The 230686-nt window shown below is 33.9% G+C and carries 192 protein-coding genes, 3 tRNA genes and 1 pseudogene (2 of these 196 only partly in view); 112 read left to right on the top strand and 84 right to left on the bottom strand.

The features are described from left to right. The 7 genes from sov to AC1EUU_RS08855 form a co-directional block, all read right to left on the bottom strand. Positions 1-4519, bottom strand: partial view of a T9SS outer membrane translocon Sov/SprA gene (gene sov / locus AC1EUU_RS08885; protein ID WP_480201062.1) — the 5' portion only. The gene continues 2834 nt to the left of window position 1, outside the view; the window shows 4519 of its 7353 coding nt (coding positions 1-4519); its start codon is at positions 4517-4519; its stop codon lies beyond the left edge, outside the window. Then, on the bottom strand, positions 4482-5063 hold the full coding sequence (gene ruvA / locus AC1EUU_RS08880) for a Holliday junction branch migration protein RuvA (RefSeq protein ID WP_480201061.1): 582 nt from the start codon (positions 5061-5063) through the stop codon (positions 4482-4484). The genes sov and ruvA overlap by 38 nt, the downstream gene beginning before the upstream one ends. A 136-nt stretch (positions 5064-5199) precedes the next feature. Continuing rightward, a complete protein-coding gene (locus AC1EUU_RS08875; RefSeq protein WP_480201060.1) occupies positions 5200-7473 on the bottom strand; it encodes an NADP-dependent malic enzyme in 2274 nt (757 codons plus the stop codon). A gap of 45 nt (positions 7474-7518) precedes the next feature. Further along, positions 7519-8445, bottom strand: a complete 927-nt coding sequence (gene queG / locus AC1EUU_RS08870; RefSeq protein WP_480201059.1) for a tRNA epoxyqueuosine(34) reductase QueG — start codon at positions 8443-8445, stop codon at positions 7519-7521. Further along, the gene (locus AC1EUU_RS08865) at positions 8446-9780 is read right to left on the bottom strand and encodes a cytochrome P450 (protein WP_480201058.1); all 1335 of its coding nucleotides are present in this window, start codon (positions 9778-9780) and stop codon (positions 8446-8448) included. Next, positions 9781-10803 carry a Holliday junction branch migration DNA helicase RuvB gene (ruvB, locus tag AC1EUU_RS08860; protein WP_480201057.1) on the bottom strand — a complete coding sequence of 341 codons (1023 nt, stop codon included), beginning with the start codon at positions 10801-10803 and terminating at the stop codon, positions 9781-9783. It abuts the gene before it with no gap. A 73-nt stretch (positions 10804-10876) separates the two neighbouring features. Beyond that, positions 10877-11287 carry an SPOR domain-containing protein gene (locus AC1EUU_RS08855; protein WP_480201056.1) on the bottom strand — a complete coding sequence of 137 codons (411 nt, stop codon included), beginning with the start codon at positions 11285-11287 and terminating at the stop codon, positions 10877-10879. A 223-nt stretch (positions 11288-11510) separates the two neighbouring features. On the opposite strand from AC1EUU_RS08855, the gene AC1EUU_RS08850 reads away from it, so the two are divergent. The 13 genes from AC1EUU_RS08850 (at position 11511) to AC1EUU_RS08790 (ending at position 28907) form a co-directional block, all read left to right on the top strand. Further along, entirely contained in the window at positions 11511-12719 is a 1209-nt protein-coding gene (locus tag AC1EUU_RS08850; protein WP_480201055.1) for a c-type cytochrome, read from the top strand. Between the two features lie 49 nt (positions 12720-12768). Then, entirely contained in the window at positions 12769-15840 is a 3072-nt protein-coding gene (locus tag AC1EUU_RS08845) for a TAT-variant-translocated molybdopterin oxidoreductase (RefSeq protein ID WP_480201054.1), read from the top strand. 19 nt (positions 15841-15859) lie between these two features. Next, on the top strand, positions 15860-17605 hold the full coding sequence (gene nrfD, locus AC1EUU_RS08840) for an NrfD/PsrC family molybdoenzyme membrane anchor subunit (RefSeq protein WP_480201845.1): 1746 nt from the start codon (positions 15860-15862) through the stop codon (positions 17603-17605). A gap of 2 nt (positions 17606-17607) precedes the next feature. Then, positions 17608-18132, top strand: a complete 525-nt coding sequence (locus AC1EUU_RS08835) for a DUF3341 domain-containing protein (RefSeq protein ID WP_480201053.1) — start codon at positions 17608-17610, stop codon at positions 18130-18132. A gap of 5 nt (positions 18133-18137) precedes the next feature. Beyond that, complete coding sequence (locus AC1EUU_RS08830; protein WP_480201052.1) at positions 18138-18698, top strand: c-type cytochrome; 561 nt, start codon at positions 18138-18140, stop codon at positions 18696-18698. A gap of 29 nt (positions 18699-18727) precedes the next feature. Continuing rightward, the gene (locus AC1EUU_RS08825) at positions 18728-20263 is read left to right on the top strand and encodes a quinol:cytochrome C oxidoreductase (protein WP_480201051.1); all 1536 of its coding nucleotides are present in this window, start codon (positions 18728-18730) and stop codon (positions 20261-20263) included. A 22-nt stretch (positions 20264-20285) separates the two neighbouring features. Next, the gene (locus AC1EUU_RS08820) at positions 20286-21329 is read left to right on the top strand and encodes a cytochrome c oxidase subunit II (protein WP_480201050.1); all 1044 of its coding nucleotides are present in this window, start codon (positions 20286-20288) and stop codon (positions 21327-21329) included. 22 nt (positions 21330-21351) lie between these two features. Further along, complete coding sequence (locus tag AC1EUU_RS08815) at positions 21352-23124, top strand: cytochrome c oxidase subunit I (RefSeq protein ID WP_480201049.1); 1773 nt, start codon at positions 21352-21354, stop codon at positions 23122-23124. A gap of 216 nt (positions 23125-23340) precedes the next feature. Next, on the top strand, positions 23341-25719 hold the full coding sequence (locus AC1EUU_RS08810) for a penicillin acylase family protein (protein ID WP_480201048.1): 2379 nt from the start codon (positions 23341-23343) through the stop codon (positions 25717-25719). Continuing rightward, positions 25716-26249, top strand: a complete 534-nt coding sequence (locus AC1EUU_RS08805) for a GNAT family N-acetyltransferase (protein ID WP_480201047.1) — start codon at positions 25716-25718, stop codon at positions 26247-26249. Before AC1EUU_RS08810 ends, AC1EUU_RS08805 begins: the two co-directional genes overlap by 4 nt. Before the next feature lie 6 nt (positions 26250-26255). Further along, the gene (locus AC1EUU_RS08800; RefSeq protein ID WP_480201046.1) at positions 26256-27539 is read left to right on the top strand and encodes an APC family permease; all 1284 of its coding nucleotides are present in this window, start codon (positions 26256-26258) and stop codon (positions 27537-27539) included. Between the two features lie 9 nt (positions 27540-27548). After that, entirely contained in the window at positions 27549-28439 is an 891-nt protein-coding gene (locus AC1EUU_RS08795; RefSeq protein ID WP_480201045.1) for a mechanosensitive ion channel family protein, read from the top strand. Between the two features lie 114 nt (positions 28440-28553). Beyond that, positions 28554-28907, top strand: coding sequence for a hypothetical protein (locus tag AC1EUU_RS08790; RefSeq protein WP_480201044.1), 354 nt, complete (start codon positions 28554-28556; stop codon positions 28905-28907). A 3-nt stretch (positions 28908-28910) separates the two neighbouring features. Here the strand turns inward: AC1EUU_RS08790 and AC1EUU_RS08785 are convergent, their stop codons facing one another. Then, a complete protein-coding gene (locus tag AC1EUU_RS08785) occupies positions 28911-29645 on the bottom strand; it encodes a nitroreductase family protein (protein WP_480201043.1) in 735 nt (244 codons plus the stop codon). 14 nt (positions 29646-29659) lie between these two features. Continuing rightward, positions 29660-30700, bottom strand: a complete 1041-nt coding sequence (locus tag AC1EUU_RS08780; RefSeq protein ID WP_480201042.1) for an alkane 1-monooxygenase — start codon at positions 30698-30700, stop codon at positions 29660-29662. Between the two features lie 536 nt (positions 30701-31236). Here AC1EUU_RS08780 and ilvD point away from each other — a divergent pair. The 15 genes from ilvD to argH all read left to right on the top strand — a co-directional run bounded on the left by ilvD (position 31237) and on the right by argH (position 48957). Then, positions 31237-32913 carry a dihydroxy-acid dehydratase gene (ilvD, locus tag AC1EUU_RS08775; protein ID WP_480201041.1) on the top strand — a complete coding sequence of 559 codons (1677 nt, stop codon included), beginning with the start codon at positions 31237-31239 and terminating at the stop codon, positions 32911-32913. A gap of 33 nt (positions 32914-32946) precedes the next feature. After that, positions 32947-34680, top strand: coding sequence for a biosynthetic-type acetolactate synthase large subunit (gene ilvB / locus AC1EUU_RS08770; protein WP_480201040.1), 1734 nt, complete (start codon positions 32947-32949; stop codon positions 34678-34680). A gap of 2 nt (positions 34681-34682) precedes the next feature. Continuing rightward, positions 34683-35201, top strand: coding sequence for an acetolactate synthase small subunit (ilvN, locus tag AC1EUU_RS08765; RefSeq protein WP_480201039.1), 519 nt, complete (start codon positions 34683-34685; stop codon positions 35199-35201). 21 nt (positions 35202-35222) lie between these two features. Further along, entirely contained in the window at positions 35223-36722 is a 1500-nt protein-coding gene (gene ilvC, locus AC1EUU_RS08760) for a ketol-acid reductoisomerase (RefSeq protein ID WP_480201038.1), read from the top strand. A gap of 4 nt (positions 36723-36726) precedes the next feature. Further along, a complete protein-coding gene (ilvA, locus tag AC1EUU_RS08755; RefSeq protein ID WP_480201037.1) occupies positions 36727-37989 on the top strand; it encodes a threonine ammonia-lyase in 1263 nt (420 codons plus the stop codon). 44 nt (positions 37990-38033) lie between these two features. Next, positions 38034-39632 carry an NADP-dependent glyceraldehyde-3-phosphate dehydrogenase gene (locus AC1EUU_RS08750; RefSeq protein ID WP_480201036.1) on the top strand — a complete coding sequence of 533 codons (1599 nt, stop codon included), beginning with the start codon at positions 38034-38036 and terminating at the stop codon, positions 39630-39632. Between the two features lie 420 nt (positions 39633-40052). Beyond that, positions 40053-40679: a GNAT family N-acetyltransferase gene (locus AC1EUU_RS08745; protein ID WP_480201035.1), complete on the top strand. Its 627-nt coding sequence runs from the start codon at positions 40053-40055 to the stop codon at positions 40677-40679. Next, positions 40676-41857, top strand: coding sequence for an argininosuccinate synthase (argG, locus tag AC1EUU_RS08740; protein ID WP_480201034.1), 1182 nt, complete (start codon positions 40676-40678; stop codon positions 41855-41857). The genes AC1EUU_RS08745 and argG overlap by 4 nt, the downstream gene beginning before the upstream one ends. Positions 41858-41861: 4 nt before the next feature. Further along, positions 41862-42839 carry an N-acetyl-gamma-glutamyl-phosphate reductase gene (argC, locus tag AC1EUU_RS08735; protein WP_480201033.1) on the top strand — a complete coding sequence of 326 codons (978 nt, stop codon included), beginning with the start codon at positions 41862-41864 and terminating at the stop codon, positions 42837-42839. Positions 42840-42887: 48 nt separating this feature from the next. Next, the gene (gene proC / locus AC1EUU_RS08730) at positions 42888-43688 is read left to right on the top strand and encodes a pyrroline-5-carboxylate reductase (protein WP_480201032.1); all 801 of its coding nucleotides are present in this window, start codon (positions 42888-42890) and stop codon (positions 43686-43688) included. Next, positions 43685-44809 (top strand): aspartate aminotransferase family protein, encoded by a 1125-nt coding sequence (locus AC1EUU_RS08725; RefSeq protein WP_480201031.1) that lies wholly within the window; start codon positions 43685-43687, stop codon positions 44807-44809. The genes proC and AC1EUU_RS08725 overlap by 4 nt, the downstream gene beginning before the upstream one ends. A 12-nt stretch (positions 44810-44821) precedes the next feature. Continuing rightward, a complete protein-coding gene (locus AC1EUU_RS08720) occupies positions 44822-45757 on the top strand; it encodes a Rossmann-fold NAD(P)-binding domain-containing protein (RefSeq protein ID WP_480201030.1) in 936 nt (311 codons plus the stop codon). Position 45758: 1 nt separating this feature from the next. Next, complete coding sequence (gene argB / locus AC1EUU_RS08715; RefSeq protein ID WP_480201029.1) at positions 45759-46535, top strand: acetylglutamate kinase; 777 nt, start codon at positions 45759-45761, stop codon at positions 46533-46535. Further along, positions 46532-47593, top strand: a complete 1062-nt coding sequence (locus tag AC1EUU_RS08710; RefSeq protein WP_480201028.1) for a M20 family metallo-hydrolase — start codon at positions 46532-46534, stop codon at positions 47591-47593. Before argB ends, AC1EUU_RS08710 begins: the two co-directional genes overlap by 4 nt. Positions 47594-47676: 83 nt before the next feature. After that, complete coding sequence (gene argH, locus AC1EUU_RS08705; protein WP_480201027.1) at positions 47677-48957, top strand: argininosuccinate lyase; 1281 nt, start codon at positions 47677-47679, stop codon at positions 48955-48957. 83 nt (positions 48958-49040) lie between these two features. Here argH and leuB read toward each other — a convergent pair whose 3' ends face one another. Genes leuB through AC1EUU_RS08685 form a run of 4 tightly spaced genes read right to left on the bottom strand, consistent with a single transcriptional unit; the run spans position 49041 to position 53332 of the window. Continuing rightward, on the bottom strand, positions 49041-50159 hold the full coding sequence (gene leuB, locus AC1EUU_RS08700) for a 3-isopropylmalate dehydrogenase (RefSeq protein WP_480201026.1): 1119 nt from the start codon (positions 50157-50159) through the stop codon (positions 49041-49043). 10 nt (positions 50160-50169) lie between these two features. Next, positions 50170-50757, bottom strand: coding sequence for a 3-isopropylmalate dehydratase small subunit (gene leuD / locus AC1EUU_RS08695; RefSeq protein ID WP_480201025.1), 588 nt, complete (start codon positions 50755-50757; stop codon positions 50170-50172). Positions 50758-50761: 4 nt separating this feature from the next. Continuing rightward, a complete protein-coding gene (gene leuC, locus AC1EUU_RS08690) occupies positions 50762-52159 on the bottom strand; it encodes a 3-isopropylmalate dehydratase large subunit (RefSeq protein ID WP_480201024.1) in 1398 nt (465 codons plus the stop codon). Continuing rightward, positions 52160-53332 carry a 2-isopropylmalate synthase gene (locus AC1EUU_RS08685; RefSeq protein ID WP_480201023.1) on the bottom strand — a complete coding sequence of 391 codons (1173 nt, stop codon included), beginning with the start codon at positions 53330-53332 and terminating at the stop codon, positions 52160-52162. A 153-nt stretch (positions 53333-53485) separates the two neighbouring features. Here AC1EUU_RS08685 and AC1EUU_RS08680 point away from each other — a divergent pair, with 153 nt between their 5' ends. Beyond that, a complete protein-coding gene (locus AC1EUU_RS08680; RefSeq protein WP_480201022.1) occupies positions 53486-55027 on the top strand; it encodes a hypothetical protein in 1542 nt (513 codons plus the stop codon). On the opposite strand, the gene AC1EUU_RS08675 is transcribed toward AC1EUU_RS08680, so the two are convergent. The 3 genes from AC1EUU_RS08675 to AC1EUU_RS08665 are packed head-to-tail and all read right to left on the bottom strand — an operon-like array spanning position 55028 to position 57099. Next, positions 55028-55714, bottom strand: coding sequence for an RluA family pseudouridine synthase (locus tag AC1EUU_RS08675; RefSeq protein WP_480201021.1), 687 nt, complete (start codon positions 55712-55714; stop codon positions 55028-55030). A gap of 2 nt (positions 55715-55716) precedes the next feature. Further along, positions 55717-56322: a ribosome biogenesis GTP-binding protein YihA/YsxC gene (gene yihA, locus AC1EUU_RS08670; protein WP_480201020.1), complete on the bottom strand. Its 606-nt coding sequence runs from the start codon at positions 56320-56322 to the stop codon at positions 55717-55719. Between the two features lie 12 nt (positions 56323-56334). After that, positions 56335-57099 (bottom strand): alpha/beta fold hydrolase, encoded by a 765-nt coding sequence (locus AC1EUU_RS08665; RefSeq protein ID WP_480201019.1) that lies wholly within the window; start codon positions 57097-57099, stop codon positions 56335-56337. A gap of 235 nt (positions 57100-57334) precedes the next feature. Here AC1EUU_RS08665 and mraZ point away from each other — a divergent pair, with 235 nt between their 5' ends. The 32 genes from mraZ to AC1EUU_RS08505 all read left to right on the top strand — a co-directional run bounded on the left by mraZ (position 57335) and on the right by AC1EUU_RS08505 (position 102182). Next, the gene (gene mraZ, locus AC1EUU_RS08660; RefSeq protein WP_480201018.1) at positions 57335-57808 is read left to right on the top strand and encodes a division/cell wall cluster transcriptional repressor MraZ; all 474 of its coding nucleotides are present in this window, start codon (positions 57335-57337) and stop codon (positions 57806-57808) included. Next, the gene (rsmH, locus tag AC1EUU_RS08655) at positions 57795-58688 is read left to right on the top strand and encodes a 16S rRNA (cytosine(1402)-N(4))-methyltransferase RsmH (protein WP_480201017.1); all 894 of its coding nucleotides are present in this window, start codon (positions 57795-57797) and stop codon (positions 58686-58688) included. Before mraZ ends, rsmH begins: the two co-directional genes overlap by 14 nt. After that, on the top strand, positions 58688-59008 hold the full coding sequence (locus tag AC1EUU_RS08650; RefSeq protein WP_480201016.1) for an FtsL-like putative cell division protein: 321 nt from the start codon (positions 58688-58690) through the stop codon (positions 59006-59008). The genes rsmH and AC1EUU_RS08650 overlap by 1 nt, the downstream gene beginning before the upstream one ends. Before the next feature lie 7 nt (positions 59009-59015). Continuing rightward, a complete protein-coding gene (locus AC1EUU_RS08645; protein WP_480201015.1) occupies positions 59016-60995 on the top strand; it encodes a penicillin-binding protein in 1980 nt (659 codons plus the stop codon). A 4-nt stretch (positions 60996-60999) separates the two neighbouring features. Beyond that, entirely contained in the window at positions 61000-62463 is a 1464-nt protein-coding gene (locus tag AC1EUU_RS08640; RefSeq protein ID WP_480201014.1) for a UDP-N-acetylmuramoyl-L-alanyl-D-glutamate--2,6-diaminopimelate ligase, read from the top strand. 13 nt (positions 62464-62476) lie between these two features. Then, on the top strand, positions 62477-63712 hold the full coding sequence (mraY, locus tag AC1EUU_RS08635; RefSeq protein WP_480201013.1) for a phospho-N-acetylmuramoyl-pentapeptide-transferase: 1236 nt from the start codon (positions 62477-62479) through the stop codon (positions 63710-63712). A gap of 1 nt (position 63713) precedes the next feature. Then, the gene (murD, locus tag AC1EUU_RS08630; protein WP_480201012.1) at positions 63714-65045 is read left to right on the top strand and encodes a UDP-N-acetylmuramoyl-L-alanine--D-glutamate ligase; all 1332 of its coding nucleotides are present in this window, start codon (positions 63714-63716) and stop codon (positions 65043-65045) included. Continuing rightward, positions 65046-66245, top strand: a complete 1200-nt coding sequence (locus AC1EUU_RS08625) for an FtsW/RodA/SpoVE family cell cycle protein (RefSeq protein ID WP_480201011.1) — start codon at positions 65046-65048, stop codon at positions 66243-66245. Continuing rightward, positions 66229-67320 carry an undecaprenyldiphospho-muramoylpentapeptide beta-N-acetylglucosaminyltransferase gene (murG, locus tag AC1EUU_RS08620; protein WP_480201010.1) on the top strand — a complete coding sequence of 364 codons (1092 nt, stop codon included), beginning with the start codon at positions 66229-66231 and terminating at the stop codon, positions 67318-67320. The genes AC1EUU_RS08625 and murG overlap by 17 nt, the downstream gene beginning before the upstream one ends. Continuing rightward, positions 67317-68657, top strand: coding sequence for a UDP-N-acetylmuramate--L-alanine ligase (murC, locus tag AC1EUU_RS08615; protein WP_480201009.1), 1341 nt, complete (start codon positions 67317-67319; stop codon positions 68655-68657). Before murG ends, murC begins: the two co-directional genes overlap by 4 nt. A 5-nt stretch (positions 68658-68662) precedes the next feature. Beyond that, a complete protein-coding gene (locus tag AC1EUU_RS08610) occupies positions 68663-69382 on the top strand; it encodes a cell division protein FtsQ/DivIB (RefSeq protein ID WP_480201008.1) in 720 nt (239 codons plus the stop codon). 3 nt (positions 69383-69385) lie between these two features. Next, positions 69386-70690: a cell division protein FtsA gene (ftsA, locus tag AC1EUU_RS08605; protein ID WP_480201007.1), complete on the top strand. Its 1305-nt coding sequence runs from the start codon at positions 69386-69388 to the stop codon at positions 70688-70690. Between the two features lie 44 nt (positions 70691-70734). Further along, a complete protein-coding gene (gene ftsZ / locus AC1EUU_RS08600; protein WP_480201006.1) occupies positions 70735-72618 on the top strand; it encodes a cell division protein FtsZ in 1884 nt (627 codons plus the stop codon). Positions 72619-72760: 142 nt separating this feature from the next. Then, the gene (locus AC1EUU_RS08595) at positions 72761-73210 is read left to right on the top strand and encodes a GatB/YqeY domain-containing protein (RefSeq protein ID WP_480201005.1); all 450 of its coding nucleotides are present in this window, start codon (positions 72761-72763) and stop codon (positions 73208-73210) included. A 25-nt stretch (positions 73211-73235) separates the two neighbouring features. Then, positions 73236-73309 (top strand) — tRNA-Arg (locus AC1EUU_RS08590). 191 nt (positions 73310-73500) lie between these two features. After that, positions 73501-76311 (top strand): helix-turn-helix and ligand-binding sensor domain-containing protein, encoded by a 2811-nt coding sequence (locus AC1EUU_RS08585; protein ID WP_480201004.1) that lies wholly within the window; start codon positions 73501-73503, stop codon positions 76309-76311. 340 nt (positions 76312-76651) lie between these two features. Next, positions 76652-79855, top strand: a complete 3204-nt coding sequence (locus tag AC1EUU_RS08580; protein ID WP_480201003.1) for a glycosidase — start codon at positions 76652-76654, stop codon at positions 79853-79855. Between the two features lie 13 nt (positions 79856-79868). Continuing rightward, positions 79869-81275 carry an Ig-like domain-containing protein gene (locus AC1EUU_RS08575; protein ID WP_480201002.1) on the top strand — a complete coding sequence of 469 codons (1407 nt, stop codon included), beginning with the start codon at positions 79869-79871 and terminating at the stop codon, positions 81273-81275. Between the two features lie 31 nt (positions 81276-81306). Next, a complete protein-coding gene (locus tag AC1EUU_RS08570; RefSeq protein WP_480201001.1) occupies positions 81307-82146 on the top strand; it encodes a glycoside hydrolase family 16 protein in 840 nt (279 codons plus the stop codon). A gap of 35 nt (positions 82147-82181) precedes the next feature. Continuing rightward, positions 82182-85295 carry an immunoglobulin-like domain-containing protein gene (locus AC1EUU_RS08565; protein WP_480201000.1) on the top strand — a complete coding sequence of 1038 codons (3114 nt, stop codon included), beginning with the start codon at positions 82182-82184 and terminating at the stop codon, positions 85293-85295. Between the two features lie 117 nt (positions 85296-85412). After that, positions 85413-86957, top strand: coding sequence for a sugar porter family MFS transporter (locus AC1EUU_RS08560; RefSeq protein ID WP_480200999.1), 1545 nt, complete (start codon positions 85413-85415; stop codon positions 86955-86957). 13 nt (positions 86958-86970) lie between these two features. Beyond that, a complete protein-coding gene (locus AC1EUU_RS08555) occupies positions 86971-90438 on the top strand; it encodes a hypothetical protein (RefSeq protein WP_480200998.1) in 3468 nt (1155 codons plus the stop codon). A 4-nt stretch (positions 90439-90442) separates the two neighbouring features. Beyond that, positions 90443-91735, top strand: coding sequence for a glycosyl hydrolase family 17 protein (locus AC1EUU_RS08550; protein ID WP_480200997.1), 1293 nt, complete (start codon positions 90443-90445; stop codon positions 91733-91735). 34 nt (positions 91736-91769) lie between these two features. Further along, positions 91770-93062: a glycosyl hydrolase family 17 protein gene (locus AC1EUU_RS08545; RefSeq protein ID WP_480201844.1), complete on the top strand. Its 1293-nt coding sequence runs from the start codon at positions 91770-91772 to the stop codon at positions 93060-93062. Between the two features lie 20 nt (positions 93063-93082). After that, positions 93083-94573, top strand: coding sequence for a glycoside hydrolase family 30 protein (locus AC1EUU_RS08540; RefSeq protein WP_480200996.1), 1491 nt, complete (start codon positions 93083-93085; stop codon positions 94571-94573). Between the two features lie 12 nt (positions 94574-94585). Then, positions 94586-96016 carry an MFS transporter gene (locus tag AC1EUU_RS08535; RefSeq protein WP_480200995.1) on the top strand — a complete coding sequence of 477 codons (1431 nt, stop codon included), beginning with the start codon at positions 94586-94588 and terminating at the stop codon, positions 96014-96016. A 48-nt stretch (positions 96017-96064) separates the two neighbouring features. Further along, positions 96065-96700, top strand: a complete 636-nt coding sequence (locus AC1EUU_RS08530; protein WP_480200994.1) for a hypothetical protein — start codon at positions 96065-96067, stop codon at positions 96698-96700. Between the two features lie 47 nt (positions 96701-96747). Next, entirely contained in the window at positions 96748-97662 is a 915-nt protein-coding gene (locus AC1EUU_RS08525; RefSeq protein WP_480200993.1) for a glycoside hydrolase family 17 protein, read from the top strand. A gap of 201 nt (positions 97663-97863) precedes the next feature. After that, positions 97864-99291: an MFS transporter gene (locus AC1EUU_RS08520; protein ID WP_480200992.1), complete on the top strand. Its 1428-nt coding sequence runs from the start codon at positions 97864-97866 to the stop codon at positions 99289-99291. 35 nt (positions 99292-99326) lie between these two features. Continuing rightward, positions 99327-100211, top strand: coding sequence for a glycoside hydrolase family 17 protein (locus tag AC1EUU_RS08515; protein ID WP_480200991.1), 885 nt, complete (start codon positions 99327-99329; stop codon positions 100209-100211). Between the two features lie 144 nt (positions 100212-100355). Beyond that, entirely contained in the window at positions 100356-101102 is a 747-nt protein-coding gene (locus AC1EUU_RS08510) for a DUF4386 domain-containing protein (RefSeq protein WP_480200990.1), read from the top strand. A 294-nt stretch (positions 101103-101396) separates the two neighbouring features. Next, positions 101397-102182 carry a zinc-dependent peptidase gene (locus tag AC1EUU_RS08505; RefSeq protein ID WP_480200989.1) on the top strand — a complete coding sequence of 262 codons (786 nt, stop codon included), beginning with the start codon at positions 101397-101399 and terminating at the stop codon, positions 102180-102182. Positions 102183-102253: 71 nt separating this feature from the next. On the opposite strand, the gene yiaA is transcribed toward AC1EUU_RS08505, so the two are convergent. After that, positions 102254-102736 (bottom strand): inner membrane protein YiaA, encoded by a 483-nt coding sequence (yiaA, locus tag AC1EUU_RS08500; protein WP_480200988.1) that lies wholly within the window; start codon positions 102734-102736, stop codon positions 102254-102256. Between the two features lie 152 nt (positions 102737-102888). On the opposite strand from yiaA, the gene AC1EUU_RS08495 reads away from it, so the two are divergent. Continuing rightward, positions 102889-104412, top strand: coding sequence for a hypothetical protein (locus tag AC1EUU_RS08495; RefSeq protein ID WP_480200987.1), 1524 nt, complete (start codon positions 102889-102891; stop codon positions 104410-104412). On the opposite strand, the gene AC1EUU_RS08490 is transcribed toward AC1EUU_RS08495, so the two are convergent. From AC1EUU_RS08490 to AC1EUU_RS08415, 16 genes are all read right to left on the bottom strand, one after another. Next, on the bottom strand, positions 104390-104776 hold the full coding sequence (locus AC1EUU_RS08490; protein WP_480200986.1) for a VOC family protein: 387 nt from the start codon (positions 104774-104776) through the stop codon (positions 104390-104392). The genes AC1EUU_RS08495 and AC1EUU_RS08490 overlap by 23 nt on opposite strands. Before the next feature lie 41 nt (positions 104777-104817). Further along, positions 104818-105273, bottom strand: a complete 456-nt coding sequence (locus AC1EUU_RS08485) for a DUF1801 domain-containing protein (RefSeq protein ID WP_480200985.1) — start codon at positions 105271-105273, stop codon at positions 104818-104820. A gap of 5 nt (positions 105274-105278) precedes the next feature. After that, positions 105279-105797, bottom strand: coding sequence for a DUF4199 domain-containing protein (locus AC1EUU_RS08480; RefSeq protein ID WP_480200984.1), 519 nt, complete (start codon positions 105795-105797; stop codon positions 105279-105281). Between the two features lie 95 nt (positions 105798-105892). Beyond that, entirely contained in the window at positions 105893-106306 is a 414-nt protein-coding gene (locus AC1EUU_RS08475; protein ID WP_480200983.1) for a response regulator transcription factor, read from the bottom strand. Positions 106307-106315: 9 nt separating this feature from the next. Then, complete coding sequence (locus AC1EUU_RS08470) at positions 106316-107254, bottom strand: 2-hydroxyacid dehydrogenase (protein ID WP_480200982.1); 939 nt, start codon at positions 107252-107254, stop codon at positions 106316-106318. Positions 107255-107326: 72 nt separating this feature from the next. Beyond that, the gene (atpG, locus tag AC1EUU_RS08465) at positions 107327-108187 is read right to left on the bottom strand and encodes an ATP synthase F1 subunit gamma (RefSeq protein ID WP_480200981.1); all 861 of its coding nucleotides are present in this window, start codon (positions 108185-108187) and stop codon (positions 107327-107329) included. Positions 108188-108264: 77 nt separating this feature from the next. Further along, positions 108265-109842 (bottom strand): F0F1 ATP synthase subunit alpha, encoded by a 1578-nt coding sequence (gene atpA / locus AC1EUU_RS08460; RefSeq protein WP_480200980.1) that lies wholly within the window; start codon positions 109840-109842, stop codon positions 108265-108267. Between the two features lie 19 nt (positions 109843-109861). Further along, positions 109862-110416, bottom strand: coding sequence for an ATP synthase F1 subunit delta (gene atpH / locus AC1EUU_RS08455; RefSeq protein ID WP_480200979.1), 555 nt, complete (start codon positions 110414-110416; stop codon positions 109862-109864). A gap of 22 nt (positions 110417-110438) precedes the next feature. Next, on the bottom strand, positions 110439-110933 hold the full coding sequence (locus AC1EUU_RS08450) for a F0F1 ATP synthase subunit B (RefSeq protein ID WP_480200978.1): 495 nt from the start codon (positions 110931-110933) through the stop codon (positions 110439-110441). A gap of 77 nt (positions 110934-111010) precedes the next feature. Next, on the bottom strand, positions 111011-111220 hold the full coding sequence (gene atpE, locus AC1EUU_RS08445; protein ID WP_480194135.1) for an ATP synthase F0 subunit C: 210 nt from the start codon (positions 111218-111220) through the stop codon (positions 111011-111013). Positions 111221-111239: 19 nt separating this feature from the next. Next, positions 111240-112328, bottom strand: a complete 1089-nt coding sequence (gene atpB / locus AC1EUU_RS08440; protein ID WP_480200977.1) for a F0F1 ATP synthase subunit A — start codon at positions 112326-112328, stop codon at positions 111240-111242. Between the two features lie 522 nt (positions 112329-112850). After that, on the bottom strand, positions 112851-113093 hold the full coding sequence (locus tag AC1EUU_RS08435; protein WP_480200976.1) for an AtpZ/AtpI family protein: 243 nt from the start codon (positions 113091-113093) through the stop codon (positions 112851-112853). Then, the gene (locus AC1EUU_RS08430) at positions 113062-113469 is read right to left on the bottom strand and encodes a bactofilin family protein (RefSeq protein ID WP_480200975.1); all 408 of its coding nucleotides are present in this window, start codon (positions 113467-113469) and stop codon (positions 113062-113064) included. The genes AC1EUU_RS08435 and AC1EUU_RS08430 overlap by 32 nt, the downstream gene beginning before the upstream one ends. A 30-nt stretch (positions 113470-113499) precedes the next feature. Next, positions 113500-115788, bottom strand: a complete 2289-nt coding sequence (gene porW, locus AC1EUU_RS08425; protein ID WP_480200974.1) for a type IX secretion system periplasmic lipoprotein PorW/SprE — start codon at positions 115786-115788, stop codon at positions 113500-113502. Between the two features lie 105 nt (positions 115789-115893). Beyond that, positions 115894-116592 carry an ABC transporter ATP-binding protein gene (locus AC1EUU_RS08420; RefSeq protein ID WP_480200973.1) on the bottom strand — a complete coding sequence of 233 codons (699 nt, stop codon included), beginning with the start codon at positions 116590-116592 and terminating at the stop codon, positions 115894-115896. Between the two features lie 18 nt (positions 116593-116610). Beyond that, entirely contained in the window at positions 116611-118080 is a 1470-nt protein-coding gene (locus tag AC1EUU_RS08415; protein WP_480200972.1) for a DUF5687 family protein, read from the bottom strand. A 61-nt stretch (positions 118081-118141) separates the two neighbouring features. Here AC1EUU_RS08415 and AC1EUU_RS08410 point away from each other — a divergent pair, with 61 nt between their 5' ends. After that, positions 118142-118723 (top strand): NUDIX domain-containing protein, encoded by a 582-nt coding sequence (locus AC1EUU_RS08410; RefSeq protein WP_480200971.1) that lies wholly within the window; start codon positions 118142-118144, stop codon positions 118721-118723. 8 nt (positions 118724-118731) lie between these two features. Here the strand turns inward: AC1EUU_RS08410 and AC1EUU_RS08405 are convergent, their stop codons facing one another. Genes AC1EUU_RS08405 through pheS form a run of 3 tightly spaced genes read right to left on the bottom strand, consistent with a single transcriptional unit; the run spans position 118732 to position 121377 of the window. Beyond that, positions 118732-119916 (bottom strand): AIR synthase related protein, encoded by a 1185-nt coding sequence (locus AC1EUU_RS08405; RefSeq protein ID WP_480200970.1) that lies wholly within the window; start codon positions 119914-119916, stop codon positions 118732-118734. Next, complete coding sequence (locus tag AC1EUU_RS08400; RefSeq protein ID WP_480200969.1) at positions 119916-120353, bottom strand: retropepsin-like aspartic protease family protein; 438 nt, start codon at positions 120351-120353, stop codon at positions 119916-119918. Before AC1EUU_RS08400 ends, AC1EUU_RS08405 begins: the two co-directional genes overlap by 1 nt. Before the next feature lie 4 nt (positions 120354-120357). Next, on the bottom strand, positions 120358-121377 hold the full coding sequence (gene pheS / locus AC1EUU_RS08395) for a phenylalanine--tRNA ligase subunit alpha (protein ID WP_480200968.1): 1020 nt from the start codon (positions 121375-121377) through the stop codon (positions 120358-120360). Positions 121378-121589: 212 nt separating this feature from the next. Here pheS and gdhA point away from each other — a divergent pair, with 212 nt between their 5' ends. The 4 genes from gdhA (at position 121590) to AC1EUU_RS08375 (ending at position 125097) form a co-directional block, all read left to right on the top strand. Continuing rightward, a complete protein-coding gene (gdhA, locus tag AC1EUU_RS08390) occupies positions 121590-122933 on the top strand; it encodes an NADP-specific glutamate dehydrogenase (protein WP_480200967.1) in 1344 nt (447 codons plus the stop codon). 133 nt (positions 122934-123066) lie between these two features. Beyond that, positions 123067-123468 carry an ACT domain-containing protein gene (locus AC1EUU_RS08385; RefSeq protein WP_480200966.1) on the top strand — a complete coding sequence of 134 codons (402 nt, stop codon included), beginning with the start codon at positions 123067-123069 and terminating at the stop codon, positions 123466-123468. 6 nt (positions 123469-123474) lie between these two features. Continuing rightward, complete coding sequence (gene dinB / locus AC1EUU_RS08380; protein ID WP_480200965.1) at positions 123475-124566, top strand: DNA polymerase IV; 1092 nt, start codon at positions 123475-123477, stop codon at positions 124564-124566. 93 nt (positions 124567-124659) lie between these two features. After that, positions 124660-125097: a DUF6146 family protein gene (locus AC1EUU_RS08375; protein WP_480200964.1), complete on the top strand. Its 438-nt coding sequence runs from the start codon at positions 124660-124662 to the stop codon at positions 125095-125097. 68 nt (positions 125098-125165) lie between these two features. Here the strand turns inward: AC1EUU_RS08375 and pckA are convergent, their stop codons facing one another. Both pckA and AC1EUU_RS08365 read right to left on the bottom strand, forming a co-directional pair. Then, positions 125166-126779: a phosphoenolpyruvate carboxykinase (ATP) gene (pckA, locus tag AC1EUU_RS08370; protein ID WP_480200963.1), complete on the bottom strand. Its 1614-nt coding sequence runs from the start codon at positions 126777-126779 to the stop codon at positions 125166-125168. Between the two features lie 83 nt (positions 126780-126862). Further along, complete coding sequence (locus AC1EUU_RS08365; RefSeq protein ID WP_480200962.1) at positions 126863-127237, bottom strand: DUF423 domain-containing protein; 375 nt, start codon at positions 127235-127237, stop codon at positions 126863-126865. An 82-nt stretch (positions 127238-127319) separates the two neighbouring features. Between AC1EUU_RS08365 and AC1EUU_RS08360 the strand changes: the two genes are divergently transcribed. The 3 genes from AC1EUU_RS08360 to AC1EUU_RS08350 all read left to right on the top strand — a co-directional run bounded on the left by AC1EUU_RS08360 (position 127320) and on the right by AC1EUU_RS08350 (position 129901). After that, positions 127320-127541: a putative signal transducing protein gene (locus AC1EUU_RS08360; RefSeq protein WP_480200961.1), complete on the top strand. Its 222-nt coding sequence runs from the start codon at positions 127320-127322 to the stop codon at positions 127539-127541. A 67-nt stretch (positions 127542-127608) separates the two neighbouring features. Beyond that, positions 127609-128979: a saccharopine dehydrogenase family protein gene (locus AC1EUU_RS08355; RefSeq protein ID WP_480200960.1), complete on the top strand. Its 1371-nt coding sequence runs from the start codon at positions 127609-127611 to the stop codon at positions 128977-128979. Continuing rightward, a complete protein-coding gene (locus AC1EUU_RS08350) occupies positions 128972-129901 on the top strand; it encodes an aldo/keto reductase (RefSeq protein ID WP_480200959.1) in 930 nt (309 codons plus the stop codon). Before AC1EUU_RS08355 ends, AC1EUU_RS08350 begins: the two co-directional genes overlap by 8 nt. A gap of 1 nt (position 129902) precedes the next feature. Here AC1EUU_RS08350 and AC1EUU_RS08345 read toward each other — a convergent pair whose 3' ends face one another. The 3 genes from AC1EUU_RS08345 to AC1EUU_RS08335 form a co-directional block, all read right to left on the bottom strand. After that, positions 129903-130616, bottom strand: a complete 714-nt coding sequence (locus tag AC1EUU_RS08345) for a tRNA1(Val) (adenine(37)-N6)-methyltransferase (RefSeq protein ID WP_480200958.1) — start codon at positions 130614-130616, stop codon at positions 129903-129905. A gap of 25 nt (positions 130617-130641) precedes the next feature. Then, on the bottom strand, positions 130642-131169 hold the full coding sequence (gene rimM / locus AC1EUU_RS08340) for a ribosome maturation factor RimM (RefSeq protein WP_480200957.1): 528 nt from the start codon (positions 131167-131169) through the stop codon (positions 130642-130644). A gap of 124 nt (positions 131170-131293) precedes the next feature. Next, the gene (locus AC1EUU_RS08335; RefSeq protein WP_480200956.1) at positions 131294-131803 is read right to left on the bottom strand and encodes a 30S ribosomal protein S16; all 510 of its coding nucleotides are present in this window, start codon (positions 131801-131803) and stop codon (positions 131294-131296) included. 227 nt (positions 131804-132030) lie between these two features. On the opposite strand from AC1EUU_RS08335, the gene kdsB reads away from it, so the two are divergent. Beyond that, entirely contained in the window at positions 132031-132777 is a 747-nt protein-coding gene (gene kdsB / locus AC1EUU_RS08330) for a 3-deoxy-manno-octulosonate cytidylyltransferase (protein ID WP_480200955.1), read from the top strand. Between the two features lie 101 nt (positions 132778-132878). Then, entirely contained in the window at positions 132879-137189 is a 4311-nt protein-coding gene (dnaE, locus tag AC1EUU_RS08325) for a DNA polymerase III subunit alpha (RefSeq protein ID WP_480200954.1), read from the top strand. Between the two features lie 63 nt (positions 137190-137252). Here the strand turns inward: dnaE and AC1EUU_RS08320 are convergent, their stop codons facing one another. The 3 genes from AC1EUU_RS08320 to AC1EUU_RS08310 form a co-directional block, all read right to left on the bottom strand. Next, entirely contained in the window at positions 137253-137444 is a 192-nt protein-coding gene (locus AC1EUU_RS08320; protein WP_480200953.1) for a cold-shock protein, read from the bottom strand. Positions 137445-137534: 90 nt separating this feature from the next. Further along, positions 137535-138116, bottom strand: a complete 582-nt coding sequence (locus tag AC1EUU_RS08315; RefSeq protein ID WP_480200952.1) for a DUF1287 domain-containing protein — start codon at positions 138114-138116, stop codon at positions 137535-137537. Between the two features lie 2 nt (positions 138117-138118). Next, positions 138119-144526, bottom strand: coding sequence for an alpha-2-macroglobulin family protein (locus tag AC1EUU_RS08310; RefSeq protein ID WP_480200951.1), 6408 nt, complete (start codon positions 144524-144526; stop codon positions 138119-138121). A 169-nt stretch (positions 144527-144695) separates the two neighbouring features. On the opposite strand from AC1EUU_RS08310, the gene AC1EUU_RS08305 reads away from it, so the two are divergent. Beyond that, on the top strand, positions 144696-146054 hold the full coding sequence (locus AC1EUU_RS08305; protein WP_480200950.1) for a UDP-N-acetylmuramate--L-alanine ligase: 1359 nt from the start codon (positions 144696-144698) through the stop codon (positions 146052-146054). 8 nt (positions 146055-146062) lie between these two features. On the opposite strand, the gene AC1EUU_RS08300 is transcribed toward AC1EUU_RS08305, so the two are convergent. The 4 genes from AC1EUU_RS08300 to AC1EUU_RS08285 are packed head-to-tail and all read right to left on the bottom strand — an operon-like array spanning position 146063 to position 149940. Then, positions 146063-147067, bottom strand: a complete 1005-nt coding sequence (locus AC1EUU_RS08300) for an NADP-dependent oxidoreductase (RefSeq protein ID WP_480200949.1) — start codon at positions 147065-147067, stop codon at positions 146063-146065. Positions 147068-147079: 12 nt separating this feature from the next. Next, on the bottom strand, positions 147080-147523 hold the full coding sequence (locus tag AC1EUU_RS08295) for a DUF1569 domain-containing protein (protein ID WP_480200948.1): 444 nt from the start codon (positions 147521-147523) through the stop codon (positions 147080-147082). A 36-nt stretch (positions 147524-147559) separates the two neighbouring features. Then, positions 147560-148441, bottom strand: coding sequence for a GTPase Era (gene era / locus AC1EUU_RS08290; protein WP_480200947.1), 882 nt, complete (start codon positions 148439-148441; stop codon positions 147560-147562). Between the two features lie 17 nt (positions 148442-148458). Continuing rightward, complete coding sequence (locus AC1EUU_RS08285; RefSeq protein ID WP_480200946.1) at positions 148459-149940, bottom strand: Na+/H+ antiporter NhaC family protein; 1482 nt, start codon at positions 149938-149940, stop codon at positions 148459-148461. 337 nt (positions 149941-150277) lie between these two features. Here AC1EUU_RS08285 and AC1EUU_RS08280 point away from each other — a divergent pair. The 8 genes and pseudogenes from AC1EUU_RS08280 to AC1EUU_RS08245 form a co-directional block, all read left to right on the top strand. After that, a pseudogene (locus tag AC1EUU_RS08280) lies at positions 150278-150886 on the top strand (glycoside hydrolase family 27 protein); the annotation flags it as partial. 57 nt (positions 150887-150943) lie between these two features. Continuing rightward, positions 150944-151255 carry a hypothetical protein gene (locus AC1EUU_RS08275; protein WP_480201843.1) on the top strand — a complete coding sequence of 104 codons (312 nt, stop codon included), beginning with the start codon at positions 150944-150946 and terminating at the stop codon, positions 151253-151255. A 43-nt stretch (positions 151256-151298) separates the two neighbouring features. After that, positions 151299-152324 (top strand): UDP-glucose 4-epimerase GalE, encoded by a 1026-nt coding sequence (galE, locus tag AC1EUU_RS08270; protein WP_480200945.1) that lies wholly within the window; start codon positions 151299-151301, stop codon positions 152322-152324. A gap of 438 nt (positions 152325-152762) precedes the next feature. After that, the gene (locus AC1EUU_RS08265; protein WP_480200944.1) at positions 152763-154349 is read left to right on the top strand and encodes a solute:sodium symporter family transporter; all 1587 of its coding nucleotides are present in this window, start codon (positions 152763-152765) and stop codon (positions 154347-154349) included. 124 nt (positions 154350-154473) lie between these two features. Then, positions 154474-155469 (top strand): GntR family transcriptional regulator, encoded by a 996-nt coding sequence (locus AC1EUU_RS08260; RefSeq protein WP_480200943.1) that lies wholly within the window; start codon positions 154474-154476, stop codon positions 155467-155469. 33 nt (positions 155470-155502) lie between these two features. Then, positions 155503-156384: an aldose epimerase family protein gene (locus tag AC1EUU_RS08255; RefSeq protein ID WP_480200942.1), complete on the top strand. Its 882-nt coding sequence runs from the start codon at positions 155503-155505 to the stop codon at positions 156382-156384. A 17-nt stretch (positions 156385-156401) separates the two neighbouring features. Beyond that, positions 156402-157571: a galactokinase gene (gene galK / locus AC1EUU_RS08250; RefSeq protein WP_480200941.1), complete on the top strand. Its 1170-nt coding sequence runs from the start codon at positions 156402-156404 to the stop codon at positions 157569-157571. A 4-nt stretch (positions 157572-157575) separates the two neighbouring features. After that, positions 157576-158598, top strand: coding sequence for a UDP-glucose--hexose-1-phosphate uridylyltransferase (locus AC1EUU_RS08245; protein ID WP_480200940.1), 1023 nt, complete (start codon positions 157576-157578; stop codon positions 158596-158598). 27 nt (positions 158599-158625) lie between these two features. On the opposite strand, the gene nagB is transcribed toward AC1EUU_RS08245, so the two are convergent. The 4 genes from nagB to AC1EUU_RS08225 are packed head-to-tail and all read right to left on the bottom strand — an operon-like array spanning position 158626 to position 164441. Next, the gene (gene nagB / locus AC1EUU_RS08240) at positions 158626-160551 is read right to left on the bottom strand and encodes a glucosamine-6-phosphate deaminase (protein WP_480200939.1); all 1926 of its coding nucleotides are present in this window, start codon (positions 160549-160551) and stop codon (positions 158626-158628) included. A 13-nt stretch (positions 160552-160564) separates the two neighbouring features. Next, entirely contained in the window at positions 160565-162400 is a 1836-nt protein-coding gene (locus tag AC1EUU_RS08235) for a sodium:solute symporter family protein (RefSeq protein ID WP_480200938.1), read from the bottom strand. A gap of 31 nt (positions 162401-162431) precedes the next feature. Next, entirely contained in the window at positions 162432-163334 is a 903-nt protein-coding gene (locus AC1EUU_RS08230; protein ID WP_480200937.1) for a sugar phosphate nucleotidyltransferase, read from the bottom strand. Positions 163335-163340: 6 nt separating this feature from the next. Next, a complete protein-coding gene (locus AC1EUU_RS08225; protein WP_480200936.1) occupies positions 163341-164441 on the bottom strand; it encodes a mevalonate kinase family protein in 1101 nt (366 codons plus the stop codon). Positions 164442-164597: 156 nt separating this feature from the next. On the opposite strand from AC1EUU_RS08225, the gene AC1EUU_RS08220 reads away from it, so the two are divergent. Further along, the gene (locus tag AC1EUU_RS08220) at positions 164598-165635 is read left to right on the top strand and encodes a LacI family DNA-binding transcriptional regulator (protein WP_480200935.1); all 1038 of its coding nucleotides are present in this window, start codon (positions 164598-164600) and stop codon (positions 165633-165635) included. 67 nt (positions 165636-165702) lie between these two features. Here the strand turns inward: AC1EUU_RS08220 and AC1EUU_RS08215 are convergent. Next, positions 165703-165775, bottom strand: a tRNA-Met gene (locus AC1EUU_RS08215). A gap of 118 nt (positions 165776-165893) precedes the next feature. Next, on the bottom strand, positions 165894-167522 hold the full coding sequence (gene rho / locus AC1EUU_RS08210) for a transcription termination factor Rho (RefSeq protein WP_480200934.1): 1629 nt from the start codon (positions 167520-167522) through the stop codon (positions 165894-165896). A gap of 202 nt (positions 167523-167724) precedes the next feature. Between rho and AC1EUU_RS08205 the strand changes: the two genes are divergently transcribed. The 4 genes from AC1EUU_RS08205 (at position 167725) to AC1EUU_RS08190 (ending at position 171874) form a co-directional block, all read left to right on the top strand. Next, a complete protein-coding gene (locus AC1EUU_RS08205) occupies positions 167725-168156 on the top strand; it encodes a DUF4293 domain-containing protein (RefSeq protein ID WP_480200933.1) in 432 nt (143 codons plus the stop codon). A 657-nt stretch (positions 168157-168813) separates the two neighbouring features. Next, the gene (locus AC1EUU_RS08200) at positions 168814-169197 is read left to right on the top strand and encodes a hypothetical protein (RefSeq protein WP_480200932.1); all 384 of its coding nucleotides are present in this window, start codon (positions 168814-168816) and stop codon (positions 169195-169197) included. A gap of 194 nt (positions 169198-169391) precedes the next feature. Continuing rightward, positions 169392-170033, top strand: a complete 642-nt coding sequence (locus tag AC1EUU_RS08195) for a response regulator (protein WP_480201842.1) — start codon at positions 169392-169394, stop codon at positions 170031-170033. Positions 170034-170047: 14 nt separating this feature from the next. Continuing rightward, positions 170048-171874, top strand: coding sequence for a tetratricopeptide repeat-containing sensor histidine kinase (locus AC1EUU_RS08190; RefSeq protein ID WP_480200931.1), 1827 nt, complete (start codon positions 170048-170050; stop codon positions 171872-171874). Here the strand turns inward: AC1EUU_RS08190 and AC1EUU_RS08185 are convergent. Then, entirely contained in the window at positions 171871-172368 is a 498-nt protein-coding gene (locus AC1EUU_RS08185) for a metallophosphoesterase family protein (protein WP_480200930.1), read from the bottom strand. The two genes, AC1EUU_RS08190 and AC1EUU_RS08185, sit on opposite strands and share 4 nt — an antisense overlap. Positions 172369-172438: 70 nt before the next feature. Between AC1EUU_RS08185 and truA the strand changes: the two genes are divergently transcribed. After that, positions 172439-173203, top strand: coding sequence for a tRNA pseudouridine(38-40) synthase TruA (gene truA, locus AC1EUU_RS08180; protein ID WP_480200929.1), 765 nt, complete (start codon positions 172439-172441; stop codon positions 173201-173203). Continuing rightward, complete coding sequence (locus tag AC1EUU_RS08175) at positions 173196-174962, top strand: ABC transporter ATP-binding protein (RefSeq protein ID WP_480200928.1); 1767 nt, start codon at positions 173196-173198, stop codon at positions 174960-174962. Before truA ends, AC1EUU_RS08175 begins: the two co-directional genes overlap by 8 nt. Here the strand turns inward: AC1EUU_RS08175 and AC1EUU_RS08170 are convergent, their stop codons facing one another. The 4 genes from AC1EUU_RS08170 to AC1EUU_RS08155 form a co-directional block, all read right to left on the bottom strand. After that, positions 174963-175745, bottom strand: coding sequence for a diadenylate cyclase (locus AC1EUU_RS08170; RefSeq protein WP_480200927.1), 783 nt, complete (start codon positions 175743-175745; stop codon positions 174963-174965). A 77-nt stretch (positions 175746-175822) separates the two neighbouring features. Then, positions 175823-176407: an ExbD/TolR family protein gene (locus tag AC1EUU_RS08165; RefSeq protein ID WP_480200926.1), complete on the bottom strand. Its 585-nt coding sequence runs from the start codon at positions 176405-176407 to the stop codon at positions 175823-175825. 54 nt (positions 176408-176461) lie between these two features. Next, positions 176462-177292, bottom strand: coding sequence for a dihydropteroate synthase (gene folP, locus AC1EUU_RS08160; protein ID WP_480200925.1), 831 nt, complete (start codon positions 177290-177292; stop codon positions 176462-176464). Positions 177293-177436: 144 nt separating this feature from the next. Continuing rightward, on the bottom strand, positions 177437-178018 hold the full coding sequence (locus AC1EUU_RS08155) for an LOG family protein (RefSeq protein ID WP_480200924.1): 582 nt from the start codon (positions 178016-178018) through the stop codon (positions 177437-177439). Positions 178019-178127: 109 nt separating this feature from the next. Between AC1EUU_RS08155 and AC1EUU_RS08150 the strand changes: the two genes are divergently transcribed. The 3 genes from AC1EUU_RS08150 to crcB are packed head-to-tail and all read left to right on the top strand — an operon-like array spanning position 178128 to position 180143. Next, entirely contained in the window at positions 178128-178673 is a 546-nt protein-coding gene (locus AC1EUU_RS08150; RefSeq protein WP_480200923.1) for a DUF1599 domain-containing protein, read from the top strand. Between the two features lies 1 nt (position 178674). Next, on the top strand, positions 178675-179772 hold the full coding sequence (locus AC1EUU_RS08145; RefSeq protein ID WP_480200922.1) for a BT_3928 family protein: 1098 nt from the start codon (positions 178675-178677) through the stop codon (positions 179770-179772). A 5-nt stretch (positions 179773-179777) separates the two neighbouring features. After that, the gene (crcB, locus tag AC1EUU_RS08140) at positions 179778-180143 is read left to right on the top strand and encodes a fluoride efflux transporter CrcB (RefSeq protein WP_480200921.1); all 366 of its coding nucleotides are present in this window, start codon (positions 179778-179780) and stop codon (positions 180141-180143) included. Here the strand turns inward: crcB and AC1EUU_RS08135 are convergent, their stop codons facing one another. Beyond that, positions 180144-180902 carry a HEAT repeat domain-containing protein gene (locus AC1EUU_RS08135; protein ID WP_480200920.1) on the bottom strand — a complete coding sequence of 253 codons (759 nt, stop codon included), beginning with the start codon at positions 180900-180902 and terminating at the stop codon, positions 180144-180146. Between the two features lie 124 nt (positions 180903-181026). On the opposite strand from AC1EUU_RS08135, the gene AC1EUU_RS08130 reads away from it, so the two are divergent. Next, positions 181027-181170 carry a DUF5679 domain-containing protein gene (locus tag AC1EUU_RS08130; RefSeq protein WP_480200919.1) on the top strand — a complete coding sequence of 48 codons (144 nt, stop codon included), beginning with the start codon at positions 181027-181029 and terminating at the stop codon, positions 181168-181170. A gap of 83 nt (positions 181171-181253) precedes the next feature. Here the strand turns inward: AC1EUU_RS08130 and cphA are convergent, their stop codons facing one another. Beyond that, on the bottom strand, positions 181254-183908 hold the full coding sequence (gene cphA / locus AC1EUU_RS08125; protein ID WP_480200918.1) for a cyanophycin synthetase: 2655 nt from the start codon (positions 183906-183908) through the stop codon (positions 181254-181256). Positions 183909-184011: 103 nt separating this feature from the next. On the opposite strand from cphA, the gene AC1EUU_RS08120 reads away from it, so the two are divergent. Continuing rightward, positions 184012-184878 (top strand): cyanophycinase, encoded by an 867-nt coding sequence (locus AC1EUU_RS08120; RefSeq protein ID WP_480200917.1) that lies wholly within the window; start codon positions 184012-184014, stop codon positions 184876-184878. Here AC1EUU_RS08120 and AC1EUU_RS08115 read toward each other — a convergent pair. From AC1EUU_RS08115 to AC1EUU_RS08100, 4 genes are all read right to left on the bottom strand, one after another. Next, entirely contained in the window at positions 184875-185711 is an 837-nt protein-coding gene (locus AC1EUU_RS08115; protein ID WP_480200916.1) for a GNAT family N-acetyltransferase, read from the bottom strand. The genes AC1EUU_RS08120 and AC1EUU_RS08115 overlap by 4 nt on opposite strands. After that, the gene (locus AC1EUU_RS08110; RefSeq protein ID WP_480200915.1) at positions 185711-186640 is read right to left on the bottom strand and encodes an isoaspartyl peptidase/L-asparaginase family protein; all 930 of its coding nucleotides are present in this window, start codon (positions 186638-186640) and stop codon (positions 185711-185713) included. Before AC1EUU_RS08110 ends, AC1EUU_RS08115 begins: the two co-directional genes overlap by 1 nt. 101 nt (positions 186641-186741) lie before the next feature. Continuing rightward, entirely contained in the window at positions 186742-188118 is a 1377-nt protein-coding gene (locus AC1EUU_RS08105) for an OmpP1/FadL family transporter (protein ID WP_480200914.1), read from the bottom strand. An 18-nt stretch (positions 188119-188136) separates the two neighbouring features. Next, positions 188137-189291 carry a hypothetical protein gene (locus AC1EUU_RS08100; RefSeq protein ID WP_480200913.1) on the bottom strand — a complete coding sequence of 385 codons (1155 nt, stop codon included), beginning with the start codon at positions 189289-189291 and terminating at the stop codon, positions 188137-188139. Positions 189292-189393: 102 nt separating this feature from the next. Here AC1EUU_RS08100 and proS point away from each other — a divergent pair, with 102 nt between their 5' ends. From proS to AC1EUU_RS08080, 4 genes are all read left to right on the top strand, one after another. Then, entirely contained in the window at positions 189394-190869 is a 1476-nt protein-coding gene (gene proS / locus AC1EUU_RS08095; protein WP_480200912.1) for a proline--tRNA ligase, read from the top strand. Positions 190870-190946: 77 nt separating this feature from the next. Further along, a tRNA-Glu gene (locus AC1EUU_RS08090) sits at positions 190947-191018 on the top strand. A 24-nt stretch (positions 191019-191042) separates the two neighbouring features. Continuing rightward, a complete protein-coding gene (gene rpsT, locus AC1EUU_RS08085; RefSeq protein ID WP_480200911.1) occupies positions 191043-191294 on the top strand; it encodes a 30S ribosomal protein S20 in 252 nt (83 codons plus the stop codon). Positions 191295-191420: 126 nt separating this feature from the next. Continuing rightward, a complete protein-coding gene (locus AC1EUU_RS08080) occupies positions 191421-191705 on the top strand; it encodes a hypothetical protein (protein WP_480200910.1) in 285 nt (94 codons plus the stop codon). A gap of 9 nt (positions 191706-191714) precedes the next feature. On the opposite strand, the gene rodA is transcribed toward AC1EUU_RS08080, so the two are convergent. From rodA to AC1EUU_RS08040, 8 genes are all read right to left on the bottom strand, one after another. Next, positions 191715-192992 (bottom strand): rod shape-determining protein RodA, encoded by a 1278-nt coding sequence (gene rodA / locus AC1EUU_RS08075; RefSeq protein ID WP_480200909.1) that lies wholly within the window; start codon positions 192990-192992, stop codon positions 191715-191717. Continuing rightward, complete coding sequence (mrdA, locus tag AC1EUU_RS08070) at positions 192973-194925, bottom strand: penicillin-binding protein 2 (protein WP_480200908.1); 1953 nt, start codon at positions 194923-194925, stop codon at positions 192973-192975. The genes rodA and mrdA overlap by 20 nt, the downstream gene beginning before the upstream one ends. A gap of 1 nt (position 194926) precedes the next feature. Further along, positions 194927-195433 carry a rod shape-determining protein MreD gene (gene mreD, locus AC1EUU_RS08065; RefSeq protein ID WP_480200907.1) on the bottom strand — a complete coding sequence of 169 codons (507 nt, stop codon included), beginning with the start codon at positions 195431-195433 and terminating at the stop codon, positions 194927-194929. Further along, positions 195426-196253 (bottom strand): rod shape-determining protein MreC, encoded by an 828-nt coding sequence (mreC, locus tag AC1EUU_RS08060; protein WP_480200906.1) that lies wholly within the window; start codon positions 196251-196253, stop codon positions 195426-195428. The genes mreD and mreC overlap by 8 nt, the downstream gene beginning before the upstream one ends. A 12-nt stretch (positions 196254-196265) precedes the next feature. Continuing rightward, on the bottom strand, positions 196266-197297 hold the full coding sequence (locus AC1EUU_RS08055) for a rod shape-determining protein (RefSeq protein WP_480200905.1): 1032 nt from the start codon (positions 197295-197297) through the stop codon (positions 196266-196268). 68 nt (positions 197298-197365) lie between these two features. After that, positions 197366-198898 carry a bifunctional phosphoribosylaminoimidazolecarboxamide formyltransferase/IMP cyclohydrolase gene (gene purH, locus AC1EUU_RS08050; RefSeq protein ID WP_480200904.1) on the bottom strand — a complete coding sequence of 511 codons (1533 nt, stop codon included), beginning with the start codon at positions 198896-198898 and terminating at the stop codon, positions 197366-197368. A 91-nt stretch (positions 198899-198989) separates the two neighbouring features. After that, positions 198990-199430 (bottom strand): DinB family protein, encoded by a 441-nt coding sequence (locus AC1EUU_RS08045; RefSeq protein ID WP_480200903.1) that lies wholly within the window; start codon positions 199428-199430, stop codon positions 198990-198992. A 2-nt stretch (positions 199431-199432) separates the two neighbouring features. Continuing rightward, positions 199433-199906: a GAF domain-containing protein gene (locus AC1EUU_RS08040; protein WP_480200902.1), complete on the bottom strand. Its 474-nt coding sequence runs from the start codon at positions 199904-199906 to the stop codon at positions 199433-199435. 54 nt (positions 199907-199960) lie between these two features. On the opposite strand from AC1EUU_RS08040, the gene xrtF reads away from it, so the two are divergent. The 9 genes from xrtF (at position 199961) to AC1EUU_RS07995 (ending at position 211256) form a co-directional block, all read left to right on the top strand. Continuing rightward, the gene (xrtF, locus tag AC1EUU_RS08035) at positions 199961-200518 is read left to right on the top strand and encodes an exosortase family protein XrtF (RefSeq protein ID WP_480200901.1); all 558 of its coding nucleotides are present in this window, start codon (positions 199961-199963) and stop codon (positions 200516-200518) included. Continuing rightward, a complete protein-coding gene (locus AC1EUU_RS08030; protein ID WP_480200900.1) occupies positions 200502-200948 on the top strand; it encodes an exosortase F system-associated membrane protein in 447 nt (148 codons plus the stop codon). Before xrtF ends, AC1EUU_RS08030 begins: the two co-directional genes overlap by 17 nt. A gap of 49 nt (positions 200949-200997) precedes the next feature. Beyond that, a complete protein-coding gene (locus tag AC1EUU_RS08025) occupies positions 200998-202290 on the top strand; it encodes an NAD(P)/FAD-dependent oxidoreductase (protein WP_480200899.1) in 1293 nt (430 codons plus the stop codon). A 72-nt stretch (positions 202291-202362) separates the two neighbouring features. Beyond that, positions 202363-202767, top strand: coding sequence for an HYC_CC_PP family protein (locus AC1EUU_RS08020; RefSeq protein ID WP_480200898.1), 405 nt, complete (start codon positions 202363-202365; stop codon positions 202765-202767). 104 nt (positions 202768-202871) lie between these two features. Then, positions 202872-206588, top strand: a complete 3717-nt coding sequence (locus AC1EUU_RS08015) for an efflux RND transporter permease subunit (protein ID WP_480200897.1) — start codon at positions 202872-202874, stop codon at positions 206586-206588. Beyond that, positions 206578-207804 carry a TolC family protein gene (locus AC1EUU_RS08010; protein WP_480200896.1) on the top strand — a complete coding sequence of 409 codons (1227 nt, stop codon included), beginning with the start codon at positions 206578-206580 and terminating at the stop codon, positions 207802-207804. Before AC1EUU_RS08015 ends, AC1EUU_RS08010 begins: the two co-directional genes overlap by 11 nt. Before the next feature lie 14 nt (positions 207805-207818). Beyond that, positions 207819-209561 (top strand): efflux RND transporter periplasmic adaptor subunit, encoded by a 1743-nt coding sequence (locus tag AC1EUU_RS08005; protein ID WP_480200895.1) that lies wholly within the window; start codon positions 207819-207821, stop codon positions 209559-209561. Between the two features lie 22 nt (positions 209562-209583). Continuing rightward, complete coding sequence (locus tag AC1EUU_RS08000) at positions 209584-209919, top strand: heavy metal-binding domain-containing protein (RefSeq protein ID WP_480200894.1); 336 nt, start codon at positions 209584-209586, stop codon at positions 209917-209919. A gap of 206 nt (positions 209920-210125) precedes the next feature. Next, positions 210126-211256, top strand: a complete 1131-nt coding sequence (locus AC1EUU_RS07995; RefSeq protein ID WP_480200893.1) for a zinc-dependent metalloprotease — start codon at positions 210126-210128, stop codon at positions 211254-211256. 54 nt (positions 211257-211310) lie between these two features. Here AC1EUU_RS07995 and AC1EUU_RS07990 read toward each other — a convergent pair whose 3' ends face one another. From AC1EUU_RS07990 to AC1EUU_RS07980, 3 genes are read right to left on the bottom strand one after another with little or no spacing between them, the layout of a single operon-like run. After that, complete coding sequence (locus AC1EUU_RS07990; RefSeq protein ID WP_480200892.1) at positions 211311-211967, bottom strand: DUF6090 family protein; 657 nt, start codon at positions 211965-211967, stop codon at positions 211311-211313. A gap of 56 nt (positions 211968-212023) precedes the next feature. Then, a complete protein-coding gene (locus AC1EUU_RS07985) occupies positions 212024-212974 on the bottom strand; it encodes a hypothetical protein (RefSeq protein WP_480200891.1) in 951 nt (316 codons plus the stop codon). A 1-nt stretch (position 212975) separates the two neighbouring features. Beyond that, positions 212976-213941: a retropepsin-like aspartic protease gene (locus tag AC1EUU_RS07980; protein ID WP_480200890.1), complete on the bottom strand. Its 966-nt coding sequence runs from the start codon at positions 213939-213941 to the stop codon at positions 212976-212978. Between the two features lie 160 nt (positions 213942-214101). On the opposite strand from AC1EUU_RS07980, the gene AC1EUU_RS07975 reads away from it, so the two are divergent. Both AC1EUU_RS07975 and AC1EUU_RS07970 read left to right on the top strand, forming a co-directional pair. After that, positions 214102-215091 carry a transporter gene (locus AC1EUU_RS07975; RefSeq protein ID WP_480200889.1) on the top strand — a complete coding sequence of 330 codons (990 nt, stop codon included), beginning with the start codon at positions 214102-214104 and terminating at the stop codon, positions 215089-215091. After that, positions 215088-216182, top strand: coding sequence for a DUF3179 domain-containing protein (locus AC1EUU_RS07970; protein ID WP_480200888.1), 1095 nt, complete (start codon positions 215088-215090; stop codon positions 216180-216182). Before AC1EUU_RS07975 ends, AC1EUU_RS07970 begins: the two co-directional genes overlap by 4 nt. Positions 216183-216185: 3 nt before the next feature. Here AC1EUU_RS07970 and AC1EUU_RS07965 read toward each other — a convergent pair whose 3' ends face one another. From AC1EUU_RS07965 to miaB, 8 genes are all read right to left on the bottom strand, one after another. Further along, the gene (locus AC1EUU_RS07965) at positions 216186-218768 is read right to left on the bottom strand and encodes a TonB-dependent receptor plug domain-containing protein (protein WP_480200887.1); all 2583 of its coding nucleotides are present in this window, start codon (positions 218766-218768) and stop codon (positions 216186-216188) included. A 149-nt stretch (positions 218769-218917) separates the two neighbouring features. Then, positions 218918-220549, bottom strand: a complete 1632-nt coding sequence (gene groL, locus AC1EUU_RS07960; RefSeq protein WP_480200886.1) for a chaperonin GroEL — start codon at positions 220547-220549, stop codon at positions 218918-218920. Positions 220550-220575: 26 nt separating this feature from the next. After that, positions 220576-220854: a co-chaperone GroES gene (locus AC1EUU_RS07955; RefSeq protein WP_480200885.1), complete on the bottom strand. Its 279-nt coding sequence runs from the start codon at positions 220852-220854 to the stop codon at positions 220576-220578. 152 nt (positions 220855-221006) lie between these two features. Further along, positions 221007-221369 (bottom strand): preprotein translocase subunit SecG, encoded by a 363-nt coding sequence (gene secG, locus AC1EUU_RS07950; RefSeq protein ID WP_480200884.1) that lies wholly within the window; start codon positions 221367-221369, stop codon positions 221007-221009. A 3-nt stretch (positions 221370-221372) separates the two neighbouring features. Further along, a complete protein-coding gene (locus tag AC1EUU_RS07945) occupies positions 221373-222140 on the bottom strand; it encodes a hypothetical protein (RefSeq protein WP_480200883.1) in 768 nt (255 codons plus the stop codon). Between the two features lies 1 nt (position 222141). Continuing rightward, positions 222142-222645, bottom strand: coding sequence for an LptE family protein (locus AC1EUU_RS07940; RefSeq protein ID WP_480200882.1), 504 nt, complete (start codon positions 222643-222645; stop codon positions 222142-222144). Positions 222646-222691: 46 nt separating this feature from the next. Then, complete coding sequence (locus tag AC1EUU_RS07935) at positions 222692-223927, bottom strand: sigma-54 interaction domain-containing protein (protein WP_480200881.1); 1236 nt, start codon at positions 223925-223927, stop codon at positions 222692-222694. 61 nt (positions 223928-223988) lie between these two features. Further along, entirely contained in the window at positions 223989-225434 is a 1446-nt protein-coding gene (gene miaB / locus AC1EUU_RS07930; RefSeq protein WP_480200880.1) for a tRNA (N6-isopentenyl adenosine(37)-C2)-methylthiotransferase MiaB, read from the bottom strand. Positions 225435-225556: 122 nt separating this feature from the next. On the opposite strand from miaB, the gene AC1EUU_RS07925 reads away from it, so the two are divergent. The 4 genes from AC1EUU_RS07925 to porK all read left to right on the top strand — a co-directional run. Next, the gene (locus AC1EUU_RS07925) at positions 225557-226462 is read left to right on the top strand and encodes a lipid A-modifier LpxR family protein (protein ID WP_480200879.1); all 906 of its coding nucleotides are present in this window, start codon (positions 225557-225559) and stop codon (positions 226460-226462) included. A gap of 111 nt (positions 226463-226573) precedes the next feature. Next, positions 226574-229057 (top strand): type I DNA topoisomerase, encoded by a 2484-nt coding sequence (gene topA, locus AC1EUU_RS07920; RefSeq protein ID WP_480200878.1) that lies wholly within the window; start codon positions 226574-226576, stop codon positions 229055-229057. A gap of 39 nt (positions 229058-229096) precedes the next feature. Beyond that, the gene (locus AC1EUU_RS07915) at positions 229097-230254 is read left to right on the top strand and encodes a formimidoylglutamase (protein ID WP_480200877.1); all 1158 of its coding nucleotides are present in this window, start codon (positions 229097-229099) and stop codon (positions 230252-230254) included. 128 nt (positions 230255-230382) lie between these two features. After that, positions 230383-230686, top strand: the 5' end (the start) of a protein-coding gene (gene porK / locus AC1EUU_RS07910) for a T9SS ring complex lipoprotein PorK/GldK (protein ID WP_480200876.1). The gene runs 1112 nt beyond the window's last position; 304 of the gene's 1416 nt are visible here — the first part of the coding sequence; the start codon lies at positions 230383-230385; the stop codon falls past the right edge of the window.

Raw genomic sequence — 230686 nt, 5'->3', positions numbered from 1 at the left:
CTAAATTATTTTTCCAAATACTGTCTGCACTTGTTTCGCCGGTTTCAGTAATTCTTAGTGGTAACTCGATCTGATAGAAGTTATCATTCGTATCGCTACCTAGTCTCAATATAGCTGTTAGTTCTCCACTGCTAGTGGCTGGTTGTCCAGGAACACTGGCGGCATGCATAAACATCTTTAAATTGTTAAACATTCGCATGTCGAATGAGGTATTTTTGAAAACGGCTCTTGTTTGACCAGGTTGGAGGTCTGTTACCTTAACCAATAATGACTGTTCGTTTTGCTCTTGAACTGTTGTGCTACCTTGTAAACGTTCTCTCTGAACACCAGGAGGTAGAACATATGGGAATGGTAATTTGTTTTCATTTTCTTGAACATTAACGACGCCAACTTCAAAATCTTGATCTTCACTAGGGTCTAACGCAACTGGTGGATCTAAGGGATTATTATCATTAATTGTAAATAAATATCTTCGCCAGTCACCACGTATTAATTCTAACTCACCAAAACGTAAAACAACCGGAATTTTGAATTTAGTTAAATACATGCGAATAAAACGGATGGAGCTAAATCCTGAAATACCGCCAACAGGAACACCAGTAGTTACAGGAATTCTAAATTGATACCATTTCGCAACTTGTGATTGCCCGTTCGCTAAGGTAACTGCAACTTCTTTTTCATCAACTATATTATTTTGTCCTTTTACTAAATCAGCTGGATTTAGAGAGACTCTATATTGATAATAACTTTCGATATCACTCATGGTCTGATCTTGATTGATGTCCTCAATATCTGGAAATGAAGTAGCTGAAGTAGGGAAAGATTCTGTTGAATTATTAATAGTAGGCGAATTACCTTGAGTGTTGTTAAAGTTTTTATAGCGTTGTAAAATACCTGCATTAGCGGCATCAAGAGAACCACCTCTAAAGAATTGATAATTATCGGAAGCGGGATCAGCGTTCAAATCAGAAATTACATCGGGTGAAATTCCCGGCACATTATTTATAGCATTTAGAAAAGCATTAAATTTACTCTCTTCGTCATTATCTGTACCATTATTATCAGGTACTCCATCTAAACCTAAATCTTGATTTGGGCGTTCACTATCTTCTTCGGTAAATGCATAGATTAAAGCTTGATTTGTTGGAATAGAAGACCATTCTGTAGCGTCTATATTTGTTCCTTCTATCTGAATACCATCACCTGGAAGTCCATTCTCAAACATTCGACGATTGTCATCTAAAATGTCTTCTGAAATATTTCCTAGATTAAAATATAGCTCTCCTCCAAAATCAGCTGGATTGATAGTACTTGGTGCTCCTTCTGCCTGGGTAATTGAATAATTACTATACGGGTCCATTAACCAAAACTGTATATACTCTATATTGGCTTGCTGAAAATCGGTTGTTGTTAACGATCGCATAATACCTCCCCAATTTGACTCCGGACTATTAAATTTACCATCACTAGCTACATCGGTACTAAAATTATAACTTCCTCGCTCTTCAGGATAATAAGCCAAATCAAAAGTGTTGATAATATTAGTTTGCGTAACGTCTAACTGCAACTGAGGGAATAGTTCTTCAAAGCTAACACGCCTAACTTCTGCTCTTGAGAGCTCGTTATCATCTATATTACTTGGTTTCAATGATGAGCCATAGAATAACCTGTCTATAGTATACCATGATAGTTTTGATCTTCTTGAGCCGGTCTCAAAATCACTTAGAGAACCAGGTAAACTCACATTCGTTGAAAAATCTAGATCGGCATCAACATCATTTTTTGGAACACTGGCTAAAAACCATTGTCTTGGAGAGCTAATATCTAATGGGATTTGTGAGCCTTCAAAATCATCTACATAAGATGCGGCCTCACCATTAAGATTTATACCTTTTGGAGAACCTGGAAATAAATAGGCAGCTTCCGCTCTTACAGAAAAATTTGATTCAACATCCGTATCTATATTTGGTAGCTTATTTACCCATTTTGTAAAAGCAGGCACTTCTGTTTGGTAGTTTAAATTAAACCCTACCATAGTATTGTTTACAGGTTCTGCTCCAAATTGTGGTTTTTGTGTAAATGGGCGTTCATTAAGATTAATAATGGTTCCGCCAATGGCGAGGTTTTCATTAAAGATATGTTGAACATCCAAGCCCATAAAGCGACGTCGCTGTTGGTTAAAACCTGTATTATTCTCAACAGAAACATTAATGGGAGCATTCGATGCAATGAGGTTAGGATTGATAATTTGAACTGTTCCTATTTGATAATCAACTACAAAGTCAACGCCTTCTACAAGTTCCCTACCTCCGGTAGTAACTGTTACTGATCCTCGAGGTACATTAAAAGCTCCTAAAGGAATTCCATTTCTACTCTCCGATTTAAAATATCCTTTTAGAAAATACTTATCTTTATTTTGAAATTCGTTCTGTGCCTGTGCTTTGGTTCTATCGTATAATTCATCAAAAATAAAACGTTCATCCGCTGGGTTAGTAAGTATTTCCCCCAGTTCACCTGAAGTCAATGGGTTTGGAGCTGTTGGGTCATCAGTACCACCAAAAGGTTCTACGGTTGGAAAAATAACATATCCGTTTTGAGAATCAATTGTAATACCCTCAATAAAATCAAAATAACCATCACCTTCATCAATTCGAGTATTACTACCATCAAGTAAGTCTAATCGTAATAGATTTAATAACGGAACTTCTTTTATTTCTGTAGTACCAATGACGGTTTGGGCGTTTTGTAAGAAATTAATAGGTACGCCAGTTTCATCATCTTGATATAATACTTCTAAGCGAAATCCATCAGGTTGCAATTGAAAGGCACCAGGTAACGCATAAACATTCTTCATCATTAAATTAAACAACGGAAGAGAAGGATTTAAAATCTCACTTCTTAATAATTTTACCACTAAGTTGTCAGGAGCTGTTATACCATCACCGCTTAGTTCACCAACTGTGAAAACAGAAGGATTACCTGGGTTATCAGGATTAGATCTGCTTGCGTCTGTATATTCGTAGGCTACGGCAAGAATATCGCTATCAGCTAATTGCCTATTTAATGTAATATACCCTAATTGAGGATTTAATGTAAAGTCAACCCCTAAGGTTAACTTACGTGCATTTTCTAAAATAGAATAACCTGAACCTTGAATTAAACTATAATTTTGTGGACTCGTGGCATTAAGTGCGTTATCAACTGTAGAAATATTTCTAACAAGGCTTGTTGCAGTCAATATACCATTATCAACGCTATTGTTAAATTTCCCTAAACTATTTGCTTCATTTCTAGGTCCCGGTCCGCCATTCGATAAAACACCACTTCCGGGAGTATATTTAGTAGGATCAGTTTCACCTAAATCGGCTATTGCAACAATATTACGAACATCTTCGGTAGTATTATTTCTATTGGTGATCCATACTTCTATTCTGGTTATATATTTAGAACTATTGATTAATGGTAGGTTTGCCAGCGCCTCATTATAGTCATCTCTAAATTGTTGAGCTAAGAAAAAGTGCCTGTTTTCATCATAATTACTTGCTCTTAATTCAAATTCATTAATTGTGGCTCCACCTTGTGCTTGTACCGAACGTGTTTGAGATCGTTGCTGAGAGAATACTCCGGTAATAGTGGTTTTACCAAATTGTAATTGCGTCTTAACACCGAATAAATTTTGCGCTCCAGAGATTAATGAACTCTGAATAGGCATACTCACATTACCAACTTCTATTTTACGTATAATATCATCTTCTGTGGGAGTATATTCTAGTTTAATTTGATTCTGAAAATTAAAAGTAGACTGTGTATCAAAAGCCGCATTTACGCGCAAACGCTTACCTACTTTAGCATTTAAACTAGCGCTAATTTCTTGATCAAAGTCAAAGGTGGTACTCGCTCTATTACGTTCTGATAATTGTGGATTTTCAACTTTCTGATAAAGTACTCCCATCTTTACAAGAACTGATCCTTGCGGATTAACTTCAATTTCGTTACCTCCAAAAATATTCTCAAAAAACTCTGACCGTACGTAGTATTTTGGAAGCAGATTCTTTTGGGCTTCATCTTTATTCTTTTGAGAACTAAAAGCGGTTGACTTTTCTTTAAAATACTCGGCAACATCTTTTTGTAAGCGATACTTCTTATACTCCTCTTTGGTCATATAAAAAGGATGCTCAATATAGTAATTGCCAATTTTCTCTAAGAAAATGTATTGTTCTTTTATCGGGTCATAAACAACTTCCATTTTTCGCAGCTCATTCAAAAACAGGCTTCCTTTTTGAGCGGCATTAAAAGGATAGCGCATCGTTGGTTTAATAGTGTCTGTTTTTGAACTATTAATTTTTTGCTGAGCTACCTTGGTAGAGTCAGTTTTCTCAGGTGTTTTTGGAGGTGTTTGTGCTTGAATTGTTACAAATGAAAGTAACAAAACTAAAGCTAAAAGAGAATTGTATATTTTACTAGAGTAAATTGCCAATGAGTTACAAGTTTTTAAGTGCTTGTTTAATAATATTTTCAAGACTTATACTTGGTGATTCTTGAATGATCTTTTGTACAAGTTTATCAACTTGTTTGCGGGAGAATCCAAGAACCTCTAATGCAGATAACGCTTCTTCTCTAAGTGTATTGTCTGTAGCAACAGTATCTTGTAATAATTCATAAGTTTTCAAGATTTTATCTCTAAGATCAACAATTACTCTTTGAGCAGTTTTAGCGCCAATACCTTTTACAGATTGTATTAATGCAACATCTTCAGATGCAATAGCTTGTTGTATTTGCTCAGAGGTCATAGAAGAAAGCATAGTTCTGGCTGTACTCGGCCCTACTCCAGAAACTGAAGTTAATAATTTAAAAATTTCACGCTCAGTTTTGTCAAAAAATCCGAATAAAGTGTGCGCATCTTCACGTATTGATAGATGTGTATAAAGCATTACAGCCTCACTATCAGGAATTTTAGAGTATGTGTTTAGTGAAATATTTAAAAAGTAACCAATTCCGTTACATTCAACGATGGCATAGGTAGGGTTCTTTTCAACTAGTTTTCCTCGTAAATGAGTGATCATTCATTGCAAATTTAATCGCCAAATCTACACAATTTTTAATTGAAAAAAATCAACAGTATTTAGCGCGTCTTAGAGGTAGTTTTATGCCATATATGAAGTTAGAAGTTAAACTTAGTTACAAATAAACAAATTTTAATTAAAATTTCGCTTTTTCTTGAGCATCAATTGCCGCTACGGCTGCCATATTTACCATTTCGTCAACGCTTGCACCTAATTGCAAGATGTGTGCTGGTTTTTTCATACCTAACATTATTGGACCAATCGATTCTGCTTCATATAATTCTTTCATCATTTTATATGTGATATTCGCAGAATCTAAGTTAGGGAATATCAATACATTGGTTTTTTTATCAACTAGTTTAGAGAATGGAAATTCTTTTTTAAGTAAATCAGAATTCAATGCAAAGTCTGCTTGAATTTCACCATCAACTACCACTTTAGGAAAGTGTCGATGTATATATTTTATTGCTTCAGAAATTTTATCAGAATTGTCTGTCTGTGAAGCCCCAAAATTAGAATATGATAACATGGCAATATTAGGCTTAATACCGAACATTTTAGCTAACGACGCCGTTAACTGCGAAATTTTTGCAAGATGCTTAGCGGTTGGATTAATATTAATAGTAGTATCTGCCAAAAACATTGGGCCTCTTTTGGTAAGCATGAGGTTAGAGGCAGCAATTCTTGTTACACCTTTAGCCATCCCAATGAGCTCTAGCATTGGTTTTACTACAGTTGCATAATTACGCGTATAACCAGTTATAAGTGCATCAGCTTCTCCTTCATTAACCATCATAGCTGCGAAATAGTTGCGTTCTCGCATCCATTTCTGAGCATCTAAAAGCTTAATGCCTTTACGTTGACGTGCCTGCCAATATTTTTCGGCAAAACGATTTCTTCGTTCTTTTTCTTTAGACGTTTTAGGGTCAATAATCTCAACTTCGCCAGAGAATCCTAATTCTCCTTTAAGTTCAACGATGGTCTCTTCGTCACCTAGTAATATTGGAATTCCAATACCTTCATCATGAACTATTTGGGCAGCTTTTAACACATCGAGATGATCAGCTTCAGCAAAAACAATTCTTTTAGGGTCAGCTTTTGCTCTATTATGTAATAATCTAACAATTTTACTACCAGTTCCTAAACGCTCCATTAATTCATCGCGATAGGCTGACCAGTTCGTTATTGGTTCGGTAGCAACTCCAGATTCTATTGCTGCTTTAGCAATTGCTGGTGGAATTTCATAAATTAAACGAGGGTCAAAAGGTTTGGGAATGATATAATCTCTGCCAAATTTTAGATTTATTTCGTCGTAAACAATATTTACTTGCTCTGGTACAGGATGTTTAGCTAAATCAGCTAAAGCATGCACCGCAGCTAATTTCATTTCTTCATTGATCTTTGTGGCGCGAACATCTAATGCACCCCTAAATATAAATGGAAAACCTAATACGTTATTTACTTGATTAGGATGGTCTGAACGACCTGTTGCCATAATAATATCTTCACGGGTTTTAATAGCTATGTCATAAGCTATTTCAGGATCTGGATTGGCCATGGCAAAAACGATGGGGTCTTTTGCCATTGATTTTATCATTTCAGGGCTAACAATGTTTCCTTGTGATAAACCTATGAATACATCAGCATCTTTCATCGCTTCTTCTAACGTATTTACTTTTTTGTTAGTAGCAAATTCCGCTTTCTGAATAGTTAGATTTTCTCTATCTTTTCTTATGACACCTTTACTGTCTAGCATGACTATATTTTCTGATTTTGCACCGAGTTTTATATATAATCGTGTGCAAGAAATTGCAGCTGCTCCGGCGCCGCTCACTACTATCTGTACTTTTGAAATGTCTTTCTTTGCAATTTCACAAGCGTTTTTTAAAGCAGCGGCAGAAATAATTGCCGTACCATGTTGATCGTCATGCATTACAGGTATGTCAAGTTCTTCTTTTAGACGACGTTCAATCTCAAAAGCTTCCGGAGCTTTAATATCCTCTAAATTAATACCTCCAAAAGTAGGGGCAATGGCCTTCACGGTATCTACAAACCTATCTACATCTGTAGCGTCAACTTCAATATCAAATACATCTATATCTGCAAAAATCTTGAAAAGTAAACCCTTACCTTCCATAACAGGTTTTGATGCTTCCGGACCGATATTTCCTAACCCTAATACTGCGGTTCCATTAGAAATGACAGCAACTAAATTCCCTTTAGAAGTATATTTGTAAACATCTTTTTTGTTTTTAGCAATTTCTAAACAGGGTTCTGCAACACCAGGTGAATAGGCCAATGATAGATCACGTTGCGTAGCATGTTTTTTGGTAGGTAAAACTTGAACTTTACCCGGGGTTGGTTTGGCATGATAATCTAAAGCTTCACGTTTTTGCTTGTCACTACTCATAGAAAATTTTTAGAGTTGAATCTACAAAGGTAAAAAGATGTTGGATTAATCTTTTAAAAATTGAATGTTTCTTTTAAGCCCTGAAAATTTAGTTCGTTTGACGGCCGATTTTTTAAAGACCCGTTTAAACACATCGTCAGTTATCTCTTCCCAATCTTTCTTAGTCATTGAAAGCAGATCGGGATGAGGATTAAATAAAGGCTCATTATGTGGTTTAGAAAATCGATTCCATGGGCATACGTCTTGACAAACATCACAACCAAACATCCAATCATCAAATTTTCCTTTGTAGGAAGTTGGAATTTCATCTTTTAATTCTATAGTAAAGTATGAAATACATTTGCTACCATCAACAATATATGGTGCAATTATGGCCTGTGTAGGGCAGGCATCTATACATGCGGTGCAAGTACCGCAATGATCTGTGGTTGGAGTATCATAATCAAGTTCTAAATCTATGATCAGCTCAGCAACAAAATAAAATGAACCAACTTGCTGTGTTAGTAGATTACTATGTTTTCCAATCCATCCTAACCCTGATCTTGCCGCCCATACTTTGTCTAAAACTGGTGCGGAATCAACAAAAGCTCTACCATGAATTTCTCCAATTTCCTCTTGAATAATATTGAGAAGGGTTTTTAATTTGTCTTTGATTACAAAATGATAATCGGTGCCATAGGCATACTTTGATAATTTAGGAGCTGTTTTATCTTGCTGTTCTTGAGAAGGACAATAATTATAAAGTAAAGAGACCACCGACTTAGAACCTTCAACCAACTTTGTTGGGTCAAGACGTTTATCAAAATGATTTTCCATATAGTTCATTTCCCCATGCATATTTTTGTTAAGCCATTTTTCCAATCGTGGTGCTTCTTCTTCTAGAAATTGAGCTTTACTAATACCACATGACAAAAAACCGAGGCTCTTCGCTTGGGATTTTATAAGTTCGGTGTATTTTGTGTTTAAACTCAATTATAAAATGCTTTGGGTAAATTTTATTTTAATATCTACAGGCTTCAAGGTGATTAACGGGTTGTATTTAATCTCTGAAGTGGGGGTGCTTATTTCAAATTTTTTAAGAATGGCGTTCACAGTTAATATCATTTCGAACATGGCAAAATTATTACCGATACATAACCTTGGCCCGGCGCCAAAAGGTAAATAATACAAAGTGTCAATTTTCTTATTAAAAAATCTTTTGGGATCGAACACCTCCGGTTGATCCCAATAAAGCTTACTGCGATGTAATTCAAATATGGAGATTCCTAAGAGTGTGCCTTTCTTAATACGATAATCATCTAATTGATCATCTTCAACTGCTACGCGGTCTGTGATCCATGCAGGTGGATATAAACGCATCGATTCTTCGATACAGCTTTTTACGTAATTAAGTTGAGTTATGGTTTCGAAACTCGATAATTTTTTTTCTGCAATTTCATTTACTTCTTTTGAAGCCTTTTTTAAGACCTCTTGATGTTGGGCTAATAGACATAGAGTAAAAGTGAGTGCATTCGCGGTAGTTTCATGCCCAGCAACAAAGAGAATCAAAATTTCGTCAATTAATTGATCGTTATTCATTGAAGTGCCGTCCTCATATTTAGCATTCAATAACATATCCAATAGATCATCTTGCTCTTTTCCTGAAGCTTTTCTTTTTTCAATAATAGAATTAATGATTGTTCTACTTTCTTGAACCAATTTCATGTGATGGCGAATTTCACCAGAAAGCCAATATTTTAATTTTTTATGAGGCTGCCGAATTTCTTTTACGATAAACTTTTGTAGTTGTTCAATGATAGATTGAAGCCTTTTTAATGTGTTTTTATTTGCAGAAAAATTAAACAAGGATTTTGCCACAACTTCGAAAGCTAACGTATTTATAATAGGATAAAGATCAACTTCTTTATTGGTTTCAACTTTTTCAATTTCCTGATCGATAGTCTGTTGAATGATCGAAACTAAATTTTGGATTTTTTCCCTATGAAAGCCAGGTTGAATCAATCTGCGCTGTTGCAGCCAATAATCTCCACTTGAAGTTAATAACCCATAGCCAACATATTTTGATAAAAATTTTGTTTGCAGCTCTGATTTATGGTAGATTTTATGTTTTTTTTGTAGTATTTGGCGTGCAATTTCTGCATCACGAGTGAGAATAATTCGTCCTCGTAGAGGGGAATTTACACAAAATGAATCGCCTTTTTCTTCAAGCCATTTTTTTTGAAATGGTATAGGATTCTTGGTGATTTTTGAAGAATTTATTATGAATTTATAAAACGGGACTTTATTTGGATATTTATACTTGGGCATTTAGAACAGTCCTCCTTGTTGTCCGGTTTTAATTCGTCCTAAATGTTTGTAAGCAGATTCGGTAGCTTCGCGACCTCTAGGTGTACGCATAATAAAGCCTTCTTGAATTAAAAAGGGCTCATATACTTCTTCTATAGTCTCTGCATTTTCACCAACGGCTGTTGCAAGTGTACCTATACCTACCGGACCTCCTTTAAACTTATCAATAATAGTTGAAAGTATTTTATTATCCATTTCATCCAGGCCATGTGCATCTACGTTTAATGCCTTTAATGCGTATTTTGCAATTTCTATATTGATGTTTCCATCTCCTTTTATTTGAGCAAAATCACGCACACGACGTAATAAAGCATTGGCTATTCTTGGTGTACCGCGACTTCTTCCGGCAATTTCTATAGCGGCTTCCATAGAAATAGGAACACTTAAAATTTTAGCACTTCGTTGAACGATTGTTGTAAGTAAGTCAGTTTTGTAATAATGCAGTCTGCTACTAATACCAAAGCGGGCACGCATAGGTGCAGTTAATAAGCCTGACCGTGTAGTGGCACCAACCAGAGTGAAAGGTTCTAAGTTAATCTGTACCGTTCTAGCATTAGGGCCAGATTCGATCATAATATCAATTTTATAATCCTCCATTGCAGAATAAAGGTATTCTTCAACAATTGGGCTTAAACGGTGGATTTCATCTATAAAAAGCACATCTCTTTCACCTAAATTAGTGAGCAATCCCGCGAGGTCACCAGGTTTATCAAGTACAGGCCCCGAAGTAACTTTTATATTGGCATTTAATTCATTACTTAATATATGAGCTAATGTGGTTTTACCCAAACCTGGAGGGCCATGAAATAAAGTATGATCAAGGGCTTCGTCCCGCTGGTTAGCAGCTTCCACGAATATTTTTAGATTTTCAACTACCTGATCTTGCCCGGTAAAATCATCAAATTCTAAGGGGCGAAGTTTTCTTTCTATATCTAGCTCTTCATTTGAAAAATTTTCATTGGAAGGATTTAAGTGCTCGTTCATATAAACAAAGATAATTGAAAATAAAAAAGCACCTTCAAAAACTGAGGATGCTTTTTTAAGTGATACTTAATTATTACAGATTATGTTTTATTCTAATCATTGCAGGCACAACAATAGCACTTGGAAATCCATCTTTAATTTCTTGTAAGCCTTTGTCGGCCTCAAGTCGGGTTTTATAAGCGCCTACCCATACTTTCCAGTAAGGAGAATGGAATTTTAATTCAGATTTGATGTCAGGAAATACAGATGAAAATTCACTTCTTGTATTTTGAGCTCCCTCCTCAGAGCCATAAAACAATTGTACCTTATACCCCTTTAAATACCTCTTATTTTTATTATAGCTTCTTTTTTTAGCAATCAACTGCTTGATGCTTTGACTACTTTCTATTTTGATGGTTCCTTCATCTTGACTATATCCATTAAAGCATAAAAGGAAACCAAAAAGTATAAAAAATAAATGACGTTTAAACGTTAACCTTCTCATTTTGAATAAAATTTAGACAAATTTAAAACAATGTTTTTAGATCCCTTTGAAAATCTCTTATTTAGAATTATTATAAATTACATTTAACATTATTTTTAGATTTTGTGTAATGCTTTTAAATAGTATTTTTGTGCAATCTTTTGACTAGGGATAATTATGTTTATTATTTACTGGTCTTAAAGAAAAAATCATACCAAAGAAGACAGAAATATACATTTACAATATGAAAAGTGTGGATAAACACAACCAAACCTTAAGATTCATCCTTTCAAGTCTAGCGTTTCTTTTCCTTTTTTCTTTTCAGCTTTCAGCTCAAGAGTTAGACTCCGTTCAGGTTCGAACTGGTAAAAAGATATTTAATGCCAATTGTGCATCTTGTCATAAGTTACAAGGTAAATTAATTGGTCCGGAATTAAGCGGAATCGAAGACCGAAGAACCAATCAATGGTTAAAAGATTGGATTAAAGATAATGCGGCTTTAAGAGCTAGCGGCGATGCAGATGCGATCGCTATTTTCAATGAATACAATGGTTCTGTGATGACGGCTTTTCCGCAGTTATCAGATGCAGATATCGATGCTATCTTAGCGTATACCACACATGGCGATGTTGATAAAAAAGTTGTAGTTGGTGAGGATCCAAAAGGAGCAACTCCAGAGCCTTCAACTGCATGGATGACATATGTTGTTCTTTTCGTATTACTATTATTAGTTTTATGGATATATTTTAAGAGTACTAATGAATTCCTAAAGTTAGTTACTACGATCGCTTTGTTATTGGCAACTGCTTATTTTGGTTATAAAGGATTAATGGCGATAGGAGTTGATGAGGGTTATCAACCAATTCAGCCAATTGCATTTTCGCATAAAATTCATGCTGGTGAAAACAAAATAGATTGTCAATATTGTCACTCTTCAGCGAAGCATAGTAAAACCTCTGGAATTCCTTCAGTGAATGTATGTATGAATTGTCATAAAAATATAACGGAAGTTGCAGAAGGAACAAAGGTTGAATTTAACGGCGAAACCCTAGAGAAACCAGAACTTGATGCCGAAATTCAAAAAATTTATGACGCGATAGGTTTTGATAAAGAAAATAGAGAATATATAGCAGGTTACGAACAAAAGCCTGTTAAATGGACACGCGTTCATAATCTGCCAGACTTTGCTTATTTTAATCACTCACAGCACGTAACTGTAGGTAATGTGCAGTGCCAAAAGTGTCATGGCCCTGTTGAAGAAATGGACGAAATGTATCAATTCTCACCTTTAACTATGGGGTGGTGTATAGAGTGTCATAAAGATACTGAGGTAGACCTTAAAGGCAACGAATACTACGCCAAGATTCATGAAGAATTATCTAAAAAGTACGGTGTAGAAAAAGTGACAGTAGCTCAAATGGGCGGAAAAGAATGTGGTAAATGTCACTACTAAAATCAAATTAAGAAATTAGACATTAGTCAATATAAATAGTCAATTTAATATGGCATCAAACAAGAGATACTGGAAAAGTGTTGAAGAGCTAAAAGAAGATAGCTCTATTGTTGAAAAGCTGAGACAAAACGAATTTGCTAAAGAAATTCCTACAGAACAATTTTTAGGTGATAAAGAAACCTTAGAGAGTTCTGAAACATCACGTAGAGATTTCTTAAAGTATGTTGGTTTTACAACTGCTGCTGCTTCGTTAGCTGCTTGTGAGGGTCCGGTAGTAAAATCGATTCCTTATGTGGTAAAACCAGATAACGTGGTGCCTGGTGTGCCAGATTATTATGCTTCATCGATTGCTGATGGAACTGATTTTGCCAACGTTTTAGTTAAAGTAAGAGAAGGACGTCCAATAAAGATAGAGCCTAACAAATTAGCTAAAGTTAGCGGTGATACCAATGCTAGAGTTCAAGCATCTGTTTTAAACTTGTATGATAGCAATCGTTTAAAAGGTCCTAGAGTTGGAGGTGAAGATTCAGATTGGACTTCTCTAGATAATGCAGTTGGTGCAGAATTGGCAAAGTTAAAAGGAAGTGATAAAAAGATTGTGTTTCTAACGGGAACATTAGCAAGTCCTTCTACAGCGAATTTGATTAAAGATTTTACGGCGCTATATCCAAATACAGATCATATTGCATATGATGCAATTTCAGACTCGGCGGCATTAGATGCCTTTGAAGCAATGTATGGTGAAAGAGCTTTACCTGATTACGATTTTAGTAAGGCTGCAGTTATTGTTTCTATAGGAGCAGATTTCTTAGGAGATTGGCAAGGTGGTGGATTTGAAGTTGGTTATGCCAAAGGACGCGTGCCAGATCATGGAAAAATGTCACGTCATATTCAGTTTGAATCAAATATGACATTGACAGGAGGTAACGCTGATAAACGTTATATGGTAAAGCCATCTGAACAAGCAAAAGTATTAGCAGATCTTTATAATGCAGTTGTAAATGGTGCTACACCAGCTAATGAGCATATTGCAAAAACGGCAGCTCAGCTGAAGAAAGCAGGTAGTAAAGGAGTAGTTGTAACTGGAGCTAATGATAAAAACGCACAGTTAGTAGCATTAGTATTAAATAAAGCATTGGGAAGCAAAGCGGTAGATACTGCTGCACCAAGATATATTAGAAGTGGTAATGATGCCAAAGTAGCACAATTGGTAGCTGACATGAAAGCTGGGAAAGTGGGTGCTGTATTTACTTACAATACTAATCCGGCGTATACCTTATTTAATGGAGCTGAATTTGTTGAAGGCTTGAAGAATGTTGCATTATCTGTAACGTTTACTGCTGCTAATGATGCAACGGCTAAAGCTTCTCAATATGTTGCAACAACACCACATTATCTAGAAGCTTGGGGGGATGTGCAAACTAAAAAAGGTCATTTTGGTTTAACGCAACCAACAATTAGACCTTTATTTAATACAAGACAATTTCAAGATAGTATCTTAAAGTGGATTGGCTCTGGCCAGTCTTATCACGACTATCTTAAATCATACTGGGCCTCAAATGTATTAGCAGGTACCTCATGGAGTAAAGCTTTACACGATGGAGTATTAACTATTGATACGACTTCAGCTACAACCGAAACTCAAGTTGATTCTGAAAATGAAGAAACTTCAACGGTAAATGTTGCTCAAGCCCTTTCAGCATTAGCTAATATTACACCTGCTGAGTTAGAATTAAACTTATACACTAAAACAAGTTTAGGTGACGGTAAAATGGCAAACAATCCTTGGTTACAAGAATTGCCAGATCCTATTACCAGAACATCATGGGACAATTACATTACCATATCTAGAGTTGATGCTGAGGCAAATGGTTTAGAGAACTGGACGGTTTCTAACGGTGCACTTGATGGAAACTTAGTGAATGTTACCGTAAATGGTGTAACTATAGAGAATGTACCAGCATATATTCAACCAGGTCAAGCACCAGGCTCTATAGGATTAGCATTGGGTTATGGTAAAGTTGATGGTGTCAATGATAATATGAAGATTGGTGTAAATGCCTATCCCTTATATCAGAATTTTTCTACAAATCAACCAGTAACAATTCAGAAAGTTGATGGACGTCATGAGTTTGCATGTATTCAGTTACAGCATACACTGATGGGCAGAGATGAAATCATTAGAGAAACCACTTTAGCTGATTTTGTTAATAAACCAAAACACGACTGGAACCCTGAACCACATGTGCAATTAGAGCATCAAAGTGTGTCTTTGGAGAAGGTTGATCTTTGGGATAAATTCGAAGATAATATTGGCCCTAAATTTAACTTATCAATAGACTTAGCGGCATGTACTGGATGTGCAGCTTGTGTAGTTGCCTGTCATGCTGAAAATAACGTACCTGTTGTTGGTAAAGAGGAGATAAGAAAAAGTAGAGATATGCATTGGTTACGTATTGATAGATACTATTCTTCTGAAATGACCCCTGAGAGAGGTAAAGAAGAAGGTATTTTTGGTACTGGTGAATTCTTTAATGCACAAACAGTTCCTTCGGATGCTCCCGAAGTAACTTTCCAACCAGTAATGTGTCAGCATTGTAATCATGCTCCTTGTGAGACTGTATGTCCGGTAGCGGCAACATCTCATGGACGTCAAGGTCAAAACCAAATGGCTTATAACAGATGTATTGGAACACGTTATTGTGCAAACAACTGTCCTTATAAAGTACGTCGTTTTAACTGGTTTAAATACTTCGATAATAACGAATTTGACTATAATATGAATAGTGACCTTGGTAGAATGGTTTTAAACCCAGATGTGGTTGTACGTTCTAGAGGTGTTATGGAAAAATGTTCTATGTGTATTCAAATGACTCAGGCTACTATTCTTAAGGCTAAAAGAGAAGGTAGACAAGTTGAAAAGGATGAATTTGAAGTAGCATGTGCAAATGCATGTAGTACCGGAGCTATGGTATTTGGTGATGTAAATAATGAAGAAAGTAAAGTTTCGCATTTGAAAGAAGATGATAGAACATTCCATTTATTAGATTTTGTTGGTACACAACCTAATGTATTCTATCAATTAGATGTTAGAAATACAAACGAAGAAATAACATTATAATAATTAAGAATTAGATATAATTATGGGTCATTACGAAGCGCCTATTAGAGAAGCCATCATTACAGGAGATAAAAGTTATCACGATATCACTGTAGATGTTGCTAGGCCTATTGAAGGTAAAGCAAATAAAAAATGGTGGATTGCCTTTATTATTTCACTTGCCGCTTTCCTTTGGGGATTTGGTGCCATTGCTTATACAATTGGTACTGGTATTGGAGTATGGGGATTGAACAATAGAATTAACTGGGCTTGGGATATTACAAACTTTGTTTGGTGGGTTGGTATTGGTCACGCGGGTACACTTATATCTGCGGTACTATTATTATTCCGTCAAAAATGGAGAATGGGTATTAACCGTTCTGCTGAAGCCATGACCATATTTGCCGTTGTTCAAGCCGGATTATTTCCATTGATTCACATGGGACGTATCTGGGATGGGTTTTATACCTTACCAATTCCTAATCAATTAGGAGCACTTTGGGTAAACTTTAATTCACCATTATTGTGGGATGTGTTCGCGATTTCTACTTATTTAACGGTATCATTGGTGTTCTGGTGGACAGGATTATTACCAGATTTTGCAATGATTCGTGATAGAGCAACAAAGCCTTTTCAAAAGAAAATATATAGCCTATTAAGCTTTGGATGGAGCGGAAGAGCCAAAGACTGGCAACGTTTTGAAGAAGTATCATTAGTGTTAGCCGGTTTAGCAACACCTTTAGTATTATCGGTACACACCATAGTATCCTTTGACTTCGCCACATCGGTAATACCAGGATGGCATAGTACAGTATATCCTCCTTATTTCGTTGCAGGAGCGGTATTCTCTGGTTTTGCGATGGTACAAACGCTATTACTAATTATGCGTAAAGTATGTAACTTAGAATACTATATTACACGTGTTCATATTGAAAATATGAATAAAGTAATTTTGGTAACTGGTGGTATCGTTACCGTTGCCTATTTATCTGAATTCTTCGTTGGATGGTATACAGGTAGTAGTTATGAAGATTTTGTTTACTTATCTGTTGGTGCGGCTACAGGTCCGTATTGGTGGGCATTTTGGTCACTTATTATATGTAACTCAGTAATACCCCAATTATTCTGGTTCAAAAAAATTAGAACAAATTATATCTGGACGTTCGTCATCTCGATTTTTATCAATATTGGTATGTGGTTTGAGCGTTTTGATATTATTGTGATTAACTTAAGTAGAGGACACTTGCCTTCTTCTTGGACGCAGTTCTCTCCAACATTTGTTGATATAGGTATCTTTATTGGTACGCTAGGTTTCTTCTTCGTATTATTCTTATTATATGCAAGAACATTTCCGGTAATTGCTCAGGCAGAAGTAAAATCTATCTTAAAATCTACAGGAGATAATTATAAGAAAGCAAGAGAAACAGGACAGCCTGTTGCATTTGGAATGGCTGGAGCTACGGTGACACAGCAAGCTTCCGTTGAAACAAATGAGCCTACTGAAGAATCTTCAATTATAGACGATATCACGTCAAAAGCAAGTAGTTTATTAGATAGTATTGGAATATTTGATTCAAATACACAAACGGCCGATGACTTAAAGAAGATTAGTGGTGTTGGACCAAAAATGGAAGAAACCTTAAATAAAATAGGTATTTACACCTTTGATCAGGTGAGTAAAATGACTAAAAAAGAATATGATCTGTTAGATAGTATCACTGGTTCTTTCCCAGGAAGAGCAGAAAGAGATGATTGGGCAGGTCAAGCTAAAAAACTGAAATCTTAATTATGAGTTCAAAAGTAATTCACGCTTTATATGACGATGATGATGTGCTATTAAAAGCCGTTAAAGAGGTTCGTGCAGCTCACCATCATATAGAAGAAATATATACACCATTTCCTGTACATGGTCTTGATAAAGCTATGGGTTTAGCGCCAACAAGAATGGGTATTACAGCATTTTTATTTGGCCTAACCGGATTAGGTTTTGCTGCTTGGTTCTTAAACTATATCATGATTTTAGACTGGCCACAAAATATCGGTGGTAAACCTAGTTTTGCCTTTTATATGAACATGCCAGCTTTTGTTCCGGTATTATTCGAAATGACGGTATTCTTTGCAGCGCATTTAATGGTTATTACATTCTATATGCGTAGTAAAATTTGGCCATTTAGAAAAGCCGAAAACCCAGATCCTAGAACGACAGATGATAAGTTTTTAATGGAGGTGGCAGTAGAAGGCAATGAAGACGAAGTGGCTTCTTTGTTAAAAAATACAGGAGCAATTGAAATTAACGTAAAAGAAAAGCACTAATATTTATGAAGAGCTTTATAAAAATAACTGTTGTATTTGTGGTGATTATTACACTTATGTCTTGTGTAAACAAACAAAAAAGACAAGTACAATATATGGCAGATACAGACATGTATGTTGCAGTACCTTATGATACTTATGCTGCAGATTCAATATTTAAAAATGGAACTTCTGCTCAGTTGCCTGTAGAAGGAACTATTGCAAGAGGTAGTGAATTTCCGTATGAGTATGAAGATTCTGAAGCAGGTTACCAAGCGGCTAAAGACTCGCTAGTAACTCCTTTCAAAGCTACTGAAGCAAGTTTGGCCAATGGTAAAAAAATGTATGATATCTATTGCGCAACTTGTCACGGAACAAAAGGAGATGGTCAAGGGCCTTTGGTACAAAACGAAAAGTTTTTAGGAATACCCAGTTATAAAGATAGAGAGATCACCGAAGGGAGTATTTATCATGTAATAATGTATGGTAGAAACCTTATGGGCTCTCATGCTTCTCAATTAACACCAACTGAACGTTGGGAGGTAGTACAATATGTTGAAAAACTTAGAAACGATTTATTAAAATAAACGAAACGGTTACCCGGAATATTAGAGATATGTACACATTTTCAAGTAAATTAAAAACCTTAGCCCTAGCCTTTATGGTATTAGGAATATTGGGTATTGGTTATGGTTTTCTTACTACTCCAAAAACAACTGAAGAGGTAAAAGAGATGCTTCATAAAGATGATGGTCATGGTGGCGGGCACGCTGCAGCTGATAGTCATGGAGAAGAAGCACATCCTATAAAAGAACAGATTGCGGCCGTACATAAAGAGGATGTTATACATGCAGAAGTGGCTCAAGATACGTTACATGTTGAAAAAGTAAAGGATACGGCTCATGCTGAGGAAGTAGGTGCAGACCATCAAGATGAAACCGAAGCACACAAAGAAGAGTCGCACGCAGTTACTTCTCACGATGTAAAAAATGATGATCATGGCGATGGCCACGGAGTGCAAGATGAGCAAGCTCATTTAGAACATGAATTAACATTTGCCAAAAATAGACCTTGGACGGCCATCTATACAGCAATGTTATTCTTTTTATTGATAAGCGTTTGTGCCTTTGTTTATTATTGTATCCAAAGAGCCGCAACGGCAGGATGGTCTCCAGTACTTTTTAGAGTAATGGAAGGAGTTTCTGCTTATATCGTACCCGGTTCTATTATTGTTTTACTATTCTTAGTTTATTCATCAGTGGGGCATGGTAATCATATGTTTGCTTGGATGTATACAAGCATAGATCCTACAGCAGAAAACTATGATTATGCTATGGAAGTAAAAGACTGGTGGTTAAATATACCAGGCTGGCTGATAAGATCTGTAATCTACGTGTTGATTTGGATAGGATTCAGACATTTTATCATTAAAAACTCTAGAGCTCAAGATACAGCCTCAGACCTTAAACATTATAAAAGAAATTTCACACTTTCGGTAGTATTCTTAGTTGTATTCTTAACTACAGAATTATTTATGGCCTTTGATTGGTTAATGTCTATCGATCATCACTGGTTTAGTCAGTTATATCCATTCTATGTATTCGCTAGTATGTTTGTATCTGCAATTACTGTAATTGCTTTCGTAACTATTTATTTACGTTCAAAAGGGTACTTACCATTTGTAAACGATAGTCATATTCATGATTTAGGGAAGTATATGTTCGCATTTAGCATTTTTTGGACATATTTATTTTTTGCACAGTTCATGTTACAGTGGTATGCAAATATTCCTGAAGAAACAACATACTTCTATCCACGCTTAGTAGGTGCATATCAACCACTATTTATAGGAATGCTAATTATGAACTTTGCGTTTCCAATATTGGTATTAATGAATAGTGATTATAAGAGAGTACCTTGGTTTGTAGTATTAGCAGGATTAATCATATTAGCTGGTCATTACTTAGACCTGTTTGTTATGATTGCTCCGGGTACTGTAGGTAGCAACTGGCATTTTGGAATCCCAGAAATAGGAGCGCTATTATTTTTCTTAGGCTTGTTCATTTATGTAGTGTTCAATGCACTTACGAAAGCACCATTGTTGGCCAAAGGAAATCCATTAATGAAGGAAAGTGAAATATTTCATTACTAAAGAAAATTATCAACTATAACAGATGAAGGCATTATTTTTTATTATCATTTTTGTAGCAATTGCAGTAGCATGTTGGCAATTTGTAAAGCTATTGGGCTTAACTAAGGTAGAAGACGCTACAGCTACGCCAAGAGAAAATAATATTAACGGATGGTTGATGTTAGGTCTTATGGGCTTTTTATACGGGTTGATGTTATACAGTATGTATGGCGGTAAAGACGTATTACTACCACAATTATCAGCTTCTGAGGAAGGCTATCATATAGATATCTTGTTTAAGATAACCATGACCTTAATTTTGGTTGTTCAGTTTATCTTACAATTTTTGATCTATTTCTTTACCTGGAAATATAGAGGAATTGAAGGTAGAAAGGCCATCTTCTTTGCAGATAGCCATAAACTAGAATTATGGTGGACTGTTACTCCAGCTGTAGTATTAACTTTCTTGATCATTTACGGATTATGGACTTGGAACCAGGTAATGGATGTGTCTGATGCTGATGATCCATTAATTATTGAATTATACGCTAAGCAATTCCAATGGGAAGCGCGTTATGCAGGGAAAGATAATGTTTTGGGTGATGCGAATGTTCGCTATATTGAAGGTACAAATACTATGGGAGTAGATATGGGCGATAAAAATGCTGCTGATGATATTCCTTTAGTGGCAGATCCGGTATCATTTGTAAAAGAATTACATCTCCCTAAAGGTAGAAAAGTAATCTTTAAATTACGCTCTCAAGATGTATTGCACTCGGCATATATGCCACACTTTAGAGCTCAGATGAACTGTGTGCCAGGCATGACTACCCAAATTGCATATACACCTACGGTTACAACCGAAGAAATGCGTGAATATCCAGATACGAAAACCAAATTTGAGAAAATCAACCAGTTGAGAGAATCTGAAGGAAAAGAACCTGTAGAATTTGACTATATTTTATTGTGTAATAAGATTTGTGGGGCTTCTCACTACAATATGCAATTAAAGATAATTGTTGAAGAAGAAGATAAATTCAATGAGTGGATTGCTACTCAAAAAACATTAGCTCAAAGTTTAAATTAAGAAGAAAATAAAGAATAGAGATATGTCAGATCACCATCATCATAAAGAAACTTTTGTAACAAAGTATATCTTTAGTCAAGATCATAAAATGATTGCCAAACAGTATTTAATTACTGGTATGATCATGGGTATTATAGGCATTTTTATGTCGATGTTATTTCGTTTACAGTTAGCCTATCCAGATCAAAAGTTTAGCATCATTGAGGCTTTCTTAGGTCGTGGCGGAGAAGGAGGACAAATGACGCCAGATATGTACATGGCTTTGGTAACCATTCATGGTACTATAATGGTATTCTTTGTATTAACAGCAGGTTTGAGTGGTACATTTAGTAACTTATTAATTCCATTACAGATCGGCGCTCGTGATATGGCTTCCGGCTTCTTAAACATGTTGTCATATTGGATGTTCTTTTTATCTAGTGTGGTAATGGTTATTTCGCTATTTGTTGAAACAGGACCGGCATCTGCAGGATGGACGGTTTACCCACCATTAAGTGCATTACCTCAGGCAATGTCTGGATCTGGTTTGGGGATGACCCTATGGCTGGTTTCAATGGCTATTTTTATTGCTTCCTCATTATTAGGATCATTAAACTATATTGTAACCGTATTGAATCTTCGTACAAGAGGAATGAAGATGACGCGTTTACCATTAACAATATGGGCGTTTTTTATTACAGCAATAATCGGTGTTATTTCATTCCCGGTATTGTTGTCAGCAGCATTATTACTGGTATTTGATAGAAGTTTTGGTACTTCTTTTTACTTATCTGATATATTTATTTCAGGTGAAGTGTTGCATTATCAGGGAGGATCACCAATATTATTCGAACACCTTTTCTGGTTCTTAGGGCACCCAGAAGTATATATTATTTTATTACCTGCATTAGGTATAACCTCAGAAGTAATAGCAACCAATTCACGAAAACCTATCTTTGGGTACCGTGCGATGATTGGTTCGATTATTGCAATTGCATTTTTATCGACAATTGTTTGGGGTCACCATATGTTCGTAACAGGAATGAATCCGTTTTTAGGTTCTGTATTTACTTTTACTACATTATTAATTGCGATTCCATCGGCTGTAAAGGCATTTAATTATATTACTACTTTATGGAAAGGTAACTTACAACTCAACCCGGCAATGATGTATTCCATTGGGATGGTGTCAACCTTCATATCAGGTGGTTTAACAGGGTTAATTTTGGGTGATAGTGCTTTAGATATTAATGTGCATGATACGATGTTTGTAGTAGCGCACTTCCACTTAGTAATGGGTATATCGGCTATTTTTGGAATGTTTGCTGGTGTTTACCACTGGTTTCCTAAGATGTATGGAAGAATGATGAATAAAGATTTAGGTTATATGCATTTCTGGTTAACGGCAATCTCAGCCTATGGAGTATTCTTCCCTATGCACTTTACCGGATTAGCAGGTTTACCACGTAGATATTATAGTAATACGGCGTTTCCAATGTTTGATGATTTATTACACATTAATCAGGTGATCACGGTATTTGCAATTATTGGCGGTGTTGCACAGCTAATTTTCTTGGCAAATTTCTTCTTTAGTATAAAGAAAGGGCCTAAAGCACCAAAGAACCCATGGAAAGCAAATACATTAGAATGGACAGCACCAGTAGAACATATGCATGGTAATTGGCCAGGAGAAATCCCTCATGTACACCGATGGGCTTATGACTATAGTAAAAGAGATGAAAATGGAGAACTATGGGGTGGTCAAGATTTTACACCTCAAGATGTTCCAATACGTGAAGGCGAAGAAGAATTCTAGATATAACTTCTTATTGAATAATAAAACCCCAAAGTTGATTCAACTTTGGGGTTTTATTATATAAAAAAGCACCCGATAGAAGTATGGGTGCTTAATAAGTTGCGGTTATTTAATAAATCCCCTTCCGCAATCTCAATGTTAAAAATACAAAAAGTAGATGATTAATTTAGAATTTATTGGTTATTTTTAGCTAACCTTTAAATTGTTACTTACCTCATGCGCATCCTTAAAAAAGCAGCTTTAGTTTTATCAATTGTCCTTATTTTACTACTGCTTAGCGGTTGGTTAATTTCCAGAAGCCTACAGCCAGAATATAGCGGAACTATAGAACTCCAAAACCTCAAAGCAGAAGTAGAAGTATATTATGACGATTATGGAGTACCACATATTTATGCACAAAATGAAATGGATGCCCGCAAAACTTTGGGTTACGTGCATGCTCAAGATAGGCTTTGGCAAATGGAGTTGATCAGACGAATAGCAGCCGGGAGACTTTCAGAATTATTTGGTGAAAAATTAATTAGAAATGATAAGTTCTTTTCAAGCCTAGGAATCGAAGAAGCGGCAGAAGAAACCATTAGAAATCTAGATAAGAATAGCGAGGCGTATAAGCTTTCTATTGCATATTTAGAAGGTGTTAATCAGTTCATCAACGATGGCCCTACCCCAATAGAATTTCACTTAGTTGGGCTTGAAAAAGAGGAATACACATTAAAAGATATATATAATGTTATTGGATATATGGGGTTCAGTTTTGCCATTGCCCATAAAACAGAACCCGTATTAACAGAGATTAAAGAAAAACTTGGGGTAGAATATCTTAAGGAATTAGGAGTTGTTATTGATAGTACAACCACATTAATTAAAAATGAACAAAACCCCGTATTCGAAAGCCGTTTAGCAAAGGCTATTAATGAAATTTATGATATTTTGCCAATTGCACCATTTATTGGTAGTAACAGTTGGGTAATAGGCCCTGAAAAGACCAAAAACGGTAAGGTGATTTTTGCAAATGACCCACACATCGCCTTTTCACAACCTGCTGTATGGTATCAATCGCATATAGTAACTCCCGATTATGAAATGTACGGATACAACTTGGCTTTAACTCCATTTCCTTTACTCGGACATAATAGAAATTACGCATATGGCTTAACCATGTTTGCTAATGATGATCTTGATTTTTATTTTGAAGAAAATAACCCAAATAATAATACGCAATACCTCACGCCAGAAGGACCAAAAGATTATAAAATTTTCAAAAAGAATATAAAAGTTAAAGATGGCGAAACAATATCGTACGATCTTCGAATAACTGAGCACGGTCCAATTGTAAATGACGTAATAGAGCAAATTAATGATGATAGACCAATTGCAATGGATTGGGTTTACACGAACTATGAAAATAAAATGTTAGATGTATCTTATTTAATGTCGCATGCAAATTCGTTAGATGAGTTTAAAAAAGGAGCAGAAATGATTCATGCTCCCGGTTTAAATGTTATGTATGGAGATAGCAAAAATAATATCGCTTGGTTCGCTTCGGGTAAACTGCATAAGTTTATAAACGAAGTCAACTCTAAATTAATTTTAAATGGAAATAGTAATGACGATGAAAAAGAATACCTAACTTTTGAAGAAAATCCACAAGCTATAAATCCTTCATGGAACTACGTGTATTCTGCAAACAATCAACCCGATTCAATAGCTGGGATTTTATACCCAGGTTATTACCAACCTGAAGATCGAGCAAAGCGAATAGTTAATTTATTAGACGCTAAAAGTGACTTTACAAAAGAAGACGTTATGCGAATGATCAATGATGTTACTAGTTCGATGGCACCCGTTATGGTTGAAAGAGCATTTAAAACAGTTGATGAAAATTTATTTTCTGATAAAGAGAAAGCAATATTATTAAAACTAAAAGCATGGGATGGTAATTATGACCTTAAAAGCATTGCGCCAACTATCTATAATCGTTTTTTATACGAATGGCTGGAAAACACATATCTAGATGAAATGGGAGCTACTTTTTATACTTATCTAAATACGTCTCAACAAAAAAAAGTAGCCGCAAATCAAATGCAACGAGAAGTATCGGTTTGGTGGGATAATATTTTAACAAAAGACAAAATGGAAACTAAGAATGATATCGTGGTAAAATCATTTAAGGAAGCAGTTACATTTTTAGAAAAACAATTAGGAAATACTAGCAATGACTGGACCTGGGAGAGAGTTCATACTCTTGAACATAATCATCCTATGGGCCAGGTTAAATCATTACGTAAATATTTTAACGTAGGCCCATATCCAATAAATGGCGGAAAAGAAGTGATCAATAACTTAGCTTTTAAGTTAGATAGTACAGGGTATTATAAAGTAAATTCAGGACCATCAACGCGTAGAGTTATCGATTTTTCAGATATTGAAAATAGTGTAAGTATTTCTCCTACCGGACAATCAGGTAATCCTTTAAGTGACCATTACAAAGATCAGGCTGAAAAGTATGTTAATGGTGAGTTTGTGCCAATGTTATTGAATAAAGATAAAATTCAAAGCACAAATAACAAGTTGGTATTTAAGCCTAAAAAATGAAATTTAAATTATTAACATTTCCAATTCTTACCACAGAAAGGTTAGTGCTTAGAAAACTTTCCTTAAATGATAAAGAAAAGGTACATATGCTTAGATCTGATGATGAAGTAAATAAGTATATTAATAGATCAATTTCTAAGAATCTAAAGGAAGCAGAAGATTTTATAACTAGAGTTACAAAGGGATTTGAAAATGGAGAAAATATAAATTGGGGCATTACATTTAAGGAAACTAATGAAATGATCGGGTCAATATGTTTATGGAATTTTACTGAAGATAGAAAAACAGCCGAAGTGGGATATGACTTAAATCCTAAATTTCACAATAATGGTATTATGACAGAATCTTTAAAAGCAGTAGTGAAATTTGGCTTTGAAGATTTAGAATTAAATTCTATTGAAGCATTTACCAATTACAGAAACGAAAGTTCTAAAAGATTATTAGTTAAAAATGGCTTTATTTTAAACGAAGCTAGAAAAGATAAAGACGATCTAGAGAATAGTATTTATGAGTTGATCGTTATCAAATAGATAATTATGGCAAGCAAAATTGGGTTAAAAGAAGCAATGTCTATTGGTATAGGCGGAATGGTTGGTGGGGGTATTTTTGCGGTACTTGGTTTGGCTGCGGCCATGGCAAAAGGAGGTACACCAATATCGTTTTTGATTGCTGGACTTATAGCTTTAATTACTTCTTATAGTTACGTAAAACTCTCATTAAAATACCCCGATAGGGGTGGAACGGTAAAGTTTATAAATCAAGGTTTTGGCATAGGAATTTTTAGTGGTGGTATAAATAATCTATTATGGTTTAGTTATATTATTATGCTAGCGCTATATGCTTCTGCCTTTGGGTCCTATGCGCCAAATTTATTCCAAATAACAAGTGATAAGATTATTGATTCACATATTTATGCATCCGCCATTGTAATTTTGGCCACGGCTATTAATTACTATAGTATAACTGTGGTTGGAAAAATAGAATCATATGCTGTTATTATTAAATTAATGATCCTGCTAGGTTTTGTAGTTATTGGTGTTTACGGATTATTTGGCAATCCGCATTTAGAACAACTATCACCAGAACACTGGGAATCTCCATTTAAGTTATTAACCGCTGGAATGGTTATTTTTGTTGCTTACGAAGGATTTGAATTGATCGCTAATGCTGCTCCCGATATTGAAAATCCAGAAAAGAATATTCCAAAGGCTTATTACTGGTCTGTACTATTTGTAATTTTCTTATACATTATTATTGCCATGGTAACGGTTGGATCATTAGCATTTAGTGATATAGCTACAGCCCAAGACTATGTGTTGGCGGAAGCGGCCAAACCTATGCTAGGAAAAGTTGGCTTTACTATAATTACGATCGCGGCATTAATTTCTACTTTTTCCGCAATTAACGCATCATTGTATGGAGGAAGTAGAGTGAATTATGAGATTGCGCAAGATGATGAACTCCCATGCGAATTCACAAGAAAACTTTGGAATCAGCCAATAGGATTGCTTATTACAGCTGTGGCGACAATAGTTTTAGTAAATGTTTTACAATTAGAAAGTATATCAACAGCTGGAAGTGTAGGCTTTTTACTCATATTTGCCATCGTTAATTTTACAGGATACAAGTTGCGTACAGAAATAAAAGGAAAAGCAATTATTCCCCTTTTAGGGTTTATCATGTGCCTCGTAGCCATGATAGCGCTTCTAGTTGACCATTATTCAAAAAGCAAAACCGATGTTATCATCGCATTAGGAATTATTGTTTTCTGCTTTTTACTAGAATATGTTTATAAAAAGATTGAACACAAAAAGCAATAAAACTCTTTCATGAATAATTTTAAAGACATAAATAAACTACTAGAAAAATGGCAGCACGCTACGTTTGATTATTTACCAAAGATATTTCTGGCGCTGTTAGTTTTAATAGTGTTTTATTTTATTGCTAAGCTATTTAGAAAATTAAGCCTTAAGTTTTATGCTAAACTATTTAAAAGTAAGCCAGAAGCAGTTAAAATAATTGCTGCAATTGTTTATTTTTTCTTTTTGTTATCAGGAGTTTTTTTAGCACTTGAGGTACTCGGATTAGAAAGTGTATTAACAAAATTATTAGCTGGAGCCGGAATTGTAGGTATTGTAGCCGGATTTGCATTTAAAGATATTGCTTCAAATGGTTTTGCCGGATTCTTACTAGGCATTCAGCGCCCTTTTCAAATAGGAGATTGGGTTGATATAGATGGAACCTTTGGAACTATTAGAGATATAGGATGGATTACTACCTCTGTAAAAACTATTTCTGGGCAAGAAGTATTTGTGCCTAACCAACTTATATACAATAATAGTTTTACCAATTATTCAACTTTTGGAAAACGAAGAGTTATTTTTAAAAGTGGCGTATCATATGGAGACGATTTAGATCTCGTAAAAAGAGCAACGCTCGAAGAAGTTGATAAAATAAATGCAGTTTTAAAAAATGAAGTCATTGATTTTTACTTTACTGAAATTGGAAGTTATTCTTATAATTTTGAATTGCGATTTTGGATTAAATTCTCGCATCAGAAGGATTACTTAAATGCAATGAGCGAAATTGTTATGCGAATCAAAAAACGATTTGAGCAAGAAAATATATCATTAGCATATGCAGTTACCACACTTGATTTCGGAGTTAAGGGAGGAACTAATATTTTTGATAAACCAATAATTACTTCAGATAAATCATAGCATTATGAATAATGAAGCGCTAAAATCGGTTTTGCTTGAATCACTTAGAGCAGCAGAAAAAACAGTTGAGACCGATCTCAAAAATGATGAGGAAACCAAAAAACAGTTCAATACTTGCTGCATTTTTTTAAATTTTTAGGAATCGATGCTATTGATAAACTTGCATTTGAAGGTAAAAGGTACGTTCAGCAACAAGTACAACTAGGTATAGAAACTTCCACAAAAGTAATTGCAAATGTAGTGTCATCGCTAATGACACTTATTATCACATTTTTAGCAATTAGCGTAGGACTTATCTTTGGTGCTGTGGCATTTTCTTTATGGATAGGTAGTTACCTTAGTAATACGGCTTTGGGTTTTTTAGTTTCGGGAGTCTTATGGATCATTTTGGCTTTTATATTGACGAAAATTTTCTTTAATAAAAAGAAATTAGAAAAGGCAATTTCTAAAAAAATTAAAACAAAATAGAAGCTAAACAATATTGTAAACTTCGTTAAAGGGTATTCTAAATCGTTCTCCATAAACGCCTTTTTCTTCTCTAATTCCACACCCAATAATCATATTTATTTCTGCACCTAGTGGTAAACTCAAAATACGTTTTATCCGCCAGGTATCAGACCCTTCCATTGGGCAAGTGTCATAATCTATAGAAGCCATGCTTAGCATAAAAGTTTGAGCCGCCAGCCCTGCACTTTTATGTGCTACAATACGCATATCTGAATTACGAACTTCACGATACATTGGCCTAAATAACCCCATAATTAAGATCATCAGATAACGAACCAAACCAAAAAGCCCTAGAAAATCTGCATATGCAAAAGGAATTAATTTACCATAGTATGTTCTAATTTGTTTTTCTCTATTAGACTGTTTCGATTTCTCATTTTTACCATAAGTGGCATCGATAAATTCTAAATTAGCTTTAGCTCTTTTACGCCATAAGTCTTTTCGTACAACTACTACAACCAATTGTTGAGCCGTTTTAGCTGCATTTTGATTAAAACAATTTGGAGCTATTTTATCAATTATTTCTTTTGAAGTAACATGATAAAATTCCCATAGCTGTAGGTTGCTGCTATTAGGTGCCAACACTGCTTGTTCTAAACAATGTTTTACTTTATCAGTGTTTATTGGTTTTTCTTTATCAAAAATTCGTACGGAACGTCGGTAAGTAACAGCTTCTGAAACTGTTTTTTCTGTATGCATAAAATGGTTTATTATTAAGCGTTGAATTTAACAACTTTAGGATTCATATATCGAAACCACAAAGGAGGTAGTAATGAAAGCAACATCATTCCTGGATAGCCTGTAGGCATTTGTGGGCTTTGAGGTAACGACTTTAATACTTGATAGGGCTTGCTGCCATTATAATGATGATCAGAATGACGTGATAAATTAAATAGCATTAGCTTTCCAATAATATGATCAGAATTCCATGAATGTATGTGTTTAACTCGTTCATAACGCCCTTGTTCATTTTGCTTACGAAGTAAACCGTAATGCTCAATATAATTTACAGTTTCTAATAATAGTATACCTATAATCGAAGCCGAAATAAAAGCCGCTAAAACGAGCCATCCGTAAAAATAATAGATAGCAGTAAGTACTAAAATAGTAGCAATAGTATAGACCATCATTCTGTTTCCCAATGAAAAAATAGAAAGATTAGCTTCCTTCATCCGTTTATTTTCTAATTGCCATGCTTCTTTATAACTCATAAAATGCGAACGAATCCAAAAGAGATAAAGGGGTTCATTTTTTCGAGCTGTAGCTGCGTCATTTGGAGTGGCTACATTAAAATGATGCCCACCATTATGGTAAGGTAAAAAGTGTGTATTCAATGATGTCAATAATAATAGCTCCCCCCAAAATTGATCTAACCTATTTAAACGATGCCCTAGTTCATGTCCTACATTAATACCAATCACACCACACATTAAACCCATAGAAAAAATGCGCCCAGCATAGTCGATAATTGTTAATTCGGGTTCTTGTATTACATTAAAAAATAAAAATAACATTGCAAATTGAACAGGTATAGTGAGGTATAATATCCAGCTATATAACTTATTCTCTTTTTCAAGTTTAGCAGTTTCCTTATCAAAGTTTCTGCCGTCTGCTTTAAAGAAAAATTCTAATAAGGGTACCAATCCAAAAAAGATGAAAACAGGTAAAAAAGTCAAAATACCTTTGGATGTAAATGAAACATAAACACTAATTGGTAGCAGATAGACTAAAAAATATTTAACACGTTTGAGCATATATTATTCTTTGATTATCAGTTTTTTAAAATACATAAAGTAAAACTACAAAAATAAATATTCAATTTTATTTTGATTTTTAAAATCAATTTTTAAATATTTGTACATCAAATGAAGAAACAAATTTTAAATATCATTTCTATTATTGTCGTTGTGATTAGCTCGCAAGGATAGGGGAATGGTACTTTAAATTAAAGATAAAATATAAAGCCTCCCCAAATTGGGGAGGCTTTTTTAATTCAAGAATATGTGTAATTTTTTTAATAGTATCGTCATTATTGTCATTATCATTTCACCACCGATTTGATATAGGATATTATTGAAGAAACTCAAAAAGCCTGTATCAAAAAGTCGATACAGGTTTTTTTATGCGATTTAATGAGTTTAGATATTATAAATGAATTAATTATAAATAACTTATAATCAATATTTTAAATAAAATAAGAGATGCTTAGCCATGATGAAAAATTAAAAATAAAAAAGAAAGAAGTATTACATAGCTATAATTTTGGAAATCCTATAATAAGTCTGTTTTAATGAAATTGAATCGTTACAGTAAAATAATTACTCAAAACCCAACGCAGCCAGCGGCGCAGGCTATGTTACATGCTATAGGTTTAAGCAATGATGATCTTAAGAAGCCTTTAGTGGGGATTGCCAGTACAGGATATGAAGGTAATCCTTGTAATATGCATTTAAACGATCTGGCGATACGCGTTAAACAAGGAACTGAAGAAGCAAATGTAGTTGGACTTATTTTTAATACCATAGGTGTTTCCGATGGTATTTCTATGGGTACGCCGGGTATGCGTTATTCGTTACCATCGAGAGATATAATTGCTGACTCTATGGAAACAGTAGTTCAAGCAATGAGTTATGATGGGCTTATTACGGTAGTAGGTTGTGATAAAAATATGCCAGGAGCCTTAATGGCTATGTTGCGTTTAAATCGACCTTCAGTATTGGTTTATGGAGGTACGATTGCCTCTGGATGTCACAATGGTAAAAAACTTGATGTGGTATCTGCCTTTGAAGCATGGGGAGAAAAGGTAGCCGGAACTATAGACGAAACCGAATATCAAAGTGTAATCCAAAAAGCATGCCCAGGAGCTGGTGCATGTGGCGGAATGTACACCGCTAATACCATGGCTTCAGCCATTGAAGCATTGGGTATGAGCTTACCTTATAACTCTTCAAACCCTGCTATTAGTAAGAATAAAGAAGATGAATGCGTAGAAGCAGGGAAAGCAATGGAGTATTTACTTGAACATGATATTAAACCATCAGATATAGTAACTAAAAAATCATTAGAAAATGCAATAAGATTAGTTACAGTTATGGGGGGATCTACAAATGCAGTGCTACATTTTTTAGCGATAGCTAAAGCCGCTAATGTTGATTTTACACTAAAAGACTTTCAACGTATCTCTGATGAAACACCATTTTTAGCAGATTTAAAGCCGAGTGGAAAATATTTAATGGAAGATGTGCACACCATAGGGGGAATACCGGCGGTACTTAAATATTTGTTGAATAAAGGTTTACTGCACGGTGATTGTTTAACCGTAACAGGAAAGACATTAGCTGAAAATTTAACGCAAGTACCTGATTTAGCACAAGGGCAAGATGTTATTAAACCATTAGAAAAACCAATCAAAGAAACCGGACATTTAAGAATGTTATATGGCAATCTAGCCGAAGAAGGAGCTGTAGCAAAAATTACCGGTAAAGAAGGACTGATTTTTTCTGGAGAGGCCAAGGTATTTAATGGAGAATATGATGCGAATGATGGTATTCGTGATGATAAGGTGAAGAAAGGGAATGTTGTTGTAATTCGATACGAAGGACCAAAGGGCGGCCCTGGAATGCCAGAGATGTTAAAGCCTACTGCTGCAATTATGGGAGCAGGATTAGGAAAAGATGTAGCATTGATTACCGATGGGCGATTTTCTGGTGGCACCCATGGTTTTGTTGTGGGGCATATTACTCCGGAAGCTCAGGAAGGTGGTGCAATTGCACTTGTTAAAGATGGAGATACTATTACCATAAACGCTGAAACAAATAGTATAACTCTGGAGGTAAGTGAAAAAGAATTGCAACAAAGAAAAGAACAATGGAAGGCTCCTCAGTTAAAAGTAAATAGAGGAGCATTATATAAATATGCTAAAACAGTTTCATCAGCATCAAATGGATGTGTAACCGATGAATTTTAAAGCACTAAATAATTTGTAAAAAGAAGTATAATTATGAAATCACAAACAACAACATTAGAAAACTTCAAGCAAAAGGAAAAGTTACATATTTCTGGAGCAGAAGCGGTCATTAAATGCCTGCTAGCTGAAGGTGTTGATTTGATTTATGGTTATCCCGGAGGCGCAATAATGCCAATTTATGATGAACTGTATAAGTATCAAGATAAGTTACATCATGTATTAACAAGGCATGAACAAGGCGCCACTCATGCGGCACAAGGTTATGCCCGAGTTACCGGAAGGGCTGGTGTAGCCATGGCAACATCAGGCCCTGGAGCAACAAACCTTGTTACGGGAATTGCCGATGCACAAATAGATTCTACACCAATGGTATGTATTACAGGGCAAGTACCTAGGCATTTATTAGGGTCTGATGCTTTTCAGGAAACTGATATCGTTGGAATATCTACACCAGTAACTAAATGGAATTATCAAATAACGAAAGCTTCAGAGATTCCTGAAATTATTGCAAAAGCATTCTACATAGCGAATTCTGGACGTCCGGGACCTGTATTAATTGATATTACCAAGAATGCACAATTTGAAACTTTTGATTTCGAATATAGAAAATGTAAAAACGTACGTAGTTATAAAGCAAAGCCTAAAGTAAATATTGAAGAAGTTAAGTCGGCAGCTAAAATAATTAATGAAGCTAAGAAGCCAATGATCGTTTTTGGGCAAGGCGTTATTTTAGGCGAAGCCGAAGCAGAATTTAAGGCGTTTATTGAAAAAACAGGGATTCCTTCGGCATGGACAATTTTAGGCTTATCTGCTTTAGCAACCGAGCATCCTTTAAATGTGGGCATGGTTGGTATGCATGGTAATTATGGTCCCAATAAACTCACCAATGAATGTGATGTTTTAATTGCTATAGGCATGCGATTTGATGATCGCGTAACTGGAGATTTAAATACATATGCGAAGCAGGCAAAAGTGATTCATTTTGAAATTGATCCTGCAGAGATTGATAAAAATGTAAAAACAGATGTTGCCGTTTTAGGTGATGTAAAAGAGACCCTTGCCGAACTTTTACCATTTGTTAATTCGAATTCGCACCCAAATTGGTTAGAAGAATTTAAAAAACTTGCTGTTGTTGAATTCGATAAGGTTATAAAGAATGACCTATATCCTGAAAAAGAAGGATTAACAATGGGTGAAGTATTAAAAGAAATTAATAATGCCAGCAAGGGCGATGCGGTAATTGTATCAGATGTTGGGCAACATCAAATGTTTGCTTGTCGTTATGCAAAATTTAATCGAACTAAAAGTAATATAACCTCTGGAGGATTGGGTACCATGGGCTTTGCCTTACCAGCAGCAATTGGTGCAAAAATGGGAGCACCGCAAAGAGAAGTAGTGGCCATTATCGGTGATGGAGGTTACCAAATGACAATTCAAGAATTAGGCACAATACTTCAAACGGATGCGGCCGTAAAAATTGTCGTGCTGAATAATGAATACTTAGGTATGGTAAGACAATGGCAGCAATTGTTCTTTGATAGACGCTATGCTTCAACAGAAATGGTAAATCCTGACTTTGTAACAATTGCAAAAGGTTATCATATAGATGCTAAAAGAGTTACCAAAAGAGAGGAGCTAGCTGATACTATTCAAGAAATGATGGCATCTGATAAAGCATACTTTTTAGAAGTATGTGTTGAAAAAGAAGATAACGTATTCCCAATGATACCAAGTGGAGCATCAGTTTCAGATATAAGATTGAGTTAATTATGGAAGAAAAGAAAACATTTACTATATCGGTTTACACAGAAAATAATGTAGGCTTACTAAACCGGATTTCGGCAATTTTTTTAAAAAGGCATATCAATATCGAAAGCCTTACAACATCTAGATCTGAAATAGAAAACGTAAATCGCTTTGTGATAGTGGCCTTTATGGGCGAGTCACAAGCAAAAAAAATTGTTGGTCAGCTCGAAAAACAAATCGAAGTAATACGTGCATTTTATCATACAGACGAAGAAACTGTTTTTCAAGAATCTGCCTTGTTTAAAATTTCAACACTTCATTTATATGATGAGGTAATTCAAAGAAAGTTGAAATTTAGAAGGGCAAATATTGTCACGATCACAGAAGACTTCTTCGTCATCGAAGCTTCAGGGTCAAAAGATCATGTTGACAATTTATATGAAAAGTTAAAGCCGTACGGATTATTACAATTTGTTAGGTCTGGACGAATAGCAGTAACCAGGCCCAAAATGGCAATTTCAGAACTATTACAAGAATTATAATTAATAAAGAGATATACAAAAATGGCAAATTATTTTAATACACTTTCATTAGGGCAAAAGCTAGAACAATTGTCTAAATGTAGATTTATGCAGACCTCTGAATTCGAAGATGGAGTTAAGGTACTTGCAGGAAAGAAAATTGTAATTGTAGGTTGTGGAGCACAAGGCTTAAACCAAGGCTTAAATATGAGAGATTCTGGTTTAGATATATCTTATGCCCTGCGTGAACAGGCAATTTTAGAAAAAAGAGCTTCTTATGAAAATGCTACTTCAAATGATTTTACTGTTGGTACTTATAAAGAACTAATACCAGAAGCAGATTTGGTACTTAACCTAACACCTGATAAACAACATACCAATGTGGTTAAATCTGTTATGCCATTAATGAAAGAGGGTGCAACATTATCATATTCTCATGGATTTAATATCGTAGAAGAAGGAATGCAAATTCGTAAAGATTTGACTGTAATAATGGTTGCTCCTAAATGTCCGGGTTCTGAAGTTCGAGAAGAATATTTAAGAGGTTTTGGTGTGCCTACATTAATTGCGGTACATCCCGAGAATGATCCTGAAGGAAAAGGTTGGGATCAGGCAAAGGCATATGCCGTAGCTACTGGTGGTCACCGAGCAGGTGTTTTAGAATCATCTTTTGTCGCTGAAGTTAAAAGTGACTTAATGGGAGAACAGACAATATTATGTGGTGTTCTACAGACAGCTTCTATTTTATCATTCAATAAAATGATTGAAGAAGGGATAGATGCTAGTTACGCATCTAAACTAATTCAATATGGTTGGGAAACAATTACCGAAGCCTTAAAGCATGGTGGTATCACAAATATGATGGACCGATTGTCAAATCCAGCTAAAATTAAAACATTCGAATTATCCGAAGAGTTAAAGAGAATTCTTAAACCGTTGTTTGAAAAACATATGGATGATATAATGTCTGGTCATTTTTCAAGAACAATGATGCAAGATTGGGCAGATGATGATATTAATCTGTTAACATGGAGAGCCGAAACAGGAGAAACCGCTTTTGAAAAAACAAATGCTACTTCAGATTATATATCTGAACAAGAATATTTTGATAAAGGAATATTAATGGTAGCATTCGTTAGAGCAGGTGTAGAATTGGCCTTTGAAACGATGGTAGCGTCAGGTATTATAGAAGAATCGGCTTATTACGAATCATTACATGAATTGCCATTAATAGCCAATACAGTAGCAAGAAAGAAATTATTTGAAATGAATAGAATTATTTCTGATACTGCAGAATATGGTTGCTACTTGTTTGATCATGCCGCAAAGCCATTGTTAACTGATTTTATGACTTCAATTACCACTGAAGTTATTGGAACTTCGCCTTCTGATTCTAATGAGGTAGATAATGTAAAATTAATTGCAGTTAATGATACTATAAGAAATCATCCTATAGAAGCAACAGGTAAAGTATTACGTTCTGCAATGACTGCAATGAAAGTTATAAAAGTTGAAGAAAAGAAAGAGGCAGTTTTAGTATAAAAAATTGAAAGTAAAAACGACATACTCCCCAAAATTGGTTAAGGTGCGGAAAGCCGTAACTGCATTAAAAGATGTAGTTGCGGTTACGCCGCTAATGCAAAATCTCAACTATTCGAAAAAATTTGGTTGCAATGTTTTGCTCAAAAGAGAAGACTTACAACAAGTACGATCTTATAAAATTAGAGGAGCTTATAATAAAATTAGTTCACTATCAAAAGATGAATTAAAAAATGGCGTGGTTTGCGCTAGCGCAGGGAATCATGCCCAAGGTGTGGCCTTTGCATGCCATAAATTGCAAATACCAGGCACTATTTTTATGCCCTCACCAACACCAAAACAAAAGGTAGAGCAAGTTAGAATGTTTGGTGGTGAATTCATTAATATTCGATTAATCGGAGATACATTTGATGATGCTTTTATAGCAGCGAAAAAAGAATGCAATAAACAGCATAAAACTTTTGTACACCCTTTTGATGACGAGAAAATTATTGAAGGGCAAGCAACAGTAGGACTAGAGATTTTAGAGCAATCAAATCAATTAATAGACTATGTTTTTGTTCCTGTAGGTGGGGGTGGATTAGCAGCCGGATTATCATCCGTTTTTAAAACGTTAGCCCCACAAACAAAGATTATCGGGGTAGAACCTAAAGGTGCTCCTTCGATGCAAAAGGCGATCGAAGCCAATGAAAATGTAGTGCTAGATAAAATAGAAAAATTTGTTGATGGTGCAGCTGTAAAACAAGTTGGTAAATTAACTTTTCAAATTTGTAAAGAAAACCTTGACGATATAATTACAGTTCCCGAAGGTAAAGTGTGTCAAACGATTTTAGATTTATATAATAAAGATGCTATTGTGGTTGAACCTGCAGGAGCATTAACGTTAGCCGCATTAGATTTTTATAAAGAGGAAATAAAGGGTAAGAATGTAATCTGTGTAGTGAGCGGAAGTAATAATGACATTACTAGAACTGCCGAAATTAAAGAAAGAGCACTGTTATACCGAGGGCTAAAACATTATTTTATAGTGCGATTTCCTCAAAGAGCAGGTGCACTAAAAGAATTTGTATCTGAAATATTAGGACCAAATGACGATATTACTCATTTTGAATACTCAAAAAAACATAGTAGAGAAAATGGTCCGGCGGTTGTTGGCATTGAGTTAAAGAATATTAATGATTTACAACCACTAATTCAAAGAATGAAAACAAAGAATTTTTTTGGGGACTATTTAAATGATAAACCCGATTTGTTTCAGTTCTTAGTATAAATATTACGATCTTTGTACTAAGATTAAGCTTAAAGAATACTAAGATGATAGCTATAAAAAATATACCTCAAAAATATCAAATTGAGGCTCCCTTACATCAAGATACCTACTTGGTGAATAATGAATTAATAAAATGGCAAGGATCAACTGCCGATGTTTACTCTCCAATTATTACCGCGAATGGCAATGGTGAGGCAGGGAATACATTCTTAGGAACGGTACCCGAATTGAGTGAAAAGGAAGCATTAGAAGCTTTAGAAGCTGCTAGTAAGGCCTATGATAAGGGGCAAGGAGAATGGCCAACAATGAAAGTTGCTGATCGTATTGAACACATGGAGCATTTTGTTGAAAAAATGAAAGCCACGCGTGATGAGGTCGTGAAATATTTGGTATGGGAAATTTGCAAGACTGTTGCAGATGCCGAAAAAGAGTTTGATCGAACCATAGATTATATCAACGATACCATAGAAGATTATAAAAATATGGATCGCGATAGTGCTCGTTTTCAAAAACATAGTGGCATTCACGCCCATATTCGTAGAGGACCTCTTGGAGTTGTTTTATGTTTAGGTCCTTATAATTATCCCCTAAATGAAACATTTTGCTTGCTGATTCCTGCTTTAATCATGGGGAATACCACCATATTTAAACCCGCAAAACATGGTATTTTATTAATTTCTCCACTGTTGAAATTATTTAAAGAATGCTTCCCAAAAGGGGTCGTAAACGTTATATATGGAAGAGGCAGGGTAATAGCATCTCCAATTATGAAAACAGGAGTTGTAGATGTACTGGCATTAATAGGGCATAGTTCATCGGCAAAGGCGTTGCAAAAACTACACCCTAGGTCAAATCGATTACGATTAGTATTAGGCTTAGAAGCTAAGAATCCGGCAATTGTTTTACCAGATGCTGATATTGATCTTGCAGTAAGTGAATGTATAGCAGGAACCTTATCATATAACGGTCAACGATGTACGGCCTTAAAAATAGTGTATGTACACGAAGATGTCGCTGAAGAATTTAACAAACGTTATTCTGAAAAAGTAGATGCTCTAAAATATGGAAATCCTTGGGAAGAAGGTGTTAAGTTAACACCACTGCCGGAACCAGGAAAAGTAGCCTATATACAAGATCTAATTGATGATGCTAAAAGCAAGGGTGCTAAGATCATCAATGAAAAAGGAGGGGAAGTATTAGGTAACTTTATTTTCCCTGCAGTGCTTTATCCGGTAACAAAAGAAATGAAAGTCTATGAAGAAGAACAATTTGGGCCGGTAGTACCTATAAGAGCGTTTAAAAATGTGGAAGAGCCGTTAGATGATATTGCAGAATCTAATTACGGACAACAAGTTAGTTTGTTCGGTAAAGATGTTGATCAATTATCGCGATTAATAGATACATTAGTGAATCTTGTTTGTAGAGTAAATTTAAATAGCTCATGTCAAAGAGGTCCTGATGTATTTCCATTTACCGGAAGAAAAGATTCTGCTGTAAGTACATTAAGTGTGCACGATGCGCTACGAAGTTTTTCTATAAGAACTTTTATCGCTGCAAAAGATAATGATTACAATAACAACATATTGGAAGATTTATTAGATTCTAAAAAATCAAATTTTGTAAGTACAGATTATATGCTTTAAAATGAATATCGCAAAAATAGTCTGCTATTTTTGCGATATTTGTATAAATGATTGCTACATAGAAACTTAAATGTTTTTTGTTGCATTTCAAGAAATTATTTTTATACATTTGCTGAGATGAATAAGATAAATAGACATAATCAATACCCCGAAACTCGCTTTCCCAGAGTGCGCTGTCGCCGCGCTTGCTAATTCTAGAGTTTAACTGATTATTAATTTTATTTATTCAAATCCTTTTGCAATTCCACATTAACATAGTATTTCTTAACAGAGTTATTTTAAATAATAACAGTGTTTTAGTACGCCCTCATTTTCCACGCCGCCCTTAGGGGTGTATGTTATTTTTGGAACTTAGGTGTGTCCGGTTCTTCTTTTCAAATCTCAATTTTAATAAGTTTTAATCATTTTAAATCAACAACAATGCAAATTGTTATTGCTAATAAATCACATAATATATACGCAGAGGTTATCTGCAAGGCAATTGAAGAAGCCTCAAAGGTTAGAGGAACAGGTATTGCAAAGCGTTCTCCAAATTACATTATGGAGAAAATGGAAAAAGAAAATGCTGTAATTGCTCTTGACGGTGAAGTTTTCGCAGGATTCTGTTATATAGAAACCTGGGGGCACGGAAAATTTGTAGCGAATTCAGGATTAATAGTTCATCCAGATTATAGAGGAATTGGATTGGCAAAAAAAATTAAAGCTAAAATTTTTGAGCTATCCAAAACTAAGTTCCCAACTTCTAAAATATTTAGCATCACTACCGGACTGGCTGTTATGAAAATGAATAGTGACCTAGGCTATAAACCAGTGACTTTTTCTGAATTAACGAATGATCAATCTTTTTGGAAAGGTTGCCAAACATGTAAAAATTATGATGTATTGCAACGTACAAGCCAAACAATGTGCTTATGTACAGGAATGCTTTACGACCCTAAAAAAGAAAAAAATTCATCAGATTCTAAAAAAGTAAAACCTAAGGTATTTAGAAGGTTAAAGCAGCTAAAACAAAACATATTTTTAAAAAAGAATAAAAAAAGCAAATGAAAAAATTAGTATTAGCATATAGTGGAGGTTTAGATACTTCATATTGTGCAGTGCATTTATCAAAAGATGAGGGCTATCAAGTTCATGCCGTGAGTGTAAATACAGGAGGTTTTACCAAAAGTGAAATAGCACAAATTGAGATGAATGCTCTAAAAATGGGAGTGGTTTCGTGCAAAAACATAGATGCAGTTTCTGACTACTATAAAAAGGTAATAAAATACCTTATTTATGGAAATGTATTAAAAAATAATACTTATCCGTTATCTGTAAGTGCCGAAAGAATTATTCAGGCAATTAAGATTATTGAATATGCTAAAAGTATTAAAGCGCAATACATTGCACACGGTAGTACAGGTGCCGGTAATGACCAAGTGAGGTTTGATATGATCTTTCAAACATTGGCGCCAGAGATCAAGATTATTACGCCAATTAGAGATAATAAGCTTTCGAGACAGGAAGAAATAGACTATTTAACTAGAAATGGTATAGACATGCCTTGGCAGAAAGCAAAATATTCCATTAATAAAGGCCTTTGGGGAACGAGTGTAGGTGGAGATGAAACCCTAACATCAGATAGAGCATTGCCAGAAAAGGCATATCCATCACAATTGGCAAAGGAGGGATGTGAAAAAATAACATTAACTTTTGAAAAAGGAGAGCTAGTAGCTATAAACGGAGTTAAAGCACTTCCACAAGATAATATTGAAAAGTTAAGTACTTTAGCATCAGTATATGCTATTGGTAGAGATATTCATGTTGGAGATACCATTGTCGGTATAAAAGGACGTGTTGGTTTTGAAGCTGCAGCTGCTTTAATTATTATAAAAGCACATCATCTTTTAGAAAAACATACACTTACAAAATGGCAATTACAACATAAAGAATATTTATCAAGCTTTTATGGAATGCATTTGCATGAGGGGCAATACTTAGATCCGGTTATGAGAGATATAGAAGCTTTTCTACAAAATAGTCAAGATAAAGTATCGGGTGAAGTAATTGTTGAATTAAGGCCATATCACTTTACACTTGACGGAATAAGTTCAGAGCATGATTTAATGAATGCAAAGTTTGGAAGTTATGGCGAAATGAATAAAGGATGGTCTGCCGATGAAGCCAAAGGCTTTATAAAAATTCTTGGTAATCAAAATAAAATCTATCATCAAATAAACTCTTAACGTCATGATAAAAGTTGGAATTGTAGGTGGAGCAGGTTATACTGCTGGAGAATTAATACGGTTATTGATAAATCATAAGCACACAGAGTTAAGTTTTGTGTATAGCACATCGAACTCAGGAAATGAAATACATATGGTACATCAAGACTTGGTTGGTACAATAGATCAGAAATTTACAAACGAAATCACTACAGATATAGATGTGCTTTTTTTATGTCTTGGTCATGGTAATTCAAAAACATTTTTAGAAAAGAATAAATTCTCTGAATCGACTAAAATTATTGATTTAAGTAACGATTTTAGACTGAATGCCGATAAAGAATTTCTAGGAAAAGAATTTGTTTATGGCTTGCCCGAGTTGCAAAAAGAACAAATTAAGCAAGCAAACTACATTGCTAACCCTGGATGTTTTGCTACGGCTATTCAACTTGCATTATTACCCCTTGCTAACAAAAATCTATTGAACAGTGATGTGCATATTAATGCGGTAACCGGAGCAACAGGAGCAGGTACATCTTTGTCTAAAACAACGCATTTTACATGGAGAGATAATAATTTTTCATACTACAAGCCCTTTTCGCATCAACATTTAGGTGAAATAAATCAATCTATAAATCAGTTACAAAGAGATTTCAAATCTGTCATTCATTTTATGCCTAACAGAGGAAATTTTAGTAGAGGGATTTTCGCTACAGCTTATACCCAATTTGATAAAACGATCGAAGAAGCAAATGAAATTTACAAGACATATTATAAAGATGCGGCATTCACATTTATTAGCGATCAAATGTTACATTTAAAACAGGTGGTTAATACTAATAAATGTTTAATTCATTTGCATAAACATGACGATAAGTTGTTGATAACAAGCGTTGTAGATAATCTTCTGAAGGGCGCTTCAGGACAGGCCATTCAAAACATGAATCTTTTATTCGGTTTTGAAGAAACAGAGGGACTACAGTTAAAAGCAAGTTTTTTTTAAAACAAGTTTGGCATTCCTGCGAAAGTGGGAAGCGGTAAAATTAGAATTATGAAAATAGCCATTATAGGAACAGGAAACTTAGGGAAATCTATTGCCAAAGGTTTAATTACAACCAACGCAATAACAACCTTATATTTAACAAAACGTAACTTAAACGAAATCAAAGAATTTGAAGGGTATAAGAATGTGTTCTTAACTACAGATAATTTAGAAGCGGTAAAAAAATCTGATATTTTAATTTTTGCTGTTCAGCCTAGACACTTCGAGATTATATTAAACGAAATCAAACATTTACTAACAGAAAATCATGTGTTAATATCTACTATTACAGGTTTTTCTATTGCTAAAATTGAAGGTGTAGTGGGTAATGAACAATTTATCATTAGAGCCATGCCTAATACGGCAATTGCAGTAGGTAAATCTATGACGTGTTTATGTTCTAATGAAAATGGGAAAAACCGTATTAGAATTGCAGAAGCAATCTTTAATAGACTTGGTAATTCCATTGTTATTCCTGAAACGCAAATGCAAGCTGCAACGGTTGTTTGCGCAAGTGGTATTGCTTTTTGGATGCGATTAATTAGGGCAACAACACAAGCAGCTATTCAGCTCGGGTTTGATGCTAAAGAAGCGCAAGAATTAGCTATGCATACCAGCGAAGGAGCGGCAAGCCTATTAATAACAACAGGGAACCATCCTGAAGAAGAAATAGATAAAGTAACTACACCAAAAGGATGCACCATACAGGGATTAAATGAAATGGAACATAAAGGATTAAGTTCTTCTCTTATTCAAGGAATGGTAGCCTCATTCAATAAAATTAATACTATTAAAAAAGAGCAAATATGAGTTTGTTTGACGTATACCCACTATATGATGTAACTCCAGTTAAAGCAAAAGATATTTTTGTTTACGATGATAAAGGGACAAAATACCTTGATCTTTATGGAGGTCACGCCGTGATTTCAATAGGGCATTCACATCCTAAATATGTAAGAAATATTAGTGAGCAAGTGAGTAAATTGGGGTTTTATAGCAATTCTATCCAGAATCCACTTCAAAAAGAACTTGCCACCAAACTTTACGAACTTTCAGGATGTGAAGACTATAATCTATTTCTATGTAATTCTGGAGCTGAAGCTAATGAAAATGCTTTGAAATTGGCGTCATTTGTAACGGGGAAAAGTAAAGTAATAGCGTTTAAGAATGGTTTTCATGGGCGAACTTCGGCAGCAGTAGCGGTAACCGATAATCCAAAAATAATAGCGCCAATAAACGCCCAACAGGAAGTGGTGTTGTTAGAACTAGGTGACTTAGAAACTGTAGAATCTACTTTAAAACAAAAAGATATCTGTGCCATTATAGTTGAAACGATTCAAGGAATTGGTGGATTAGATGAAGGCTCAACAGAATTCTATAAAGGTTTGCGAAACTTAACAAAGAAATATGATGCACTTTTAATAGCAGATGAAATTCAATGTGGGTTTGGAAGAACGGGTGATTTTTTCGCTTTTCAAAAACACAAAATACACCCCGATATTATCTCTATGGCAAAAGGAATGGGGAATGGATTTCCTATTGGGGGCATTTTAATTAATAAACAAATTGAAGCTTCTTATGGGATGTTAGGAACTACTTTTGGAGGGAATCATTTGGCTTGTGCAGCTTCATTATCAGTATTGGAAGTTCTGAAAGAAGAACAGTTGATGCAAAATGCTAAAGAACTATTCTTGTACTTTTTAGAAAAAGCAAAAATGATTTCTCAAATTAAAAATGTAAAAGGTAGAGGGTTGATGTTAGGATTAGAATTCGATTTCCCAATACGTGAATTAAGAAAAGATTTAATTTTTAAACATAGCATATTTACAGGAAGTGCTAAAAATCCAAATTTGCTAAGAATTCTACCGCCATTAACGATTAAAAAGGAACATATTGATATATTTTTTAAAGCCTTAAGTGCTGAATTATAAAATTTTAAGCAGATGAAGAAATATACAGATGTAAATGATATTATTAGTGTTGCCGAAATGATGGAGCAAGCAATTCTTTTAAAAAAGAATCCATTTCATTTTTCAGAGTTAGGTAAAAATAAGACCTTAGTTATGCTTTTTTTCAATGCTAGTTTGCGAACTAGGTTGAGTACTGAAAAAGCGGCTAAAAATCTTGGGATGCAAGTAATGATTTTAAATGTAAAAGATGCTTGGAACTTAGAGTTTGAAGACGGTACAATAATGAACCTCAATACCTCAGAACACATAAAAGAAGCCGCGCAGGTTATCTCTCAATATGCAGACATAATTGCTGTAAGAGCCTTTCCTACATTAGAAGATAAGACTACCGATGAAGCAGAACTAATATTGAACAGCTTTATGAAATATGCTTCGGTGCCTATCATTAATATGGAGAGCGCCACAGCGCATCCTTTACAAGCATTAACCGATGCAATTACAATTGAAGAATTAAAAATGAAGTCTAGACCAAAGGTTGTATTATCTTGGGCACCACACCCTAAGGCTTTGCCGCATGCGGTTGCGAATTCTTTTATTAAAATGATGCAAGAATTGCCTGTAGATTTTTCAATTACACACCCAAAAGGGTATGAGCTTAATCCGAAAGTTGTAAAAGACACTATAGTCAATAATGATCAAAAAGAAGCTTTAAAAGATGCTGACTTTGTTTATGTAAAAAATTGGTGCAGTTATTCAGACTATGGTAAGGTATTAAATCATGACGCTAATTGGATGCTTACACAAGAAAAATTGGGTAAGGGGAAGTTTATGCATTGTCTACCGGTAAGAAGAAATGTGGTTGTTGAAGATGCAATTTTAGATGGTGATAATTCTGTAGTAATTCAACAAGCAAATAATAGAACATATGCAGCTCAAGCTGTTATAAAACAAATTCTTGAAAATGCATAATATGCAGACCTTAAAAGTTGTTAAAATAGGAGGAAACATTATTGATGATTCTAAATCGTTAAGCGATTTTTTAAAACAGTTCGCAACGCTAAATGGCCCTAAAGTTTTAGTACATGGTGGAGGTAAACTCGCTACAAAGTTAGCTCAGAAAATGAATGTTGAGGTGAAAATGATTGATGGAAGACGGATTACGGATACAGATACTTTAACTATTATAACCATGGTTTATGCAGGGAAAGTCAATAAAAATATTATTGCCGAACTACAAGCATATGGTTGTAATAGTGTTGGGTTTTCAGGTGCAGATGGAAATACCGTGAATGCCGAAAAACGCCCTGTTAAAGATATAGATTTTGGATATGTTGGTGATATCAAAAATGTCAATACAAGTGTATTGAAAGTACTATTAGACAATGCTATTACACCAGTGTTCTGCGCCATTTCTCACGATGGGAAAGGGCAATTATTAAATACGAATGCAGATACCATTGCTTCTGAAATTGCAAAGGCATTTACCAATTTGTATAATGTGGAATTATATTATTGTTTTGAAAAAGGCGGAGTTCTTTTAGATATAAATGATGAAAATTCTATTATAGAAAAGCTAAATCATGAACATTACCAAGAACTAATTAAAGATAATATTATAGCAGATGGAATGCTTCCCAAATTGCACAATTGTTTTGACGCAATAGACAATAAAGTATATAAGGTTTGTATTGGTACATCAGAAATGCTGTTTAATGAAAACTCAAAATACACAATAATACAGGCATGATCCAAAAATTAACACAAGAAGCTATTGCATTACTAAAGAGTTTAATAGAAACCCCATCTTTTTCTTCTGAAGAAGATAAAACTGCACTATTAATTGAAAAATGGTTTGATCGGTATCAAATCCCATTTGATCGAGATAACAATAATATCTGGGCAGTTAACAAGCACTTCGATAACAGCAAACCAACACTTTTATTAAACTCCCATCATGACACGGTAAAGCCAAATAATGCTTATACGAAAGACCCTTTTAAAGCTATTGTTGAAGACGGAAAATTGTTCGGCCTTGGAAGTAATGATGCTGGGGGTTGTTTAGTATCATTAATTGCGACTTTCACGTATTTCTACACCAAAGAAAATTTAAAGTATAATTTGGTGATTGTTGCTTCTGCAGAAGAAGAAAGTAGTGGTGACAATGGTCTAAATAGTATGCTCTCTGTGATTCCAGAAATTGATGTGGCTATCGTTGGAGAGCCAACTTTAATGAATTTAGCGGTTGCAGAAAAGGGTTTGGTGGTCTTTGATGCTGTTGTAAACGGAACGCCGGGTCATGCAGCACATCCAAATAATAATAATGCAATTTATAAAACGATTGATGTGCTCAAATGGTTTGAAAATTTTGAGTTTGAAAAAAAATCGACTATGCTTGGTGCTGTAAAAATGACTGTAACGCAAATAAATGCGGGGAAACAGCACAATGCTATTCCCTCAGAAGTGAATTTAGTAATTGATGTGCGAGTCAATGATCGCTATTCCAATAAGGAGATTGTAGAAATTCTTAAAAACGAAGCGCCATGTGATGAAATAGTAGCAAGAAGTTTAAAATTAAACTCATCATCAATACCTGTAGAGCATGAGCTAGTAAAAACAGGCATTGCAATAGGAAGGTCAACCTACGGTTCTCCAACCTTGTCAGACCAAGCTTGCTTATCGTGCCCATCATTAAAATTAGGCCCAGGAGACAGTACGCGCTCACATTCGGCAGATGAGTTTATATATGTTCATGAAATTGAAGAAGGCATTGAAATCTACATTAAATTATTAGAGAAAATAATGTAAGGTTGAATAAGGTTATAACCTAAAAATACAAATGAATTAACCCTTAAAAATGAAAGTAGGATTTTCTGCTTTCACGGAAAATTATGAAACTTTGGGACAAAGGATTTTCAATTGATAAAAAAATTGAGCAGTTTACTATCGGTAACGATAGAGAGATAGATTTATATATTGCCTCTTATGATCTGCAGGCTTCCTCTGCACATGCAAAAATGTTAGCACATATCGGACTATTGTCTTCGGAAGAATTAACATTATTAGAAAGAGGTATAAACGAACTTCAGGATGAAATTAATGATGGAACATTTAAAATTGAAGAACAATTTGAAGATGTACATTCTAAAATTGAAGCAGAACTTACCATGAGGTGTGGAGAGGTTGGAAAAAAGATACATACAGCCCGATCAAGAAATGATCAGGTGCTAGTAGCCTTACAATTATATTATAAAGATCATTTAAAGTTAATTGAGCAAAAATCAAGAACTTTATTTGATACTTTATTAAATCTTGCTCAAGCCTACAGGGATAATTTATTACCTGGCTATACACATTTACAAGTGGCTATGCCTTCCTCTTTTGGTTTATGGTTTTCAGCATACGCAGAAATGATGGTTGATGATGTTTATTTATTACGGGCTGCTTATAAAGTGGTAGATCAAAATCCGTTGGGGTCGGCAGCGGGCTACGGAAGCTCATTTCCAATAGACAGAGCCTTTACTACCAAAGAACTAGGATTTTCAACCTTAAAATATAATGTAGTTGCGGCTCAAATGAGTAGAGGGAAAAGTGAAAGGACATTAGCTATTGCTCTGGGAAGTTTAGCAAATACACTTTCTAGGTTTGCTATGGATATATGTCTATATATGAGTCAGAATTTTAATTTTATTTCATTCCCTGACGAATTGACAACGGGCAGTAGTATTATGCCACATAAAAAAAATCCAGACGTATTTGAATTAATTAGAGGTAAAAGCAATAAGATTCAAGCCTTACAAGCCGAAATGGTTTTAATAACTAATAATTTGCCAAGTGGTTATCATAGAGATTATCAGTTGTTAAAAGAAAATATGATCAAAACCATTAATGATATGATTAGTATTTTAGAAATTTTTGATCATAGCATCAATCAAATAATTGTTAATGATATTGACCTTAATGATGAAAAATATAGATATTTATTTACAGTAGATAATATTAATAATTTGGTTATAGAAGGCTTATCATTTAGGGAAGCTTATAAAAACATTGGAGATCAAGTTCAAAAAGGGACTTACAGCCCAGATATGTCTAAACAGCATACTCATATAGGCAGTATTGGTAATTTAAATTTGGATAGGATAAAAGAAAAGTGGATAACAAATAATTAGATGAAGACAAAAAATAAGCCTTATTGAAAAATAAGGCTTATGCACTAACTATACTAATTCAAATGTCAATAATCACATAACTACTAGATTATTGTCGATTGTCCAATATGTATGTTCTGAAAGTTTATGTTAGTATCTTCTGGATACTGAACAAAATCAGCAATAAAATCGCCAACTTTATCTGTTGTTACATTATCAAATTCAGCATTAATGTCTGGAGTTGTAATTTTTAATTTTAGAGATTTCTCAACTCCTTTTCTAATAAGTTCAGCTTCATCAAGTAATTGAAAATGTTCTAATAACATTGCGGCTGATAAGATGGAAGCTATAGGGTTTGCAATTCCCTTACCTTTAGCCTGCGGATAAGAGCCATGAATTGGCTCGAATAAAGCATATTTTGAACCGATAGATGCTGACGCTAACAATCCGATAGAACCTCCAATAATGCTACCTTCGTCAGAAATAATATCACCAAACATATTTTCGGTTAGTATAACATCAAATTGACTTGGGTTCAATATGATTTGCATTGCAGCATTATCAACGAACAAAAAGTCTAGAGCAACGTCAGTATACTGTTTGCTAATTTCTGTTACCACTTTGCGCCAAAGTCTAGAGGTTTCTAATACATTCGCTTTATCAACTAAGGTTAATTTTTTACGTCTATTACGAGCTGCTTTAAAAGCTAGATGTGCGATGCGCTCAATTTCTTCTGCACTATATTCGCATAAGTCTGACGCTGCTTTACCATCTTTACTTAACTCTTTTTTCCCAAAGTATATTCCTCCAGTTAGCTCACGATAGATTGTGAAATCTGTACCTTTAATGATTTCCTTTTTCAAAGGCGATTTATCTAATAGTTGATCATATGCTTTTACCGGACGTATGTTGGTGAATAGCCCCAGTGATTTACGTAGTTTGAGTAATCCTTGCTCAGGACGCACTTTGGCGGAAGGATCATTGTCGTATTTCGGGTCGCCAATAGCCCCAAATAAAACGGCATCGGCATCATAACAAGTCTGTAATGTTTCTTCAGGTAATGGATCACCGGCGGTATCAATAGCAGCGGCGCCTACTAGAGCTTCTTTAAAAATGAATGTGTGATCGAACTGATGTGCGACAGCTTCCAAAACTTTCTTTGCCTGCGATGTTACCTCTGGCCCAATGCCATCACCAGCTAATACTGCAATTTGTAATTTCATAGTCTATTTTTTATTGAGTTGCCATTTCGTAGGCTTTAATCTTATCTTTTTTACTTAGTAAGTAATCAATATCATCATATCCATTTAGAAGACATAATTTTTTATAAGGGTTTATTTCAAAACGTTCCCTTAAATGATTCCCTTGTACATGGATGGTTTGTTGTTCTAAATTTACTTCAAGGGTTGTATGCTGATTTTGAGTAATTTCTTTTAATAAAAACTGAAGGTAATCTTCAGATACCTGTATTGGTAAAATACCATTGTTAAGAGCGTTACCTCTAAAAATATCCGCAAAAAAGCTGCTAATGATTACTTTAAATCCATAGCCCGCTAATGCCCAAGCAGCATGTTCCCTACTAGAGCCGCAACCAAAATTAGTACCTGCTACGAGTATGTTTCCCTTATAACGAGCATCATTTAAAACAAAGTTATGGTTTATACTGCCATCTTTGTTATATCGCCAATCTCTAAATACGTTATCACCAAAACCATTTTTATCTGTAGCTTTTAAGAAGCGTGCCGGTATAATCTGATCGGTATCTATATTTTCTATTGCTAAAGGTACAGCAGTTGATATTATTTTTTTAAAAGCTTCCATATTCTTATACCAAGGCTATAGATTCAACATGTTCGGTTACATCAACAATTTTGCCAGCAACTGCAGTTGCAGCTGCTACCAATGGGCTTGCCAAGATAGTTCTTGATCCTTGTCCTTGACGACCTTCAAAATTTCTATTCGAAGTAGAAACACAATATTCACCTTCGGGTATTTTATCATCGTTCATCGCTAAACAAGCAGAGCAACCTGGTTGACGTAATTGAAATCCTGCAGCCATGAAAACTTCATTTAATCCTTCGTCGTTTATTTGTTTTGCTACTTGTTGTGAACCCGGCACTAACCAAGCAATTACATTTTCGGCCTTTTGCTTGCCTTTGATATATTTAGCAGCTATCCTAAAATCTTCAATTCTAGAATTTGTGCAACTACCTATAAATACATAGTTAATAGGCTTATTTATTAAGGATTCTCCTTCCTTAAACCCCATATAGGTTAAAGATTTCTCAAAAGAAGGATCTTTACTTTCTGGAATAGATTCATTAATCTTGATGCCCATTCCTGGATTTGTACCATAAGTAACCATTGGTTCGATGTCTTCGGCATCAAAATAATATTCTTGATCGAAAATCGCTCCTTCATCAGTTTTTAAGGTCTTCCAGTGGGCAACCTTTTTTTCAAATGCCTCACCCTTAGGAGCAAACTCTCGTCCTTTTATATAATCAAACGTAGTTTGATCTGGCGCTATCATACCTCCGCGTGCGCCCATTTCTATACTCATATTGCAAACGGTCATTCTTCCTTCCATCGACATTTCTTCAAAAACATTCCCAGCGTATTCGCAAAAATATCCGGTTCCTGAATTTGTACCTAGTTTGGCAATAATATATAGAATAACGTCTTTAGGTAATACCCCCTTCTTTAATTTACCATTAACGTTTACACGAAGTTTTTTTGGTTTTTGAAGAAGTAAACATTGACTTGCAAATACTTGTGCTACCTGACTTGTGCCTATTCCAAAAGCAATAGTGCCAAAAGCACCATGAGTAGATGTGTGACTGTCACCACAAACCATGGTCATGCCAGGTTGGGTTATACCCAGCTCAGGCGCCATTACGTGTACTATGCCATTATACTTATGCCCTAATCCGTACAGCGTAATATTATTTTTATTACAGTTTTCGGTCAATTGCTTTATTTGATTTCTAGATAAAGCATCCTTTATAGGAAGATGTTGATTTAAGGTGGGCGTATTATGATCTGCTGTAGCGACGATCTTATCTGGCCTAGCAATAGAAATATTTCTTTTTTCCAATTCAGAAAAAGCTTGAGGACTGGTTACCTCATGAATTAAATGCTTGTCAATATACAATATGGATGGACCATTTTCTATAATGTCAACTACATGTGCATCCCATACCTTATCAAATAATGTTTTATTCATTTATGCAAAAATTGAAGTGCCTATGTCACTGGTTTTAACAATAGCATGAATATCTTCGTCTAAAATTTCTTTTTTTCTGTCAGCAAAATTTAAGAAAGTGGCATAGACTTTATCTAATTGAAGTTTAGAAAGCTCATATCCAATTTTCTTCGCTCGATAGGCAAGCGCAGCTCTTCCACTACGTGCGGTTAAAACTATTGCTGATTCTGTTACTCCAACATCTTTTGGGTCTATAATTTCGTAGGTTTCACGATTTTTTATAACGCCATCCTGATGAATCCCTGAACTATGTGCAAAGGCATTTGATCCAACGATAGCCTTATTAGGTTGCACCGGCATACCCATACTTTCTGAAACCAATAGACTGGTATTATAAAGCATTGAAGTATTAATATTAGTGTCTAAGTTTAAATAAGGGTGTTGTTTTAAAATCATCACAACTTCTTCAAGTGAAGTGTTGCCTGCTCTTTCGCCAATGCCATTAATGGTGCATTCTATTTGTCGGGCTCCATTAATAACACCTGATATAGAATTAGCAGTTGCTAAACCTAGGTCATTGTGACAATGACATGATAGCGTCGCTTTTTCAATCCCTTTAACATGTTCTTTAAGGTATTTTATTTTAGCACCATATTCTTCAGGTAAACAATATCCTGTGGTATCCGGGATGTTCAATACTGTTGCTCCTGCTTTTATTACTTCCTCGCAGACTCGTGCTAGATATTCATTATCAGTACGCCCGGCATCTTCTGCGTAAAATTCAACATCTTCTACAAAAGATTTGGCATATGCCACAGCGGCAACCGCTCTCTCAATTATTTTATCTTTGGTAGAGTTAAACTTATGCGTAATATGTGAATCTGAAGTGCCTATACCTGTATGAATTCTCGGTTTTACTGCATTTTTAAGAGCTTGAGCTGCTACTTCAATATCTTTTTTGACAGATCTTGTTAATCCACATACAGTGGCATTTTTTACTACTTTTGAGATTTCATCAACAGACAGGAAGTCGCCCGGACTAGAAATAGGAAATCCGGCTTCGATAACGTCAACACCTAGAATATCCAGTTCTCTTGCAATTACTAACTTTTGTTCAGTGTTTAATTTGCAACCCGGAACTTGCTCGCCATCTCTAAGCGTAGTATCAAAAATTTGAACCTTTTCTTTGCTCATAATTTCGGTTTAAATTTCATTATTGTTATACAAAATTATATTTTGGTTTTATCTAAGGTTGAAAAATGTGATTTTAGTTTACAATGTTTAAATCACTTTTGAAGTATTTAAAAACTTTATTTTCAATGATATACAGTATTAATTGATACGACGATGAACCATCAAAAAGACAATTTATTTGTTTTAATTAAGTCACTTTCTAAGTCAGAAAAGCGACATTTTAAACTATATGTCGGTAGATTAGATGTAAATACCGATTCAAAATTTTTAATGTTGTTTAATTTATTAGAGAAGTTGCCCAAGTACAATGAAAAGGCAATTTTGGATAGTAAAATTGTAAAGAAAGCGCAGCTTTCAAACCTTAAAGCGCATTTATATAAGCAAATTTTAATCAGTTTACGATTAAACCCATCTCATAAAGACATAAGAATTCAGATTAGAGAGCAATTAGACTTTGCCACTATCTTATATCATAAAGGGCTCTATAAACAAAGCTTAAAGATTTTAGATAAGGCAAAAAATCAGGCTATGGAACATCAAGAAAAGAACATAGCATATCAAATCGTAGAACTCGAGAAAATTATAGAGTCTCAGTATATTACAAGAAGTATTAGCGGTAGAGCAGATGAGCTTGTAGTTCAGGCGAAACAGCTTAGTATGGATAATGTTATAGCTAGTAAACTATCTAATTTGTCATTACAGCTTTATGGAATCTTGCTTAAAACCGGTTATGTAAAAAATGATGATGAGTTTAAAATAATTACCAAATATTTTAATGACCGATTGCCAAAGTTTAATTGGAATGACTTAGGTTTTCGCGAGAAGTTATGGCTTTATAAATCGCACCTATGGTATAGTTTTTTAGTGCATGATTTTTTATCATGTTACAAATATGCTTCAAAATGGGTGGAGTTATTCTATTTAAATAGGGCAATGATTAATTTAAATCCGGTTTTTTTCTTAAAAGGAAATCACTATTTGCTAGAAGCGCTTTTCTTGTTAAGGCACCATACGCAGTTTAAAGTATCATTAGAACAACTTGAAATGGTAGTGAGGTCTAAAGACTTTCCTAAAGACGATAATATTGAAACTTTAAGTTTTCTATATATCTACAATAATAAGTTAAACCTGCATTTTATGGAGGGAACTTTTAAGGAGGGAATTCCATTGGTAGATGATATTTTAAAGGGGATGAAACAATATCATAATAGGGTTGATGTACACCATGTAATGCTTTTTTATTATAAGATTGCCAGTTTGTATTTTGGAGCGAATGAGTATAAAAAAAGTATAGAATATTTAGAGATGATCATTAGTAATAGATCTTTGAAAATGCGGGAAGACCTAATGTGTTTTGCTCGTATTTTAAGCCTTATTGCACATTACGAGGCTGGAATGGATTATCATTTAGAAGTGCAGCTCAAGAGCACCTATAAATTTTTATTGAAAATGAATGATTTGCATGAGGTTCAAAAAGACATTATTGCTTTCATGAAAGGGCTGGGAGATGTGTATCCGCATCAAATAAAGGGAGAATTTAAAAAATTACATCAAAAGTTGAAAGTTTATGAGGATGATCCGTATGAAAGGAGATCATTTTTATACCTTGATATATTATCTTGGCTAGAGAGTAAGATAGAAAACAGATCTGTAGATGAAATTATAAAGGAAAAATTTTTAGCTATGAAACGATAGTTACTTACAGTTATTCCAAATTATGTCGTTTGGTGGCGAAGCTTCTACTTTAATAGTTTCTTTGGAAACAGGATGTGTAAATGCTATACTTTTGGCATGGAGATGAATTCCACCGTCTTTATTGCTTCTATTAAATCCATATTTAAGATCACCTTTTATAGGGGAGCCTATTGCTGAGAGTTGTGCGCGAATTTGATGATGACGGCCAGTTTCAAGGTCGATCTCTAACAACGAATAATTATCTAAATGTTTAAGGGTATTATAATGTAAAACGGCACGCTTACTTCCAGCTGTTTCTTTATGAAAAACGGTTGATTTATTGTTTTTAGGGTTCTTTTTTAAATAATTTATAAGTGTGCCACATTCTTCCTTAGGTTTGTTTTTTACAATGGCCCAATATGTTTTCCTTATTTTTTTATCTCGAAGCATTTTATTTAAACGCTCTAATGCTTTAGAGGTTCGGGCAAAAATAATAATTCCGGTGGTAGGTCTATCTAACCTATGCACTACGCCTAAATAAACGTTACCCGGTTTCTGATATTTTTTTTTAATGTACTGTTTAACAATTTCACTTAAAGGAGTGTCACCAGTTTTGTCACCCTGAATAAGATCTCCTACTTTTTTATTAATAATGATCAGATGATTATCTTCATAAACAACATCTAATGTAGCTAATGTAGAAGCCATTTTTATTGAGCTTTTAGATCATTATTTACGGCTTCGATAAAATCTAATAATTCTTCACGACCAACTTTTGATGTCGAAGAAGTGATAAAGTACTGAGGAATTTCTTCCCAAGTTTTTAACAATTCTTTTTGATAAGCCTTTATATTTTTATTTAGCTGAGAGGGTTTAAGCTTATCAGATTTTGTAAAAACTATGCAGAAAGGTATACCGCTCTCACCTAAAAACTGCATAAAATCAAGATCAATTTTTTGAGGTTCATGCCTAGAATCTACCAGTACAAAAGAGCAGGTTAACTGTTGGCGCTTTAAAAAATAATCAGTAATAAATTTCTGAAATGACTTGCGTAGTTCCTTTGAAACTTTTGCATAGCCATATCCTGGTAGGTCAACCAAAAACCATTGCTCATTTATTCTAAAGTGATTGATGAGTTGTGTTTTTCCTGGTTTCCCTGAAGTTTTTGCTAAATTTTTATTGTTTACCAGCATATTGATCAATGTAGATTTACCAACATTTGATCTTCCAATAAATGCATATTCAGGTAAAAATTCATTGGGGCACTTAGCAACTGAAGTGTTACTGATTACAAACGTAGCTGACTTAATTTTCATAATGAAAATTGTTTAGAGCTTTTCTTTTGTTAACCAACTATCGAGTAGTGTGTTGAATGTATCAGGGTGCTCCATCATTGGGGCATGTCCACATTTATCAATCCAGTATAAACTTGAATTTGGTAAGAGTTTGTCAAACTCTTCGGCTACTTCTGGTGGTGTAACGGTATCATTTTTTCCCCAAATTAATCCAGCAGGCATCTTCATGTCTGGCAAATCTTTAGACATATTATGTCTTATGGCACTCTTGGCGATGGCTAAGGTTCTAATAAGTTTATTCCGGTCATTAATCGATTCGTAAACATCATCAATAATCTCTTTAGTTGCTATTGAAGGATCATAAAATACATCTTGAGCTTTTTTCTTTACATATTCATAATCTCCACGCTTAGGGTAACTCTCGCCCATTGAATTTTCATACAATCCAGAGCTGCCCGTAAGCACAATTCCTGCAACATTATCTGGATAATGTTTTGTATAATACAATGCTATATGGCCGCCTAAAGAATTACCAAGAAGTATATAATCTTCTAATTCTTTGAATAGTGTAAACTCTCTAATAAATTTAGCTAAGCTTTTCACATTGGTCTTGAGTAGAGGCAAAGAATAAATAGGAAGCTCGGGCATTAAAACTTGATATCCTTTACTTGAAAAATAATCAAAGACACCATCAAAATTACTTAGATTTCCCATCAGTCCATGCAAGATGATGATGGGCCTTCCTTCACCAGATTCTAAGTAATTGAATTTCCCTTCTTTTTTGTAGTTGTCACCCATTAAATGTTTCGTCGGTTTATAGCTAGTTGCAAAAGTAACTATTTTGGTTCAAAGTACAGATTTTCTTCAAGATTCGAAAACCTTTTCCTTATAAAGAGTTTTGGGTTGTTGTAAATATTTGATATACAGCACAATATTTTAAAAAATAGAAAGTTATCAACAAAGTGGTAAAAAATGGTAAAAAGTGGTAAAATTCTGTATATTTGTCACTATATCTGCAAAAACTAGTAACTGAGTGGTAAGTCTAATTGGTACATATGAGTGTAAGGCCGACGTCAAGGGACGTCTTTTAGTGCCTTCGCCTATTAAGAAACAATTAGCTACTGTTTTGAATGAAGGCTTTGTTTTAAAACGAGCAGTATTTCAACCTTGTTTGGAGTTGTATCCTATGAGTGAATGGAATGCAATGATGCAGAAGGTGAATAAGCTCAATCGATTTGTTAAGAAGAATAATGATTTCATCCGTCGTTTTACGGCAGGTGTAAAAGTGGTTGAGCTTGATGGAGCAGGTAGATTACTTATTCCTAAAGACCTACATTCTTTTGCTGGTATTTCAAAAGAAGTAGTGCTTACAGCAGTTGGTAATATTGTTGAGGTTTGGGATAAGCAGCGTTACGAAAAGGCAATTGATGATGCTACCGTTGATTTTGCTGAATTAGCAGAAGAAGTAATGGGCGGTGAAAATATGATGGACGATGAGTTATCATAGTCCGGTTTTGCTCTTTGAAAGTGTTGATGGTTTAGCTATTGATCCAGGTGGAGTTTATGTAGATGTAACATTTGGAGGGGGAGGTCACTCTCGTGAAATTTTAAACCGATTGGGTGAAGATGGAAGACTGTTCGCTTTTGATCAGGACGAAGATGCCTTACAGAATTCGATTGATGATGATCGATTTACACTAATTGGTGAGAATTTTCGCTATATCAAACGATTTTTAAGATTCCATGGTGTTAAAAAGGTAGATGGTATACTCGCTGATTTAGGAGTTTCATCACATCAATTTGATGTGGCCGAACGCGGATTTTCAATCAGATTTGACGCAAAACTCGATATGAGAATGAATCAACAGGGTGAGGTCACGGCGTTTCATATTATAAATGAATATGAAGAAGAGAAGCTAGGGAATATTCTCTTCCAGTTTGGAGAATTAAGAAATGCAAAGGCTATTGCAAATGCAATTGTAAAAGCTCGACAAGAAGGTGAGATAACGTCAAGTTTTGACCTAAAAAAGGCTTTGCAACGTTTCCTTCCAAAAAGTAAAGAGCATAAAATTTTAGCGCAGATATTTCAAGCAGTTCGAATAGAGGTAAATGAAGAACTAGAGGCTTTGAAAGCGTTTTTGCAACAAACAATTGAAATATTGAATCCTGGTGGGAAATTAAGTGTGATTTCATATCATTCTTTAGAAGATAGATTGGTAAAGCGTTTTATGCGCAGTGGATTATTTGAAGGCGAACCCGAAAAAGATTTTTTTGGGAATGTAAACCTTCCCTTTAAAAAAGGAAAACTCATAACGCCATCCGCGAAAGAAATAAAAGAAAATAATAGAGCGCGTAGCGCGAAATTAAGAATTGCAACAAAGTTATAATGGCCAAATTTAAGCAGACAATCTACAATGTTTTAAAAGGGAAATTCCTAGTAGATGAAGATGCTCATAAAAACTGGACCATGCTCATCTTTTTGGCAACCTTAGCTCTGATTATGATAGCCAGCGCACATAGTGTTGATAATAAGGTTCAGAAAATTGCAACACTCAATAAGAAAAAACGTGAATTACGCTCTGAGTTTGTCGCCACTCGGTCAGAGCTAATGAAGCTCAAAATGGAGTCTTCAATTACCAAAAGACTGGCAGAAAAGGGGTTGTTTATTTCAGAAAATCCCCCTAAAAAAATTAAAGTAAATCAATAAAAAATAATTGGCAACAGAAAAAAAGAACATACTTAATAAATTATACCTACTAACCGGATGTATGTTTTTGTTTGCTTTGGCAATAACCTATAAACTGGTTGATATTCAATTTTTTAAAGGTGAATTTTATCGTGATCAAGCGGAGAAAGGCACTATTAAGAATTTTGAGATTCCTGCAAACCGCGGTAATGTTTATACTGCAGATGGTAGTCTATTGGCTACATCCGTTTCAAAATTTGATATCAGAATGGATGCGGTAACAATATCGCCTGAGAATTTTGAAGATGGAATCAAGGGATTGAGTAGAGCGTTGTCAAAAATGCTTGGAAATACACCAGGAGCCTGGGAGTCAAAAATTAGACAAGCCAGAAAAGTTAAGAATAGATATTTATTTATAACACGCAATCTTAGTTATAATGAATATCAACAAATCAAGAAATTTCCAATTTTCAATTTAGGGACCTATAAAGGAGGTTTAATTGCTGAACAACGAACAGTCCGCGAGCATCCCATTGGGAAAATTGCTGAGCGATATGTTGGATATGATGACTATCGTGGTCGTGTAGGAATAGAAGGCAACTTTCGTAATTATTTAAAAGGCAAAAATGGGAATCGACTTAAACAAAAGATTGCTAAAGGACAATGGAAACCCCTTAACGACAACAATGAAGTTGAACCCATTGATGGTAAAGATGTTTACACTACAATAGATCTTAACATTCAAGATATTGCACACCACACCTTATTAGAGCAACTTGAAAAATATGCAGCAGATCATGGAACCGTAGTTGTAATGGAAACGAAGTCGGGCGAAGTGAAAGCCATTTCAAATCTTGGAAGAAATAAAGAAGGGAAATATTATGAGCGTTTAAATCATGCCGTAGGTGAATCTCACGAGCCTGGATCAACCTTTAAGTTGATGAGCATAATTGTTGCTTTAGAAGATAAGGTTATTGATACCGGAGCTGTAATTGATACCGAAAATGGAACACTCAAGATTTATGATAGAACCGTTCGTGACTCGCGAAGAGGAGGGTATGGTAAAGTTTCTGCAGCGCGTGCATTTGAGGTTTCTTCAAATGTAGGGATTGTTAAGATTATTGAAGAGAACTATAAAAACAATCCTAAAAAATTTATTCACGGACTCCAACGTATGAACATAGGAGATAAACTTGATGTTCCAATTAAAGGAGAAGGAGCACCTTTTATCCCGAATCCAGAAGATAAAAAAGGATGGTATGGTACTTCATTAGCATGGATGACACATGGTTATGGTGTAGAGATTACTCCTTTACAAACATTGGCTTTTTACAATGCTATTGCCAATAATGGCGAAATGGTGAAACCGAGATTTATTAAAGAGGTTCGATCTCAGAATAAAATTATTGAACGTTTTGAACGAGAAATTATTAACCCAAAAGTATGCTCTCAAGAAACCATCAATAAAGTAAAAGTAATGATGGAAAATGTAGTACGTCGAGGCACTGCAGAGAATATTTACGATAAAAATTATTCTATGGCGGGCAAAACAGGTACTTGTCAAGCAGAATATTGGACCGGAAATACTCAGTATATATCTTCTTTTGTAGGATACTTCCCTGCTGATAATCCCAAATATTCATGTATTGTGGTTATTCATAAACCTGATAAGAAAATTGGGTATTACGGTAATGTAGTAGCGGCACCGGTCTTTAAAAAAATTGCACAGAAAATCTATACAGATACACCGCTACTTGAAGAAATTAATAAAACAAACTTCAACTATCAGCTGGTTCATGAAAACTTTGAAGGTTATAATGAAAAAGCAGTTAAAGAATATGCTACAATGCCAAACTTAAAAAATATGCCTGGAATGGACGCTGTTGCACTGCTTGAAAATTTAGGATTTCGAGTAGATTCTGAAGGTACAGGTAAGGTGAAGAAGCAATCAATTAAACCGGGTAGAAAAATAGAAAAAGGATCAATTATTAAACTTAATCTGTCTTAGATATTTGAAAAACTTAAAAGACATATTATTTAAAGTTTCAATCGAGTCAGTATATGGCACTACAGACTTAAATATTGCGTCGATAGATTTTGATTCGAGAAAAGTTAGTGATCAAAGTTTGTTTGTTGCAGTAAAAGGATCTGTAGTTGATGGGCATAGATTTATTGATGATGTAATTTTAAAAGGAGTGAGAGCAGTTATTTGCGAAGATCTTCCATCCAAACGCAGTGATCATACTACCTATATAGTAGTAAATAATGCTAATGAGGCATTAGCTATACTTGCCGCGAACTTTTACGATAACCCGTCGCAAAAATTAAAGTTGATTGGCGTTACAGGCACAAATGGTAAAACAACAATAGCTAGCTTATTGTATAGTCTTTTTAAAAAGGCAGGATACAAAGTTGGATTATTATCAACGGTTAAAGTACTCGTAGACGAGCAGCAATTCCCTGCGACGCACACAACGCCCGATTCAGTTACAATTAACAACTATCTAAATAAAATGATTACCGCTGGGGTAGACTACTGCTTTATGGAAGTGAGTTCTCATGGAATTGATCAAAATAGAACTACTGGTCTAAATTTTATGGGAGGAATTTTCACCAATCTTTCACATGATCATTTAGATTACCATAACACATTTGCAGAATATAGAGATGTGAAAAAGAAATTCTTTGATGATTTGCCAAAATCAGCATTTGCCTTGGTAAATATTGATGATAAGAATGGTAAGATAATGTTGCAAAACACTGAAGCTAAAAAGTTTACGTACGCGCTAAAAACTGTAGCAGACTATAAAGCTAAAATATTAGAAAATCAACTTAATGGCTTACTCTTAAGTATTAATAATAATGAAGTATGGACAAAATTAATTGGAAGCTTTAATGCTTACAATTTACTAGCTATTTATGCTACAGCAGATTTGTTAGAAATAGAACCTATTGAAAATCTTAGGCTATTAAGTGGGCTTGAAAGTGTAAGCGGACGTTTTCAATATCTGATTTCTGATAAAGGAATAACAGCAATTGTTGACTATGCACATACACCAGATGCCTTAAAGAATGTGCTTGAAACGATTAATGCTATTAGAACACATAATGAAAAAGTGATTACTGTTGTTGGATGTGGTGGCGATCGCGATAAAACCAAACGCCCAAAAATGGCTCATATCGCTTCCGAGCTTTCAAGTCAGGCAATTTTCACCTCAGATAACCCTCGGTCAGAAGACCCTCAAGAGATTATCGAAGATATGGAAGCTGGTGTGCAGCCCCAAAATTTCAAAAAAACAATTTCAATAGTAGATAGAAAACAAGCGATTAAAACTGCAGGAAAGCTGGCCGAAGAAGGAGACATTGTTTTAATAGCGGGCAAAGGTCATGAGACCTATCAAGAAATTAATGGTGTAAAAACCGATTTTGATGATTATAAAATAGTTAAAGACATTTTAATAGAATTAGAAAAATAACGCGCTAAACTATATGTTATATTATTTATTTGAATATTTGGAAAAACATTATGAACTAGCTGGAGCCGGATTATTTCAATACATCTCCTTTCGTTCGGCTGCAGCTTTTGTTTTTTCAATTCTTATCTCCACTATTTTTGGCCGTCGCATTATTGACAAATTGAGACGTCTTCAAATAGGTGAATCAGTGCGTGATCTTGGCTTAGAAGGCCAAAAAGAAAAGACAGGTACTCCTACAATGGGTGGTGTCATTATTATTTTGGCAACAGTAATTCCAGTATTGCTTTTTGCAGAATTAAGTAATGTATACATCATCATTTTATTAGTATCAACTCTCTGGATGGGACTCATTGGATTTCTAGACGATTACATAAAAGTCTTTAAAAAGGATAAAGATGGTCTTAAAGGACGGTTTAAGGTTTTAGGTCAAATTGGCTTAGGAATCTTTGTTGGATGTATGCTGCATTTCTCGCCAAGTGTGGTTGTAAAAGAGAAAAAACAATTACCAGCAGAAACTCAGGTGCAATTGCAAACTCAAAACCCATCTGAACTTTTTGAGAAAGAGCAAAAATCGTTTAAAACAACAATTCCATTTGTTAAGAATAATGAATTTGATTATTCCTCTCTGATAAGTTGGATGGGAGAAGGTGTGAAATCGTACAGTTGGATACTTTTCGTTCTTATCGTTGTATTTATCATTACCGGAACCTCAAATGGAGCCAATTTAACGGATGGTATAGACGGGTTGGCAGCAGGTTCTTCTGCAATCATAGTATCTGCATTAGGAATATTCGCATGGGTTTCAGGTAATATAATCTTCTCTAATTATTTAAATGTAATGTACATACCGAATTCAGGTGAAATGACGGTATACATAAGTGCTTTTGTAGGAGGTCTCATCGGATTTTTATGGTATAACACATACCCGGCACAAGTGTTTATGGGAGATACAGGTAGCTTAACAATTGGAGGAATCATTGCGGTATTGGCGATTGCTGTTCGTAAAGAATTCTTATTACCAATTCTGGCAGGAATCTTCTTTGCAGAAACCCTTTCTGTAATGATGCAAGTGAGTTATTTTAAATACACTCGAAAAAAGTATGGAGAAGGTCGCCGCATCTTTTTAATGTCTCCATTACACCATCATTTTCAGAAGAAAGGATATCACGAAAGTAAAATCGTAGCAAGATTCTGGATTATTGGAATCATGCTCGCGGTATTGTCAATAATAACATTGAAAGTGAGGTAAAATGAAGATTGCTGTTTTAGGTGCAGGAGAAAGTGGAGTAGGAACGGCGGTTCTGGCGAAGAAAAAAGGATATGAAGTTTTTGTTTCCGATAAAGGAACAATCGCTGAGAGATATAAAAAAGTTCTTTTACAAAATGATATTGCCTTTGAAGAGGATAAACACTCAGAAACGCAAATTTTTGATGCAGACTTGGTAATGAAAAGTCCAGGTATTCCTGATAAAATTTCACTCGTTCAAGATTTGATTCAAAACAAGATTACGGTAATCTCTGAAATTGAATTTGCGAGTACGTTTACTGATGCTGTTATAGTTGGAGTAACCGGTAGTAATGGTAAAACAACAACAACACTTTTAACACATCACGTGTTAAAAAAAGGAGGATTAAATGTTGGTGTTGCTGGAAATGTTGGAGATAGTTTCGCTATGGAAGTAGCCAATAAGAACCATCAAAGCTATGTGTTAGAGCTCAGCAGTTTTCAATTAGATGGTATTGTTGATTTTCGGCCACATATAGCGATAATCACAAACATATCACCTGATCATTTAGATCGATATGATTATAAGTATGAAAATTATATCGCCTCAAAATTCAGGATTACCATGAATCAAACTGAAGCAGATTATCTCATTTATGATGCTGATGATGAAGCAATATCTAGCTGGTTGAAGAACAACAGAACTAAAGCACAATTATTGCCTTTTTCAATTACTAAAAAACTTGAAAAAGGTGCATATATAGAAGACAATAATATCATAATAACAACTGATTCAAATAAATTAAAAATGGGAATTACTACTTTGGCTTTACAAGGAAAGCATAACACTAAAAATGCAATGGCATCAGCAATGGCTGCTACTTTACTGAATGTAAGAAATGAAACCTTACGCGAAAGTTTAGAGAATTTCGAAAGTATAGAACATCGCTTGGAGCCGGTGCTAAAAATTAATGGTGTACACTATATTAATGATTCAAAGGCAACCAATGTGAATGCTACATTTTACGCTTTAGAAAGCATGAAAACCGATACTGTTTGGATTGTTGGAGGTGTTGATAAAGGAAATGATTATACAGAATTATTGCCTTTGGTTCATGAAAAAGTAAAGGCTATTATTTGCTTAGGAATCGATAATCGCAAAATTCACGAAGCCTTTAATAATATTGTTGATCTTATTGTTGATACACAAGGAGCTGAAGAAGCAGTTAAAGTTGCTTATAAAATTGCTGATAAAGGTGACAATGTGTTGTTGTCTCCTGCATGTGCAAGTTTTGATTTGTTTGAAAATTATGAAGATAGAGGAAGACAATTTAAAGCTGCAGTTAGACAATTATAAATGACTAGAATCCTCAAAAATATTAGAGGTGATCGTACCGTTTGGGCTATAGTTGCACTGCTGGCTATTTTTTCCTTTTTACCAGTATATAGCGCTAGTACCAATTTGGTATACGTGGTAGAAAACGGTACTACGTTTGGACATTTGTTAAAACATGCGATGTTACTCTTAATGGGTTTCTTTATTATTTATGCCACTCATAGAATTCCCTACCGCTATTTTAGCGGTCTCTCTATACTGCTAATTCCAGTAGTTGTGGTGTTATTGATTTATACCTTGGTGCAAGGTCAAACCATTAGCGGTGTAAACGCCAGCAGGTGGATTCGAATTCCTTTTGTTGGAATAGGGTTTCAGACCTCTACTTTAGCAGGAGTAGTTGCAATGATTTATGTCGCCAGATACTTAGCTAGAAATAAAGAAAAAGAAATAACCTTTAAACAAAGTATTTTGAATTTGTGGCTACCGGTAGGTTTAATACTCATGTTAATCCTTCCAGCCAATTTTTCTACAACCGCCATCATTTTTGTTATGATTCTTGGTTTAACATTTCTAGGAGGCTATCCAATTAAATATTTAGCTTCAATTGTAGGTATTGGTGTTGTGGTATTTGCATTATTTATTTTAACAGCAAAAGCTTTTCCTGATGCTTTTGAAGGAAGTCGTATCAATACTTGGGTGAGTAGAATAGAGAACTTTTCTACACCTGATGCAGAAGCTAATTATCAGGCAGAAAAAGCAAAAATAGCGGTTGCTTCCGGAGAAATTTATGGAAAAGGACCAGGAAAAAGTAGTCAAAAGAATTTTTTACCCCAATCGTCATCAGATTTTATATATGCCATTATAGTAGAAGAATATGGTCTTTTAGGGGCACTGCTTTTACTCATTTTATATCTCGGTTTATTATTTAGAATTGTGATTATAGCTACAAAAACGGAGACAATTTTTGGAACACTTTTAGTTTTAGGAGTAGGCGTTCCCATAGTATTTCAGGCATTTATCAATATGGCTGTGGCTGTAGGGCTCTTTCCCGTAACGGGGCAGCCCTTACCATTAATAAGTGCTGGGGGAACTTCTATTTGGATGACCTGCTTCGCTATCGGAATCATATTAAGTGTAAGTGCTAATAGAGAAGTTGATCTAAAAAAGAAGTTAAACGATGAAGAGAACCCACTAAATATTTTACATGAAGCAATCGGTTAATATATTGATTAGTGGAGGAGGTACAGGAGGACATATTTATCCTGCAATTAGCATTGCCAATGAATTAAAAGAACGCTATGCTAATGCTAATTTTTTGTTCGTTGGAGCTAGTGACCGTATGGAAATGGAAAAAGTACCACAAGCTGGTTATGAAATAAAAGGATTATGGATTTCGGGAATTCAACGTAAACTAACATTTAAGAATCTACTTTTTCCTTTTAAGTTGATAAGTAGCCTTTGGAAAGCTAGTGGAATCATTAAAAGATTTAAACCAGATGTGGTAATTGGTACTGGTGGATTCGCCTCGGGTCCAACATTACAAATGGCTAATAGAAAAGGAATTCCCACATTGGTACAAGAGCAAAATTCATATCCTGGAATTACAAATAAAATATTAGCGAAAAAAGCAAATACTATTTGTGTAGCTTATGATGGGTTAGAGCGATTTTTTCCAAAAGATAAGATTATTAAAACAGGTAATCCGGTTCGTCAAGATTTATTGAATATAACAAACAAAAAAAAAGAAGCACAAACATTTTTTGGAGTAAAACCCGATAGAAAAACAGTGTTGATTTTAGGAGGAAGCTTAGGAGCGAGAGCAATTAATCAGTTAATCGAAAAAGAGCTCAATTGGCTTCAAGAAAATCAAGTTCAGCTTATTTGGCAAACGGGTAAATTATATATAGATGATTATAAAAAGTATGATAACAGGAGCGATGTTCAAACTCATGCTTTTTTAAATAGAATGGATTTGGCCTATGCAGCAGCTGATATAATTATTAGTCGTGCAGGGGCCGGATCAATATCAGAATTGTGCATCATTGGTAAGCCAGTGATTTTTATTCCATCACCTAATGTAGCCGAAGATCATCAAACGAAAAATGCAATGGCGGTGGTTGATAAAGGTGCAGCTTTGTTAATACAAGAATCACAATTAGAAGACTTTCAAAAAACGATCGATCAATTACTAGGTTGTTCTGAACAACGAGAGTTATTAAGTAAAAATATTAAGCAGTTGGCGCTACCAAATGCTACTAAAGATATTGTTAACGAAATTGAAAAGTTGATTAATTGAATTTAAAGGAAATACATAATATTTATTTCATTGGCATCGGAGGAATCGGAATGAGTGCTCTAGCAAGATATTTTCATGCAAATGGTGTGAATGTATCTGGCTATGATAAGGTGCATTCTATGACAACAAAAGCATTAGAAGAATTAAAAATTCAAATAAATTATCAAGATGAGACTTCCGCTATTGGGAAGGCTATTTTAGATAATCAACGAACGCTGGTTGTTTATACTCCGGCGATACCAAAAGACCATAAACAGTTTAATTATTTTAAGACGAACGGATTTAAAATTTTTAAGCGCTCAGAAATCTTAGGTGAGATTACAAAAAGTACTTTTTGCTTTGCAGTAGCCGGAACACATGGTAAAACAACTACATCAACGATTTTAGGACATATTTTAACGGAATGTGGAATTAATGCAACCTCCTTTTTAGGAGGAATTTCAGAAAACTATAACTCTAATTTGATTCTTGGCGGAGATGAAATTAGTGTAGTTGAAGCAGATGAATTCGATCGATCATTTTTAAAACTTTCACCAGATATAGCCTGTATCACTTCAATGGACGCTGATCATTTAGATATCTATGGTGAAGCAGACGAATTACAACAATCTTTTAAAGATTTTGCAGCTAAAGTTTCTGATAAGTTATTTGTGAAGAAAGGACTGCCAATTAATGGGATTACCTATGGAATAGATGAAGGAGCCGATTATGATGCTAGAGATGTTGAAATTGTGAACGGAACCTATGTTTTTGATGTTAAAACGCCCTCAGAAATAATAGAAAATATACAACTGAATCTTTCAGGAAAACATAATGTGCTAAATACTGTGGTTGCTTTGGCAATGGCGCATAGCTATGGAGTGTCGCTTGCGTCCATTGCCAAAGCTTTAAAAACGTTTAAAGGCGTGCAACGCAGATTTACTTACAAAATTAAGACCGATGACTTGGTTTTAATTGATGATTATGCACATCACCCAACTGAAATCAACGCAATTGCAACTACCGTACATGAATTATACCCTCAAAGAAAAATATTGGCTGTTTTCCAGCCTCATTTATTTAGCAGAACTCAAGATTTTGCCGAAGACTTTGCAGAAAGCTTATCAAAATTTGATGCATTATTATTATTAGATATTTATCCTGCAAGAGAACTTCCAATTGAAGGAGTAACCTCTAATTGGTTATTAGAGAAAATTCAACTCGAAGAAAAAAAAGTGGTTCAAAAACATGTACTGTTTAGTGAAATTTTAAATGTTAACGCCAACGTGATCGTAATGTTAGGTGCTGGTGACATAGGCGAATTGGTAAATCCTATTAAAGAAAAATTACTCAATTAGTTAAGATGAGAAAATATATGAAACATATCAAAGCCCTAATGTTTATAGGTGTTTTAGTGTTTGTTTTTGGGTTTACATCTTTGAGAAATGATGAAAAAAAAGTTAGAGATATTGATGTGAAATTTATCAATGGCGACAACCTTTTTATAACTTATGAAACGGTTAATAAATTGTTAATACAAAATTATGGAACCCTTAAAAGTCAGCCAAAAGAAACTATAATTTTGAGCAGTTTGGAGTCAATTCTGCAATCGAATGAAATGATTGAAGAAGCTGATGTTTTCTTAACGGTCGATGGAAAACTATGTGTTTCTTTAAAACAAAGGACGCCCATTGCTAGGGTTAATGATGAAGGAATAGCTTATTATATTGATAGTAAGGGCGGTAAAATGCCTCTTTCGTCAAATTACTCAGCAAGAGTGCCGATAATAAGCGGTGTTAAAGGAACAAACCTTACAGAGGTTTATAGGCTCGCTAAACGAATTTATAATGACAAGTTTTTGCATGAACAAATTATTGGTATTGAGCAAGGGCCTAAAGAGGAGTTTGTTTTAAAAACGCGTGTAGGAGGTCAAAGAATCGAATTAGGAAGACTGAATAAGTTAGATACTAAAATTAAAAAGCTAAAAGCTTTTTATCAAAAGAAACTAAAAGATCAAACATTAGATAATTACCAAACGATTAACCTGGTTTATGACAATCAGGTTGTATGCACAAAAAAGTAATTTATGGAACACGAAAACATAGCGGTTGGTTTAGATATCGGTACAACTAAAATTGTAGCGATGATCGGTAAGACCAATGAATACGGTAAAATCGAGATGTTGGGAATGGGAAAGGCTAAGAGTTTAGGTGTTCACAGAGGTGTGGTGAACAACATTACACAAACTATCCAGTCGATTCAGCAAGCCGTTGAAGAAGCTGAAAGTGTTTCTGGGGATAAGATAAAAGATGTAGTAGTTGGTATTGCTGGGCAACATATCCGTAGCCTTCACCATAGTGATTATATTACAAGACCTAATTCCGAGAAAGTAATTGATGAAGCCGATATTGAAAAATTAATCAATCAGGTTCATAAACTTGTAATGTTACCCGGAGAAGAGATAATTCACGTATTACCGCAAGATTATAAAGTTGATGGTCAAGGTGAAATTAAAGAACCTATTGGCATGTATGGAGGGAGACTTGAAGCAAATTTCCATGTGGTGGTTGGTCAAGTATCTTCTATAAGAAATATTGGCAGATGTATTAAAAGTGCCGGATTAGAGTTGGCAAATATTACGCTAGAACCATTGGCTTCTGCAGATGCAGTTTTAAGTCAAGAAGAAAAAGAAGCAGGAGTAGCTTTAATTGATATAGGGGGGGGGACAACCGATTTAGCCATATTTAAAGATGGTATTATTCGTCATACAGCAGTGATTCCGTTTGGTGGAAATGTAATTACAGAAGATATTAAAGAAGGTTGCTCAATAATTGAAAAGCAAGCAGAACTTCTGAAGACCAAATTTGGCTCGGCTTGGCCCGGAGAGAATAAAGAAAATGAAATCGTATCAATTCCCGGATTAAGAGGTAGAGAACCAAAAGAGATCACTCTTAAGAATTTATCTAAAATCATTCATGCCCGTGTAGTTGAAATTATAGAGCAAATATATCTTGAGGTCAAAAATTATGGCCATGAAGAGAGTAAGAAGAAATTAATTGCTGGTATTGTGTTAACAGGAGGTGGGGCTGAACTAAAGCACATTAAGCAATTGGTTGAATATATAACTGGTATGGACACAAGAATAGGCTACCCTAACGAGCATATATCAGGGAGCTCAGATATTGATATGTCTAGCCCTTCATTTGCTACCGCAGTTGGTCTGTTAATGAAAGGCTTAAATCAAAAGACTAAGAAAGTTCAAGAACAAACAGTATCAGAAGCAGAAGGAACAGAATACCAAGCAAAACCTAAAATGCAAATGGGTGATAAGAAGTCAATTTTTGAAAAATGGGCTGATAAGTTCAGAGAATTTTTAGACAATGCCGAATAAATAAAAAAAACTAAAACAAAAAAGCAATCCCAAAATCAAAAGATATGAGCAAAGAATTTAAGAATCTTTCGTTCGATTTACCAAAAAATCAGTCTAATGTCATTAAGGTGATCGGCGTAGGTGGTGGAGGTAGTAATGCCGTTAACCATATGTGCCAGAAAGGAATTAAAGGTGTAGACTTTGTAGTTTGTAATACTGATGCACAAGCTTTACAAAATAGCCCGGTGCCAACAAGAATTCAACTAGGAGTCACATTAACCGAAGGACTTGGAGCAGGAGCAAATCCTGAGGTTGGAGAACAGGCAGCTATTGAGAGTATTGATGACATTAAAAAAATGTTTGGTACCGCAACCAAAATGGTATTTATTACAGTAGGAATGGGCGGTGGTACTGGTACGGGAGCAGCACCGATTATTGCGAAGGTAGCAAAAGAAATGGATCTGTTAACAGTTGGGATTGTAACAATACCATTTTCTTTTGAAGGTAAAATGCGAAATGAACAAGCTCAAAAAGGGATTGCCAAACTACGAGAGCATATAGACTCTTTAGTAGTAATAAATAATAATAAATTAAGAGAGGTTTATGGTAATTTAGGCTTTAAAGCTGGGTTCTCTAAGGCTGATGAAGTATTGTCAACTGCGGCATCGGGTATTGCCGAAGTAATTACCCATCATTATACTCAGAACATAGACCTTAAAGATGCTAAAACCGTATTAGCAAATAGTGGAACCGCTATTATGGGATCTGCAACAGCTTCTGGAAGCAATCGTGCGCAGGAAGCGATTACAAATGCATTAGATTCCCCATTATTAAATGATAATAGAATAACAGGAGCTCAGAATGTATTATTATTGATTGTTTCTGGAACTACAGAGATTACAATTGATGAGATTGGTGAAATTAATGATTATATACAAAGTGAAGCTAAGAGTAATGTAGATATTATTATGGGAGTCGGTGAAGATGAAACTCTTGGAGAAGCCATTGCTGTTACCGTTATTGCTACGGGATTTAACATCGAACAGCAAATGGAAATCAGTGCAACCGAATCTAAAAAGATAGTACATAATTTAGGTGAAGATTCACCAATGTTTAAACCTGCATTTATACAAAAGCAAAAAGAAAGTGAGCAAGAGAAAGTTGTAAAATATACACTTGAAGAAGTTGAAGATAAAGTAGAAGAACCTTTAAGTAATTTGATTCCAACTACCGAACTTATCAAAAATATTGATGTGATCTATGAGGAGGTGCAAGTAGAAAATATCGATGATTTTGTGATTACACCGGTTACACAAAATACTCAGGTTGAACAAGATGATTTTGTAGAAGAAGAAAAACAAGTTACGTTAACTTTTGACCTTCCTTTAAACCCTAAAAAAGAAATAGTAAAAGAAGAAAAAGAAGTAACCACGCATGATTTAATCGCTAAAATTGATGATATTAAAGTGGTTGGTGCAGAAGTTGTACAACCAGAACGTACGCCTGACGGAAAGATTAAATATGGGCTTGAAGATTTTATGGAGAAAGAGTCTAAGGTTGTTAATGAGGCTGCAAATAAGGCGCTGGAAGATGAAGAATTACGTTTTGATGTTCGTGTTGAGAAAGGTTCGGATAAATCAAGTGTGGTGGTTAATGATGATGAAGCATCACCTTTAAACTTAACAATTGCTGAATTACAAAAGAAAGCAGACGAGAGAAGACAAAAAATGAAAGAATTCAATTATAAATTTACGAATAGATTAAACCAAAATATAGATGAAATTGAAAACCAGCCTGCATACAAACGTATGGGAGTTGATCTTGAAGATGTAGAACCATCTTCAGAAGTTTCATCATCAAATCAATCTAGAACTACGTTAGATATTGATGATAACAACGATATTCAATTACGATCAAATAATTCATTTTTACATGATAATGTAGATTAATCTTACTATTTAGTTTTTGTTTGTTGAGAAAAACCCAAACTTCCCCTTTTAAGTTTGGGTTTTTTGTATGTTAAAATTACTTCTTAAACCATTTTCAAGGGAGAGGCTTTTTGTTATCTTTGTGTGCTTAAAATTTGTCAGTATGAGTTTACAACAAGAAGTAATGTCAAAGTTAAAGGAAGCTATGAAAGCCAAAGATTCAGTAGCTTTAGAAGCCTTACGGGCAATTAAATCGGCTATTTTATTGGCTCAAACCGAAAGCGGTGCTGCTAGTGATTTATCAGAAGATCAAGAGTTAAAGCTGTTGCAAAAATTGGTAAAACAACGAAAAGATAGTGCAGCTATATTTTTAGAACAAGAAAGGCAAGATTTAGCACAACCTGAGTTAGATCAGGCGGCAGTAATAGAACAATTTTTACCAGAACCCTTAACTGAAGAGGAAATAGAAAAGGTTGTGGTTGCTACGATTGCTAAGGTAGGAGCAGAGAGTATGAAAGATATGGGTAAAGTAATGGGGATTGTTTCCAAAGAATTAGCCGGGCAAGCTGATGGTAAGACCATTTCAACAATTGTTAAAAAGAATTTAATGTAAGTCATTCTAAAATCTAATAAGAATTGGCCCCGTAGTTCAACTGAATAGAATATCAGATTTCGGCTCTGAGGGTTGCAGGTTTGAATCCTGCCGGGGTCACATAAAATAAACCTGCAAAAGCTGCAGGTTTTTTTACTTAAAAAAAATAAGTTCACATCTTTGTTTTATACGATTAAAATGGCCTGTGTTAGAAGGGTGATAAATGATGTCGATTAAGATACTTAAATGATATTCTATTAATAATTTGTATTATTGTAAGGAAGCAAATTGACTATTTACAATTATAATTGTTGTCATTTAAAAAAATAATTACTGTTTTTATAAGTTTTGTTTGTGCTTGCACTATTGCACAAGAGCTCCCTCCTATACAAAATTTTACTCCGGTTGACTACAACGCTCAGAACCAGAATTGGGCCATTACTCAATCATCTGACAAGTTAATTTATGCTGCCAATAACGAAGGGCTTCTTGAATATAATGGAGCAAATTACTTGTTGTATCCTTCTCCTAATGAAACTATAATGAGATCGGTAGTTTCAATTGATAATAAGATTTATACGGGCTGCTATATGGAGTTCGGATATTGGCAAAAGAATAATTTAGGGACACTAGAATATATTTCCTTATCGAAGAAGATAGGCATCCCATTATTACAAGATGAAGAGTTTTGGGAAATAATTGGAATCGATGATTGGGTAATTTTTCAATCTTTAAATAGAATCTATATTTACAATATAAAGGATGATACAGCGAACATAATAGACTCTAAAGAGACTATAGTTAAGATGTACAAAGTTAATGAGAGTGTCTATTTTCAGAGAATCAATCAAGGAATCTATAAAATTGTTAATGGTAGGGATGTTCTTTTTTTAGATGATCAAGTTGTTAGGGATGATGAAGTGATAAATATTTTTGAATTAGATAGTAAATTCTACATTCTAACACGTAACAAGGGAATTTATAACATTGAGAATGGTGCCTTAAAAAAGTGGGATGCTCCAATTAATGATCAATTAGGTAACATTAGTGTTTATGATGCCATTCAATTAAAGAATAATGATTTTGCAATAGGAACAATATCTAATGGATTACTATACTTTAACAATGAGGGCAGATTAGTATATAATATCAATCAAGGCAACGGTCTATTTAATAATACGGTGTTATCAATTTTTGAAGATAACGATAGTAATATTTGGCTAGCACTTGATGACGGGATAAGTTTTATTAATGTTGATTCACCTATAAAGACTTATAGAGATCAAAAAGGTATTATAGGCAGTGTATATACTTCCGCTATTTATAATAACAACTTGTTTTTAGGTACAAACCAAGGTTTATTCTATAAAGGCCTAAATAAAAATGAGCAATTTAAACTTATTGATGGGCTTCAAGGACAAGTATGGAGTCTTAATGTAATTAATAATCAATTGTTTTGTGGGCACCATAAAGGAACCTTTATTGTTAGGAAAAATATAGCTGAGAAAATTTCTAACATTCCTGGAACCTGGAAAGTAGCTGAATTGAATGGCACGTCTAATCTATTAATTCAAGGTAACTATGACGGATTATATGTTTTAGAAAAATTAAATACCTCTTGGAAACTGAGAAATAAGATAAGTGGGTTTAATAATTCGGCAAGATATTTCGAAGTCTTGAAAGATTTAGTTTTCGTGAATCACGAGTATCAAGGAGTTTTTAAACTTAAAATTGATGATTCTTTGACTAAAGCTATTAGTATAGTTGAAGATACTATATTGAAAGGAGCAAACTCGGGAATCACAAAATATAATGATGAGATTTTATATGCCTATAAGAAGGGAATTTTTAAGTATAATGATAAAGACAGAATTTTTATAAAAGATAGCCTTTTGAGCAGTATTTATAATGATAATGAATATACATCTGGCAGTCTTCTTATTGATAATGTTAATGACGGATTTTGGGTTTTTACTAAGTCAAATTTAACTTTTGTATCTCCGGGTGAATTGGCAAGTACACCTAAATTAAAAAAAATACCACTAACAAGCGATGAACGTAATAATGTAGTTGAGTATGAGAATATTATTAATTCTAATGATCAAGATGAATATATTATCGGGACGAGCTCAGGATATATAAAAATTGAATCAGATAAAGTAGAAGTTAGTAGCTTTAATATATTTATCAATAAAGTTGAAAATGGTATTAATAAAAGTCATAGCATAGTAGAGAACCTCATAGTTAAAACTCAAAAAGGGAACTTTAAAAGCGATGAAAAAAACTTAAGAATTTCTTATTATACCCCAAAATATAACAAATATTTAAAGCCAAATTATCAGTTTCAACTATTAGGTCTTTATGATGAATGGAGTGAATGGAATAATGAGCCCACGGTATTTTTTGAAAACTTACCATCTGGCGACTATACATTTAATGTTAGAGCTAAAATAGGTAACAGACTATCTGAAAATATTGCTACTTACAATTTTAAAGTTGAAAAGGCCTGGTATATATCAAACTTGATGTTGGCAATTTATGGTTTAGCGATTTTATTATTTTCTATTTTTATGCATAATATTTATAAAAGTTATTACAAGAAAAAAGAAGAGAAGCTTATAGAAAAGAATAAAAAAGAAATGGAACTGATAAAAGTTCAAAATGAAAAAGAAATTATTAAGTATAAAAACGAAAAGCTTCGAAAAGATTTTAGAGAAAAAAGCAATGAGTTGGCTGCTTCTACTATGAGTATAGTTAAAAAGAATGAATTGCTAGCTCAAATTAAAGAACAGTTAATTAAGATTAAAGAAAAAGAAACTGTAAGACCAGTTATAGATGTAATAGATAGAAGTCTTAACCATAAAGAAAACTGGGAATTCTTCAAAGAAGCATTTGATAATGCAGACAGAAAGTTTTTTAAGAAACTCAAAAAACTCCATCCTAATCTTTCACCAAATGATTTAAAATTATGCGCCTATTTGCGCCTCAATTTATCTTCAAAAGAAATAGCACCAATGTTCAATATTTCTGCAAGAAGCGTCGAAATTAAGAGGTATAGGTTGAGAAAAAAAATGAACCTATCTAGCGATAAAAACCTTACAGATTATATAATTAGCATGTAATTACCTCTACAAATGAGATTTTTACCACAACATTACCACAACATTGACTCTTAACTTAACTTGTTGGGTTATTTTTTTTCAAAAGTATAAACATTGTATTTCGTACGTATATATGGTGAGAATGTGCTAAAAAAGCATATAAATTTTTCCTATGTATATTATTTGTAGTGGTCTTTTTTATGGATTTAGCAATTATTCAGGATAATTTTATTTCCTCATTAACAAAGCACCTACAATAAATTAATTTTATTTAGACTCCTCTTAAAGTCCTCAGATTAAAATCAATTTTCAGTTTAAGGTGTTTTTAGACTCAATAATGAAGAACTAAAAACTAAGTACAATGAAAAAAAATCTTCTAAGTGTTCTTTTAATCTTAATTACGATTACTGCTTTTTCTCAAGCAAACAAAGTTAAAATAGAAAAGAACTCTGATGGAATGAAACTCGTAGTTGACGGGAAGGATTTCATGATTAACGGTATGAACTGGGATTATGTTCCTATTGGTACCGATGTAACTAATGCGAATTTTTATGAGCAACCAGACGAAGTTATTATGGCTGGTTTAGATCATGAAATGGGACTCCTAAAGAATATGAACGTCAATGTTGTTAGACAGTATGTAGGTGTACCAAAAAAATGGGTAACATATATATATGAAAAGTATGGAGTCTACACATTGCTTAATCACCAATTTGGGCGTTACGGATTAACTATTGATGGTGTTTGGACACCAGTAACAGATTATTCCAATGCTAGAACTCAGGAGATTTTGGTCTCCGAAATGATTCAGTTGGTTAAAGATTACAAAGACACACCAGGTATCTTAATGTACATGATGGGTAATGAGAATAACTATGGGCTTTTTTGGCAGGGCGCAGAAACAGAAGATTTTCCAGAAGGTGAAGAACAAAAGCAAGCTGTAGGAGAACGAAGAGGAAGACCAATGTATAGGTTGATGAATGAAGTAGCTGTGAAAATGAAAGAGTTAGACCCTAATCACCCAGTTGCGATATGTAATGGTGATGTGCTATTCATTGACATTATTGCAGAAGAATGTAAAGATGTAGATGTTTACGGAGCTAATACATATAGAGGTGAATCTTTTGGAGATTTCTTTCAAGTTGTAAAAGACAAGCTAGATATGGCTTTAATGTTTACTGAATTTGGAGCTGATGCTTACAATGCATTAGCAGATAAAGAAGACCAATACTGGCAAGCACATTATAATTTATTGAATTGGGAAGAGATTTATGAAAACGCCGCCGGATTAGGGAAGGTTGGAAATTCAATAGGTGGTTTTACATTTCAATTTAGTGACGGCTGGTGGAAACTAGGTTTCGATAAAAGAGAAGATGCCGATACGCATGAAACTGGAGCTTCATGGAGCAACGGAGGTTATTATCATGATACCAAAGATGGTTCTAATAATATGAATGAAGAGTGGTTTGGTATATGTGCCAAAGGACCAACAGATATACGTGGCTTATATGAATTATATCCTCGAGCTTCATATTATACATTAAAAGAAGCGCACAAATTAAATCCTTATCAAGATGGTATCACACTAGACTATATTGACCATTATTTTGATAATATTAATATAATGGACGCTGTTCTAAGGGCAAGGGGAGATAAAGCTTCTTTAGATGCAAAAAGTGGTAGCGGCGCGGTAATCCGGCTAAGCCAATTAAGAGCTGAAATGACAGGTTTCTACACTGGTGGGAAGTTATTGACTACCCCAGAGACTGCAAACCCTGATGAGAATGTCTTTCCTGATGAAACAGGTTTTGATCATATGCAGTCTTTTTATGTTGGTGTTGAAGGGAATCCAGCACCTGGAGTAAAAGCCAATGTGAATTTTAATATTTTAGGAAACGTTGCAGAGAACCCAATTGATCAAATTTTCTATGAAGATGTTGGTAGACCGGTAAGTGCACAGGGAGCAGAAGCCAATGGTGGAGAAACAATAGCTATTAACGACCCAAATAGAATTAGATTATACCAGGCTGAGTTTGAGTGGAAAAATAAACTAGCAGATATTAAATGGTTTTATAGAACGGGCCATTATCACTGGGGTTACGAAGGAGACTTCTTTGGATTATACCCTGAAGCGAATTATGGACCTAACCTAGATATTTATAAAGGAGAAATACAAGGTACTGAAGTGCATGGTAAAGGTAAGTTAAAAGGATTGGCCGCTGCATTTGGTCGCCAATTATGGTGGGGAGCGAATCCAACAGCTTTACTTAAATATCACAAAGAAATACATGGTTTTGAGGTCACTGGGATCTACCATAGAGATTTTGAACAGGATATAGAACTTGATGCAAACGGGAATCGGGTAATAGACCCAAATTTGGTTAGAAGCCGTGTGATTCCTGCCTGGCCTATTGAGCGTGCTACGGTTGTTGTAGAAAAAGAGTTTGGCGATTTTGGCTTTACTGTTGGAGGTATTTGGGGCGGTAGTCCATTAAATGGTATTAGCTATCAAGATGTAAGAGGTGAGCAAGGTAATTATATTGTGTATCAAGATAGAATTAATTCAGACGATAATTGGGGTGCCAAGGCAAAAATTACCTATTCTAAAGGTAAGTTTAATTGGTATGCCTTAGGAGCTACTGCAGGGTTGGTAGCAAATGGCGGAGTAGACCAAACACAAAATTTTTCTGGATGGAAATTAAAAGATAATGGAAGTGGAAACCAAAATAGTTTCTTAACTGGTTTTACCTATACTATTGGAGATTTACAGATTGCCCCTAACTTTCTATGGCAAGAGCCTTTAGTAAAACCAATACCATTAGATGCCACAGGTCCTGCTGCACCAAGAAATTTTATTAACGATCCGTTTGTCGTAAGAGCAAATCGTAAAACCACGGCAGGAGAGATTATATTGACTTTTGACCCTACGCCAGGTTCATGGTTTTATGCATGGGATAATGACCGAGTTGAAGATGCAAAATTTGCCTTTAACCTTGGTTATGTATATCGTCATTTTCCAACGGCTCAAGATACACATGTTGGTTTTAATGCCGACGGAAGCTTTTTGATTTTTCCTAATTCTGCTCCTGCAAAGGATCTATGGGAGGTTCATTCACGTATAGTGTCTAAAATAAGTCCTGAGTTTAAGATCATTGCTAATTTATATGGAGGTAATGCACAGGCACTTGGTAGTGATCCACGTACTATTGAAAGGTTTGGTATAGATGCTAAATCGATTTATAAAAATTGGCAATTTCAAGGAATGTTTAGAGTAAATGATTGGGGGCCTTATGATTACCATCGTGATTTTAACCTAACCTTTCCATTACAAATGTCATTAGACATCTCTACAACTATTGGCAAACCAGATTGGTTTATTTTACCTGATACTAGAATTGGTATTCGCGGTACGTGGCGTTCACTAGACCAATACTCCCCGAGATATTTACCAACTCAGGTTGCTCCAAACACATTCCCTCCTGCGCCTATCTTAAGCCCTGTAGGTTTTGATGATGGACAAGAGTGGGAGATAAGAACATACATACATATTAATCTTGGAAAATAATAACGTCATGAAAATGAAGAATAAAAAATATTTCAGTTCTATAAGCATCTTAATGGCTATAGTTTGTATTTCACTGGTAAGTTGTGAAAGAGACCTTTCAGATGAAGCAGTTTTTGCTACATTTCCTCAAGACGGAGACGTTTTTATTGATGGCTTTTCATCAGGATTAAATTATTTTCCTTTCGTAGATGCAGGAGCCGATCCTGAAGCATTTAATGTAGTTTCTGACGATGTGTTTTCGGGTACCTCAGCTATGCGTTTCGACGTTCCTACATTTGGTAATGGATTTGTTGGAGCTGCTTTTAATACTACGGCTAATAGAGATCTTTCAGGATTTGACGCTTTAACATTTTATGCCAAAGCATCTCAAGGAGCAAGCTTAGACGCCATTGGTTTTGGTATTAATGATTCTAATGGTAATAAATATCAAGTTACTTTAAACGGACTTGCAATTAGTACCAACTGGAAAAAATATGTGATTCCAATACCCGACCCTTCAAAGGTTTTTAATGAATCTGGGTTGTTGTGGCTTGCAGAAGGAGCATCTTTCGAAGGAGATGAAGGGGGGTATATATTTTGGCTTGATGAAGTTAAGTTTGAAAAATTAGGTACCGTAGCGCAACCACAGCCGGTTATTTTAAATGGACAAGACGTTGTGCAACAGTCATTTAATGGCAGTGTAATTAATTTAGCTGCTAGTGGTCTTACACAAACATTTAATGTAAGTGGTGAAAACGTAACAGTAAGTACAACACCAGGATACTTTTCATTTGATTCAACAAATCCGAGTGTAGCAACGGTTAATGAGAACGGTATTGTTAATGTTTTAAACCAAGGTACCACAGAAATAACAGCAACTTTGGGTAATGTTTTAGCAAATGGGTCTTTAGAATTAACTTCTGGAGGAGATCTTCCTGAACCTCCGGTGCCATCGCAATCTGCAGAAGATGTTAGATCTATTTATAGTGATTCTTATACTTCAGTTACTAATAGCAACTTCAATCCTGGTTTTGGAGGATCAACAACGCAAACTAGTGAGGCTAATTTAAATGGAAATAATGTACAGATTTATGCCAATAATAATTTTACGGGTATTTTATTTGACAATGCGGTCGATGGATCAGAAATGACTCACCTTCATGTAGATGTGTTTACGCAAACGGCAGGTACTGCTGTAGAAATTCAAATAAGAGATATTGGTGCAAATGGAGAGCTAGAAACTAATGTTTTTAATGGTTTCCCTGACGGAGATGATAAAGATTTTAGGTTTACTGTTGATGGTTTACAAGTAGGTCAATGGACTTCTTTTGAAATTCCATTGGGAGGTGATCTTGCAACTCAAAAGAGCAATTTAGGCGCTCTTATATTGGTTGGAGGCCCAGATTTCATATTAGATAACATTTACTTTTATAAAGAATAGGCTCGAAACATAAAATTTTAAAAAAAAGAAGATGAACAATTTTAAAAATAAAATAAAAGGTAAAGAGTTACTATTTCTTTCTCTCTTAATAATTATGCTGTTTTTCACAACTGGCTGTGAAACAGATGAGAATCAAGAAGTAACTACGTTTACAAACCTGGTTATGTCAGATGAATTTGATGTTGAAGGAGCACCAGATCCTACACTATGGACGTATGATATTGGTAGAGGACCAAATGATGATGGCTGGGGTAATCAAGAGTTACAGTATTATACCGATCGTTCTGAGAACGTAAGGGTAGAAAATGGCTTTTTAATTATTACTGCCATACAGGAATCTTTTGAAGGGGCAAATTATACCTCCGGTCGTTTAATTACTAAAGGAAAATTCGATCAACAATATGGTCGTTTTGAAGCACGAATACGTTTACCTTATGGTCAAGGCATGTGGCCTGCATTTTGGCTGCTGGGCTCTAATATAGACCAAGTAGGTTGGCCTCAATGTGGTGAAATTGACATAATGGAAAATGCGGGAGCAAGACCTACTCAAGTTAGTAGCGCTCTTCATGGTCCTGGTTATAGTGGAGGACAGCCTATTTTTAAAGATTTTGATTTTGAAAATGATCGAGTAGATACCAGGTTTCATATTTATGGTGTTGAATGGAGTCCTGATGAAATAAACTTCTATGTTGATGATAAACTCTATCATACAGCCACTCCTGATGATGTTACAGGAGAATGGGTATTCAACAACAGTCCTTTTTACATGCTATTAAATCTTGCTGTTGGGGGTGTTTTTGATGGGCCTCCTAATGCGGAAACTGTTTTTCCACAAAGTATGATTGTGGACTATGTACGTGTATATCAATAAAATAAACAAGCTTAATTTAACTAATAAAAATAATCATGAAACAATTGATCAAAAAAACTAAGATAATATGGCTTCTAGTCGTTGCAATGTCATTTTTTGGATGTGAAGAAGATGATGATGCCACGCTACCAGAGATTGAAACAAATTTTGTGCATGCCATAGACGCAGATAGAGGTGTAGTGACTTTTACAAACTTATCTGAAAATGCAGATAGTTATAGCTGGGATTTTGGAGATGGCACATCATCAACTGAAATTAATCCAACTAAGGTGTATCCTACGGGTAATTATACTGTTGTTTTAACAGCAAAAAATACAGCAGGTGCATCTGGTACTTTTGAAGATAACATTGTAATTAATATTCCGTTACCAATTAATTTCCCTATTAATTTTGATGACCCTAATGTAAGATATGATATTACAACTTTTAACGGTGCTTCATTTGCAATTGTAGATAATCCTGATGCTTCAGGAACGAATACAAGTACTGGTAAAGTTGGGTCAATTACTAATGGCGGAGCTGCTTTTGAAGGTATTTTCTTTGATTTAGGAATGCCTCTTGATTTGTCACTGGTGAAATCTTCACAAACAGCACTAAAGTCTGTGCAAATGAATTTTTGGTCTGATACACCAATTGATGTTTTAATGAAGCTTGAAAATGGAACAGGCGCAGATGTTGAAACAATAGCAAGTCATGGAGGATCAGGTTGGGAATTAATTAGATTTGATTTTGATTCTGACGCGAGTTACTCAAGAATAACATTATTCGTTGATGGCCCTGGTACTACCGCAGGAACTTTTTACTTTGATGATGTAGAGCAGGTTGAGACACCTGAGCCTACAAGTGGATGTAATGATACTCCTGTAGCAGCAACATCACTACCATTAGATTTTGAAGGATGTGCTACATTCCCTTCTTCTGATAACTTTGGTGCCGGAATTACTTCTGAATTAGCACCTAATCCATCAAAAGAAGGTATTAATACCTCTGATTTTGTGCTTAAAGTTGATAAACCAACAGATTCTGATTTCTTTGCAGGAATTCAAAATACTTTTGAAAGCGGTTTTGACTTAACAACTACGGATGTTTTTAAATTAAAAATTTATTCAACTAAAGCAAATGCTGTTTTTAGATTTGAACTATTGGCAAATCCAAACGATGGAAGTATTGGAAACCCAGCTCCGGTATTTGTAACAGTACCGAATGCAGATGAATGGACAGAAGTAGAATTTACATTTACGAATCTTCCGGCAGCACCAACGGCATATAACCAACTAGTTATTAAGCCCGATAATGATGAATCTGATAGCCCAATTACCGCAGGAGGAACATATTATTTTGATGATCTTACATTAAACGAAGGAGTTGGTTCTGGAGGCGGCTCTACAAATGATGGTACAATTTTAAATTTTGAAAATAACCTCACGGGAGTTACAACTTCAGAATTTGAGACTGGAGGTGCATTAGTTGCGAACCCTTCTTCTTCAGGAATAAATACGAGTGCAAACGTGTATGAAGCATCCTACAACAATGGAAACCAATGGTGGGGTGGTATAGGATTTGTAATTGCTGATGGTTTAGATGAAGCAACCACTGTTTACAAAGCAAAATTCTATTCTACAGTAGCACCAACTAACGTATTATTTCAAGTAGAAGTTGATGGAACAAATGCTCCTGTTGGAGATGTTCAAACAATTACTACAGCTAACGAATGGGTAGAATTAACTTTTACGTTAGCAAATATTCCTGCTGGGGTTAACAGAATTTTGATTCGCCCTGATGTTGGAGATCAAACAGGTACTAAACCGAATACGGGTTCTCTTTTTATAGATGACATTGTAGAAGGTGATAGCGGTTCTGGTGGAGGAGATACTGTTGCGCCTGTAATCACATTAAACGGAGATGCTGTTGTTAACCTTACAGTTGGAGGTAGTTTTACTGACCCTGGAGCTATGGCATCAGATGATGTTGATGGCGATATTTCTGGAAGTATTGTTGTAGGTGGTGATAGCGTTGATACAAATACCGAGGGTACATATGTTATTACTTATAACGTGAGTGATGCAGCAGGAAATGCAGCAACTCAGGTTACAAGAACTGTAAACGTAACTGCTAATAATAGTGCTGCACTTTTAGATTTTGAAAATAGTCTGACAGGAGTAACAGCTTCTGAATTTGAGACCTCAGGAGCACTAATTAGTAATCCGGTTTCAGGAGGTATTAATACCAGTGCGAACGTATATGAGGCATCATATAGTAATGGCAACCAATGGTGGGGCGGTATAGGATTTGTTTTTGATAGTGGTTTAGATCAAACAAACACCGTTTACAAAGCAAAATTCTATTCTACAGTAGCGCCAACTAATGTACTATTTCAAGTAGAAGTTGACGGAACAAATGCTCCCGTTGGAGATGTTCAAACAATTACTACTGCTAATGAATGGGTAGAATTAACTTTTACATTGGCAAATATTCCGGCTGGAGTTAACAGAATTTTGATTCGCCCTGATGTTGGAGATCAAACAGGCACTAAACCAAATACAGGTTCACTTTATATAGATGATATTACTGAGGCAGGTAGTGGCTCTGGTGGTGGAGGTGGTGGAACCAGTGGTGGTTGTTCTGATACTCCAATTGCAGCTACAGAACTTCCATTAGATTTTGAAGGTTGCCAAACATTTATATCATCATTTTCAAGTATTGGTGATGGCGGTGTTGTGCCAAGTTTAGATGCTAACCCATCTAAATCAGGAATTAATACTTCAGATAATGTATTAAAAGTTGTAAGAGCTAGCGGTATTAATCGTTGGGGCGGTATACAAAATTCATTCCCGGCAGGAACAATAGATATAACAACTAAAGTATTTAAGGTTAAGGTATATTCTAACATGGCAGACGTTACGTATAGATTCGAGTTGGCTTTAGATCCGCAAACTGATCCTGTAACAGGTAATCCTGCTCCACAATTTAGACAAGTATCTGGAGGTGCGAATGAATGGGTAGAATTAGAATTTACATTCACAAATTTACCCGCAACACCTACAACATATAATCAGTTGGTCATAAAACCAGACAATCCTGATGGTTCAGACGGTGAAGTAACAGCTGCAGAACAAATATTTTATTTTGATGATCTAAGACTTGAATAAGCTTTCAACTTAATTAATAATTGTATTTGAATTATTTAGCAGTAGTCTGAAAAGGCCGAGTATTTTAACCTCGGCCTTTTCAAACCACAAGTCTTAAAAATCAATTAGACTTTCCTTATGATGCAAAATCAAAAAGTAGATATAAAATTGAATAAGTCGTACACAGTTCTTATTAGTTTGATTGTGGCGTTAGGCGGTTTTTTGCTTGGTTTTGATAGTGCGGTTATTTCTGGTGCTGTTAAAGGAATAACTACATATTTTGAAATGACTGATGCCATGCTTGGTTTTGCTGTGGGATGTGTCATTTTTGGTGCAATGGCAGGCAATTTGTTGGCTGGCCTTATGGCTGATAGATTCGGTAGAAAAAAATTTTTAATTATTGTTGCCGCATTATTCGCTGTTTCAGCAACCTGGTCTGCTTTAGCTACCGGATATACTGAATTTGTTATTGCCAGAATTATTGGTGGAGTTGGAATTGGTGGTGCCATATTAATTGCGCCTATTTATATTGCGGAAATTGCGCCTCCAAAACTTAGAGGTAGTTTAGTTTCTTTTAATCAGTTAAATATTGTTATAGGTATTTCAGTTGCTTATTTTTCTAATTATTTCTTGGTAAACTATAGTGATGAAAGTTGGAGATGGATGCTGGGTGTAGAAGCAATTCCCGCATTAATTTATCTTGTATCATTATTTACGGTTCCTAAAAGCCCAAGATGGTTGGTTCAAAAATTTAACAGTTTTGAATCTGCTAGGAATATTCTACAAAAAATAGGAGGTGAAGATTATGCAAAGACTACATTAGCAGAAATTCAAAGAGGCGTTGAAAGAAAGGAAGAAAAAGGTAAGTTATCTAATCTTTTTAATAACAAATATGCTACCATCATGATAATTGCATTAGGGATGGCTTTTTTTCAGCAAATTACAGGAATCAACGCTATATTCTATTACGCACCTACTATTTTTGAACAGGCAGGGGGCAGTACTGATTCATCCTTTTTGCAAGCAATTGTTGTTGGTTTAACAAATTTGGTTTTTACTATAGTGGCCATATGGCTTATTGATAAATTAGGAAGAAAGCCTTTATTATTAATAGGCACAAGTTTTATGACTATAGCTTTATTAATGGCTACGCTAGCTTTTAATAATGCGACTTATCAATTTAATGAAGAAGCTTTGAGAAAAGTTGACGACGTGTCTATCCAAAAAACTTTAATCGAATTTAAAAACAAATCTTTTAATAGGCAGGGTGAATTATTTTCAGTTTTAAAAACGAAACTTAACAACGAACAATTCTTAAATTTTAAACGTAATCAAATTACTAATTTTATAAATATTAATGCAACAATAGTATTAGCAGCCATTTTAATTTATGTCGCTGCCTTTGCTATTTCTTTAGGTCCAGTAATGTGGACATTGATCTCAGAAGTTTTTCCGAGTAAAATTAAAGGGATTGCAATTTCCGTTGTTGGTTTTTTTAATTCATTAGTGAGTTTTTCTGTAACTCAGGTTTTTCCTTGGGAGTTATCTAATTTGGGTCCAACGCTAACTTTTGCAATTTATGCAGCACTTTCTTTATTGGCAGTTTTATTCGTGTATAAATATGTTGTAGAAACTAAGGGTAAAACACTAGAGGAAGTTGAACAATTACTAATAGGGGGATAGAAATTAATTAATAATGATCAACGAAAGTATATCAATGCAACATACTGATACTAACATAGAAAAAAAAGTAAAGCTTAAGCAGATTGTTATAAATAATGAAACTTTTTATAGCATATCAAATGTAGATAATATGAGACCCTTCTTTATGAGTATTGTGAGTGACTCAGATCACTGGATGTTCATTTCAAGTAATGGAGGATTGTCAGCAGGTAGAAAAGATTCGGACAACGCGCTATTTCCATATTATACAGATGATAAAATCACAGAATCTTATGATACTACTGGGAGTAAAACTATCATTCAAATATTCGTTGGAGATCAATGGAAAATTTGGGAGCCCTTTTCAGAGCGATTTTCAGGAAGCTATAAATATTCCAGAAATTTGTATAAAAGTGCCTACGGAAACAAGATTCTATTTGAAGAAATTAACGAAGATTATGGGCTTACTTTTAGATATGAATGGAGCTCGAGCGATAAATTTGGCTTTATAAGAAGAAGTTATCTTATTAATAACAACCATGAACCAGTTGGTGTTAAGTTGTTAGATGGCATACAGAATATTATGCCATATGGTGTAACAGCCGACACGCAAGGAATTAGAAGTAATCTTGTTGATGCCTATAAAAGAAGCGAACTGAAAGCAGATGTGGGGTTGGGTATTTTTGCTTTAAGTGCTATTATTGTTGATAGAGCCGAGCCGAGTGAGGCCTTAAAAGCAAATTCAGTTTGGTCTTTAGGATTAGATAACCCTAAATATTTATTGTCTTCCTTACAACTAAATGCTTTTAGACAAGGAAGAAAAGTAACGCAAGAAACAGATATCAAAGCAGAGAAGGGAGCTTATCTTATAACTACAGAATTAACATTAGAATCTGAAGCAACCAAGCAATGGATGTTGGTTGCCAATGTAAATCAAGGTCCAGCTGCTATCATTGAAACGTCCGAAAATATCAGATCAAATCCAGGTTTAATAGAAGAAATTAATAAAGACATAGAACTTGGTACAAATAAGCTTGTTGATCTTATTGCTGCTTCAGATGGTTTTCAGTTAACTGCAGATAAACGAAGTAACGCACGTCACTATTCAAATACGCTATTCAACATTATGCGTGGCGGAATATTTGATAATAATTACAATATTGAAAAATGGGACTTTGTTAAATACATTTCTAAGGCGAATGTAAAAGTACATCGTAATAATGAATCGTTGTTATCTGAATTGCCTGAGGTTTTTACTTTACAAAACCTAAGAAAATTGGCATATAATAGTAATGACAAAAACTTTAGAAGGCTGGCCTTAGAATACATGCCACTAAAATTTAGTCGTCGCCATGGCGACCCTAGTCGTCCTTGGAATAAGTTTACTATTAACACCCGTGATGAGGTTAATGGCTCTAAAATACTTGATTATGAAGGGAATTGGCGCGATATCTTTCAGAATTGGGAAGCATTAGCCTATTCTTATCCTGAGTTTATAGAGGCGATGATATTTAAGTTCTTAAATGCTACTACGTTTGATGGCTATAATCCTTACCGTGTAACCAAAGATGGTTTTGACTGGGAAGTTATAGAAGAGCACGACCCTTGGTCTTACATTGGATATTGGGGCGATCATCAAATTATTTATTTATTAAAGTTCTTAGAGATTATTCAAAATCACTATCCAAACAAACTGATCGAATATTTTAATAAAGATCTTTTCGTCTATGCTAATGTTCCTTATAAGATTAAATCATATGAAGACATTTTAAAAGATCCCAAGGATACGATTGTTTTTGATTATGATTTAGACCTTAAAATTCGTAAAAAGCGTGATGAATTTGGTGCCGATGGTGCATTGATTAGAGATTCAAATTACTTTATACATAAAGTAAATTTTGTTGAAAAGATTTTAGCTACAGTGTTGGCTAAACTATCAAACTTTATTCCTGAAGGCGGTATTTGGTTGAACACTCAAAGACCAGAATGGAATGATGCAAATAACGCGTTAGTTGGTAATGGTGTATCAATGGTTACCCTTTGTTATTTAAGACGTTTTTTGAACTTCTTTAAAGAAGTCTTAGCTCAAGCTGAAGCGGACAGCATAGAGATTTCTAATGAACTTTTAGAATTCTTTAATGCGATACACCATACACTAAAAGCGAATGAAAGTGTATTAAGTGGAAGTATTAATGATAGAGATAGGAAAAAGATATTAGATGGTTTAGGTATAGCAGGGAGTAACTACAGAAATAATATATATGGTAATGACTTCACTGGAAGAAAAGAAGCAATTAAGCTGTGTGATTTAAATGAGTTTGTAACTATCACTTTAGACTATTTAGAACATTCTATTGAAGCTAATAAGAGAGAAGATAGTATGTATCACGCTTATAATTTAATGACAGTTAAAAGTGACACGGAAGTTTCTATTAGTTATTTAGATGAAATGCTAGAAGGTCAAGTTGCTGTTTTAAGTTCTGGTTATCTTTCAGCTAGTGAAAGCATATTATTGTTAGACAGCATGAAAAATAGTGCACTATTTAGACCAGATCAATACAGCTATTTGTTATATCCAAACAAAGAATTACCATTATTTGTAGATAAAAACAATATTCCAAAATCACGAGTTGAAAATAATAACTTATTGGTAGCGCTTATTAAAGAAGATAATTCACAAATTATAGAGAAAGATATAAAAGGTAATTATCACTTTAATGGGAATTTTAATAACAGTGATAGCTTAAAAGGAGCTTTATCGGAACTGCCAACAAAGTACGATGAGCTAAAGTCTGAAAGTGAAAAAGATATTTTCGATTTATTTGAAGATGTTTTTAACCACAAAGCTTTTACAGGAAGATCGGGTACCTTTTATGGTTATGAAGGGCTAGGTTCAATTTATTGGCACATGGTTTCTAAGTTACTTCTAGCTGTAGAAGAATGTACCCTGCAAGCTATTGAAACGAATGAAAGTGAAGAAACTGTTGGTCGTTTACTAGAGCACTTCTATGAAGTTAACGAGGGTATTGGTGTTCATAAATCTCCATTGTTATACGGTGCGTTTCCAACAGATCCATATTCTCATACACCTTACACTAAAGGTGCGCAACAACCAGGAATGACGGGTCAGGTTAAAGAAGATATTTTATCACGTATTGGTGAATTGGGAGTGTCAGTTAAAAACGGAAAAGTTCAATTCAACCCATGTCTACTTAGAGAAGATGAATTTTTAAAAGAACCTAAGGTATTTAAATATGTTAATCTAAAGCAAGAACTTAAGCAAGTACAACTTTATAGGCACGAGCTGGCATTTATGTATTGTCAAGTTCCTATAACCTACGGTATGGGGAGTGAAAATAGTTTAGAGGTAGCTCTAAATGATGGTTCTGTAAATACAATTAGTGGTTTAAGTTTAGATGAAACAACGAGTAAAAAACTATTTGAAAGAACTGGTGAAATTGAAAGTATAAAAGTAAATATTGAAAAAAGTATCCTAAAATAAAAAGATGAAAATAAGACTAAACATAGTAATTGCAATTTTATGCACGGTGCTTGTGTTGTCTTATAATCAAAAATCAAAACAGGAAGAATTAATGCAAAGCCAAAATAACAATAATATTACCGCTAAAGACATTTTAGGCAATCCAGAATATCAAGCAATATCTTATGGAGGATACCGCAAGATATCAAGAAAGATACAGCCAACGTTAGAACAGATTAAGGAAGATTTAAAAATACTTCAAGCTATGAATATTAAAGTTTTGAGAACTTATAATGTTCAATTAGCACAGGCCTCAAATTTACTTGAAGCGATTAGGCAGCTAAAAGCAAAAGATAAAAACTTTGTAATGTACGTAATGCTTGGAGCATGGATAGATTGTAAGAATGCTTGGACCGATTTAGAACCCGATCATACTGTAGAGAGTGAAAAGAACGCAAGTGAAATTCAACGCGCCGTTAACTTGGCAAATGAGTACCCAGATATTGTAAAAATATTAGCCGTTGGTAATGAAGCAATGGTTCGATGGGCGACTAGTTATTACGTGCGACCAAAAGTTATTTTAAAATGGGTTAACTACCTTCAAAATCTTAAGGCAGAAGATAAGTTACCTAAAGATTTATGGATCACCAGTTCAGATGACTATGCATCTTGGGGAGGTGGCGATGAGAGTTACCAGATTAAAGATTTAGAAGAGTTGATTAAAGCTGTAGATTATGTTTCTATGCATGTCTATCCTTATCATAATACGCACTATAATCCGAAGTTTTGGGGAATTAATGAAGAAGCTCAAGAGCGATCTAAAGAAGAAAAAGTGAAAGGAGCTATGAAATGTGCTTTAGTGTTTTCTAAAAAGCAATATGCTAATGTGCTAAACTACGTAAATAGTATAGCTCCGAACAAACCTGTACATATTGGTGAAACAGGCTGGGCTACAGTTTCTAATGGACATTATGGCTCAAATGGATCGAAAGCAACAGATGAGTATAAAGAAGCATTGTATTATAGATATATGAGAAATTGGACTAATGAAGCTGGAATTTCATGCTTTTATTTTGAAGCTTTTAACGAACCATGGAAAGATGCACATAACCAAAAAGGTTCCGAAAATCATTTTGGTTTATTTACTGTTGATGGAAAAGCAAAATATGCTCTTTGGAATTTAGTAGATAAAGGAACTTTTAAAAGACTAACAAGGGATGGAAATCCTATAATAAAAACTTATGGCGGTAATAAAGAAGAATTATTACATGAGGTAGATCTACCTGACGTAAGATTTGATATGGCCGCCTGTATTTAAAACTAAAAACTTACTAATAAAATAAGACTAAATGATGAAATTGAATAAAAGTATTTTGATTGTAGTAGTGATTTCTTTGTGCATTTGGTCATGTAAAGACGCTACTAAAGTGAAGGAAAAAGAACCACAAACCAAAAATGAATTGACAGCAAAGGATATTTTAGGTAATCCAGATTATTTGGCAATGTCTTATGGAGGGTATAGGTATCAAGATCATAGTATCGAGCCAACCTTAGAAGAGCTAAAAGAAGATATGAAAATTCTTAACGCAATGGGCGTAAAGATGATTCGCACGTATAAGGTTCATTTCCCTCAAGCAGAGAATATTTTAAAAGTTATTACAGAACTAAAAAAGGAAGACCCAAGCTTTGAAATGTATGTAATGTTAGGTATTTGGATAGATTGTAAAAATGCGTTTACCGATTTAGAAAAAGATCATAATACAGAAAGTGAAGCCAATGTTCCTCAGGTAGAAAAGGCAGTTGCTTTAGCTAACCAATATCCAGATATAGTTAAGGTTTTAGCAGTTGGTAACGAAGCTATGGTTAAATGGGCAACAAGTTACTATGTTGAGCCATGGATAATCTTAAAGTGGGTAAATTATCTTCAAGACCTAAAGAAAGAAGGAAAGCTTTCTAAAGATTTATGGATAACAAGTTCAGATAATTTTGCTTCTTGGGGAGGCGGTGGAAAAGAATACCATGTTGAAGATTTAAACAAATTGATAAAGGCGGTAGACTTTCTTTCTGTTCATACATATCCAATGCATGACACGCATTATCAACCAGAATTTTGGCTAGATCAAGAAGATCTTGAAGGTAAAACCGATATGGAAAAAATTGAAATTTCTATGCTAAGAGCTAAGAAATATGCTATCAACCAGTATGAAGATGTTAAAAAATATATGGAGAGCTTAGGTGTAGATAAACCCATTCATATAGGTGAAACAGGTTGGGCAAGTTTTTCTTCAGGGCATTATGGTACCACTGGATCTAAAGCCTGTGATGAGTATAAAGAAGCACTTTATTATAAGCATATGAGAGATTGGACTAACGAGGCAAAAATGTCTTGCTTTTATTTTGAAGGATTTGATGAACCTTGGAAAGGAGGAGACAATTCTGGGAATTCTGAAAAACATTTTGGATTATTCACTGTAGATGGGAAAGCAAAATATGCGCTTTGGGATGAAGTAGATAAAGAAACATTTAAAGGATTAACTAGAAATGGAAATCCTATCACCAAGACCTATGATGGAGATAAAGAAGCATTAATGAAAGATGTTGAGGTTCCTCCTACAGCGGAAGAATGGCATGCTAATAAAAAGTAGATAATGGTGAACTAACCAATATGAAAACTCTAAGAAATACAATATCAATCATTGCCATCCTAACTATGATAAGTTGTAATAAGGAAGAAAAATCATTAGCTGTTGAGGTTTATGAAACTTCAGCCTCAGGTAATAAGTTAGCTCAATTAACTGAGTTCGATACATCAGAAAATTTAGCTCAAATTAAACTATTTCCTGAAAGAGAATTGCAGACTATTACGGGTTTTGGTGGTGCATTTACAGAATCTTCAGCTTATTTATTAAATAAACTAAGTGATGAAAATCGTAAAAAAATTATTGATGCCTATTTTAGTAAAGATGGTGCTAACTATTCCTTAACAAGAACGCACATGAATTCATGTGATTTTTCTTTAGATAATTATTCGTATGCGCCGGTTGAAGGAGATAAAAATCTTGAACATTTTACTATTGAAGAAGATAGAGAAGATTTAATTCCATTTATTAAAGATGCTATCGCAGCTTCTTCAGACGGTTTTAAAATTTTTGGTTCTCCATGGACAGCTGCGCCCTGGATGAAAGACAATAATAAATGGGTTGGTGGTAAATTATTACCAGAATATTATGATACATGGGCTTTGTTTTTCTCAAAGTATGTTGATGCGTATAAAGCAGAAGGAATAGATATATGGGGTTTTACTGTTGAAAATGAACCTCTAGGTAATGGAAACAATTGGGAAAGCATGCATTATACACCAGATGAAATGACCAATTTTGTTCAGAATTATCTGGGCCCAAAACTAGAAGCAGAAGGTAAAGGTGATTTAAAGATTTTAGGTTATGATCAAAACAGAGAGCACTTAAAAGAATGGATAGATTCTCAATTTAAAAATGAAGAAACATCCAAGTATTTTGATGGTACTGCGATACATTGGTACGCAAGTACATTCGATTATTTTCCTGAAGAATTGCAATATGCTCATAATAAAGCACCAAATAAACTTTTAATTCAATCTGAGGCATGTGTAGATGCACAAGTTCCCGTTTGGAAAGACGATGCATGGTATTGGAGAAAAGAAGCTACAGATTGGGGTTGGGATTGGGCACCAGAAGAAGATAAACATATGCATCCAAAATATACCCCTGTGTATCGCTATGCCAGAGATATTATAGGTTGTTTAAATAATTGGGTTGATGGTTGGGTAGATTGGAATATGGTACTCGACACAAAAGGAGGGCCTAACTGGTTTAAAAATTGGTGTGTTGCTCCCGTGATTGTTGACCCAGAGAAAGATGAAGTTTACTTTACACCTCTGTATTATACTATGACACATTTTAGTAAATACATTAGACCGGGCGCTAAAGTTTTCGATGTTGAAAATTCAGATAAAGAATTAATGATAGCTGCAGCTAAGAATCCTGATGGCTCAATCGCTGTAGTAGTATTTAACCAAACGAAAAATACCAAATACTTTTCTCTTGAATTATTAGGGAATAATAAAAAGGTTTCTATAAGCCCACAGGCAATTCAAACCTTAATAATTAATAACTAAAAACTTAAAATTATGTCTAAAAATGTTACAGCCGCGAAAGATAGAGTGCCTTTAGGTCAAAAAGCTGCATTTGGTGCTGGTCACTTGGTCTTAAACTTATTACCTGGTGCATTAGGTGTTTTTATGTTTTTCTTATTAACAGTCTTTGGAATGGATCCTGTTCAGGCTGGAATTTTAGGAGGACTACCTCGGATTTTTGATGCCATTACTGATCCTGTTATGGGCTTTATATCGGATAATACTAGTTCTAAATATGGGCGAAGAAGACCTTACATTTTTATTGGTGCTATTTTAAGTGCAATATTTTTCGTTTTGCTTTGGCAAATGGATGAGAACAATTCTGCCACTTTTAACTTTTGGTATTTTTTAATAATGTCTTTAGTTTTTTTAATTGGTAATACCATGTTTGCAACACCATTGGTTGGACTAGGTTTTGAAATGACTACAGATTATAATGAACGTACCAAGTTAATGGCATTCTCCCAAACGGTTGGTTTAGTTGCCTGGGTGATTGTACCATGGTTTTGGCCAATGATACCTAATGAAAGCCTTTTCGAAAGTCAAGCAGTTGGGATAAGAACATTGGCACTATATGTTGGATTGGGTTGTTTGCTTTTGGGAATACTACCTGCTATATTTTGTCGAGGAATTGATGCGTCTTATATGGGGGATAGAAAAAAGCTTACCCTTAAGACCATATTTAGTAACTTAAAAGATTTAATATCAAGTATTGGAGAAGCTATAAAAAATAAACCTTTTATGAAATTATGCGGAGCAACATTTTTGGTGTTTAACGGATTTCAAATCGTAGCATCATTTAGTTTCTTTATCATAGTGTTTTACTTATTTAATGGTAATTATGGAGCAACAGGAACATGGCCAGCTTGGTTTAGTTCAATAAGTGCATTAATTTCTGCTATTGTGGTGATTCCTATTGTCTCAGCTATGGCATCAAAATGGGGAAAAAAGAATGCCTTTATTATTGCAACTGCAATATCAATTGTAGGATATATTCTAAAATGGTGGACGTTTACTCCAGATAACCCTTGGTTAATGTTTATCCCGATTCCATTGATGTCTTTTGGATTAGGAAGTTTATTTACATTGATGATGAGTATGACCGCTGATGTTTGTGATTTAGATGAATTAGTAAATGGAATGCCTAGAAAAGAAGGGACATTTGGTGCTTTATATTGGTGGGTTGTAAAATTAGGACAAGGCTTGGCTTTAGTATTTGGAGGTATCGTACTACAAGTTATAGGATTTGATGGTAGTCTAGCTACTCAATCTGAAGAAACTTTATTAAATCTTCGAATAGCTGATATTGTTTTTCCAGTAGTTACTGCTGCTTTAGCTATTTGGGTTATGTGGAAATATAGTTTATCAGAAGATAGGGCAAAAGAAATTAAGGCTCAATTAGAAGAAAGACGAGGTGTTTTATAGCCATGTTAAATTGTTAATGAGAAATGATATAATTAAAAAAATAACGATATGTCAACAAAAATAATAATTCTGTTAATTGGAGTTTTGCTTACAATAATTGCCGTACTAAGCATTATGAAAAGTAGTTCAGACAAGAAAAACGTTAGTGCAAAACTTGGAGTACCGATGGGGGTCTTAGGTGTTTTAATGATAATATATGGTAGTTACTCTTCAGGTTTGGTGAATTATAACAGCCAGATGGAACAAGTGTCTATAGGGAATAAGTTAAAGATAGATGGGCCCATAAGCGCTGTAAAAGTTGTATCACCAATAGATAAAGATTCGGTTGATTGTAGAATTTTAACCATGGGTGTGTATCCTGAAGCTCATGAAAAGGATATTTGGGTAGTTATTAGACCAACAGACGACAGATATTACCCACAATCAGATCACACCAATACTTCATATAAAAGAGATGGTGAATGGCAAGTTGTAACACGTTTTGGGGGAGATAAAGGCGAAGCTTATGATTTAATTATTTATGAAACAGATGCTGCGGCTTCGTCATTTTTTAGCAATACAATTGTAAAATGGAAAGAAGCTGATGATTATCCGGGACTAAAACTAGAAGAAATACCTTTTGGAGCCAAAGAAGTTGATCGACTTAAAATTTATACAAAGAAGAACTGTAGAGGTGTGTTCTAAATTCAATTTAGAGCCTTATTATTAAGATAAATAAAAACTAGAAATAAATGTCTTACAGAGTAGAGTCATATTATAAATCAAGAGGGTATGCAAATGTACCAATTCAAGGTATAAACCTTTCAGATTATTCAATAGAAGAGTTAAAAGCTTTATGGCATAAAACGCTACAAGAAGGTTTTCATGGTATATGCTTTAGTATGTATAGAGATGGGCAATCGCCAGGTGATGATATAAGCATAGAACAAGTTGAACAACGAGTAAAAATATTAAAACCTTACGTAAGTGCAATTCGATCTTTTTCGTGTATTGAAGGAAATGAATTTGTGCCAATGATGGCAAAAAAACATGGACTTAAAACGTTGGTGGGAGCTTGGCTTGGTAATAACAAAGAAGATAATGAAAGAGAAATAGAAGGGCTCATAGAACTTGCAAAAGCAGGTAATGTAGATGTTGCAGCTGTTGGTAATGAAGTCTTATATAGAAACGATCTAACATTAGAAGAATTAGTAGGATATATTAATAGGGTTAAAGAAGCTTTGGCAGGATTAGATATTCCGGTTGGATATGTAGATGCTTATTATGAATTTTCAAGACATCCTATCTTAGTTGAAAGTACAGATGTTATACTTGCAAATTTATACCCTTACTGGGAAGGGTGCCCAATAGAGTACGCCTTAGGTCATATGCAATCTATGTATGGTTCTGTTGTAGATGCTGCCCAAGGCAAGCCAATTATTATAACTGAAACAGGTTGGCCAAGTGAAGGAGGAGGTCTCAATGGGGCAATTGCTGGTGAAGATGCCGCAATGAAGTATTTTATTGATGCCGTTAGATGGACAAAGGCAAACGATATTCCAATATTTTATTTTTCATCTTTTGATGAATCTTGGAAAACGGGAGATGAAGGCGATGTTGGCGCTTACTGGGGACTTTGGGATAAGAACGAAAATTTAAAGTTCTAAGGATTAAGTTTAGCAACTTTCAAAGTAGAGTTGTCAATTGCAGGTAGTTCATTAAATCTTAATCGAGCTTTAACGAAGTGTCAATGATTTAGAGAAATTAAAATTAGAGTTTCATAAAAATTTAAAACAATATAGAATAATAAATAAGTTTTTAAGGCAGTTGTTTCTAAATTCAAGCCTCAACCTAACAGAAACTAAATTATGTCAATAACCGGCTCAGTATCTAAGGGAAAAGTTCCATTTGGTCAAAAGGTTGCATTTGGTGTTGGTATGTTAGCCAATCAAATGTTTCCGGCTATCCTTGGTATATTCATGGTGGTTTTAGTGCAAGATTTAGGCTTTCCAGATTGGATGTGGTCTCTTATTTATTTTTTTCCAAGAATATTTGATGCTATTACCGATCCCATTATGGGTTACATTTCTGATAATACCAAATCAAAGTGGGGACGCAGAAGACAATATATCTTAATTGGTGCAATAATGATGGGGCTTGCCTACATATTCATGTGGCAACTTTTTAAAGACAATTCTTTGAGCTTTAATTTCTGGTATTTTTTTCTATGGTCTATTATTTTCTATTTAGGCCTTACTATTTTTAGTGTTCCTTATGTGGCTATGGGGTACGAAATGAGCGATGATTTTCATGAGCGCACCAACATTATGGCCATAGCTCAATGGGTTGGCCAATGGGCATGGGTTATCGCACCTTGGTTTTGGGTAATTATGTATGACCCAGATTGGTTTCCGTCTGCAGATGTGGCTGCCAGGCAATTAGCAATATGGGTTGCTATTCCTTGTACTATTTGTGCGTTGGTTCCGGCAATATTTATAAAAAGTAAATCAACTATAAATGAAGATTATGAATCATTAAGTTTAGCGACTATTGGCAATAGCTTAAAAAACATATTTACCAGTTTTGCCGAAGCATTCAAAATCAGTCAATTTAGGAAATTATGCATTGCCACATTTTTAATTTTTAATGCTTTCAATACAGTTGCAGCACTTACTTTTTTTGTCATTGTCTATAAACTTTTTAACGGCGACGCCGCGGCAAGTGGTATTTGGGTTTCTTTATTTGGGTGTTTAGGTGCATTGGGTACCACTTTTATAGTTATACCTACTATAACATGGATGTCCAAAATTATGGGCAAGCGAAAAGCATTTTTAGTGTCTCAAGGAATATCTGTTTTAGGATATGCGCTGTTATGGTTTTTATTCATTCCAGGTAAACCATGGATGTATATCATGGCATTACCATTTTTTTCTTTCGGGATAGGAAGCTTGTTTACAATAATGATGTCTATGACGGCAGACGTAATAGATATTGATGAATTGAATTCGGGAAAACGGCGTGAGGGGATTTTCGGTGCTATTTATTGGTGGATGGTGAAGGTTGGATTCGCTATAGCTGGAGGGCTTAGCGGTGTTATTATGGCCATAGTAGGGTTTAACCCAGACCTTGTAACTACAGACCAGCAATTTGCAGTAGATGGACTACATGCTTTCTTCTGTTTTTTTCCTATGGCAGGAACTCTGGTTGCAATGTTTATTATGAAGGACTATAATGTTACCGAAAAACGAGCTAATGACGTAAAAACCGAATTATTAAAAAGAAGAGGAGAGTTATAATATTGGTATATTTGTTAATTAGAATTTATTAGATTATGTCGTACAGAGGAGAAAAATTTTTGACATTAGCTGCTCTTGATTTTGAAGGGAAATCGATAGATGAATTAAGAGGTGTTTTTAGAAAATCACTTAAAAAAGAGATGCACGGATTATGTTTTAGTCCATACATGGAAGGACAAAACCCAGGTGATCAAATTAGTGAGGATCAGATTCGTCGGAGAATGGAAATTATTCAGCCTTATACAAAATGGATTCGCTCTTTTTCTTGTACCGAAGGCAATGAGGCAATCCCGCGTATAGCTAAAGAATATGAAATTAAAACTTTAGTAGGAGCTTGGTTAGGGGATGATGATGCTATGAATAAACAAGAAGTAGCTAATCTTATTGAATTAGCAAATGGTGGTTTTGTAGATATTGCTGCTGTTGGGAATGAAGTAATGTATCGAGGAGACTTAACGGAAGATGAATTACTCGATTTTATATACCAAGCGAAGGCAGCCATAAAAGATGTTCCTGTAGGATATGTTGACACCTATTATGAATTTAGTGATCGTCGAAGAATTACCGAAGCATGTGATATTATTTTAGCTAATTGCTATCCTTATTGGGAGGGATGTGATCAAGATTATTCATTGTTATATATGAAAGACATGTATAATAGAGCTCTCAAAGCTGCTAATGGTAAGAAAGTTATTATTTCAGAAACAGGATGGCCAAGCCAAGGAACAAGCCTAGAAGGTGCTCATCCTTCTGAAGTAAACGCAATTAAATACTTTGTGAATACCCAAAAATGGTCGAAAGAAGAAAACATTGATATATTTTACTTTTCCTCTTTTGATGAATCTTGGAAAGTGGGGGCGGAAGGAGATGTAGGAGCTTTTTGGGGTATTTGGGACAAGCAGGAAGAACTAAAATTTTAATAGAACTTTATTCTTAAAAAAGAAATTTATTAAAGTGTCCGGCTCTAATAAAATTTTGATCTTATCTTTTAAGGTTATTAAGATATTCATGTAACAATTTCTTGAGTTATTCGTCTAGCTAGCACTAACTTACAAATTATTACCATGGAATCTACCAATAAGACAGCTCATATAGCTGGATTTTTCTATTTTTTACTTGCCGTTTTTGGTGTAGTCAGTATTATGCTTATACCATCACAATTAATTGATTGGAGCAGTGCTTCTAATACTTGGATGAAAATAAACGGCATGGAAAAACAGTTTTTTTTTAACCTCTTAAATGGAAAGGAATTATTGTTTGCCGGAGTCGTATCTGGAGTGATATGCTATACCGCCTATATCTTTTTGGCTATTTGGTTCTATAAACTATTTTATAGTACATCTAAAATTGCTACAATATGCTTATTGGTTTTTGTATTCGCCAGTATACCATTTACATTTTCTGCTTTGACACATTTGGCAGAAATAATTCCATTGGCGAATGGAGGTGAGCATTTAGCGGTTTATACCGATCAACAATTGGCAACGGAAGCTTTTTTAGCTTTAAAAGCATACGGCAGTGGCCTGAGCTTGGCTGAGATTTTTTGGGGATTATGGTTATTACCGTTGGGGTATTTAGTGTATAAATCTGATTTTATGCCTAAAATACTTGGTATCGCATTAATGCTTGGTTGTTTCTTTTATTTATTAGAAGTATTACGTTTTTTTGTGTCACCCGATATTGATAAAAATATAATACATCAAGTACTTTCTATAGCGGCCATGATAGGAGAGATGGGTACTATGTTGTGGCTGTTGATTGTTGGTGCGAGATGGAAGAATTGGAAGAATAAATTTGTCAAGAAGCAATAGTGATCAATTTATGGTACTTAAGAATTCTATTTTTTAATAGATATTCATATTAGTAGACCTTTTTAATATTTCGATTTACTACCGAAACCCTTGAAATTTAGATCGTAGTATTAATTTTTTACTATATTTGGCTTTGAAATTGCTATGATTTCTACTATAATTTAGGGGTAAATTGTATTGATTTAGTGCAAAATGGCTCATTTTTTGTACTAATATAGATAATTGTTAAAAAAATGAACTACATTTAAGGTATTGTAGTGCCATTAAAGATGTGGTTGTAATAGTATACAATTTATGTTCGAATTGCTAAACATATGGGTTAAGGGTAATGATCTTGCCGAGAGAGCCATTAATAAACGTGAGCTTAATGAATTTCAACGTGGTCTATTAGTGCGTTATTGCTCATTCTATAAACGTTTGACGCTGTCTGATAAAAAACGTTTTGAACATAGGGTAAGGAGATTCATAGAGGAGCGTAATTTCGTTGGAAGAGAAGGCGTTGTAATTACGGAAAAAATGAGGTTGTTAATCGCTTCAACAGCTATAATGTTAACCTTCGGTATGAGACGCTATTTATTTTCTGAATTTGATAATATCATTATCTACCCTAAAGACTATTTCTCTCAGGTAACAAAAATGCAGCATAAGGGTGAAACGAACCCAAAATATCGAACAATTGTATTTTCTTGGAATGACTTTATGGAAGGCCTTAAGGTAGAAGATGATAACTTAAATCTTGGTTTACATGAACTAACCCATGCGTTACATTTTAATTGTTTAAAAAGGAAAAATTTTACGTCAAGGTATTTTATTAATAAATATCGCGAACTCTTATTAAGATTAAGAGATAGGAGATTGCAACGTAAGGTTGTTAACTCTGGCTATATACGTTCATATGGATTTAAAAATCAGTATGAGTTTTTATCAGTACTTGTAGAGCATTTCTTTGAAACTCCAAATGAATTCAAACAGAAGCTACCTGAGCTTTATAAGATTGTGAGTCAAATGCTCAACTTAGACCCTGCAGACTTCACTAAAAAACCAGCTTTATTTAAGAGTATTGTATTAAGCTCTGCTTGAAGATTAATAAAATATAATTTTAAAAAAGCCAAAAGCTTATTTAAACTCTTGGCTTTATAATTTATACTTATTTATTTTATGTCATTTTTCTTTCTATTGATATAATCAATATCTCGTGTATTTTTTTGAACTGCAATGGCTGCATAAATACTGAGTATAAAAGAAATTCCATAAAACCCCTTTTCACTTAAAAACAGATCAGCATTCCATAATCCAATAATTAATAAGATTATTGAAGTAATAGTTGTAAACCAACTAATACCGTAGTACGTTTCTGTGACAGGAATGCCTTCTAATTTATCTCGCACTGCTTTTTGAACAGAGATTACAGAAAATAATCCAAACAATAAAATGGTAAAATAATAACCTTTTTCGTTCAATTGCATATCTGCGTTCCAGAGGCCAATACAAAATGCTGAAATACCAATTAATAAAGCTGTCCATGAAGCTCCGATGAATGCCGGCGTTGGTTTTAAATCAAAGCCCTTTTCTTCTTTATTGTTCTTTTTGTTTTTTGAGTCATCTTTTAAAGTGACTGTAGTTTGATAATCCATATTAGATAATTTAATTGATTACGAAGCAAAAGTGCAAATCAATAGATGTTCATCAAAAACAACTTTAAATAATATCTAATGATAAAAAATATTTATTATTATTGTAAATAACTAATAATCATTTTTTTAAATTATAAATATCTAATGATATAATGAATGAATTAAGATTGATAGTTTCCATTCTTTCTATAGAAGAACAAAAGAACTTTATTAGTTATTTAGAGAGGAAAAATAAGAGAAGCGATGTAAAGAACATACGGTTGTTTAAATATTTGTTGGATGATAAATTGACTTCAAAAGAGATTAATTTTAAACTATATAAAGGTAATAGTAAGAACGCTTATTACGTCTTATGTAAACGATTATATAGTTCTGTAATAGATTATCTTGCTGGCATAAATCTAGAAGAAGAAGCGACTGAAAAAATACAGATTATAAAATATATTTTGGTTTCCCGCACTTTTTTGGAGCAGCAGAACTATAAAACATCATTTAAGTTGCTGGAAAAAGCAAAAATACTGGCAATCGAACATCAGCTTTATCCTTATTTAAATGAAATTTATCATTTAGAGATTCAATACTCACATGTTTTTTCTGATAAAAGCTTAGATACCCTGATTGATGCGTTTAAGAAGAATCAAAGGCTATATTATTTAGAAGAGGAACTTAATATTGTCTATGCCAAAATTCGAAAAGCTTTAAACGCGATTGCCTACGAAAATAAAATTCTTGATTTTCAAGAGATTCTAGAGAGAGAATTAAAAGCGCACAATATTAGAAGCCTAAATGCATTGTCTTTAAAATCAATATATCAATTACTTACCATTGCAAGTATTTCAGCCTTCGTAACTAAAGATTATTTACAGATTGAACCTTTTGTTTTAAGGGTTTTTAAGACCATAAAAAATAACACTAATAAAGAAGCTCAATTGTTTTATTATATACAAATATTGTATATGATTTCGAATACTTTTTTTAGAAACAAAAAGTTTGAAAAGTCATTGCATTATCTCAATCTAATGAGGGTGGAGATGCTGAAAATAAGAGGTAAGTATTATAAGCGCTTCGAACTTAAATACAAACTTTTAATTTCGTTAAATTATAACTATACTAGTGATCAAGATAGGGCGATAAATATCTTAGAACCATTAATAAATAAAAAACATAAAGATCTTGAATCATTTCTAGATGTTAAACTTAGTCTTATTGTCTTTTATTTTCAAAAAGGATCTATTTCTGAAGCCTCAAACTTGCTATCAAAATTTTATCATACAGATAAATGGTACATAAAAAAGGCAGGAAAAGAGTGGGTGTTAAAAAAGAATTTAATTGAAATATTATTATACTTAGAAAAGGAAAATTTTGAGTTGTTTGAATCTAGATTATTAAGCTTTAGAAGGCAATACTCACTATATTTAAAGGAGATAAAACAAGAACGCGTTATGGCCTTTCTCAAGTTGGTTGAATATTATTATTTGAACCCTCAATTAGTGACCACTGAAAAATTCTATAATAAGGTAAGAGCTTCTTTTATTTGGGTGGATGCCAAGCGTGAAGACATTTTTGTAATGAGTTTTTACGCATGGCTAAAAAGTAAAATGGAAACTAAACCCCTTTATCAAACAACATTAGAGCTAATTGAAAAAGCAAAAATTATAAAAATGCTGCATCCTTAGGCTCCCATAATTCTATTTTGTTGCCATCAAGGTCCATGATCCAGCCAAATTTACCATAATCATATTCTTCTATTTTCCCGATTACGGTTACACCTTCTTTCTTCAGTTCTTCAAGTAATTCTACTAAGTTCTCAACGCGATAATTGAACATGAAATCCTTTTTGGAAGGTTCAAAATAGGTAGTATCAGCTTTAAAAGGACCCCATTGTGTTGAACAATCGCTTCCTTCTTTATCTTTCCACCAAAATGTACAACCCCATTGATCTGTATTAAACCCTAAATGCTTTTTGTACCAATCTTTGGCCGCTTCAGGATTCTTAGATTTAAAGAATAATCCACCAATTCCAGTAACTCTTTTTTTCATGATTAATGCTGTTTTATTGTTCCTGTGAGTACGCGTATATGTTATTTCTTAATTGCTTTTTCGTAAAGGTTTATCCAATCTTCGGCCGTCATTTTTTTTACTAATTCTCCAATCAGATCATAAGGAATTTCATCAATATGTTTAAAGCGAATACAACTTTTACCCATATCTAACTTTCGCTTACTATGCTTAGGAAATTCAGATACAAACCAGTTTAATAGTTTTTCATCTGCATAAATACCACTATGGTATAAATTTATAGAGTTTTTTTGAGAGGCAACATTCATAAATGGTAACGGTAGTTTAGGGTCACAATGATATCCGGCCGGATATTTCGTATGTGGTACATAATATCCAATCATTTTATAATTAATGCCTTCTTCAAATCCTTTAGGTAAATTATCTAAAATGATCTGTCGTAATTTACGTATTGGAGCTTTTCTTTCCTCAGGAATTTGTGCTATATATTCATCAACAGTATTGGCTAAGTATTGCATGATATTTAGTTTATAGGTTGTTTACGTTGTAAAATTAATGATGAAATTAATGAAATAATGAACCCTATTAAGAATACAGTTAAAGACATTAATAAAAAGCTGAAGAAAGGATTCATAAATAGCTCTTTTTGAGATTCCATTTCGGCCAGCTTTGCTTCAAGATCAACTCCCGATAAAGAATTCTTAGCTTCTTCAATTGAGCGTGCATAATATTCAGCCGTAAAATCAGGATTAATATATTTTATATAAATCAAATCAATAATGCCAAAAGCGAGTGCAGCAAACAATGTAATTAAAATACCAATTAAAAGTGCTTTGCTAAAAGATACAACTCCATTATTTTCACGATCTCTATAGTGTTTAATACCAAAGAAAACAAATAATAAAGATAAGACCATACTTGTATAGCCTATTACTTCTTGCAGGCCATACGACAGATTTTTACCAAGAGTTAATGCCAATATAAATAGTATGACAATTGCAATGGCACTCTTGATGCCGTAGTTAATAACTGTTTTTTTCATGATTATTAAATTTTGATACCACAAAACTACCGGTAAGTATCAAGAATTGACTCATACTAAAGTACCAAAATTCTCATACTTTAGTTCTAAAGTGCTTAAAATGGAAGAATATGTAGCTCCTTGGAAATCTTAATAGCTTCTGTTCTACGCTTGGCGTCCAACTTGATTAATAAATTAGAAACATGTGTTTTTATTGTGCTTTCTGAAACAAATAGCTTCGCCGCAATCTCTTTATTAGAGAGCCCTTTAGCGATTTCACAAAGTACTTCATATTCTCGATTGCTTAGGTTAAGTTCTTTTATTTTTTGTTGATCAACCTTTTTAGGTTCTATAGCTTTTTTAGGCTGCTTTTTATTGATATATAAACCAATAAAGAAAAATACCAATGCAATAATGGAGATAATAATTTCTATACCAAGATTACCAGATAAATAGGTGTGTTGGCTAATTCTAAAAAGAAGCAGTAAAGCAAGTATGATACCGCCAAAAACAAAGATTGTCTTTTTCACAAAAGCAAGTTAGCAAAATTTTGCTTTTATCTTATCAACAATTGTATGGGCTAATTTTTCTTTACTTTCTATGGTCCATCCGGCTACATGTGGAGTTAATAATACGCTATCTGAATTGATTAAATATTGAAAGGCCTCCGGTAGCTCTTTTTCTTCAAATAAGTTCTCGAAAGATGATTTTTCAAATTCAAGAACATCCAATCCGGCGCCCAAAATTTTGTTGTATTTTATGGCAGTTACAAGGTCTTTAGTTACTACACTTTTGCCCCTTGCGGTATTAATAAGCCAGAAAGGTTTTTTAAAGGCATTAATAAATTCGCTATTTACCATATTAATGGTTAATTCGGTTTGTGGAGTATGCAAGCTTAAAATGTCGGTTTTTTCTTGTAACTCTTGAAGTGATACCTGCTTACAATTTTCATCTCCTTTATTGGGAAGAATGTCATAGCAAATCACTTGCACGTCGAATCCTTTTAGTTTTTTTGCAAAGGCTTTTCCCATGTTTCCATAACCTATGAGTCCAACGGTTTTTCCATCTAATTCGATTCCTCGGTTTGCTTCTCGGAGCCATTTTCCTTGACGTACTTCGCGATCGGCCTTATTCAATTTGTTGAATAATGAAAGCAACATACCCAATGAATGTTCTCCTACAGCATTTCTATTACCCTCAGGAGCTGAGATTAATTCTATTTGTTTTGCAGTGGCGTATTCACAATCAATATTTTCTAAACCTGCACCTACACGGCCGATAAATTTTAATGATCTAGCTTTATCGAGAAAGGTTTTATCAATAGTAAACCGACTTCTTATAACAATACCGTCATAATGACTAATTTTTTGCTCAATAGCTTCTTTGGAAGAAACAAAGTCTTCATCGCACTGAAAACCAAGATTTTCTAATCTGGATTTTAAAATTTCATGATTGGAATCTAGTAAAAGTACTTTCATTATTGGTGAAAATAAAAACACCCAAAGTTAACAAACTTTGGGTGTTGATTATATATAGATTTATACTACTATTTATCCATTCAGAGCCTCGGCACCACCTACAATCTCCAAGATTTCATTGGTAATAGCCGCTTGACGCGCTTTGTTATACGTAAGTAACAGGTCATCGCGCAATTCTTTGGCATTATCGGTTGCTTTATGCATCGCTGTCATACGAGCACCGTGCTCAGCAGCAAAAGAATCTCTTACCGCTTTATATAATTGTGTCTTTAGTGACTTAGGAATTAACCCTTGAACGATCTCTTCTTTTGAGGGCTCAAAAATATAATCTAAGTTAGCATTGGCATCTTTTTCTGCTGGAACGATTGGTAAGAACTGCTCTATTGTTGCTATCTGCGTAGCTGCATTTTTAAACTTATTATAAACAACTACGATCTTATCATAATTACCTTCGGCAAAATAAGTCATTAATTCTTCTGCAATTGCAGCCGCATTTACAAATGTTAGATCGTCAAAAAGCTCACTTTTGTTTGCAACAACATTATATTCTTTTGATAAAAGATCGTTCCCTTTTTTGCCAATAGCATAAATATCAACCTGTTTACCACTAAAATCAGTAGTGATAGTTTCCACAGATTTTTTAATAATTGATGAGTTAAAAGCACCACATAATCCTCTATTTGAGGTAATAGCGACTAAAAGTACTTTATTTACCTCGCGCTCACTCGCATATACGCCTCCCGAATCACTATCAAGAGTTGCGCTTAAATTTTGCAATAACTCAGTTAATTTATTTGAATATGGTCGCATAGCAGTAATTGCATCTTGGGCTTTTTTCAACTTTGCTGCCGATACCATTTTCATGGCGCTTGTAATCTGCATGGTTGAACCAATCGATGTAATTCTGTTACGTATTTCCTTTAAGTTTGCCATATTTTTATTGAGTATTTAGTACTGAGTACTAAGTATTGAGAGATCTAACATCTCAATACTCAATACTAAAATCTTAATTAAGCGTATTTCGCTGAAATTTCTTTAGCTGTATCTTCTAATACTTTTAATGCTTCATCTGTTAATTTACCAGCTTTTAAAGTATCTAAAGTATCTCTATGTTTTGCATTTAAGTAAGCTAAAAAGTCTTTTTCAAACTCTTTTACTTTATCTACAGGTACGTCTCTTAACAAGTTTTTAGAACCTGCATAGATAATTGCTACCTGATCTTCTACTGTAAACGGATCATTTTGAGCTTGTTTTAAGATCTCAACATTACGCTTACCTTTTTCAATAACGTTCATAGTAGCTGCATCTAAATCAGATCCGAACTTAGCAAATGCTTCTAATTCACGATATTGTGCTTGGTCAAGTTTTAAAGTACCTGCAACTTTTTTCATTGATTTAATCTGCGCAGAACCACCAACACGTGATACAGAAATACCAACATTAATTGCCGGACGTACACCAGAGTTGAAAAGATCTGACTCTAAGAAAATCTGTCCGTCGGTAATAGAAATTACGTTTGTTGGAATATATGCTGATACGTCACCTGCTTGCGTTTCAATAATTGGTAAGGCTGTTAACGAACCACCACCTTTTACTTTACCTTTTAAAGAATCAGGTACGTCATTCATTTGAGCAGCAATAGTATCATCATTAATAACTTTCGCCGCACGCTCTAATAATCTTGAGTGTAAGTAGAATACGTCACCAGGGTATGCTTCACGTCCTGGAGGTCTTCTTAATAATAACGATACTTCACGATATGCCACAGCTTGTTTTGATAAATCATCATAGATAATTAAAGCTGGTCTACCAGTATCTCTAAAATATTCACCAATTGCAGCACCTGCCATTGGAGCATATACCTGCATAGGAGCGGGGTCAGAAGCATTTGCAGCAACAATCGTTGTATATGCTAATGCGCCTTTTTCTTCTAACATGTTAGCAATAGCAGCTACCGTAGAACCTTTTTGACCAATGGCAACATAGATACAATATACAGGCTCTCCGGCATCATAAAATTCTTTTTGATTTAAGATCGTATCAAGAGCAACAGTAGATTTACCAGTTTGACGGTCACCAATAATTAACTCACGTTGACCTCTACCAATAGGAATCATTGCATCTACTGATTTAATACCAGTTTGCAATGGTTCGGTTACTGGCTCACGGTAGATAACCCCAGGTGCTTTACGCTCCAAAGGCATTTCATAAGTTTCGCCATCAATAGGGCCTTTACCATCTATTGGCTCTCCTAAAGTATTTACTACTCTACCAACAATTCCTTCACCTACACGTAACGAAGCAATACGCTCAGTGCGTTTTACCGTAGCGCCTTCTTTAATTTCTGTTGAAGCTCCTAAAAGTACCACACCAACATTGTCTTCTTCTAGGTTCAATACGATACCTTCTAATCCGTTATCGAATTGTACCAATTCACCATACTGCGCATTGGCTAAACCATATACACGCGCAATACCATCACCTACTTGTAATACTGTTCCAACTTCATCAAGTGTTGCTTTGCCATCAAAACCTGAAAGTTGTTGTTTTAGAATTGCTGATACTTCAGCTGGTTTTATTGTTGCCATTTTATTGATTTATGCTATTTTAAAAATTTGGTACGTATAAGTTATCATCGAACTGTCTACGTAAATTGTTCATTTTTCCTTGTATACTTGCATCATATTGCTTGTCTCCAACTTTAAGGATAAAACCTCCAATAATTGTAGGATCAACAATATTTTCTAAGGTAACTTTCTTACCTACAATCTCTTTTACTTTTGCAAGTACTTTTTCTTTTAATTCATCAGTCAAAGGAATAGCAGAAGTAACTCTAGCTATTTGAGTTCCTTTGTAATGATCATATATAATAGTATACTGTTTAGCTATGTTCTCTAGTATAGCCAATCTTTTGTTTTCAACTAATTGATTGATTAATCCTTTAGATATATTATCAAGATTACTAAAAATAGCCAATAAAGTATCTTTTTTAACGCTAGCCTTTATGATGGGGCTATTTAGCATGATATCAAGATCTTTGTTTTCTTCAATAGTTGAAGAAATAGCTATCATATTTTTATTTACCTCATCAGCCTTATTCGTATCAATTGATAAGTTTAAAAGTGCTTTGGCGTATCGTATAGCTGCTCTTGTCTGTTTCATTGATCAATCAGTCTTAAAATGATTAGTTTAATTTGATGTCGCCTAACATGTCTTCTACTAATTCTATTTGTTTATCTTTAGTAGAAAGCTCTTTTTTTACCACTTTTTCGGCAATATCAATAGAAAGATCAGCTACTTGATTTTTTAAATCGGTAATAGCAGCTAGTTTTTCATTTTCTATAGAAGCTTTAGCTTGCTCAATCATTTTATTAGCTTGAGCTTTCGCCTCATCTTTCGCTTCGTTTATCATATTATCTTTGATCTCGCGAGCTTCTTTAAGCATGGTATCTCTCTCAGCTCTGGCTTCTTTTAAAATCTTTTCATTATCAGATTTTAAATTTTCCATTTCTTCACGAGCCTTCGCTGCTTGAGCTAATGCATCTTTAATAGATTCTTCACGATCGTTAACCGCTCCTAAAATGGGTTTCCAAGCAAATTTTCTTAATATGAACAATAAGATTAAGAAAGTAATTGCTGTCCAAAAAACAAGTCCAAAACCAGGTGTAATTAAATCCATTTCTTTATATGTTTTATAATTTAAATTTTATTAAAAATATAGAAGTAACCAACCGTTACTTCTATATTTTCGTTTTTTTATCCTTGTAAGAAAGCTACAACAACACCAAATAGTGCTACCGCTTCTACGAAGGCTGCTAAAATTAATGCAGAAGATTGTATCTTACCGTGCATTTCAGGTTGACGTGCCATAGCTTCCATAGCTTGTCCACCAATTTTACCAATACCTAAACCAGCTCCGATCGCTGCTAAACCAGCTCCAATAGCTGCAATTCCAGTAATAGTCATAATATAAAATTTAAATTAATTAATGATGTTCTTCTTCTGTTGCCATTCCAAAATATAGGGCTGACAAAATTGTAAATATATATGCTTGTATTGCTGTAACAATAATTTCAATTACTGTTATAAACAAAGTAAAACCAATAGATACGGGAGCCACCAAATATGATTTGAACACAAATATTAATGACATAAGTGCTAAAACAATTACGTGACCAGCAGTAATGTTCGCGAATAAACGAATCATTAACGAAATTGGTTTTACGAACATACCTATGATCTCAATAGGCATTAAAAATATTTTCATTGGAACTGGAACTCCAGGCATCCAGAAAATATGTTTCCAGTAATTTTTATTACCGCTTAATGTTGTTATGATAAAGGTGAATAACGCTAAAGTCATAGTAAAAGCGATATTACCACTTAAATTTGCTCCGTTGAAAATTGGAATTAATCCAAAAATATTATTGATCCATATAAAGAAAAATATAGTCAATAAGTATGGCATGTATTTCTTGTATTTGTGCTCACCAATCATTGGCTTGGCTATCTCGTCACGAACGAATACTACAAGTGGTTCTAAGAAACCAGCTAAACCTGTAGGAACTCCATCTTTTGATTTTGCATAACTCCTTGCTGCAGAAATGAATAAGAGCATAAGTAATATAGCAGAAACAAATAGCATTAAAACATTTCGGGTTATTGAAATGTTTATTGGCTTTTTAGCATTTGTAGGATGATGTTCTTCATCGAATTGAACTACGTCAGCACCGTTGTTTAGTTGATAAATTTTTTCGTGAATTTTCACAAACTTACCTCCATTAGCTTCAACAATCACTTTCCCAGAATCGTCATGATGAAAAGCAGAAGACATAAATGTAGTTAAACCATTGTCCGTCCATAAGATTACAGGTAATGGTATTGAAACTGCATGTCCATTCCAATCCCACAAGTGAAATCCATGAGCATCCTTTACGTGATGCAAAATCATTTCTTTAGGGTCAAATTTTTCGCCTTCTTTTGACGATTCTTCTTCTTTGTCTGAAGCAAATCCGGTTAAGGAAAAAGACAAAAACAATCCTAATAAAAGAGTTCTAAAGATGTTGATTTGCATTACTTGTATAATTATAAATATATGTCTCTAAAAATTCCGTGCAAATGTAAGGACATTCTACGAAACAACAAACAATATTTACGTATAATTTTTGAATAAAAATTCAAGGTTTATTTCATTGATTTTCAGTAGGGTTATTTTGTAAAAATTTACTAATAGAATAGACTTCAAAAGCGAGAAAAAGAAAATAAGGAATAAAGAAATTAACAACGTCTATTTTTTTTGATTTGAAGTCAGAAAGTATAAGAGGGAGTAAAAATAATAATGCGAGGATCATTTTTAATAAGGTGGCCATCATAAAAAAATTAAAGACCTCAGTTTTACCATTAGAATACCTATAATTAACTAATGTATAAATTAAAAAAGTTACAATAAATAAGAAGGTGTATATATGCCATATAGGAAAGAATAATGTACCATCAAAAAAGTAGTACAAAATGTAGCTATGAATTGCTAATGATAGTACTGTTATACCCGCAAGTTGTAAAAAAAAGGAAAGTTGTCTTTTTTTAAAAATAGAATTCATTTATCATCTTTTGAGGCTGCAATAATACGTCTTACAACAAAAACAATAGATAAGATAACTGATGCTAGTGAAAGTATGATTGAAAAGGCCTTATGCTCATTAGGATAATATTCGTCTAACTTAATTCCAGCATAAGTTCCTAATCCAATAATAACTAGCATTTGTATAACAATACCAGAGTATCTTGCGTAAGAATTGATTGGCCTTTTAGGCGGTTTTGTGCTCTTCTTTTGGCTCATTATTCTTTAAGGCCTTGACAGAACCTTTCATGTTACAAGAAGCATTAAAGGTAGCTCCTGGTTCTACAGAAAGTTTGCCTAATACTACTTCACCGGAAATATTGGCCGTTGATTTTAATGATAATAACTGATCAACAGATAGGTTGCCAGAAAATTTTCCTTCTATATCAGCATTTGTACACTCAATAGTTCCATCTACCGATCCTGCCTGGCCAATTACGACTCTGCCACGTGTTTTAATAGTTCCTTGTACATTGCCATCAATTCTAAAATCTCCTTCAGATTTGATGTCGCCTACGAATGAAGTGTTTTTGCCAATAATATTTCTCTCAAGGGTTGGGCCTCCGCCGGGTGTTGATCTTTTCTCAGAAAACATAATTTTAATTTTAAAGTTTGACTCCTGTTTTTAATTCTTTCTTTTTGGGTTATTAGGGGGAGCGTTTAAACTTTTCTTCTTTATAGGCAAATTTTTATTCGGATCTTTTACTTCTTGTTTGAAGCCAGATAATAGTTCTGTAGCATGTTTTCCTTCTTCTGTATTAGCATAATTTAGTGCTACAAAATTTAACGATTCTTCAAAAGCTTCTTTACCTTTTGTTTTTAATAAGAGGTATGCTTTAAGCAGTTCAAATTTAGGAATAATAGGTAAATCCTCAAACTGCTTTAACGCTTTTTCAGTTTTTTCTAAAGAACGTTCATAATGTTCATACTCATAATCACAATAAACATCGTAATAAACATCTTCTGGTGTATTTTCTTTATCAGAAAATGTTAGTACTTCTTCTGGATTCGAAATAATAGTTGCATATTTTGAATCTGGGTAATTAGTAACGATTTCGTTTTTATATTTATTGCTCTTATCGGCATCTATATTTTCATAAACTTTATACAGATGATATTTAATTGGCAGTAAAAGGTTTTCCTTTGGTTGATAGCTTAATAATTTCTCAAATCTATCGGCCGCCAATTCATACTCTTTGAACTGTTCTTTATAAGATAAACCTAATTGATAATAGGCGTCATTTCTTAAGTCTGCAATAGAATCTAGCTCTGAAGGATCTTTAGGGACCTGATCTAGATAGTAATTTAATTCAAATTTTTGTGTGTCATCAACTGTATTCTGCGAGGCAACTTCATTCGTTTGAGGATTAATATTAATAACAGTTTTGTCTGATAATCGCCAATTGTCTTCTAACGGGCGATTTCCCCATACTTTTTTAAATTCCTGTTTGCCAAAGCCAGAAACTCTAACATTGTAAAAATAGAACTTCCCTCCTTTATTGGCATCTTTTGATGAATCATTAGTGAGATTACCAAAACCTGAATTAATAATCGATTCTTCTTCTTTTCGCTTGGCTTCTTCTGCAGCGGCTTTTAGTTGATCAATATGGTCTTGATAGTATTTTTTTTGTTCTTCTTCATTCAAAGAAGCTACATATAAAATACTATCGTTAACGTGTGCAACATTTTCAAAAAGAATAACGTCGTCTAGACTTTTTCTCTTACGAACAAGTCGTCTTATTCTTTTATTATTTTGACTCTCAGTAATATTCAACACGCTATCATAATATGATCCAGCAAGTTGAAAATCGGCTTTGTCAAAATAAAGATTACCCAAAGCTTCATAGGTAAGTTCTTGCTGATATAGTTTTGCATCTTTTGATTGTAACGATTTGTTGAGATTTACAATTGCGACGGAGTCATTATTATTTGCTAATTCAATAAGCCCGGTTTGATAATAAAGCTCATCTAAATAAGGGCGGTTGTCTCTATTTTTAATAAGTTTATATAAGTTCTTTAGTACAAGTTCCGTGCTATCGGTAGCACTAAAATTCTTTGCTCGATCTATTTGAGCATGTATCTTATACCTATATGGAGCCTTCTTAAAATTAATGAGCTTCTCAAAAGCGATATTCGAAGAATCAATTTTTTGTTCTTGCCGGTAAAGCTGACCTAAAATAAATAAGTTACGTGCTTTTTGTTTTGGATTTACAGAAAAGAATATCGCGCTATCTAGATGCTTAATTACAAGTTGCGTACTATCTAAAGATTGATATGCTAGGGCAGTGGCAACATGCGCGTCTTCTATAATGCTAAGTGGGGCGCTATTACTTTTTATTAAAATACCTAAAGTTTCTAATGCGAGTTTTTCATTTTGCAAGCGAATGAGTGTCTTAGCCTGCCAAACTTTGGTTTCGTCTCTTAAATTTGGATCTGTATAAGAACCTAAAATAAAATTAAAAGCCTCCAAAGCGGGTACAAAACGTTGGGAATAATAACGTGTTTTTCCTAATAACAAGTAAGCATCATCAATTTGTTTATTGCGTTCTCTTCCATTAATATCCATGGAATGTTTCTGAATAGCTTTTATGGCTTTTAATTCGGCCTTTTCAAAACCTTGTGCGTTTTCTTCAGGAATTTCTTTTTGCTGACCAGGTAACAGCGGTGTTTCCAGCTTTTCTTCTTCAATTTTTAATGGTTCAATTGGTAAAACTTCCCAGAAATTGTCGTTGTACTGATCATCTATTTGCTGTTTAGCTTGGTCATAAGCAACCTGACCATTATACAAAACATTGTATTTGGTAGTAACAGAATGAAAACTGCGATTAACAAAGGTGTCTTTTTTTGTTGAGCAGCTAAATATTAAAAGTAAAATGCCACTAAAAAATAGACCAAACCCAAAACCTTTTTTCAAAATACAGAGTTATTTATTTCTTTAACTAGGTTTATAATTAATTATTGCAATAAAAGGGTAAAAGTACAAATAAAAAGAAGAAGTATTTTTAATTATTTTGTTTGCTTAGGCGGTGAAATAATTCTCCAATTCCTTTAAAGTTTCATTGGACGTTTTGATATCTTTTACTACCTCACCTTTATCTAAAACAACAATGCGCTCACAAACTTCTGTAATATGACTTAAATCGTGGCTGGAAATTAAAATAGTAATATCTCCATTGTCAGTAAGTGTTTTAATAATTTTCTTTAAACGAATTTGGGTTGTGGGGTCAAGGTTAGCAAAAGGCTCATCTAAAATTATTAATTCTGGATTTCCCATCATAGAAGCGACAATACCTGCTTTTTTCTGATTTCCTTTAGAAAGATCACGTAAATATTTTTTCTTTCCTAAAATTTCGTCGTTAAAAAACTCTTCAAACTGAAATAAGAAAGAAGAAACATCGGCTTTATTCATTCCACGAAGATTACCTATAAAGCTGAAATATTCTTCAGGAGTTAAATAGCTAATTAAAAAGCTTTCATCTATGAAAGAACCTGTAAATGATTTCCATTCTTCACTCTTATTAACCGTAATCCCGTTTACTGTTATTTCGCCAGTTGAAGGTCTTATTAGATCAAGTAACAAATTGAAATAAGTAGTTTTTCCGGCTCCATTGTTTCCAACAAGACCAAAACTTTGACCTTTAGGTATTTCTAGTGATTCTATGTTTAGAACTGTAGCTTCTTTGCTATATTTTTTTGTAATATTTTTAGTTAATATCATGAGTAGTTGTTTGTTTGATTATGATTTTTGTTCAAATGCACTAATAGCATCATATTTATCTCTAATATATTTTTTAACGATTAAGTCCATAAAGTAATTTCTAAAGATTAGTCCTGCTATTCCAACCAATGCGATCGCAACTATGCCTGCATTAAAATGGATAAGTTTACTAAAGATCCAAAAAATTAAAACCGGAAACAGCATTAAAGGAATAATGATAATAAATTGGGTTGCACTTGTGCCTTGCATATTAGAGAATCCACTTTTTTCAAGATCAATTCTCTTTCTGTTAAATGAACCTGCATATAGTAAGAATAAAGAGTTAAAACCAATATTAAAAATAGCTCCAGCGGTGATCATTAAAAATATATTCAATCCATAATATAAATATGGTAGACTCAAAAAATAAAGAATTCCTGTCATAGATACCATCAAGAACCATTTACTTTCTAAAAACTTACGATAACGGATGTTCTGACTCATTAGCAATTTATAGTGTGAGCTGTCCCAAGCTGGTATAAACTGACCATAATTTAATGCAAATCCTCCAGTTACAAACAAGGCGGCAAATAATAAAAAGCCTGGCATTTTGTCTTTGTAAACAGGATTATCAAAGAAAATTAAACCATAAAACAAAAATATAAATGACATAAAGAAAAGCGTCTTGGTTCTTTTATTTCTCCATATTAACCTTATGTCATTTTTTATGAAGGGAGCAACATCCCCTAATTTATCGGTCCATGCTAATTCTGCTGTACTAGCCTCTTTAGTTTTTGTGGCAACGGCATCATCCAGGTATATTTTGTTTTTGAGTAATTTATAGTTTAAATAATAAAGAACAACTGTTAATAATAAAGGTACCACAGCAAGAATAGGATTGTTTATAAAAGCGTTGAATATTTTTTCGCTGTATATGGTAGTGTCAAAAATATTGTAATTATGTGATGCTATTAAAACAACCGTTATAACAACAATAATCCAGAAAGCAATATTGCTCTTATTGATTAAAAAGTTTAAAAAATTAATTGCTTGTATGATAAAGAATATAGCAATCAGCCATCCTAATATGCCATTAACTTCATAGCCTTCTTTAAGTAAAACCATAGCAAAAGGAACATAGAAGAATAATCCTAAGATATTAAAAAAAGAAAAAGAAGATTTACTTAAAACATAATGAACTAGTTTGTCTTTTTTAACAGGTAAGGTGAGAAAAGGCTTGATATTCATTACTGGCAACTTTTGCATGAGGTAGCGAAAAATTAAATCACCTAAAAAAGCAAAAATTAAAAATGAGTTAACGACATGTAATGGATTTTTGCTGGGAAATTGCTCCTTGATAAAATAAAAAGCTCCAATACCAACTGCTAAAAATGAAACTAAAAAATAAATTGCAAAAAACCCCATTAAGATTTTTATTGCAAGACCTGTTTGCCAATATGAGGAACGGAAGTATTGTTTCCACTCTAATTTTAGAAATTGTGAAATCATTTGAGTTGTTTGAGATATATGTATTTAAATACCGTATTTTGTTACACCATAAATATAAGACATGCAAATCAACAGGATAAGAAATTTAAGAAAAGAGGTGCTTTCACAAAAGTGGGCCACTTTGTACGAGTATACCTTTGATTTTTTAAGACAAGACGATGTATGGGAATCGCAAAAGCGAGAAGTATATGACAAAGGAGATGGGGCGACAATTTTATTATTTAATAAATTGAAACAAACCGTTATTTTAACTAGGCAATTTAGAATACCAACATATTTAAATGGGAATGAAACAGGTATGATGGTAGAAGCTTGTGCTGGTTTGTTAGATGAAGATAATGCTGAAGATTGTATTAAACGCGAAGTATTGGAAGAAACCGGGTATGAGGTAAAAGAAGTACAAAAACTCTTTGAAGTATTTATGACTCCTGGAGCTGATAAAGAAAAAACATATTTTTTTATTGGTGAATATGAAGCTTCAATGAAAAAACATCGGGGAGGCGGACTAAAAAATGAACAAGAAGAAATAGAAGTTTTAGAATTTCATATTGACAAAGCAATGAAAATGATAAGAACAGGAGAAATTGAAGATGCTAAAACAATAATTCTTTTACAATATGTTAAGCTGCACCATATAGTATAGGCTAAGACTTAATTATATATAAATTCTCCGTACTCACTTTTAATCGTAAGCTTTTTTGTGTTATCAAGTGCCTCAACACGACCTACAATTTTTGCATCTACATTAAAACTTTTTGAAATGGTAATTATGTCTTCCGCAATCTCTTTAGGTACGTAAATTTCCATACGATGACCACAATTAAATACCTGATACATCTCTTTCCAGTTAGTATTGGATTGCTCTTGTATTAGCTTAAATAAAGGAGGCATTTCAAACAAACTATCTTTAATTATATGCAAATTATCTACAAAGTGTAAAATTTTGGTTTGCGCACCGCCGCTACAATGTACCATTCCGTGAATTTCTTCTGATGTGTACTTTGATAAAATTTCTTTAATGATAGGGGCATATGTACGTGTTGGCGATAAAACCAACTTTCCAGCATCTATTGAGGAGCCTTCTACATCATCGGTCAATTTGGTATTTCCAGAATAAACTAATTCTTTTGGAACTGAATCATCAAAGCTTTCGGGGTATTTATCGGCTAAATAATTGTGAAACACATCATGACGTGCTGAAGTTAATCCATTACTTCCCATTCCTCCATTATATTCAGACTCATAAGTAGCTTGGCCAAATGATGCCAATCCGATAATCACATCACCAGCCTTAATATTTGAGTTGTCAATAACTTCATTGCGTTTCATTCTTGCAGTAACCGTAGAGTCAACGATTATTGTACGTACTAAATCACCAACATCAGCGGTTTCACCTCCTGTTGAATGGATGGTAATACCAAATTTTTTTAAATCATCTAGTAATTCTTCGGTACCGTTAATAATAGCAGATAAAACTTCTCCCGGTATTAAACTTTTATTTCTACCTATAGTAGATGATAGCAATATGTTGTCTGTTGCTCCAACACAAAGTAAATCATCTATATTCATAATTAGCGCATCTTGAGCGATGCCTTTCCATACAGAAAGATCACCTGTCTCTTTCCAATACATATAAGCTAACGATGATTTGGTTCCAGCGCCATCTGCATGCATTACAATACAGTAATCATCATCGCCCGTAAGGTAATCAGGAACAATCTTGCAAAAGGCTTTTGGGAAAAGTCCTTTGTCAATATTTTTAATAGCATTATGCACATCTTCTTTAGCGGCAGAAACGCCACGTAATTTATAACGATGATCAGAAGGAGTACTCATTATTTAGAAAGGTATAGTCGTTTTTTATTGTAATCGATAATGGCTTTACCGCGTTCTAAAATGTCGGCGCCTAATATACCGTTAACAGGTTTTGCCTTTTGTTTTACTAAAGCATTATTAATATAAGATAAATCTAATAATATAAGATTTACCTTTTTAAGTTTAAATTTATCAATGGTCAACTTATTATTTTGTGATAACTGTGTGTCAATTTCTGCATTTCCTGCACCGGTTGCTTTATGATCAGATTCTTCGGTAGTAAGTTCAAAAAGTTCAGCTTCTTCCAGTCCAACACAAGAATTTGAAGCGCCAGTATCAATGATGAATCTTCCTTTTTTACCATTTATTTCAGCCTTTAGCTCGAAATGGTTGGTCTTTGTTTTTTTTAACTTAACCGCGTAATATCCTTGCTTTTCAAGATGTTTTTTTAAAGCCATTTTGCTATATAATAGATTTAAATTGACTTAAAAAACGAACATCATTTTCAAATAACATTCTAATATCAGGTATTTGATATAATAACATGGCAATACGTTCAATTCCCATACCGAAAGCAAATCCACTATATTTTTGAGGATCAATTTTACAATTTTTCAAAACATTTGGGTCAACCATGCCGCACCCCATTATCTCTAACCATCCAGTACCTTTAGTAATACGATAATCAGTCTCGGTCTTTAATCCCCAATAAATATCAACTTCTGCACTAGGTTCTGTAAATGGAAAATAAGAAGGGCGTAAACGAATCTTAGATTTTCCAAACATTTCTTTGGTAAAGTAAATAAGTGTTTGCTTTAGATCAGCGAAAGATACATCGGTATCTATATATAAACCTTCCACCTGATGAAAAATACAATGTGAACGTGCTGAAATATCTTCATTTCTGAATACACGTCCTGGAGAAATCGTACGAATAGGAGGCTCGTTATTTTCCATATAACGTACTTGTACAGATGAAGTATGCGTTCGTAATAAAATATCAGGATCCTTTTCAATAAAAAAAGTATCCTGCATGTCTCTGGCGGGATGGTATTCTGGTAAGTTTAATGCCGTAAAATTATGCCAATCATCTTCAATTTCCGATCCTTCAGAAATGGTAAACCCTATTCGAGAAAATACATCAACAATTTGATTTTTAACAATAGATATTGGGTGACGAGAACCTAGTTCGATTGGCTCGGCCGGTCTGGTAAGATCGCCATAGGCACTTTTGTCTTCAGTTGAGTTTTCTATTGCTTCTTTTAGGCTGGTAACTTTTTCTTCGGCAGTCTTTTTAAGCATGTTAATTGATTGCCCAAATTCTTTCTTCTGCTCGTTAGGAATATTTCTAAAGTCTGCGAATAATTCTTTTAAAATTCCTTTAGAGCCCAGATATTTAATTCTAAACGCTTCTACATCTTCTAAAGAAGTGGCTTTAAAACTCTGTACTTCACCAATCAGTTCCTTTACTTTATCTAGCATCTGTTAAAATCAAATTTAGAACGGCAAATTTACGTTTTTTTGTTTAGAATTTTTTGTGTTTTTTATGACGAATTTTAAAACCTAGATTATTAGAATTCAAACGTTTTCGCTAAGCATAAATAAATTCTAATTTTGAATTATGATATTGCTAATTTAATTACATTTGCACTCATAATTCGTTAAAAAACACTATCAATAATCATATTAAAATTATGGAATCAAAGATTAATGCTTTCATGGATCTGGTAAAAAAGCGTAACGGCCATGAACCAGAATTTTTACAAGCGGTACAAGAAGTTGCAGAAACTGTAATACCTTATATTGTTAAGCATGATATTTATCATGGGAAAAATATTTTATTACGTATGGTTGAACCAGAACGTTTGATTTCGTTTCGTGTGTGTTGGGTTGATGATAATGGAGAAATTCAGGTAAATAGAGGATATAGAGTTCAAATGAATTCAGCTATTGGCCCTTATAAAGGTGGTTTGCGTTTTCACCCTACTGTAAATGCAAGTATTTTAAAATTCTTAGCTTTTGAGCAAGTATTTAAAAACTCATTGACAACCTTGCCTATGGGCGGTGGTAAAGGTGGTTCTGATTTTGATCCTAAAGGAAAATCAGACAATGAAATCATGCGTTTTTGCCATGCTTTTATGAGTGAATTGTTTAGACACATTGGTCCAAATACTGATGTACCTGCTGGAGATATTGGCGTAGGTGGAAGAGAAATCGGGTTTTTATATGGACAATATAAAAAATTAAGAAATGAGTTTACTGGCGTATTAACAGGTAAAGGTGCTTCTTGGGGAGGTTCTTTAATTCGCCCAGAAGCAACAGGTTACGGCGATGTATATTTTGCAGAGAATATGCTAAAGACTAGAAACGATTCTTTTGAAGGGAAAACTGTTGTAATTTCTGGTTCGGGTAATGTGGCACAATATGCTTGTGAGAAAGCAACTCAATTAGGAGGTAAAGTTGTTACTATGTCTGACTCTTCAGGATATATTTATGATGAAGAAGGAATAGATGCTGAAAAACTAACATTTATTATGGAGCTAAAGAATGTGAAGCGAGGTAGAATTCATGAGTATACAGATAAATATTCTTCTGCTAAATTCTTTAAAGGTGAAAAACCATGGGGCGTGAAATGTGATGTAGCCTTGCCATGTGCAACGCAAAATGAATTAGATGGAGATGCTGCTCAAGCGCTTGTTGCTAATGGTTGTATTTGTGTTGCAGAAGGCGCTAATATGCCATCTACACCAGAGGCAATTCACGAATTCCAAAAAGCAAATATCTTATTTGCTCCGGGTAAAGCCTCGAATGCCGGTGGTGTTGCTACTTCTGGTTTAGAAATGAGTCAAAATTCATTGCGTTTAAGTTGGACACGTGAGGAGGTAGATGCTAAATTGAAACAAATCATGGAAGATATACATAATTCTTGCGTAAAATATGGTAAGAACGATGATGGCTCAGTTGACTATGTGAGTGGCGCGAATATTGCTGGCTTTGTAAAAGTAGCTGATGCTATGTTGGCCCAAGGAATTGTGTAAATTTCACAAATCATTATATAAATAAGAAAGCGCACCAAAATGGTGCGCTTTCTTATTTTAAGACCATATTAACGAACGAAACTTTAGGTGTACTATTGGTTTTAGTACTTTTATAACTCAAATTTTTAGGAAGATGAGTAGTGAAACTAATTTAAGAACCCTGTTAGCAGAGATGAAACCTTTTGTAAATGAGGGAGAATATGTTTTTATTTCTTTGGAAAATGAAGAAGAAGTTCGTTACGAGGATATTATTGGGATGTTTAAGGAAAACGAAGGAACTACGATAGTTCTTGAACGCCAAAAGGCAGATTTACTACAACTCAAATATAATTTTATAGCCTCATGGATTACTTTAAAAGTTCACTCATCTTTAAATGCTGTTGGCTTAACCGCAGCATTTTCATCGGCTTTAGCTGAACAAAATATTAGTTGCAATGTTATAGCTGGTTATTATCATGATCATATTTTTGTGTCAAAAGATGATAAATCTAAAGCTATGAATGTTTTAAGCGCCTTGTCTAAAAACCATCAATGATTTTTAATGGATTTGCAGCCACCATATCGAAAAATTATCCATTTAGATATGGATGCATTTTATGCTTCCGTAGAACAATTAGATGATCCTGAACTTAGAGGGAAGCCAATAGCTGTAGGAGGAGGAGGTAAAAGAGGTGTTGTTTCCGCGGCAAGCTATGAGGCAAGAAAATATGGAGTGAGATCAGCCATGAGTGGAGTTTTGGCACAAAAAAATTGTCCTCACTTGATTTTTGTAAAGCCTAGGTTTAAGAGGTACAGCGAGATCTCAAAACAAATTCGTGACATCTTTTTTAAATATACCGATCTAGTTGAGCCCTTATCACTAGATGAAGCCTATTTAGATGTTACAAAAAATAAGAAGGGTCACCCTTCAGCTACGTTATTAGCAAAAGAAATTCGTAATGAAATTTATGAAAAAGTTGGATTAAGAGCTTCTGCAGGGATCTCTATAAATAAATTTATTGCGAAAGTGGCCTCAGATATTAATAAACCAAATGGGCAAAAAACAATACCACCAGAAGAGGTCATTGGGTTTTTAGAAGAACTGGAAATTGCTAAATTCTATGGTGTTGGTAAGGTAACTGCGTCTAAAATGTATAACCTAGGAATTTTTAATGGGAAAGACCTAAAGGAAAAATCATTAGTGTTTTTAACTGAACATTTCAAAAAATCTGGAGCGTACTATTATAATATTGTAAGAGGAATTCATAATAGCAAAGTAAAACCTGATAGAATTAGAAAATCTATTGCTGCGGAACGTACATTTATTGAAAATCTTACCTCTGAAATATATATGTTAGAAAAGCTCGATGGAATAGCTGAAGAGCTTGAAAATAGGCTTAAAAAATCAAAAGTATCAGGAAAAACAGTAACTTTAAAGATAAAATACAGTGATTTTTCTGTACAAACACGTAGCAAGACGCTACCGTATTTCGTTACCGATAAAAGTTTATTGTTAGAAACCGTAAAAGAACTTTTATATCAAGAAAAAGTGCATAATTCGGTTCGATTATTAGGAATCTCGGTTACAAATCTAAATATCAATACGAAGCAGAAAGAAGAGGTTATTGATGTCCAGCTAAAATTTGATTTCTAGAGTGAAATTTGGAATGTTTTTTGTGGTAAATATAATTAGTTGTAAAGAAAGTTCTATAAGTAAGTATACGTCTAAAAAATAAATAGTTGAGTCATGGGTAAAAGTATCATTTACATTTTCATCGTTGCTAGCTTGTTGATTGTAAGTTGCGGCACACAAAATCAAACAGTAGCCACAGCCGATAACGCTGCACAAAAAGAAGAGCCGGTTCGCATTGCGAATGACAGTTTAGAATACGAAGTTATTATTATTGATGTTGGATTCAATACCTTTTTGAATACACGCGCACGACCTATGAATTTTTATTCGAAAGAATTTCTTGAAACTCGCAATAGGTATTACGTAACCGAGTGGAATATGAGAGCGCAAAATCCATCTAGGTTTAATTCTGGTATTTATGAAACCATTATTGACTATCAGCCTAATATAGATTATGGCTTGGAGGTTAATTACAAATTATTCTGGTATTTTCAATTCGCGCAGCGAAAGTATAATATGAAACTGGGTCCATTTCGAGTTTACGGAGTTTAAATATAAAAGCCTTAAAATTTCATATTTTAAGGCTTTAGTTTTTAATTAAGTAATTATATATATTAAACTCAGGCGAATCGTTGAGGGCCGCCACGTCTTATCTCTTCACTAGCAAAAGCTTCAAACTTATTAAAGTTCTCTCTAAAAGCATTTGATAGTTTAAAAGCCATTTTATAATAAGCTTCATCATTATTCCAAGATGCTCTTGGGCTTAATACCTCAGAAGGAACTCCTGGACAATGCCTTGGCTGAGCAACACCAAAAACAGAATGTAAATGATAGTCCTCGTATGAATATTCACCTAGATCACCATTTAATGCAGCATTGATCATTGCCCTTGTGTATTTTAATTTCATACGGGTTCCTACGCCATAAGGGCCACCGGTCCAACCTGTATTTACTAACCATACATTAACACCCGCATCTTTCATTTTTTTACTTAACATTTCAGCATACTCAGCTGGATGTAAAGGCATAAAAGGTGCGCCAAAACAAGCAGAAAAAGAAGGTACCGGTTCGGTAACTCCTGCTTCAGTACCTGCAACTTTAGCAGTATAACCAGAAATGAAATGATAAGCTGCCTGATTTGGTAATAACCTTGAAATTGGAGGTAACACGCCAAAGGCGTCAGCGGTTAAGAAAAAGATATTCTTTGGATTTCCTGCTAATGAAGGCTTTTGAATATTGTTAATATGATAAATAGGGTAGCTAACACGTGTATTTTGAGTAATTGAAGTATCTTCAAAATCTACTTCGTTAGTACCTTCTTTAAAAATAATATTTTCTAATAAAGCTCCAGGTTTAATTGCATTATAAATATCAGGTTCGTTTTCCTTTGAAAGATTGATAACCTTTGCATAACACCCTCCTTCGAAATTGAAAATGGTATTTTCATTGGTCCATCCATGCTCATCATCACCAATTAACTTTCTATTAGGGTCTGCAGATAGCGTCGTTTTACCTGTTCCTGATAATCCAAAAAAGATAGCCGTTTCGCCATTTTCACCAACGTTAGCCGAGCAGTGCATTGGCAAAGTGTTCTTAAATACCGGTAAGATAAAATTCAAAGCAGAAAAAATCCCTTTTTTCATTTCGCCAGTATATCCAGTACCACCAATTAAAGCTATTTTTCTGGTAAAATCTAAGATCGCAAAGTTATGCTGGCGTGTACCATCTATCTTTGCATCTGCCATGAAATTAGGAGCATTTACAATTGTCCATTCGGGCTCAAAATTTTCCAGTTCATTTTCTTCTGGTCTTAAAAACATATTATATGCAAACATGTTAGACCATGGTAACTCATTTATAACACGAATATTCAAACGATAATTCTCGTCTGCACAAGCATAAGCATCACGCACATAAATTTCTTTATTAGATAGGTAGTCTACTACTTTATCATAAAGTTTTTCGAATTTATCCGAATCGAAAGGAATATTAATGGGGCCCCACCATATTTTATCTTTAGTGATATCGTCTTTAACAATAAATCTGTCTTGCGGTGAACGTCCGGTAAACTCACCGGTGTTAATAGCCAAAGCTCCAGTACTTGATAACTTACCCAGATCTTTTTCTATTGCAATTTTTGTTAAAGTTTCAGGAGAGAGATTCCAATGAGTTGTTGCATTTTTAATACCGTAGTTTGAAAGCGTTCTATCTACGGCTTTGGCAATTTTTTCCATTTAGTTGTGTTAATGTAAAATAGGGGTCAAAAATACACATTATTTTATAACGAAAACGTTTGAAATGGACTTTTATTAACAAATCAGTCCGATTTTTTTACAAAGTAAAATAACATAAAAACCCATCCTAAAATAAAAAGAAGCCCTCCAAGTGGAGTAATAAACCAAATTGATTTTGGGTCAATATTACCTAATGTAATTAAATAGATTGATCCCGAAAAAAATAGAATCCCGAGAAAGAAAAAATAGCTAATCGTTTTTTTCTCTTTAGGCGAAAATTGACTAAATATATTCACAAAAAGTAATACAATTACATGATACATTTGATACCTAACCGCTGTTTCAAAGCTATTTAATGAGCTTGCATCTAATTGCTCCTTTAGAGCATGAGCACCAAAAGCACCAAGTATGATTGTTAGAATGCCTAATAAGGCGGTGATCACTAAATTTTTCTTCATTTTATTGAGCTTGATTCGGACTAAAATTAAGCGTTTTAAGTTAAATATTTATACTTTATATTTACAAAAAGTTGTTGATCTTATGAAAAACCTTAAAAGTTTAAAAACAGTTTTGGTTTCCACTTTTTTACATGAAGTTCACCTGGCTAAAACAAAACTTGCTAGCAAAGGCATTAATAGCTTTATTGCTGACGAACATATTAACAGTATTATTGGCACTGCTTTTATCGAAGGGTATAAGTTAAATGTTGATGAAGCTGATTACGAGGAGGCTAGAACCATCTTGAGTTTGTATAAAACTTAAAATAACTTTTTGAATATTAATTCTTCAAATTTTATACATTCGCTCCCATATAATTCATAAGCCAAAAATGAGAAAAATATTAATTATTGGAGCAGGGCGCTCATCGTCTTCGTTAATAAAATATTTATTAGATAAATCCTTAGAAGAGAAACTTGAGGTTACGGTTGCAGATGTTTCTAAAGAAGCTGCCGAAGAACGAATTGATAATCATTCAAATGGAGTTGCAATAGCATTAGATGTGTTCGACGAAGCTGTGAGAAAAAAAGCTGTTCAAAATGCTGATATTGTAGTGTCTATGCTACCGGCTAGATTCCATATTGAGGTTGCTAAAGACTGTATTGCGTATAAAAAGCACATGGTAACCGCTTCTTATATTTCTGATGAAATGAAGGCTCTCAATGAAGATGCAAAGGAAAACGGATTGGTGTTTATGAATGAAATAGGTTTAGATCCTGGTATTGATCATATGAGTGCAATGCAGGTTATAGACCGTGTACGCGATAATGGAGGAGAAATGTTGTTATTCGAATCTTTTACAGGAGGTTTGGTTGCTCCAGAAAGTGATACAAATTTGTGGAACTATAAATTTACATGGAATCCAAGAAATGTAGTTTTAGCAGGACAGGGAGGAGCTGCAATGTTTATACAAGAAGGAACCTATAAATATATTCCTTATCATAAACTGTTTAGAAGAACAGAGTTTCTAACGGTAAATGGTAGCGGTAAATTTGAGGCCTATGCAAACAGAGATTCACTTAAGTATAGAAGTGTCTATGGCTTAGATTCTATACCAACCATGTATCGAGGAACCATACGAAAGATTGGATTTTCAAGAGCCTGGAATGTTTTTGTGCAATTAGGAATGACCGATGATTCGTATACAATCGAAGATTCTGAGAATATGAGTTACCGCGATTTTACCAATTTGTTTTTGGCATATAGTCCAAGTGATTCAGTTGAATTAAAAATGCGTTCTTATCTAAAAATTGATCAAGACGATATAATGTGGGGGAAATTAGAAGAATTAGATATTTTCAATCCGAATAAAAAAATAGGGCTAAAGAATGCTACTCCGGCTCAAATGCTGCAAAAGATCCTGATGGATAAATGGACATTAGAAGAAGATGATAAAGATATGATTGTAATGCAGCATAAATTTGGCTATGAATATCAAGGAAAACAAAAACAAATAGAAAGTAGCTTAGTAGTTATTGGTGAAGATCAAACGTATACTGCAATGGCCAAAACTGTTGGTTTGCCGGTGGCTATGGCCACTTTAAAAATATTAAATGGTGAAATTAAAACTCCAGGAGTGCAACTACCTATTTCTAAGGAGGTATATGAGCCTATTTTAAAAGAGCTTGAAGATTATGGAATTAAGTTTGTTGAAAAGCAAGTTCCATATTTGGGGTATAATCCTAACAATGTAAATGGTTGATAAGCAACTTATATATGGCTGTATGGGGCTTGGTGGTGACTGGGAAGCCAGCACACTGAATAAAACTGACCTTATTGTTGCTGAAAAAGCGATAGAAACAGCTCTAGAATATGGGATTCACTACTTTGATCATGCAGATATCTACAAAGCTGGACGTTCTGAAGAAGTTTTTGGAAAAATTCTAAAAAATAATCCGGCACTTAGAGATAAAATTATTTTACAATCAAAAGCCGGAATAGACTATAGGGCGCTAGGGAGTTCAAGTCTCTATAATTTAAGTGAGCATTATTTATTGCAACAAGTAGATGTAATACTAAAAAGATTACAAACTGATTACCTTGATGTTTTTTTACTTCATAGACCAGATCCATTAATGAATCCGCAAGAAATTGCAAATGCATTTCGAATATTAAAAGAACAAGGAAAGGTTAAGAGCTTTGGTGTAAGTAATATGTCATTGCACCAAATTAATTTTATTCAAAAATATTGTGACGATCCCTTAGTGACAAATCAAATTCAACTTAGTTTAGGGCACCCGTTGGTAGTTGAAACAGGTGTTTTGGTTGATCGTGTTAATAATACAGACTTTAATGGGGTAGAAGGGTTATTGGAATTCTCACAAATTAATAATATATCAATTCAAGCATATAGCTCCTTGGATGGAGGTAGGTATATAAGTGGCCACTCTAAAGAAGATATATTGGTGTACAATTTAGTTTCTGAATTAGCAGAAAAATATGATACTACTAAAGAAGCGATTGCATTAGCATGGTTATTTAAAATTCCAGGGGCAATTCAACCAATTATTGGTACAACTAATCCTGAGCGCATAAAAGCTTGTTCTCATTCTGTAGAAATAGAACTTTCGAGAAAAGACTGGTATCAACTTTGGGTAACCGCCAGAGGAGCAAAGATACCCTAGATTACATTTTTAAATAAAAGTCTTTCACCAATTCAATATAGGCAGGAGTATATTGGTGTCTGCCGCTTTCTATGATTAATTCTTCTTTTGTAAATTCGCTTTTTACAGGTGAAAACGCCAACATACTGCGCTTAATTTCCGATTGTGGAGTGCCTTTTACATGGCAAACTTTAATAAGGTTTAGTTCTTTTTTTGCAGCCATTTTTATAAAATTTTCTTCTTCTTTAAACGGAATAATTGTAGTGAAAACACCTTCGCTTGACAGTAATTTAACAACAGCATCAATAAGGCCTTCAAAAGATAGCGAAGAGGTAAAACGTGCTTTATTTCGAGAGATATCTTTTGTTTCGAAGGTATCATTATAAAAAGGTGGATTGCTAATAATCAAATCATATTGATCATCAATTTCCTTTGCAAATTGCGCTATAGATGCATGATAGCAGAACAATCGATCTGCCCACGCTGAATTTTCAAAATTCTCAACTGCCTGCTCATAAGCCTTGTCATCTAATTCAACAGCATCAATAGTCTCTGCATCACCTCGCTGAGCTAGTTGTAATGCGATTATTCCGGTTCCTGTTCCAATATCGAGAATTGAACTTGGGCTGTGTTCTAAAGATGCCCAGGCGCCTAATAATACGCCATCGGTGCCAATTTTCATGGCACATTTATCTTGCAGGATACTAAACTCTTTAAATTGAAATGGTTTGCTCAAGACCGTGATTTATAATTTTTAATGTTTACCCAAGATACATTTCGATTAAACCATCTGGAGTCTCCATATATATGATTTGATTGTCTCTATCTACCTTTTTAATAAAGTCATCTATCATAGGTATAAGTATTTCGGTATCACCATTTTTAATTTCAAAAAGGGGCTGAGCTGTCGAGTCATTTATACTAACTATTTTGCCAACATTTCCAAATTTGCTGTCATTAACATTAAACCCTATTACTTCATGATAATAAAATTTATTTCCCCCAAGTTTAGGCAGTAAATTTAATGGAAGATAAACATCAGTTTTTAAAATTGAAATGGCACCTGCTTCAGAATCTACATCTTCAAATTTCACTCTTAGCTGATTCCCTTTTTGGAGTAAACTTTTTTCAATAAAGAAAGGTATTAGGTTTTTGCCCATATCAACAAATACGGCATCAATATTGGCATATAGTTCGGGCTCATCAGTATCTAAAGCAATAACTACTTCGCCTTTAAAACTATGTTTTCTAGCTATTTTTCCTAAAAAGAAACAGTCTTTTTTTTGCATCGAAAATTTATTTTCGTTTCCACCAAAGTGGAAATTTTCTTTTTATATAGAGAACACTTTATTTAATGTTAAAACAAAAAAACCTGACCAAAAAGCCAGGTTTCAAAAGTATAAAAAGTAATTTTTATTCTTCTTCGTTTGAAGCTTCGGCAGCTGTAGCAACATCTTCAGCAGCATCTTCTACAACAGGTGCAGCAGCGGCTTTACGCGCCTCATTTACTTCTTTTTCAGCTTCTAAAGCTTTTGCTTTCGCATCAGCCTTTGCTTTCGCTAATCCATCAGATTTAGCAGTAATTTTACCGGCTTTTTCTTCTAACCAAGCTTGGAATTTTGCTTCCGCTTGTTCTTCAGTTAATGCTCCTTTAGTAACACCACCTGCTAAATGCTTCTTCAATAAAGCACCTTTATAAGATAAAATTGCTCTCGCAGTATCTGTTGGTTGTGCTCCGTTTTGTAACCATTTTACAGAACCATCAACATCTAAGTCGATAGTTGCAGGGTTCGTGTTAGGATTATAAGTTCCTAATTTTTCTAAGAATTTACCATCTCTTTTTACTCTTGAATCAGCAGCAACGATCCAATAAAATGGCTTTCCTTTTTTTCCGTGTCTTTGTAGTCTAATTTTTACTGACATTCTTTGTTAATTTTTTGAGGTACTCGACCTCGATTATTAAAATCCTACCATCTCGTGGTAAGTGGGCGCAAATATACTAAGTTTTTTATATATAACTAACTAATAATCTATTATTTATTTGATGTATTTTTGACGAACAATCTTACTATTCGAATAGTTAGATTTTCAATGAACTACTTACTAAAGTTAAAAATGAATTCCTGCTTAAAACAGGAATGATATAAAATATGAATGTACTAGGAATCATTCCTGCAAGATACGGTTCAACACGCTTAGAAGGTAAGCCTCTAATAGACCTATGTGGTAAACCCATGATACAGCGTGTTTATGAACAAGCAAAGAAATTATTAGATCATGTTGTCGTTGCTACCGATGATCAGCGTATTGTAAAGGCTGTTCAAGATTTTGGAGGAGAAGTCGTAATGACCTCCCGAGATCATAATACCGGTACAAATCGATGCTTGGAAGCTTATCGTGTATATAAAAAAAAGGCTGATGTCGATTTTGATGTTATTGTAAATATTCAAGGGGATGAGCCATTACTAGATCCAGAACAAATAAGACTCTTAGTTTCTTGTTTTGAAAACGGTAGAGTACCTATGGCTACATTGGTTATTCCTGCTAAAGCAAAAGATGAGTTAAATTCAGGAGTGTTTGTCGTGATCGATAAGCAAAAGAATGCGTTATATTTTAGCCGTTCTGTTATTCCTTTTGTACGCGATTCTGATAAAAAAGATTGGACAGAAAATCATACTTTTTACAAACATATTGGTATGTACGCCTTTAAGCCAAGAGCGCTTAATTCCTTTGCTAGTTTGCAGCAAACCTCTTTAGAACTGGCAGAATCTTTAGAGCAAAATCGCTGGCTTGAAAATGGCAAAAAAATAAAAGTGGAAATTACAAATTCTCAAACCATAGGTGTAGATACTCAAGAAGATGTTGAGTTAGTTAGAAAATTACTTTCACAGAATTAGAACTTTTCAACTTACTGTTGATAAAAAGCCTTTCTCTAATGTTACTTTAACGTATCAGTTTATGTATTTTTAAAGTTTCAATTTCTACTCAAAAATCTTAGATGTATTTAATATTTGATACCGAAACTACCGGTTTACCAAAAAGCTGGAATGCACCCATTACAGATACCGATAATTGGCCTCGTTGCGTACAAATTGCATGGCAATTACATGGTAAGTATGGTGAATTAATAGACCATCAAGATTTTTTAATTAAACCAGAAGGATTTAACATACCATACGATTCTGAACAAGTACATGGCATTTCAACAGCATTGGCTGAGCAGCAAGGAGCATCTTTAGAAACGGTTTTACAGTTATTTAATGAGGCACTTGCTAAAACTGACTATGTAGTAGGCCAGAATGTAAGCTTTGACTTAAATATAATGGGTTGTGAGTTTTATCGTAAAGAGATTAAAACAAAGCTTAATGATCTACCCATATTAGATACTTGTACAGAAACCACTGCCGAATTATGTAAAATCCCTGGTGGCCGCGGAGGTAGATTTAAATTACCAACATTAACAGAATTACATGAGCATTTGTTCAAAATTCCTTTTGCCGAAGCCCATAATGCGACTGCCGATGTTGAAGCTACTACTCGTTGTTTCTTCGAGCTTATTCGTCAAGAGGTTTTTACGAAAGGTGAACTTGATGTAACCGAAGATTATTTTAAAATATTTCAGGAAGAAAATCCTGAACCTGTTCAATCTGTTGGATTAAAACATTTAAATCTTAAAAAGGAAAGTGCTAAGCTAAAAAAGAAAGAAGAAATTGTAGCTGATACTATTTCCGCTGATGTTAGTTTAGATTTAGCGAACGCTCAATTTGCACATTTACATAACCACTCTCAGTTTTCTATATTACAATCTACAGCTAGTATTACGAAATTAGTACAAGCTGCAGTTAAGCATCAAATGCCAGCGGTTGCCTTAACCGATACAGGCAATATGATGGGCGCTTTTAATTTTGTAAAAGAAATTTTAAAACATAATAAAGAAGCCGAACATCCTATTAAACCGATTGTAGGTTGTGAATTTAATGTTTGTGAGGATCATACAAATAAGTCTGTTAAAGACAATGGTTATCAAATCGTTCTTTTAGCAAAGAATAAGAATGGATATCATAACCTGGCGAAAATGTCATCCATTGCCTACATCGACGGGTTCTATTATGTACCACGTATAGATAAGAAAGTAATTGAACAATATAAGGAAGATATCATTGCTCTAAGTGGGAATATTTATGGTGAAATTCCGAGTAAAATCTTAAATGTTGGTGAGAAACAGGCTGAAGAGGCTCTACTTTGGTGGAAAGAAACCTTTGGCGACGATTTTTACCTTGAATTGAATGATCATGGACAGGAAAATGAAGCAAATGCTACAACGACACTACTTGAATTTTCTAAAAAGCATGATGTAAAAGTTGTAGCGGCGAATAACACATATTATGTAGATAAAGAAAGCGCACAAGCACATGATATTCTATTATGTGTGAAAGATGGAGAAAAATTAGCAACTCCTAAGGGACGGGGAAGAGGCTTTAGATATGGATTGCCAAATGAAGAGTACTATTTTAAAAGTACTGATAAAATGAAGGAATTATTTAAGAATATCCCTCAGGCAATTATAAATATTCAAGAGATCATAGATAAGGTAGAAGCTTATGAATTGGCGCGAGATGTGCTACTACCAAAATTTGAGATTCCCAATGAGTTTCTTCATCAAGAAGACGAGCAAGATGGAGGGAAAAGAGGTGAAAATGCATATTTAAAACATCTTACTTTTGAAGGTGCTAGGCAACGTTGGGAAAACCTAACCGATGAAATTACTGAACGCCTGAATTTTGAGCTTGGAGTTATAGAGCATACCGGATACCCAGGTTATTTTTTAATTGTTCAAGATTTTATTGCCGAAGCTCGTAAGATGGGAGTATCGGTGGGGCCTGGTCGTGGTTCAGCAGCGGGTTCAGCAGTAGCCTACTGTTTAGGGATTACCAATATTGATCCAATAAAGTACGATTTACTTTTTGAGCGTTTTTTAAATCCTGATCGTGTATCATTACCCGATATTGATATTGATTTTGATGATGAAGGTCGTCAAAAAGTAATAGATTATGTTATCGATAAGTATGGAGCAAGTCAGGTGGCTCAAATCATTACGTATGGTACAATGGCAGCCAAATCATCTATTCGGGATACTGCACGTGTTTTAGATCTTCCATTACCCGACGCCGATAGAATTGCCAAATTGATTCCGAATACGAAGCTGAGAACAATTTTTGGTGATGATGAAAAGAGTATTAAAAAAATTGGTGAACTGCGTAAAGATGAAGTTTTAAGAGTAAATGAATTGAGAAGTCTTGCTGAAGGCGAAGGTATAGAAGCGCAAACCATACAGCAGGCAGTACAATTAGAAGGCTCGTTACGAAATACAGGTATTCATGCCTGTGGTGTGATCATTACACCCGAAGACATTACAAATCTAATTCCAGTAGCAACAGCGAAAGACTCCGATCTTTTTGTTACCCAATTTGATAACTATGTAGTTGAAGATGCAGGGCTTTTAAAAATGGATTTCCTCGGTTTAAAAACATTAACTCTAATTAAGGATACCTGTAAAATTGTAAAAGCATTACATGGTAAAGAGCTAGATCCTGATTCTTTTCCGTTAGATGATACAAAAACGTATGAGCTATTCCAAAGGGGCGAAACAGTAGGAATATTTCAATACGAATCTCCTGGTATGCAAAAGCATATGAAGCACCTTAAACCAACGGAGTTTGCAGATTTAATTGCCATGAATGCATTGTATCGCCCGGGGCCTATGGAATATATTCCGCTTTTTATTCAGCGTAAGCATGGTATCGAAGCAATTGAGTATGACCTTCCAGAAATGGAAGAATTCCTTAAAGAGACCTATGGAGTTACCGTCTATCAAGAGCAAGTAATGTTACTATCGCAAAAGCTTGCTGGATTTACCAAAGGTGAAGCAGACGTATTACGTAAAGCAATGGGTAAAAAGATATTTGCCTTACTTCAAAAGTTAAAACCAAAGTTTATAGAAGGAGGTAAAAGCAATGGGCATCCAGAAGAAGTATTAGAAAAGATATGGAAAGATTGGGAAGCTTTCGCGGCATACGCATTTAATAAGTCACACTCTACTTGTTATGCTTATGTAGCTTACCAGACAGCGTATTTAAAAGCACACTATCCGGCAGAATATATGGCTGCAGTATTATCAAATAATATGAATGATATTAAGCAGGTATCCTTCTTTATGGATGAATGTAAACGTGCTGGGATTCAGGTTTTGAGTCCAGATATTAACGAATCATTCTACAAGTTTGCAGTGAATAAACAAGGAGCTATTCGCTTTGGAATGGGAGCTATTAAAGGTGTTGGCGCGAGTGCTGTAGAAGTTCTAATTGCCGAACGAAAAGAAAATGGTAATTACAAATCTATATTTGATGTTGCTAAACGTATTGACTTACGTTCTGCAAATAAAAAAGCGTTTGATGGTTTGATTCTTGCAGGGGCATTTGATTCTTTTAAAGAAACCACCAGAGCACAGTATTTTGAGATTGATGATCGCGGACAAACCTTTATTGAAAAGGCAATTCGATTTGGTAATAAATACCAAGAGAATAAAAATTCAGCTCAAGTTTCATTATTTGGTGAAACATCTGAAGTTCAATTTGACGAGCCGATTATACCAGAATGTGAGCCTTGGGGAATCATGGAAAAGTTGGCAAAGGAAAAAGAAGTGATAGGAATGTATATTTCCGGTCACCCGCTTGATGATTATAAAACTGAAATGAAATATTTCTGTAATGCACCTATTAATGCTTTTACCAATGAGGGTGACCTCGTGGGGAAAGACTTATCAATAGGAGGTATTGTAACAGATGTTCAACATCGTATTTCCAAAAATGGTAAAGGCTGGGCTGCCTTTACGATCGAAGATTATACTGAAGCTCATGAGTTTAGAATGTTCGGAGAAGATTACCTAAGGTTTAAACATTTTTTAATTCCTAATTCTTTCTTACATATTAAGATGTCTGTTAGGCCGGGTTGGCGTGAAGGAGACATAAGAATTCAATTCAATCAGATACAGATGTTACAAGATGTTTTAGAAGCGATGGCCAATAAGCTAACACTTCAGCTAAACATTCAAGAATTGAATGAAGAAAAAATTACTTCTTTAGAACGAATTGTGAGTGAACATAAAGGGAAAGATGTGCTGAATTTTGTGGTATATGATATTGAAGAAAAGCTAAAACTTACAATGCCTAGTAGAACATCTAAAGTGAAAATTTCACAAGAATTATTAAATACTTTAGAAGCGCGGGAAGTATTGTATAAGTTGAATTAATCAATTAAAAAAAGCCCATCATATGATGGGCTTTTTATTAAAAATTTAACTAGTAATATATATTTATATAACTTTTACATTTACTGCGTTTAATCCTTTTCTACCTTCTGCTAAATCGAATTCTACTTCATCACCTTCGCGAATATCATCGATTAAACCAGATACGTGAACAAAATGTTCTTTGTTTGAACCTTCTTCTGTAATAAATCCGAATCCTTTTGACTCATTGAAGAATTTTACTGTTCCTTTACTCATTTTTATTATAATTTAATATTAATTACTTGGTAGTAGTCAAGAAGTGTGCCAAGAAAAACTACCACTTCTACAAGAACAGTAATGACAATGCTATTTTATAAATTGATAATGTCCAATAATTTTAAAATCGAACAAACAATCTTCTAACACTTGTCCAGCTCCTATATTGTGAACTATCAAGTGGCGTTTACCATCTTTAGATTTTTTATTCACTACAATTCCGATATGAGTAAGTCCATTTGCCAAACGCCAGGCAACAATAGCTCCCGGTTTATAGTCTTTGGCAATTTTAGTAATAGCTTTTGAGGCACCTTTTCGATTAAAGTAGGTCATTAAATTGGGCACACGTCGATGGTCTATATTCTTATCTGTAGATTTTAATCCCCATATTTTTGGGTATTTGCTAAAATTGGCCTTCATGTCTTCATGAACTTCTTTTTGCAAGTCGATTCCTAGTTTTCTATACGCTCTTATTACAACATCGGTACATACGCCCTTACCACTTGGCACATCACCATTTGGGTATTCAATTGAAAAATAACTACCATCATACACTACCTTGTCCTTTGTCAATTCTAAAGCTGCATCAGATAATGTTAGTTTTTGAGTTGTAGTTTGGCTAAAACCGAAACAAAAAGTAGTTAGAAATAAGATTGTGAATATTCTTTTCATAATCAATCAACTTTTACTCTTACACCTTCACTATGGCTACTAAACTCAGGAGCATACATACTTTGTATAGTAGTAATACCATTTGAGAAATCACCTTTGTTGTTTACTCGCAAGTCATATTCAAATACATAAATTCCTTTAGGTAAATAATCAAAAAAGAAATTGGTAGCAGCATCTTTGGTGCTTTCATAATACCCTAAACCATCTTGCCATTTGTATTGTGATAATACACTTACAGGTTCAAATCCAGCTGCGCGCATATCTTTCATGTGTATAAATTCCATGGCTCTGTCTACTCGTAATTCTATACGCACTCTAACTAAGTCTCCTAAATTAAGATCAGTTTTAGCATCAATTTCTGTTAATTCTTCACCTTTATCGGTATTCTTTTTTAAGAAAAGTTTCTTCTTTAGTTTTAATGGTGTTTCTGCTGAGGTGATCTTATCTAAATCTTCAAAATATTGCCAATACAAAGCACCCCAGGCAATACCATCTGACTTTTTTGAGAGCTTTACTTCAGCCATTTCTGGTTGTATTTCATTGCCTTTCCAAGAGGTTTTAAAATAACCTGTTCCGGCTTCTACTTTTGTATTCTCTAAAGCTAGCGGATCAATTTTTTCTTTACCAATTTTCACATCAATAAAGTCAGTAACTTCTAGCCAATCTGACCCTTGAAGTAACAAAGCATAAACAGCTTCTGTTGTTGCTTTGGTAGTTTTCCATCTATTAGTCTGTTTATTCTTTAACAACCAAACTTTTAATTCATCGACAATCTTGTTGTCACCGGAAATTTCACTGAATGCTTCAATCAATAATGCTTGTGTTTCAATAGGTGCTTGATACCAATACCAACTAGCTGTATTTTCTTTCCAATACATACCCAATTCTTCACTAGTTATGGCATTTTCTTTTAATGAAGCCAGTATTTTCTCAGCAATAGCATTGTTATTTCGCTTTGCAATCAGAGCGATCATACCTTTGGTATATAGATTTCTATCTAACCAGAATTTGTAAGATTGTTTAGTATAATAATCTACCGCTTTTTGCACCTTGTCACCTATGGCAATGTCTTTATAGAAACTGCGCATATACAAATATTGAATCTGATAATTACCAGTATGATTTTGTTTCCAGAATTCAGCTTCTTTTTTAGCACCCTCTGTTTTGTTTTTCGCGCTTTCGCGGATGCGTCTAGCCTGCTTCTCAAGTTTGCGATAATCTTCTAAAATTTCATCATCTAAAAACTTTACTGCTTTTTGAAACATAGATTTCACATCTGAATTTGTAGTGACACCAAGTTTATTTAAATGACCAAATCCGGATGCAATATGTTGCGTGATATATCTATTTGGGTAATGAGATCCTTTAAACCAAGGAAAACCACCACTGTTCATCTGTATTTGCTTTAGCTTTCTCAATGCTGATGATAATTCATTATTCATCTTGTTAAGGTCAAATAGCAAAGCGATTCGTTTTTTCTGTTCAGTTTCAGATTGTGCATCTCGTACCCAAGGTGTTTCTTGGATAATTAAAGACTTCAATTCTTGATTCTTTTCCAAACTTGAAACCAAAGCGTCAGCTGACGCCCATTGATTAAATACTTCTTGAATTCTAGGATTTGAATTCGCAATATGACGACCCAATGCATTCGCATAATATCTAGAGAATGTTTGCTCAGCACATTCATAAGGATATTCAATTAAATAGGGTAGCGTCTGGACAGCATACCATGCCGGATTAGAAGTAATTTCCAACGTTAAGTTGTGATTCTTTAAAGTAGCAGATGTATTATTTTTCAACTTATCTAATGTGAATGTCTTTGTTTGCCCAGAACGTAACCACATAGGTAAGGTTTCGGTTACTAACATTCTATTAGATAATACTGGTAAAGCGTTTTCTTCACCGTCGGTGAAATCACCGGCTTTCGCAACAATCTTATATTTTACTGCCTGTACATTATCTGGTATTTTCAGATTCCAACTAACATTGGCATTGCCTTTGGCATCAACGGTGAATGATTTTTGATTTTTGCTATTGCCTAATTTACTATCAATGGGTTTGTTAGTAAAGGCATCGTACAATTGTAATTCGCTAAGACCTTCTAATTTTTTATCAGACAGGTTTGCAATTTTTGAAGCGAATACAATGCGATCACCTTCTCTAAAGAATCTTGGCGGATTTGGTAATACCATTAATTCTTTTTGCGTGACGGTACTTAATTGTTGTGTCACCGTTTGCAAGTCTTTGGTATGTGCCAATAACTGTAATTTCCACTTTGTTAAACTCTCAGGAATTGTAAAATTAAAGCTCACATTGCCCTTTGAATCAGTGGTTAAGTGCGGATAGAAAAAGGCCGTTTCCTGTAAGTTTTTACGAGCAACTATGCCTTTTAGACGCTCTTTAGCAGGTTTTGTTTGAGATGCATCTTTAGTACTTGCTAAAGACGCACTTCCCGCAGCTTCTTCCTCTATTATTTCATCAGCAACAACTTCTCCCATAGCCTCAGGTTTACTGGCCACACCTCTCAATACTAACTTATCTCTTTTTCTTTTTGATGTACCGTAGGCAGTTACGACTACTTCATCGAGTTGGTCACTAGCCTCCATAGTAAGATTTATCTTTCTTGACCTACCTATCGTAATTTCTTCAGAATTCATTCCTACGAAGCTGAAGACTAAAACATCTCCATTCTTTACTTTAATAGTATAGTTACCATCAAAATCGGTAGTTGTACCATATGTTGTTCCTTTTATTAATACGTTAACCCCTGGTAATGGCCCGCTTTCGTCATTAACTGTTCCAGTAACTATTTTATCCCATTTATCGCGATCAAGTTTTAAACTTTGAAGGTATCTTCTGCTCGCCCAATTGCTATTGCCAAACGAAAGCCCAAACCAATTCAATGCATCGTAGCTTTGCTGCGCAAAACCATAAGAGCGATTTTTTAGATTGTAAATTTGAAAGTTTGCAGTGCCAAAACTCTGATTTGCATTACTTGAATTGTACGCATAATAATATCTATAATTGATTGCATTAATTCCCCATTGATGTGTTCTAAACTGATCTAAGGAAGCATCATACATTGACGCTAAGATCTCAGCGGTAACTTTATCGCTCTTATTTCCTTTAATTTTGAAACTCCATGTTTCATTTTGACCTGGCTGAAGTTTATTTCTAAATGTAGAGGTTTCAATCTCAAGTTGATGTTTTGGATACGGTACATTTATTGGTAATATTCCATTTTTGAAAGAATTATAATTCACCAATTGATATTGAATAGCAAATCCTCCTAGGTCTTTTTCTTTCACAGGAATTGAAACGGTCTTTATCTCATCTGATAAATGAATAATCTGGGTATCAATCGTAGAATAGTTTTTATCTACTTTTAAAGTAACATATACATCTTTTGAAGCAGACCCCAACGTAATACGTACATAATCACCAGGTTTATAAGCTTCTTTGTTAGTTTTAATAAAAAACAATTGATTATCAGCTACCTTTTTATCGTTTGAACCGAATACATCAAATTGTGCTTCATCTCGAACTTCTTGATTGAATTTGTCTTTACAAATAAGCTCTACTACATATTTTCCTGATAACCATTTAGAAATATAATTGAGGTTTATTTCTTTTGACTTTTCAGTGTCAATATCGGTTTCAAAAACTAACTCACCTTTTTCCCATTTTTGAGGGTTGTCTTCGTTACCATAGGCATCATAAGGAAATAATCTTCTAAATTCATCTTTTGGTATCGTTTGATAATCTGGCACGTTCCAAGGTCTTTTACGTAATACATTATCAGGAGCTTTTAGTTTATAGATTTTTAAAGTACCCTTAGTAGGCACAAACTCACCGTTGAGATTGTTGGTGGTTACTACTAGCTTGTGATTTTTTAACTTGTCTATTTTAGTTGGCACTGTCAAAGAAATATCCAATGCATGATATCCAACATTTACAATCGTTTCTGCACTTCGTGTTTCACCATTAATATCGGTTACGTCAGCTACCACTTTATAATTAAAAGTTGGTTGCGTCGATGGGCTTACTTTTAGGTCTGGCAAGGCTTCAAAAATAATTTCAAAATTTCCTTGAGCGTCCGTTGTCGTTTCTCCATGAGTGATCTCTTGACTTTCAGATGAAATTTGAGGCCTGTAATGCCAGAACCACTTAGGATATTGTGCGGTTCTATATACTCGATATGAAACTTTGGCATCGGTAATAGTACTTCCGGCGAAAGCCTTGGCAAATCCTTTTACAGGAATGCTGTCATTTAATCGAAACGTTTCGGTAATTGGTTTAAATTCGGCTTCAAACTTTGGTCGCTTATATTCTTCTACAGAGAAGTATGTACTTCCTTGGATAGCTCTGTCTAATAAACCTGTACCTCCTTTAGCTTCAATTTGAAAATTACCTGTTAAGCCTGAATTAGGTAAAACAAATTCGCCGCTAAATGAGCCAAATTCATTTGTTTTTAGTTCTAACGTTTTTACTTCTTGATAATTTGCATCTTTTAAAACGATATTTACTTTTTTGTTTTCTAGCACGCTCGATTTATTGACTTTCATTGCCACAGCTATACCTTTAAAATAGACTGTTTGGCCTGGTCTATAAATACTTCGATCCGTAAATAAGAAAATATTTGATTGTGTACTAGTATCGTATTTAGGCTTATATCCTTTATTGAAGTAATAATCACCAAAGATGGCTCTTTGGTTATCTTTTGTGATCGTTACTATTACATTACTGTATCGTTGACCTACTCTAAATGATACAAAACCCTTGTCATTGGTTGTTAATGTATTTTCATACGATTTGTTATATCTACCTGTATTGTAATTTTTAAAATGAACTGTAGCATTCTCTATTGGCTTACCAGTATTTCGATCTACTACTTGATAGTTATAATTACCGTATTTAGAATTATCAATCAAGGTGAAATTTGTAGCCTGCATAAAACTATATCCAAATGCTTGATCTTTGCTTAGCTTATTGTGGGTTGAACCAACCAATATGTAAAACCCTTGCTCTAATTTTGGAACAATAACTTCTGTTTTATGCGTTTGGTAGTCCTTTTCATTTTTAAAATTAGTTTCCCAATTTTTTGATAGCTTCAATTTATCAATAAAGGCTATTTTAGCAGAATCATTATAGATTTCACCAAGGGCTTTTCTTTCTTTTTCTGAGATATGATATGCTCTAAAATATAGCTTGTCTACATTCTTATAAGTTGCCAAAAGTCTTGATGATGAATTAACGGGTATAAACTTTTCATTCGTTAGGCTAAGATTTTCACCTAGAATCTGTTGAATTAAGTTTTTACATTTTCTTGAGCTGCTAGATTTAGGAAATTTTGCAATTGCTGTTTCGCATAGTTCTAATGCTTCTTTGTTTTTCCAACGGTGCTCTTCATTTTCTAATGGAACATAAGAATTTGCACTTTCATGTAAAGCAAGTCCAATACGATAGGCTATTTCTGTAGAAACCTCATGATCTTTATACCTTTTATGAAGCGCTCTTAACGTATGTAAGTAAACCCCTTCTTTATCATTAAAAATGGTACGAGATTTTACAAAATCTAATCGCTGTAAGGTCAGATCAACCAGAGCATCAGGATATTCATCTTTTAAATGGAATATTGTTAAATTTTTATACAGCTTTAAGGCGTGTAGCTGTTGTGATACACTATCTTTTGAGCTCAATTCTTGTTTAATGAATAGTTCGTTATCAGCTAACAGATCTTTATTGACTATTTCAAACTTATAAGCAGGTTGTTGTAAGTTTCGTTCGTTTGTTTTATAAAAATCAATAGCTCTATGCGCCAAAAAATCATACAGAGTGGATCTTAATTTTATAGACCCCTGCTGCGCATTTAATAAATCACCATAATATCCTAAATAGGTTTTTTGTAGCATCAGGGCATTGTCTAATGATTTTTGATAGTGCTTATGTGTTTCTCCAAATAGCGTCTGTAAATCCCAGATTCTAAAATCTTCTGAGTCAACTTTCTCTGAAGTGTTTGTGCGATTGTAAAATTTCCATCGGTTTTGCTGAAAATATTGCCAGTAGAGGTCCGCTAAAATGCTTTCTAAAATATTTTTTACCGGAAATGAATTTTTTGCAATCTCCTCTTTTAATCTATTGATCACTTTTAGTTGCGCTTCCTCTTCTAGCGATAATGCAAATTTTGACTTATAGAGGAGCGATTTAATAATTTGCGGATGATTCTTCTTTTTCTTTGCTTTTTTATAAATCTTTTCAACTTCAGCTAAGGCAGATTTTGGTAGACCATTTAGTTCAAACTGCTCAACTTTTTTCCATTCCTTATCATAGCTATTGAACTTATTTGATTGTGCGTTTACGAAGACTGAAAATAAGATGGTCATTACTATTGTGGTGATTGATTTTTGCATAGCGTTCTATTTATTAAACTCAAATTACTCTTAAAAAAAGAAACATTCCAATTAAAAATGAGGGAATGGTCTGTATTTAGAAGTAAATGATTCTTTTGATTGAGTTTGCTTTAAAGATACCAATTTTTTGTGCTTTGATTTTGTATTTTTACGCATCTAATCGTACTCAATGAATATACATTTTATTGCCATTGGAGGTGCTGCCATGCACAACCTAGCATTAGCATTACACCAAAAAGGATACCAAATTACAGGTAGTGATGATACTATTTTTGAACCTTCAAAATCACGCTTAAGAGCTAAAGGTTTATTGCCCAATGAGTTTGGATGGTTTCCAGAAAAAATTACCCCTTCTTTAGACGCGATTATTTTAGGTATGCATGCTAAAGTCGATAATCCAGAATTGGTAAAAGCTCAAGAATTAGGATTGAAGATTTATTCATATCCTGAATTTCTTTATGAACAATCTAAAGACAAAACTCGTGTTGTAATTGGCGGCTCACATGGTAAAACTTCAATTACCTCAATGATTTTACATGTGTTACATTATCACGAAAAAGAGGTTGATTATATGGTAGGTGCACAGTTAGAAGGCTTCGATACGATGGTGCACCTTACAGAAGAAAATGAATTTATTGTTTTAGAAGGAGATGAGTATTTAAGCTCTCCGATTGATCGACGTCCGAAATTTCATCTATATAAACCTAATATTGCATTGCTAAGTGGTATTGCCTGGGATCATATTAATGTATTTCCTACCTATGAAAATTATGTTGAGCAGTTTGAAATTTTTGTAGACTCAATTACTAATGGGGGCGCTATGGTATATAATGAAGAGGATGTTGAAGTAAAAAAAGTAGTAGAAAAAAGTTCAAATCATATTAAACGATATCCATTTCAAACCCCAGAGTATACCATTGAAAATGGGACTACTTTTCTAGATACTTCTGATGGCAAACTACCACTAGAAATCTTTGGTAAACACAACTTACAAAACCTGGCAGGCGCTAAATGGATTTGCCAGCACATGGGTGTTGACGAAGATGATTTTTATGAAGCCATTGCCAATTTTAAAGGAGCGAGTAAACGATTAGAAAAGATTGCTGAGAATACTACTACTGTAATCTTTAAAGATTTTGCACATTCGCCAAGCAAAGTTGAAGCCACAACCAAAGCAATTAAAGAACAATACAACGAACGAACTGTATTGGCTTGTTTAGAATTACATACCTATAGTAGTTTAAATGCAGAGTTTTTAAAAGAATATAAAGGAGCGTTAGATACCGCAGACAAAGCCATAGTATTTTATTCGCCGCACGCAGTAGAGATAAAGAAATTAGAAAAAGTTACCGCATTGCAAATCGCTAAAGCGTTCGAACGAGAAGATCTTATTATTTATACTGACCCAAAGGAATTTAAAAACTTTTTGTTTTCGCAACGCTTGGAAAATACAGCGCTGCTTTTGATGAGTTCTGGTAATTATGGCGGATTAGATTTTGAAGAGTTGAAAGGATTCTTCACATCATAGATTATTTTTTATTCACTAACCTTCAAAACGAGTTTTCCTAGTTTTTCACCCGTAAATAGGCGTAGAAAAGTTTCATAAAAGTTCTCAATGCCTTCATATACATCTTCTTTAGACTTCAATTTACCTTGCATCATCCATTGTCCCATTTGCAAGGCGGCTTTCTGGTAGTCTTGAGCATAATCAAAGACAACCATGCCTTTCATAGAAGCTCGATTTACTAGTAGTGAGAGATAGTTTGAAGGTCCTTTAACTGGAGTTGTATTGTTGTATTGAGAAATGGCACCGCAGATTACTATGCGTGCATGTATTGCCAATTTACTTAAAGCTAATTCTAAAATATCGCCACCAACATTGTCAAAATATACATCAATCCCTTTCGGGAAGTATTCTTTTAATTTTGTTGCGATGTTATCATTTTTATAATCGATAGCTCCGTCGAAACCTAACTCCTCTATTAAATATTTACATTTTTCGGAGCCACCCGCAATACCTACTACATTACAATTTTTAATTTTAGCAATTTGTCCAACAATACTTCCTACAGCACCAGCAGCTCCAGATACAAAAACGTTATCGCCTTCTTTTAATTCGCCAACCTCTAAGATTCCAAAATAAGCTGTCATACCTGTCATACCAAGAGTTCCGGTGTACATGGGCAGCGGAGCTAATGATGGATCAACTTTGTGAAATCCTTTACCATTAGTTACCATATACTGTTGAACTCCGGTTGAGCCCGCAACAAAATCGCCAACGTTGAAATTGACATTGTTAGATTCAATTATTTTACCAACACCACCAGCACGCATTACTTCATCTATTTGTACGGGTGCGATGTAAGACTTTCTATCGTCTAACCATCCTCGCATCGCAGGATCAAGAGAAATGTATTCACATCGAATCAAAAATTCACCTTCTCCAGGCCTTGGAATATTGGTATCAACTAATTGCCAAGTATCATTTTTAGGAAGACCTTTTGGCCTCTTTTTTAATATGATCTGTTTGTTTTTTTTCAAAATGACTAAGATTTAAACTCCAAATTGCCTTAAATGATGATCTAGATGCTTATACATCATTTGTCCGTATTGCTCTTTAGTAAATGCTCCAAAAACCGGATGTATAAGCCAGTTTTCTTTATTTTTTTGAGAATTGAATTCTCGAACAGTACTTAATAACTTTTCTTGTTCTTCTTTGAACAAGCGTTCATTACTAACGACATATTGTTTAGCCGTTGGTAGATTATGACGATAAGGTTTATCATTGTACATAGATTTTTTAAAGAAGGTCTTTAATAACCAATTCGGTTTAGCCTTTAATACTTTCTTCTCTAAAACTACATCGAGAGGTTCTATACAGTGCGCGCACATTTGGGCTGCATCCATTTTACCCCATTGCGGTTGTGTTTCACTAGTAAGATTTTCTATGCGCTGACTTACTTCTGCGAAGGAAGTGTCATTAAAAAGTGACTTCATTAGAATAGGATATTTGTTAATTGAAATCTCTAAAATCTATTCTTGATACCCAAATCTACGTAATTGATTTTTATTAGATCTCCAATCTTTATTAACTTTTACAAAAAGCTCTAAATAAACTTTCTTTGCAAAAAATACTTCTAAATCTTTACGTGCTTCAGCTCCTACACGTTTTAAGGCTGCACCTTTGTGACCAATAATGATCCCTTTTTGCGAATCTCGTTCAACCATAATAATAGAACGAATTTTAATGATAGCATCTTCTTCTTTAAATTCTTCGGTTTCTACTTCTACCGAATAAGGAATCTCTTTTTTATAGTGTAATAAGATTTTTTCTCTAATGGTTTCATTTACAAAAAAGCGCTCTGGTTTATCGGTTAGTTGATCTTTAGGGTAAAATGGAGGTGACTTAGGTAAAAGCTCTAAAATTCGATTGAAGATATTTTGCACATTAAAATTTTCTAGTGCAGAAATTGGATACACTTCTGCATTCGGAACCATTTCTTTCCAATAGTCAACTTGCTGATCTAATTGTTCTTGCGTTGATTTATCAATTTTATTTAGTAATAATAGAATTGGTGTTTTGGTGGCTGTAATTCGTTTAAAAAAATCTTCATCTTTTAACCCTTTTTCACCTATTTCAACCATATAAATTAGTACATCGGCATCTTCAAAAGCAGACTTTACAAAATCCATCATGGACGCCTGTAATTGGTATGCAGGTTTAATAATTCCTGGTGTATCAGAAAAAACAACCTGAAAATCATCCCCATTAACAATGCCTAAAATGCGATGACGTGTAGTTTGTGCTTTTGAAGTAATAATAGATAATCGCTCGCCTATGAGCGCATTCATTAAGGTTGATTTCCCTACATTAGGGTTTCCTATAATATTAACAAAACCTGCTTTGTGATCCATGGGTGCAAAGGTATGGTTTATAATAGGGTAAATCCTAAAATTAGATATAAAATTAAGGTTAACCCGCCACCAATCAATGCATACGGTAATTGTGTTTTAACATGATCTATATGATCACTTGCCGAAGCCATCGAAGCGATAATTGAAGTATCGGATATTGGGGAGCAATGATCACCAAAAATGCCGCCACCTAATGTCGCAGCTATAACTAGCGTTAGCGGAGCGCCGTGAATTTCAGCCATGGGTATAGAGATCGCCAGCATAATGGCGAAAGTACCCCAAGATGTGCCTGTAGAGAAAGCAATAAATGAACTGATAGCAAACACAACGGCAGGTAAGAAAGTAGGAGAAAGCCAATCTTTAGACCAATTAGCTACAAATTCTCCCGTACCTAAAGCTTTACAGGCATCGCCAATAGCAAAAGCAAATAGCATTAGAAGTGCTAAAGGCATCAATTCACTAATACCCTTTAAGGTAATATCGACCATTTCTTTGGTTCTAATTATGCCTTGAATTTTATAAAATACAAATGAAACTATAATTGCGGTAATTACTGCGTACAAAACTGCAGAAGAGCCTGATCCTTGACTAATAGATTGAAACAAATGATTAGAAAATGAAGTGTAATTTTCTACTTCATTCCATCCGGTATAAGCTAAATAAACAGGCATTAAAAACACCATTGTTGCCAATGGGATAATCATATTTCTTGCCTTAGCTGGAATACCTTCTTTTGGATCTAATGAGGTAACAGTATCAGAGAGCATTGGTTTAGACCCATCATTCATTAATTTTCCGGTTTCTTGAGTGCGCTTTTCGGCTTTTGCCATAAGCCCGATGTCCTTTTTAAAGACAATGGTTAAAAAGAGAATTAGAAGTGCCAGTATCGGATAAAAATTATAGGCGATTGATGAGAGCAATAGCCCAAACGGATTTTCTAATCCCTGGGCTAATAATAAGCCCATGATAAATGCTCCCCAGGCATTAAAAGGAATGAGTATGGATGTTGGTGATGAACTTGAATCGGCAATATAAGCTAGTTTTTCTCGCGGTATTTTTAACTTATCAAATACAGGTCTAAATAATGTACCAACGGTCAAAGAGCTTATTGTAGTTTCTACAAATAATAAGACACCTGTTAATAGCGCTAAAAGTTGGATGACAACCCTACTGTATCCAGCTTCTTTTTTTTCGAAATACTGAATTACTTTGTTAAGTTTAAGAATAAAACCTTCAACTCCTCTTGAATATTGAATTAATAATAGTAACGCTCCTACCAAGGCACTAAAGATTATGGTTCGTGTGTTTCCTGCCGATTTGAAAACATTAACTAGTGCTTCTATGGCGGCCAATGTGCCTGTAAAGAAGTTCCAGTCGCTTAATAGTATCCACGCAAACCAAATTCCTAATAATAGTGAAATGTAAACTTGTTTGGTTCTTAAAGCTAAGATAATTGCTACTACCGGTGGTAAAATAGAAAGGTAACCGTAGTTATCCATAAAAATTGTAATTGTGAAAAAAGCTAAAGATATTAAAAAGAATACAATGTGATTTTTCTTTTAGATGCTATTTACAGAAATCAAAGTTGAAGTTTCTTGCTAATGCAGAATATGTGTGCTGTTATAAACTGGTAGGTACTAGTTGGTAAAAAATTATTTTTTATATATGTTTGTTGGCATTAATACTAACCCTATTCTTAAATAATGGCAAAATTAATTACGCGTAAATGCCAAAATTGGTTCTCACTCGAGAGTAAAAATAAACCTTAAATTTATTAATGTATGACAATTTTTATACCCTTTTTAACCCATTTAAACACATCACAAAGAACGCTTTCCGGAAGGAATGAAAAAATTGGCAGAATACATTCACTCCAAAGGTTTAAAAGCAGGAATATATTCAGATGCCGGAATCAACACTTGTGCTTCCTATTGGGATAAAGATACCATCGGTGTTGGCATGGGTTTGTATGGAAATAGTTATAAAGATTTAAACTTATTTCTTAAAGAATGGGATTATGACTTCATCAAAGTTGATTGGTGTGGAGGAGAATGGCTCGGGCTTGACGAAGAAATACAATACACAAAGATTGGCAACATCATAAAAGAAATAAAGCCCGAAGCCATCTATAATGTATGCGGATGGAAATTCCCAGGCGATTGGGTAACTCAGGTCGCAGATTCTTGGCGAATTTCTGGAGATATAAGAAATACTTTTGAGTCTATTGCTCATATTATTGACATAAACGCTGACTTATGGAAATACTGTTCTAATGGTCGATATAATGACATGGACATGCTACAGGTGGGAAGAGGAATGACTTACGAAGAAGATAAAGCCCATTTTAGCATGTGGGCAATGATGAATTCACCACTTTTATTGGGGAATGACCTCACTGAAATAAGTGATGAAACTTTGGAAATAATTACAAATAAAGAGATAATTGCATTAAACCAAAGTGATTTCACTTATCAGGCAAGGAGGTTTGTAGATAATGGCGATTTGGAAATCTGGGCGAAGCCACTGTTTTCAACTAGCAGTGGAGAAATAGCTGTTGCATTATTAAATAGAAGTTCTGTTGAAGCATCCATAACTTTAAATCCAAAACGGTTAGGAATTGATCCGGTAAAAGGCTATACCATTAGAGATATTTGGAAGAAAAAAGATTATGATGTTTCAACTAAAAAATTCTTAGATTTTAAAGTACCTTCGCATGGTGTAGTAGTTCTAAAAATTAAAGGAGTTGCAACTCCATATAATGTTTTTGAATATAACAATGAGCAATACGTGAAAAGCAGAATAGTAGAACCATAAATCTATTTTATAAACGTATATTGATTTTTATATTAAATAGCAAATGAAAAAAATTTTAGTTACCGGTGGATTGGGATATATAGGATCACATACTGTGGTACAATTAATTGATTCAGGATATGAACCAATTATACTTGATAATTTGGTTAATTCCCATAAAGATATGTTAGAAAGAATAACATCTATAACTGGAGTAAAACCTGAATTTTATGAAGTTGATCTTACTGATAGCAGCGCCTTAAATGAGTGCGTTGAAAAAATAAATAATATTGCAGGTGTTATTCATTTTGCAGCACTTAAGGCGGTTGGCGAATCTGTTGAGCAACCCTTGGATTATTACTATAATAACCTATATAGTTTATTGAATTTGTTGAAAGCTATGAGGTCATTTGGTATTAATAACTTGGTGTTTTCGTCTTCTGCAACCGTTTATGGTGAACCCGATGAATTGCCATTAACAGAAGAAGCTCCAACCAAACCTGCGATGTCTCCTTACGGAAATACTAAAAAAGTAGGCGAAGAGATTATATCGGATATTGCCAAGGCAAATAACACATTTAATGCGGTATCGTTGCGATATTTTAATCCGATAGGTGCCCATAGTTCAACTAAAATTGGAGAATTACCACATGGTATTCCAAATAATCTTATGCCGTTTATAACACAGACTGCAGCTGGTGAACGAAAAGAATTATATGTTTTTGGAAATGACTATAGCACTCCTGATGGTACCGCAATAAGAGATTATATACATGTAGTTGATTTAGCCGAAGCTCATGTGAAAACTCTTGAAAGACTAATTGAAAAAAAGCAAAATAGTAACTTTGAAATTTTTAATTTGGGTACAGGAAAAGGGAGCTCCGTATTGGAGGTAATTCAATCTTTTGAAAAAACAAGTGGTAAAAAATTACCTTATAAAATTGTGGGTAGAAGAGATGGCGATGTTGAACAAATGTATGCAGCTACCGATTTAGCGAATAAAGAATTGGGTTGGCAGGCCACTTTTAGTCTTGACGATATGACAAGATCTTCTTGGGAGTGGGAAAAAGCTTATAGAAATAAACCTTAATCAAATAGTATAGGTGCTTTTCTTATTATTGAATTTTCAATAGATAAAGATATGCAACTATATTCTTTCAATCGCCATGTTAAAAATTTATAATTTATCTGTTAATTAATGGCTTAACCTATCAGTGATTTTTTCTAAAAAATTTAACATTTCAAACTAGTAGGTACTAGTTGGTTTCATTTTTATTATCATGTACTTTTACACCATAATTTTTCTGCTCCACTAGAGTTAGTCGTAGGAAAGTTTCATATATTTATTTGAATTAGTTGGTTAAAGAGGGAAGTTTTCCCTCTTTTTTATCTATGTACATTCTAGACAGTTACACTATTTGATTTTAGGAGTTTGCATGAAAATTATAACGCAATCAAAACGTACTAGTAGGTACTGGTAGGAGGTATTCGCAAATAAAACCTATATTAGCAGTTCAATTTTAGTCTTATGGCAATTATTTCATTTTTGGGATTCACTTTTTTAGTGGCATTAATATCTTATTTGGCTACTCGGAAAACAAATGAAAATAGTTCTGACGGTTATTTTCTTGGGGGGCGAAGCTTAACGGGTTATGTCATAGCTGGCTCACTCCTTCTTACAAATTTATCAACTGAGCAGATAGTTGGACTTAATGGGAATGCTTATACTGATGGTATATTGGTTATGGCATGGGAGGTTTTAGCGGCGCTGGCAATGGTTGCTACCGGAATATTTCTATTACCGCGTTACTTAAAAGGTGGTATTGCTACAATTCCCCAATTTCTTGAAAGGCGATATGATACTACTACCAAAACTATTGTTTCAGCATTATTTTTAACAGGGTATGTAGTAGTTTTATTGCCTACGGTCCTATATTCTGGTGCTTTGGCAATTAATACAATGTTCGATGTTCCCAATTTAATCGGTGTTACAGAAACAGGAGCTTTATGGATAACTGTTTGGGGCATAGGAATTGTAGGGTCTATTTATGCGGTTTTTGGCGGTCTAAAAGCTGTGGCTGTTTCAGATACTATAAATGCCGTTGGGCTACTTATTGGAGGTTTACTAATACCCTTTTTCGGATTAGCCTTGATCGGTGACAATAATATACTTGACGGAATTACAATATTAATGGATGCAAATCCAGAAAAGTTTAAATCTATGGGAGGACCTGAAGCCACTGTCCCTTTTGCTACAATCTTTACAGGCATGATGCTGGTGCAGCTATTCTATTGGGGAACCAACCAAGCCATTATACAAAGAGCTTTAGGAGCAAAAAATCTTAAAGAAGGTCAAAAAGGATTGTTATTAGCTGCTTTTATTAAAATCTTAGGGCCATTAATTGTCGTTTTACCTGGGGTAATTGCATTTTATATATTTCAAGGGAATCTTGATAATCCAGATCAGGCATATCCAATGTTAGTTGCGAAGGTATTACCTGTTTCTCTTATTGGTTTTTTTGCAGCGGTATTATTTGGAGCAATATTAAGTTCCTTTAATTCTGCTTTAAATAGTGCGGTCACACTTTTTGGATTAGATATATATAAAGCTCATATCAAGAACAATGCTACTGAAAAACAAGTGGTAAAAGCCGGTAAGTCTTTTGGAATTTTCTTGGCAATTTTGTCCATGTGTATTGCTCCATTATTGGCCAATGCACCGTCTGGACTATTTGGTTATTTACAAGAAGTGAATGGCTGTTATAGTATACCTATTTTAACCATCATCGTTGTAGGATATCTCACAAAATATGTGCCTGCCTTAGCCGCAAAAATTGGAGTCATTTCTGGGGTAGTTTTATATTCAATTAGCCAGTTTATTATAAAACCATATGTTGTTGGTACAGAGAATTATCCTCATTTTCTACATGTGATGGCGATCTTGTTTGTACTTAATATTGGTATTATGTTGATAATAGGTAAGCTTTTCCCCAGAGCGGAAGCTTATAAACAGGTCTATACAAAGCAAGTAAATATTGTTCCATGGAAATACGCAGTTCCAGTGGGGCTAATTATCAGTTTAATGGTAATAGGAGTATATGTTTACTTTATGTAACCTTTATTATAAAAATGATGATATGTTTGGTTTATTGATTACTACAAAGAAATAAATCAAAAATTCAGTAACAACTGGTACGAACTAGTTGGTTAATTTTTGTTTTTAATTTATTTTTGTCTTTATGAAGAATATAACTATTAATACTCGTTTAGCTGTTCCAAAATACAAACAAATAGTAGCTTCAATAGAAGAAGGGATTCTTAACAAGAAGTTGTCTAAAGGTGACGAATTACCTTCTATTAATGCTATTAGAAATAAATACTCATTATCTAGGGATACTGTTTTACAAGCGTATAGTGAGCTTAAAGCAAGAGGTATCATACATTCGATTGCAGGAAAAGGTTATTATGTAAGAAGTGAAAATATAAATGTGAAGCAAAAAGTATTTTTACTTTTTGATGAATTAAATGCATTTAAAGAGAATCTCTATAATTCTTTTTTAGAAAATTTAGAAGAGAATATTCAAGTAGATATATATTTCCATCATTTTAATCGTGACGTTTTTGCAACAAGCATTTATAATAATATTGGAAATTACAATTACTATGTAATTATGCCGGCGAATCTAAATGATGTTGCAAGCATAATTGCTAATCTACCGGAGGATAAGGTATTTATACTTGACCAAATTCATGATGAATTGCTTAAGTACCCTGCCATTTATCAGAATTTTAGTACAGATATTTATGACAGTCTTTCCAAGCTTGAAGATAAAATAATTAAATACAAAAAATTAATATTAGTATTTAATGAAAAACAACCAGTAGGTTTGAAAAATGGATTTGTAAAATATTGTGAGCAAATCAACAAGCCATATGAAGTTGTAAAATCTGTTCAAAATAAAGAAATAACAAAAGGAGAACTTTTTATAACTCCTGATGATCCGTCCTTAATTTTAATTATAAAAAAACTAAAAAAGACTAATTACACATTATCCAATGATGTAGGTATAATATCTTATAACGATACTCCATTAAAGGAAATAGTAGAAGGAGGTATAACAACTATTTCTACCGATTTTGTCGATATGGGTAAAAAACTTTCACAAATACTATTCTTAAATGAATTTACCCAAATTGCAAATAAGACCAAGTTAATTATAAGGGACTCATTATAAACTACTGAAAATAAATTGTTTAAAATAAAATTGTTGAAAGACAGTAAAGGACAGGTGTGCGCTGTTGAATTATACGGGATAAATAAGAGAACTTGTGCGAAAATTGATTTAAACGAAGGAGCAAGACTTAAAGATTTAACTATAAAAAATAAACAAATAATTAAAAACACAGCTCTTGATTTTGATAGAACGTTTGAGTCTTCAATTCTCTTTCCTTTTGTTGGAAGAGTTGAGTTAGGAGCCTATAATTTTAACGGTAAAAAGCATTATTTAAATCAAAACGAGCGTAATGGTAAAAACGCTATTCATGGATGTGTTTATAATAAGAAGTTTGAATTGGTGACTTACAGCGCCACAAAACTAAAATCAATGGTAATGCTAAAATATTCTAGTCAAGGATTTGATCAAGGTTATAAATTTAAATATACCATTTATGCAAAGTATACCTTATCGGATTTGGGTATTACACTAGCTATTACCGTAAATAATAACGACACTGAAGAATTTCCTTTTTCTCTAGGATGGCATCCTTATTTTGTTTGTACACATATGGAATCCAGTACCATTAGCTTTAATGCTTTAAAGAAAATCCTTTTTAATGAAAAACTGGTACCTATTGGAGAAGAAGTTTGTAACCCGACATCCGTACAAATAAATTTAGGACAAAGTCATTTTGACGATTGTTATTTGTTAAGTACAAATCAAATTGATTTTTTAAATCCAGATTATAAACTAAAACTCAAATCTTCAATTAAAAATACTTATTTGCAAATCTATACTATTAATCAAGCGAATAGAGTTTCAATAGAGCCATTAACGGCACCTGCCAATGCATTTAATAATCAAATTAATTTAAAAAAATTGGCGCCTAATAAAGAATATAAAGTTAGCTGGCAAATAGAGTTGGTTAGTTAACCAAAGTGATGATAAGTATGAAAACTCAAGACCTAATTTCTAAAACTAAAAAAGTTTTTATAGATAAGTTTGAAAAAATTCCTTTGATGGTTTTTTCTCCCGGAAGATTGAATCTTATAGGAGAGCATACAGACTATAATGATGGATTTGTTTTCCCAGCTGCGGTTAATTTGGGTATTGCTTTAGCAATTGAAAAAAGCAATTCTGACCAATGTACTATTTATGCGTTAAATAAAAATGCATCATATAGGTTTAAATTGAATGAAGTTGCTCCAATAAAAGATGGCGCATGGAGAAATTATATTTTAGGAGTTATTCATGAAATACAAACGAAAGAGAAGCTAAAAGATAAACTTGGCCCTTTTAATATTGTTTTTGCGGGTAATGTTCCTGGTGGGGCTGGCCTATCGTCTTCAGCAGCTTTAGAAAACAGTGTAGTTTTCGGATTAAATGAATTTTTTGATCTTGGATTAACACGTATGGAAATGGCATTAATATCTCAAAGGGCAGAACATCATTATGTAAATGTACAATGTGGTATCATGGATCAATATGCAAGTATGTTTGGAAAAGAGAATAATGCACTTTTATTAGATTGTAGAACACTAGAATCAATTCCATATGAAATTAACTTTGAACATTACGAATTGTTACTTATAAATAGTAATGTTAAACATAATTTGGCAGAGAACCCTTATAACGAAACTCGTGAAGTTGGTAAAAAAGTTGCAGGTTTAATGGGGATTTCCAAATTAAGAGATGCCACAATAAACAGTCTTTTTGAGGTAAAAAATAGAATTACTGAAGACGAATTTCAAAAAGCCCTTTACGTAATAGAAGAGAACCAACGTGTTTTAGATGCTGTAAAGGCAATAAAATCAAATAATATCAAAGAATTGGGAGGGCTATTATTTCGCTCTCATTTAGGCCTTCAAAATCAATATAAAGTAAGTTGTGAGGAATTGGATTTTCTAGTTGAACAGGCTAAAATGTCACCAAATGTAATTGGATCTCGTATGATGGGTGGAGGTTTTGGTGGATGTACCATTAATTTGGTTGAGAAAGGAAAATCTATAGAATTTGGTAAGAAGGTTTCTTCGGCCTTTTATGCAAAGTTTAATACCGAATGTACTCCTTTTACAGTACGCTTGTCTAATGGAACTTATAGAGTTCGTAAACACTTTTAACGATATGGAATCTAATTTACAAGAAAGCTCCCATAAAAGATATAATATTTTAACAGGAGAATGGGTACTGGTTTCTCCGCATAGAACTAAAAGACCTTGGCAAGGACAACAAGAAGATATAGTTAAAGACGTACGCCCCTCCTATGATAAAAACTGTTATTTATGTAAGGGAAATATAAGAGCTAATGGAGAAAAAAATCCTAATTATCAAGATGTATTCGTTTTTACAAATGATTTTGCTGCCTTAGTTTACGATGCTTTAGATTTTAATTATAACAAAGGACTTTTAAAAGCTAAAAGTGAACGCGGGAGATGTAAAGTAGTGTGTTTTAGTCCAGATCATTCTAAAAGTCTACCAGATATGAATGTAAAAGATATCGGTAAAGTAATTAAGGTATGGCAAAAAGAATATACCGAATTAGGTAGTGACTCTAATATAGAATGTGTCCAAATATTTGAAAACAAAGGAGCGGCAATGGGATGTAGCAACCCGCATCCTCATGGACAAATATGGAGTCAATTTAGTTTGCCCAATGAAGTAATAAAAAAAGATGATCAACAAAGAAATTATTATCAAAAAAACAATAGTTCTTTATTGGGAACCTATATAACCCAAGAAATAGAAGCCCAAGAGCGCATTTTATTTGAGAATGATAGTTTTGTTGGGTTAATTCCGTTTTGGGCAGTCTGGCCATTTGAAGCCATGATTATTCCTAAGAAACATCAAGAAAATATTACGCAGATGAATGATAAAGATGTTTTATTGTATGCAGAAGCTATTTCAATTATAACTAAGGCATATGATAAGTTATTTAATATATCATTTCCATATTCTGCTGGCATTCATCAATCTCCAACCAATGCTGAAAATAATTCTCACTGGCATTGGCATATGAGTTTTTACCCTCCATTATTAAGAAGCGCGTCGATAAAGAAATTTATGGTTGGTTATGAAATGTTTGGAATGCCGCAACGTGACATTACCGCAGAAAAAGCTTGTAAAATGCTTAAAGAGCTAATCAAGTAGGTGTATTAAATTTAAACACTGAATGAATTACATTTTCCATCTTACAAAGGCTTCCATTGCTGCATAATCTGCCAAACCTAATGAATTATATTTTTCAGCAGTTTCCCTATTTCTTTCTTCTGCTCGCATCCAAAATTCTCTAGTATCTTCTCCTTGAAACATAACACCATCTTTTTGCGATTGATGGAAAAAAATAGCATGTCTTTTTTTCAAAACCTGGTCCGGACTCATAGGAATAGCCATTTCAATTTCATGAATATCCCACTCATGCCAAGCGCCTCTATAAAGCCATACCCAACAATCTTTCATATATGCCTCATCTTTTAATTGTTCTAACGCATTGAATAAGGCATCTAAACACACCTTGTGTGTGCCATGAGGATCGGCTAAATCTCCTGCGGCATAAATTTGATGTGGTTGTATTTTTCCGATAATTGAACACATAATGCTTATATCTATTTCCGAAAGTTTATTCTTCTTGACAGTTCCGGTTTCATAAAACGGTAAATCAAGAAAATGAACATTAGAATCTTTTAATCCCAAGTACCTTGTTGCTCCGTAAGATTCTCCTCTTCTGATCAGGCCTTTTAATGCTCTAACCGTTTCGCTATCTATTGAGTTTTCCTTTTTCTCATTAAGATTGTTTAATAGTTCTTTTCCGTTCGTAGCTCCTAATGTACTTGCAATTTCGGCAAACTTAATGGCCTCTTGGTCCGATACGGCTATGTTTCCTGAAGTTTGGTAAACTACATGAACATCATGGCCTTGTTCAACCAATCTATCAAATGTACCACCCATTGAAATTACATCATCATCAGGGTGAGGACTAAAAATGATGACTTTTTTCTTAGAAGGATGGGCTCTTTCTGGTCTATTCGAATCGTCAGAATTTGGTTTTCCTCCAGGCCAGCCGGTGATTGTACGTTGTAGCTTATTAAACATTTTAAGATTCATGTCATAAGCAGATCCTTCTTGCGATAATAGATCTGCCATTCCATGGTTATTATAATCTTTATCTGTTAAGCTTAAAATTGTTTTTTTGGTTGTCTCACATAGCCAAACTATAGCTTTACTTTTGAGCTCTTCGGTCCATTCTGGAGAACCTACCAGCCAAGGTGTTTTATTTCTGGTTAATTCAGAGGAAGCTTCTACATCTAAGATAAAGGTGGTATTATGATGTTCTTGTAAATAGGTCGCTGGAACTTCTGAAGATATTTTTCCCTCAATGGTTTCTTTTAAAATGGATGCTTTATGTTGCCCCCAACCAAGTAAAACAATTCTTTTGGCAGCCTTTATTGTAGCGATTCCCATAGTTATGGCTTTTCTTGGAACATTCTCAATACCCAAAAAGTCTGAAGCAGCATCAACTCGTGTAACATGGTCTAGTGTAATGATTCGAGTTCCAGAATTGTGATGAGAACCTGGTTCATTAAAACCGATATGTCCCGTTCTACCGATGCCAAGGAGCTGAAAATCTAATCCGCCGACTTCTTTAATTTTTGAATCATATGTAACACAATATTCATAAAGGTTTTCAGTACTTATTTTACCGTTTGGAATGTGAACATTTTCAGGTAAGATATCAATATGATTAAATAGATGTTCATGCATAAAGTAATAGTAGCTTTGAATATTATCTTTATCCATTGGGTAATATTCATCCAGATTAAATGTAATTACATTTTCAAAACTTAACCCTTCTTCCTTATGCAATCGAACAAGTTCTTCATACACTTTTATAGGTGATGAGCCAGTGGCCAACCCTAAGATGCAATTCTGATTTTTAGCTTGTTTTTCTTTGATTAAATTGGCTATTTCATGGGCTACAGTAATAGACCCTTCTTTAGAGTTTTTAAAAACGACATTATGAATTTTCTCAAAACGTGTATCTTCAAACTGGCCTGCACGCTGATAGTTAATTCCCTTCATTACTTTTGTTGATTCTAAAATCATTTCTACTTTATTTTTATAAAACTGTTGACTTTATTCTTTTCCACACAAGTGCTAATAGATACCCTGAGACAATTACTAAGATTGTTAGAAATACAGCCTTAATGGTTTTACCATAGATCCAGTAGCCCGTGGCAAACATCGAACTATAAATAAAAACGGAGCCTAAAAGCATAGCTGTTATTCCGGCTGGCACACTCCATTTTTCATTGGTTAATACGATAGTTAAGTTGTCACTTTTTGCTTTTTTGATTACCTTCTTCCAACCAGGACCTCCTGGCTGTATTTTTTTATAAAAGTTATAGAGCACTTCTTTCTTTTCGGGTTTGGTAAGTAATGTAACAAGTATCCATACGAAAGTGGTAATTAGTACAATTACGATAAGTTTTGACCAACCGGGGAAAATACCTTCAACTTGTCCTCCTGTTTCATTGATGTAACCAAAGAGGAAATTACCTAAAGAAGTTAAATTTAGAAGGAGGCTAACTATTGCAGCGGTGAACATTACCGAAATTTCACTCCAAGCATTAATTCGCCACCAAAACCACCTTAAAATATATACGAGTCCTGTTCCAGCTCCGAACTCCAGTAAAATATCAAAAAGTTGTTTTGCATTGGTAAGAGTTAATGCTACAATTGCACTTAGAACCATTAGCATTACGGTAGATATTCTACCAACTGATACCAATTGTTTTTCTGTAGCTTTTGGGTTTATTTTCTGTTTATAGAAATCGTTTACAATGTACGATGACCCCCAATTTAATTGTGTAGAAATAGTAGACATGTACGCAGCACCTAATGAGAGAAGTACTAAACCTAGAAGGCCACTTGGCAATTTTGTAAGCATAGCTGAGTAGGCCAGGTCATTTCCTAATTTATCTGGAGAGATATTTGGAAAGGCTTCTTGAATACTTGCAATATCTGGGTAAACTACTAGCGATGCTAAGGCTACTAAAATCCATGGCCAAGGACGAATTGCATAATGCATGATATTAAAAAAGAATGTTGATGCAATGGCGTGATTCGAATTTTTTGTAGCTAACATACGCTGTGCGATATAACCCCCACCGCCAGGCTCGGCTCCTGGATACCAAGAACTCCACCATTGAACGGCTAAAGGAATAATAAGAAGGGTAATTATAGTGTTCGTATCATTAAAATCTGGTAGTATTGAAAGTTTATCTGCGACATGCTCATTAGCCATCATTGCTTGTATACCACCAACTTCAGGGATGTTCACTAGAAAATAAGCTGCCCCAACGGCACCGCCCATGGCAACGAAGAATAACAAGAAATCGGTATAAACAACACCTTTAAATCCACCAATGGCACTAAAAATCACTGTAATTACACCACCAATTAACAATGTTTCAATAGGAGAGAGCCCAAGCATTATTTCTCCTATTTTTATGGCAGCTAAATTAACGGCGGCTAATGTGATGATGTTAAAGATTAAGCCTAGGTAGAGTGATCTAAAAGCGCGTAAAAATTTTGCTGGCTTTCCTCCATATCTTAATTCATAGAACTCCATGTCTGTCATTACATTTGATTTTCGCCATAATTTTGCGTAGACGAAAACCGTAAGAAGGCCAGTAAAAAGAAATGCCCACCAAACCCAATTGCCAGAGACACCATTGGTTCTAACAATATCGGTTACTAAATTTGGTGTATCGGTAGAAAATGTAGTAGCTACCATAGAAATTCCGAGTAACCACCAGGGCATATTTCGTCCAGAGAGAAAATACTCTGAAGTACTTTTACCTGATTTTTTAGAAACCCAAACCCCAATACTTAGAGTAATAGTGAAAAATGTTATTATTATTGCATAATCTAGGGTGCTTAGTGAAATCATTTTACCAATGTTGTATACTATTTATAATTTTTTATTGAGTTGTTCTTAATAACTTAGTATCATACCAATTAAGTTCTGTTAAAAAATTATTTTTGAGATATTCTTTTACAGCGTTAATATCTTCTTTAGCTGTTAAATCTGGTACATGTTCAGAAAAAGGAATTCCGGCTACTGAATTCGGATAATCCTTAACCATATTCAATAAAGCAGTTGGTAATTCTTTTTCATCTCTTTCTGGAGTTATCGGACAATTTTTTAAGTAATCATAAAATTTAGATCCGTTAAATTTAAAAGCATTCATGCTTACTCTTAATTTGCCCGAAAGATCTTTATAACTCTCAATTTGATTTTGATTGGGTTTTTCAATAATATCTAAAAGGAGATTGTCTTCACCTAATTTTGCTAAAGCAAAGCGCGATATCTTTTCTGGCGGAAAATTAAGGGCATCACGAGAATAACTTATAAATGCGTTATCATAATTGGTTATTCTTAATGCACATAATGCTTCACTAGAGTATAAATTATCACTATTACAAACGCTATAATGTTGTTTGTTGAGTTCAGGAAATTGCTTCACCGCTTGATATAAAGCATCAGCGGTGCCAAAGGGTTTTATTCTATTGTTTGTAGCATATTGAGTTGCAAAGGAAATGGTAAGATTATGAAAAGTATTTCCTTTATTTTTCTTTCCATAAAATTCTTTGAATAGTTCTCCTTTTTCACTTATTACAATGTATACATTTTTATACCCTGCAAGTTGAGCATTATATAAAAGATAATCTAGTAGCGGTCTGCCATGAGGACCTACACCAATAAGACCTTTGCTTCTTTCATTTGCTTGGGCAATCTCTTTTTCAGATAAATTTTCAGTACCTCCTTGTTTTTTCATTCTTGAAGAAGCACCTCCGGCTAATATGATTAAATTGTCATGCATTATTTTCTATATTAAAACTTGTGAATTATTTATAATTCGAGCTCCCTTAGCTACCTTAACCTTATAAGCATTTTGTGCTTCAGCAGATAATATGGCATCGATTATGGTTTGTTCTTTTCCTTCGGGAGCTAAAGCAATGATACTACCTCCTCGACCGGACCCTACTATTTTTGCTCCATAAGCTCCCGCTTGCAATGCAGCCTGTATCATGTTATCAATTTTTGACACCGTTATTTTTAAAATATCTTTTAAAATTTGATGATGTTCGTTCATTAAATTACCTATAACAGATAAGTTCAAATGTTCCTTTTTAAATTCTAAAAGTGCTCTTTGTGTAATATCATGATTGGAAATGGCCGCATATAAATAAGGGCTTAAATCATCTGGTAAATAATTAAGGAGTTTGTTTAAATCGCGCTTTTGAGCATTTCTTAAATCAAAATCATTGTTAATTTCTTTAATTTTATGAATAGCTAACCAGGCTTTCTCCTTTAAATCCTTAAGAACACCAGCAGTATCTTTTGGAATACCCGATTCGCCTATGATTAGTCCTGGAATGCTCTTGTCAAATGTTTCATAAACCAGCTCATCACCGGTTTCTAAGTAAATGATATTGCCTAAACCAATGGTATACTGATCCATTTTGCCCCCAGAAGAATTTTGCTCAACGACTTCGGCTAAATAGGCAATCTGAGAGACAAACTCTGGAGTCACTTCTTGATTGCATCCATAGGCGTTCAGTAGAAAATTTATCCACGAAATGATCAAAGCTGAAGAACTTGAAATACCGGCATTAATAACAATGTCGCTCTTTATACTAATATCATATCCTTTATTAGGAAAACAATCATAACGTTTTAAAACTTTTAATGCTGCTCTTAAAAAATCTCCTTTAACATTTTCAAGAGAATCATCAAGTTCTATTGTTTGAACCTCATTAAGATCGAGCATTTTTATATGGAATCTAGAGGTGTTGTTGGGAATTGCTTCAAGCTCTATGTACTTATCTATTGCACATGCAATAACCGGTAGATTTAAATAATCTTGATGGTCACCGAATAAACAAGTCCTTCCGGGAGCTATTGAAGTAATTATCTTTTTTTCCATTCTAATGCACTAAATATTTTGAATCAAGTTAATAATTAAAATGCAAACATAATAAAGTGTGTTCGAACACACAAATTTTAATATCTTTTTTTCAAATTCTAAAATTATCTTTGTCAAAAGCTAAATGTTTAGATTCGCATTTTATATGAATGGATTATGAAAAAGAATTATACAATTAAAGATATAGCAGAGCTGTCGGGTGTCTCAAAAGGAACCGTAGATAGAGTACTGCACAATAGGGGAAAGGTTTCTCAAAAAGCTCAGAAGGCCGTTGAAGATATTTTAAAGCAAATTGATTATCAGCCAAACCTGATTGCCAGGAATCTGAAAAATAATAAGAATTTCCATATATGTGTTTTACTTCCAGATCCCAAAAAAGATAGCTATTGGGAGCAAAGTCTTGAAGGAATTCATGCCTCTTCGTTAGCATTTAAACCTTTAGGAGTTTTTATAGAATGTATTTATTTTAATCCGAGTGAGGTTTCCTCTTTTTTACAAGCACATAAAAAAGTGATTGGTTTAAACCCCAATGGAGTTCTTTTACCTTCATTGTTTTCAAAGCAAGCAACAAAAGCCATAAGTGAGTATCACAAAAAGGGAATTATTACAAGTGTTTTTAATAATAAAGTCGAATCAATCGGTGCTTCGAATTTTGTAGGGCAAGATTTGTATAAAAGTGGAAAAATAGCCGCCAGTTTATTTCATATGATGAACTTGAGTTCTAAAAGCCTTTTAATACTACACATCGACGAAAAATTTAATAATTCAACACATATGCAGTTGAAAGAAAAAGGGTTTAGGGATTATTTTAAGCCATTAAAAACGTATCGAATAAAAACGATTAAAACAAAAAAAAGTACTATTAAGAGTAGTATCAATAGCTTATTAAAAGATACTGCAATATCCGGCATTCTTGTGTCAACCTCCAAGGCATATGAAGTTGCAGGAAGATTAAAGAATAGTTCTCATTCTAATATAAAAATAATTGGATATGACCTTTTAGAGCAAAATATAAATTGCTTGAAACAAGGGACTATAGATTTTTTAATTCATCAAAATCCGAAACGGCAAACTTTTCTAGCGCTTAATTATCTTTCAGAGCATTTCTTATTTAATAAACCTATACCGAAAGAGCAGTTACTTCCTATAGATATTATCAATGCTGCGAATATTGATACGTATATGAGTGATTAAATTATTTTGAAGTATATAACTGCGTGAAAATAAAAAAGCTTTCAGAAACCTGAAAGCTTTTTTCTAGTAGCGGGAACTGGACTCGAACCAGTGACCTTCGGGTTATGAGCCCGACGAGCTACCTACTGCTCTATCCCGCGATATCGAGCGGCAAATATACATATATTTACACATCTAATGCAAATTTTAATACAAAAAAGAAAGCCAGATATTTAGAATACCTGACTTTCAAACATTTGAATTAGTAATTTTTATAGATTATCCATTCATGGAAACCAAAAACTCTTGATTATTTTGCGTGTATTTAATCTTTTCACTAATGAATTCCATCGCTTCAATAGGGTTCATATCAGCTAAATATTTACGCAATACCCACATACGTTGAATGGTTTTTTCATCTAATAACAGATCGTCTCTTCGTGTACTAGATTTTACCAGATCAACAGCAGGATAAATTCTTCTATTGGCAATATTTCTATCTAATTGTAACTCCATATTACCAGTACCTTTAAACTCTTCAAAGATAACTTCATCCATTTTAGAACCAGTATCAGTTAAAGCGGTTGCAATAATTGATAGTGATCCTCCATTTTCAATTTTTCGAGCGGCTCCGAAGAATCGCTTCGGTTTATGTAATGCATTTGCATCGATACCACCCGATAATATTTTACCAGAAGCAGGTGCAACGGTATTGTACGCTCGTGCAAGTCGTGTAATTGAATCTAATAGTATTACTACATCATGCCCACATTCAACTAGGCGCTTTGCCTTTTCTAAAACAATATTGGCTACACGAACATGTTTTTCTGCCGGCTCATCAAAAGTAGATGCTACTACCTCACCACGAACATTGCGTTGCATGTCGGTAACCTCTTCAGGTCGTTCGTCAATCAATAATACAATTTGATAAACTTCTGGATGATTTGCGGCGATGGCATTGGCGATATCCTTTAATAACATGGTCTTACCTGTCTTCGGCTGAGAAACAATCATACCACGTTGTCCTTTACCAATAGGTGAAAAAAGGTCAATAATTCTTGTCGATGTTGAGCTCCCTCTTTCGGCAAGATCAAATTTTTCTTTCGGGAATAAAGGAGTTAAATGTTCAAATGCTACACGGTCTCTAACAATACTTGGGTTTAAGCCGTTAATTAAAGATACTCTAATTAATGGAAAGTATTTTTCACCTTCTTTTGGAGGGCGAACATTTCCTCTAACCGTATCTCCGGTTTTTAAACCAAATAATTTTATTTGCGATTGCGATACATATATATCATCAGGAGAACTTAAATAGTTATAATCAGAAGATCTTAAAAATCCATAACCATCTGGCATAATCTCTAAAACGCCTTCACTTTCGATAATTCCGTCAAACTCAAATTCTGGATCACGATATTTTGCATGGCGCTTACCATTATTTCCTTTTTGATTCTTATGCTCTTTATTTTGATGTTGCCCGTGGCTTTGGTTTCTATTTTGTGGTCCCTTATTGTCTCTTTGCGGTCCTTTATTTTCTCTTTGTGAACCTTTATTATCTCTCTGCGATCCTTTATTTTCTTTTTGCGGCTCCTTATTTTCTATTTTCTGCTCGGTAGGCTTATTTTCTTCTTTTGCAGGAGTTTCCTTTTTAGGTTTTTCAGCTACTTTTTCAACGATTTCTTTAGGCTTTGCAGTTTCAGCTGGTTTTCTTGAAATGCGTTTACGCTGTGGTTTTTGTTTTTTAGGCTGCTCAGTTTTGGTTTGGGTAGGATTAGCGGCCTGTACATCTAGTATTTGATATACGAGATCGAGTTTTTTTAACTGACGAAATTTAGGTACACCTATTTTTTCGGCAATTTCCTGTAATTCAGGAAGCTTTTTCTCTTTTAATGCTTCAATTTCAAACATTCGTTATGTAAAATGAGGTTAGTAATTAAGGAATAATCCTTTTGTTAAATTTTAATTGATAAATTAAATGGTTTGAATTGTATGTAGTATCTTGTAAAGAAGTTCTTTCTACATTGATGCTGCAAGTATACAAATTTATTTTAGAATATAAACTTTATTTCTTAAAAAGATTCGTTTATTTTTGTGCTCGAAAAAAATAAATATGTTACAACGAGTTCAGACATTATATCTTTTACTAGTGGTAATTTTATCGGGTGGTTTAATCTTTGTTTTTCCGATGTGGGAACTTGTAGATCAGCAAGTATTTGCGTTAGATCTATTCACGTACCAAGAAGTTTTACTTAAGCTTGTACCCGTAGCGTTTATTTTAGTAGCTGTTTTAGTGCTTATCACAATCTTTCTTTTTAAAAATAGAAAGTTACAATTTGTACTAAACAGAATTGCAATTTTGATTAATCTTTTTTTATTAGGAGTATTGTTATACTATTTATTAATGTTACCTGGAGAAACGGAAATTTCTAAGAAGGGTATTGGGGTTTTTCTACCAATAGTGAATGTGCTATTATTAGTTTTAGCAAATAAAGCTATTCAAAGAGATGATAACCTCGTAAAATCTGTAGATAGATTACGATAATTCTAACATCTTAGTTATATGTGTGTAAAGGCTGCTTTTTTTAGCAGCCTTTTTTATATCTTTAGATACAATTAAAACATAAAAAAAGACCTTGTGGGAACAAGGTCTTAAGATTTTGCAAAAAATCATGGTTTTCCATGAATTTTAAAAATACCTATAGTCTCTATTGACAGGTATACTTTCTTGCAATACTTTTGGAGTGTAATTGTCGCTAAACATTTATATACAACTCCTTGTAATAAGGGGAGAAAGGAAGGGGATAAAGGTAAGAAGTTAAACTTCTTGCCTTATACGTTATAGGAGTTTCCTATTCTCATGGACTAAATTAGAAAATAATTTAATATCTACAACTATTATTTAGAAAAATATACAAAACACATATTCGACTGATTATCAATGCTTTTTGATATAGGAAGTAAAAAATTATTAACAATTTGTTTGAGTTATTAACAATTTTTGATTAGTTTTCGCCCCCAAAAAGTCAAAAACTAGTGGTTTCTGGGTATAAAACTCATGGTTTTCTAGGAGTTTTAAAAATACCTGATTACGCTATTGTTTGATGATTTGGGTGAAAATACATTTGAAATGTCGTTAAACTAAAAAAGTTTATAGATAATAACTCTAAATAATTAATAACTCTTAAAAACTCCCTTTATCATGAGAAAAGCATTACTCCTATTGAGTATGGTCTTCGCGTTCGCGTCATTTACTAATGTTGACAATCAAAAAATTACATTAAAAGACATTGACGGAACACTTTTACAATCTTACGCGGTAATTGACAAAGAACAAAAAACCATTACATTTACTGTTGACGCAAATACTACGGTATCTTCATCAGTTATTGATGGTGAATTTAAAATATTTTTAGTTGAAAATGGAACTTCTAATCAAAGCAAAACGTATACCCTAAATGTTGAGGGAAATGGAAGTTTAAGTTTTGATAATTATTTTGAAACCTATTTTGATGTTGCAAATTTAAATTCATCCGCTGCGTTGTTTCTTAAAAGAGCAAGAAAACCAAAGGGTGAGATGGAATAAATTAGAAGTTTATACCTTGTTCTAGGTAAAAGCGGATAAAAACATTTAAATCCAGAGAGTGCTAGGCATTTTCTGGATTTTTTATTTAAAACCTATACAATATATATGAAAGTTTGTTGTTAGTATATTTATATTAATTTACTTTGTAAAATCCCTCGATAAAATTGGAAGAGCTACTTGACGATAAAATTACAGTGCATATAGCAGATGATCACCAGATCCTGATTGACGGTATTATGGCTGTACTGGAGTTGGAGCGAGATATTGAAGTTGTTGGCTATTCATTAAATGGTAGCCAAGTACTAGATTGGTTTCATGAAAATAGCTCTGATGTGTTAGTGCTGGACATTAATATGCCGGAGTTAGATGGTATAGAGGTGCTTAAAAAGTTTGCAACCTTTGACGATGTGCCTCAGGTCATTATTTTGTCAAGTTACGACGATATTAAATTAGTGAAAGAGGTATTGGGTATGGGAGCAAAGGGCTTTGTGCCTAAAAAATCAGCAGGAGAACATATCGTACGAGCAATACGTAAAGTATTTAAAGGAGAACAATACTTTAGTGATGATATCAAAGAGAAAATGATGAAAACCTTGATTGGTAAGCCTATGGGAGACAACGATAACCCAGAAGGTGTGCTAATTAATTCATTAACCCGTCGCGAATTTCAAATATTAAAATTAATAGCGCAGCAATATACAACTCGCGAAATGAGTGAAGCGCTTCATATTAGTGAAAGTACTGTTGAAACCCACCGTAAAAATTTAATTAGAAAGGTAAATGTTAAAAATAGTGTTGGATTGGCTATTTTTGCTATGAAAAATCAGATTGTTTAATTTTCGTTTAAAAAATGAAAAATTATCTTCCAAAGACTGTTTTACACTTAAGAATGTTATTCTTTCTTTCTTTTTCTTTTTTTTTCTTTTTTTTAAATTTTGCTCAAAAGAGTAGTGAACAGCTTCAGAAGCATATAATTGCTAAATTAAATAGAATTGATGAATTGATTCTTGACAAACAATATGGTTTGGCAATTACCAAAATAGAAGATCTTGAATCTTTCTCGGGCTTTATTTCGACTGGTGAAAACAGATTTAAACTAGATTTAAAAAAGGCAAAATCATTGTATCGAATAAATAGGAAAGAAGAAGCTATTAAGGTTTTGTTAGATGGATTAGAAAATCTTGAAAAGAATTTGTCTAAATCTAAGCTGAAAACTGATTATCTGACTTTTCTAGGTGAGGTGTTTAATGATGCTAGAAATTTTAATAAATCTCGCGAATATTACAAATTGTCTTTAAAGAATGCTATCTTCACAAAGGACACATTAAATATTATACATTCTACCAGATCTATAGGACTTACTTTTTATTACGAAAATAATATTGATAGTGCTATAATATACACAAAAAAAGCCACTGATTACCCAATTGAACCTCATACAAGCATTGAAATTTCTAAAGGTTATAATAACTTAAGTATTCTAGCCCTGGAAGAAGAAAATATTGAAGATGCGGAAGCATATGTAAGAAAATCTTTGGAAATAAAGGAAAATGAAAAAGATACTATTGCTATTGCTGTTGCACTAATGAATCTAAATAATGTTTTATATAAGAAAAAGGAATTTGATAAAGTTAAGGATAACTATTTAATCGCTTTAAGATCGGTAAAAGAAAAGAAGAGCAGGAGGGCTATTAGCCTTAAAGAAAAGCTCTTATATAATTTGGCTTATGTTAACGAAGAACTGGATTTATATGAAGAAGCTTATTATTATCTAGAAAGTGCTACAGATTTAAATGATAGCTTAGCTGAAGCGAATGTTGCTCAAAACATTTCTGAAATAGAAGCTAAGTATAATTTCGAAAAACAAGCACGTGTCGCCGAAGAAGAAAAACGAAAACGTTCGCAAGCACAAGCTCTATTCTATGGTACCGCATTAGTATTTATAGCCATACTTGCCTTAGGGTATATTTTTTATAGAAATTATAGATTAAAGCAGCAAAATAAGCTAGAGCAAATAGAAAACCAAACGCAAACAAAGATTATTAACGCTACCATAGATGCCAAAGAAAAAGAACGTAAAGCTATTGCAGAAACACTACATGATAGCGTGAGTGCTTTATTGTCTTCGGCAAATCTGCACTTGCAAGCAACTAAGGCACAATTAAAAAAAGGAACACCTTTTGAAGTCACTAAAGCACAAACTATTGTTAATGAAGCATCCGTAAAAATTAGGGATTTATCTCATGAGCTGATTTCTTCTGTATTATTGAAATTCGGACTGGCTTTTGCAGTACACGATATGTGCCAAAAGTATTCAAATTCAGAGATTACCTTACACAGTGATGACGATGGTATAAAACGCTATCACCAAGATTTTGAAATTAAAATACATAATATCATTGAAGAGTTGGTAAACAATATTTTAAAACATAGTAAAGCTTCTAATGCTACTATTATGTTAGCCCATAAAGAAAATGATATGTTAAGTGTGAGAATCAGCGATGATGGAGTTGGTTTTAACCCTAAAACTGCAAAAGGGAAAGATGGTTTAGGTTTGAGTCACATCGAAGCCCGCATTAAAGTAATGAAAGGAGTGTTTAATATTATTTCTTCTAAAGATAACGGAACGAATATCTTTTTACTGGTGCCAATACAGTATAAAGAAAAATCCGCTTAACCTCTTTTTCCTAACTCAATTACTTCTAGATCTCTAATCTCTTTTTTATCAATAGTAAAACGAATCATAGTTCGTACTTGATGAAAACCGTGTTTACCGGCTGCTCCTGGATTCATGTGAATTAAATCCAATTTTTTATCTCGCATTACTTTTAAGATATGCGAATGTCCACAAATATAAATATCAGGCCTCCTTTTATTTAATTCTTCTCGTACTCTCGCGGTATATCTTCCGGGATAACCGCCAATATGAGTCATAAATACCGAAATGTTCTCAACAGTAAAATAATTATCTAACGGAAACTCAGCTCTTATGTCTTTATTGTCAATGTTACCATAAACCGCTCTTAGGGGTTTAACATTCTTAATAGTATCACTAATGCGTTGATCACCAATATCGCCTGCATGCCATACTTCATCAGCTTGTTTTACATATTTTAATATTTGATCATTTATAAAACTATGGGTGTCTGAGAGTAATAATATCCGCTTCAATTTTATAATAGATTTAAGATTTTAACAAAGGCGATTTTATATCTTTGCTTAGAAGCAAAAGTAAAACTTCTTGAGGTATTTTATTGAACTTTCGTATAACGGAAAGAATTATCATGGTTGGCAGATACAACCAAATGCAAGTTCAGTTCAGCAAACTTTAAATGAGGCGATCTCTACTTTATTAAGACAAGAGATTTCTGTTGTTGGAGCCGGTAGAACAGATGCTGGTGTACATGCTACCCAGCTTTATGCACATTTTGATGCAACGAAAGAAATTGATACCCAAGAACTCAAAAAGAGGTTAAATGCTTTTTTGCCTGAAGACATCGTTGGTATAGATGTTTTTTTGGTTAAAGATGATGCGCATGCTCGTTTTGATGCAAAGAGCAGAAGTTATGAGTATAGAATTTGGCTCGGTAGAAATCCGTTTTTAATTGATACAACCTGGCAGTTGTATCAACAAAAAGTATCCTTAGAAAAAATGAATGAGGCTGCAGAGATACTAAAAGATTATACAGACTTTAAATGTTTTTCTAAGTCAAAGACCGATGTAAAAACCTATAATTGTAAAATTGAAAAGGCGTTTTGGCGCAGCGAAGGAGAGACGCTAACATTTTTTATAACGGCAGATCGCTTTTTAAGAAATATGGTTAGAGCTATTGTAGGAACACTGATAGATGTAGGATTGGGGAAAATTACGAAAGAAGATTTTATTAAAATTATAGAAAGTAAGGATAGGAGAAAGGCGGGGTTTTCAGTGCCGGCACAAGGTCTATTTTTAACTAAAGTTGATTATCCAAAAGAAATACTAAAGAATAAAACCAAAAATGGCTGAGAAAATAACAGGAAAAGTTTTTGATTATCAACTTTTCATGAGGTTGATGAAGTACGCCAGAAAGTATAAATTATACTTTTTTATAGCAGCATTCTCTGTGATATCTGGTGCTATAATTACAGCTGTAAACCCACTTTTATTAATTGAAGTGGTAGACGTGTCGCTGCCTAATAAAGATCAACACTTATTATTAAACACTATCATTTTAATGATGGGTGTTCTAATGCTAAAGGTATTATTTCAGTTTTGCTTTACCTATTTCGCTAATTGGTTAGGGCAACATATTATTAAAGATATACGTACAGAATTGTTCGATTATATGCTGCGTTTTAAAATGCAATACTTTAATAATTCTCCAGTTGGTAAATTGGTAACAAGAGTAGTGTCTGATATCGAAACCATTTCCAGCATTTTTGCGCAAGGCTTGTTTATGATTATTAGTGATACGCTAACAATGTTGGTTATTATTACTGTTATGCTCTATAAAAATTGGCAGTTAGCAATTATCGCATTTTCGGTATTACCATTTTTAGTTTATGCTACCAAAGTATTTCAAAAAGCAATGAAATCGGCATTTACAGATGTTCGCAATGAAGTTTCTAACCTAAATAGCTTTGTACAAGAAAGAGTTACAGGTATGAAAATCGTACAACTTTTTTCTCGTGAGAAAGTTGAATATGAGGCTTTTAAAGAAATCAATGAAAGGCATAAAAACGCTTGGATACGTACAGTTTGGTATAATTCTATATTTTTCCCCATAGCCGAAATATTACCTTCTTTTGCTGTTGGTTTTATTGTGTGGTATGGAGGTTTGAGTGTTGCCTTAAACGGCATAGCCACAACAGGAGAAATAATCGCATTTATCTGGATGAGTCAGTCTCTATTTAGACCATTACGTCAAATAGCAGATAAATTCAATACTTTGCAGATGGGAATGGTAGCGGCGGATAGAGTGTTTAAGATTTTAGATGAAAATGTTCAAGAATCAGATGATGGAAATATCAAAGCTCATAAGATCAAAGGAGTTATAGATTTTAAGGAGGTGAGATTTAGTTATATTGAGAATGAACCTGTACTAAAAGGCATTTCATTTCATGTAAGTCAAGGAGAGACTGTTGCGGTGGTTGGAGCTACCGGTGCAGGAAAATCAACAATAATTAATTTATTAAATAGGTTCTATAGCATTGATAATGGGTCTATTTGCATCGATGGGGTTTCGGTTAATGATTATGATCTTAATTCTTTACGTGATAATATTGCGGTTGTTCTGCAAGATGTGTTTTTATTCTCTGATTCTATCTTTAATAATATTACCCTAAATAATAAAGACATCACCTTAGACGAGGTTAAGGAGGCAGCAAAAGAAATTGGAGTGCATAAGTTTATTATGAGCTTACCCAACAATTATCACTATAATGTGAAAGAACGAGGCGTTATGTTATCAGCCGGGCAGCGGCAATTAATTGCATTTTTACGTGCTTATGTAAGTAACCCTAGTGTTTTAATCTTAGATGAAGCAACATCATCTATAGATTCGCAGTCTGAAAAACTAATCCAAAAAGCAACTAATAAAATTACAAAAGGAAGAACATCAATTGTTATTGCACACCGCTTAGCTACTATTAAAAAAGCTGATAAGATTATTGTTATGGATAAGGGTGAAATCGTAGAACAAGGAACGCATAAAGAACTACTCAAACAAAAAGGCTATTACAGTAAATTATACGAGATTCAATTTGCCACAGCATTGGCTAGCTAACTATTCTAAATCTTGTTTAATAGTTTCAATTAGCTTTTCAAGGTTTTCAAATAAAACGAATTCACCATTTTTAATATAGGAAATTTGCCCTGTTTCCTCCGAAACAATTAATGCCAAAGCATCGGTTCGCATGGTGATACTCAATCCGGCTCTATGGCGTAAACCAAATCGAGCAGGAATATCTAAACTCTGATCTATTGGCAAAACTACACGTGTAGCGGTGATAATATTATCTTCAATAATTATAGCTCCATCATGTAACGGGCTGTTTTTGTAAAAAATACTTTTCAACAGTGGTTTATTGAGCTCAGCATTCATTTTATCACCGGTTTGCTTCACAAACTCCAGATTACTATTTCGTTCAATAATAATTAAAGCGCCTGTTTGTGTGTTAGCCATGTCTTCACATGAACGCACTACGGTTTCAACATCGGTAGTTATAAATTCGTCAGATTTTAAAAAATTAAGCTGTTTAAAGAAGCCCTTTCGCGCCGCAAAGTTGGTTGAACCTATCATTAATAAGAACTTTCTTATCTCCTGCTGAAAAACAATAATTAATGCTATAAATCCGACACCTAAAAATTTACCTAAAATATCACTTAAGAGCTCCATTTTAAGTACTTCAGTAAGCTTCCAAATAAGGTAAATAATGGCAATGCCTAGAAAAATATTAATGGCTACAGTTCCTCTAATTAGTTTATAAACATAATAGAGTAGTAGTGCCACCAAAATAATGTCAACAATGTCTAGAATACGAAAGTTTAAAAAATCTAGTGCGTCCAAATATTTGGTTTTTGTAAATGTAACAATAAATTCTAGTATTTTACAAAACCCAATTTATAGACTTATTGACTTAGTTATTAAGATTTTTTCGTTTCGTTTTCCGACAATAATAAAGGGTATTTCTCTTTTATATTTTCAAATTTTTCTTTCAGCTTAACATTATTCTTTTGCTTTTTTAATGAATTTTGCAATTCATTAAAAGTGATTCCATAAAGCGAGATCGATAAGCGATTTCTAAGTTCACTATAGGCTGCATTAATTTCATTATGTACAGAAACATATATACCGTAAGATGTTTTTCTGCTAGTTTCAAGAATAATTATTGCATCGGTAGGGGTATCAGACAGGTTTTTATCCTTTCTCCCTTCGCAATAGTCGCATTTCGTGCCGTTATCAATAAAACTTATGAGTGTTTCTTTTAAATCGGGTATATCAATCTTTTGAGAACCTTCAATTAAAATCTCATTATTTTCATTGATTAGAATTTCTAAAACATTACGTTGATTTGCATCAATCTTACCTGAAATTTTGTTTGAAGGAAGTCTTTTGAGGATGCCGAGGTCAACTTGTAAAGTAGCAGTTACAAGGAAAAAGATCAATAATAAAAAAGCGATGTCCGCCATAGAACTGGCGTTGATCTCTGGGGATTCTTGATTTCTCATAATATTAAAAGTTAAGATGTATGAAAAATCCTCAAAAATAATGCCGTGAAGTTTTTAGGCTTTTGTGGCTTCCACAATTTTTATAGTTTCAATAGCTTCTTTTACATCATGGACTCTTAAAATATTTGTTCCATTCATCAGAGAAATAGTATGAGCTGAAGTCGTTGCGTTTAGTGCTTCTTGCGGAGTTACATCTAGCAATTTGTATAGCATTGATTTACGAGAAAGTCCAGTTAGAACGGGTAAGTCTAATGTTGTAAATAGTTCTAAGTTTTTTAGTAATTCGTAATTGTTCTCGATGGTTTTTCCAAAACCAAAACCAACATCTATAATAATGTCGTTTACTTTTAAACTTCTTAGTTCACTTATTTTTTGTGAGAAATATTTAATAAGATCATGTGTAACATCTGTATAAGAAGGATTATGTTGCATATTCTGCGGGGTACCTTGTATATGCATTAATATATAGGGTACATTTAATTCTCCAATAGTTTTGAACATTTCCTTATCTAATGTGCCTCCAGAAATATCATTAATAATACTCGCTCCAGTTTCTATAGCCGCTCTGGCAATAGAACTTCTAAAGGTATCTACAGATAATAATAGGCCATTAAACTCTTTAAGTAGTAGTTCAATTACCGGCAATATTCTTTTCAATTCTATTTCTTCGGTAATGTGTTCGGCGTTAGGTCGAGACGAATATGCTCCAACATCAATGAAGGTAGCTCCCTCATTCAACATTTTTTCAGTTTGACGTAGTATATCATTATCACTGGTATACCTACCGCCATCAAAAAATGAATCAGGAGTGATATTTAAAATACCCATAACCTTAGGAGATGATAGGTCAATAAGATTCCCTTTACAGTTAATTGTTAGTGACATACGCCAAAAATTTGTAAAAATTTAACTAGTGTAATCGTAATTTTTTTTATATTTGTCTATTCTCTCTATTTCTTCATGAGAGGTATTATAAATGTTTAGCGACATATAATTGTTAAGGCTACTTGAAAAAGTAGCCTTTTTATTTTATGATGATGTCGAGTTTACAATTTTAGAAATCTTAGGTGCTTCATAAATTTTCATCTTTCCTATCAATCTTTCAATAGTATCTTCTACAATAAGCATATCCCTATTAGTTTGCTTTAAGAAGCCTTCTCGAACCATAGTGTCTAACTGTTTAATCGCATGATCAAAGAAGCCATTGGTATTCAAAATACCTATAGGCTTGCTTTCAATACCTAATTGACCTAATGTTAATACTTCGAATAACTCATCGAGAGTTCCAAAACCTCCGGGTAAGGTAATATAGCCATCGGCTATTTTACTCATAAGAACCTTTCGTTTGCTCATAGTTTTTGTAACGGTCATCTCAGTAATTTTATCATGAATAACTTCTTCATGCCTCAATAAGCCTGGAATAAAACCATATACTTTTCCACCATTCTGTACAATGGTATCAGCAAGGACTCCCATCATACCAATTTTGCCACCCCCATAAACGAGTTCAATAGAATGTTTAGTGAAATATTCACCAACTTTTATGGCTTCTTCTCTATAAAAATTTGAAAACCCTACACTAGAGCCACAAAAAATTGCAATTTTTTTCATAAAATAAATATTGATATGGTTATGAAATGAGTTGTGTAAAAATACATAAATGCAACTGAAATATATGATATGTTTTTTATAAATTCGTCGATAATTTAAAGATGGTTAGATGCAAAAAACGGATGAACAATATGATAAAGTGATCGAACAATGTAGAACACTTTTTGTCAATAAGATGAAAGATTATGGTAGTGCATGGCGCATTTTACGATTACCGTCTTTAACAGATCAGATTTTCATAAAAGCGCAACGAATAAGACAGTTGCAAGAAAATGAAACCAGAAAAGTTGATGAAGACGAAATACCAGAATTTATTGGTATTATTAATTATTCGGTGATGGCACTCATTCAATTAGAAAAAGGTGTTGTTGAGAACCCCGATCTTAATGTTAAAGAAGCTACAGAATTATATGATAGACATATTGAGATTACGAAATCACTCATGGAAAATAAAAACCATGATTATGGTGAAGCTTGGCGTGATATGCGCATTAGTTCTTTAACCGATCTAATTCTACAAAAATTACTTCGTGTAAAACAGATAGAAGATAACAAAGGTAAAACCTTGGTGTCTGAAGGTATAGATGCAAATTATCAAGACATGATTAATTATGCCGTTTTTGCATTGATTTTATTTAAGGAAAACGAAAATTAAGATGAATATTTTAGTGCAAATAGCGCGTTTTTTTGTAGCAGCTACATTTATTTTCTCAGGCTTTGTTAAACTTGTTGATCCTTTGGGCTCTGCATACAAGTTTGAAGAATATTTTAGTGCAGGTGTATTGAATATGGAATTTTTAATTCCTTATGCCTTACCATTTTCTATTCTATTAATATTAGCTGAAATTATGCTTGGCGTAATGTTGCTTATTGGCTTTAAACCTAAGCTAACTGTTTGGAGTTTATTTGTTCTTACATTAATATTTTTATTTCTTACATGGTATTCTGCTTACTATAATAAAGTAACCGATTGTGGATGCTTTGGAGATGCAATCACGCTTACACCATGGGAAACCTTTTATAAGAATGTATTGCTCATTGCCTTGATCATTTTATTGCTGTTAAAAAAAGAGTATCTAAAAGAGTTATTTAATAAAACGCTTACGAAGTGGATAACCTTTTTATGCATGGTGGTTTTCCTATTTATTACGTATCATGTGCTAGTGCATTTGCCAATAGTTGATTTTAGAGCCTATGCTGTTGGCAAGAATATTCCAAAAGGAATGATTACGCCGGAGGGAGCGAAAAAGGATATCTATAAGCATACTTGGATTTATAGTGTAAATGGAGAAGATAAAGAGTTTACTACCGAGGAAAAACCTTGGGAAATTGAAGGAGCCACGTTTGTAGATCGAAAGGAAAAATTAATTGAAAAGGGTTATGAACCTCCTATTCATGACTTTACTATGGAAAGGAATGACGAAGATCTTACAGATCAACTAATGCAGAAAGAAAAATTAATGCTTGTGGTTATGTATAATATTTCTAAGTCTGACCATAGTGGCTTGGAGAATATAAAAAATATTACAACCCAAGCTTTGCAAGAAGGTTATGATGTCTATGGGTTTTCAGCTTCTCCTTCGGCAGACTTTGAGACTATTAAGAAGAAATATGATTTTGATTTTGAACAGTTGTTTTGCGATGAAACTACATTGAAAACAATTATTAGAGCTAACCCGGGTATCGTTATTATAAACAAAGGTACTATAATGGGTAAGTGGAATGCTAATGATGTTGCTAAAGTAAAACTATAACCACAATGAAACATTTGCTGTTGGTTTTTATTGGAGGTGGCTTTGGAAGCATTGCTAGATTTCTATTGTCAAAATATTTTAATAGTGAAACAACGGGGGTTCCGTACGGTACTTTTTTAGCAAATGTTTTAGGGAGCTTGTTAATTGGATTAATACTAGGGTTTGCTGCTAAAAATGAATCATTAACTCAGGGTCAAACATTATTATTAGCAACAGGGTTTTGTGGAGGTTTCACAACGTTTTCAACCTTTGCTTATGAAAACCATATCTTTCTTAAAACTGGTGATTTTATGAGCTTCTTCTTATATACGCTTGGAAGTTTTATTTTGGGGTTCGCTGCGGTGTTTTTAGGAATTTTCCTGGTAAAATAGCTAATGGAAGTTTTCGTTGATATAGGCAATCACTTCTTGCTGTGAAAGAATAGCAAACTTTTTATATCGATAGTGAACATCAATAATTTCATCCAAGGCCTTTTGCACTAATACTTTATTTTCCCAGGTTTTGAGGTTCGCGATTACAGTTGCTAAACATCCTTTTTTATAGGAAATTTGCCCTAAAACATGAATCAATGTGTTTCTAACTCTAGCAGTTTGATCAAATTGTAGTTCTTTAAGTAATGGTAAAATATCTTGCGGATATTTTCTTCCTCTAAGTTCAATGCCGTGACATATTTCTCTTCGGACTTCCTTGTTGGGATGATGTAAATATAACTTGGCCCATGCTAAGGTTGGTATTGGGTTTTTTTCGCTCATTTTTTTCAATGAGCCAATTACGGCATTACGAACCTTATGGTGCTTATCAAACAATCCCTTATCAAACAATCCCTGTACTACCTCGAAATAAAACATTCCTATCTCACCTGCCGAATTAATGGTAGTTTGTCGTACCAATTCATTTTTAGATTTTAAAAGTGTTTTTAACTGTATAAGAATTACACTCCTTAATACTCGCTTACTAAAATATAGTTTCCCGATTGCTTGATAAGCGGCTTTTCTAATATAAGTATCGTTATTCGAAAAGTAATGAACTATATTTTCAGAGGTATTTCCTTTAAGGTCGTTGAGAATTAATTGATTAATTCGTTCCACCAACGAAAAACGCTTTTTTTTTGGTAAATCGTAGAATTTCATTGATTTAAAGATAAAATATTTGCTTAAAATGCAGATTTTTAGCTAAAATATTGTTGTAAACACGCTCATAAAGGGTTATATTTGTCTAAAACTGAGTTTAACCAATTTAATTATATATAAAATTATGGAAGGATATTGCGTAAAATGTAAAGACAAAAGACAGATGGAGGGAGCGAATGAAGTAACAATGAAAAATGGTAGAAAGGCGATGAAAGGAAAATGCCCTAAGTGCGGTACAGGGATGTTTAGAATTCTAGGAAAGGCTTAATTTAGTTTACATTAAAGAAAATAAAAAGCGGTAATTATTCTCAGGTAATTACCGCTTTTTGTATATAGATTTTTTCTTCGAGTTTAATTCAAATTAGGAATTTGTTCAGCTGAAAATTCATACAGCTTATTCGCTTCTTTTTCTTTTAGTTCTTTTACAAGATCCAGTGCGTCAGGTATTACATCACTACATAGTATAATTAACGAACCCTTTTGAGCATTCTTTACAGCATGTAAAATTGCTTCTCGTTCTGATGGTATGATGGTGGTTTTTTTATTTGGATCCTTCATTTTAATGCCATCATTAAGCATTTTTATGAGCTCTTCTTCCGTTTTGCCTCTCAGACGTTTATCTTGTCTAATAATTACTTCATCAAACATTTCGGCAGCAATGCTACCCATTTCATTATTGTCTTCAACGCGCCTATCACCAATACCGGCTATAATTCCAACTTTTACCGTGGCATCTAAATTATCTGTAAATTGCTTTAAAGCCTTCATTCCAGCAGGATTATGCGCATAATCTACTAAAATTTGATAGTCTTTAAACTTAAATAAATTTAAACGTCCGGGCGTTTGAGAGGCTGATGGTATGAAAGTTTCCAATGCCATTTTCATATCTTCTAGCTTGAATCCTCTAACATAACCAGTTAAAACCACCGGTAATACATTTTGTATCATAAACGTAGCTTTTCCACCAAAAGTTAAAGGAACATTCACTGCTTTTACAACGCGCATTTTCCATTCACCTCTGCAGATGGTAATATACCCATTTTCATAGATAGCAGAAAGTCCACCACGTCTTTGCATAGCTTTAATACGCGGATTGTTCTCATCCAGAGAGAACAGCGCCACATTACACTCAACACTTTTTCGCATGCCATACACAAGATCATCATCAGCATTTAAGATTGCATAGCCATCTGGTAATACCGTTTCAGGAATTACACCTTTAACTTTCGCTAATTGTTCTACGGTATGAATTCCTCGTAACCCTAAATGATCAGCAGCTACATTCGTTACTATACCTATATCACAGTTTTTAAACCCTAGGCCAGCACGCAATAATCCTCCTCGAGCACTTTCGAGCACTGCGAAATTCACTGTTGGGTCTTTTAAGACAAATTCTGCACTTGCCGGACCAGTACAATCACCTTTCATCAATAATCGATTTTGGATATATACACCATCGCTTGTAGTGTAACCAACCTTATATCCTTGCATTTTGGCCATATGAGCCATTAATCGCGTTGTAGTGGTCTTACCATTAGTTCCTGAAATTGCTACAATAGGGATTCTTGAGGTAGCTCCGGGAGGAAATAATTTGTCTATTACCGGAGCAGCTACATTACGAGGCAAACCTTCGGTTGGTGCTAAATGCATTCTAAAGCCAGGTCCGGCATTGACCTCTAAGACGGCTCCACCTGTTTCGGCTAATGGTTTACTGATATCGGTAGTCATTATGTCAATACCGCAAATATCAAGGTCAATAATTTTAGAAATACGTTCAGCCATAAACACATTGGCAGGATGTACGATATCTGTTACATCTTCGGCGGTGCCGCCTGTGCTTAAATTGGCAGTATCTTTTAGGATTAGTTTTTCATCTTCTGCTAAAACGGTATCTACAGTATAACCATGTGAAGAAATAATTGTTTTGGTAAGGTCATTGATCGTAATTTGTGTTAATACCTTTTCATGTCCATACCCTCTTCGAGGATCTCTATTAACTTCATCAACAAGTTCTTGAATGGTTGATTTCCCATCGCCAACAACATGTGCAGGAGTTCTTTTTGCAGCGGCTACCAACTTATTATTAATAACCAGTAATCTATAATCTTCACCGGTAATATATTTTTCTACAATAACCGATCTCGAAATTTCTTTAGCCGCGTTAAAAGCAACTAGCGCCTCTTCATAGTTTTGAATGTTTACTGTAATTCCTCTACCATGATTACCACTTATAGGTTTTATAACTAAAGGATATCCTACATAATCACAAGTGTCTTCTAAACTACTTTCTCTACGAATAATATCACCTTTAGGAACTTCAACTTCTGCTTGTTCTAATAAATATTTAGTGTCTTCTTTGTCACAAGCAATTTCAACACCTATATTACTTGTTTCACTAGTAACTGTTGCCTGAATTCGCTTTTGATTTGCTCCATAGCCCAACTGACATAACGAATATTTATTCAATCGAATCCATGGAATCCCTCTGCGTTCGGCTTCTTCCACAATAGAGCCTGTACTAGGTCCTAAGCGCTCTTCTTCGCGTATTTCTCGCATTGTTTGAATGTCTTCGGCCAAATCATAATCTTCACCGGCGATAAGTGCCTCACATATGCTAACTGAAGCTTTTGCTGCATATCTACCAACTTTTTCCTCCATATAAGAGAACACTACGTTATAAACTCCTTCTTCTCCATAACCGCGAGTTCTTCCAAACCCGGTGTCCATTCCTGCTAAAGTTTGAACCTCAAGTGCAATATGCTCAATAATATGCCCCATCCAAGTACCTTCATCAACCCTTTGAAAGAAACCTCCAGGTTCACCTACCGAACAACGGTGTTCATACATGCTAGGAAACATCTTTTTTAACCGCTCAGAAAATCCATTGATTTTATTGGAAGGGAATTGCTCCATTTCTTCAAGGTCAAGAACCATTACTATTAACTTGTGACGACGAACTGACCAATAATTTGGACCTCTCATGGCATTGATACTCCGGATTTTCATAAGGCTGAGGTTTAAATGAATTAATATTTGTTAGCTATACATAAATATAAAAATTTTTCTAAATAAAATTCGTTTATTTTTGCATGCAATTATAGAACGATTTATGAAGCAACAAAAAGCAAAGGGAACTTTAATTCCAATAGGTGGAAATGAAGACAAAGGAATTGAAGATAATGAGCAATACACCTTAGATTATATTAGCGAAGGTATTCTTTATCATGTGGTAAGAGAAGCAGGAGGAATGGACGCCAATATAGTGGTGATCCCTACAGCATCTGGGATACCTGTAGAAATAGGAGAAAACTATATTGCAGCCTTTACAAAACTAGGATGTAAAAATGTGACTATTCTTGATATAAGAAGTAAAGAAGATGCCGAAAAAAAAGAAGCTATCAATCTAATAAAGTCTGCAGATTGTATTATGTTTTCTGGAGGAGATCAATCTAAGATTACGAATAAAATTGGTGGGACTAAAATCCATGAAATTTTGTTAGATCGTTATAAGAATGAAGAAGATTTTGTTATTGCCGGAACGAGTGCAGGAGCGATGGTTATGGCCAAAGAGATGATAGCTGGAGGTAGCGCTGCTGAAGCTTTTGTTAAAGGAGCGGTAAACATGTATAAGGGACTGGGATTGGTGCCAGAATTAATTATAGATACACATTTTATTCAACGAGGACGTTTTGGTAGAGTATCCGAAGCTGTGGCAAAATTCCCTAAAAAGATTGGTATTGGTTTAGCAGAAGATACAGGTTTAATCATTAAGAATGATATCGTTGAAGTAATTGGCTCGGGTATGATCATTGTGTTCGATCCGAGAAAAGTTAAACATAATAATGAAAGAATCCTTAAAGAGGGTACACCAATGTCTCTTACAAATTTAAAAGTGCATATACTCGCTAACGGCGATAGATTTAATATTAAAAAGAAAAAGGTAAAAGTACTGCCGGTGGAAGCTCCTTTTATTTAAGCATTAGTAGTATTTAGGTTGAGCTCCATTTCATATTGGTCTACGGTATTTACCAAGCCAGCAAATTCAACTGCTTTTATTTTTTCTTTTAATCTTGTGTCAATATTGTTAATTCTAATCACTTTATTAACTGATTGAATTGCAGAAAAAAGTATATCCCATTTCGAAGGAATATCCTCTAAGATATCAAATTGAGCAATATAACCCGATTCAGTATCCATGATAAAATATGACTGAATTTCATCATCAACTAGTACCTGATAATAATTATAATTTCTCTCCTTTAGGCTTTCAGATTGATTGTCCCAAGAGTAAAATTTCTGGTTTGGGGATGTCTTCCAATTAAAAGTTTTATGAGTAACTTCTTCTAATTGAAATTTTTGGTGAGTTTCAAGCACTATTCCTCCTTTATAACATTTATAATGTTTACATGTTTTAAAACCAATGCCTAGATAAGACTTGATGGCTTTTTTATTTTTGGTAATAACCTCCAGTTGACATTTTGTAATTCCATTGCTGATTAATTTTGGCAATGCATACTCGTAAATAGTTTTTACAATTCGTTTTCCTCGATATTTAGGAATTACGCCTGTTCCAGAATTATAAGCTATCAATTCACCTTGGCGTCTACCAATGGCATTGATAATAAAACCAATAAGTTTATTCTTGTCAAACATGCCATAAGACAAATCGTATCTCACTCCTGCTGCTTTCCAAACCTGCCTGTAATAATTAGGGTCTTGAGGCATTTTCACAAAATAGTTCTCAAATGCATTAAGAAAACATTCTATTATAATGTTAAAGTCAGTAGTGCCTAAATGTTTAACTTCCATTATTTATAAATTGCAATTTCTTGATGCCCATTTGAAGATTTAGAGGCTCGATACATACCTTCGGTATTAAAGGGCATTGCTATATTCCCTTTTGAATCTACGGCAATGAGTCCGCCATCTCCTTTAATTTTTAGTATCCGGTTGTTTATTACCTCGCTAGCAGCAGCTTCCAAACTAAGGTTTTTATGTTCTATTAAGCAAGAAACATCATAGGCTACAACTCCTCTAATAAAATATTCTCCGCTACCAGTGCAGCTTACGGCACAGGTTTCATTATTGGCATAATTTCCTGATCCGATCATTGGAGAATCACCTACACGTCCAAATCGCTTATTGGTCATTCCGCCGGTCGATGTTGCGGCAGCAATATTTCCGTTTTGATCGCATGCAACAGCTCCTACAGTGCCAAATTTCGAATCTTTTTTTAACGAATGATCTAATTGAAAGCTATCGGTATCTTTAATTTCTAACCATTGTTGATGACGCAATTCATCATAGAAATACGCAGCATCTTCAATTTTATAGTTGTTTAGCTTTGCGAAATTCATTGCTCCTTCCCCGGCTAAAAACACATGCTCACTTTTTTCCATTACATTTCTGGCTAATGAAATCGGATTTTTAATTCCGGTAATTAAAGATACGGCACCCGCATTTAAGGTTTTACCATTCATTATAGAAGCATCCATTTCATGTGTTCCATTAGCTGTAAAAACACTCCCTTTTCCGGCATTGAATAAATGTGAATCTTCTAATGCGATTACCGCTTGTTCTACAGCATCGATAGCAGTTCTACCCTCGCTTAAAACCGAATAACCCTTGTTTAGAGCTAATTGTAATGCAGCTTTGTATTCTTTTTCTAGTTTAGAAGTCATCATGCCTTTTACTAAGGTCCCTGCACCACCATGAATAGCTAAAGAAAATGTATTCATTCAAATAAATTTTAGAAGTGAAAAATAGTAATTAAATAGTTTATAGCATAAAAAAAAACCCAAGACTCTTGTCTTGGGCTTTTTACTTTAGATAAAGTAAATTACAAACCTATAACCAAGGTGGCTGTAAATTTATCGTTGGTTATATCTAAATCTGCAGCGTCTGCGGCCGCTATATCTTGAAATTTAAACTGATCCTTTCTTTCAGAGTTTTGATAAGCAAGGTCTAATCGAGTATGCTTTCCAAATTTAAACCCTATACCAAAAGAATATCCGGTAAGATCTCCGTAAGTACGTTTTATGGTATTAGTTGGGCCATCTCTAAATGGACTCTCTTCAAAGCGATAACCACCTCTTAAACTCACATTATTAAACCTGAATTCGGCGCCCACTTTATACTGAGAACTCCCTTTTAAGTTATTCTCTAAGTCTAAATTTTCTCCTCCGTTATTAAAATCATTGCTAGGTCGTAGTTTGATGTTTGAATAGTCTTTGTAAGTATAATCAAAACTAATTAAACCCTCTTTTCCAAAAATGTAGGCAAAACTACCTGTTACCCTCGCAGGAGAAATAATATTATAATCAAATTCACTAAGTTGTAATAGGTCTTCTGTATCGAGTTGACCATTAATAAAAACTTGTTGATCGTTTGCAATCAATGTTTCGGTTAAACTATACCAAGTAGGGCTTTCAACGGCAATACCTAAACGAACTTCTTGTGAAGGCTTGGCGATAATTCCAGCACTCACAGACACCCCAGTACCTGTGGTGGCTAATTCTTGAGTTGCAAGCACATCAAAAGTATTATCAGCATCATCAGCATTAAATTCTTCCACTTGAGCAAGTTGAATAAAATCAATATCGTGCGTTGTTATTGAAGCACCTATATATAGTTTGTCACTATATTGTGAGGCAAATGACAGTACAAACTTATCGTTTTGACCGTTCATAAAGTTTCTAAACACTTGCCCTTGTGAATTAGGATATAGAACATCTGGATCATAAAAATCAGTTAAAGGTGTAAATGGGCTTGGGCCATCAACTAACCAGCTGTTTTCAAAGTCCTTTGATAAGTTATAGTTAAATCCAATCGTAAATTTAGACCAATTTGAACCACTGTGTGCATTAAAAACAAGCACTCCGCCCGCTTGAGTAACATTAAAAAAATCGTCTTCATTTAAGAGACTATTATTATAAAATGTGGTTGAAATATCAGTGGCTCTTCCACCCAAAGTAATACCAACAGATGAACCTTTAAAAACTGCAGTTCCGGCAGGATTTATCGCTGTAGCTGAAAAATCTCCACCTAGAGCTCCAAAAGCTCCACCCATTGCATTAAAACGAGCAGTTCCATTTTGCTCTTCATTTGAAAATAATATTGCAGCATCACTATAACTTATTGCCTGATTTTCTATATTCTGAGCAATAATTGCCCATGAGGATAGCAATCCTCCTAAAAGGAATACAAACTTTTTCATAAAATGTTTCTCTTTAAATTATTGTCTTCTTGAACTTGAGGATCTGGTTGATGATCTTGAAGATGAACTACTTCTAGAAGGTGAACTTCTATACGTAGACCCAGAGGAAGATCTACTATAACTTCTTCCGCTAGAAGATGAACTTCTTGCTCTGGTAGAACTATTACTTCTTGTTGTGCTATACGATCTTCGACTTGAATTAGACGAATAACTTCTTGTTCTTGAAGTGCTTTGAGGTGATCGCGAGCGAGTGACAGAAGTGGCTCTTCTCTGTGGATTTGTTCTATAAGTAGAGGCATATCCTCTTCTTGTTGAGGTACTTCTTCTTACTCCGCTAGAGCGTGAAGGACTTGTAGAGCGCCTAATTGTAGAATTGCTTCTGCGTATTGGAGCTGATCTTCTAACGCCTGAATTGTTTCTAGTGCTTGAACTGCGTCTTACACCATTATATGATCGAGTAGAAGTGCTTCTTCTATTAGTTGTAGTTCTGCGTGAAGTACCTAAATTTCTATAAGAAGAATGTCTTCTATTTAATGTATTATATCGTCTTGAAGTGTTGCCAGCATATCTTCTTCCATAGTTGTATCGACCACGATTGCCATAGTAATATCCTCTGCCGTAAAATCCTCTATAACCATATCGATATGGGCTGTAAAAGCCATAACCATAATGCCAAGGGTTGTAGAAACCACCATATCCATAAAAAGGTGGGCAATAAATACCGCCAATACCATAACCATAATAAGGATTGTTCCAATAACCACCATAAATCCATGGATCGTTCCACAACCAATTATTCCAGCCAAAATTATTACCTACACCAACATTTAAATTAACAACAACATCATCAGTATATTCCCAAGCTCCACTTCTGTTTTGATTTTTTTCTAAACCTTCTTCATCATCATAATAAATAGAATCAACATCAGTAAAGATATCGTCTTCTGTAAGGTCAGAATATCTTTCGGCTTCTTTTTTGAAGTAATCTTTATAAGCTGATGACCGTTCATTTTCAACTACAACTAATTTTTTGTCTTCAGAAGCATAAATACCGTCATCTTCTTGTGTAGAACCTACTTCTCTATAAACAATACAAGAAGTTGTTGTGCTAAGTAAGATCAATCCTATTAAAGATAAAAATACTGATCTTGAAGTGTAGTTATTAATTTTCATATCCTATGGCTTTTTCTTATTGTAAATTACAAATTATATTTAGCTTTGCACCGATTATAATTTGTGAAATATTTAACACAATATTTGTGCCAAACAAACAATATGGATAAAAAATTAACGAAAAGAAGCGAAGATTATTCTAAATGGTATAATGAGCTAGTGGTAAAAGCTGATCTTGCAGAGAATTCTGGAGTGCGCGGATGTATGGTTATAAAACCGTATGGTTTTGCAATATGGGAAAAAATGCAGGCAGAGCTCGATAGGATGTTTAAAGAAACCGGGCATGAGAATGCTTATTTCCCTCTTTTTATACCTAAATCTTATTTTAGCAAAGAAGCTAGTCATGTTGATGGGTTTGCTAAAGAATGTGCCGTAGTTACACATTATAGATTGAAGAATGATGAAAATGGTAAAGGAATTGTTGTTGACGAAAAGGCTAAATTAGAAGAAGAATTGATTGTTCGTCCAACTTCAGAAACCATTATTTGGGATACTTATAGAAAATGGGTACAATCGTATAGAGATTTACCAATTTTAGTCAATCAATGGGCAAATGTTGTACGATGGGAGATGCGCACTCGATTGTTTTTACGTACGGCAGAATTTCTGTGGCAAGAAGGGCATACTGCACATGCTACTAAAGATGAAGCTGTTGCTGAAGCAGAGCAAATGCAAGGTGTTTACGCCAATTTTGTTGAAAATTTTATGGCGGTACCTGTAATTAAAGGAACAAAAACAGAAAGTGAGCGTTTTGCGGGTGCTCTAGAAACATATACTATAGAGGCTTTAATGCAAGATGGAAAGGCACTACAAGCTGGGACTTCACACTTTTTAGGACAAAATTTTGCTAAGGCATTTGATGTTAAGTTTACAACCAAAGAAGGTAAACAAGATTATGTTTGGGCTACCTCTTGGGGAGTATCAACACGCTTAATGGGAGCGTTGATTATGACGCATTCTGATGATAATGGCTTGGTATTACCACCAAAACTGGCTCCAATTCAAGTTGTTATTGTACCAATATATAAAGGAGAAGAGCAATTAGATGCTATTTCTGAAAAAGCGGAACCTATTATAGCCGAATTACGTGCAAAAGGTATTACTGTTAAGTTTGATAAACGAGATACCCATAAACCTGGTTGGAAGTTCGCTGAATATGAATTAAAAGGAGTTCCTTTAAGAATTGCAATGGGCCAAAGAGATCTTGAAAACAATACTGTTGAATTGGCAAGAAGAGATACGTTGACTAAAGAAACGATTGCCCAAGATCAACTAATTGCAACTATTGAAAGGCTTTTAAAGGAAATTCAAGAAAACCTTTATAAAAAGGCTATTGATTATAGAAATGAACATATTACCGAGGTTAGCACTTTCGACGAGTTTAAAGAAGTAATTGAGAATAAAGGCGGTTTTGTATCAGCACATTGGGATGGTTCTTCGGAAACGGAAGATAAGATTAAAGAATTAACAAAAGCAACGATTCGTTGTATACCTTTAAATCAGAAGGAAGAAGAAGGGATTTGTGTTTTTTCAGGTGAAAAATCAACAAAAAGAGTACTTTTTGCGAAAGCATATTAATTTTTTTTAAAAAGTGCTTGCAGAGAATAAAATTTGTTTTATTTTTGCACTCGCTTTACAAAGGTAAAGAACATAATGGCCCGTTCGTCTAGGGGTTAGGACGCCAGGTTTTCATCCTGGTAACAGGGGTTCGATTCCCCTACGGGCTACAAAGTTTTTAAACAAAAATATAAATGGCAAATCATAAGTCAGCATTAAAGAGAATTAGAAATAGCGAAACGAAGCGCTTAAGAAATAAATTTCAGCATAAAACAACGAGAAATGCTATCAAAAATTTACGCGCTACTGATAAGAAGAAAGATGCAGAAGCTCAACTTCCTTTGGTAATTGCTATGCTTGATAAATTAGCTAAAAGAAACATTATTCATAAGAACAAAGCAGCGAACTTAAAGTCGAAACTAACAAAGCACGTTGCATCTTTATAGTAATAGGATGATCTTTTAAAGTATAAAGCAGCTGTTCGAGCTGCTTTTTTTATGCCTTTTTTTGAAAAAAGAATTTCTTTGAAGTAGGAGTTTTAGCTTTTGAACTGTTTTACTTGAAATGAAGAGATGATGGTAAGCAACACAGAACATAGCGAAATTACTTATGTATTGTTTGGCAAAGAGGCAGGTAAATTGTACAAGTTATCTTTAAAAACGCTATTAAATTCATTAGATGTTGAATTTAAAGTTGGGGCTTATGTGAGTGTAAAGAAGTTTGTGAATGAATCTAAAGAGTGGGATGATTTCACCGAAATCTCTAAAGAGGATTTTTTAATTTTGAGAAGAATATCATCCAAAAAGCTTCAATCTGAGAATAAAAAGAGAAGTTTATTTACAAGACTTTTTAAATAAATTTAACAACTACCAGACATAGGTCTTATCTGCATCTAGCCTTATAAAAATAAATAATATAAGGGTAAAACCCCAGAGCGAAGATCCTCCGTAACTAAAGAAAGGTAGTGGTATTCCTATAGTTGGTAATAGCCCAATTACCATCCCAATATTAATCATAAAGTGAAAAAAGAATATGGTTGCTGTGGCATAACCAAATATTCGACTAAAATCTGATTTCTGTCTTTCGGCTAATTGTACAATACGTATGATAAAGGCAGTAAAAATTAAAATAATAGCTGTACTGCCTAAAAACCCCCATTCTTCACCTACGGTGCTGAAAATATAATCAGTATGTTGTTCGGGAACAAAATTACCCTGAGTTCTATCTCCTTCTAAAAACCCTTTTCCTGTTAACCCTCCAGAACCTATCGTAATCATTGATTGATTGGTATTATAACCTATACCTTGGGTGTCTGATGTTTTTCCCAATACAATACTAAAACGATCACGATGTCTTTGTTCAAATACGTTATTGAAAATATAGTTTACACTAAATATAAATAGCCCGATTACTAAATAAACACTAATAAACTTAAGCCAATCTCTTTTAAAATGGACATTGTTTATTTTAGTTAGATATAGAAAAAAAATGGTGACTAGCGTGAGCACTACTATTAGAGTGATTTTTAAACCTAGTGCTAAGGTTAGTACAAATAATAAAATGGCAAACAAGCCTATTGCAATATAATATGCAGGCAAGCCTTCTCTATAAAGTACAAAAATAAGTGATAAATAAATTAGAGCTGAGCCAGCATCAGGTTGTAATACAACCAAAATAGTTGGAATTAATAAAACAGCAAAGGCTTTTAGCTGTGTATTAAAATTTTTAAGATCATTAGATGGCGTAGCTAAAAAATTAGCTAATGCTAAAGCAGTAGCAGCCTTAGCGAATTCAGAAGGTTGTAAACTTATACTTCCAAAATTATACCATGAAGTGGCTCCATTAATTGTAGAGCCAAAGAGAAATAACCCTAAAAGTAATACAATAGATAGTGCATAAATTACACCTGAAAAGCGTTCATAAAACTTTGAATCTATTGAAAGTGTGATTATAATCAAGGCTAGATTGGCAACCATCTTTTGTACATGTTTGCCCGACAATGTTGAAAAGTCAAAAATTGAAGTTTGATCTTGATCTACAGTGGCAGCATAAATATTTACCCATCCAAAAATGACCAAAGCAAAGAACAATAGAACTAGTACTAAATCGATACCTACAAATATATTATTCTTCCGTTTTCTCAATCTCTTCTTCTTTTAAAGCTTTTGCACGCTCTTCCAGTTCTTTTTGTTTAAGATATAATTCTCTTAACTGCTTTTGCACTGCTACATTACGTTCATATTCATCTTTCAAGCTGCCCTCTAACATACGTTTTTCCAACCAAGATCTGCTGGTTTCACCTTTTAAATACTTTTCAATCATTAATGTTGCGATTGGGCCTGCCCACCGAGAACCCCAGTATCCGTTTTCAACAAAAACAGCAATTGCAATTTTCGGATTGTCTTTTGGAGCAAAGGCTATAAACACAGAGTGATCTGTTAATTGCTCTTTATTACCTTTATAGCTAACAAAATTCTCGGCTGTACCGGTTTTTCCGCAAATTTCTATGCCCTTAACTTTCGAACCTGCAGCGGTACCCTTTTCAAAAACATTAAAAAGTCCTTCTATTACTGGTTCAAAGTGTCTTTTATCAATAGTGGTATGCTTCGCTTTTGTAAATTCGTTAATCTCTATTGGTTTGTTATCAATTTTCTTAAGTATATGTGGAGTGTAGTAAAACCCTCGATTTGCTATAGCGGCAGTCATATTTGCTAACTGTATTGGCGTGGTAAGAATTTGTCCTTGTCCAATTGCATTTGAAATTGTGTAGGTAGACGTCCAATTTTTAGCAGGATACCATTGGTCATATAAATCTGAGTCAGGGACTAAGCCTTTTTTCCCTGTGGGAAGATCTGAACCTAAGAAATTTCCTAAACCGAAGCTCTTAGCATGTTTGCTCCATGATTCCATTCCATCATGTGGTCGATCATATTTTTCTATGCTACGTCTATATACATTTGCAAAATATGCATTACAAGACTTATAAATACCTTTGTTTAATTTTATAGGAGATCCGTATACACCACAGTGACAGCCCATAAAGGCGCCGTTTCCACGACCATATTTATATCCGCCATAGCAATAAAATGAGGTGTTTTCATTTATTACTCCTTCTTGAAGCCCTATCAACCCTGTAATTGCCTTAAATGGAGATCCGGGAGGATATTGCGCTAAGAGACTTCTATCAAACATTGGTTTATTGATAGAGTCACCGAACAGTTCTACCGAATTTTTAGATCTTTTCCTTCCTACCATTCTATTTGGATCATAAGTAGGTGTTGATACTAGTGTAAGTATTTCACCTGAAGAAGGTTCTATAGCAACTATTCCACCGCGTTTATTGCTCATTAATAGTTCGCCATATTGCTGTAATCTAATATCTAACGATAGTGTGAGGTCTTTCCCTACCACAGCTAATGTGTCATAGTTTCCACTTTTATAGGGCCCCATATCTTTATTGAACCGATCTTTCTGAATAAACTTAACGCCTTTGATCCCACGAAGTAATTCTTCATATTGCTTTTCAATACCATTAACTCCATGGTATTCGCCCAACTGATAGTAAGAATTTTGTTTAAGGAAACCTTCATTAACTTCCCCAATATAGCCAAGTACATTTGGGGCACTTTTTACAGGATACTCTCTCAAAGACCTCTTTTGAATATAAAACCCTTTGTAATGATGCATTTTTTCCTGTAAGTAAGCATAACTTTCTTTAGAGACCTGAGCTAAAAAAACGGAAGGAATTCGAGTGGAGTAGCGCGTGGCTCTTTTAACACTCTTAATATATTCTTCTTTGGTTATTTGTAAGAGATTGCAAAATTCGGTAGTATCAATTTTTTTTACATCTTTTGGAATAACCATTATGTCATAAGTAGGTTGATTAGCTACCAATAAAACACCATTCCTATCATAAATATATCCCCTTTGTGGATAATCATATTTGATTTTTACGGCGGCGTTATTTAATGGAGAGGCTCTGTAGGTATCGTCTATTACTTGTAAATAGAATAGGCGAACTATAAAAATAATACCTACAGCCATTACAGAAAAGTATGCTAAATACTTACGTTCCATCTTATTTTTTCTTTGTTATTAATACAAGACTTAACATAATTAAAATAATAGTAAAAATACTTGTTAGAAATGTTCGTGAGAAAATAGTCATTAAATGGCCGAACTTAAAATATTCTAAACTAAAAATGATAAAACTATGTATAAATACCAAAATTGATACATAGGTAAGAATCTTTAATTGTGGTTGTTTGGTAATATTAAATACTTGAAAATCTATTTCATTTTTACCAAGCACCCACTTTAATAATGGTAAACGTATGTATGCAATAAAAAGTGTAGCGGCGGCATTAATGCCGCCCGAGTTTAAAAAAAAGTCGATAAACAGTCCCAATAAAAAACACAAGAGTAATAAGACACTTCTATCTTTTCTATAAGGAAATATTATTACAAATAGTACATATAAAAAAGGGTTTATATAACCTAGAAAAAGTATCTTATTCAAGATAACTACCTGTAAAAGTACTAGAATAATAAATAGTGCTATGTTTTGAAGTACATTATTATTCATTGGTTTGCTCTTGTAAAGTTTCGATTTCTTCTTTATATAAACTCACAATCACATTTACGGGTCCAATAGCGCTCATGTCATTGAACAGGCGTATATTAACAAAACTGTAATTATTATTGTCAACTTTAAAATCTTCAATGGTTCCAACAGGTATTCCCTTGGGGAAAATGATTGATTTACCTCCTGTGATGATACTGTCTCCAACTTTTATGTTTGCCTGAATAGGCAAGTCTTCTATTTGAAGTATGTTGTAGTCTTTACCATCCCATTTTAAGGAGCCGAAATGAGGGCTATTTTTCAGTCCAACATTGATCTTTGAATTTTCATTTAAAATAGACTGTACTGTGGCATAGTTTTTTGAAACACTTTGTGTAATGCCTATAATTCCTTTGCTGTTTACAACCGCTTGATCAAATAATATTCCGTCTTTAGATCCCTTATCTATTGTTAGATAATTGTATCTTTTATGGAATTGATTATCGATTACCTTTGCAGGAGTATATAAATACCTTTGAAAATATTTTGAGGTATCATTTACGGCAAACATTTGAGCGGTGGTATCGATACCTTGTAATTCAATAATATTTTTTAAACGTGTGTTTTCTTCTTGCAATTGTTGATTATAGGTTCTTAATTGAGTTAGTTCTCGAAACCTATTAATTCTATTATAAATACCGCCGCTTAAAAAATTAGCAGAATTTACAAATTTGCTTTTATGGTAAGAATGATTTTGTATCGTTAGTGAAAGGGCAATGATTTCTAACAACAAAAAGAATAAAAAGTATCTGTACTTTGTAATAAAATTTACAATTTGTTGCATACGTTGTCACTACTATTTCATCAATACACTTTTGTATTTTTCTAAATCTTTAAGCGCTATACCTGTACCTCTAACTACGGCTCTTAAAGGATCCTCAGCAACATATACCGGAAGGTCCGTTTTTCTTGACAAACGTTTATCAAGTCCACGTAACATAGAGCCTCCGCCGGCTAAATAAATACCTGTATTATAGATATCTGCAGCTAATTCAGGAGGCGTTTGAGATAAGGTCTCCATAACTGCATCTTCTATACGTAAGATAGATTTGTCTAATGCTTTGGCAATTTCTCTGTAAGAAATTTTGATTTGCTTTGGCTTTCCACTTAATAAATCACGACCTTGTACTAAAATGTCATCTGGTGCTTCATCTATATCTTCGGTTGCGGCACCTACATCAATTTTTATCTTTTCAGCAGTAGTTTCACCAACATAGAGATTATGTTGTGTTCGCATGTAGTATGCAATGTCATTGGTGAATACATCTCCTGCCACTTTAATAGATTTATCACAAACAATTCCTCCTAAGGCAATAACCGCAATTTCTGTTGTTCCACCACCGATATCAATAATCATATTACCTTTAGGTTGCATAATATCAATACCGATACCTATAGATGCCGCCATCGGTTCATGAATCAAATAAACCTCCGTGGCTTTCATATGCTCAGCTGAGTCACGAACAGCTCGTTTTTCAACTTCTGTTATTCCTGATGGAATACAAATTACCATTCGCAATGAAGGAGACATAAAAAAGCGCTTTTTAATGGAAGGAATTTGTCGGATAAATTCCCTTATCATTTGTTCTGACGCCTCAAAATCAGCAATTACTCCATCCTTTAATGGTCGAATAGTTTTGATATTTTCATGCGTTTTACCTTGCATGAGATTAGCTTTTTTACCAATGGCAATTATTTTGCCTGTAGAGCGATCACGGGCAACGATTGATGGACTATCTATTACAACTTTACCATTGTGGATAATTAATGTATTAGCTGTTCCTAAGTCAATCGCAACGTCTTCTATCATGAAGTCGAAAAGTCCCATAGAGTTATTTAAGTTTGGGTTAAATAAAAAATTTGCGAATTGCCAAATTTAATAAAATAAAGTTAATTCTAGTGTTTAAAATGACGAGTTCCGGTAAATACCATAGACATATGGTTATTATCGCAGTAATCTATTGATAATTGGTCTTTTATAGAACCTCCTGGTTGAATTACAGTTTTAATTCCGGCGTTATCAGCAATCTCTACACAATCTGGAAACGGAAAGAAAGCGTCACTTGCCATCACCGCTCCCTCAAGATTAAAATTAAAATGATTGGCTTTTGTCACTGCTTGGTTTAGGGCATCTACACGAGATGTTTGGCCGGTACCGCTCGCGCATAACTGCTTGTCTTTGGCTAAAACAATAGTATTGGATTTGGTATGTTTACATATTTTAGATGCGAAGATTAAATCTTCTATTTCCTTCTCAGAAGGAGATAGTGCAGTTGCTGACTGTAAATCAAGGATAGTATCCGTTTTAAAATCTTTCTCCTGAACAAGTACACCATTTAAACAAGTTCTTACAACGGTTTTAGGTAATTCAATATCATGCAGTACTAGAAGAATTCTATTTTTTTTACCTATTAAAATTTCAATGGCATCATCATCAAAATTTGGAGCGATAACCACTTCACAAAAAAGCTTATGAATCTCTTCGGCAGTAGCCTTATCTATGGTGGTATTTGATATTAATATACCTCCAAAGGCAGAAATTGGGTCACCGGCTAAGGCATCTTTATATGCTTCTATAACGGTTGGCCGTTGAGCGATTCCACAGGCATTATTATGTTTTAAAATAGCAAAAGTAGGTGCTTCATCTTTAAACTCATTCATTAAGTTTACGGCCGCATCAACATCGAGTAAATTGTTATAGCTTAATTCTTTACCATGAAGTTTAGTAAACATCTCATTAAAGTTACCAAAGAAGAAACCTTTTTGATGTGGGTTTTCACCATAGCGCAATACTTTGCCTTTGGTTTCGCTAATCTTCAATGAGGCTATTTCATGATTAGCATTAAAGTAATTAAAAATAGCGCTGTCATAATGTGATGAAATATTAAAAGACCGAGCGGCAAATTGTTTACGTTGCTCTAAACTTGTTTCTCCACTTTGAGAGGAAATAATACCTAAGAATTCATCGTATTGCTCCATTGAAGAAACACAGATTACGTCTTTAAAGTTTTTAGCAGCCGCGCGAATTAGAGAAATGCCACCAATGTCTATTTTTTCTATAATGTCTTGTTCTGGGGCTCCTGATGCCACTGTTTTTTCAAAAGGGTATAAATCAACAATCACAATGTCCATTTCGGGTATTTCATATTCCGCTATCTGCGCAACATCACCATCATTTTCGCGACGTGATAGGATACCGCCAAATACTTTTGGATGTAAGGTTTTAACACGACCACCTAGGATAGATGGATAAGAAGTTAAATCTTCTACAGGTATAACGTCAATACCTTGCTCTTTAATAAACTTCTCGGTGCCTCCGGTTGAATAAATTGTAATGCCTAGCTCATTTAATTTTTGAACAATTGGGGCAAGACCATCTTTGTGAAATACTGAAATTAAAGCCGAAGTTGCTTTTTTTGTTGCGTTCATTATGTTGTGTTGTAGTTTTCGCGCAAAGCTACTAAAACGTTAAGCCTACACAATGAAAAAATAGAGATAATTAATGAACAATTAATTAACATTAATCGATAAGCCGACGATGATAATTAATTTGCCCTAAATGATAGTTTAAATGACCATAAAGATGAATTAAAAATTGCTCAACACTCATACCTTCTTTTCGAATATTTATAGGATAGGTTGCCTTCAAATCATCCTCTGATAGTTTAGACAGCGTAACTTTAATTATCGTTTTTACTTCATCAATTTTTTCTAAAATAGCTTCATTAGAGACATTTTTGTCGTTAAACTCAGCTTCACGATCTCTAACGTAACCTGTATTACCAAGAATGGCACCAATAAAATGGTTTAAGTTTCCTATGATATGGATGGTAAGATTTCCTGCAGAATTACTAATTTCTTTTTCTATACTCCAAAACTTATAATCATCTTCATAAGATTTTACTTCGTTTTTCAATCGATCAAGATCACGTAAAAATAAATCAATAAGGGCTGTTGTCATGGTTAGGCGCTATAAAAATTTAAAATATCAAGTTCGGCAACTTTTTCACAAACAAACTCTAATAACTCGGTGTCTTTTTCAGTAAATGGGTTCTTGGTGTGCGAATCTATATCAATTTGACCAATATTTTTACCATCAACAAATATGGGTATCACCACTTCACTTTTTACCTGCCAGCCACAAGATATATAATTATCTTGTTCTGAAACATCTTGAACAACAAAGTTCTGATTGCTAACTGCTACCTGACCGCAAATACCTTTTCCAAAAGGAATAATGGTGTGTTCTGTTGGTTCACCTGCAAACTGTGCTAACTTAAGCTCCTCTTTGTTTCCATTTCTAAAATAAAATCCTACCCAATCGTAATGATCAATTTCGTACATTAAATGATTACAAATAGCTTGTAATTTAATCTCAACAGAGGTGTTGTTATCTAAAATGTTGATAATTTCTTGCTTGAGGATACTTATATGCATGGCCAATGTGTAAATTTGGAAAATCTTTGACGAACAAATTTAAAATACTTTCAATTGAAGAAGAAGAAAACCATCATAAAATTTTTAGTTAAATTTTTTGTTACCTACGCATTATTGGTTTTGATTTATAATTTTTATTTAGACAGAACCCAACAGAAGGGTGACGCTTTCAGCTGTTCTCCTATTACACAAACAGTTGCGTATCATACTCAGAAATTGGCAAATTTTTTTGGATATAATACGACCGTATATCAGCATGAAAATGAACTATCGATGAAATTTTTTGTTGGTGATGTATATGCTCTTCGCATAGTGGAAGGATGTAATTCGGTTAGTGTTATTATTCTTTTTTTGGCATTTATAATTGCTTTTTCAGGAAGCCTAAAAGCAACGATTATTTATGGAATTATAGGCGGTTTCATAATTTATGTTGTAAATGTTGCGCGTGTAATGGCTTTAAGCTTATTATTGTATAAATTTCCAGAATATAAGGAAGAACTACATGGCTTATTATTTCCAGCAATTATTTATGGAACGGTATTCTTTTTATGGATAGTATGGGTAAACAAATTTTCATACATAAAAAAAACCAAACATGAAAAAAAGAGTTAGAATAGTGCTCATAATTTTCTTGTTTTTTATATTAATTGCTATACGTGCTATGGGCCCAGGATTATTTTATGATCCATTTATCGCCTATTTTCAACATGATTATATGCATTTTTCTATACCAGAATACAATAGTTTTAAGTTGTTTTTTAATCTATTGTTGAGGTATGCACTTAATATGATTGTTTCTTTAGCGATTATTTATTTGGCTTTTCAGAAAAAGGGATTGGTAAAATTTTCTGTTAAATTTTATATTGCTGCTTTTTTCGTATTAAGTATAAGCTATTATATACTTCTAAAAATTGGTTTTGAAAACGGACATTTATTTGGTTTTTATGTGCGAAGATTTTTAATCCATCCTGTTTTTGTACTTATATTATTACCGGCATTTTATTATCAAAAAAAACTGGTTAGATCGTCTGGAAAATCGTAAATTTATAGTCTAAAATTTAGATAAAACTTACGATTAAAAAAACGAATCTATGAGTATGCGTAATGATGTTTATATTCCACAAAGTAAACATCCAAGAATAGTCATTATAGGTGCCGGTTTTGCAGGCATTTATCTGGCTAAAGCCTTAAAAAATAAGCCTTTTCAAATAGTTTTATTAGACAAGAATAATTTTCATCAATTTCAGCCTTTGTTTTATCAGGTAGCTACTAGCGGATTGGAGCCAGATTCCATTGTTTTCCCAGTTCGGAAAATTTTTAGAGGATATAAAAACTTTGTTTTTAGAATGGCCAATGTCTTAAAGATTCATTCGAATGAAAAAGAGGTTGAAACAGACATTGGAGTAATATCATTTGATTATTTGGTATTAGCAACAGGAAGTACCAATAACTTCTATGGTATGAAGGATGTTGAAGCCAACAGTATTGGTTTGAAATCTATACGAGAATCATTAGATATACGTAGTAATATCTTACAGAATATTGAAAAAGCTGTGCAAGCCACTGATGATGAAATACGAAAGAAAAATACAACAGTCGTTATTGTAGGTGCGGGTCCCGCAGGCGTTGAAATGGCAGGAGCAATTGCTGAATTTAAGAGGTATATTTATGATAAAGATTATCCTGAATTAACCAATTTCCCAATTGAAATTCATATTGTTGAAGCTGGGTCTAAAGTACTATCTGCTATGACTGAAAAGTCATCAAAAGATACACTTAAAGATCTAATACGATTAGGAATACATGTACATTTAAATACTGCAGTAAAATCGTACGATGGTAGTAGTGTCATTCTTTCAAATGGCTCAAACTTACTAACAACGTCATTAATATGGACTGCGGGCGTACGAGGACAATTTCCTACTGGCGTTAAGCCAGATGTAGTTGTTAGAGGAAACCGCATTCATGTTGATGAATTTAATAGAATTGAAGGAGAAAAGAATATTTTCGCCATAGGCGACGTAGGTTTTATGAAAACAGAAGCCTATCCTGATGGGCATCCAATGGTTGCTCCCACGGCTATACAGCAAGGGCAACATTTAGCAAAAAACTTATTAATTAGTGAAAACAGTTGGAAACCCTTTAAATATTTTGATAAGGGAGCATTAGCAACAATTGGAAAAAAAAGAGCAGTGGCCGATCTTGGTAAATTGCATTTTCGAGGCTTCTTTGCTTGGTTTATTTGGTCTACAGTACATTTAATGTCGATTAGTGGTTTTAAAAATAAACTGCGAGTTGGACTTAATTGGATGAGTAGTTATTTTTCTTACGATAAAGGCAATAGATTGATTATTAGAAAATATAAACCAAGTAATCCAAGGTAGGAGGGTTACTAAAATTTTACTTATTAACACTATTTTAGCAGTACAAACGTTTATATTTTATACTTTTATGACGTGAAAAGGACTTTAAGTAACATATTATCAGTTACATTAGCCTTTATGGTTTTGTTTTCAACATTTTCTTTTACTGTTGAAAAACATTATTGCATGGGGCAAATGGTTGATTATTCTTTATTTGGCAATGCTAAAAGTTGTGAAATGCCTGATTCATCTAACGATAATGGTTTTTCAGAAGGTTCTTGCTGTAATGATGTTATAGAATTAATTAAAAGCACAAATTCTGAACTAAAAATTACCAAGGACGTTTCACTGAACAAAATTCAATTTGTGGCTGCTTTTATGGTAAGCTATCTAGATCTTTTTGAAGGCTTACAAGAGAATATAATTCCTTTTAAAGACCATTCACCACCCCTACTCATTAGAAATATTCAAGTACTTTATCAAACGTATTTAATTTAATTATTAAATGATTGAAAGTTGTTTTTAAATATTCTTCTTTTAAAAGAAAAATTTTTCGAAAACTATCCATTAATTTATAGTTCAATTATTTAATAGTTTGTGATATGCTGAATAGAGGCATTAAATTTTTAATAGAAAATAAAATTGTTGCATTATTATTACTCATCTTATTCTTAGGATGGGGATTGATTAATGCACCTTTTAACTGGAATACAGGTTTTTTACCCAGTAACCCTGTGGCCGTTGATGCCATTCCTGATATTGGTGAAAACCAACAAATTGTATTCACTAAATGGGACGGGCGCTCACCTCAAGATATTGAAGATCAAGTAACATACCCTTTAACCACATCGTTATTAGGGATTCCAGGTGTTAAAACCATACGTAGCTCTTCGATGTTTGGCTTTTCTAGTATCTATATCATTTTTGAGGAGAACATAGAATTTTATTGGAGTCGAAGCAGAATTCTTGAAAAGTTAAATTCATTACCGACAAATTTACTGCCTAAAGATGTAAAACCTGCTTTAGGACCTGATGCCACTGGTCTAGGGCAAATTTTTTGGTATACACTTGAAGGTAGAGATGAAGATGGTAATGTAACCGGAGGTTGGGATCTTCATGAATTAAGAAGCATTCAAGATTACTATGTTAAATATGCATTGTCTTCTGCAAGCGGTGTCTCAGAAGTAGCATCAATTGGTGGTTATGTTCAAGAATATCAGGTTGATGTTAACCCAGAACTTATGCGTCAATACAACATTAATTTAAACAGTGTTGTGAAAACAATCAAAGAAACTAATAGTGATATTGGTGCTCAAACAATAGAAATAAATAAAGCAGAATATTTGGTTCGTGGTTTAGGTTATGTTAAATCTATTGAAGATATAGAAAATGCCGTAGTAAGTACCAAAGATTATGTCACCATTAAAATAAAAGACATTGCAAAAGTTTCTTTAGGGCCGGCTACACGAAGAGGGATCTTAGATAAAGAAGGAGCCGAAGTTGTTGGAGGTGTTGTTGTAGCCCGTTATGGATCTAACCCAATGGAGGTTATTAATAATGTAAAAGAAAAGATTAATGAATTAAAAGCCGGACTACCATCAAGAATACTAAAAGATGGGAGAACCTCTCAATTAACAATTGTGCCATTTTATGATAGAACAGAGCTTATACAAGAAACCTTAGGTACATTAAACGAGGCATTAACTTTAGAAATATTGATTACTATACTGGTAATTATCATTATGGTATTTAATATAAGAGCTTCGGTACTTATTTCAGGTCTATTACCCTTAGCCGTACTAATGGTTTTTATTGCGATGAAGCTATTTAATATAGATGCCAATATTGTAGCACTTTCTGGTATTGCGATCGCTATTGGTACTATGGTAGACGTTGGGGTGATTCTCTCTGAAAATATAATTAGGCATCTTGATACAAATAAAGAAGAGTTACCAATAAATATGCTTGTTTATAACGCAACAACTGAGGTTTCTGGAGCTATTTTAACCGCAGTTGCAACAACCATCGTTAGCTTTATTCCAGTTTTTACAATGATTGGCGCCGAAGGAAAATTATTTAGGCCATTAGCCTTTACTAAAACTTTTGCGCTTATTGCTGCAATTATCGTTGCCTTGTTCATTATTCCGCCGTTAGCAGCTTTTATATTTAAGAAGAAAGGCGTTAGAAATAAACTACGATATGTTATAGATACCGTTTCTATTATCTTAGGTGTTATTTCTTTGATATATGGTTATTGGTTAGGCTTAATACTAGTAATAATCGGTTTGATTGCTATTTTAAAGTTAAGAGGTAAACTTTCAGAATATTTGGCTAAACGTTTAAATATATATGTATTAGTGTTTGCAATTATAATGCTCTTAGCCGAATATTGGAGACCACTAGGAGTTGACAAAAATATTCTCTGGAATATAATATTTGTTAGTCTTATATGCTTTGGTTTACTTGGTTTATTTTCACTTTTCAGTAAGTATTATAATCGAATTTTAGTTTGGGCATTAAACAACAAATTGGCCTTTCTTTCTTTGCCCATTTTATTGGTGATAGTTGGCTTTTCAATTATGAAAAACACAGGTAAAGAATTTATGCCATCATTAGATGAAGGCTCTTTTTTATTAATGCCGACCTCTATGCCGCATTCTGGCGTTGATGAAAACAAACGTGTATTACAGCAGCTTGATATGGCTGTCGCCAGTATTCCTGAAATAAAAACTGTTGTTGGAAAAGCTGGTCGTACTGAATCAGCGCTAGACCCAGCTCCCTTATCAATGTATGAGAATGTTATTTTATATAAATCCGAGTATTTATTGAATGATGAGGGTATTCGCCAAAAATTCAAAGTTAATAATGATGGTTTATATGAGTTAAAAAGAGGTGGTTTTATTGCGAATCCTAATACTACAAGTAATGCGAATTTTGACCCTTCAATAACGAAAGAATTACTGATAGAAGATCGTAATGGTGAGTTTTATCGGAATTGGAGGCCAGAGATTCAATCATCTGATGATATTTGGAATGAAATAGTAAAAGTTACCAAGTTGCCTGGGGTTACATCAGCTCCAAAATTACAACCTATTGAAACTCGTTTGGTCATGTTACAAACAGGAATGAGAGCTCCAATGGGGATTAAAATAAAAGGACAAGATTTAAAGAAGATTGAAGCATTTGGTATACAACTAGAGGAAGTTTTAAAGCAGGTAAATGGGGTAAAGGTAGAAGCTGTTTTCGCAGAAAGAATCGTAGGTAAACCATATTTACTTATAGATATAGATCGTAATAAGGCTGCACGATATGGCGTATCCATAGAAGCGGTGCAAAATGTATTGAAGGTTGCTATTGGTGGTATGCAAATTACACAAACGATTGAAGGTAGAGAGCGGTATGGTATACGTGTGCGTTACCCAAGAGAACTACGTGCAAATCCAAGTGATTTACAACAAATTTATGTGCCAGTTTCATCCGGAAAAACGGTACCTTTAAGAGAATTGGCCACTATAAAATATGAACAGGGGCCGCAAACCATAAAAAGCGAAGATACATTTTTGGTTGGTTACGTATTGTTCGACAAGCTTAATGATTATGCCGAAGTAGATGTTGTTGAGAACGCCCAAAAGTTAATTAAAGAACAAATAAGAAAAGGCGAATTAGAAATTCCAAAGGGAATTAATTATCAGTTTACAGGAACTTATGAGAATCAGTTGAGAGCAGAGAAAACATTATCTCTGGTAATACCTCTAGCTCTATTAATAATTTTATTGATTCTCTATTTTCAGTTTCGATCTGTTACTACTTCCTTAATGATATTTAGTGGGGTTTTAGTGGCTTTTGCGGGAGGATTTTTAATGATCTGGTTGTATGGACAAGATTGGTTCTTAAATATCAATTTTTTTGGAGAAAACTTACGTGATTTATTTCAAATGAAGACCATTAATTTAAGTGTAGCAGTATGGGTAGGATTTATTGCCTTATTTGGGATAGCTACAGATGATGGTGTAGTAATGGCCACATATTTAACTCAAGTCTTCGAAAAAAATAAGCCTAAAAATAAGAAAGAAATTAGAACATCAGTTTTAGAAGCCGGAGCTAAACGTATTAGACCTTGCCTGATGACTACTGCAACTACCATTTTGGCATTATTACCTATTCTTACATCCTCTGGTAGAGGAAGTGATATTATGATACCTATGGCCATACCTAGCTTTGGCGGAATGCTTATTGCGCTCATAACACTTTTTGTTGTTCCAATTTTATTTAGTTGGAAAAAAGAAATTGAACTAAAAAAGACATCCGATGAAAATTAAATTCCTTAGTATAATAGTTCTCTTATTGGTAGCAATACCAGTAAAAGGACAGACGCTAGAAGATTATCTACAAATAGCTAAAGAGAATAATGATGGGCTTAAAGCTCAAAGTTTTAAACATCAAAAGGCTTTAGAAAAAATAGTTGAAGCTAATAGTTTACCAAAAACTAATTTTGAAGCGGGCATTTTTGTTCAAGAAGTAGAAACCAGAGTTGGTGCTCAAAAAGCAAGACTTGCAATTTCACAATCACTGCCATGGTTTGGCACGTACAAAGCCAAAAAAGAAAGTGAACGATTTAAGGCAAACGCAGTTTTTTATAAGATAGATGATTCAGAAAGACAGTTATTCTTAGAGGTTAAAAAAGTTTATTATGAACTTTATGAGCTAAAAAAGCAGCAGAGTATTTTAAGAGAGAGTTTAGCGATTTTAGACTCCTATAAAGATTTAGCCGTTGCAGGCTTGGCAAATAATAGAGCAACTTTGGTTGAAGTTCTAAAGATTAAAATTGAGCGGAGTAATGTTTGGAATCAGTTTAAGGAAATAGCCAGAAATCTAGAATCAAAAAAAGAAATATTTAACCTACTACTGAATAGAGAGACGAAGGAGTTTGTTGAAATTCCCGAGGAAATTGATTATGCTAAATTAAGAAATGAAGATAAAAGTAATCTTGGGACAAATCCTAAAATTTTAGAAATTGATAACTCTTATAATGCACTTTTAAAAGAAGAGGAAATTATAAGAAAGGAAAGCTTGCCACAATTAAAAGTTGGCCTAAGTTATATTGCAGTAGAAGAAATACCAGAGGTTAATATTTTTGATAATGGAAAAGATATTATTATGCCTTCAATTGGTGTATCTATTCCGGTATTTTCAAAAAAATACAGTTCAAAATTAAAGCAAATGGAATTCGAAAAGGAGGCTACAAAAGCGTATAAGAAAAACTTAGAGAATAAACTGCTCATGCAATTTCAAGCAGCAAGCACCGCGAAAGAAAATATTATTGAATCGTTAAGGATTAAATATGAGAATCTAGAGCAAATAAAAGAAGTTCAAAAAGTATTATTGACCATTTACCCAACTGCGGAAATCGATTTTGATAAAGTACTAGAAGTGAATCAACTTAAGTTACAATATGAATTGGAGATCGTAGCTTTAGAAAAGAATTATGCAATTTCTAATTCTATTCTAGAAGCACTAACGGCTACCAATTATTAAATAAAATAAAGACAATGAGAAAATATAGTATTTACATAATAATGTTGCTTGTTGGATTATTATTGGGGTGGCTGTTTTTTGGAAATTCTTCTAAAGACACAGACCTCACTAATCATCAACATACATCACAAGAAAAAATGTGGACATGTTCCATGCATCCGCAAATCATGCAACCAGAATCAGGAGATTGCCCGATATGTGGAATGGATTTAATCCCTGCCGAAGGTAGCTCTGATGGTCTTACTCCAGATCAGTTTAAAATGACAAAGAATGCCATAGCACTTGCGAACATTGAAACCATGGTAATTGGTAATGAAAATGCTTCCGATAACATAATTACACTTTCGGGTAAAATAAAAGTAAATGAGAATAATAATAGTGTAATAACGGCTCATTTTGACGGTAGAATAGAAAAACTATACATTAATTCTTTAGGGGAGAGTATAAAGCGAGGGCAATTAATAGCAACGGTATATTCACCAGAATTGGTAACTGCGCAACGAGAACTACTCACAGCGCTTGATATGCGCTTTTCACAACCCGAATTATATAAAGCGGTAAGGCATAAATTAAACAATTGGGATGTCACCGACAGTCAAATTGATAAAATTGAACTCACAAAAGAAACAATAGATAATTTTCCTATTTATGCGAACGCTGGAGGAGTCGTTATTGAAAAAATGATCGAAGAGGGTAATCATATTACAGAAGGTAAAGGCCTTTTTAAAGTTTCTAACTTAAAAACGGTTTGGGCAGAATTTGATATATACGAAAATCAGATTTCATTGTTTAAAAAAGGTCAGCAAATTGAGATCACGTCTAATGCTTATCCCAATAAAAAAGATAAAGTGAAGGTGTCTTTTATCGATCCGGTTTTAAATTCCGAAACTAGAACAGTAAAGCTTAGAGCAATTTTAAACAACGAAAAGAATGAATTTAAACCTGGAATGTTCATAGAAGGTGAAATTTCCAGCTCTAAAAAAAATAGTCATAAAACATTATTGGTGCCATCTAGTGCTGTTCTTTGGACGGGGAAACGATCTTTAGTATACATAAAAGCAAACCCCAGTGATCCTGTTTTTGAAATGCGAGAGGTAGAACTAGGAAGCAGGGTAGCTGCCAATTATGAGGTGCTGTCAGGTTTAAATGAGGGGGAAGAAATTGTAATTAATGGTGCTTTCACTGTAGATGCTGCTGCGCAGTTACAGGGAAAAAAATCAATGATGAATAAAATGGGAGGGAAAATGATGACCGGCCATAACGAGCATGAAAAGATGAAAGATATGAGTTTGGATATGCGAGTTAAAGTGCCTAAGAAGTTTCAAGAGCAGTTAAAAGTAGTTTTTAATGACTATTTAAAAATTAAGGATGCTCTGGTAAACGAAGAATTTGAGTTGTCAAAATCTAATGCAGAAATACTATCTTCTAACCTTGATAAAGTTGATATGAAATTGCTAAAAGATCAAAAAATACATACCAAATGGATGCAAACAAACTTGGGTATTAAGAATGCGATAAAACAGATATCAAATCAATCAGATAAGGATATTCAAAGGAAGTATTTTATCGAGCTATCAAATAATATGATAAAGGCGGTACAAGTTTTTGGTATTAACCAAAAAGTATATCAACAATTTTGCCCAATGGCTGATAACAATAAAGGTGCAAATTGGCTTAGTTTGGAAAATAAAATATTAAACCCGTACTTTGGTAGTGAAATGCTAAATTGTGGTGAGATAATCACAGAAATAAACTAAATGTAATTAAACTATAACAAAAATGAGAAGAATAATTTTAATGTTAGTTGTTGTTGCTGCTATATCCTTTTCGGTAACATCATGTAAAAAAGATAAGAAGGAAGAGGCAAAAACTGAAGTTGAAGTAAAAGAAGAGGCGAAAGAAGAAGCTAAAGAAGTACTTGCATCTAATGATGTGTTGTATCAATGCCCAATGGATTGTGAAAAAGGGAAAAGTTATACGGAAGAGGGGAAGTGCCCAGTTTGTAAAATGGACCTAAAGGAAAAGAAAATTGACCTCAAAGAAGAGGGTGAACATAAAGAAGGAGATGGGCACAACCATGATAAGACCGAAGGTGATAAAGGCAATGGTGAATAGTTAAATCATTAAGAGATTTAAAATCCGTTACAAATTTTGTAACGGATTTTTTTATACCTATAGGTAGGGTAAAGTTTCTGTTGCCTGTTATGTATTCATCAAGACTAAAATATCATATCATGAAACAAAAACTACTTTTTGCACTTTTTTTTAGCTTACTCTTAAATTTTGTTTACTCACAGAGAACATGCAAAATGAACGAACACATGCAGAAGAGAATGCAAAAACCGATATATAAAGAACGATATGAAAGACTGCAAAAGCGGTTCAATGATCAACTAAAACTTTACAAAAAATATAAAAGTAAATCGGTTAATAGCTATGTTATTCCTGTTGCAGTTCATTTTCCTGAAGGAGACGAAGCAGACAGAGCTTGTTTAGAAGCTTTGGCTCAAAATCAAATTGACATTCTCAACAAAGATTTTAAAGGCATAAATACTGATATTGTAGAATGGAATTCTTCAAAATCACACTATGTTAATACAAATGTAGGTTCTGTTGATATAGAATTTCAAATGGCAATGACCGATCATCCTAATAATACCGATGCAGAATTAAAAGAAGGAGGCCCAGCTGTTACCATAGGATATAATTTTGGAAATGGAGGAGACTCGGATTTTAAATGGGCTGGATATTTAAATTTTCTGATCAAAGAAATTGATGGATTGGGTTATTCTAGTTTAGGAGGTGACCCTAATATTGGTGATACCGTAGTTATGAATATCAACGCTTTTGGTTCTGGTAAAGGGTGTAATGGTTATGTTCCAGAGGCTCCTTATAATTTAGGACGTACAGTAACTCATGAAGTTGGACATCATTTTAATTTAGATCATACCTGGGGAGATGGTGGTTGTAATAGTGATGATGGTGTTGAAGATACTCCAAATATTGATGATTCCTCCGGTGGCTGCCCCACTGCAGGTTCCATTGTAATGTGCGATAATAAATCATTAACTATGAATTACATGGATTATGTAAATGACGCATGCATGTATATGTTTACTGCCGGACAGGCGCAAAGAGTTTCGGCATATTTAAATACAATTATTGCAAACTATAAGAGTGGTGTTTTAGCAGTAGAAGACCTTGCAACAAGAGAATTCAAAATTTTTCCTAATCCTACAAACGATAAAATAGAAGTAAGTTTTAAAAGACCTTTGGGAGAGGAAGTAATGATAAGAATATTTGATATACTTGGAAAAACGATTAAGGTGAGAAAAAATAATGGAATTAATTTGAAAGAATCAATAGACCTTAAAGATATAAGGTCTGGAGTTTATTTTTTAAGTATATCATCTGGTAAAAACAGCGTCACTCGAAAGATTGTTAAAAATTAGGTTTGGTTAGTTAAATCCGTTCAATGGAGTTTATACTTTGTTGCAACGGATTTTTTATTTTAAGTCAACATCTATCATTTCAATTAAACGCTTACAACTCTCAATACTATTTTGCGTTGAAGTAATTTTAAGAATTACTGCTCCATACATGCTTTGCATGATGCTTTTTAAAAGCTGTTTATTGGATATAGCTGATTCTCCGCTCCTAAGTTTATCCATATCTAGATGATAGATAAAATAATCGGCAATATATTTTTTACTAATATTCACCATGCGTTCATAGTCGTTGTTTAAAAGACCATAAACACCGTAATGCTCTTGTATTGCTGTTTTTAAGTTAAAATCGTCTATAATCTTAAGATCTCCTGAATTTATTAGCGTTTGATATGTTGAGTTCTTAGGTGAGAATTCAATAATTTTTACGGTGCTTAAAAAGTTAGCAATTAATGTAGAATCTCCTTTAAAGCTATTCTTGTTAAAATTTTGAAATGAATTTGAGAGCAGGTTTTTTTTATGTTGAAGACTTTCTAGATTAGTAGATAAGTTATTTCGATCAATTTCAATATCCCTTTTTAGACTTTCTAGATATTGCTTTCTTAGTTTCTTTTCTTGAGAATTTTCTGAGCATTTATTTAGACTAAATGCAATTGTAATACCAATGATAACAATTAAAATTTCACCAAAGGTGTATTTCCAGTTGATTTTTTTCATCACAATAGTTTGGTATCTGTAAAGATATGAAAAAGACGCACCCTATAAATGCCTACTTATTCTACCATTCTTACCGAGTTGATATTACCAAATTCGTCATATTCCTTTATAGGATTAGAGGGGTCGATAATCCATAGATTGTCAACAATAAATTTATAGTGATGTTTACCGCCAGGAAGTTTTAGGGTATACTGCCAATAATCTTCTTTTTTGGTCATTATACACCGATCTTTGTTCCAATCATTAAATGAACCCGCCAAAACTACCTTATTTGCATTTTTATAACCTTTTAGTTTAAAAGTTACCAGTTTGTCAATTATCAATATAGAATTAAAAGTGTGATGTTCATTATATACCTTACGAGGATTATCAGGATCTTCAATCCAGTTACCATCAATTATAAATTTATATTCATAAGTATTAGGCCTTAAAAATAGACTAAGTTTCCAGCCTCCCTTTGTTTTAATCATTTTAAAAACTTTCTCGTTCCAATTATTAAAAGTTCCAGATAAAATTACTTCTTTAGCATGTTCATGGCCTTTTAAATAAAAATGTGCATTTCCATTTGGATCTGGCTGAGCGGTATATAAATTATAATCGTAAATTTTTCTAAACCAATTACTTTGATCTGATTTTGTAATATTCTCAAAGTCACTTTCAGGCTCTGCCCAATAGGTACCATTAACGATAAACTTAAATCGCCATGAAAAATCGTCATCGAAATCAGCTAACTTTTTCCTTAATTCAAAGGTGTATTCGCCAGTGCGTTTCATTTTCCAACTGTCTTTAGACCAGCCATTAAATTCACCGGCAACAAATACATCTTTAAGATTAATTTCTTTTAGCTTGTAACTAAATAAAGATTGTTCTTTAGAAAAATTACTATAATCTTTTGCATTAAATGTAAACACAACCTCGTTTCCTTCTATTGCATATTGTGCTTGAGCTTTGTATACATTAAAGGAAGTGAATAGAAAAAATAATATGTAAATAATTCTTTTAAACATTTCAATTAGTAAAAGGAAGTTTTACAAAATAAAGTTCTTCTTTTTTATAGTTAATAATCAATCTTCGCATGGCTATAAATTCATAACCCAAAACGCCATCTAACCGTGTACCATACGCTGTGTTCATACTTTTCAAATTCGTAACAATGGTTCGCATTGGTCCAGAGAAAATCCTGTTAGATAGTTTTACTTTATGCAATTTACCTGCCAAAACTTCAATTTTCTTTTTTCCTGCTCCCAACATTTTCACTCTTTTTAGATTTGTAAAATTCTTAAATACACTTTCAGGGGCTTTGTTATTGATCAAGTTTATTTCTGCTCCAGTATCAATACCAAATCGCAAACGTTGTTTATTTACAAAACCATTTACTACAATTGTATGTTTAGCAAGTTTAAAAGAAAGTGTATCGGTTATTTTTTCTAGATAGGGCAAATTATCTAATTTATTTCCGAGATTATCTGTTCGTGATAATGTTATTTGCTTTAAGTAAAAATCTACAAATATTTCGTAGTCTTTCAAGACGTTATAACCTATAATTCCATGCAGTCTAAAATTTTTATTCTTCTCAATATGTAATAGATCAATTAGGTCTGAGGTTATGTTATTGATACTAAAGTTTTTCACAAAAAACTTCTTCAGCCATTTCTTTTTTACATCTTCAATATCACTACTAACACCTGAATGAAGTTCGTAGCTGGGTAAGCTATTTGTGTTCTTAAAATGTTTTTTGTTTAGTATTAAACGTTCAGAACCGGTATCTATAATGAAATTACCTTTTTGTTTTAAAACTTCAGCTTCGATAACAATCAAATGACCAACAAGTTTAAAAGGTATTCGTACCGTATTTTCAGATACATACTCGGCACCTGGAAATTGGAGTTTTTGTACAGTATTTGTTTCATCATAGGCAAATAGCAATGACGTCTGAAAAAGGTAACACGTTATAAGTAATATAAACCGCTTCATTAATGGTAAAGTTACATATAAAATAGACGAATTCTAACCTTCAAATGTTACATAAAACATAAATTATTGATGGTATACCATTCACAATTGTAAAATATAACTCGATTTGAATGTAAGCTACAAACACCACAGACGACAATATTTTAGTAACCAATGTTTTATGAAGTCAAGTTTTGCATTGTTTTTTACATTGTTTATTTTATCTACAAGCCTTGTTTATGGACAAACTTGCTGTTCTGGAGGGATACCGTTATCGAATAATTTAGGCTTAGAGAATTTAGGGAAAAATAACCTTCAGTTTGGTATAAGTTATGATTTCAATAATCTTAACACATTAAATGCTGGTGATAGAAAATTAGATGATACTTCAAGAAAACGTATTACGCATTCAATATTATTAAATGCATCGTATTCGTTTTCAGATAAATTGGCTGTTGAAACTTTAGTAACCTGGGTGAATCAACGCAGAAGAATAGATCAATTTGGAAATATAGATTTACAAAGTACAAATGGAGTTGGAGATGCTGTTTTTTTGGTAAAGTATGGATTTTTTAAAGCTTTAGGCAAATCTAGCAATATTACCTTAGGTCTAGGAGTTAAGTTGCCTTTTGGTTCCTACGATGAGGTTAACGAACAAGGCATAACCTATATTGCTGATTTGCAACCAGGGAGTGGAGCTTTAGACTTAATTTTATTTACTTCATTGTCTAAGAATTTTGATTTTAGACCTACCACAACATTTTCCGGACGGGTAATTTATAGAGCGACAGGGAAGAATAATGATTATTTAGATGGACTTCAAACGTATGAATATGGAAATGAATTACAATTGTTCATTGGTGTTTCTGATGAGTTTGTAATATTTAAACGAAGCCTGATATCTCCAAGCTTAACTTTTAAATATCGAAATGCTAAAAGAGACGAAATTGATCGAATCGATATTAGTAATACCGGTGGTAATTGGCTATTTATAATTCCAGGGTTTTCACTAAGGTTAACACAAAGTATTTCATTCGTTACGAAAGCTGAATTACCGGCTATTAGTAATGTTGACGGAACTCAATTAACACCTACCTATAGATTAACGGGCGGTTTCTTAATCAATTTCAGCATAAAAAAGAATACTATTAATTTAAATACTTCTCAATGATGAAAAAAAATATCCTTTATGTTGCAATTATTTTTTCGCTCTGTTTATTTTCTTGTAGTAGTGGAGACGAAAATGGTGTAGCTATGGTAGAAATTATTGGAGACGGTTCAGGTGGTACAAATACCAATGATCAATGGCTAATTCCGGTATCCCAAGTAAGAGATGGTGGCCCGGGAAGAGATGGGATACCAGCTATAGATAACCCTAAATTTTTAGATATTAATGAAGCTCCAGGTTTACTGGTTGAAGAAGTACGTGTGGTAGCATTAAAAGTTGGAAATGAGATAAAGGTTTATCCACATTATATATTAGATTGGCATGAAGTTGTTAATGATAATTTAGGATCCACGTCTGTTGCTATTACTTACTGTCCGTTAACAGGTAGTGCGGTGGGCTGGAATAGACGTATTAATGGCTCTACAACTACTTTTGGAGTGTCTGGGCTCCTTTATAATAACAATGTTATTCCTTTTGATAGAGCTACAAGTAGTAATTGGTCGCAGTTGGCTTTACAGTGTGTTAATGGATCACTTATTGGAGAGAGACCCGAACTAATCAAACTGGTTGAAACAAATTGGTTTATTCTTCGATCGATGTATCCAGACGCAAAAATTTTAAGTACTGAAACTGGTTTTGATAGAGATTATAGCACCTATCCTTATGGAGATTATCGGACAAATAATGACAATTTAATTTTTCCTTTATCAAGAGATGATTCAAGGTTGCCGAGAAAAGAAAGGGTACATGCGGTAATAGATGGAGAAGAGGCTAAAGCTTATCGATTTAATACTTTTACAGGGGGTAAGGTTCTTAAAGATACTTTTAAAGATAAAGACTTACTGTTAATTGGCGGGCAAGAAACCATTATTTCATTTGAATTGGATGACAATATGAAGGACCTTGAGTTTAGCTACGCTTTTAATGAATCTGAAACGTACTTTACGGATAATGAGGGTAATCATTGGAATGTTTTTGGAGAGGTTATTTCTGGCCCGAGGCTAGGACAAAATTTACAACCCACCAATTCATTTATTGCATATTGGTTTTCTGTTGGAGCTTTTTATCCAAATGCAGAAATTTTTGAAAACTAGGAGTCAATTTACATCAATATAAACTTCTTTTGTTATTGGAACACCATCCTTTGAAATACCTTGTAATTGAACTCTATAGGTGGTTTCAATATCTGCAGTATAAAAGGTAATTTTGGACGTGTTATTACTATTCAATTTTAAATCAGGATTCCAATAAATGGTTGTTCTATAATCTAGATTTTTATGTTCTGGCTTTTTGATTTTATAATTAGGCTCATAAAATTTTCTTGCTTTATAGTATCCAGGATGCACAAAATTAATAATACCATCTCTTTCTTTTTTAGATGTTAAATTCTCTTTACCTCTTTTGGTATGTATAGCAATTACGCCGCCCATTGCTCTAGACCCATACATTGCGGCACTTGCTCCGGTTAAAACATCAACAAAACTTACATTACTAGCGACAATTCCAGAAAAATCTTGAATAGGTATATTATCCAAAAGAATTAAAGCTTGTTTTTGTGATCCTCTAATACTAATGCTATAATTTGTCTTTATTTTAGGCTGAGCGTTGCCACCACCATGTGAAACCTTACTCGGTTGACCTGATGAAGAAGAACCTCCAGACCCAAATTCAATCCAACTCTGAGGCGTATTAACGTCCCCCGTAATTCTTACTCCTGGTATTTTACCTTGCAGAGCTGCTAATATATTATTAGTGCCAAAAGATTTAATATCTTCCATATCAACACGTCTTGTTGGTTTGCCATATATTGTCCGCCTGTTTTTAAATTTTTCTTTTACTTCTTTTTTTACCCTTTTATGCTTAAGAAGAACTTCATCTAATTTTTCAAATTCATCTTCAAATGGAACCACTACATTTAAACGAGCTTTTTTTGATTGTACTAAATAATCATTGTTTATGGGCGTAGTATCAATACGGTTTTTAGGATTAATATACTTGTTTTTTTTGCTAACGGTGTGAGGCTTGTAGTTGGTTAATTCTATATTATAATTGTTTATTGTTTTTCTTACTTCAGGATTTTTTTTACTTCTTTTAGTAAGATAATTTTTAGCTTGTATAATAACTGAAGTGCTGTCATTAAAGTTATAACTACCAAACTTAAATTCCCCTTTTTTGTTTGACCTTAACTCTTCTTTTTCTAACTGATCTTTATTCATATATATTAACGAAACTTCGGCCGCGACAGGTTTTTTAGTTTGAGATTTACTTTTTACAATTCCTTCTATATAAATTCCTCTTTCATGATTGTAATCATTTTTATTTTTAGAATCATGATTCCATAAGAACTGTCTCCATCCTTGTGTCATCATTAAAATATCGAGCATTTCTTTTCGATGCTTATCTTTAGAGTTGAAGTAATACCCAGGTTGTTCTATTTCACCTTTTAACTCTGATTTTAAAAGCAGATAAGATTTAATATCTATTGCATTAAGTTCTGGTCTGACAACCGAAATGTCTGTAATTGCTAATGAAGCATTTGTTTCACTTAAAGCGTTTATATCAAGATCTAATGTTACTAATTCTCTTCTGCCGTAATCAGTTTTGTTAGGTGTAATTTCTACTACAGGACTTTGATTTTTGGTTTCAACAAATACTAGCCGTTCACATAGGGGTTTTTGATCTTTATCTATAACAGTAAACTGAGCAACGCCTTGTTGTAATGTGTTTTTAGGGATATTAACGGTTGCTCGCGTTTTTGATCCAATAAGTTGAGCCATATTTACAAGTTTTCCGTTTTGTAAACCCGCTAAAATGAGTTGATCAATACCGCTACGTAATGATGATTCTAGCCGAATCTGAAAGTTGTCTTTTCGTTCGGTAACAGTCATTGTTACTCCTTTTTCGAGAGGTTTAGGCAGGTTATAAGTATAATTTTCTCCCTCAAACTTTACAATGGCTTTATAAGACTTATCATTTTTGGGGGTGAGTAAGAATTTGCCCAAACCAAAATTTTTAGTCTTAAAAGTTAATATTTCATTGTTGTTATTGTCAAGAATGGTTCCAGATACACTGATACTTTTACCATCAGAGCCTATTACTTTAAAGCCTACTTGGCTCCTTTGCTCATAAACCATATATCCACCTTCAGGAAAAAACTGTATATCTGGTTTTAGGCTTTTCGCTGTGTTTGGTTTGTTATTTACTAATGATTTTTCATTTCCAATTTCCAACTGTTTTCTAAAGAAATATATTTCATCAAAGTTTCGCATAAAGTTCGTATACGCTCTAATTGTGTATTGACCTGGAATTATTCCTTTTGGTAAATAAAATTCTCCTTCACCACCACCATCTATAATTTTAATAGCTCTTGATTTTATAATTCTGTTGGAGGGGTCTATTAATTCAACATGAACAATTTTACTTTTAGTTTCGGGCTTATTAGTATTGGCACTAACTAGATAGGTTTTAAACCAAATAAACTCTCCTGAAGAATAATAGGGTTTGTCAAAATGTATATAGACTTTTTCAGTATGGAAAACAGAGTCCTGAAGTTTAGAATAATAACCTGTTTTTGATATGCCATTTTCAGCATTTACTATTAAGGAATTAATACTAAAAGCAATTAATAATATAATTTTTAGGAATAGGCTTACCTTATAGATATGAATGGTTGATTTCATAGCTTTAATAAAAAATTGAGTCGTTAAATAGTATTATTTATGTATCAATAATCATACCGACTTAAATTCTAAGAAAAGCTCTTAAAAAAATGAAATAAAAAAACGTCGCAACTTGCGACGTTTTCTAATTATTTTTATTTCTCTGGTTATTACATCATACCAGGCATTCCACCGCCACCCATTGGAGGCATCGGAGGTGTATCTTCTTTAATATCTACTAAAGCGCATTCGGTTGTTAAGATCATTCCGGCCACGGAAGCTGCATTTTCTAAAGCAACACGTGTTACCTTAGTTGGATCAATAATACCTGCCTTTAACATATTTACATATTCTTCAGTTTTAGCATTGAAGCCAAAATCTTTTTTACCATCAATAACTTTAGCAACAATAACAGAACCTTCATTCCCCGCATTTTCGGCAATAATGCGTAATGGTTCTTCTATAGCACGAGTAATTATCTGGATACCGGTAACCTCATCTAAATTATCACTGGTTAATTTTGATAATACCTCTTTAGAGCGTACTAAAGCAACACCGCCACCGGCAACGATACCTTCTTCCACTGCTGCACGTGTAGCATGTAAAGCATCATCAACTCTATCTTTCTTCTCTTTCATTTCTACTTCAGAGGCAGCGCCAACATAAAGAACAGCAACACCACCAGCTAATTTTGCCAATCTCTCCTGAAGCTTTTCTCTGTCATAGTCAGAAGTAGTTGTCTCGATCTGAGCTTTAATTTGATTTACTCTACCTTTAATATCAGCTTTTTTACCATTACCATTAACTACAGTAGTATTATCTTTATCTATGGTTACGCGTTCAGCGGTACCTAACATATCAATAGTTGTATTTTCTAATGTAAATCCTCTTTCTTCAGAAATAACAGTACCACCAGTTAAAATTGCAATATCTTCTAACATTGCTTTACGTCTATCACCAAAACCAGGAGCTTTTACGGCTGCTATTTTTAGTGCGCCACGCAATTTATTTACTACTAAAGTAGCTAAAGCTTCACCTTCAACATCTTCAGCAATAATTAAAAGTGGTTTTCCAGTTTGAGCTACAGGTTCTAAAACTGGTAATAGATCTTTCATTGCCGAAATCTTCTTATCAAACAATAAAATGTAAGGGCTTTCAAGATCTGTAATCATTTTCTCAGAATCAGTTACGAAATAAGGAGATAGATACCCTCTATCAAACTGCATACCTTCAACAATATCTACATAAGTATCTGTACCTTTTGCTTCTTCAACTGTAATAACACCTTCTTTTCCAACTTTTTCAAAAGCTTCAGCAATTAGATCACCTATACTTTCATCGTTGTTTGCTGAAATAGCTGCTACTTGTTTAATTTTGTCAGTTTTATTACCAACAACTTGAGATTGTTTTGCCAAGTTCTCTACAATAGCATTAACAGCTTTATCGATACCGCGTTTTAAATCCATTGGATTTGCACCAGCAGCAACATTTTTTAGTCCTTCTTTAACAATTGCCTGAGCTAAAACAGTTGCAGTGGTAGTACCATCACCAGCTAAATCATTGGTTTTAGAAGCTACTTCTTTTACCATTTGTGCTCCCATATTCTCTAAGGCATCTTCTAATTCGATTTCTTTTGCTACCGAAACACCATCTTTGGTTACCGCCGGTCCTCCAAAAGCTTTACCGATTACAACATTACGTCCTTTAGGCCCTAACGTTACTTTTACTGCATTTGCTAATGCATCAACACCGCGTTTTAAACCATCGCGTGCTTCTATATCAAATTTTATATCTTTTGCCATCTTTAATTTCTGTTTTAATTGAATTATTATAAAATTGCGAAAATATCACTCTCTCTCATGATCAAATAATCATTACCATCAAGTTTTAATTCGGTACCAGAATACTTTCCATAAAGAACAGTATCTCCAACTTTTACAGTTGTAGGTTCGTCTTTAGTGCCTTTACCAACTGCAACTACTTTGCCTTGTTGAGGTTTTTCTTTTGCAGAATCTGGAATATAGATTCCTGAAGCGGTTTTAGTTTCAGCAGCTAATGGTTCTACGACCACTCTGTCTGCTAATGGTTTGATTTTTATTTTGCTCATTTTAATGAATTTTTTAAATTTTAATCGAAGATTAACTGGCTAAAAGTGTGCCATTCGTCAAAAAGTGACATTTTGTAATTTTTAATGAAAATAAAAAATGCCAACGTGTCATTTCGTTGGCATTTTTACTTCAAAATAGATATAACTTTGAATTAGTTACTTGTTGAATCTTGAGATGAGTTTACTTCGTTTTGAATATCCTCAATATTAGGAACTTCATTAGTTACTTCTCGTTCTTCTATCGTATTCTGTAATTGTGATTCATTATCAACAGAATTTGCTCTAGGTATTGCAAAGTTTGATAATAAAATTAGTGCCAATAAAGCAATAGCTAAAGTCCAAGTACTTCTGTCTAAAAAGTTGGTTGTACTCTGTACACCACCACCAAAACCTTGAGTGCCTTGCCCTCCAAATGAAGAAGATAAACCTCCACCTTTAGGATTTTGAACCATCACAATTAATATCAATAAGATAGCTACAATAACTATTAAGATTAAAAATACTGTATACGACATGATCTATGTATTATTCTTTTGTAAAAATTTGACCGCTTTTATTCGGTCTGCAAAGAAACCACTTTTTTCCGGATATTTCAAACTTAATATTTTAAATGCTTTTATGGCTTTATCATACTTTTTTTGCTCAAGATATACCCGTGCTAAAGTTTCTGTCATTAGCTGTTCATTTTCGGAAGTACTTTCTAAAGAAATATCTATTTTTTCTGATGAACGCTCGGGTTTTATTTTAGGTTTTGCCTGTAAAAATTGATCAATTAGATCGAAGTTACCAGTTTTCGTTTTGGTTTCTTTTTTTGTAGGGGCTTCCTCTCTAGAAATTGGTTGAAAAGAAGTTAATTGTAACCATTCATTGAATGAATATTTTTCTGATTTATCAAATTCTAAAGGTTTACCTATTTGTAAACTTTCTAATATTGGAATGGCTTCTTTTTCAGCAACCTGAAATTTTTCATCAACTTCTATAACTTCCAAATCAACAACTTCAGATTCCTTTAATACCTTTTCTTCAATATGTTTTTTCTTTGATAGGTTAAGCGTGTCTTGTGTTATGAAATCAAAAAGAATCGTGCGGTTTGTTGTATAGGCTGCTGCAGTCTTTAAAGCTTTGTTATATCGAAAACTTTCTTGTTTTTTTAGACCTTTAAGTCGTAAAACATGTGCTGCTTGAAAATAAGGATAGTCTTGCAAGATTTCTTCCATTTCATTCGTTTGCGTTGTAGTAATATTACAAGGCTCTTTAAGTAATGCTATGAAATCTTGTTTGTTCATTTTACCATTTGGCTACAGATGCATTAAAAATATCTTGGGTAATGCGTTCAAAAATAGTATTTAAAGCATCTTCTAAAACAGTACCCGCTAATTGCGCATTTGCATCGTAATCAGCAAAGAAAGAAAATGTTTTATCAAAATCATCCTCAGGAACAAGTTTGTTGAAAAAACGTACACGAACACTCATGTTTAACCGGTTTTGCGCGGCTGTTTGTTCAGCCGTTGCACTAATAGGAATGATCCTGTAATCTGTAATCTCTCCCTCAAAATGTAAATCTCCTCCTGCACGTGTAAGTTCTAAATTAGTTTGTCTAAGAAATAAATCTTGTAGATCCGTCGTGAATTTTTGACTCACTATGGGTTCAACCAATGGAGCATTATTTGGAAAATAATCTATTTGTATCGTTTTGGCATCACCAGTACTGCCTCCTGTAAATGAATAAACCCCACAAGCCTGAAAGCTAAGCAAAGTTAGAATTGAAATAAAGAGTATTAGTTTTTTCATTCGATGATTACAAAAGGGAAACAAATAAACAATTAAACTTGTTGATTTACAAATCGAATTGCTTGATTTTTCTATATAATGTTCTTTCTGAGATACCTAATTCTTTAGCAGCTAACTTTCGTTTGTTATTATTGCGCTCTAAAGCTTTTTTTATCAGCTCAAATTCTTTTTCTTGTAACGAAAGACTTTCTTCAATCTCTTCTATATGATCATATCTGTCTTCTTGTGGTTGAAAGGCATCCTCTTTTTGAGCAGGAATAATTTCAACTAAATTATCCTCTTCATTTTCATCTCCATATATTTTTTGAATGAGCCGTTGATTATCTTCTTTAACTTGAACAGAATTCCCATTTTCCATTAACTCTAAAGTAAGTTTCTTTAGATCATTAATATCATTTTTCATGTCAAACAAAACCTTATAAAGTATTTCTCGCTCATTGGCAAAATCAGTATTTGAACTATTCGATTTGTTATCAATTAACGCTGGGAAATTACTGCTATATTCTGGGAGATAACCCTTTAAAGTATTGGCCGAAATCATTCTGTTTTGCTCAATAACAGATATTTGTTCAGTTATATTTCTTAGCTGCCTGATATTTCCACGCCAACTATAATTCAATAAAATTTTAACAGCATCTTCTTCCAATCTTATCGTTGGCATGTTATATTTTTGAGCAAAATCTGATGCGAACTTTCTAAATAATAAATGAATGTCATCTTTACGTTTTCTAAGCGCCGGTAAATGAATTTCAACCGTACTTAAACGATAGTATAAATCTTCACGAAACTTTCCTTTTTGAATAGCTTCCATCATATGCACGTTGGTTGCGGCTACGATACGTACATTGGTCTTTTGTACCTTACTTGAACCAACTTTTATAAACTCACCGTTTTCTAATACACGTAATAAGCGTACCTGTGTTGGTAACGGAAGTTCTCCCACTTCATCAAGAAAAATAGTACCTCCATCTGCAACTTCAAAATACCCACTACGAGTTTGTGTTGCTCCTGTAAAAGCACCTTTTTCATGACCGAAAAGCTCACTATCAATAGTGCCTTCTGGAATGGCACCACAATTTACAGCAATATATTTGGCATGCTTTCTATGTGAAAGTTGATGAATTATTTTTGGTATACTTTCTTTACCAACGCCACTTTCGCCAGTTACCAATACTGAAATGTCTGTTGGAGCCACACGTAATGATTTTTCAAGAGCACGATTAAGTGCTATATCATTACCAATAATTCCGAAACGCTGTTTTATGGTTTGTAAATTATCCATATCTATATCTCCATAAAAGGGAGCTTATTTTATTTTTATTTCTACCTGAACAGAAATTGTGTTAATTATTTTCTGAATACTCCACAGCAGTACCTATTAACGTAGTTGAAGTACAATCTTCTATTTTTACGTTAACAAAATCTCCAAGTTTATAATCTTCTTTTGGGAAAACTACGACTGTATTTTGTGTGTTACGCCCTTTCCAGTGAGCATCAGATTTCTTAGAAGTACCTTCAATTAATACTTCTTCTATATTGCCAATATGTTCTTTGGTACGATGTAAACTATGTTCCTGTTGTAAATTGATGATTTCTTGTAAGCGGCGCTTTTTGGTTGCCAAAGGAACATCATCTTCCATTTTTTTCTCTGCCAAAGTTCCCGGACGCTCAGAATAGGCAAACATGAATCCGAAACTATATTTCACAAAATTCATCATTTCTAAGGTGTCTTGATGATCTTCTTCGGTTTCACCACAGAATCCGGCTATCATATCTTGACTTAAAGCCATTTCAGGAATAATCTTGTAGATATTATTTACCAATTCCATATATTCTTCACGAGTATGTTGGCGATTCATAGCTTTTAAAATCTTGTTGCTACCACTTTGCACGGGTAAGTGAATATACTTGCAGATGTTATTATGCTTTGCCATGATGTGGATAACATCTAAGGTCATGTCTTGAGGATTAGATGTTGAAAATCGGAAACGCATTTTTGGAAACTCCGTAGCACACATATCTAATAATTGTGCAAAATCCACAGCTGTTGCTTTCGCAATTTCAGATGCTTTTTTGAAATCTTTTTTCAATCCACCACCATACCATAAATAGCTATCTACGTTTTGACCAAGAAGGGTTACTTCCTTAAAATTTTTATCCTTTAATTCGTTAATTTCTTGAATAATACTTTTTGGATCTCGGCTACGTTCTCTACCCCTTGTAAATGGCACTACACAAAAGGTACACATATTGTCACATCCTCTAGTGATAGAAACAAAAGCGGAAACACCATTAGAGTTTAAACGAACGGGTGATACGTCACCATAAGTTTCATCTTTGGAAAGTATAACATTGACTGCGTCTCTGCCTGCTTCAACTTCTTGGACTAAATTTGGGAGATCACGATAGGCATCTGGCCCTACAACTAAATCTACAATCTTTTCTTCTTCTAAAAATTTAGCTTTTAAACGTTCTGCCATGCAACCAAGCACACCAACCTTCATAGAAGGATTAATGTCTTTTACCTTGTTGTAATATTGTAAACGTTTACGAACAGTTTGTTCTGCTTTATCGCGAATCGAACATGTATTAACCAATACCAAATCTGCATCTTCTAATTGTTGCGTTGTATTAAAACCCTCTTTGGCTAATATAGAAGCAACAATTTCACTATCGTTCATATTCATTTGACAGCCATAACTTTCAATAAATAGTTTCTTGTTATTGCCTTCAACTTGTTCGGTTACTAAAGCTTTTCCTTGCTTTTTTTCTTCTATTGTTTTCTCCACTAGTACCTTTTAAACATTGGGATGCAAATATACAACCAATTTCTATAAAATATGACAAAATGACAGTGTTTTTGTGTTGCATATTTGTTAATTTTACGACCTAACCCTTACATGCTTAATACTTGAAATTTTCATTAAGTTTTTTTTTACTTTTTTTTTATTGTTGCAGTTGCTTGGCTCAAGCCTATAATAACCAAATTGAATTCAGTTCAGATAATGATGAATTTTTACTAAGCGATCGATATTATACTAGTGGAACATTTATTGGTTATAAAAGAAGCTTAAAGAATCCATTATTCTTTAAAAAGAAAAATGCGAAATCGCAATTAGAGTTTTTATTCGGAAACCAGATATTCACTCCACAAGATAAAGACGATGACAATACAGAAGTATTTCATAGACCTTATGCCGGATGGTTGTTTGGTAAACTTAGGGTTGGTAGCATAAAGGATAAATCTGCCTTGTTTTTTGGTGTAGAAATGGGAGTTACAGGAGAGGAGTCTTTAGCTCAACGTATTCAAGATTGGGCGCATAATACTGTAGGTATAAGAAAGGCTACTTGGATAGAGCAAATTCCATATAAGGTTTTAGCAAATGTCGAAGTTCAATTTTTGAATACACTGGTATCTGGGCAAAATAACGCTTTAATACTTTCTTCGAACCCCGTGATAGGTACGAAAGATATGTTATTTAATAATAGTTTGTATTATTTTTTTGGCACATTTAATAAACTTCAAAATACATCGAGATTTACGATACTAAATAGCTCAATAACAAAAGAATTTTTTGGATTCATCTCATTTGGTCATTCGTTAGTTTTTCATAATACCTTAATAGAAGGTAGCCTCTTTAATGATGACATATCGTTTACAACTGATGCAGAAAAGAATATTTTTTCATGGAAAATAGGATTAGTGAGCAAAGGAAAGAAAGGCGTTTTTAAGTTAAGTTATAATTTCAATTCTAGAGAAACTCCTACTTCGAGAATCCATGGATTTGGTAGTATTAGCTATGCAATAAACTTTTAGTATTCTTTTTTGTTGAAACTCAATAATCTAATGAGATTTTTGCCTTAAAAAAATCAATATTTTGAGGGATACTATTTTTTCACATACATTTGTACCCTCAAAAAACCATTCATGGCAAAGAATTTAGTAATCGTTGAGTCGCCGGCGAAGGCAAAAACTATAGAAAAGTTTTTAGGGAAAGATTTCCAAGTTGAATCCAGCTTTGGGCATATCGCTGATTTACCATCGAAAGAATTAGGAATAAATGTAGAGGGTGATTTTAAACCGAAATATAGCGTTTCATCTGACAAAAAAGCAGTTGTAAAGAAGCTAAAGGATTTAGCCAAAAAAGCAGACATGGTTTGGTTAGCAAGTGATGAAGATCGAGAGGGAGAAGCCATTGCATGGCATTTATATGAACAACTAAAACTTAATGCTGAAAATACGAAGCGTATTGTTTTTCATGAAATAACAGAGAAAGCTATAAAAAATGCCGTTGCTAACCCAAGAAGTATAGATTATAATTTGGTGAATGCCCAGCAGGCAAGACGCGTACTCGACAGATTGGTCGGCTATGAATTATCACCAGTATTATGGAGAAAGGTAAAAGGTGGTTTGTCTGCAGGAAGGGTTCAATCAGTAGCAGTACGATTGATCGTTGAGAGAGAAAGAAAAATTGAAGGATTTACTCCAGAAGTATCTTACAGAATTGATGCCGAGTTTATCAATGAAAATGGTAAGAGATTTAAAGCAAAACTACCTAAGAATTTTGGTGCTCGAGAAGAAGCCGAAACCTTTTTAACATCGTGCAGTAATGCCATTTTTAAAGTTGATGATTTACAAAAAAAACCAGCAAAGAAATCACCGGCGGCACCATTTACGACATCCACTTTGCAACAAGAAGCTTCTCGTAAACTATCTTTTCCGGTAGCTAAAACGATGTTGATGGCACAGCGTTTATATGAGGCTGGTTTAATTACTTATATGAGAACAGATAGCGTAAATTTATCTGATGATGCCAGAAATGCAGCGCAAGATGAAATTACAAAATCATATGGAGCTCAATATAGCAAACCAAGAAATTTTACATCAAAAGCTAAAGGGGCGCAAGAGGCACACGAGGCCATTCGTCCTACTAATATGAATCGCCATACTGTTTCCATTGATTATGATCAAGATAGATTATATGCTTTAATTTGGAAACGAACGATAGCTTCTCAAATGGCCGAAGCACAATTAGAACGTACCAATGTAAGAATATCTAATAATAAGAATAATGAGATCTTAACTGCAAATGGTGAGGTAATCACTTTTGATGGATTTTTGAAAATTTATTTAGAAGGTACAGATGTTGAAGAAGAGGAGGCAGGAATGTTACCAAAATTATACATTAATGAGGAGGTAGAAAATAATTATATTACGGCTACCGAGCGCTATACTAGACCTCCTTCAAGATATACTGAGGCATCTTTAGTAAAACAACTCGAAGAATTAGGTATAGGTAGACCCTCCACTTATGCTCCAACCATATCAACTATTCAACGTAGAGAATATGTTGCCAAAGGTGCGGTTGAAGGTGTTGAAAGAAATTACTCGCAATTGCGATTAAAAAGCGGAGCAATTTCCGATAAAATGTTAACTGAAAAAGTAGGTTCTGATAAAGGTAAATTAGTACCAACGGATATAGGTAAAATTGTAAATGATTTTCTGGTTGAGAATTTCAGATCAATATTAGATTATGGATTTACAGCTAAAGTAGAAGAGGAGTTTGATAGCATCGCTGAGGGTAAAGAAAATTGGACAGAAATGATTAAAGACTTCTATACCGATTTTCATCCAAGTGTAGAAGATGTTGCGCAAAATGCCGAAAGAGCAAAAGGAGAGCGATTATTAGGTGTTGACCCAGAAACTGGTAAAAATGTGTATGCCCGATTGGGTCGATTCGGTGCAATGGTTCAAATTGGTGAAGCATCAGATGAAGAGAAACCAAGATTTGCAAGCCTTCAAGGAGAGCAAACCTTAAGCAATGTTACTTTTGAACAAGCCATGGACTTATTTAAACTTCCAAAAGAATTAGGATCCTATGAAGGTAAAGAAGTGGCGGTGAATGTAGGTCGTTTTGGACCCTATGTACGTTTTGACAAACAATTTATTTCATTGGATAAAGGTGAAGATCCAATGACCGTTGATATGGATCGCGCCATTGAACTTATAAAAGCAAAACAACAGGCAGATGCTCCCATAGCTACATATCAAAACTTGCCTGTACAAAAAGGCAAAGGACGTTTTGGCCCATTTATTAAATGGAATAATATGTTTATCAATGTTAATAGAAAATATGATTTTGATAATCTCTCTCAAAATGATATTGTTGAATTGATTGAAGATAAAATTCAAAAAGAGAAAGATAAATTGATACATCATTGGGAAGCTGAAGGAATTCGGGTTGAAAAAGCACGATGGGGTCGTTTTAATATTATTAAGGGTAAGACAAAGATTGAATTACCTAAGACTACCGACGCTGCAGCATTGACTTTAGAAGAGGTTCAACAAATCATTGAACAAAAAGCTCCAAAGAAAAAAACTACTAAAAGAAAAACCTCAGCTAAAAAATAATTCACTTTTTATTTTAGATTTGCTTTTTATTTCTAATCCATGAGTTTTGAAATCCTCTTACCAGTTGATAAAGCCATTGTAGCACATGCTACCTTACTTCCTGAGCAATCAATAGGAAAGACAATTAAAATTCATTCAGAACAAGCTGGGCTTCCGAAAATTGATGGAGCACAACTCGCCATTATTAGTGTTTCAGAAGATCGAAATACGGTTGATAATTTTGGATCGGGTAATGATGTTAGTACAATTCGTAAACATCTTTATCAATTATATATGGGTAATTGGTTTGCTAATATTATTGATTTAGGCGCAATTCCTAAAGGAGATACTACAGAAGATACCTATTTTGCTTTACAAGAAATATTAGTTGAATTAATTAAAAAAGGTATTGTGCCTATCATTATAGGTGGAGGGCAAGACCTAACCTATGCGAACTATCGCGCCTATGATAAATTAGAGCAAACAGTAAATTTAACAGTAGTAGATAGTCGTTTTGACCTAGGAAATTTGAACGATGAAATTTCATCGGAATCTTACCTTAGTAAGATTATTATGGAAAAACCTAATAATCTCTTTAATTATTGCAACATAGGTTATCAAACTTTTTTTAACTCACAAGACGAGATTGCTTTACTAGACAAGTTACATTTTGATATGTACAGATTAGGAGAGGTATCTAATAATGTAAAGATCGTTGAACCTGTGATGCGTGATTCAGATATTGTAAGTATTGATATTGGTGCGATTCGCCGAACAGAGGCACCAGCAAATAACAATGCCGCACCTAATGGTTTTTATGGAGAACCCACCTGTGCCATTTCTAGATACGCAGGTATAAGTGATAAAGTATCATCATTTGGTATTTATGAATATAATGCGAAGTATGATGTACAAGAACAAACAGCGCAGCTTATAGCTCAAATTATTTGGTATTTCATTGAGGGCTATAATTTTAGAATAAATGAATACCCATTCACATCAAAAAAAGACTACAAAAAATATATCGTTCCTATCGAAGATACGGCAATTAACTTTTTTAAAAGTAATAAAAGTGATCGCTGGTGGATGGAAGTGCAACACGATAATAATAAATTCCTTAGACGTACGTTAGTACCTTGCACGTACCAAGATTATTTAAGAGCTGGTAAGCAAGTTTTCCCAGAACGTTGGTGGAAAACTTTCAGAAAATTGAACTAGTAATACACTAAAGCTATTTTTTTGACGTTCTTAAAGTGATCTCGAAGCAAAATCAAGATTATTTTAATTTAAAAGTTTTATTAGAAAACGAAAGTATTACCCCTTAACGGGATTATAAATTTACATTTATGAAAAAATTAACCGTATACTTTTTACTAGCCGTTACAGTGTTAATATCTAGTTGTAAATCTGGAGATAGAGGTGAGTTAGTTGGTGTTCGTTCGAACAAAAAGTTTCTACCTGAGAAACCATTAGGAATGACTTTAATTCCTGGCGGATCTTTTACTATGGGTAAAAGTGATGAAGATGTGGTAGGTGCATTTAATTCGCCAACCAGAACAGTAACTGTTAATCCATTCTATATGGATGAAACCGAAATTACAAATGCTGAATATAGAGAATTCGTGGTAAGAGTAAGAGATTCAGTATTAA

It is taken from the genome of Maritimimonas sp. 2205BS37-2 (genome assembly GCF_056591755.1).
Note: the sequence above shows the minus strand (reverse complement) of the source record. Positions and strands in the feature narration are given on the sequence as shown.

Coding starts and splice junctions, on each gene's coding strand:
- ruvA (WP_480201061.1), bottom strand. CDS start 5,063: ATGATCACTCATTTACGAGGAAAACTAGTTGAAAAGAACCCTACCTAT.
- AC1EUU_RS08875 (WP_480201060.1), bottom strand. CDS start 7,473: ATGAGTAGTGACAAGCAAAAACGTGAAGCTTTAGATTATCATGCCAAA.
- AC1EUU_RS08865 (WP_480201058.1), bottom strand. CDS start 9,780: ATGCCCAAGTATAAATATCCAAATAAAGTCCCGTTTTATAAATTCATA.
- ruvB (WP_480201057.1), bottom strand. CDS start 10,803: ATGAACGAGCACTTAAATCCTTCCAATGAAAATTTTTCAAATGAAGAG.
- AC1EUU_RS08855 (WP_480201056.1), bottom strand. CDS start 11,287: ATGAGAAGGTTAACGTTTAAACGTCATTTATTTTTTATACTTTTTGGT.
- AC1EUU_RS08850 (WP_480201055.1), top strand. CDS start 11,511: ATGAAAAGTGTGGATAAACACAACCAAACCTTAAGATTCATCCTTTCA.
- AC1EUU_RS08845 (WP_480201054.1), top strand. CDS start 12,769: ATGGCATCAAACAAGAGATACTGGAAAAGTGTTGAAGAGCTAAAAGAA.
- AC1EUU_RS08835 (WP_480201053.1), top strand. CDS start 17,608: ATGAGTTCAAAAGTAATTCACGCTTTATATGACGATGATGATGTGCTA.
- AC1EUU_RS08830 (WP_480201052.1), top strand. CDS start 18,138: ATGAAGAGCTTTATAAAAATAACTGTTGTATTTGTGGTGATTATTACA.
- AC1EUU_RS08825 (WP_480201051.1), top strand. CDS start 18,728: ATGTACACATTTTCAAGTAAATTAAAAACCTTAGCCCTAGCCTTTATG.
- AC1EUU_RS08820 (WP_480201050.1), top strand. CDS start 20,286: ATGAAGGCATTATTTTTTATTATCATTTTTGTAGCAATTGCAGTAGCA.
- AC1EUU_RS08815 (WP_480201049.1), top strand. CDS start 21,352: ATGTCAGATCACCATCATCATAAAGAAACTTTTGTAACAAAGTATATC.
- AC1EUU_RS08810 (WP_480201048.1), top strand. CDS start 23,341: ATGCGCATCCTTAAAAAAGCAGCTTTAGTTTTATCAATTGTCCTTATT.
- AC1EUU_RS08805 (WP_480201047.1), top strand. CDS start 25,716: ATGAAATTTAAATTATTAACATTTCCAATTCTTACCACAGAAAGGTTA.
- AC1EUU_RS08800 (WP_480201046.1), top strand. CDS start 26,256: ATGGCAAGCAAAATTGGGTTAAAAGAAGCAATGTCTATTGGTATAGGC.
- AC1EUU_RS08795 (WP_480201045.1), top strand. CDS start 27,549: ATGAATAATTTTAAAGACATAAATAAACTACTAGAAAAATGGCAGCAC.
- AC1EUU_RS08785 (WP_480201043.1), bottom strand. CDS start 29,645: ATGCATACAGAAAAAACAGTTTCAGAAGCTGTTACTTACCGACGTTCC.
- AC1EUU_RS08780 (WP_480201042.1), bottom strand. CDS start 30,700: ATGCTCAAACGTGTTAAATATTTTTTAGTCTATCTGCTACCAATTAGT.
- ilvD (WP_480201041.1), top strand. CDS start 31,237: ATGAAATTGAATCGTTACAGTAAAATAATTACTCAAAACCCAACGCAG.
- ilvB (WP_480201040.1), top strand. CDS start 32,947: ATGAAATCACAAACAACAACATTAGAAAACTTCAAGCAAAAGGAAAAG.
- ilvN (WP_480201039.1), top strand. CDS start 34,683: ATGGAAGAAAAGAAAACATTTACTATATCGGTTTACACAGAAAATAAT.
- ilvC (WP_480201038.1), top strand. CDS start 35,223: ATGGCAAATTATTTTAATACACTTTCATTAGGGCAAAAGCTAGAACAA.
- AC1EUU_RS08750 (WP_480201036.1), top strand. CDS start 38,034: ATGATAGCTATAAAAAATATACCTCAAAAATATCAAATTGAGGCTCCC.
- AC1EUU_RS08745 (WP_480201035.1), top strand. CDS start 40,053: ATGCAAATTGTTATTGCTAATAAATCACATAATATATACGCAGAGGTT.
- argG (WP_480201034.1), top strand. CDS start 40,676: ATGAAAAAATTAGTATTAGCATATAGTGGAGGTTTAGATACTTCATAT.
- argC (WP_480201033.1), top strand. CDS start 41,862: ATGATAAAAGTTGGAATTGTAGGTGGAGCAGGTTATACTGCTGGAGAA.
- proC (WP_480201032.1), top strand. CDS start 42,888: ATGAAAATAGCCATTATAGGAACAGGAAACTTAGGGAAATCTATTGCC.
- AC1EUU_RS08725 (WP_480201031.1), top strand. CDS start 43,685: ATGAGTTTGTTTGACGTATACCCACTATATGATGTAACTCCAGTTAAA.
- AC1EUU_RS08720 (WP_480201030.1), top strand. CDS start 44,822: ATGAAGAAATATACAGATGTAAATGATATTATTAGTGTTGCCGAAATG.
- argB (WP_480201029.1), top strand. CDS start 45,759: ATGCAGACCTTAAAAGTTGTTAAAATAGGAGGAAACATTATTGATGAT.
- AC1EUU_RS08710 (WP_480201028.1), top strand. CDS start 46,532: ATGATCCAAAAATTAACACAAGAAGCTATTGCATTACTAAAGAGTTTA.
- argH (WP_480201027.1), top strand. CDS start 47,677: ATGAAACTTTGGGACAAAGGATTTTCAATTGATAAAAAAATTGAGCAG.
- leuB (WP_480201026.1), bottom strand. CDS start 50,159: ATGAAATTACAAATTGCAGTATTAGCTGGTGATGGCATTGGGCCAGAG.
- leuD (WP_480201025.1), bottom strand. CDS start 50,757: ATGGAAGCTTTTAAAAAAATAATATCAACTGCTGTACCTTTAGCAATA.
- leuC (WP_480201024.1), bottom strand. CDS start 52,159: ATGAATAAAACATTATTTGATAAGGTATGGGATGCACATGTAGTTGAC.
- AC1EUU_RS08685 (WP_480201023.1), bottom strand. CDS start 53,332: ATGAGCAAAGAAAAGGTTCAAATTTTTGATACTACGCTTAGAGATGGC.
- AC1EUU_RS08680 (WP_480201022.1), top strand. CDS start 53,486: ATGAACCATCAAAAAGACAATTTATTTGTTTTAATTAAGTCACTTTCT.
- AC1EUU_RS08675 (WP_480201021.1), bottom strand. CDS start 55,714: ATGGCTTCTACATTAGCTACATTAGATGTTGTTTATGAAGATAATCAT.
- yihA (WP_480201020.1), bottom strand. CDS start 56,322: ATGAAAATTAAGTCAGCTACGTTTGTAATCAGTAACACTTCAGTTGCT.
- AC1EUU_RS08665 (WP_480201019.1), bottom strand. CDS start 57,099: ATGGGTGACAACTACAAAAAAGAAGGGAAATTCAATTACTTAGAATCT.
- rsmH (WP_480201017.1), top strand. CDS start 57,795: ATGAGTTATCATAGTCCGGTTTTGCTCTTTGAAAGTGTTGATGGTTTA.
- AC1EUU_RS08650 (WP_480201016.1), top strand. CDS start 58,688: ATGGCCAAATTTAAGCAGACAATCTACAATGTTTTAAAAGGGAAATTC.
- mraY (WP_480201013.1), top strand. CDS start 62,477: ATGTTATATTATTTATTTGAATATTTGGAAAAACATTATGAACTAGCT.
- murD (WP_480201012.1), top strand. CDS start 63,714: ATGAAGATTGCTGTTTTAGGTGCAGGAGAAAGTGGAGTAGGAACGGCG.
- AC1EUU_RS08625 (WP_480201011.1), top strand. CDS start 65,046: ATGACTAGAATCCTCAAAAATATTAGAGGTGATCGTACCGTTTGGGCT.
- murG (WP_480201010.1), top strand. CDS start 66,229: ATGAAGCAATCGGTTAATATATTGATTAGTGGAGGAGGTACAGGAGGA.
- AC1EUU_RS08610 (WP_480201008.1), top strand. CDS start 68,663: ATGAGAAAATATATGAAACATATCAAAGCCCTAATGTTTATAGGTGTT.
- ftsA (WP_480201007.1), top strand. CDS start 69,386: ATGGAACACGAAAACATAGCGGTTGGTTTAGATATCGGTACAACTAAA.
- ftsZ (WP_480201006.1), top strand. CDS start 70,735: ATGAGCAAAGAATTTAAGAATCTTTCGTTCGATTTACCAAAAAATCAG.
- AC1EUU_RS08595 (WP_480201005.1), top strand. CDS start 72,761: ATGAGTTTACAACAAGAAGTAATGTCAAAGTTAAAGGAAGCTATGAAA.
- AC1EUU_RS08580 (WP_480201003.1), top strand. CDS start 76,652: ATGAAAAAAAATCTTCTAAGTGTTCTTTTAATCTTAATTACGATTACT.
- AC1EUU_RS08575 (WP_480201002.1), top strand. CDS start 79,869: ATGAAGAATAAAAAATATTTCAGTTCTATAAGCATCTTAATGGCTATA.
- AC1EUU_RS08570 (WP_480201001.1), top strand. CDS start 81,307: ATGAACAATTTTAAAAATAAAATAAAAGGTAAAGAGTTACTATTTCTT.
- AC1EUU_RS08565 (WP_480201000.1), top strand. CDS start 82,182: ATGAAACAATTGATCAAAAAAACTAAGATAATATGGCTTCTAGTCGTT.
- AC1EUU_RS08560 (WP_480200999.1), top strand. CDS start 85,413: ATGATGCAAAATCAAAAAGTAGATATAAAATTGAATAAGTCGTACACA.
- AC1EUU_RS08555 (WP_480200998.1), top strand. CDS start 86,971: ATGATCAACGAAAGTATATCAATGCAACATACTGATACTAACATAGAA.
- AC1EUU_RS08550 (WP_480200997.1), top strand. CDS start 90,443: ATGAAAATAAGACTAAACATAGTAATTGCAATTTTATGCACGGTGCTT.
- AC1EUU_RS08545 (WP_480201844.1), top strand. CDS start 91,770: ATGAAATTGAATAAAAGTATTTTGATTGTAGTAGTGATTTCTTTGTGC.
- AC1EUU_RS08540 (WP_480200996.1), top strand. CDS start 93,083: ATGAAAACTCTAAGAAATACAATATCAATCATTGCCATCCTAACTATG.
- AC1EUU_RS08535 (WP_480200995.1), top strand. CDS start 94,586: ATGTCTAAAAATGTTACAGCCGCGAAAGATAGAGTGCCTTTAGGTCAA.
- AC1EUU_RS08530 (WP_480200994.1), top strand. CDS start 96,065: ATGTCAACAAAAATAATAATTCTGTTAATTGGAGTTTTGCTTACAATA.
- AC1EUU_RS08525 (WP_480200993.1), top strand. CDS start 96,748: ATGTCTTACAGAGTAGAGTCATATTATAAATCAAGAGGGTATGCAAAT.
- AC1EUU_RS08520 (WP_480200992.1), top strand. CDS start 97,864: ATGTCAATAACCGGCTCAGTATCTAAGGGAAAAGTTCCATTTGGTCAA.
- AC1EUU_RS08515 (WP_480200991.1), top strand. CDS start 99,327: ATGTCGTACAGAGGAGAAAAATTTTTGACATTAGCTGCTCTTGATTTT.
- AC1EUU_RS08510 (WP_480200990.1), top strand. CDS start 100,356: ATGGAATCTACCAATAAGACAGCTCATATAGCTGGATTTTTCTATTTT.
- AC1EUU_RS08505 (WP_480200989.1), top strand. CDS start 101,397: ATGTTCGAATTGCTAAACATATGGGTTAAGGGTAATGATCTTGCCGAG.
- yiaA (WP_480200988.1), bottom strand. CDS start 102,736: ATGGATTATCAAACTACAGTCACTTTAAAAGATGACTCAAAAAACAAA.
- AC1EUU_RS08495 (WP_480200987.1), top strand. CDS start 102,889: ATGAATGAATTAAGATTGATAGTTTCCATTCTTTCTATAGAAGAACAA.
- AC1EUU_RS08490 (WP_480200986.1), bottom strand. CDS start 104,776: ATGAAAAAAAGAGTTACTGGAATTGGTGGATTATTCTTTAAATCTAAG.
- AC1EUU_RS08485 (WP_480200985.1), bottom strand. CDS start 105,273: ATGCAATACTTAGCCAATACTGTTGATGAATATATAGCACAAATTCCT.
- AC1EUU_RS08480 (WP_480200984.1), bottom strand. CDS start 105,797: ATGAAAAAAACAGTTATTAACTACGGCATCAAGAGTGCCATTGCAATT.
- AC1EUU_RS08470 (WP_480200982.1), bottom strand. CDS start 107,254: ATGAAAGTACTTTTACTAGATTCCAATCATGAAATTTTAAAATCCAGA.
- atpG (WP_480200981.1), bottom strand. CDS start 108,187: ATGGCAAACTTAAAGGAAATACGTAACAGAATTACATCGATTGGTTCA.
- atpA (WP_480200980.1), bottom strand. CDS start 109,842: ATGGCAACAATAAAACCAGCTGAAGTATCAGCAATTCTAAAACAACAA.
- atpH (WP_480200979.1), bottom strand. CDS start 110,416: ATGAAACAGACAAGAGCAGCTATACGATACGCCAAAGCACTTTTAAAC.
- AC1EUU_RS08450 (WP_480200978.1), bottom strand. CDS start 110,933: ATGGATTTAATTACACCTGGTTTTGGACTTGTTTTTTGGACAGCAATT.
- atpE (WP_480194135.1), bottom strand. CDS start 111,220: ATGACTATTACTGGAATTGCAGCTATTGGAGCTGGTTTAGCAGCGATC.
- atpB (WP_480200977.1), bottom strand. CDS start 112,328: ATGCAAATCAACATCTTTAGAACTCTTTTATTAGGATTGTTTTTGTCT.
- AC1EUU_RS08435 (WP_480200976.1), bottom strand. CDS start 113,093: ATGAGCCAAAAGAAGAGCACAAAACCGCCTAAAAGGCCAATCAATTCT.
- AC1EUU_RS08430 (WP_480200975.1), bottom strand. CDS start 113,469: ATGTTTTCTGAGAAAAGATCAACACCCGGCGGAGGCCCAACCCTTGAG.
- AC1EUU_RS08420 (WP_480200973.1), bottom strand. CDS start 116,592: ATGATATTAACTAAAAATATTACAAAAAAATATAGCAAAGAAGCTACA.
- AC1EUU_RS08415 (WP_480200972.1), bottom strand. CDS start 118,080: ATGATTTCACAATTTCTAAAATTAGAGTGGAAACAATACTTCCGTTCC.
- AC1EUU_RS08410 (WP_480200971.1), top strand. CDS start 118,142: ATGCAAATCAACAGGATAAGAAATTTAAGAAAAGAGGTGCTTTCACAA.
- AC1EUU_RS08405 (WP_480200970.1), bottom strand. CDS start 119,916: ATGAGTACTCCTTCTGATCATCGTTATAAATTACGTGGCGTTTCTGCC.
- AC1EUU_RS08400 (WP_480200969.1), bottom strand. CDS start 120,353: ATGGCTTTAAAAAAACATCTTGAAAAGCAAGGATATTACGCGGTTAAG.
- pheS (WP_480200968.1), bottom strand. CDS start 121,377: ATGCTAGATAAAGTAAAGGAACTGATTGGTGAAGTACAGAGTTTTAAA.
- gdhA (WP_480200967.1), top strand. CDS start 121,590: ATGGAATCAAAGATTAATGCTTTCATGGATCTGGTAAAAAAGCGTAAC.
- AC1EUU_RS08385 (WP_480200966.1), top strand. CDS start 123,067: ATGAGTAGTGAAACTAATTTAAGAACCCTGTTAGCAGAGATGAAACCT.
- dinB (WP_480200965.1), top strand. CDS start 123,475: ATGGATTTGCAGCCACCATATCGAAAAATTATCCATTTAGATATGGAT.
- AC1EUU_RS08375 (WP_480200964.1), top strand. CDS start 124,660: ATGGGTAAAAGTATCATTTACATTTTCATCGTTGCTAGCTTGTTGATT.
- pckA (WP_480200963.1), bottom strand. CDS start 126,779: ATGGAAAAAATTGCCAAAGCCGTAGATAGAACGCTTTCAAACTACGGT.
- AC1EUU_RS08365 (WP_480200962.1), bottom strand. CDS start 127,237: ATGAAGAAAAATTTAGTGATCACCGCCTTATTAGGCATTCTAACAATC.
- AC1EUU_RS08360 (WP_480200961.1), top strand. CDS start 127,320: ATGAAAAACCTTAAAAGTTTAAAAACAGTTTTGGTTTCCACTTTTTTA.
- AC1EUU_RS08355 (WP_480200960.1), top strand. CDS start 127,609: ATGAGAAAAATATTAATTATTGGAGCAGGGCGCTCATCGTCTTCGTTA.
- AC1EUU_RS08350 (WP_480200959.1), top strand. CDS start 128,972: ATGGTTGATAAGCAACTTATATATGGCTGTATGGGGCTTGGTGGTGAC.
- rimM (WP_480200957.1), bottom strand. CDS start 131,169: ATGCAAAAAAAAGACTGTTTCTTTTTAGGAAAAATAGCTAGAAAACAT.
- AC1EUU_RS08335 (WP_480200956.1), bottom strand. CDS start 131,803: ATGTCAGTAAAAATTAGACTACAAAGACACGGAAAAAAAGGAAAGCCA.
- kdsB (WP_480200955.1), top strand. CDS start 132,031: ATGAATGTACTAGGAATCATTCCTGCAAGATACGGTTCAACACGCTTA.
- dnaE (WP_480200954.1), top strand. CDS start 132,879: ATGTATTTAATATTTGATACCGAAACTACCGGTTTACCAAAAAGCTGG.
- AC1EUU_RS08320 (WP_480200953.1), bottom strand. CDS start 137,444: ATGAGTAAAGGAACAGTAAAATTCTTCAATGAGTCAAAAGGATTCGGA.
- AC1EUU_RS08315 (WP_480200952.1), bottom strand. CDS start 138,116: ATGAAAAGAATATTCACAATCTTATTTCTAACTACTTTTTGTTTCGGT.
- AC1EUU_RS08310 (WP_480200951.1), bottom strand. CDS start 144,526: ATGCAAAAATCAATCACCACAATAGTAATGACCATCTTATTTTCAGTC.
- AC1EUU_RS08305 (WP_480200950.1), top strand. CDS start 144,696: ATGAATATACATTTTATTGCCATTGGAGGTGCTGCCATGCACAACCTA.
- AC1EUU_RS08295 (WP_480200948.1), bottom strand. CDS start 147,523: ATGAAGTCACTTTTTAATGACACTTCCTTCGCAGAAGTAAGTCAGCGC.
- era (WP_480200947.1), bottom strand. CDS start 148,441: ATGGATCACAAAGCAGGTTTTGTTAATATTATAGGAAACCCTAATGTA.
- AC1EUU_RS08285 (WP_480200946.1), bottom strand. CDS start 149,940: ATGGATAACTACGGTTACCTTTCTATTTTACCACCGGTAGTAGCAATT.
- galE (WP_480200945.1), top strand. CDS start 151,299: ATGAAAAAAATTTTAGTTACCGGTGGATTGGGATATATAGGATCACAT.
- AC1EUU_RS08265 (WP_480200944.1), top strand. CDS start 152,763: ATGGCAATTATTTCATTTTTGGGATTCACTTTTTTAGTGGCATTAATA.
- AC1EUU_RS08260 (WP_480200943.1), top strand. CDS start 154,474: ATGAAGAATATAACTATTAATACTCGTTTAGCTGTTCCAAAATACAAA.
- galK (WP_480200941.1), top strand. CDS start 156,402: ATGAAAACTCAAGACCTAATTTCTAAAACTAAAAAAGTTTTTATAGAT.
- AC1EUU_RS08245 (WP_480200940.1), top strand. CDS start 157,576: ATGGAATCTAATTTACAAGAAAGCTCCCATAAAAGATATAATATTTTA.
- nagB (WP_480200939.1), bottom strand. CDS start 160,551: ATGATTTTAGAATCAACAAAAGTAATGAAGGGAATTAACTATCAGCGT.
- AC1EUU_RS08235 (WP_480200938.1), bottom strand. CDS start 162,400: ATGATTTCACTAAGCACCCTAGATTATGCAATAATAATAACATTTTTC.
- AC1EUU_RS08230 (WP_480200937.1), bottom strand. CDS start 163,334: ATGCATGACAATTTAATCATATTAGCCGGAGGTGCTTCTTCAAGAATG.
- AC1EUU_RS08225 (WP_480200936.1), bottom strand. CDS start 164,441: ATGGAAAAAAAGATAATTACTTCAATAGCTCCCGGAAGGACTTGTTTA.
- AC1EUU_RS08220 (WP_480200935.1), top strand. CDS start 164,598: ATGAAAAAGAATTATACAATTAAAGATATAGCAGAGCTGTCGGGTGTC.
- rho (WP_480200934.1), bottom strand. CDS start 167,522: ATGTTTGAAATTGAAGCATTAAAAGAGAAAAAGCTTCCTGAATTACAG.
- AC1EUU_RS08205 (WP_480200933.1), top strand. CDS start 167,725: ATGTTACAACGAGTTCAGACATTATATCTTTTACTAGTGGTAATTTTA.
- AC1EUU_RS08200 (WP_480200932.1), top strand. CDS start 168,814: ATGAGAAAAGCATTACTCCTATTGAGTATGGTCTTCGCGTTCGCGTCA.
- AC1EUU_RS08190 (WP_480200931.1), top strand. CDS start 170,048: ATGAAAAATTATCTTCCAAAGACTGTTTTACACTTAAGAATGTTATTC.
- AC1EUU_RS08175 (WP_480200928.1), top strand. CDS start 173,196: ATGGCTGAGAAAATAACAGGAAAAGTTTTTGATTATCAACTTTTCATG.
- AC1EUU_RS08165 (WP_480200926.1), bottom strand. CDS start 176,407: ATGAGAAATCAAGAATCCCCAGAGATCAACGCCAGTTCTATGGCGGAC.
- folP (WP_480200925.1), bottom strand. CDS start 177,292: ATGTCACTAACAATTAACTGTAAAGGGAATCTTATTGACCTATCATCT.
- AC1EUU_RS08155 (WP_480200924.1), bottom strand. CDS start 178,018: ATGAAAAAAATTGCAATTTTTTGTGGCTCTAGTGTAGGGTTTTCAAAT.
- AC1EUU_RS08150 (WP_480200923.1), top strand. CDS start 178,128: ATGCAAAAAACGGATGAACAATATGATAAAGTGATCGAACAATGTAGA.
- AC1EUU_RS08145 (WP_480200922.1), top strand. CDS start 178,675: ATGAATATTTTAGTGCAAATAGCGCGTTTTTTTGTAGCAGCTACATTT.
- crcB (WP_480200921.1), top strand. CDS start 179,778: ATGAAACATTTGCTGTTGGTTTTTATTGGAGGTGGCTTTGGAAGCATT.
- AC1EUU_RS08135 (WP_480200920.1), bottom strand. CDS start 180,902: ATGAAATTCTACGATTTACCAAAAAAAAAGCGTTTTTCGTTGGTGGAA.
- AC1EUU_RS08130 (WP_480200919.1), top strand. CDS start 181,027: ATGGAAGGATATTGCGTAAAATGTAAAGACAAAAGACAGATGGAGGGA.
- cphA (WP_480200918.1), bottom strand. CDS start 183,908: ATGAAAATCCGGAGTATCAATGCCATGAGAGGTCCAAATTATTGGTCA.
- AC1EUU_RS08120 (WP_480200917.1), top strand. CDS start 184,012: ATGAAGCAACAAAAAGCAAAGGGAACTTTAATTCCAATAGGTGGAAAT.
- AC1EUU_RS08115 (WP_480200916.1), bottom strand. CDS start 185,711: ATGGAAGTTAAACATTTAGGCACTACTGACTTTAACATTATAATAGAA.
- AC1EUU_RS08110 (WP_480200915.1), bottom strand. CDS start 186,640: ATGAATACATTTTCTTTAGCTATTCATGGTGGTGCAGGGACCTTAGTA.
- AC1EUU_RS08105 (WP_480200914.1), bottom strand. CDS start 188,118: ATGAAAAAGTTTGTATTCCTTTTAGGAGGATTGCTATCCTCATGGGCA.
- AC1EUU_RS08100 (WP_480200913.1), bottom strand. CDS start 189,291: ATGAAAATTAATAACTACACTTCAAGATCAGTATTTTTATCTTTAATA.
- proS (WP_480200912.1), top strand. CDS start 189,394: ATGGATAAAAAATTAACGAAAAGAAGCGAAGATTATTCTAAATGGTAT.
- rpsT (WP_480200911.1), top strand. CDS start 191,043: ATGGCAAATCATAAGTCAGCATTAAAGAGAATTAGAAATAGCGAAACG.
- AC1EUU_RS08080 (WP_480200910.1), top strand. CDS start 191,421: ATGATGGTAAGCAACACAGAACATAGCGAAATTACTTATGTATTGTTT.
- mrdA (WP_480200908.1), bottom strand. CDS start 194,925: ATGGAACGTAAGTATTTAGCATACTTTTCTGTAATGGCTGTAGGTATT.
- mreD (WP_480200907.1), bottom strand. CDS start 195,433: ATGAATAATAATGTACTTCAAAACATAGCACTATTTATTATTCTAGTA.
- mreC (WP_480200906.1), bottom strand. CDS start 196,253: ATGCAACAAATTGTAAATTTTATTACAAAGTACAGATACTTTTTATTC.
- AC1EUU_RS08055 (WP_480200905.1), bottom strand. CDS start 197,297: ATGGGACTTTTCGACTTCATGATAGAAGACGTTGCGATTGACTTAGGA.
- purH (WP_480200904.1), bottom strand. CDS start 198,898: ATGAACGCAACAAAAAAAGCAACTTCGGCTTTAATTTCAGTATTTCAC.
- AC1EUU_RS08045 (WP_480200903.1), bottom strand. CDS start 199,430: ATGACAACAGCCCTTATTGATTTATTTTTACGTGATCTTGATCGATTG.
- AC1EUU_RS08040 (WP_480200902.1), bottom strand. CDS start 199,906: ATGCATATAAGTATCCTCAAGCAAGAAATTATCAACATTTTAGATAAC.
- AC1EUU_RS08030 (WP_480200900.1), top strand. CDS start 200,502: ATGAAAAAAAGAGTTAGAATAGTGCTCATAATTTTCTTGTTTTTTATA.
- AC1EUU_RS08025 (WP_480200899.1), top strand. CDS start 200,998: ATGAGTATGCGTAATGATGTTTATATTCCACAAAGTAAACATCCAAGA.
- AC1EUU_RS08015 (WP_480200897.1), top strand. CDS start 202,872: ATGCTGAATAGAGGCATTAAATTTTTAATAGAAAATAAAATTGTTGCA.
- AC1EUU_RS08010 (WP_480200896.1), top strand. CDS start 206,578: ATGAAAATTAAATTCCTTAGTATAATAGTTCTCTTATTGGTAGCAATA.
- AC1EUU_RS08005 (WP_480200895.1), top strand. CDS start 207,819: ATGAGAAAATATAGTATTTACATAATAATGTTGCTTGTTGGATTATTA.
- AC1EUU_RS08000 (WP_480200894.1), top strand. CDS start 209,584: ATGAGAAGAATAATTTTAATGTTAGTTGTTGTTGCTGCTATATCCTTT.
- AC1EUU_RS07995 (WP_480200893.1), top strand. CDS start 210,126: ATGCAGAAGAGAATGCAAAAACCGATATATAAAGAACGATATGAAAGA.
- AC1EUU_RS07990 (WP_480200892.1), bottom strand. CDS start 211,967: ATGAAAAAAATCAACTGGAAATACACCTTTGGTGAAATTTTAATTGTT.
- AC1EUU_RS07985 (WP_480200891.1), bottom strand. CDS start 212,974: ATGTTTAAAAGAATTATTTACATATTATTTTTTCTATTCACTTCCTTT.
- AC1EUU_RS07980 (WP_480200890.1), bottom strand. CDS start 213,941: ATGAAGCGGTTTATATTACTTATAACGTGTTACCTTTTTCAGACGTCA.
- AC1EUU_RS07975 (WP_480200889.1), top strand. CDS start 214,102: ATGAAGTCAAGTTTTGCATTGTTTTTTACATTGTTTATTTTATCTACA.
- AC1EUU_RS07970 (WP_480200888.1), top strand. CDS start 215,088: ATGATGAAAAAAAATATCCTTTATGTTGCAATTATTTTTTCGCTCTGT.
- AC1EUU_RS07965 (WP_480200887.1), bottom strand. CDS start 218,768: ATGAAATCAACCATTCATATCTATAAGGTAAGCCTATTCCTAAAAATT.
- groL (WP_480200886.1), bottom strand. CDS start 220,549: ATGGCAAAAGATATAAAATTTGATATAGAAGCACGCGATGGTTTAAAA.
- AC1EUU_RS07955 (WP_480200885.1), bottom strand. CDS start 220,854: ATGAGCAAAATAAAAATCAAACCATTAGCAGACAGAGTGGTCGTAGAA.
- secG (WP_480200884.1), bottom strand. CDS start 221,369: ATGTCGTATACAGTATTTTTAATCTTAATAGTTATTGTAGCTATCTTA.
- AC1EUU_RS07945 (WP_480200883.1), bottom strand. CDS start 222,140: ATGAACAAACAAGATTTCATAGCATTACTTAAAGAGCCTTGTAATATT.
- AC1EUU_RS07940 (WP_480200882.1), bottom strand. CDS start 222,645: ATGAAAAAACTAATACTCTTTATTTCAATTCTAACTTTGCTTAGCTTT.
- AC1EUU_RS07935 (WP_480200881.1), bottom strand. CDS start 223,927: ATGGATAATTTACAAACCATAAAACAGCGTTTCGGAATTATTGGTAAT.
- topA (WP_480200878.1), top strand. CDS start 226,574: ATGGCAAAGAATTTAGTAATCGTTGAGTCGCCGGCGAAGGCAAAAACT.
- AC1EUU_RS07915 (WP_480200877.1), top strand. CDS start 229,097: ATGAGTTTTGAAATCCTCTTACCAGTTGATAAAGCCATTGTAGCACAT.